Consider the following 175,615-nt stretch of genomic DNA (forward strand, 5'->3'; position numbering starts at 1 on the left):
CGACCCGACAATGCCGGCTTTTCCATCACGATCTTGCCGTCTTCAATTGTAGCCGTTTCAATGCTGATATTTTCCGGCAGCCATGAGCGAACCACAGAAACGGACACAAAGAGAGCAGCCACCACGACGGTAACGGCCGGCAGAATGATTTTCAAACGCCGAACGCGCGCGGAATGCTTGAGCGCAGCTGAATAGTCGCGCGGGCTCATTGCGGGGCCATTTACGGCCAATTCCTGGCTTTGTATGTTCGACATCGGAGACCTTGCAACGCATCCGTTTGAACCGGAGATAAGTTCAATTGTTCGCTAACGCAATATGAAAGGCAGAAATACGACCGATTGCGCCGCAAGTCAGATATTTCTATAAGCTCTAAGAGAACGCGCAACATTCGCCGCTTGGCGGTGATATGCGAAGGAGAACGAGTTGGATCAGAATATTGCAGACCGGCGTGCGTTGCGGCGAAAGCTCAGCTTCTGGCGCGTTTTTGCAGGCGTTATCGCAGTGGTTGCCATTGTCGGCCTCTGGTTTGCCATGACCGGCGGGCAGAGCGCCAGCAGCCGCGACCAGATCGCGCGCGTTTCAATATCGGGCATTATTCAGGACAATAGCGAGCTCACCGGGCGGTTTGAGCGCATTGCCAAAGCCGACAACGTCAAGGCGCTGATCGTGGAGATATCCTCGCCCGGCGGGACGACCTATGGCGGCGAGACCATTTTCAAGGCAATCCGAAAGGTGGCGGACAAGAAGCCGGTCGTTACCAATATCCGCACGCTTGCCGCTTCGGCAGGCTACATGGTTGCGGCTGCAGGCGATGAGATTGTCGCAGGCGAAACCTCTATCACCGGCTCAATTGGCGTGCTCTTTCAATATGTTCAGGCCCAGGAGCTGATGGACAAGATTGGCGTCTCGATGGAGGAAATCAAATCCTCTCCGATGAAGGCCGAGCCCAGCCCCTTTCATGCTCCGCCGGAAGAGGCCAAAGCCATGATCAATGCCATGATCCAGGACAGCTATTCCTGGTTCGTCGATCTGGTGGCTGAACGGCGCGGCATGGACCGCGCCCGCGCGCTCCAATTGGCTGACGGGTCTGTTTTTTCCGGGCGTCAGGCCAAGGAAAACGGACTGGTGGATCGGCTCGGCGGCATGGACGAAATCAAGGATTATCTGAAGACTGTGAAGGTTGACCCCGACCTTCCCGTTATGGACTGGAAAGCGCCGTCAGATGGTCTTTCCATTGGCCTGCCCTTAGCACTGGCAAACCAGCTCGGATTGGGAGATGCTGCAACGCTCTTTGATCAGGCCATTGTCAAAAAACTCTTTGGTGACAAGTTGTTCCTTGACGGTCTCGTCTCTGTTTGGCAGGTTGGCGCGGATTAAAATCATAAAATTCAGGGGGTAGCAGTGATAAAGTCCGAATTGGTGCAGATTGTTGCTGCACGCAATCCACATCTCTATCACCGCGATGTGGAAAACATCGTGAACGCCGTATTTGATGAAATTTCAGATGCTTTGTCTGCAGGCAACCGTGTTGAGCTTCGTGGCTTTGGTGCATTCTCTGTGAAAAATCGCCCTTCAAGATCCGGGCGCAACCCCCGAACGGGCGACGCGGTTTTTGTTGAAGAAAAATGGGTTCCGTTCTTCAAGACCGGCAAGGAGTTGCGCGAGCGCCTCAATCCCGACGACATCGAAGATTGACGACGTCAAGTGCGGACATTTGATCTTAGCGCTTGAAACAACTGGCGCTTTGCCTATCTTGTCCTAGAGGCATTCGGACTTTACCGCGTGCCGGGTCTTAGATGTGCAATTCAGGAATTTCGCCATGGTCAAGAAGCTGATCAACATCATAATCCTCCTGCCAATTGCGATCGTTCTTATCGTGCTTTCCGTTGCAAACCGGCAATCGGTAACGATGGCCTTCAATCCGTTTCAACCCAGCGATTCGGTGCTTTCGGTCAGCGCGCCCTTTTTCATCTATCTCTTCGCCGCGCTCATTCTTGGCATGATCATCGGTTCAGCCGCCACATGGTGGAAACAGGGCAAGCATCGGAAGAAGGCACGCCAGACCGCGCGTGAAGCGGCGCGTTGGCAGAGCGAGGCCGGAACGCAGCGGCGGCGCGCAGAAGAACTGGCCGAACAGGCCGTCGTTCCTGCCTCATCGCATTAACAAAGACCTTGCCATATTGGCTGGATGTCGCGGACGGTCAGCGCCGTCCGCTGGTATTGACTACGCCTGGCCGCTCACGGCCTTGTTGAAATCGGCAAAAAACTGACCGGCGAGCTTTTTGGCAGACGAATCGATCAGCCGCGAGCCGAGCTGCGCGAGCTTGCCGCCAATCTGCGCATCGACCTTATAGGAAAGAATCGTTTCATTGCCGTCTTCTGCCAGAGAAACATCGGCTCCACCCTTGGCGAAACCCGCAATGCCACCCTTGCCCTCACCTGAAATGGTGTAGCTCTCGGGAGGATTGAGGTTTTCCAGAACGACCTCGCCTTTGAACGTGGCCGATACGGGGCCGATCTTGACCTTGACGGTCGCCGACATCTCGGTTGGTGACTGCATTTCCAGCTCCTGACAGCCAGGAATGCACGCTTTCAGGATTTCAGGGTTGTTGAGCGCTTCCCATACGGTTTGCCTGTCGGCTGCAATACGCTCTTCGCCACTCATGTCCATGAACATTTCCTCCCAGAATTCGACCCTTTGTGCGGGCCGGACGAATAGAGCCGATGGAAACGGCTTTGCCAAGTGGGCGGAGGATGCTATTGCCTCCTGCACCTGAAATTTGTCAATGGAAATGTAGCCAAGATGAGACAGAGCCGCAAACCCGGCCCGTCGAAACCGCCCAAGGCGCAGAGAAATGCCGGTTCGCCGCGCAAAGAGCCGCGACCCGACAAGCAGACGGAGCGACCGAAAGCCTCTGTTGCGATGGTCTATGATCGCCCGTTGACCGAAAGACGCGGCGAAAAGCCGGCAGAAAGGGTGCCGCTTATTCTCGAAACCGGCGGACCCGGCGCGTTTCAGTTGATCGACAGCGGCAATGCACAAAAGCTCGAACAGTATGGACCTTACAGGATCGTGCGGCCGGAAGCGCAGGCGCTCTGGCAGCCGGCCTTGCCGGAACACATTTGGCAAAATGTCGATGCCATTTTCACCGGCGATACCGATGAAGATGGGATGGGCCGTTGGCGCTTTCCCAAGGGCGCGCTCGGTGAAACCTGGCCCATGCAACTTCTGGGTGTCGATTTTCACGGCCGCTTCACCAGCTTCCGCCATGTTGGCGTGTTCCCCGAACAGCTTGCCCATTGGTCCTGGATGCAGGAAACGGTGCGGGCCGCCAACCGTCCGCTGAAGGTCCTGAACCTCTTTGGCTACACCGGCGTTGCTTCGCTGGCGGCCGCAGCTGCCGGTGCTCAGGTAACCCATGTCGATGCCTCGAAAAAGGCCATCGGCTGGGGGCGTGAGAACCAGGCGCTTGCCAGAATGGATGATGCACCGATCCGCTGGATTTGCGATGACGCCATGAAGTTCATTCTGCGTGAAGAGCGACGTGGCAACACCTACGACATCATCCTCACCGACCCGCCGAAATTCGGGCGCGGGCCAAGCGGCGAAGTCTGGCAGCTCTTCGACCATCTTCCGCTGATGCTGGATATCTGCCGTGAACTGCTATCGCCCAACGCCGAAGGCCTGGTGCTGACGGCCTATTCCATCCGTGCCAGCTTCTATTCGATCCATGAACTGATGCGCGAAATCATGCGCGGCAGCGGCGGCGTGGTGGAATCCGGTGAGCTGATCATTCGCGAAAGCGGCGCAGACGGCAGGACGCCGGGACGTGCGCTTTCGACCTCTCTTTTCAGCCGGTGGGTGCCGAAATGAACAAGGATGTGACCGCAAAGGGGCCGGGACGCGTGGGCCAGGTGAAGGAGATCACCAGCCTTTCCAATCCGGTGATCAAGGATATAAAAGGCCTTTCGCAGAAAAAGGGCCGCGAGGAAACCGGAACCTTCATGGCCGAAGGGTTGAAGCTGGTGATCGATGCTCTCGATCTCGGTTGGTCGATCACGACGCTTGTTTATGCCAAAAACGCGAAGGAAAAACCGCTGGTGCAGAAGGTGGCGGCGCGCGCCGTGGCCGCCGGTGCGCTGGTGCTGGAAGTGAGCGAAAAAGTGCTTTCCTCCATCACGCGGCGCGACAATCCGCAAATGGTTGTTGGCATTTTCGAAACCCGCTGGCATGCGCTTTCCAGCCTCAAACCCGAAACAAACCAGACTTTCGTCGCGCTTGACCGGGTGCGTGATCCCGGCAATCTGGGCACGATTATCCGCACCGCCGATGCTGCCGGCGCATCCGGCGTTATACTGGTCGGTGAGACAACCGACCCCTATTCGCTGGAAACTGTTCGCGCCACCATGGGCTCGGTTTTCGCAGTCCCGCTTTATCGCGCCTCTGCTTCCGAATTTCTGAAATGGAAACGTGGCAGCGGCGCCAAAACAGTGGCCACCCATCTTGCCGGATCGGTCGATTATCGCACAATCGATTACACCGACATGCCGGTGGTGATCCTGATGGGCAACGAGCAACAGGGCCTGCCTGAAGAGCTGGCGCGTGAGGCTGACGCGCTTGCCCGCATTCCTCAGCAAGGCCTTGCTGATTCACTCAATCTTGCTGTGGCAACTGCGGTCATGCTTTTTGAGGCGCGACGTCACCTTCTGGCCCTTAATTGAACCATGACAGCTAAACCTGCCCTTTTTTCCCGCCCGATTCCCGCCATCCTCCTGATCGTGATCGCTCTTGTTGCTGACCAGGCGAGCAAGATTGCGGTCGATCATCTGCTTCCCCTTCAACAGCCGGTCCCGTTCGTACCGTTTATCGACCTTTACCGAACCTATAATACCGGTGTTGCGTTTTCGATGTTCGACGATTTCTCCGGCTGGATCATTGTTGGCGTGCGGCTGGCTATTGTTGCCTTTGTTCTATGGCTCTGGCGACGAACGGACGCTCATCGCTGGCTTTATCATCTCGGCTTCGCGCTGGTGGTTGCCGGTGCGATTGGCAATCTTATCGACCGTTTTGCTTACGGCCATGTGGTTGATTTCATATTGTTTCACACGCAAAGCTGGTCATTTGCAGTCTTCAATCTGGCGGATAGTTACATCACGGTGGGCGCGATCATCATTGCTTTTGAAGAACTCTTTCGGGGTGAAAAAACGGATAGTTAAATCCTTAACCATTCGCGGAAACGATTTGGAATCATTGGCATGATATCCAATTGCCATGAGACAAAACGCAAAACAGCAAACAGCAACGCTTAAAGGCTCGCTTAAACGCAATACGGGCTTTGCCTCCATCGGTTTCTTGCTTTTGGCAGCATCGTTCACACTGCCAATTGTCTATCCCTCACAGTCGCTTCCCGCTCTGACGCTTGTGGGGCTCTGTTTCATCTTTGGCTCTGCGTTTCTTGGCTTCGCATTGGTGCGGATGATCAAGGCAACGCCGGAAGCCACGAAGATCGCTACATTGGAACAGGCGCTTGCTGAGGAGAAAAGCGCGCGACTGAAGGCGCAAGCTGAAAATGCCGCAAAATCGCGCCTGCTCGGCACGGTCAGCCACGATATCCGCACGCCGCTTTCCGGCATCTCGGGCATGTGTCATCTTCTTGCCCAAAGCAAGCTTTCAGCCGAGCAGCGAAACTATCTGTCCGGCATCCGCCAATCCTCCAATGCGCTTGCGCAGCTCGTGGATGACCTTCTCGATTTCGTTTCACTCGAAGCCGGTCGGTTTCAGCTTCGACCGCAAGATGAATCGCTGCGAACTGTGCTGGAAGGCGTCGTCGAAATGCTGGCCCACCGGGCGCATGAAAAGGGCATTGAGATATCCAGTTGGGTCTCATCCGATATTCCCGACGTGCTTTCCTTCGATCCGGCACGGCTGCGCCAGGTTCTGTTCAACATCATCGGCAATGCCGTGAAATTTACCCAAGAAGGTGGCGTCTATGTCGAGGCCTCCGTTGAACGCAGTGCGCTGGTGATCCGGGTCACAGACACCGGGCCCGGCATGACGCGCGAAGAACAGGAGCGCATCTTCGGCGAGTTCGAGCAGGTGGGCAACGACCGCGACAAAACCGGGGGCACCGGGCTTGGCCTGTCCATTTCCGCACGCATTGTCGCCGCTGCCGGTGGTGACATTACCGTGACCAGCGACAAGGGTCGCGGAGCGACGTTCACGCTGCGGCTGCCGATGGAATTTTCCGGTGATTTCGGCGGGCGCTATACACGCAGTGCCACTCTCAAAGCATCCAATGCCCTGATCATCTGCCCGCCCGGCCCAACAGCCCATTCGCTCATCAAGACCATTGAAACGCTGGGTGGCCAATGCACGCATGCGGACGACATCAAGCGTGCGAGGGCTGCGCTTGAAAGTGCCGCCTCTGAGGAAAACAGCCGCTTTACCGATATCATTGCAGACCACCGGCTAGCTGACGATTTCACACGGCTTATTGCGGAAAAACCCGCATTGTGCCCACCGAAAACCCGCAAGGTGTTTCTGGTCAATCCGGAAAACCGCCTGTCCAAGATCACCGGTATCGGCTTTGACTCATGGCTGGTGCGTCCGTTGCGCGAACGCTCGCTGGTAGATGTCCTGTTGGGCCGCATGAAGGGCATCGAGTTGCGCGATCCGCTGAACGACAATCGCGGCAGCCAGATCGCCTCGCGGTTTACCGTTCCGGAAGCCAATGCATTAAAGGTTCTTGTTGCTGAAGATGATCCGGTCAACGCACTTCTTGCCAGAGCCACCCTGACAAAGGCCGGCCACAGGGTACAGACGGTTGAGGACTATCAGCATCTCATTGAGGCTGCGACCAATCCGGGCCACCGCCCCGATATCCTGATTACCGATCTTTCCATGCCCGGCGGTAACGGGTTGGACGCAATCGAGGAAATCCGCTCATTTGAGAGCAATGCCGGCCTCGGCAATCTACCGGTGATCGTGGTCTCCGGTCGCGACGGGGACGAGGTTCGGCAGATGGCGCTGGACGCAGGCGCCAGTGCATTCCTGCACAAGCCTGCCGATCCCGCAGAGCTAAGCGAACTGGTGTCACGGTTTGGACTGGCCAATATTCGCCACGGTTAAGCCATTGGCTTGAACGCGTTTTGTCACTCGCCTGTCGCATTAACATGATTTATGATCCTCATCTGATTTGTATCCGGATGAGCCGTAGACATGGAAAGCGCAACTGCATTGCTTGAAAGAGCCGAGACCGTTCAACAGCCGTTGGTCGGCGGACGTTCCAACGAGATTTTGGGCCGGATCGGCAATCTGGAAACGCGGCTTGCGCGCAACGCGCGTGAGATTGCCGCCGCGCAAGCCGTCCGCTTCCAGGTTTTTGTTGAAGAGATGGGTGCCAAGGTGCCGCCGCAGGCGCAAGCCGCGCGCCGCGATATCGACGCCTGGGATGATATCTGCGATCACCTGCTGGTGTTGGACACCACGCTGCCGGGCGAGGCAGAGGACCAGATCGTCGGCACCTACCGCCTGTTGCGTCAGGAAATTGCCATGGCCCATGGCGGCTTCTATTCCGCATCTGAATTCGAGGTCGCCGATCTCGTTGCGCGGCATTCGGACAAGCGCTTCATGGAGCTTGGCCGTTCCTGCGTTCTGCCGCAATACCGCACCCGCCGCACGGTTGAACTGCTGTGGCAGGGCAATTGGGCCTATGCGCTGAAGCACAATATCGATGCCATGTTCGGCTGCGGTTCGTTCCCCGGAACAGTCCCGGAAGAACATGCGCTGGCACTTTCGTTCCTGCATCACAACGCCTCTGCCAAACAGGGCTGGCATGTACGTGCGCTTCCCGAGCTCTACCACCAGATGGACCTGATGCCGGCGGAAGCCGTGAACCCGAAAGCAGCGCTTTTCGCCCTGCCGCCCCTTATCAAGGGTTATCTTCGCCTTGGCGCGATGATCGGCGATGGCGCTGTTGTTGACCGGGCTTTCCGCACGACGGATGTGCTTGTTGTTCTGCCGATTGCGAGCATTTCTGGCCGTTACAAAAACTATTATGGTCAGGATGCAGGCCGTTTCGCGGCCTGAGCAACCGGCCTGGCGAAATGAATGAAGGCCACCGGAAAGCGGTGGCCTTTTGCTTACTTTAAGACCGCGCTTCGGCTTCAACCACCCGCATTATAGGCCGCAATGGCGGCCAGATTGACGATGTCGGAGTCTTTTGCGCCCATGGAGGCGATCTGGACCGACTTGTCGAGGCCGACCAGCAGCGGGCCAATGACGGTCGAGCCGCCGAGTTCCTGCAGCATCTTTGTCGAGATGGACGCCGAGTGGAAGGCCGGCATGACCAGCACATTGGCGTGGCCTGACAGGCGGATGAACGGGTATTGTTCCATGATGGCTGTGTTGAGGGCCACGTCAGCGGCCATTTCGCCGTCATATTCGAAATCGACACGGCGGCGGTCGAGAATTTTGACGGCTTCCATGACACGTTCGGACCGCTCACCCTGCGGGTGACCGAAGGTGGAATAGGCCAGCATCGCCACGCGCGGCTCATAGCCAAACTTGCGGGCGAGACCTGCGGCTTCCTCAGCAATATCGGCAAGCTCTTCCGATGTTGGCATATCGTGGACCGCCGTATCGGCTACGAGCACCGTTCTTCCACGGGTCAATGCAATCGAAACACCAATCACCCGGTGGCCGGGCTTGGTGTCGATGCAGCGGCGCACATCCTGCAACGCGGTTGAATAGTTGCGCGTTGTGCCGGTGACCATGCCGTCGGCATCACCCAGCGCCACCATACAGGCGGCGAAATGGTTGCGGTCTGTGTTGATGAGGCGCTGGCAGTCGCGGTGGAGGTAGCCCTTTCGCTGCAGGCGCGCGTAGAGATAATCCGTATAGGCATCGTTGCGGCGCGACTTGCGGGCATTGATGATCTCGATACCGGGGCGGTTCAGATCGATCCCGGCTTTCTCGGCCGTGATCTTGATTTCATCTTCGCGACCGAGAAGGATCGCCGTGCCCAACTGCTGGTTTGCGTAAGAGAGAGCGGCGCGCATGACCTGCACCTCCTCCGCCTCGGCAAACACGATGCGTTTCGGCTGGCGGCGAACACGCTGATAGATGCGTTGCAGGGTCGAGGCAATCGGGTCACGGCGGGCGTTCAGTTCGCGCTGATAGGCTTCCATGTCGAGGATCGGCCGGCGCGCAACCCCTGAATCCATCGCAGCCTGCGCGACGGCAGACGGGATCGCCGCCAGAAGGCGTGGATCGAATGGCACCGGGATGATGTATTGCGGGCCAAAACGGGGGCGGTTGCCCTGATAGGCTGCCGCTACATCGTCTGGCACATCCTCGCGGGCAAGATTGGCAATGGCCTGCGCGGCGGCAATCTTCATATCATCGTTGATGGTGGTGGCGCGCACATCCAGCGCGCCGCGGAAAATATAGGGGAAGCCCAGAACGTTGTTGACCTGATTGGGATAGTCGGAGCGCCCGGTTGCCACGATGGCATCGTTGCGGATGGCCGCAACCTCTTCCGGGGCGATTTCCGGATCGGGGTTTGCCATGGCGAAGATGATCGGGTTGTCCGCCATGGAGCGCACCATTGCTTCTGTGAGCGCACCCTTTGCAGAGAGGCCGAAAAAGACGTCAGCTCCGTCGAGAGCCTCGGCCAGCGTGCGCGTGTCCGTCTTGACCGCATGGGCAGATTTCCACTGGTTCATGCCTTCAGTGCGGCCCTGATAGATCACGCCCTTGGTGTCGCAAAGGATTACATTTTCGGGCGCAAAGCCCATGGACTTGATCAGCTCTATACAGGCGATTGCAGCCGCGCCCGCACCATTGCAGACGAGCCTCGTGTTCTTGAAATCGCGGCCTGTCAGCTCCAATGCATTGATGAGGCCCGCAGCGGCGATGATGGCTGTTCCATGCTGGTCGTCATGAAAGACGGGAATGTCCATGATTTCGCGCAGCCGCTGCTCAATGATGAAACATTCCGGTGCCTTGATATCCTCGAGGTTGATGCCGCCAAAGGATGGCCCCAGAAAACGCACGGCGTTGATAAATTCGTCCGGGTCTTCGGTATCGACCTCGAGGTCGATGGAATCGACATCGGCGAAGCGCTTGAAGAGAACCGATTTGCCTTCCATGACGGGCTTGGCCGCAAGCGCGCCGAGGTTTCCCAAACCGAGGATTGCCGTTCCGTTGGTAATCACCGCAACCATGTTGCCGCGCGTGGTGTAATCGTAAGCCCGCGACGGATCGTCTGCGATGGCCTTGACCGGAACGGCGACGCCCGGCGAATAGGCAAGCGAAAGATCGCGTTGCGTGGCCATGGCCTTGGTGGGCGTAATTTCCAGCTTGCCCGGCCGTCCCTGCGAATGAAAATCAAGTGCTTCCTGGTCCGTAACGCTTGCAACGTTGCGGGATGGCTTTTGCGTTTCGGGCATGTTTCCTCACCTTTTTTGGCCCGCGCTCTTGTGGCGCAATTATTGATGGTCTCTATAGTGTCGAGCCTGAAATACACAAACCCGTTTGCTTAAAGACGTCTCTGCTTATGGCATCAAACTCCTCCATTGCGCCTGCTGTGCTGACCACCGATGTTCTTGCCTCGGAGGAAAGCCGCCAATCGGCAACGCCGATGATGGAACAATATATCGAGATAAAAGCCAATAACCCGGATTCGCTTCTTTTCTATCGGATGGGTGATTTTTACGAGCTTTTCTTCGAAGATGCGGTGGATGCCTCGCGCGCGCTTGGCATTACGTTGACCAAGCGCGGCCAGCATATGGGCCAGGACATTCCCATGTGCGGCGTGCCGGTACATGCCGCAGACGATTATCTGCAAAAGCTGATCGCGCTTGGTTTTCGCGTTGCGGTGTGCGAGCAGGTGGAAGATCCGGCTGAGGCCAAAAAGCGCGGATCAAAATCCGTTGTCCGCCGCGATGTGGTGCGGCTTGTAACGCCTGGTACCTTAACCGAAGAGAAACTGCTTTCGCCGTCGGAATCGAACTATCTGATGGCCATGGCGCGGGTCAAAGGCGGTTCCGAGGCACAATATGCACTGGCCTGGATCGATATTTCGACCGGCGTTTTCCGTTTGGCGGAAACACGGCTGGAACGCATGCTTGCCGACATCATCCGCGTGGACCCGCGTGAGCTGATCCTGCCCGATGCGCTGTTTCATGACGAAGAGCTGCGCCCTGTGATCGATATACTTGGACGGGTCGCTGTGCCGCAGCCGCAAGTGCTTTTCGACTCGGCCTCTGCAGAAGGGCGCATTGCGCGCTATTTCGAGGTCAAGACGCTGGATGGCTTCGGCAGCTTTTCCCGCGCCGAAATGGCGGCAGCGGCGGCAGCTGTTGCTTATGTCGAAAAAACGCAGATTTCGGCGCGCCCGCCGCTTGGACGCCCCGAGCGTGAGAGCAATGCCTCCTCGCTCTTTATCGATCCTGCGACGCGGGCCAACCTGGAGCTTGTGCGCACGCTTTCCGGCCAGCGCGACGGTTCACTCCTGCGCGCCATCGACCGCACCGTGACCAATGGCGGGGCGCGATTGCTGGCAGAACGGTTGATGTCGCCGCTGACGGATGCGATCGCGATCAACAAGCGGCTCGATTCGGTTTCCTGGCTGATGAATGAGCCGACGATGAGCGACGATCTGCGTGAGCGGCTAAAGCTCTTGCCGGATATGCCGCGTGCGCTTTCGCGTCTCATGCTCGGGCGCGGTGGTCCCCGCGATCTCGGTGCCATTCGGACGGGCCTGCGCGCAGCTGCCATGATTGTCGAAACATTGCCGGACGCGCTGATGCCGGACGAGTTGACGGAGGCGCGCGAAGCAATCCTGAAATTGCCCGGCCACCTGCTTGGCCATCTTGAAACCATGCTGGATGACGAGTTGCCGCTTCTGAAGCGGGACGGCGGCTTTCTTCGCCCCGGCGCGTCGTCCGATCTCGATGAAGTGCGGGGCCTGCGTGATGCATCGCGCAAGATCATTGCCGGTCTTCAGCTTTCCTATGCCGAGGAAACCGGCATCAAAGCCTTGAAGATCAAGCATAACAATGTGCTTGGTTATTTCATTGAAGTGACGGCAAACAATGCGAACACGATGACAGGAACGGATGAGGCCAAGGCGCGTTTCATCCATCGCCAGACCATGGCGAACGCGATGCGGTTCACCACCACCGAGCTTGCAGAACTGGAAAGCAAGATTGCAAACGCTGCCGACAGGGCGCTTTCCATCGAGCTTGAAGCTTTTGACGCGATGGTGGAGATGGTTGCGTCCTTTGCCGAAACCATCAAAGCGGCAGCGCTGGCGCTCAGCATCGTTGATGTCTCAGCCGGTCTTGCCGAACTTGCAATATCGGAAGGCTATTGCAGGCCGCAGGTTGATACCAGCCGGGCTTTTGAAATCGTTGCCGGCCGCCATCCGGTCGTTGAGCAGGCTCTGCGTCGGCAGTCTGCCGATCCCTTTGTTGCCAATGACTGTAATCTCTCGCCGCCCGGAGAGGCCAATAGCGGCTCGATCTGGCTGCTCACCGGACCCAATATGGGCGGTAAATCAACCTTTCTCAGACAAAATGCGCTGATCGCCATTCTGGCTCAGATGGGCTCGTTCGTGCCTGCAGGCTCGGCCCATATCGGCATTGTCGACCGGCTGTTTTCACGCGTTGGCGCTTCCGATGATCTGGCGCGCGGGCGTTCGACCTTCATGGTGGAGATGGTCGAGACAGCGGCGATCCTCAACCAGGCGACGGAAAGTTCGCTGGTCATTCTCGACGAAATCGGGCGCGGCACCGCGACATTTGACGGCCTTTCCATCGCATGGGCTGCCGTGGAGCACCTGCATGAGGTCAATCGCTGCCGCGGGCTGTTTGCCACCCACTTTCATGAACTGACGGTTCTGTCCGAAAAGCTCAACCGCCTTTCCAATGCCACGATGAAGGTGAAAGAGTGGAACGGCGAGGTCATCTTCCTGCATGAAGCCGGGCCTGGAGCTGCCGACCGCTCCTATGGCATTCAGGTCGCCCGGCTCGCGGGTCTTCCGCCTTCAGTCGTTGCCCGCGCGCGCGATGTACTCGACAAGCTGGAGGATGCGGGCCGCAAAAACCCGGCCAACCAGCTGATTGACGACTTGCCGCTGTTTCAGGTTGCGGCCAAGCAGGCGGAAAGCAAACAGATGTCGAAAGCCTCTGTCGTCGAAGAGCATTTGAAAACCCTCAACCTCGACGAAATGACGCCGCGCGAGGCGCTTGATGCGCTTTATGAGCTAAAAAAGGAACTTTAACCCGTTTGTGATAGGCCTGTTATTGGCAACGGAAAGGGCGTATAGGCGCGACATCCGCGAAAGAGCGAAATCGAACGAATGCAAGATACCCAAGACCGTCTCTCCGAAATCCTGAACGTGGAAGCACTGCGCAAGCGCTGCGAACTTGTGGCCAGCGTGAATGCGGAAAATTCCAATGCCATGCGCAATGCGCTGCTTGCCGCTTTCAAGGAGGCCAATGCAAAGGGCCGTCAAAAAGCGGAAGAGTTGTTGAATGCCGACGGCTCGGGCATTGCATGCGCGGAACGTATTTCATGGCTGCAGGATCAGCTGATCACCGTGCTCCATGATTTCGTTCTCAACCACATTTTCGACGCGGCGAAGACGCCGGTCGCATCGCGCATTTCCGTCACCGCCGTTGGCGGCTATGGGCGCGGAACCTTGGCACCGGGATCCGATATCGATCTGCTCTTTCTGCTGCCAACAAAGAAGGCCGTGTGGAGCGAGGCAGCCGTCGAATATATTCTTTATCTGCTCTGGGATATGGGCTTCAAGGTCGGCCATGCCACTCGAACGATCGACGAGTGCATCCGGCTTTCCAAAAGCGACATGACCATTCGCACCGCTATTCTGGAGATGCGCTATATCTGCGGGCAGGAGGAACTGGCCAAGGAACTCGAAGCCCGTTTTGATGCCGAGGTGGTGCGCAATACGGGGCCTGAATTCATTGCCGCCAAGCTTGCCGAGCGCGACGAGCGGCATCGAAAGATCGGCGATACGCGCTATCTCGTGGAACCGAACGTCAAGGAAGGAAAAGGCGGGTTGCGCGACCTGCATACGCTGTTCTGGATATCAAAATATTACTATAGCGTGCGCTCCACCGATCAGTTGGTCAAACTGGGCGTGCTTTCCCGCCGGGAACTTAATCTCTTCCAGAGATGCGAAGATTTTCTCTGGGCTGTGCGCTGCCACATGCATTTTCTGACCGGCAAGTCTGAAGAGCGGCTGTCTTTCGACATTCAGCCGGAAATTGCAGAACGGCTGGACTACAGTCCCCGGCCCGGCCTGTCGGCGGTTGAACGCTTCATGAAGCACTATTTCTGGATTGCCAAGAATGTCGGCGACTTGACCCGCATTCTGTGTGCAACGCTCGAAGAGCGGCAGGCCAAGGACGCGCCCGGCATAGGCGGCGTGATCAACCGCTTTGCCAACCGGGTTCGCAAGATTGCCGGCTCGCCGCAATTTGTCGAAGACCGCGGTCGCATTGCGCTCGCTAGCAAGAATGTCTTCAAGGATGATCCGGTCAACCTCATCCGCATCTTCCATGTGGCGAATCTGAAGGGATTGTCGCTGCACCCGGACGCGCTCTCCGTTATCACGCGATCGCTGAGCCTGATAAAGGCGCCCATCCGTGAGGATGAGGAGGCGAACCGGCTCTTTATTTCCATTCTCACTTCGAAAAATGATCCTGCAGAAACGCTTCTGCGGATGAACGAAGCCGGCGTGCTTGGAAAATTCATTCCGGAGTTCGGGAAAGTCGTCTCGATGATGCAGTTCAATATGTATCATCACTATACGGTCGACGAGCATTTGATCCGTACGGTGGAGATGATGACGCGCATTGAACGCGGACAGGACGACGGGACTGTGCCTCTCTCAACCCGGCTGATGCCGTTGATTGAAGACCGCGCCGTTCTTTATGTGACCGCGCTCTTGCATGATGTTGCCAAGGGACGGCCTGAAGACCATTCGATTGCCGGCGCCAAGGTTGCCCGCAAGCTCTGCCCGCGCTTTGGCCTGACACCGAAGCAAACCGAGATGGTGGCCTGGCTGATCGAAGAACACCTGGCCATGTCCATGGTTGCGCAGACCCGTGACCTCAATGACCGCAAGACGATTGTCGATTTTGCCGAGCGCGTTCAATCCATGGAGCGCCTTCGCATGCTGCTGATCCTCACAGTCTGCGATATTCGCGCTGTGGGACCGGGCGTGTGGAATGGCTGGAAAGGCCAGCTTCTGCGTACGCTTTATTACGAAACTGAACTTCTGCTTTCCGGCGGCCACTCCGAGACACCGCGCAAACAGCGTGCTGCCTATGCCCGCGAGCAACTTTACGAGGCATTGGCCGGCTGGCCGGAAAAGGCGCGAAAGAAATATTCCAAACTTCATTATGAGCCTTATCTGCTCACGGTGCCGCTGGATGATCAGAAGCGCCATGCGGAATTTATCCGCACCAGCGATGCGGATGGCAAGACGCTCGCAACCATGGTGCGCACGCATTCGTTCCATGCCATTACCGAAATCACCGTTCTGACACCGGACCACCCTCGCCTTCTGGCGATCATCACCGGCGCGTGTGCGGCGGCGGGCGCCAATATTGCCGATGCCAATATCTATACGACCACGGACGGCCGGGCGCTCGATACCATTCTGATCAACCGCGAGTTCGACAATGATGAGGACGAACTGCGCCGCGCAGGCACAATCGGGCGGATGATCGAGGATGTTCTCTCCGGCAAGAAACGCTTGCCCGACATGATCGCGACAAAGAAGAAGAAGGGCCGCAGAAACAAGGCTTTTCCGATTACGCCGGATGTCACGATCTCGAACGCGCTCTCCAACAAGTTCACGGTTATTGAAATTGAATGCCTTGATCGAACCGGGCTGTTGTCCGACGTGACGAATGTGCTGGCAGAGCTGTCTCTCGACATTGCCTCGGCGCACATTACCACGTTCGGCGAAAAGGTTATCGATACGTTCTACGTTACCGACCTGATTGGTGAAAAGGTGACGAACGAAAACCGGCAAGGCAATATTATCGCGCGCCTCAAAGCTGCCATGGCCGATGTTGAAGATGAAGCCCGCAGCCGAATGCCGCAGGGCATAATTGCGCCGCCGGCGACCCGCGTCATATCTGCAAGAAAGGCGAAAGCGGCGTCATGAGCCTCGTCAAAAAGTTTCTAACGGTCGGTTTTTCGACTTTGGGAAGCCGGTTGTTCGGCTTTGTACGCGACATGCTGATGGCAGCAGCTCTGGGCACGGGGCCGGTGGCCGACGTATTTTACGCCGCGTTCCGCTTTCCGAACCTGTTCCGCAGGCTGTTTGCCGAAGGTGCTTTCAATCTTGCCTTTGTGCCGCTCTTTTCCAAAGAGATCGAGACGCATGGTGATGAAGGCGCAAAAGCCTTTGCGTCAGAAGTTTTTGGAGTTTTGTTTTCCGCCCTGCTGATCCTGACCATCGCCATGGAGCTGGCGATGCCGCTTCTGGTGCGCTTCGTCATTGCGCCCGGCTTCGCAGACGATGCCGACAAGTTATCACTGACTGTGCGCCTGACGGCCATCATGTTCCCCTATCTCAGCTTCATGTCGCTGACGGCGATGATGGCGGGCATGCTGAATTCGCTGCGGCGCTATTTTGCGGCGGCCATTGCGCCTGTCTTTTTGAACCTGGTTCTGATCATCGCACTGGCCTATGCGTGGTGGGAGGGGGCGGATGCGGTGGCAACCGCCCATGTTCTGGCCTGGGGCGTATTGGCCGGCGGGGCGGCACAGCTTGCGGTCGTCTTCTTTGATGTGCGCAGAGCAGGAATGGTCTTTTCCGTGCACAAGCCGAAACTGACGCCCAAAGTGAAGCGTCTGCTTTACCTTGCCGTTCCTGCTGCGATCACCGGCGGTGTCACGCAGATCAACCAGTTGGTGGGCCAGGCCATTGCGTCCGGTAAAGAAGGTGCCATTGCATCGCTTGCCTATGCAGACCGCATCTACCAATTGCCGCTCGGCATTTTTGGTATCGCGGTCGGCGTCGTGCTACTTCCCGAACTCTCCCGTGCCTTGAAAGGCGGGCATGCGCGTGAAGCTGAATCCATTCAGAACCGCTCCGTGGAATTCGTTCTGTTTCTGACCCTGCCGGCGGCTGCGGGGATTTGGGCGCTGTCTGAGGAAATCATCCGGGTGCTCTTCGAGCGCGGCGATTTCGGGCCCGCCAGTACCGCCGTCGTTGCACCGATCCTTGCGGTCTACGGCTTTGGCTTGCCGGGCTTTGTGCTGCTGAAGACGTTTCAGCCCGGCTTTTATGCGCGCGAAGACAGCAAGACGCCCATGCGCTACACGGTCATCGCCATGGGCCTCAATGTGGTGCTTGCCTTCACCTTGTTTCCGATTTTCTTCGAGCGCGGTATTGCCATGGCGGAAATCGCATCCGGCTGGCTTAATACGGTCCTGCTGGGTGGAACGCTTTTTTACAAAGGTAATTTCAAACCCGGTCTGCAGCTTTTTTCGCGCGGTGCCCGAATCATTTTCTGCGCAGTTCTTATGGGTCTTGCCGTTCGCTACCTCTCGACCTTTGCCGAAAGCTGGCTCGTCCCGAGTGCGCCTTTCTACAAGCAGGGCGCAGCGCTTGCGGCGCTGATCGCAGTCGCGGTCACGATTTACTTTCCTCTCACGTTCATCACTGGAGCCGTTGACAGAGAACTGCTGATGAAGAGCTTGAAGGGGCGAAAAAAGGCTTGAAACAGAGGTCTTCTGCCCGCCCTGTCGAGCCCGGATGAATTTTACTTGAAACGGCCCACGCCGCATGCATATTGCGCGCGCAAACATCCATTTTTAAGGGGATCGGGCCCTCCACAAGCCCGAAAGAGGATAACATGAACGAATTCAAGCCGCTGGTCTTCTCCGGCGTTCAGCCGACCGGAAACCTGCATCTTGGCAATTATCTCGGCGCTATCCGCAAATTCGTGGCGCTGCAGGAAAGCCACGATTGCATCTATTGCGTCGTTGACATGCATGCCTTGACTGCGCAGCTGGTGCACGACGACCTTAAAGAACAAACACGCTCGATTGCCGCTGCTTATATCGCAGCCGGTATCGACGCCAAGAAGCACATTGTTTTCAACCAGTCCCAGGTGTCTGGCCACGCCGAGCTTGCGTGGGTCTTCAATTGCGTCGCCCGCATTGGCTGGATGAACCGCATGACGCAGTTCAAGGACAAGGCCGGCAAGGACGCTGAAAAGGCATCCCTTGGCCTTTATGCCTATCCTTCATTGATGGCCTCAGACATCCTGCTCTATCGCGCTACCCATGTGCCGGTTGGCGATGACCAGAAGCAGCATCTGGAGCTGACTCGCGACATTGCCCAGAAGTTCAACCTCGATTTTGCCGAAAAGATCAGAGCTGTTGGCAAGGGTGTCGATATCAAGGTGGGTGATGAGCCCGTGCATGCCTACTTCCCGATGGTCGAACCGCTGATCGATGGCCCGGCACCACGCGTGATGAGCCTGCGCGACGGAACGAAGAAGATGTCCAAATCGGATCCTTCCGATCTCTCTCGCATCAACCTGATGGATGATGAGGATTCGATCGCCAAGAAGGTGAAAAAGGCAAAGACCGACCCGGATGGTCTGCCGAGCGAAGTTGCAGGTCTTGCAGGGCGTCCGGAGGCTGACAATCTTGTCGGGATTTACGCGGCACTCTCGGATAAGACCAAGGCAGATATTCTGAAGGAATTCGGCGGCCAGCAGTTTTCAGCCTTCAAGCCCGCACTGTCCGAACTCGCACTGACTGTGCTTTCGCCCATCACATCGGAGATGCGCCGGCTGATGAATGATCCTGGCTATATTGACGATGTTCTGCGCGATGGCGCATCCCGCGCCCGAGCGCGCGCAGATGTCACGATGCGAGAAGTCCGCGATATTGTCGGCTTCCTCTACTAAAAATGCCAGAGCGCAAGTGGCGGAAAATGCCGCTTGCAGCCTTCGGCCTCAAATGGCAAAGTTCACCCTATGGTATCAACACGATTATCACGGCTGGAAGGCCACCGTCGAAAATTCATGGCCGTGATTGATGACACGCCTGAATGCATGCGTGCGGTTCACTATGCAGGGCTGCGCGCGAAAAACTCTGGCGGCGGGGTCGTTCTCCTTTATGTCATTAATACCGCTGATTTCCAGCAATGGCTTGGCGTTGAAGAGATCATGCGCGCCGAAGCCCGCGAGGAGGCTGAGGCCAATCTGGCCAAGACTGCGCAATACGTACGCGAGGTGGTTGGCATCGAGCCCGAAATGGTAATCCGCGAAGGCAATGCGACCGATGAAATTCATTCGCTGATTGAAGAAGACCGCGATATTGCCATCCTGGTTCTGGCCGCAGGCTCAACAAAAGACGGTCCTGGACCTTTGGTCGCCTCCATTGCAGGACGCTCTGCGGCCTTTCCCATTCCCGTCACCGTTCTGCCTGACACGCTGACGAATGAGGAAATCGAATCGCTTTGTTGATTTTTTGAGAAAAGTTTTCTACCGCTAGCGGCGTTTAGACCTGTTTGGGGGCTTGCGTCGCCTTCGCGATGTGCCTATTTTTGAATAATTCTAAAAAGCAGACCCGACGCGGGCTCCAAGGAGAGCGATCATGTTCATTCAGACCGAAGCAACACCCAATCCGGCATCATTGAAATTTCTGCCAGGCAAGGTGGTTCTGGAAGAAGGAACGGCAGACTTTCGTTCGGCTGAGGAAGCGGCCGTTTCGCCCTTGGCGAGCCGACTCTTTGCAACGCCTGGCGTGACCGGTGTTTTCCTCGGTTACGACTTCATTTCGGTGACCAAGGATAGTGCTGAATGGCAACACCTGAAGCCCGCCATTCTCGGCGCCATCATGGAACATTACATGTCTGGCGCGCCTGTTATGGGCGCGACTGCCGGTGGTCCTGATACGGATAGCGAAGGCGAGTTTTATGCAGAAGAAGACGAAACAATCGTTGTGACGATCAAGGAACTGCTGGAAACGCGCGTGCGCCCGGCCGTTGCCCAGGATGGCGGCGATATTACCTTCAAGGGTTTCAAGGACGGCATCGTCTTTCTCAACATGAAGGGTTCCTGTGCAGGTTGCCCCTCGTCCACCGCGACGCTGAAGCATGGCGTGCAGAACCTGCTTCGCCACTTCATTCCAGAGGTTCAGCAGGTTGAAGCCGTCTGACGCGCAAATCCGCTCAGGTATTCTATGAAGCTCCTGGCCATCGATACGTCTGGCGCGGATTGTTCGGCTGCGGTTTATGATTGCGACGCGGCGGCTGTTCTGGCCGAACGGCAGGAAACCATCGGAAAAGGTCATGCCGAGAAATTGATGGGCATGATCGACGCCGTGCTGCACGATTGTGGGCTCGATATGGCCGAAATCGGCAAAATCGGCGTTGTCGTGGGGCCGGGGTCCTTCACGGGCATCCGTGTTGGGGTTTCCGTTGCGCGCGGCTTTGGCCTGGCGCTCGGCGTTCCGCTTGCCAGCGTCACAACGCTGGAAACGCTGGCTTATGACGCCGTAAGACAATCAGGCAGCGAAGAGCCTATCCTGACCGTTATGGATGCAAAACGTGGACAGGTCTATCTGCAGCTATTCGGCGCGGATGGTGGCGCACTTGATGACCCCTTTGTCATGGAGATTGATGCAGCGCGCGCCTTTTATGCAGCGAACCCGGCAAGACTTGCAGGCTCGGGCTCAGCTCTGCTGAGAGGCTTTGAGGCTTCGCCAGAAATTGACCATCTGCCCATCGATGTCGTTGCTGCAATTGCAGCACGGAAGGCCACAGGCAAGCCTGCGCCACTATATTTGCGTGGCCCGGACGCCAAACCACAGGCTGGTTTTGCGGTTGCCCGGCAATAATCTTTGTCATTGGGGGAGATGGCATGGATGTTTGAGAAACTGATGCCGCGGAATACCGAAATCGACATTACGCCGATGACGCTTGGCGACTGCCACGCGGCATCAGCGCTGCATGGCCAGCGCTTTGCGCGGGGCTGGAGTGATGGCGAATTTCATGCCTTGTTGTCCCAAAAGACCGTTCTTGGCTTCATTGCCCATGGGAACGGGCTTTTGCCGCGCAGAAGCGTGGCCGGCTTTGTGCTTGCCCGCGAAGTGGCTGGCGAATCCGAAATCTTATCGATCGCAGTCGATACCAGATGGGCCGGGCACGGCCTTGGCTGGCGGCTGATGCAGAGCGCAATCAAGGAAATCAAATATAGAGGCGGTGAAACCGTGTTTCTGGAGGTGGATGAAGGCAATGCGCCTGCCATTGCACTCTATCGGAAGCTGCGCTTTGCCACCGTTGCTGAGCGCAAGGGCTACTATGCCGATCGCGATGGCCGGAAAACCACCGCGCTTGTCATGCGGCTCGATCTCGTCTAGCTGATTTCCCCGAACAGAAATCCGCCTTTCGGGGAATGCCTTGATCAACACATTGCGCATTGGAGTGATCCTGACCGCCGTCGCGGTCGTGACAGCCGTTCTTGCGCCTGTACAGATCCTGTGCCTCTTTCTTGATCTCCGGTTACGGCGATATCTGCCTGGGCTCTGGCATCGTATCGTCTGCAAGCTTCTCGGCCTTCGCATCCACACGCGCGGCAGTCTTGAAAAGCGGCGTCCATTGATGATTGCCTGCAACCACGCCTCATGGCTTGATATTCTCGTGCTTGGCGCAGTCGTCGATGTTGTTTTCGTGGCAAAGTCCGAGGTGCGGGACTGGCCGATTTTCGGTCATCTGGCTAGACTGCAGGCCAGCATCTTCATTCAGCGGGAAGACCGCCGGAAGACCGGCCACCAGGTCAACGAAATTGCTCAGAGGCTTTCGGCTGATGAGATTGTTGTGCTGTTTCCGGAAGGAACAACCTCTGACGGCAATCGAGTCCTGCCAATCAAATCCTCGCTCTTCGGGGCGGCAACCTCCGCGGTTCGGGATGTCGCGGACCAGATCGTCTGGGTTCAGCCGACCTCGCTTGCCTATACGAAACTGAACGGCCTTGCGATGGGGCGCTTTCACCGGCCTCTTGCGGCCTGGCCCGGCGATGTGGAACTGCTGCCGCACCTGTCCGGTATTCTCAAGGAAGGCGCGCTGGATGTGGAGGTTTCGTTTATGCCCGCCATTGCCTTCACAGCGGCCAGCAACCGCAAAGAAGTCAGCCGGCAAGTGGAGGACGAAATCCGGCTCGGCTTGCAGCGGAGCCTGAGGGAACCGTTGTAAGCGTGGTTTTTCAGCCTATATAGCAGGTGGTGATTTTTTATTAAAACCGTGCTATTGACTCGCTCGTGCAAATGAACACATTGCCGACAAAACATTCTGATTAGCAAAATCGCCTGTCAACTATTCAAGGAGACCACGACCATTCGCAGACCCCACAAAGCCGGCGCCCCAGTCAAGGAGGGACCACGCGCCAATAGAGAAATCCGCATACCGAAGATACAGCTTATCAATGCCGAAGGTGAAAACCTGGGCGTCGTTGCGACGGAAGAAGCGTTGCAGATGGCTGAGGATGCGGGGCTGGACCTGGTAGAGATCGCGCCAAACGGCGATCCGCCTGTCTGCAAAATTCTCGACCTAGGGAAGCTGAAATACCAGAACCAGAAGAAAGCAGCCGAGGCGCGCAAGAAGCAGAAGACCATCGAGATCAAGGAGATCAAGATGCGTCCGAACATTGACACCCACGACTATGAGGTGAAGATGAAAGCGATGAACCGGTTCTTCGAGGATGGTGACAAGGTCAAGGTTACTCTTCGCTTCCGTGGCCGCGAAATGGCTCACCAGGAACTCGGCATGAAACTGCTGATGCAGGTGAAGGAAGATACTGTCGATATCGCCAAGGTTGAAGCCGAACCGAAGCTGGAAGGCCGTCAGATGATGATGGTTCTGGCGCCGAAGTAAGCTAAGCCTCGTCGGTTTCACCCATCAAGCCGCCGAATTTCGGCGGCTTTTCGCTTTAGAGATGGACATTGGCGGCAATGAAAAGAATCTCCGCCGCCCCGTTGCACTTTAAAGCCTCCCCGGTTATATACGCGCGTCCGAACGGTCCGGCAGGGCATGCCGTGGCTGTTCAAAATGCTGAAGCTGGCCTCTTCAACCAGCTTTCCCAATACCAAGAACGGAGTAGCAAAATGCCCAAGATGAAGACGAAATCGTCTGCCAAGAAGCGGTTCAAAATCACCGCATCCGGCAAGGTCAAGGCGGCTGCCGCTGGCAAGCGTCATGGCATGATCAAACGGACCAACAAGTTCATCCGCGATGCGCGCGGCACCATGGTGCTGGCAAAGGCTGATGGCGAGAAGGTCATCAAGAACTACCTGCCCAACGGCAAGTAATTCAGAACGATATTTAAGGAGATCATGACATGTCACGCGTAAAGAGAGGCGTTGCCGCCCACGCAAAGCATAAAAAAGTTCTGAAGGCCGCCAAGGGTTTCTACGGCCGCCGCAAGAACACCATCCGTACAGCCAAGGCTGCCGTTGACCGTTCCAAGCAGTACGCTTACCGCGACCGCAAGGTGAACAAGCGCAACTTCCGCGCTCTGTGGATCCAGCGCATCAACGCTGCCGTTCGCGAACACGGCCTCACCTATGGCCGTTTCATCGACGGTCTGAACAAGGCTGGCATCGAAATCGACCGTAAGGTTCTCTCCGACATGGCGATCCATGAGGCAGAAGCATTTGCGGCTCTGGTTGAAGCATCCAAGAAGGCTCTTGCCTATCTGAAGGATGCCGGCACGACCAACGAGTTTGAAAGCGCGGTTCGTTAAGCCAGCGCTTCCCAAGCTTTTGACAATTGAATATTGGGAAACCCGCGCTGGCAGGGCTGGCGCGGGTTTTTTCATTCCTAAACCTTTAAAATAAGACGGGTGACATCAATGTCCGATCTTGAAAGTCTGAAATCGTCCCTTCTGGATGAAATCGAAAATGCCTCTGACGAGGCGGCCATTGAGGCCGTTCGCGTCAATGCGCTGGGCAAAAAGGGTTCCATTTCCGAACTCCTGAAGACGCTTGGCAAGATGACGCCGGAAGAGCGCCAGACACGCGGCGCGGCCATCAACGCGCTGAAAAACGAGATCGGCGACGCGATTGCGGCAAAGAAGACGGTTTTGAAGGAAGCCGCCATCAATGCCCGGCTTGCTGCGGAGACGGTTGATGTCAGCCTGCCGGTGCGCCAGTCGCCTGCGGAAATCGGGCGCATTCACCCGATCAGCCAGGTGACCGATGAAATCACCGCTATTCTCGCGGATATGGGTTTTTCGATTGCCGAAGGCCCGGATATCGAGACGGACTATTATAACTTCACCGCACTGAACTTCCCCGAAGGCCATCCGGCCCGCGAAATGCACGATACATTTTTCCTGCCACCGGACGAAAACGGTGAGCGCAAGGTGCTGCGTACCCATACGTCGCCTGTGCAGGTTCGTACGATGGAAGCCCAGAAGCCGCCGATCCGCATCGCCATTCCCGGCAAGACCTACCGGCAGGATTCGGACGCAACCCATTCGCCCATGTTCCACCAGGTGGAAGGTCTCGTGATCGACAAGATGATCCATGTCGGGCATCTGCGCTGGGCACTGGAAGAATTCTGCAAGTCGTTCTTCGAAGTCGATAGCGTGACGATGCGCTTCCGCCCGTCCTACTTCCCCTTCACGGAACCGTCTTTCGAGGTGGATATTCAATGCGACCGCTCCGGGCCGATCGTGAAGTTTGGTGAGGGCAGCGACTGGATGGAAATCCTCGGCTGCGGCATGGTGAACCCGAATGTGCTGCGCTATGGCGGCATCGACCCGGATGAATATCAAGGCTTTGCCTGGGGCATGGGCATCGACCGCCTCGCGACGCTGAAATACGGTATGCCGGATCTGCGCGACTATTTCAACGCGGACGTCCGCTGGATGAACCACTACGGCTTCCGCCCGCTCGACATGCCGACACTATTCGGCGGTTTGAGCTTTTAAGTCATGCCGACAGTTCTTCGCAAATATGGCTTCCGGTTTCATTTCTATTCAGCAGATGGAACCGAGCCGCCTCACATACACGTGGATGCCGATGGCAAACGCGCAAAGATTTGGCTAAGCGAGCTTGAGATTGCGAAGAACGGGGGCTTTAACCCACAGCAAATGAGGCGCATATTGTCGATCATCGAGGAACACCGGAACGAGATACTGGAGGCATGGAATGAATATTTCGGCTGACTACCCGGAAAGCGAACGCCCGGTTGAAGCCTGGTGCGATCCCCAAATGCTGCATGTGGCCCTTGCAGATGGGCGCCATGTTTCCACGCCGCTTTGGTGGTATCCAAGGCTTCTCGCGGCAACACAGGCACAACGCAATAATGTCGAGCTCATGCTTGATGGCATCCACTGGCCCGATGTGGACGAGGACCTGTCTATTGACGGAATGCTGAAGGGCAGAAAGGCCCCAGGCGCAGTAGCACCGAGAAAGGTCGCTTGAACACCGGGTAGGTTTTGCAATGACTTCTTTGGAGTTTGAAACGGGCGAGATGCGGCCAAAGGCATGCGGCTTTAACCTTTTAGCGCTCTAGGACGAAATTAGGCCACATTTCCGCCGGCCAATTGGGATTAGAAAGACAATGAAATTCACACTCTCCTGGCTCAAGGATCATCTTGATACCGATGCCACTCTGGACGAAATCTGCGAACGCCTGACGGCTATTGGCCTTGAGGTCGAAGATGTTGACGACCGTGCAGCCTATGCGCCTTTTGTGATTGCCAAGATTGTCTCTGCGGTTCCACATCCGGAAGCCGACCGGCTGAAGGTGCTGTCTGTCGATCAGGGCGACGGCAAGCCTTTGCAGGTGATCTGTGGTGCGCCGAATGCGCGCGCGGGTCTGGTGGGCGCCTTTGCGCCGGCCAATACCTATATTCCGGGTCTAGACATCACCATTTCCGTCGGCAAAATCCGTGGGCAGGAGAGCCATGGCATGATGTGCTCTGAAAAGGAGCTCAACATTTCCGACAATCACGATGGCATTATCGATCTGCCGGAAGATGCGCCGATCGGCACGAGCTTTGCTGCCTATGCAGGACTGAATGATCCCGTCATAGAGATCAACCTGACGCCGAACCGGCCCGATTGCGCCGGCGTATATGGTATCGCGCGCGATCTGGCGGCTTCCGGCCTCGGCACGTTGAAGACAGCGGCGGCACCATCGTTCAAGGAAGACGGCAAAACGACGCCGACCGTGACGCTCGACTTTGCAGAAGAGGACAAATATCTCTGCCCCGGTTTCGCGCTACGGCTGGTGAAGGGCGTGAAAAACGGTGCGAGCCCGGTTTGGATGCAGAAGCGCCTGAATGCGATTGGCCTCCGTCCCATCAATGCGCTGGTGGATATGACCAACTACCTGACCTTCGATCAGGGCCGCCCGCTGCACGTGTTCGATGCTGCCAAGGTAAAGGGCAATCTCGTTGTTCGCCGCGCCAAGGACGGTGAGACCGTTCTGGCGCTTGATGAGCGGGAATATAAGCTGAACCCGTCCAATGTGGTGATTGCCGACGACAATGGTGTCGAATCCATCGGCGGCATCATGGGCGGCGAGCATTCCGGTTGTGACGAAAACACCGTTGATGTGCTGATCGAGTCTGCTCTCTGGGACCTGATGAACATTGCCAAATCCGGCCGCAGCCACGGCATTATCACCGATGCGCGCTACCGTTTCGAGCGCGGCGTTGACCCGGAATACATGGTCCCCGGCCTCAACCGCGCAACCGAGCTGGTGCTGGACATGTGCGGTGGCACGCCGGCAGAAATCTCTGTCACCGGATATGATGGCTACACGGCCAAAGTTATCGATTTCCCGGTGTCCGAGGTCAAACGTCTGACCGGATTGGATATTCCCGCCTCGGAAAGCCGCACAATCCTTGAAAGGCTCGGCTTTGACGTAGAAGGCTCAGGGGACGTTCTGAAGGTTTCTGTCCCTTCCTGGCGACCAGATATCGAAGGCAAGGCTGATCTGGTGGAAGAGGTGCTGCGCATCCATGGCGTGGACAAGGTCGTCGCGACCCCGCTTCCGAGCATGGGGGCAGTCAACGGCAAGGTTCTGACCACGCTTCAGATCCGCACCCGTTCGGCAAAGCGGGCGCTGGCAGCCCGCGGCATGATGGAGGCCGTCACATGGTCGTTCATTCCCGCCGAGCAGGCCGCTCTTTTTGGAGGTGGTGCGCCTGAACTGAAGCTCGAGAACCCGATTGCAGCCGATATGTCGGACATGCGCCCATCGCTGCTGCCAGGCCTTCTTACCGGCGCACAGCGCAATGCAGACCGTGGCTATGGTGATGTGGCGATCTTCGAGGTCTCGGGGACCTATGAAGGCGATACGCCGGACCAGCAGCGCCGCGTTGCCGGTGGTGTCCGTCGAGGTACGGCCACGCTGGCAGGCGCTGGCCGCATGTGGTCAAACGGCAAGACCGGCGGCGGTCAGCCTGTCGGCGTTTATGACGCCAAGGCCGATGCTCTGGCTGTTCTGGAAGCCTGCGGCATGCCGATGGCCAATGTGCAGATCGAAAATGGTGGACCTGAATGGTTCCATCCTGGCCGCTCCGGCACCATCAAGATGGGACCGAAGATCGTGCTTGGCTATTTCGGTGAGTTTCACCCCAAGGTTCTTGATGCATTGGACGTCTCCGGCGCGCTTTGCGGCTTTGAAGTTTTCATCGACGCCATGCCCGAGCCGAAGAAAAAAGCCACGCGCACCAAGCCTGTTCTGGCACTTTCACAGTTCCAGGCCGTCAAGCGCGACTATGCTTTCGTGGTCGACAAGACAGTGGAAGCCGGTGCGGTTCTGCGGGCGGCGTCGAGCGCTGACAGAAAACTCATTACTAATGTCAATGTCTTCGATATTTTCGAAGGCGCATCGCTGGGTGAGAACAAGAAATCCGTTGCTATCGAAGTGATGATCCAGCCTATGGAAAAAACGCTGACAGACGACGATTTTGAGGCGCTGACAGGTCGAATCGTTGCGAATGTCGAGAAGTCGACAGGCGGGACACTGCGCGGATAGAGCCTCGGGCGATAGTCACACGTTCGTCGCAACCTTTTGATAGGCGGGATAAAACCCGCCTATTTTTTTGGAAAAATGCCAGTCCTTATTGTCATCGATATGCTGAATGGTTTTCTGGCTCAATGGGAGCCGGAGCAGCGCTCGAAATTGATCGAGAATACCAATCGTCTGGTGCGGCATTTTCGTTCCTGCGGCTGGCCGGTGATCTGGATTCGGCAGGAGTTCGAAGCCGATCTTTCAGACGCGTTTCTGGAGATGCGCGACAGAAATATAGTTGCCAATATAAAAGGCACGCGAGAGGTCGAAATCGCCGAGGGGCTTGATATCGACGTTGGCGACATCGTCATCGTCAAGAAACGCTACAGCGCATTTTTTGGCACTGATCTGGACATCATTTTGAAAGAACTGAATGCAGGGGAGATCGTTCTTTGCGGGATCAATACCCATGCCTGTGTGCGAATGACCGCCATTGACGCCTACCAGCGCGACTATCAGGTGATACTTGCCCGAGAAGCAACAGGCTCCTACGACGACGAGCATGCAGCCGTCACGCTGCGCTATCTCGACGGCAAGATTGTCCGCGTCTTGTCTGTTGCGGAAATAACCGCCGCGCAAAACGCGCCAATATCATTTCGATAGGTTACCCACTCATCTCACTAAAAGTATTTCTGGACGCGCGCTCATCTGCTTGGCTAAGCATGCGTGAATGTGGATCAGGAGACCCGTGATGTCTGTGCTACCGAAGGGTAAGGCGAAACATGTTTGCGGTGTATGCGGCGAGAGCTTTCCGGCCAAGGACGGCGTGCCTGCGGCCAGCATCAGCCCGCAGATTGCCGAAATGCTGGACCGGGACACACCCAACTGGCGTCAATCGGACTTTGTCTGTCGTAGGGATCTCGCGGCTGCCCGCCGGCACTATCTTGAAGATCTGATCCGCCGCGAACGAGGTGAATTGACCGATCTCGACCGTGAAGTGGTCGATGCGATGGTCAATCACGCGGTAATCTCCGACGACGCGGAGGAAGAATATTCGGAGAATGCGACCTTTGGCGAATGGTTGGCAGACAAGGTGGCGACCTTTGGCGGGAGCTGGACCTTCATCATTGCGTTTGCCTTGGTGCTGGCCGTTTGGATGGGCTTCAATGTTTCAGCGCTTTTTGCCGCCGATCGTTTCGACCCCTATCCCTTTATTCTCCTCAATCTGGCGCTTTCCTGCCTGGCTGCCATCCAGGCACCTCTGATCATGATGAGCCAGAAGCGACAGGAATCAAAGGACCGGCAACGTGCACAGAATGATTATCAGATCAACCTGAAGGCCGAGCTGGAAATCCGCCAGCTACACGAAAAGCTCGACCACATGTTGATGCGCCAATGGGAACGGCTGACAGAGATCCAGGAGGTTTTGCTGGAGCAGCTGGAGGATGCCGGGGCGAAAGACAAACGGCCTCGGCTAGATTGACAGGCGCCAGGCTATGTAGACGGAGGCGGCTGCAATCACCCAGAGCGCGACCCGACCCCAGCGTGTGTGATGCGCTTCGGCCTTTCCGATGGCCTGAGCGGTCTCCGGGTCGAAGCGCAGGCCCTTCTCGCTCATATCCATCAGTTCGGCGTGCAGTTTTTCCGTTTGTGCGGCAATCTCGGGCAAGGCTTCGGCAAGCCGAACGGCACCCTTGAGGCCGGCCTGAATGTCGGTTGCGATGCGCCTTGGACCCAGATTCATGCGTATCCAGCCCGCGACCACCGGCTCTGAAGCCTTCCACATGTTGAAATTGGGGTTCAGCGTGCGGGCGACACCTTCCACGACGACCATGGTTTTTTGAAGCATCAGGAGTTCGGGGCGTGTTTCCATGTCGAAAAGCTCGGTCACTTCGAAGAGCAGCGTCAACAGTTTCGCCATGGAGATGGTCTCCGCCGGTTGCCCGTGGATCGGTTCGCCGATGGCTCGAATGGCCTGCGCAAAGCTGTCCACGTCGTGATAGGCCGGCACATAACCCGCCTCGAAATGCACTTCGGCAACACGGCGATAATCACGCGTGATGAAGCCATAGAGAATTTCGGCGAGGAAGCGGCGCTCCTTCTTGTTCAGACGACCGGTGATCCCGAGATCGACAGCCACGATCAGTCCATTGCCATCGACGAACAGATTGCCCTGGTGCATATCGGCGTGGAAGAAGCCGTCACGCAACGTGTGCCGCAGAAACGATTGGATCAAGGTGTCGGCCAGCGCGTGAAGGTCGTGACCGGCGGCCCGCAGGCCCTCGATATCCGACATTTTGACGCCATCGATCCATTCCATGGTGACAACGTCGCGGCCGGTTCTTTCCCAATCGACTGCCGGCACGCGGAAGCCCGGATCATCCTTGGTGTTTTCGGCCAACTCGGAAATGGCGGCAGCCTCGAGGCGCAAATCCATTTCAATGCGGGTCGTCTGCTCCAGCGTGCGCGTCACCTCCACCGGCTTCAAGCGGCGGGCATTCGGCATAAACCGTTCCTGCAATCGCGAAACCAGATACATGGCTTCAAGATCATGAACGAAGCGCTTTCGCACACCGGGACGAATGACCTTCAGAGCAACCTTCTTGAGCGCACCATCTTCGACAATCTCTGCGGGATGGACCTGCGCGACCGAGGCGGCGGCGATAGGGTTATAGATATGCGCAAAAAGCTCTTCCGGCGGACGCCCCAGTGATTCCCGGATACGGGCTTCGGTCTCGCTCATTGGAAATGTTGCCATGCGATCCTGCAAGAGCGAAAGATCAGCGGCGAATTCAGGCCCGACAACATCCGGGCGTGTGGCCAAAAACTGACCCATCTTCACGTAGGAAGGGCCGAGGCGCTCCACTGCGCGTGCCAGCCGGTCAGAACGGGCCTCGCCCTTGGCGCGGCGGCGGGCAAAGAGGCCGGCCAAGCTCTTCGCTGCGCGAACCGGCAACGGCAGACCTTCTGACGGCAAGGCCGAAATGACCCCTTCACGCGCCAAAACCCAACCGACCCGGATAATCCGGCCATATGCGCCAATCGTGCTCATAGGATCAGAGTTTCCAGCCGGAATGCAGGGCAGCAATGCCGCCAGTGTAATTGGAGAAATTCACGCGCGAGAAGCCTGCTTTTGTGATCATGGCTGCGAAGTCTCGCTGATTGGGGAATTTGCGGATGGATTCCACGAGATATTGATAGGGTTCGGCCTCGCCAGTGATTGCTTTGCCGAATTGTGGAATCGCCTTGAAGGACCATTGATCGTAAAATTTATCGAGCAGCGGCATTTCGACATCTGAAAACTCCAGAACGAGAATGCGTCCGCCACGCTTGAGCACGCGGTAAGCTTCCTTCAGCGCCACATCGATATGCGGTACGTTGCGAATGCCAAACGCGATTGTATAGGCATCGAAAGAATTGTCTTCGAAGGGCAGGCTCTCGGCATTGGCCTCTACGAAGTCGAGGTTATCGGAGAGTCCCATTTTCGCTGCCCGCTCCTCGCCGACGCCGAGCATGGAGCCGTTGATATCGAGAACGGTGACATGGGCGTTTTTGCCGGATGCTTCGACAATACGAAAAGCGATATCGCCGGTGCCACCGGCAACATCAAGCGTACGATAATCCGATGACTTACGCGGGCCAAGCGCGGCCACCATAGCGTCTTTCCAAACCCGGTGCAGGCCTGCGGACATGACATCGTTCATGATGTCGTAGCGCTTGGCGACCTTGTGAAAGACCTCGTTGACGAGCCCCTGCTTTTCGCCATCCTGCACCTGGCGAAAACCATAGGATGTTTCCATGCCACCGTCTGCTGTGGTGCGGGCCTCAGTCATTTAAAAACTCCACTCGAATTCGTCCGCTACGACCATAGCGCAACACAAAGGTTCGCGCTATTCAGGTTGCCTGCGTCATTTCATGCCGCCGTCTATAAACCAGATTGCCCAGGGTTCAAACAGGAGATCGCACAAGGTGCCGGAACTGCCCGAAGTGGAAACCGTCAAACGTGGCCTTGCGCCGTCCATGGAGGAGGCAAACATCCTGCGCCTGGAATTGCGTCGGCCGGATTTGCGCTTTCCGTTTCCTGAAGATTTTTCAGCCGCTCTGGAAGGCCGCCGCATTGAGGCGCTGGCACGCCGCGCCAAATACCTGCTCATACACATTGAGGGTGGCCTGACGGTGATTGCCCATCTTGGCATGTCCGGCTCCTACCGGATTGAAGAGGGCGATACCGCGGAGGCACCGGTCGTGTTTCACCATCCGCGCTCAAAAGATGAAAAACACGACCACGTCATCTTTCATCTGGAGAAGGACGGCCAAAGGCGGCGGGTGATCTATAACGACCCGCGCCGGTTCGGCTTTATGTTGATGGCGGACACTGCCCGGCTTGCTGATCACCCGTTTTTGATGAACCTTGGTCCGGAGCCTACGGGAAACAGTCTTTCTGCAGAGCATTTGGCAGCCGTCTTTGCAGGCAAGAAACAACCCTTGAAGTCCGCCCTGCTCGATCAGGCCAACATTGCGGGTCTCGGCAATATCTATGTCTGTGAGGCGCTCTATCGCTCCAGATTGTCGCCAAAGAGAATGGCTGGCACATTGGTGACGAAAGCCGGAAAGCCCTCAGCGCGCCTGCCGCTGCTGGCAGAAGCCATCAGGGAGGTGATTGCCGAGGCCATACAAGCGGGAGGCTCCAGCTTGAAAGACCATATTCAGACCGATGGCTCACTCGGCTATTTCCAGCATCGCTTTTCCGTTTATGATCGGGAGGGGGAACCATGCCGGACCGAAGGATGCGGACAGTCGCTGAAACGCATTGTTCAGGCGGGACGTTCGACATTCTATTGTCCGAAATGTCAGAAATAGAGACCGCAGGCGGATTTCCCGCAAAACCGCAGCAAAAAGCACCTCAGAGTCCAATTTGCGCGTTGACTGCTGCTCTCTTTCCGGTTATACGCCGCCCACATTAAAGAGAAACCGCGTCAAGCGGCATTTCTGGAAAGCTCCCAAACAGCTTCGACGTAACATCGCATAGGGTTTGTGCGGCGGGGTTGGGTTTGGTTCGAATTTGCAAGAGAGGCACAAATGGCCAATACAGCTTCGGCGAAGAAAGCGACCCGCAAGATCGCACGCCGCACCGCAGTCAACAAGGCACGCCGTTCGCGCGTCCGCGGCTTCGTTCGCAAGGTTGAAGAAGCGATTGCTTCCGGCGACAAGTCCGCAGCACAGGAAGCCCTGCGCAATGCTCAGCCCGAGCTGATGCGTGCTGCCGGCAAGGGCGTGATGCATGCCAACACGGCATCGCGCAAGGTATCGCGTCTGGCGAGCCGCGTTAAGGCTCTTTGAGCCTAACGTACATTCCGAAATTTTTGCCTTTTTGTTGAGCCTGGCGTCGCGCCGGGCTTTTCAGATTCACCCGCTAGCGGATTTCTGCTCGTTAATTCAACACGTTCACATTTCCTCCGCAGGAGGTTTTTGCTCTGTCATCTGGCGAAAAAAACGCCGCACAAATTGACGCTTTTGCGACACGAAAAAATCTTTCTTTTCAATGCCTTATTCAAGGTAATCGGAAAACATCCAAGTTCACTGTGGGTGAGTTCATAAGAACAGTGAGTCAAGCCGAAATTTTTTATTTTTTGTTTTTTGGCCTTTCGGAGAAGTCCGATTTTGAATCCCATTGATTCATAAGCGATTCTTCACAGGCGCTTTTCGATGGATTCAAATCGGCTCTCAGAGTCAATGGCCGATGGTTAAAAATGGCTGAAAATCCGGATTGAAATTTCGGTTCGATCCTGCCTTAATAACTTCAACAAAGGGGCTGGGGACAGTCTGGGAAATCTCCTTCCCGATCATAAAATCCAGCGGGGCTTTCCCGGGATTTCGAGCCTTTGTTGCGGTCCGGTTCCGGGCTGCTTTTCAAACTTGGTAAGGTCAAGTGACGGGCTGTTTTTCGAGCAGCACGATGCGGAGATTATTGCCTGAAACGTGGCTTAGGAAAAGAGGCAAGGCGGGGACAGAGACGATAAAGAAAACCGGCAAAGCGGACCAATAACGAGGGGTCCGCATTTATTGAAGCGGCGGCAACCGGACTTAATGAAAAATGAGGATTGAACGGCCAGATCGAGTGGGGACTTGCGATCTGAGTGCTGGCGGTTTGATGTTTTTCGGTTGAGCTGCATCTTTATGACAAAAATGAGAGGCATGTTCTGCGATCCGTCGCGGAAGCCTTCAAAAAACAAGAGGCGGCATGATGCGTTTGCAGGCACTAACAAATAATGAGCAGGTTCAGAAAGCGGCGGCAGAGCTGGACGTGCAAAAAGGGCAGTCGGGGGAAAACGAGGACATGAATCACAATGAGCTTTTCGAGCGCTTCAGTGCCCGCTTGAAAGCAAAGGTCGGTCAGGACGTATATGCCAGCTGGTTTGGCCGCCTGAAGCTTCATTCTGTATCAAAGAGTGTTGTGCGACTGACTGTCCCGACCACGTTTCTGAAGTCCTGGATCAACAACCGTTACCTCGACCTGATCACGTCTCTTTTTCAGGAAGAAAACAAGGAAATCTTGAAGGTGGAGATCCTTGTGCGCAGCGCAATGCGCAGTTCTTCCGTCAAACAGGACGCCCACGAAGCGAGCGATCGCAGCCCTGTTGAAGGTGCACAGCAGGCGGCTCCCAAGCGCCATCATGCACAGCCGATTTCGCAGGCCGCATTAAGTGCTGTTTCCAGCACAGGCCGCACGGCTTCGTCCGCATCGCCGCTGTTCGGTTCGCCGCTTGATGGCCGCTACACGTTTGATAGCTTCGTGGAAGGCTCATCGAACCGCGTTGCTCTGGCGGCAGCAAAAACAATCGCGGAGGCCGGTTCAGGCGCAGTGCGCTTCAACCCGCTTTTCATCCATTCCAGCGTCGGGCTTGGCAAGACGCACCTTCTGCAGGCCATTGCCTCTGCGGCCATTCAAAGCCCGCGTAACCCACGCGTTGTTTATCTGACGGCGGAATATTTCATGTGGCGTTTTGCAACGGCAATTCGTGACAATGATGCGCTGTCGCTGAAAGAGTCGCTGCGCAATATCGACCTTCTGGTGATTGACGACATGCAGTTCCTTCAGGGTAAATCGATCCAGAACGAATTCTGCCATCTGTTGAACTCTTTGCTCGACAGCGCAAAGCAGGTGGTGGTGGCCGCTGACCGCGCGCCCTGGGAGCTGGAATCGCTCGACCCGCGCGTCCGCTCACGTTTGCAGGGCGGTGTGGCCATTGAGATGGAAGGCCCGGACCTTGAAATGCGGCTTGAGATCCTCAAGCGCCGTCTGGAAACGGCACGTCAAGAAGATCCATCCCTCGATATTGAAGAAGACGTGCTCACCCATGTGGCACGCACCGTGACCGCTAGCGGTCGTGAGCTGGAAGGCGCATTCAATCAGCTTCTCTTCCGTCGTTCGTTTGAGCCTGATCTTTCGATCGAGCGGGTGGATGAGCTTCTGGCCCATCTGGTTGGCGCTGGTGAGCCGCGCCGCGTGCGCATTGAAGATATCCAGCGCGTCGTGGCCCGTCATTACAATGTATCGCGTCAGGAACTCGTTTCCAATCGGCGCACACGCGTGATCGTCAAGCCGCGCCAGATTGCCATGTATCTTTCGAAGACGCTGACGCCGCGTTCCTTCCCTGAAATCGGGCGTCGTTTCGGCGGTCGCGACCATACGACTGTGCTGCATGCCGTTCGCAAGATTGAGGAGCTGATCACTGCCGATCAGAAGCTCAATCACGAAATCGAACTGCTGAAGCGCCTGATCAACGAATAAACTAGGCGGACCAGGGGCCGACAGAAATGTCGGCCCTTTCTTTTTCCGTCTGACATTGCAGGCGGAGATCAAACGACGCGTTCATCGCGTTGGTGACCCAAAGGCACCGTTGTCTGAATGAAGCGTCTGCGCCAAAGACGCGATTAACAGGCCAGATCGGCAACGACGGAATCGAGTATCAGCATGCCAGCCGGGGTGCAGCGCAAGCGCGAGTTGCCGAGCCGCTCTATAAAACCGTATTCCAACAAGGCTTCTTCGCGTTTCGGATCGGGCGAACGGCCCGAGAGCGCCTGCCATCTGGCGAGATCGACGCCCTCGCGCAGTCTAAGCCCCATCAGCAGCAATTCGTCGGCCTGCTCTTCGTGATCCAAAAACTCTTCGTCGCGGATGCCGTGGCCTTTGCTTTCAACCAGATCGAGCCAGGTTTCGGGGTGGCGCTCTGTTGCTGTTGCGATCTTCGCGCTGCCTTTGGTCAGCCGGCCATGTGCGCCGGGGCCGATGCCCGCATAATCGCCATAGCGCCAGTAAGTGAGATTGTGGCGGCTTTCGGCACCCGGACGGGCGTGATTGGACACTTCATAGGCCGGCAGCCCAAAACGCGCTGTAATTTCCTGCGTCGCCTCATAGAGATGCGCCGACTGGTCTCCATCGGGAACAATAAGCTTACCCGCCTTGTGGAGTGCAAAGAAGGGTGTGCCCTCCTCGATCGTCAGTTGATAGAGTGAGAGATGGTCCACGGCGAGATCAATTGCCTGGGCAAGCTCGGCCTCCCAGGCCTCGACTGTCTGTCCTGGGCGGGCATAGATCAGATCGAATGACATGCGCGGAAAGATTTCGCGCGCCAGTTTGATCGCACGAAGCGCATCGGCCACATCGTGCAGACGGCCGAGAAATTTCAGGTCCCTGTCATTGAGCGCCTGCACGCCCATCGAGACCCGGTTGACGCCTGCTGCCCGGTATCCGCGGAAGCGCTCGGCCTCCACGCTGGAGGGATTGGCCTCCATGGTGATTTCAATACCGTCCGGCATATGCCAATAGTCTGCGATGCCGTTGAGGATCGCTTCAACGGTTGCCGGCTCCATCAGAGACGGCGTGCCACCGCCAATGAAGACTGAGGTGACCGTGCGCGGACCACTCACCTCGCGCATCGTCTTCATCTCCTGCAAGAACGCCGAGATAAAGCGCGGCTGATCAACCGGCTGATGGCGAACGTGGCTGTTGAAATCGCAATAGGGGCATTTGGCCGCGCAAAACGGCCAGTGCAGATAGACACCGAAGCCCGGCTCACCGGTGTCGGGCTGGATCAACGGTGTCACATTGGGCATCAATCAGGCCTCGAGACCGGTTTCGACAAAAAGCTTGAAGGCACGGGCGCGGTGAGACAGGGCCTCCGCGTCGCCCGGCTTCCATCCGTGCTTTTCGTCGGACGTCATTTCACCGAAGGTCCGCGCATGCCCCTTTGGCTGGAAAATGGGGTCGTAGCCAAAACCGGCCGTGCCACGCGGCGGCCATACGATTTCGCCTTCCACTTCACCGCGGAAGGTTTCCGTGTGGCCATCCGGCCAGGCCATACAAAGCACAGAGACGAAGCGCGCGGTTCGCGCTTCTGGCGTCGTCGCGCCCTTTTCCTGCAGCGCCTTTTCCACCTTCTCCATGGCCATGGCAAAGTCGCGCGTGCCATCGCCCGTTTCTGCCCAGTCAGCCGTATAAACGCCGGGGGCCCCATTGAGCGCGTCGATCGCAATGCCCGAATCGTCGGAAAGAGCGGGCATTCCCGATGCCTTCGCGGAAGCCAATGCCTTGATCATGGCGTTTTCCTCGAAGGTTGTGCCGGTTTCTTCCGGTGTCTCGAAGTTCAGTTCGGCAGCCGATTTTCCCTCGAAGCCAAGAGGCCCGATCAACTCGTTGATCTCGCGGATCTTGCCCGCATTGTGGCTCGCCACAATAATGGTTTTGGTTTCAAGCTTGCGTGTCATCTATACCCCATAGAGCCGGTTCAGCGCATTCCAGGCTGTTGCCCGCCGGATCGCGGAAATAAATCGACCGAGCTCCGTTCGGCCAGCAGAAATCGGCCTCAATTTCAACGTCCGCAGCAACGAGTTTGGCACGGATCGCCTCGATGTTTTCCCTTGCGACGCGAAAGCAGGCATGGCCCTGGCCGGTCGTGCCGTGGGCTGGCACGGGAAAGTTCGTCTTGACCGATTCACTGCGCGTGGCATCCGCATTGAATACAAGGAGAATACCAGGGCCACAGCGGAAGAACACATGCCGTCCCTCCGCCTTGGTAACCACTTCGAGGCCCAAAAGCCCGCCATAGAAGGCTTCGGCAGCCTCGAGATCGTGCACATAGAGCGCTGTCTCCAGGATGCCCTCAATCGGTAATGGCATCTTGCGTCCCTTCGCCCTTGCTCAGCCCTCGATGGTCTTCTTCTGCATGGCAACCAGGTCGGCGATACCGGCTTTGGCAAGCCCCATCAAGGTGGCGAACTGATCTTCGCTGAAGGGCTGGCCTTCGGCGGTGCCCTGAATTTCGACAATGCCTCCCGAGCCGGTCATGACGAAATTGGCGTCCGTCTCGGCAGAGGAATCTTCCAGATAATCCAAGTCCAGAACGGGCTGGTCTGCAAAGATGCCGCAGGAAATGGCCGCGACATGGTCCTTGAGGACGCGATCGACCTTGATCATGCCGCGCTGCTCCATCCAGGACAGGCAGTCGCGCAGGGCAATCCAGGCTCCCGTGATGGAGGCGGTTCGCGTGCCGCCGTCGGCCTGAATGACATCACAATCAATGGTGATCTGGCGCTCGCCGAGCGCTTCCAGATCGACGACAGCGCGCAACGAGCGGCCAATGAGACGCTGGATTTCCTGCGTGCGGCCGCTCTGCTTGCCACTGGCGGCTTCACGGCGCATACGATCACCGGTGGCACGCGGCAACATTCCGTATTCTGCCGTGACCCAGCCCTTGCCGGAATTGCGCAGCCACGGTGGCGTCTTTTCCTCAAGACTTGCCGTGCAAAGAACGTGTGTGTCGCCAAACTTGACGAGACATGAACCCTCTGCATGTTTGGAAAAGTTGCGCTCGAAGGAAACGGCGCGCATCTGATCGGTTTTTCGTCCCGATGGCCTCATGAAATCACCTCTTTCAGTTTAAAGCGCGTCTTAGACCCTTAAGGCTGGTTTGCAAAGGATCAGCGCCAGAAAAACATTTGCGCAGCGGCTACAGGTTACTATATTTCAAGGTGACGGTTTTCAAAAAGGCGAGGACAAGCAAGCCGAATGGTGATCAGAACGCCATCTGGAAACAATATCGACATGTTGGACGAGCGTTCGCGCGAAGTGTTCAGATTGCTGGTGGACAGCTATCTGCAAAGCGGCGAACCGCTCGGTTCGCGCAATCTTTCCCGCCTGCTCCCAATGTCGCTCTCGCCTGCCTCCGTTCGCAATGTCATGAGCGATCTGGAGGGGTTGGGGCTTATCTATTCGCCGCACACAAGTGCAGCCCGCCTGCCGACCCAGCAGGGGCTGCGGTTTTTCGTTGACGCCTTCATGCAGATCGGCGACCTGCCTGCCGACCAGCGCAATGAAATCGAACGCCAATTCGGCGCTACAAATCGTGACCATTCCATCGAAACCATGCTGAACGATGCCAGCCAGATGTTATCCGGCATGTCACGCGGCGCGGGACTGGTTATCGCGACGAAAAGCGATACCACGCTTCGACATGTGGAGTTCATTCGACTGGATTCAACGAAGGCGCTGGCCGTGCTGGTGGGCGATCACGACCAGGTGGAAAACCGCATTATCGAGCTGCCAGCAGGCGTGACCAGTTCCCAACTGACGGAGGCCGCCAATTTTCTGAATGCCCACCTCTCAGGCCACACATTGCCGGAGGTGCGCGGCGAGATTGACAAGATCCGGCAAACCATCCGCGTCGAACTCGACACGCTCTCGCGCGACCTCGTGGAACGTGGTCTCGCCGTTTGGGCAGGCTCGACGGATGAGGACCGGGCAGCGCGACTGATCGTGCGCGGCCGCTCAAACCTGATCGACAGTTTCGAAGATGCCGCCGACCTTGAGCGCCTGCGCCTCCTGTTCGACGATCTCGAAAAGAAGGAAAGTCTGATCGATATTCTTGATCTGGCCGAAGATGGCCAAGGCGTTCGGATTTTCATAGGTTCGGAAAACAAGCTGTTTTCGCTTTCCGGATCGTCGCTGATCGTTGCACCCTATCGTGATGGCGATGAACGGATCATCGGAGCTGTGGGCGTGATCGGGCCGACGCGGCTTAACTATTCCCGCATCGTGCCAATGGTCGACTATACCGCGCAATTGATGTCACGCATGGCCTCGTCCAGTTAGAGGCATTGCGCTCAATGAGGTTCATTCTGTTGGCCAAAAATATCGCCTTTGGGCTCGGTTGGCCTTGATTTTTCATCCCCAACACCTGATATCGGCGGCAAGTTCATCAAAGAATTCAAATGGAGTACGTCATGACCGACGAGACGAAGAAAAACGGACCTGACGAGAGCGAAATCAACGAGACTGTTGCAGAAGCGACTGAAACAGAGATTGAAAACGAGCAAGGGGACGCCGAGCCCGATGCGGCTGATCTATTGAAGCAGGAAAACGCCGAATTGAAGGATCGCTTCCTGCGGCTCGCGGCGGACATGGATAACCTGCGCCGCCGCACCGAGCGTGACGTGAAAGACGCAAAGTCCTATTCGATCGCCGGTTTTGCGCGCGATATGCTGGGCGTTTCCGACAACCTGCGGCGCGCTCTGGATGCCATTCCCGAAGAGGACAAGAGCGCCGGCAGCGCAGGCTTGAAAGCCTTGATCGAGGGGGTTGAGATGACCGAGCGCGCCATGCTTTCGGCGCTCGAACGCCACGGCGTCAAGAAGCTGGAGCCCGAAGGCCAGAAATTCGACCCCAACTTCCATCAGGCCATGTTTGAAATTCCAAATACGGACGTTCCCAACAACACGGTGCTGCAGGTGGTTCAGGCCGGCTACACGATTGGCGAACGCGTGCTGCGTCCTGCCATGGTGGGTGTTTCGAAGGGCGGACCGAAGGCCCAGGCCGAGGCACCCGTTGAGGCAGCTGCACAGTCGGAAGACAACAAGGGCGACGCCTGAAATTCATGATCCGGGCGGAGACTTTTATCCGCCCGTGGCTTTGCGGCAGGCGAGCCCGCGCCCCCTTGCCTCTCAACTCCATGTAATATGTGCCAAGCGGCAAGCCTTAAAACATGCGCACGCACGCAGTGTGGCGATGGTGAGTTGATCCGTTGCGTGAACAGCCATCATGCCCACTGTTCCTCGGCAGCAAGCGCGCCCAATCTTCTCTGTAGCCATTGGCTTTTGTGAAAACCCAACTTGCACTTGCACACAAAAAACCCGGCCTTGTGGGCCGGGTCTCGAAAATCGCAAATCCAATAATGTGATCAGTTGGACTTCGGCGCTGTCTCTTCCGCGTTCGAAGCAGGTGCCTCTTCAGTAGGCGCTGTGTTTTCTTCTGCAGGTGCTGCAGCAGGCTTTTCTTCAGCGGCCGGCTGTTGCTCGGTGGCCGACGCAGCAGCAGGTGCTTCAGCAGCAGGCTGTTCGGCGGCTGGTTCCTGACCGGCGGGTGCGGCAGCGCCTTCAGCAGCGGGTGCCTCTGCATCTGCAGCAGGTGCGGCAGCTTCAGGCTCCGGAAGCGGAACCGGGTTATCAGACAGGGTGCGCAGGTAGGCGATCAGGTCGGCGCGCTCGGCGTCCTTCTTCAAACCGGCAAAGCCCATCGCCGTGCCCGGAACGTAACCCTTCGGGCTCGTCAGGAAGTGGTTGAGGTGATCATATGTCCATTTTTCCTGGCCGCCGTTGGAAAACTCCTGCAGGGCGCTGGAATAGGAAAAACCTTCGTGGCTGGCGATCGGACGGTCAACAACGCCCCAAAGGTCGGGACCAACCTTGTTTGGCCCCCCCTTCTCGCCGCTATGACAGGCCTGACACTTCTTGAAGACGGTTTCGCCCTTGGACGCATCCGCACTGGCCAGCAGAACCGCAATCGGCGTTTCTACAGCGGCTTCCGGAGCAGCGCCTTCGCCACCATCTTCTGCAGCAACAATCTCGAAACCTGGCTTTTCCGGAGCCTCGGATGCAAAAATGCCCTCAGAAGCAATGGAAATGGTCATGAGCACAAAAATCACGCCGAGCAACGCGCCCAAAGCAGTATTCATTTTTGAGTTCATCTAGAAACTCTCCCCTGGAAGCGGCCGGGCGATCTAAATCCGGCGCATCTTGAAATCGCGCGGAACCTATGTCTTTTAGCGTGCCAACGCAACAGTGTATTAGGCCCTAATAGTGAGACCTTTTGACACTTTTCAATCCGGATTTAAAGTCTTGAACAAAAAGAACATCGATTTGGGCGAAACATTGGTGTTGATACCCGCCAGGATGGCTTCCACGCGGCTTCCCGGCAAGCCGTTGGCAGACATTTGCGGGTCCCCGATGATCGTGCAGGTGGCACGCCGTGCTGCCGAATCGCAGATGGGCCGCGTTGTGGTGGCTGTCGATGATGAGGCTGTGTTCAAGGTTGTCGAGGCGGCGGGCTTTGAGGTGGTGATGACAAGTGAGCATCATCAATCTGGTTCAGACCGTATCCACGAAGCCATGCTGAAATGCGATCCGGAGGGCAAGGCAAAGTACATCATCAATGTTCAGGGCGATTTGCCGACCATCGAAGCAGAGACAGTACAGGCAGCCTTGCGCCCGCTGGAGAATGCTGAGGTCGATATTGCCACCCTGACGGTGGAAATCACCGATGAAGAGGAAAAGCTCAATCCGTCCGTCGTGAAGATCGTCGGTTCGCCCCTCTCCGAAACGCGGTTGAAGGCGCTCTATTTCACCCGCGCAACTGCGCCCTGGGGCGAAGGACCGCTTTACCACCACATCGGCCTTTATGCGTATCGACGGGAAGCGCTCGAGCGGTTTGTGGCTTTGAAGCCCTCGATCCTGGAGCAGCGTGAGCGGCTTGAGCAGCTTCGCGCTCTGGAAGCGGGCATGCGCATCGACGCCGAAATCGTTCAAGCTGTGCCGCTTGGGGTCGACACCCCGGCCGACCTGGAAAAAGCCCGCGCCATCTTAAGCGCCCGCGGCAACTAAGAAAGCAGTATCATGAGAACCAGAACCAACCGCATTTCCTTCCAGGGCGAATTCGGCGCGAATTCCGATATGGCCTGCCGCGACGTCTATCCCGGCATGGAGCCGCTTCCATGCCAGACATTCGAGGATGCATTCAACGCGGTGGAAAGCGGTGCCGCCGATCTGGCCATGATACCGGTTGAAAATACTTTGGCTGGGCGCGTTGCCGATATTCACTACCTGCTGCCGGAATCGCGCCTTCACATCATCGGCGAGTATTTCATGCCGATCCGGTTTCAGTTGATGGTGTTGCCGGATGCACGGATGGAAGACATCAAAACGGTGCACAGCCACATTCACGCGCTTGGACAATGCCGCAAGATCGTGCGCAACAATGGCTGGAAAGCTGTTGTGGCCGGCGATACAGCGGGCGCTGCCAAACTCGTTTCCGAGAGCGGGGACAAATCCATGGCGGCGCTCGCCCCGCGGCTTGCTGCGGACCTTTACGGTCTTAAGATTCTGGCTGAGAATGTTGAGGATTCAGAGGCAAACGTCACACGCTTCCTCATTCTATCGCCCACGGAACGGTTCTGCGAGCGCGAACGCCCGGACGATCTCATCGTTACGACCTTCGTGTTCAACGTCCGCAATATTCCGGCCGCACTCTATAAGGCGATGGGCGGCTTTGCGACCAACGGCATCAACATGACGAAGCTCGAGAGCTACCAGATCGGCGGCAAGTTCGTGGCAACCCAGTTTTATGCCGATATTGAAGGCCATCCCGAAGACGCCAATGTGAAACGCGCACTTGAGGAACTGAAATTCTTCTCCGAGCAGGTGCGCATTTTAGGTGTCTATAAGGCACACCCCATGCGCCGACAGTTTGGCGCTTAAGACTTATTCCGGCCAATCCAGCCAGTCGCGCATCAAGCGATGGGCGATTGCGCCCTTGGGCGGGACAGACCCGGGCTCGCCTTGCGTGCGTTTGAGCATGTCTTCGGTCTCCTGCCTACTGAACCAGCGGCAGTCTGCCAATTCGTTGTTGTCGATTTCGATGTCCAGGCTCTTTGCCTTGGCGTAACAACCGATCATGAGGGAGTGCGGAACTGGCCAAGGCTGGGAGGCGTAAATGCGCACCTGACCTGTGGAGATGCCCGATTCCTCTTCTGTTTCGCGCCGAACAGCATTTTCAATTGTCTCACCGGGCTCCACGAAACCTGCCAGACATGAATACATGCCTTCGGGGAACTGATGGTTTCGTCCCAACAGGCAGCGGTCGTTTTCCTCGTCGATCACCAGCATGATGACAACGGGATCGGTGCGCGGAAAACTCATATGACTGCAGCTCGAGCAAACCCGCTTATAGCCACCGGCCTGCGGCTCCATTTTCTGCCCGCACTTGCCGCAGAACCGGTTGGTCAGCGCCCAGTGGACAAGCGAAAAGGCCTGTGCCGCCTCGCCGAGCATCGCGCCTTCCAGGATGTTTTCCCGGTAAACCGTGCGAGCGCTTGCCGCCTTGTAAAGTTGCGGCAGGCTTTCGGTGTCGATATTCACCGGCACCGCCAGTCGCGGATCGCCGTTTTCACGAAAGCCGAGGAGGATGGCATTGTCGGGATCGGGGTCGAGCGCCTTAAGTTCATAAGGCACGAAAAGCGGGTCAAGAACCTGACGGTCATGCTTGAAGATCATCTTCCCATTGGCAATTGCGTAGGCGAGAACGCCTTCTTTTGCGAATGCCTTTTCCAGGCAATCGTCGGCGCGGTTTTCGGAATCGCGGATCAGCGCGTTTTCGGAAAATGCAGTCAGGCTTGAAGGTTCGGGATGGGGGGATGTCAGGTCAAAAATCGAACGCGTCATGCATCAAGGGCTTTCAAAAGGGAATCGATGAGTTTTTCTTTTGCTGTTTTTTCATAGGCGACCGCCTTTTCAAAGCCCCACACGGGACCGGGCCAATTGGGATCATCCTCAAATCTTGCAACAACATGGACATGAAGCTGGCGGACGATATTGCCGATTGCCGCAACATTGATCTTCGTCGCACCCGTGGCCTGTTTCAGCGCCTTGCCGACGAGATCGGTCTCGAAGGTCAGCATGGTCTGATCAAGCGGCGTCAGATCGAACAATTCGCTGACGGCGGCGCGCTGCGGCACAAGGATCAGCCAGGGCCAGCGGCTATCGTTCATCAGCCGCAGTTCGCATAGGCCCAAACGCAATACGAGATCGGTGTCTCGATCCAGGCGCTCGTCCAGTTCAAATTCGCTCACTTGGCCCTCCTTGGTTTTTTGAAATCAAGCCTATCAGTTTTTTTTAGACTTGGCTTGCATTTGATCGGAAGATTGACGATATGTGGGGCGGGAGGCTGGTGGTGGACGGACCACTCGCCAACCGGGTCAGGTCCGGAAGGAAGCAGCCCTAACGAGTTCGGCACGGGTCATCGTGCCGGCCTCCCACCCTTTTGAATTTCTCCGGATGCCCGGTTACAGGCTTATTGTCCGGCAGCCCGGACAGTTGACCGGCGGGCAATGAGCACAGAAGACCCCAGAAGCACCAACAAAGACGAGGCCTCCACCGGCTACCGGGTGCTTGCGCGCAAATATCGCCCCAAGGACTTCAACGATCTGATGGTCGGCCAGGAGCCGATGGTCAAAACGCTGACCAATGCGTTTGAGACCGGCCGCATTGCCCAAGCCTATATGCTGACAGGTGTTCGCGGCGTGGGCAAAACCACGACCGCGCGTATTCTGGCGCGGGCGCTCAATTACAAGACACCCACCATTGACAAGCCGACGATTGACCTGAAAGAGCCGGGCGAACATTGCCAGGCCATCATGGATGGCCGTCATGTCGATGTGATCGAGATGGACGCCGCCTCTCACACGGGTATCGACGATATTCGCGAGATCATCGAGCAGGTGCGTTATCGCCCGGTTTCGGCACGGTATAAAGTCTATATCATCGACGAAGTGCACATGCTTTCCACACAGGCCTTCAATGGCCTGTTGAAGACGCTTGAAGAGCCGCCGGAGCATGTGAAGTTCATTTTTGCGACGACGGAAATCCGAAAAGTTCCGATCACTGTTCTTTCGCGTTGCCAGCGTTTTGACCTGCGCCGTATTTCAGCCTCCGATCTGGTGGGCCTCTTCTCCACCATTGCCGGCAAGGAAGGCATTGAGGCCGAGCCGGAAGCGCTTTCGATGATTGCGCGCGCGGCGGAAGGCTCTGCCCGCGATGGCCTGTCGCTGATGGATCAGGCGATTGCCCATGGCGCAGGTGTGATTGAAGCCGAGACCGTGCGCACGATGCTTGGCCTTGCCGACCGTGCCCGTGTCACCGACCTCTTCGGTCTCTTGGTGAAGGGCGATGGCGCCGGTGCGCTGGACGAATTCGAAAGCCAGTATGCAGCCGGTGCCAACCCGGTGGCGGTGCTCAACGATCTTGCCGACTTCACCCACCTCGTCACGCGGATCAAATATATCCCGGAAGCTGCAGACGATCCGGCGATCAGCGAAGCGGAACGCACAAAGGGTGCGGAGTTTGCCAATTCCGTGGCCGTGACAACACTTTCGCGTATCTGGCAGATGCTCTTGAAAGGCATTCCGGAAACGGAAACCTCATCGCGCCCGGCCAGTGCCGCAGAAATGGTCCTGATCCGCATTGCCCATGCATCGAGCCTGCCTTCGCCAGAAGATGCAGCGCGGCGGGTGGCCGAACTGGCGGACGGTGCGCCTGCAGCACCTGCGCCAAATCGCCCCTCAGCCCCCAATGGCGGCGCGCAGGCTTATGCGGTCAACGGAACGACCGGTGTTTCAACAAACGCTATGGGAGCCCCTGCCCCGACCAATGCACCCAAGGCCATGCTGCGCAGCGTGCCGAAGCCGGAAGCTTCGCCCGAGCAGGACGCCAAATTGGAAATGGGCAAGGCAGACGCACAGCCTGCGCCTGAACCTTTGGTGCCGGTGCGTTCTCTGGAAGATATTGCCGATCTCTGCTCAAAAAACCGAGATCCGAAGCTGAAAGCACAGTTGCGTCAGTTCGTGCATCTGGTGAAGTTGGAGCCGGGAAAGCTCGAAATTTCGCTCGCCAAAGACTCGCCGCGATCTCTCGTCAACGACCTGAAGAGCAGGTTGGAAGACTGGACGGGCATAAAATGGTGGGTGACCTTAAGCCGCGAAAGCGGCGCGCCGACGCTGGCACAGGCCGAAGCCACCGAACGCGAAAACAACATCGTGGACGCGAAGGCTGATCCGGATGTGGCTGCGATCCTGGAAAAATTTCCGGGGGCGAAAATCATGGACGTGCGTATCAACCGACGCGACGCTTTGCCGGACACTGAGGAGGCGCCGATGCCGTCTGCCGTGGAATCCGACGAGGGCGACATTCTGCCCGGCGACGATATCGATTTTTGACAATAACAACGGAAGCTTTGGGAGCGATCAATGCGTGACATCATGGGCATGATGGGCAAGGTCAAGGAAATGCAGGCCAAGATGGAAGAGGTCCAGGCCGAAATCCAGGCCATGGATATCGTCGGCACCTCCGGCGGCGGTTTGGTGACTGTGCACCTCAACGGCAAGGGCGTTCTCACCTCGCTCAAGATCGATCCCTCGCTTTTCAAGGAAGACGATGTAGAAATTCTCGAAGACCTGATCGTGGCCGCCCACAAGGACGCCAAAGACAAGGGCGAAGTGGAAGCACAGGCCAAGATGTCCGAACTGACAGCGGGGCTGCCGCTGCCTCCGGGGATGAAGTTCCCGTTTTGAGAGACGAGGTGCTCTCAAAAGCCCTGAAACAGAAAATCGACGGCTGAAACAATTTTATCCTGTTTGTCGGCGAGGTTGGCAAGCTCCTCGCCGATTAACGAGGTTGCCACAGCCGACATGAGGTGCGTCGCCATCACGAGAGTCTCACCATCGATTTCGAATTTGGGATTAAGCCTGACCATTTGAACCGGCAACTCGCGTTCCGGCAATAAAGGTGCGACCACGCGCGTAGAAAGCCCGTCTACCAACCCGGATTGCAAATCGAGAACTGCTATTCCCGTTGTCTTGAGCCGATAAACCCGGAAGCGCGCCATTCAGAATGTTCGGAGGTGTTCAAGCGGAAGTCCGTTGCGTTCAACGTAATCATTGGCGCATTGAATAGCCTTGGCATTTTCAAGCTTCCAAAGACGCTCGCGTTCTGCCTTTATTTCGGCAGACAGACCCCGTTCTGCAGCGCGTGAGACATTAATTCCCAGCGCTTTGGCTTCTGCAATCAGTTTGCGGTCTAATGTAAGATTGGTCGATTTGCGTTCAGACGTCGTCGCCATTAGCGCCTCCATTTAATGCGCATATCATATGCGCATTGATCGAAAGGCGCAATCTGCTCAATCCCCGTCCATCTTCAGCGCCGCAATAAAGGCTTCCTGCGGGATTTCCACCTTGCCGAACTGGCGCATGCGCTTTTTGCCTTCTTTCTGTTTTTCCAGAAGTTTGCGCTTGCGGGTGGCGTCGCCGCCGTAGCATTTCGCAGTCACGTCCTTGCGCAGTGCGCGGACGGTTTCGCGGGCAATCACCTTGCCGCCGATGGCGGCCTGGATCGGCACCTGGAACATGTGCGGCGGGATGAGTTCTTTCAGCTTCTCGCACATGGCACGGCCGCGACGATCCGCGGCAGAGCGGTGGACCAGAATGGAAAGCGCATCGACCGGGTCGCTGTTGACCAGAATGTTGAGCTTGACGAGATCGCCGGCGCGGTAATCCGCCAGCTGGTAATCGAAGGAGGCATAGCCCTTGGAGATCGATTTCAGACGGTCGTAGAAGTCGAAGACCACTTCGTTGAGCGGCAGTTCATAAGACACCATCGCGCGGCTGCCGACATAGGACAGATCGGTCTGGATGCCGCGGCGATCCTGGCAGAGCTTGAGGATCGAGCCGAGATATTCATCCGGCGTCATGATGGTTGCCTTGATCCAGGGCTCGCGGATTTCGCTGATTTTCACGACATCGGGCATGTCGGCCGGATTGTGCAATTCCTTTTCGGTGCCGTCGGTCAGAGACATCTGGTAGACCACAGACGGCGCTGTGGCGACGAGATCGAGGTTGAATTCGCGCTCCAGACGCTCCTGAATGATTTCCAGGTGCAAAAGGCCGAGGAAGCCGCAGCGGAAACCGAAGCCAAGCGCGGCGGAGCTTTCCATTTCGAACGAGAAGGACGCATCGTTGAGGCGCAGCTTACCCATGGCAGCGCGCAGGTCTTCAAAATCTGCCGCATCGACGGGAAAGAGACCGCAGAACACCACCGGCTGCGCCGGCTTGAAGCCAGGCAGCATCTTGGCGGTGGGGCGCTTGTCTTCCGTGATCGTGTCACCGACGCGCGTATCAGCCACTTCCTTGATGGAGGCGGTGATGAAGCCGATTTCGCCGGGACCGAGTTCTTCTACAGTCACCATCTTGGGGGTGATAATGCCGACGCGGTCCACGGGGTATTTCGCGCCCGTGCCCATCATGCGAACGGTCATGCCCTTCTTGAGCTTACCGTCGAGAATGCGCACGAGAACGATCACGCCAAGATACGTGTCGTACCAGCTGTCGACGAGAAGCGCCTTCAGCGGTGCATTTTCGCCAAGCTCGCTTTTCGGTGCCGGCAGTTTGTGGACGATGGCTTCGAGAACGTCGTCAATGCCGAGGCCAGTCTTGGCCGAAATCATCACGGCTTCTGACGCGTCGATGCCGATCACGTCCTCAATCTGTTCCTTCACGCGATCAGGTTCGGCGGCGGGCAAGTCGATCTTGTTCAGAACCGTCACGATTTCGTGGTCGTTGTCGATGGCCTGATAAACGTTGGCGAGCGTTTGCGCTTCCACACCCTGCGAGGCGTCTACCACCAGAAGCGAACCTTCGCAGGCTGACAGCGAGCGCGACACTTCATAGGTAAAATCGACGTGGCCGGGCGTGTCGATGAGGTTCAGCACATAGGTCTCGCCATCTTTTGCGTGATAGTGCAGGCGCACTGTCTGGGCCTTGATGGTGATGCCGCGTTCGCGCTCGATATCCATGCTGTCGAGCACCTGCTCGGACATTTCGCGCTCTGCCAGGCCACCGCACTTCTGGATCAGGCGGTCTGCAAGCGTTGATTTGCCATGGTCGATATGCGCGACGATGGAAAAGTTGCGGATATGGTCAAGCTGGGTGCTGGTAGAATCTGTGCTCATGGGTGGCGCATATAGCAGCGGTCACGGCTTCCGCATAGTGAAAAAGAAGCGTTTGAGCCCTGCAAACTCGAGAAATGCAGGGCATTGGCCTGTCTGAAGCCATCCGAGGCAAAACGGCACCCTGTTCAACTTTATTTTTGCGATATGCCAGAAAGTTGCGTTCGCTTGCGCAATCTACATAGTATGTATTTGCCGACCAAATGCACGTTGCAAAACACCAAGCTCAGAAAGACGCCTGATGGACGACAGCTTTGACCCCAGCCAGCTAGAAATGGTTGTTTTGATGACACCGGATATGGCCAACTTTTCCGGGAAGGTGCACGGCGGCGCGCTTTTGAACCTGCTCGATCGGGTGGCCTTTTCGTGTGCCTCGCGCTTTTCGAAGCAATATGCCGTTACGCTGTCGGTCGATCAGGTCGTCTTTCGCCAGCCCATTCATGTTGGGGAACTGGTGACTTTCCGGGCATCGGTGAATTATGCCGGGCGGACATCCATGGAAATCGGCATACGGGTTGAGGCTGAAAACATTCGCTCTGGCGAGCGCCGCCACACCAATTCCTGTTATTTCACCATGGTTGCGGTTGATGCGGCCGGAAAGCCAATCCCGGTCCCTTCGCTTCGTACCGACACGGCGGACAAAAAGCGCCGCCTACGGGCTGCGGAAGTTCGGCGAGAGTTGCGGCGCGAATTTGAGGCGCGTTTCCATGCCGCCCGCAGCAGCGAGCCAATCTGATGAAATGAATCTCAGACGCCGAATTGATCGGGCCAGTCGCGCCGGGTGACCACCTGGCCCTCGGTTCTCAGCCTGATGACTTCGGCCATATCGATTTCCGTGATGAGCCAATTGCTTTTCAAAGTATGATCCGTCGGGCTTTCTGCGTAAACGCCACTCGGCGGCATGCCGTAATCTGAAGGAACATAAAGCGCGGCGCGTCCCTTGTTTTCATCGACGGCGGGAGACCATGGCGCGTCGCCTGCTGTCGGTGAGACCAGCACGGCAATCTGATTTTCCAGCGCACGGGCCTGAGCACCGATGCGCACGCGATAAGCGCCGGCCAGCGTGTCCGTGGCGCTTGGGCCGAGGATCAAATCGACGTCCCTTTCCGCAAGGCTGCGGGCCAGCATGGGAAATTCATTGTCGTAACAAATGAGAATACCCAGCTTGCCGAGCGGCGTCTCAAACACCTTCAACCCGTCGGCACTGCCGGCGATGTCCCACTGTTCCCGCTCGAAGCGGGTCATCATGATCTTGTCCTGATAGCCGATCAGCCCGTCGCGGCCATAAAGAAAGGCGCGGTTGCGGTATTTGCCATCGTCACACATGACGGGCGCCGAGCCCGGGCAGAATGTGATGTTGAAATTGCGGGCAAGCTCGCTCGACAGTTCCAGCCAGGCGGGAAGCAGGTCCTGCAGGCCGGCAATGGAGGCATGAAGATCGCTACGTATCTCCGGCGCGAGCTGGCCGGTCAGCGCCATGGCGGAATATTCCGGGAGCAGCAGCAATTCAGCGCCCTTTTCCGCTGCTTCGCGGACAAGCCGCGTCAGATGGTCCGCATAGGTTTCCGGCGTCTCAATGAGTTCGAAAGCGTATTGGCAAGCGGCAATTTTCATGGGTCGAGCTCCCTGATCCAGAATGACAGCGGCTTGGGGCTTTGTGCCGCCTCGTCCAGATCCTGCCATGTAAAGGTAGTGCGTAGGTTGGGGTAATGTTTGTATCCGCGCTTTGTCCAGAAGCGGTCGAGCGGCACATAGTCGTCGGGCTGACGCGGATGGTCAAGGGGCCGCTCGACGGCACAGAAGGTGCAGGTCAGCAGCCCCAGTTTGCGCGCGTGTGCTTCACGTTCTTCAAAATAGCGGACACCGATACCATGACCGCGATATTGTGGCAGCAGGACACTCTCGCCGAAATAAAATATCTTCGAAGGATCATAGCCAGCTGCCAGGAACGGCGCTTTCACCTCATCCGTTTCATCGGCCATCGGCATACCGGTCGAAGCGCCAATCACCTTGTCTCCATCGAACGCCAAAACAAAGACAGCGCCTTCAGAGCGGGCATAGGTTGATAGATAGTTCCTCTCATAAGTCTCACTACCTTCATAGAGGTAGGGAAAGGCACGAAACACCGTGATGCGCAGACGCGCGAGGTCATCAAAATAGGGCGCTGCGGCGCGATTGGGAAAAGATTTGACCGTAATCATCAGTGGGCATTTTCCAATAGTCTGATAGCTGGTTATATCCATGACAACATGATTCACAATCGGAGAAATGCATGAAAGCCGCCGACATTATCGCTGCCTATTACGACGCCTTCAACCGCCAGGATATGGAGACTTTCCTCTCCTTGCTGACAGACGACGTAGCCCACGACATCAATCAGGGCGAACGCCAGAGCGGCAAGGAGGCTTTTGCAGGCTTCATGGAACATATGAACCGCTGCTACAAGGAAAACCTGACCGATATGGTGATCATGGCCAGCGACGATGGCAGCCGCGCCTCTGCTGAATTTACCGTCAATGGCGAATATCTGACGACGGACGAAGGACTTCCCGAAGCCAACGGACAAAAATATGTTCTACCAGCAGGCGCATTTTTCGAACTGCGGGACGGCAAGGTTGCCCGTGTTACCAATTATTACAATTTGAACGACTGGATCGCTCAGGTTGGCGGTTAAGCTTATATTCCAACTGAATTAAAGCAGATTAATCTAATTTCGATTAAGCTGCTTTAAACGGCCTATATGTTGCGGATGTCGACTACGTTTCCGGCAATCTGGATGCGTTTTCGGCACGGCATATTCGCACGATAAAAGCCACCCCCCTTGACTCCATTATAAGAGATTGCAATTCTCTTATAATGGAGAACTCGATTGAAACACTTGAAGCGCGCATTGGCGACGACCTCAAGACATTGCGAACCGCCAAGGGTCTGACGATCGATCAGCTTGCAGCGGAGTCAGGCGTCTCACGCGCGATGATTTCGCGCGTTGAGCGAGGCGAAGCCAATCCGACTGCCGTTTTGCTGGCAAGGCTTCTTGGTCCCCTCGGACAGTCGCTCTCCGACTTTTTTGCACTCGCGGACACGAAACAGAATGTCACGCCATTGCGGCGGCGTGGCGAGCAAGGCGCGTGGCGCGATCCGCAGACAGGTTATCTACGACGTTCTGTTTCCCCAAATGGGTTCAACACCGGCGTGGATATTATCGAGGTTGAATTGCCGGGGAAAGCGCGCGTCTCTTACGATCCTTTGCCGACAATCCACAATCAATCGCAGTATGTCTGGCTTTTCGAGGGTGCGCTGGAGATGGACGCCAATGGGCAGACCCATCAGATGGCGGCTGGCGACTGCCTGTTTATGACGCTCAACCAGCGTCACGTTTTCCACAACCCCGCGGATCACCCCTGCCGCTATGCCGTGATCTTGAAGAAGAGCTGACCATGATTGAAATCCTGCAACTTGAAGAAGCCGCAACCCTGGCTGCAATCGATGAATTGAGTTCGCTTTTTTCGCAATGCGTGGACGGCGGGGCGTCGATGGGCTTCATGGCACCGTTTCCGCCGGAACAAGCCGCAGTCTACTGGTTTGAAGTTGCAAAATCGGTCGGAAGAAACGACCTCATTCTTCTTGTCGCCCGTCTGAATGGCCGCATTGAGGGTACAGTTCAGTTGGGTATTGCCACACCGCCAAACCAGCCGCACCGTGCCGACATCAAGAAGCTGATGGTCAGCCCTGCGGCCCGCGGACACGGCCTATCCCGCGCGTTGATGGATGCCGCAGAAACCACCGCGCTCAAAGCAGGCCGGAGCCTTCTGGTTCTTGACACGGCGACAGGCGAACCGGCGGAAAAGATCTATGAACATTTGGGTTGGGTTCGGTCGGGGACGATCCCCAACTATGCGCTTTTTCCCGATGGGCGCTTCTGCGATACCACCATTTTCTACAAGCAACTGGCCTAGACGGTGCGAGGCTGGTATCGAAGGCACTGAGCGGGAATCAATCCGCTGCGAAGACGTTTTGAATGCCTGAGAAAGTCACCGTCACCCGTTTGAAGCTTACCGATTTCCGCAATTATGCGGAACTTGCGCTGGATCTTGATGGGCAGCATGTCGTGCTGACGGGAGATAACGGTTCCGGCAAGACCAATCTCATGGAAGCCGTCTCGCTTCTGTCGCCCGGTCGTGGCCTGCGGCGCGCGGCTTATGCAGATGTTGTGCGCAAGGACGCGGAAAACGGATTTACAGTTTTTGCCGCGCTTGACGGCATGGCCGGAGAAGCATCAATCGGCACCGGCGTCGATGGACCAGGGGATGAGGCGGCAAACCGGCGGCTTCGCATCAATGGCATTGCAGCGCGGGCCATTGATGAACTTTCCGACCATGTGCGGGTGCTCTGGCTGACACCATCAATGGATGGCTTGTTTACCGGGGGCGCGTCAGACCGGCGGCGGTTTCTGGATCGCCTTGTGCTCTCGATCGATCCCGCGCATGGGCGGCGGGTGACGGATTTCGAGCGAGCCATGCGCGGGCGGAATAAGCTCCTGTCAGAGCCCGGGTGGGACGCGGCCTGGCTCGCAGCCCTTGAAGAACAGATGGCGAGTCTCGGCGTTGCCCTTCACATGGCACGTCAGGAGATGATCGGCTTGCTCACCGGTCTGGTTGAGCATGGGGAGCCGGCTGTTGCCTTTCCCGTGCCGCTTTTGGGGCTCGCCGGCTTTCTCGACGGGGCGTGGGGCCGACCGGCCGGCGACATCGAAGATCATTATCGTGACATTCTCCGACAAACACGCGGGCGCGATGCGGCGGCAGGCCGTGCGCTCGACGGCCCCCACCGCGCTGATCTTCTTATCCGTCACCGGGCCAAGGATATTGAAGCTGCCCGATGTTCAACCGGCGAACAGAAAGCCCTGCTTGTCGGGCTTGTTCTGGCGCATGCCCGGCTGACGGCTCGCCTGACAGGATTTGCACCACTATTGTTGCTGGACGAAATTGCCGCTCACCTGGATGAGCATCGTCGCGCAGTCCTGTTCGATCTCGTCGATGCACTGGGTGGACAAGCCTTCATGACCGGCACGGATGCGTCTATGTTCGCAAGCCTCGGTGATCGGGCGCAATTCTTCACCGTTCATAATGGCAGTGTGCGCGAAAGGGAGGCTGAATAGATGAGCAGCGATGGCGATAAACTTTCAAGCGACGAAATTTCTCGCTATGCGCGGCATATCGTGCTCGCCGAGATCGGCGGCCCTGGCCAGCAGAAGTTGAAGAATTCCAAAGTTCTGGTGATCGGTGCAGGGGGACTCGGTGCGCCTGTGCTGCAATATCTCGCCGCAGCAGGCGTCGGCACCATCGGCATTATTGATGATGATACTGTGTCGCTCTCCAACCTCCAGAGGCAGGTGATCCACCGAACAGCAGATATTGGCCTTGCCAAAACGGAAAGCGCTATTGCAGCAATCCAGGAGATCAATCCGCATGTCAAAACGGTCAGCCACGACGAGAGGCTGACGGCGGATAATGCCGAACATATCATTGCAGGCTATGATATTCTCATTGATGGTTCCGATAATTTTGACACGCGCTACCTGGCCGCCGACACGGCGGAGCGGGCGAAGGTTCCGCTTGTGACTGGAGCGGTAGGCCGCTTTGACGGTTCAGTAACCGTGCTTACCCCTTATGAGACCGGCCCCGACGGCGAGTTGCTGCCTGGATATCGCGACCTCTTTCCAGAGCCGCCTCCGGCAGGCATGGTGCCGACCTGCGTGGAAGCCGGAGTGGTTGGCGCGCTCACGGGTGTCATCGGCACGCTCATGGCCATGGAAGTGATCAAACTGATCACCGGCAGCGGTGAGCCACTGATCGGGCGGCTTCTGCTTTATGACGGGCTGTCGGCCCGTTTCGATACGATTCGCTACAAAAGACCGCATTGACGCCAGAGCTGCCACGCGTTATTTAGAATTATTCTAATCTGGATTTTGCGATGTTTTCTCGTTTTTTTGGCAGTTCGAAACGTTCCTTCACCTCCCTTTCCGAACAGGAAATCCTGGCGCTCGCCATCTCTTCGGAAGAAGATGATGCACGCATCTATCTGGCCTATGCCGATAAGCTGCGTGACCAATATCCTCAGTCTGCAAAAGTGTTTGAGGATATGGCAGACGTGGAAAACACCCATCGCAGGATGCTGATCGACATGCATACTGCGCGTTTTGGCGACCGCATTCCACTGATCCGGCGTGAACATGTCAGTGGCTTCTATCAGCGAAAGCCGGATTGGCTGGCCAGCACGATTTCACCGGAAGATATGGCCGCCGAAGCCGAGAACATGGAGGCCGGCGCCTACCGCTTCTACATGGAAGCCATCAAACAGGTCAGCGATGCTGACACGCGCAAGCTGCTCGGCGACCTGGCGCTCGCAGAACAAGGCCACGAAGACGTGGCGCGCATGCTGGATGAAAAACACCGACCTGAATCGGTGAAAAGCGACGAGGCGGAAACGGCGCGGCGGCAGTTCATTCTGACCTATGTTCAGCCGGGTCTTGCTGGTCTTATGGACGGGTCCGTTTCAACGCTTGCGCCCATCTTTGCGGCCGCCTTTGCCACACAAGATACATGGCAAACCTTTCTTGTCGGCCTTTCGGCCTCCGTGGGTGCCGGCATTTCGATGGGTTTCACTGAAGCGGCTCATGATGACGGCAAGCTGTCGGGGCGCGGTTCACCCGTCAAGCGTGGACTGGCTTCAGGCATCATGACGGCATTGGGCGGGCTCGGCCATGCCCTGCCCTACCTCATTCCACATTTCATGACAGCGACTGTCACCGCAATTGCAGTGGTCTTTTTCGAACTTTGGGCAATCGCCTTCATTCAGAACAAGTATATGGAGACGCCATTCCTCAGAGCTGCGTTCCAGGTCGTACTTGGGGGTGGACTGGTCCTGGCTGCGGGCATACTCATTGGAAATGCCTGAGCCAAAGGCCGGGCTTATTTGCGCAAAGCGCCAACCACCACGTCCTGGCCATTCTCGATCGTAACCCAACGACCGGCATTGGTCACGGATTGGCGCTTGAGGTAGTGATAGGGCGTATCCGTCCAGATTTTCACCTGATTGTCTAGGTTGTCCAGAATATAGTCGCCGTCAGCAGTACGCACGGTCAAAACCGCATGCCCCTCGCCGTCCGGTTTGCGCACAACAGTAATCAGGAGATCGTTTTCAGGTATGCCCTTGGCGATCAGTTCGCGCCGCTTTTCGAGAACAAAGTCTTCGCAATCGCCCGCATCCACCGGATATTCCCAAACCTCGTCGCGGCCATAAAGCTGCTGGTCGGTCATCGGCACGATCCTGCGGTTCACGGCAAGATTGACCTCGCGGATCAATTGCCAGCCGTAGGATGTCAGTCTTGGCGGAGCGGTATCCTGCGCCTTTTCGGCACAATCGGCCTTGTGTACCTGGCAAAACTCGTAATGGCCGATCGGTTGCGAGGTCGTGCTGCCCGTCTGCATGGCGAGGGGTGTCGTGGCGTTGGCCACGGCTGAAGGGGCGACACCAAGCAGAAGCGCCGAAACTGTGGCCGCTATGCGGTATCTGAACGCCATGGGAACCTCGTTAAAAACTTAACAAAGAGTTAAGAACCTAACGGGCTGTGAGTCAACATTAAGAACCTGTTAAACCAAAACCGCGCGCAATCATGGTTAAGATCGGTTCAGGGCGGTGTGCCAGGGGAATGCGCAGCATTTTGCAGGTTGGGCCTCCGATCACGCGGTCAGAAGGCCCTCTGCTGCGCGTTTCAACAGCGCGATATCCTGAGCCCGCGACAAGCGGTGGTCTCCGTCCCGGACCATCGTCAGCACGACATCGTCTGCGGGGAGATGGTCCAGCAGCTTTAGAGCATGCGTATAGGGCACATCCGGATCTTGCATTCCCTGCACTATGTGGACCGCACAACCGGTATCAATGATGCCGCTGAGCACCAGATTCTGCTTCCCGTCCTCCATCAAAAGCCGGGTGTAGATGTTGGGTTCATCCGAATATTGTGAAGGCTCCTCGAAATAGCCTCTTGCTGCCATGCTGTCGCGCTCTTTATCCGTCAATTCGGGCTCCATCAGCTCTTGGGTAAAATCAGGAGCCGGGGCGATCAGCAACATACCGACAACCTTCTGAGGGCCTCCCGCTTTAAGAAGTTCCTGAAGCGCACGAAGGGCGATCCACCCCCCCATGGAGGAGCCAACGAGAACCAATCGTTCAGCGCCAACTTGGCGGATGACCGCCAGCGCGTCCTCCAGCCAGCGCGAAATGCAGCCATCCATAAAGTCGCCGCCGCTTTCTCCATGGCCTGAATAGTCGAGCCGGAGGCAGCCTGCACCAAGTGACTTTGCGTGCGCTTCAAGTTCCACGGCCTTTGTGCCTCGCATGTCGGAGCGGTATCCGCCGAGCCAGACGAGCTGCGGCAGCTTACTGCCCGGTGCAGGTTCTGCAATCCGGTAGGCGATTTCACGCGCGTCAGTACCGGCGCCAACTTTGATGAATTGCGGGGTTTCTACGGTCATGATGTATCCTCTCAACTCTCTCACCTGGGTGGTAAAACAAAATCGAGATCGGACCAAACAAAAACCCCGGCCGAGGCCAGGGTTTTTCGAGAGGCTCAAAAACCGAGCACGCTTATTCGCTGTCACTTTCGGCGGCCAACGCCTTGACCAGTTCAACGATCTTGCGGCGCACCTTGGAGTCGGAAATCTGCACGAAAGCGCGGTTCAATTGGAGACCCTCTGAAGAGGAAAGAAAGTCGACCACATAGTTTGAGCTGTTGGCCTCGGACATGCCATTCGGATCGCCAGAACCGGCCTCACCGGGCGCGTCTTCGAAGAAGAAGGAAACCGGCACGTTGAGAACATTGGAGATATTCTGCAAACGGCTCGCGCCAACGCGGTTGGTGCCCTTTTCATACTTCTGAATCTGCTGAAATGTGATGCCCAGGCTTTCTCCGAGTTTCTCCTGACTCATTCCCAGCATCGTTCTGCGGAGCCGAATTCTACTCCCAACATGTATATCAATCGGGTTCGGCTTTTTCTTATTTACGACCATCTGTTTTCCTGACTACGAGTTTGCAACGCACAAGCATCCGCGAAAAGGCACACATTACGATGTCTTTATTGAACGTAACGTTGTATCTCACTGCACGTAAAGCATGCGAAACACTCCGGGTTGCTTCGTTAAGTACTATGCATTTTTAGGGTTTTTAGGTCAATTATAATCGGAAACAAAACTAAAACGTGAGAAACTTGCAGCAATTAAACTTATTACGCACAACAACCAAAAGTTAATATTTCGCGCACTCTTGCTCCAAGTTGCAACACTCCCAAACCTCAAGGTTGCATCCACCACACCTTTTGTTTGCAATCCAGCGCCAGAAATAATTCTTCCTTGTGGATCAATTATGGCGGAAATCCCGCTGTCAGCCGCACGGATCATGGGTTTTCCCACTTCGACGGCGGTAATTCTGGCAGCCTGAAAGTGCTGATAAGGTCCTGGCGTGTAGCCGAACCATGTGTCGTTCGTAACATTCAGTAGAACATCTGCCGCCGTCTCGCCTTCCTCATCAATTTCAGTGGGAAAAATCGCCTCGTAGCAGATGAGTGGGTAGACGCTGCCGATACCCGGAAGAGTGAGGACAGTGTGTCTTGTTGCCGCAGAGTAGCCTCCGCTGGCATTGGCTGCGATCGTTTCGAGCCCGATATTCTTTAAGAAATCTTCAAACGGAAGATATTCTCCGAACGGGACCAGATGCACCTTGTCAGCGGCGCCGATAATTTCACCATCACTGCCGAATGCATAGACGGAATTGTAATATCGGTGTGGCGTACCGGGCGCACTGTCTTCCGCTCTCACGGCGCCGGCGACGAGAACTTGCCCGTCGCCGAGCATCTCATCAATGCGGGTGAAAGCAGACTGGTTCTGCGACAGGATAAAAGGGATTGAGGTTTCCGGCCAAACGATCAACTGCGGCGGCCTGTCGCCCGATTTGGGCGGCATCCCACCGAGTTTGATCAGGTCTTCAAAAAGCGCTGCACGCTCGGCATCAGAAATATCAGACTCAAGGCCGCTCATCGGTTGCACGATGCGCACGCTGACCTCTTTTGCGTCGGCATCGGGTGCTTTTCCGAGCATCCAGAAGCCGTAGCCGAGATCGGCAACAATCAAGAGTGCCGCCAGGAGCAGACCGGGGACGGCTCCCCGCCGGGTACCCAGAAGAGCAGGAACGGAGAAGACGAAAACGGCGAGAATGTTCATTCCGGCGATGCCGAGGATATGGGCCGGCTGCATCAACAGCGGGACCGGCATTGCCGCATATCCGATTGCATTCCACGGAAAGCCGGTGAGCACGAAACTTCTCAACCACTCTGCCAGGCCAAAACCCAGTGCCAGAGCGGTAATACGGCCAGGGCCGTTACTCCACAGGAGGCGGGCCACGACCGTTGCCAAACCATAAAAGACGGCGAGAACAAACGGCAGACCCAATGACGCAAGTGGAATGGCCCAGGCAAATTCCGCCCCATCTTCGAGCAGCGCATTGCCCAGCCACCACAGGCCGGCTGCAAAATAGCCGAAGCCGAAGAGCCAACCTGTCAAAAAGGCCGGCCAGATGCGGGAGAACCATCCAGCATCGGGCTCGCTCGCAGTGCCGTCCATGATCCAGACAAGGAGCGTGAAAGCCACGAACATTGTTGCGAATATGTCGAATGGCGCCAGTGCCAAGGCACCAACTGCGCCGGCGCCCAATGTCAGCAGCGCCTTTCTGCCGCCCCAAAGGAGCATTACCTTGCCAGCGAGTTTTTCCATGGAAGCCCTTTTCCTGCCTGCGAATCAATTCAGCGCGGATGCGCTAAGAAAGCGGACAATCGGAAAACAAGGCAAGAGCCAGCCGGCGACGCGTCTATTTGGCCGAACTGTCCGCAGCGGCCTGACTACTGTTTTCAAGCCTCTTTTGTTGAGACATGGGCTCGGTTTCGCCTTCACTTTTGCTGGTTCTGCGCCGTGCAGCGGGACGGCGTCGGGTAATGCGCACGCGCTTGACCCGGCGCGGGTCGGCCTCAAGAATATGAAACTCGAAACCCGGCAAAGCATTGACCAACTCGCCACGCACGGGAATGCGACCAAGTGCGGAGAAGATCAGTCCGCCCAAAGTATCGACATCTTCAAGCTGCTCGCGGATATCAAAATCGGGGCCAATCGCCTCGGCCAGTTCCTCAAGCTCCACACGGGCGTCTGCCGTGTAGACGTCATCCGAGGTCTTGCGGAACATCAGTTCATCATCGTCGTGCTCGTCCCAGATGTCCCCGACAACCATCTCGACGATATCTTCATGTGAAACGAGTCCGTCTGTGCCGCCATATTCATCGATCACCAAAGCCATCTGGATTCGATCGGCCTGCATGAGTGCCATCAAATCCGCAGCATGCATGGAAGGCGGCACGAACAGAAGCTGACGCGTGATCCCGGCTTCGGCGATCGGTTTGGCCAGATCAGCTTTGCTGAGATCAAAGCCCGCGGTTCGTGCCGGGCGTGCTGTTTTGGGTTCTGCCTTTTCGCCATCTGGTCCTGCGGCGGCGCGTGGTGCACGTCGTTTTGCGCGCGCCTGTTTCATGACCCAGGACAATAGGTCACGGATATGCACCATGCCGCGCGGATCATCGAGCGTTTCGCAGTAAACCGGCATGCGCGACCGCCCGGTTTCTTCAAACAGCGACATCAGCTCACCCACGGATGTGGACTGCTCCACAGCATCAATATCGGCGCGCGGCACCATAACATCTTCCACCCGCACCTCGCGGAAACGCAGAATGTTATGCAACATCGCCCGCTCTGCGGGTGAAAAGCTTGTATTGCTTTCGGAGTCTGTGAGCAGCGCGTCAGCAATGTCGTCGCGCAGGCTGCTCCCGTTCGTCGGCCTCACAAGACGCAACAGCCGAGACCAGAAAGAGTTTCCGTTTCGCTGTGCGCCGGACGAACTTCCGGGCTCTTCACTACTCGAAGCCTTGGCTTCGTCTTTGCTTTCCGCCGCATCGCGCGGCACGGGTAAATTTTCGTTCATCGTTCCAAATTTCAGATCGGATCCGTATCCGCATACGGGTCAGATAGTCCAAGCGAGACCAAAATACCAGTCTCAAGCGCTTCCATAGTGACCGCATCGTCGTTTTCGATGTGATCGTAACCGAAAAGATGCAGGAATCCATGAACCAAAAGGTGGCTCAAATGTTCGTCGAATGGCTTTTCCAGCTCCGCCGCTTCTCTTTCAATCGTCTCACGTGCAAAAATGATGTCGCCCAGCATTGGCCCCGGTATTCCGCCCGGTTCGAGCGGGAACGCCGGAAATGACAGGACATTGGTCGGCTTGTCCTTGTCCCGCCATTCAGCGTTGATCGACTGAATGGTCGCGTCGTCGGTGAAGAGCAGCGACACCTCCGCCGGTTCATCAGGCATTGGCTGATCTTCCCGATCAGTCAACCAGTTTGCTGCCGCGACAAGCACGGGTGCGCTCATCTTCTCAAGCACGGCTTCATCGGGCCAGCCATCGGCTTCAACGCTGATTTGAATATCCAGCAATGTCTTAAGCGTCGCCATTCTCAGCGGCGTCTTCACTGCGCTCTTTATATTGCGCGTCATAGGCCCCGACGATCCGTCCAACCAGCGGATGGCGGACCACGTCGGCCTGTTGGAAACGGATCGTGGAAATGCCTTCGACGCCCTTGAGCACCTGCAGCGCCTCTACAAGACCGGACTTGGTACCGCGCGGAAGGTCGATCTGGCTCGGGTCGCCAGTTACGATCATGCGGGCATTCTCACCCAGGCGTGTCAGAAACATTTTCATCTGCATGGAGGTCGTGTTCTGCGCCTCGTCCAGAATGACCACGGCATTGGAAAGCGTTCGCCCGCGCATGAAGGCCAGCGGCGCAATCTCGATAACGCCGGCGGTCAATGCCCGCTCGACCTTATCGCCGGGGATCATGTCATAAAGCGCGTCATAGAGCGGCCGCAGATAGGGATCGACCTTCTCTTTCATGTCGCCGGGCAGAAAGCCCAGCCGCTCGCCCGCTTCAACGGCAGGGCGCGACAGAATGATGCGATCCACAGCGCCACGTTCCAAGAGCTGGGCCGCATAGGCAACAGCAAGATAGGTCTTGCCCGTACCTGCAGGACCGACACCGAAGACAAGTTCGGAGCGCTCCAGAGCGCGGATATAGGCATCCTGTGTCGGTGTGCGGGCTGCAATTGCCTTTTTGCGCGTCGAAATCTGCGCCATGGAAAGCTTGGCCTTGCGCTCCATCGTCGGCAAGGTCAACTGGTCGTCAGCGGCGACCGCCATGCGAATGGCACCCTCGACATCGGATATCTCGATCGTTCCGCCGCTCTGCAGCTTCTCGTAAAGATAGTCCAAGGCGCGACGGGCCTGATTGGTGGCCATCGTATCGCCGGTGATGGCGACAGAGTTACCCCGCGCGCGGGCGTCCACGTGCAGCTTTTCTTCCAGAAGCTTCAGATGCTCATCAAACTGACCAAAAAGGGCGCTGGCGTGTCGGTTATTCTCGAAGGTCAGCACGAAATGATTGTTATCCGGGTCTTCTGGACGGGATTGACGCTGGCGATGCGTTACCATTTCGTGTGTGTTCAAGCGGTCAGCTCCGGGTTTTCCGGTCCGTCACGCCTCGGCAAACTCTGCAAAAAGGCTGTTTGGACCGGCTTCAGTGATTCTTACTCTTATAATGTCACCGATTTTTATATTGTCACCGATTTTCGACGTTTTCGTGTCAATAATCACTGATTGTAGCCATGGGGAGCGCCCAACGAGCTGCCCCTCCATCCGACCCGGCTTTTCGAGCAGAAGATCAATCTCCCGTCCCACGCAGTTTTGCGCGAATTCACGCTGCTGCTTGATAAGCAGTGCCTGAAGCCGCTCCAGACGCGCGGATTTGACGTCTTCGGGCACATGATCGGGCATATCCGCGCCCGGCGTACCGGGGCGTGGAGAGTATTTGAACGAAAAGGCCTGAGCATAGTTGACCTCTTCGATCAGACGCATCGTTTCTTCGAAATCCTCGTCCGTTTCGCCCGGAAAGCCGACGATAAAGTCACCCGACAGCGCGAGATCAGGGTTCGCGGCACGAATGCGCTTGATCAGGGCGATATAGTCTGACGCCGTATGCTTGCGGTTCATGGCCTTCAATATCCGATCCGAGCCCGCTTGGACGGGCAGGTGCAGATAAGGCATCAGTTTCGGGTTGGTGGCGTGCGCTGCAATCAGCCCATCGTCCATATCGCGCGGGTGGCTTGTCGTGTAGCGCAGGCGCGCAAGTCCTTCGATCTGCGAGAGCTGTTCCAGCAGCATTCCCAGACCCGCCTCGTTGCCATTCCCATCGGCGCCATGCCAGGCGTTGACGTTTTGGCCGAGAAGCGTGATTTCGCGCACGCCGGCCTCGACCAGTTGGCGGGCTTCATCCATGATCTGGGCAAGCGGACGCGACACTTCCGAGCCGCGCGTATACGGCACCACGCAGAAAGTACAGAATTTGTCGCAGCCTTCCTGGACGGTCAAAAACGCGGAGACGCCGCGGGCTTGGACAGATTTGCGGTTCTGCGCCGGCAGATGTTCGAATTTGTCTTCGATTGCATAATCCGTGTCGACGGAAGGGCCGGATTCTCGGACCTTTTTCAAGGCTTCGGGCAGGCGATGATACGCCTGCGGGCCCATGACGAGATCAACCGATTTTTCGCGGCGAAGGATTTCATCGCCTTCGGCCTGGGCCACACAGCCGGTCACGCCGATAATGAACTCGCGTCCCCTCTCCTGCCGTGACTTTTTCATCTCGCGCAGACGGCCAAGCTGGGAATAGACCTTTTCTGCCGCCTTTTCGCGGATATGGCAGGTATTGATCAGCACGAGGTCAGCGTCAGCCAGATCGCTCGTTTCTTCATAACCGTCGCTTGTCAGCGCATCCGTCATGCGGGCGCTGTCATAGACATTCATCTGACAGCCATAGGTCTTCACAAAGACCTTGCGCTTCGCATGGGAACCCTTGCTTTCCGGCACTTTTGTCAATTCTTCGCTCATGCGCGCCTCCTTAAACGATGATGCGCCAGAAATGAAGCCTGCATTTCCGCAACAGGGCTAAAGAAATTTACCGATAAGAAAGAACATAAAGATATGTTTATGTCCTTCTATGCTTGTCTTGGCCGCGCAAAATGGCTAACACAGGCGCGGTCAAATTCATTTGGGGAATCCCGCATGCGCCAGAACTACCTGTTTACCAGCGAATCCGTTTCCGAAGGCCACCCTGATAAGGTGTGCGATCGAATTTCAGACGAAATCGTCGATCTGATCTACCGCGAGGCTAAAAAAACGGGTGTTGATCCCTGGACCGTTCGGGTGGCGTGCGAAACGCTGGCGACCACGAATCGCGTGGTTATTGCCGGTGAAGTGCGGGTACCGCAGACGCTTCTTAAGAAGGACAAGGACGGCAACGACGTCATCAACCCTTCGAAGTTCAAATCCGCTGCGCGCAAGGCAATTCGCGATATCGGCTACGAGCAGGATGGCTTCCATTGGAAGACAGCCAAGATCGATGTGCTGCTGCATTCGCAATCTGCAGATATCGCGCAGGGCGTGGACAACGCCTCTGACCAGCAGGGCAATGAGGGTGCGGGCGACCAGGGCATCATGTTCGGCTATGCCTGCAAGGAAACGCCGGATCTCATGCCTGCGCCGATCTACTATTCCCACAAGATCCTTCAGCTTCTTTCCGAAGCGCGCCGCGCCGGCGAAGGCGACGCAGCCAAGCTTGGCCCGGATGCCAAAAGTCAGGTTACCGTGCGGTATGAAAATGGTGAGCCGGCCGAGGCTGTATCGATCGTCCTTTCGACCCAGCATCTGGATGCCAGCTGGGATTCGAAGAAGGTTCGCTCTGTCGTTGAGCCCTATATCCGCGAGGCACTCGGCGATCTCAAGATTGCAGACAATTGCGTATGGTACATCAACCCGACCGGCAAATTCGTGATTGGCGGACCGGATGGCGACGCTGGCCTGACGGGCCGCAAGATCATCGTTGACACCTATGGCGGCGCTGCCCCGCATGGCGGCGGCGCGTTTTCAGGCAAGGACACGACCAAGGTCGATCGTTCGGCAGCCTATGCTGCACGCTATCTTGCGAAAAACGTTGTTGCAGCCAACCTTGCCGACAAGTGCACCATCCAGCTCTCGTATGCGATCGGTATTGCTCAGCCGCTGTCGGTCTATGTCGATCTTCACGGCACTGGCAAGGTAACCGAAGAGCAGGTTGAAGCCGCTATCCGCGAGGTGATGGATCTTTCGCCAGGCGGTATTCGCCGCCACCTTGACCTGAACAAACCCATCTACGCCAAGACCGCGGCCTATGGCCACTTTGGCCGCAAGGCGGGACGCGATGGCTCCTTCTCATGGGAAAAGACCGACCTTGTGAAGCCGCTCAAGGCTGCGATTAAGGACTAATAGCGAAAATGGCCGAAGAAGAACGGCGCTCGCGCGCTACAGAAGCCTTTTTCGGCCGTCGCAAGGGCAAGGCACTGAGGCAAAATCAGCAGCGGCTGATGGATGACGTGCTCAATGCACTGCTGATCGACATTAAAGAGCTAGCGCCTGCCGACTTAAAGGCGCTGTTTTCAAAGCCGGTCGCGACAGTGCGGCTGGAGATTGGCTTCGGCGGCGGCGAGCATCTGATTCACCGCGCGCTTGAAAATCCCCAGACTGGGTTTGTCGGCGTCGAGCCTTTCGTCAACTCGATGGCGAAGCTGCTTGCCCGCGTTGAGGAAAGCGGCGCGGACAATATTCGTGTTTACAACGACGATGCCGCCGCTCTTCTCGACTGGATGCCGGCAGGCTCAGTCAGTCAGATCGACCTTCTCTATCCTGACCCATGGCCCAAGAAGAAGCATTGGAAACGCCGCTTCGTTTCGCAGGTCAATCTCGATCGATTTCATCGTGTGCTGGAAAAGAACGGGCGCTTCTGCTTCGCGTCAGATATCGACACCTATATCAATTGGACGCTGCAGCATTGCGCAAAGCACGGCGGCTTTGAATGGACCGCGCAGAATGCGAACGATTGGCTGACGCCGTTCGACGGCTGGCCGGGTACCCGATATGAGGCCAAAGCACGGCGGGAGGGCCGCTCATCTGCCTATCTCACATTCAGGCGGGTTTGAGTTTCCCGACTTTGGCTTCCCCGATTTAGTGCAGGCTCACAGTTCTCAGGTCGTCTTCTGCAGCCTTGAAGAAGGTTGAAGAGCGATTGTCTGTCAGCAGGATTGGCGTACCGTCCGCGCCAAATAGCGCCCACAGATCAAGACCAGGTTCCAGCTCCGGAGCTTCCGGGAAGCAGCGGACGACGTCAGCAACCGTCATTTTGCGGATGTAAGCAAGTTCACCCTCGCCAAGATGGGCGAGCTCATTCAGTGAGAGACCTTGAGGGATTTTCGCAAACATTTCGTTCCTCCTATACTCGAAGGGCCAGTGGCAAATCGCCACGTTCTACTCTGAAACGGAAATGTTAATTTTTTTCACCATTCGTTCCGGTTCAGGTCTAATGAGATCTACTGAGAGGAGGCCGTTCTTCAAAACCGCGCCCTTAACCACCATTCCATCGGCCAGAACAAACATGCGCTGGAACTGACGGGCGGCTATGCCGCGGTATAAATAGTCGCGATCCGGCTGGTCAACCTGCCGCCCGCGAATGACGAGCTGGTTTTCTTCTGTCGTGACGTCAAGCTCTTCTTCGGAGAAGCCGGCAACGGCCAAAGTGATGCGAAAACCGCCTGCGAAATCAATGGAGGGATCCGGCATCAGCCGCTCGATATTATAGGGCGGATAACCGTCATTTGATTTGGAAAGCCGCTCCAGCGTCTTTTCCATCGCATCGAAGCCCAGAAACAGCGGACTTGCAAAAGGTGTCATTCTAGTCATTTAAAAGTCCTTGGCTATCAAGCGACCTCGGGCGCGGAGCTCATTGGAGCCTCCACAGAAAGCAAATATGGTGTTGTCCTCAGTCGAGTGCAAGGCGCAGCCGCCGAATGGCGCAAGAAATCATCCGGGAAGGTTAAGGCTGCTCTTTAAGCCAGTTCCACCAGCCCGATTTTCTGCTTGAATTGCCCTTTGCGCATTTCAATCCAGGCGCAATATGATCTAGTCTCCCAGCAGAAAACCAATTGGTAGATGAAGAGCATAATGTCAGAAAAACGAAAGATCATTATTGATACCGATCCCGGTCAGGACGACGCTGTTGCCATTCTCCTTGCACTGGGGAGCATGGACGAGCTGGATGTTTTGGGGTTGACCTCGGTTGCGGGAAATGTGCCGCTTGCGCTCACAACAAGAAATGCCCGCATCGTGCTGGAAGTCGCCGGCAAGAAAGATATCCCCGTTTATGCCGGGTGCGACAAGCCGATCAGCCGGCAGCTTGTCACCGCCGAACATGTGCACGGCGCAACGGGGCTAGACGGTCCTGAGCTTTTTGAACCCACCATCCCCGTCCAGGATAAACATGCCGTCGATTTCATCATCGACACTTTGCGGAGCGAACCCGAAGGCAGCGTAACGCTTTGCACGCTCGGCGCACTGACAAATATCGCCACAGCCTTTTCCCGCGCGCCGGACATTGCCGGACGCGTCAAAGAACTGGTTATGATGGGCGGCGGCTATTTCGAGGGCGGCAACATAACCCCCGCAGCCGAATTCAACATCTATGTCGATCCCGAAGCGGCCGATCTCGTGATGAAGTCCGGCGTTCCGATAGTAATGATGCCGCTGGATGTTACACACAAGGTTTTGACGACAAAGGAACGCGTTGCGAAAATTGCCGCACTCAACACGCCGGTTTCGAAGTTCGTCGTTGAAATGCTGGACTTTTTCGAAAGGTTCGACATCGAGAAATACGGTTCAGACGGCGGGCCGCTGCATGACCCCACCGTTATTGCCTATCTCCTGAAGCCAGACCTCTTCACGGGGCGCGTGTGTAATGTCGAAATCGAGGTGAACTCGGAACTCACCCTGGGCATGACTGTGGTTGACTGGTGGCACGTCACCCAGCGTGCGCACAACGCCCTGGTTATTGGCGATGTGGATGCAGACGGCTTTTTCGCGCTTCTGACGGAGCGTATCGGGCGGCTTTAGTTCGCCGCCCAAAAGTTCAAGCGGCCTTCACCGCCCAGCTGGCAAAGGGATCCGGAAGGTGACGCCACTTGTCCGGCGTGAAGGCTTCGCCTTCCACCAGGCATTCGTCGAGAGCTGAGCGAATTTGCCGCTCATCCATCGGATCGGCACCGATGAAAACAATCTCCTGGCGCCTGTCACCCCAGACGGGATCAAGATAAGGCTTCATCGCTTTTTGGAACTCCGGGGCTGTCGGCCATTGGTTTTTCGGAACAGCCGACCACCACAGCCCCGCCTTGCCGGTTCTCACCAAAGCGCCGGCATGGCTCACCTCACCGACATAATGCGGGCGGGTCGCCAGCCAGAAAAACCCCTTGGTGCGGATGACGCCCGGCCATGGACGGTCGAGAAAGGCCTGAAACGCTTGAGGCGCGAACGGACGGCGGGCGCGGTAAACGAACGAGCGGACGCCATATTCCTCCGTTTCCGGCACATGGTCCTTGAATCCGTGTAGCTCCTTGAACCAAAGCGGATGCTGTTCAGCCTTCGCAAAGTCGAATCGCCCCGTGCCGACCACCTCGCGCGGCGCGACCTGCCCAAAATCAGTCTCTATGATCCTGGCATCCGGATTGAGTGCCACCACGATCTTGCGTGCTGCATCGCGCTGATCGGGACGCGCCGAACCGATCTTGTTGAGAACCACCACATCGGCAAATTCGATCTGCTCGACCAGGAGATCGACGATAGAGCGATTGTCGCCTTCGCCCGCCGTTTCTCCACGATCGGCGAGAAAATCCGCTGAGGCGTAGTCATTCAGGAGATTGGCCGCGTCCACCACGGTTACCATCGTGTCAAGCCGTGCAATGTCGGACAGGCTTTTGCCCTCCTCATCGCGGAACTCGAATGTTGCCGCAACAGGCAGAGGTTCGGCGATACCGGTTGACTCAATCAGCAGATAATCAAACCGGCCCTGCTCGGCGAGTTGGCGTACTTCGTTCAAGAGATCGTCGCGCAGCGTACAGCAGATACAGCCATTGGTCATTTCAACCAGTTTTTCTTCAGTCCGCGACAGGTTGGCACCACCGTCACGTACAAGTGCAGCATCGATATTGATTTCGCTCATGTCATTGACGATGAGCGCGACCCGCAATCCTTCTCTGTTGTTCAGTATGTGGTTGAGCAAAGTCGTTTTTCCCGCGCCCAAAAAGCCGGAAAGCACGGTTACGGGCAATCGATTGTCCATCTGAAATCTCCCTGAATGAACGTAATGTAATAACGTTACATAAAGGGCGTCGCGATTTCAACCCTGCCTTGGCGCAAGCTCGCCAACAAAGCTGCGTGACCTTATCCTTCGTTAAAGTCCGAACTTATCCTTGAATGCGTACCACCAGGAGCCGATCGTGGAATATTGCGCCCTGAACATGCGCCCACCCGGGAATGGGTACCAGGGCATGGCGGCAAAGGTATCGAAGCGCGACTGGTCTCCATCAATCGCGGCGGCGAGAATTTTGCCGAAAAGATGGGTTCCCGTGACGCCGTGCCCGGAATAACCGTGGGCAAAATAGACATTTTTGCCGAGACGGCCCATCTGCGGCACACGCGTGAATGAGATCGCAAAATTGCCGCTCCAGGCGTAGTCGATTTTGACGTTCTCCAGTTCCGGAAATACCTTCACCATGTTGGGCCGGATTTTTGCGATAATGTCTGCCGGATCCGTGCCGCCATAAATGGTACCGCCGCCGAACAGCATGCGCCGATCTGCCGAGAGCCGATAATAGTCGAGAATATAACGTACATCCTCGACGCATTTGTCGCCGGGCAGAAGCTTGCGCGCGAGCTCTTCAGATAGGGGTTCTGTGGCGATGATCTGCGTGGAGGCCGGGAGAACGCGGTCCGTCAGTTCCGGGATCACATGGCCAAGATAGGCGTTGCCGCAGGCGACGACGATGCGGGCTGTGACTTGGCCTTTTTCGGTGTAAACGATTGGCTTTTCTGACGATTGATCGACCCGTGTGACCGTCGAGAGTTCGTAAATCTCACCGCCAAGGCTTTCCAGCGCACGAGCTTCGCCCAATGTGAGGTTCAGCGGATGCAGATGGCCGCCGGATGTATCCAGCATGCCGCCTGCGTAAACCGTGGAGCCGACTTCGGCGCGAAGAGCGTTGCGGTCGAGCATGACATGATCGCTCATGCCGTAGCTTTCCCAGAGCGCCTTTTTGGCTTCGAGTTCCCGCATATGGGCTGATGTATAGGCGGTGTAAATGTTGCCGCGCTTGAGGTCGCACTCGATACCGTATTGTTCAATCAGACGATAGATCGTCTGCGCGCCTTCCTGCACCATGCCTCCGACAAAGCGCGCGGCATCGTCACCGTAACGACGCTTGATCGTATCAAGGCTGGCATTCAGGCCATTGACGACCTGACCGCCGTTGCGACCCGATGCGCCCCAGCCGATTTGTGCGCCTTCCACCAGCGTGACCTTGTAGCCTTTTTCGGCCAGGTGAATGGATGTCGACAGACCCGAATAGCCGCCGCCGATGACGCAAATATCGGTTTCAACGGCCCCTTCCAGAACCTTCGGGCTGCGCTCGATATTGCGGGACGCCGCATAGTAGGAACCGGGATACTGGCCGGCGCCGGCATAATTTCCAGCTTTTGCCATCAGACAATCTCCAGATAGGCGCTGAACTCATAGTCCGTGACCTGCTCGGCAAAACCGGCGATCTCCTGACGTTTGCAGGCAACGAGCATATTGCGCAGCAAGGGCGAGAAAACCTCGGCCATGATCTCGCCCTCTTCAAAGGCGTCCACGGCGCTGCCCCATTCAACGGGGATCTTCTTCAGGCGATCACCATAGGCGCGCCCCTCGATCGGCTTCGGCGGCATCCATTTGTTGCGAATACCAACCAGCGCTGACCCCAGAATGCCGGCCATCGCCAGATAGGGATTGGAATCGGCACCGGGAACGCGGTGCTCGATGCGGCGTGACTTTGGCCCACCACCTGGAATCCGGATCGCGGCGGTGCGGTTTTCGAAACCCCAGGAGATGGAGGTTGGCGCATGCGTATCGGGGCGAAGACGCCGGAACGAGTTGAAATGCGGTGCAAAAAGCAGCGTCGATTCAGGCATTGCCTTCAGCATGCCCGCGACCGAATGTTTGAAAATATCGGTGCTTTCATTTTCCTCGGTGGCGAAAACGTTTTTGCCGTCCTTGTCGACCATGCTGAAATGCATGTGCATGCCATTGCCGGAGCGCAATCCATAGGGCTTGGCCATGAAGGTTGCGGCAATGCCGTGACGCCGGGCCACACCCTTGATGATGCGTTTTGCGAAAATGATGTCATCGGCAGCCTTCAGCGGGTCGTTTCCGTGGAGAAGCGTGATCTCGAACTGACCGATCCCATTTTCTGCCACAGCCGCATCCGCTGGCACGTTCTGACGCGCGCACTCTTCATAGACGTCGGAGAAGAAGCCGCCGAAATCATCCAGTTCGTCGATCGAAAGAATGGCATCGGAATCCAGCCGCTTGCCGGTATAAGGCGAAATCGGCGGCTCCGGCGCATCGGGCTCGGAATCGATCAGGTAAAATTCGAGTTCGGAGCCAACAACGGGGTAAATGCCCATATCATGGTACTGGGCAATTACAGCGGCGAGAGCCTGACGCGGGTCGGCCAGAAACGGCTTACCGGACTCTTCAAACATCCACAGAGGTACGACCGCGCTGGGACGCTGCGTCCAGCGCACAGGAACCGGACCTCGGCCTGTCGGCTCGCAGATGCCGTCATTGTCACCATGGAGAAAAACCTGCTCGGAGCCGATAATGTCCTCACCCCAGATATCAACACCAAGGATGGAAAGCGGCATGCGAATTCCGCCGCCCAGCACCTTTTCCAACTGGCTGACGGGCACGCGCTTGCCCCGCAAAATGCCGTTCAGGTCACAGATGACGGCCTGGATGCTTTCAATATCGTCATCAAGATTAGAGCTAAATTCCGCGTCAACCACAATTCCCCGCTTCAGCAAAGCTGATCTATTTCATATACCTGGATTGATCACGGTTTCGCAGAGCCGGTCAAGCTTGCACGACGACGCATTCTGAAAAAACCGGACCCCGTGAGGCCCGGTTTTTTGTTTTCGCGGTCGGAATTTGCCGACTTATTCGCAGATCTTCACCGTATAGCGCTCGCCGTATTTGTCGTAGCGCTTCTCATACCAGCATTCAGCATATGCGTTCTTCTGGCTGGCAATGATCGTGCCGAGGAGCAGTGCGCCTGCGCCGATGGCTGCACCTGCACCATAATGGTGCTTGTGGTGGTGGTGGGGCGGCTTCAGCCACAGCTTCTTGGCATTGGCAGCCGGTGCGACAGATACGGCTGCGGTAACGGCGACAAGGGTGGCAACAAAAAACTTTTTCATGGGTCTTCTCCTCTGGGTGTGGTTCAAATCGACTTTGTTCGTGCATTTGAATGAGCCCGTCTCATTCATTGATCACAAGGTGCCAGAAAGCGGAGCGCTCTGATGTTACAGAGGAAACAGGGCGCAAGACGCGGATCGCTTGAAAAGAACCGGAAGCCGCTATAAGAACCGGCCAACATCGTATTTTAAGAGAAAAAGGGTATTCCATGACTGTGCGCAATCTCCTCCTTCTGCCTGGTGACGGCATTGGCCCCGAGGCCATGGGCGAAGTCCGCAAGATCATTGCCTGGATGAATGAATCCATGGCGGCCGGTTTTGCTGTCGATGAAGGTCTCGTGGGCGGTTCAGCCTATGATGCGCATGGTGCGGCGATCTCTGAGGACGATATGGCGAAGGCCATGAAGGCCGATGCGGTACTCTTTGGTGCTGTCGGTGGTCCGAAATGGGATGGCGTGCCTTACGACGTCCGCCCTGAAGCCGGACTCCTGCGCCTTCGCAAGGATCTCGAACTGTTCGCAAACCTGCGCCCGGCGATCTGCTATCCGGCACTTGCTTCGGCCTCCTCGCTCAAGCCTGAGCTGGTGGAAGGCCTCGATATTCTTATCGTGCGCGAATTGACCGGCGGCGTTTATTTTGGCGAGCCCAAGATCATCACCGATCTTGGCAACGGGCAGAAGCGCGCTGTCGATACGCAGGTTTACGATACCTATGAAATCGAGCGCATTGCAGGCGTTGCGTTCGAACTGGCTCGCACCCGCAAGAATGCCGTTTGCTCCATGGAAAAGCGCAACGTTATGAAATCGGGCGTGTTGTGGAACGAAGTGGTGACCGCAACCCACAAGGCGAAATATTCCGACGTTCAACTGTCCCACATGCTGGCAGACGCCGGTGGCATGCAGCTGGTTCGCGCGCCGAAGCAGTTCGACGTGATCGTGACCGACAATCTGTTTGGCGACATGCTCTCCGACGTTGCTGCCATGCTGACGGGGTCGCTCGGCATGCTGCCTTCGGCGTCGCTTGGCGCGCCGGATGAAAAGACCGGCCAGCGCAAGGCGCTTTATGAGCCGGTTCACGGCTCTGCGCCTGATATCGCCGGCAAGGGCATTGCAAACCCGATCGCGATGATCGCTTCCTTTGCCATGTGCCTGCGCTATTCCTTCAACATGGTTGCCGAAGCCGACAATCTGGAAAAGGCGATCGCCAAAGTTCTCGAAAAGGGCATCCGCACCGGCGACATCATGGCCGAAGGCTGCAAGCAGGTTGGCACCGCAGAAATGGGTGATGCGATCCTTGCCGAATTCCAGGCGCTTTCTGCCTGACGTGCAAGACACCGCTCCGCTGCACGGCGGGGCGGTCATTTGAAGGGCGCATGATGGCCGATCCTGTTCGCAATGGTCTGTTCAGCACGCTGAAAGCGCGAAGAGAACAATTTGCGCCATCAGCGCCACGCATCCATTGGAAAACATGGTTGGCAATAACTGCCTGCCTCGTCGTTTGGGCCATGGTGTTTCGCGATGTCGAGCTGACGCTTGCCGCAAGACAGTTTCCCGACTGGTTTCGATCAATTGCCGAATTCATGACCGGGTTTGGCAATTCGGCATGGGTTCTTGTTCCCAGCGCTCTTCTTTTCGGTGTCTCGCTTTGGCTTATCAAGCGCGAACAGGTATCGGCTTTGCGTGAAAAAGCCGAATATTGGGCAGTTGCTAGCGCCTACATGTTCCTGTCCGTCGCGCTTTCGGGCATTCTCGGTAACATCCTCAAACGGCTCTTCGGCAGAGGACGGCCGCGGGTATTTGACGAGTTCGGCGCGTTTCACTTTCAGCCGCTTGCAGGAAGTAGCGCTTTCGAAAGCTTTCCTTCAGGCCATTCGGTGACCTTTGGCGCGATGGCGATGGGTTTTGCCGTGCTTTTTCCGAGGTTTCGCCTACCGCTTCTCGTGATCGGCTTTGCCTTCGCCATGACGCGCGTTTTCGTCGGCGCGCATTATCTGAGCGACGCGATTGCCGGATATTCCTTCGGCATGTGGTATGCCTATATGAGTGCGATCTTCTTCGCGCAATACGGCTATTACGTCAGCCGGCGTGGCCGCTGAAATCAGGCCACCTGCCTATTGTTGCTGCCGCCGAGCAGAGCCAGGGACACACCCAGCGCTACAATTCCACAAATTGCAATCGCCAGCGTGACCGAAACCGGTCCACCGTCAAATATCGCACTGACGCCAACAATGGCGACGGCACCGACGAGCATCTGCAGCGTACCACCCAGCGCTGCCGCCGTGCCGGCAATGGGGCCGTGTTCCTCCAGTGAAAGCACCATCGCGGTCGGGATGATCAGGCCGAGAAAGGCGTTGGAAATGATAAGGAGACCCGCAAGAAGCCAGAATGACTGGAAGCCGAGGAGAAACAGCACGAACATTAATGACGTCGTGAATGCAAAGCCGGCAACGGATGCCTTCACCACCGGCAGCGAACCATATCGGCTACCCAGATTTGCGGCAAACTGGCTGGAGGCGAAAAAGCCCAGCGCATTGACCGAAAAGGCGATACTGAACTGGATGGATGTGAGACCATAGTGCTGCGTGTAGAGGAACGGAGCGGTGGCGAGAAAGGCGAAAAAGCTTGCCATTCCCGCACCACCAATCATGGTCTGGCCCATGAAGCCCTTGTCCTTTATGAGAACGGAAAAGGCACGCAGCATGCCGGAAAGTTCGAACGTCTGCCGATATTCCGGGTGCAGCGTTTCAGCGAGTGTAAAGCGCGTGAGCAGAATGCCGACAAGTGCCGTCAAAGCCGCGAACACGAAAACGGACGGCCAACCGAAGAGAACGATGAGGCCGCTGCCGCCGAGCGGTGCCAACATAGGCGCAACGGAAATGACCAGCATGATGGTGGACATCAGGCGTGTGGCATCATTGCCCGTGTAAAGGTCGCGGATAACGGCGCGCGGGATCGACATGACGGAAGCAGCGCCAATGCCCTGCACAAAGCGCAGAGCGATAAGCCATTCCACCGAAGGTGCCAAGGCGCAGCCGAGCGAAGCCACGAAGAACAGGCCGAGGCCAAAATAGAGCGGCGGCTTGCGGCCCACGCTGTCGGAGATTGGCCCATAGACAAGCTGGGAAATGCCAAAGGCCGTGAAGAAGGACATGACTGTCCACTGCACCGCGGAAACGTCCGCTCCGAGATCATGCGCAATCCGCGGCAGAGCCGGGATATACATGTCGATCGCAATGGGACCGGCGAAGCTGAGCAGGGCCAAAATGATGGCCAGTTTGATAATTTCGGGTTTCATGAGACGGCTCTAATAAAATCAGCGCGAAAAGGACGCAGAGCAATGACAGAAGCTTTCATGCGTGGCAAGCGGGGCCCTTTCACCAGGTTTGATGCAGCCATTGAAATCCTTTATGGGTGCTTCTACGGTTTGTCACATTCTTGCTTTATGAAAGCTGGGTTTTTGGAAATGTGACGGGCAGCAATTAAATGCCCATTGAGTATGGAACACGTTGCCTGTATTGGCAGCCATCCTGCAACCTTTATCAATATCGGACGGTCATCAAAGAATGCTGAAAACCCCCTACTATCTCATCGACAAGTCGAAGCTTCTTAAAAACATGGAGAAGATTGCCGAATTGCGTGAGAAGTCGGGCGCAAAGAGCCTTCTGGCGCTCAAATGCTTTGCCACATGGTCTGTCTTCGATCTGATGAGCGAGTATATGGACGGCACAACGTCATCCTCTCTTTATGAGGTGAAGCTTGGCCGTGAGAAATTCGGCAAAGAGACCCACGCCTATTCGGTTGCTTATGGCGACGATGAGATCGATGAGGTCGTCGACAATTGCGACAAGATCATCTTCAACACGATCAACCAGCTGACGCGGTTTGAAGCGCAGTCTGCCTCCAAAATCCGCGGTCTGCGGGTCAATCCCGGTGTTTCAACTTCGGAATGGCTGATTTCGGACCCGTCGCGACCGAATTCGCGTCTGGGCGAGTGGGATCCGAAGAAGATCGAAGCCGTTGCCGATAAAGTCACCGGCTTCATGTTTCACAACAATTGCGAGAACGATGATTTCGACCGGTTCAGCGAAATGCTGAGCCATATCGAAAACACGTTCGGCCATCTGATCGAAAAAATGAAATGGATCAGCCTGGGCGGCGGCATCCATTTTACCGGCGAAGGCTATCCACTGGACAGGCTTGCTGAAAGGCTCAAGGGCTTTTCGGAAAAATACGGTGTTCAGGTCTATCTGGAGCCGGGCGAAGCGTCGATCACCAAATCGACGACACTTGAAGTCACGGTTCTCGATACGCTCTTCAACGGCAAGAATCTGGCTATCGTTGACTCGTCCATTGAAGCCCATATGCTTGATCTGCTGATCTACCGGGAATCGGCAAAGATGGAGCCGAATGAGGGCGACCATGACTATATGGTGTGCGGCAAGTCCTGCCTGGCGGGCGATATTTTCGGCGAGTTCAAGTTCGACCATGAACTGAAGGCGGGCGAGCGTCTGTCGATCCAGAATGCTGCCGGTTACACGATGGTCAAAAAGAACTGGTTCAACGGCGTCAATATGCCTGCGATTGCCATCAAGGAGCTGGATGGAACTATCCGCACGGTTCGTGAATTTGGCTACCAGGATTACGTAGACAGCCTGTCCTGACAGGCACCATAATTTTCAACTGATCTCAACGGAGGCGGTCTAACCAAAATGAAGAAGAATGTCCTGATCATTGGCGCGGGCGGTGTTGCCCAAGTTGTGGCGCACAAATGTGCGCAGAACAACGATATCCTCGGCGATATCCATATCGCATCACGCACCAAATCGAAGTGTGATGACATTATCGCTTCGGTTCAAGAGAAGAAGGCGATGAAGCAGCCTGGCGTTCTTGAAGGCCATGCGCTGGATGCGCTGGATATTGAAGCGACCAAGAAGCTGATCACGGACACCGGCTCCCAGATCGTCATCAATGTTGGCACCGCCTTCCTGAACATGTCCGTGCTGCGCGCATGCATCGACACCGGCGTGGCCTATATCGATACCGCCATTCACGAAGAGCCCGACAAAATCTGCGAAACGCCGCCGTGGTACGCAAACTACGAGTGGAAGCGTGCTGCTGAATGCGAAGAAAAAGGCATCACCGCAATCCTCGGCGCGGGCTTTGACCCAGGCGTGGTGAATGCGTTCGCGGCTCTGGCCAAGGACGAATATTTCGACAAGATCACCGACGTCGATATCGTCGATATCAATGCAGGCAGCCATGGCAAGTATTTCGCCACGAACTTCGACCCGGAAATCAACTTCCGTGAATTCACGGGCGTTGTCTATTCCTGGCAGGGCGGTGAATGGAAGACCAACAAGATGTTCGAGATCGGCAAGGAATATGACCTGCCGGTGGTTGGCAAGCAAAAGGCCTACATGTCCGGCCACGACGAAGTGCATTCGCTGTCCAAGAACATGGACGGCGCTGACGTTCGCTTCTGGATGGGCTTCGGCGACCACTACATCAACGTTTTCACCGTGCTGAAGAATATCGGCCTTCTTTCCGAGCAGCCGGTGAAGCTTGCCAACGGCGATGAAGTTGTTCCGCTGAAGGTGGTGAAGGCTTGCCTGCCCGATCCCGCTTCTCTGGCACCGAACTATACCGGCAAGACCTGCATTGGCGACTTCGTGAAAGGCACGAAGGACGACAAGGAACGCGAAGTCTTCATCTACAACGTTGCCGACCATAAGGAAGCCTATAACGAAGTCGGTTCGCAGGGCATTTCCTATACGGCTGGCGTTCCGCCTGTTGCAGCCGCAATCCTGGTTGCCAAGGGTGCCTGGGATGTGAAGAAGATGGCAAATGTGGAAGAACTGCCGCCGCAGCCGTTCCTTGCTGTCCTGAACCGCATTGGTCTGCAGACCTCGATCCGCGACGAAAACGGCGAGCGCGACCTGGAATTCGTCGAGCCCTGATCGGTCTCGATACATACCCCAGAAGAGAGCCCGGGCTTCGTTCCCGGGCTTTTTTGCTTTTAGGTCCCTACGCCTATGAGTGCGGCCCACGCAGACACGGTGATCACACCAAGGGCCGTTCCCAAGGTGATGACGGAGGCGGCAAACCGCCGGTCAGAGTTGAACTGGTTGGCAATCAGCCAGACATTGACGCCCGGCGGGATTGAGGCGCAAAGCACCGCTGTCATTGCCCAGACCGGGGGCAAGTCGAAGAGGCGTGACGTGAGAAAGACGGCGGCGGGCATGAGAACAAGTTTCAGGCCGCTGGCGGCAAAAGCCGGTGCAAGGCTGCCCGACACGCCATATTGACGCAACGACATGCCAAGCGACACCAACGCCATGGGCCCGGCAATGTGCGCAAGCTGATCAGTCACCGACATCACCGCATCCGGCAGATGAATACCCAACAGATTGACCACAGCACCTGACAGGATTGCGATGATCATCGGGTTCCGCACGAGGCTCTTTGAAATCTGAACAAGGATTTCGGAAAGCGGATGGTGCGTGCCGTCGCGGCTTTCCTGAAACTCGATCATCACAGTGCTGATCGTCATCATGGTTGGCAGATGCACGGCCAGGAGCGTCGAAATGACCAGCAGACCTTCCGAGCCGAAGGTTCGCGATATCAGCGGCAGTCCAATCAGCACGAGATTTGAAAAGCATGACGAGAACGCCATCACGACGGAGGCTTTCGGGTCGCGGTGAAACACCCGCGCGGAAATCAGCTGGCCGGCAATCCAGGCGATGGCGATGCCGGAAAAGTAAGCGCCCCAAAGCCTGAACGCCGCTCCGGGATCAAAATCTGCCCGCCCAATGGCCGTGAACAGGAGAACCGGAACGGCCACCTTGAAAACGAATGCGCCCATGGCCTGGCCGACATCCGCTTTCAGATAGCCTGTAGCAAGCAGCAACCAGCCGACAAGGATGAGGATGAAGACCGGAAGAACATTGGCAAAAATGGCAGACATGGATAGCTTTCGTTTGAACGACCGCCAAACCCAGCAGCCTCATTAAGGAATGTGTATGAAAATTCTCGTCGTCTTGAATATGCGCGGCACCGCGATGGGGCTACTTGGTAAGGCCATAACGGAAGCCGGTGGCAAAGCGCAATATTGTGCGGCCTATTGTGGGGAAAAACTTTCCCCCTCTCCCGACGGCTTCGCGGGGATGGTGATTATGGGCGGCGAACAAAATGCGCTTGATGACGCGGGTTCGCCCCACTTCCCCGCCCTGCTGGACCTCATTCGCGCCTTTGACACGGCGAAAAAGCCTGTCCTCGGCATATGCCTTGGGGCCCAACTGATTGCGCGCGCTTTCGGCGGTCAAAACATTGTCGGCGGTGCAGCAGAATTCGCCTGGCAAGAGGTGGAGCTTACACCAGAAGGAAAAGCAGACCCACTCATGGCCGGCCTGCCGGAGCGGTTTGTGCAGTTTCAATGGCATGACGATACGTTTACGCTGCCGGAAGGGGCCGTGCGTCTGGCCGGTAATGAGCGAGTATCAAACGAGGCGTTTCGCGTTGGAAACGGTTGCTACGGCCTTCAGTTTCATTCGGAAGCCGGACGGGCGACCGTCTATGATTGGAGCACCATGCTTCGCGATATCATTCTTGAAAAAGACCCGGATTGGCTCAAAGATCTGGACCGGCAGGCCTCGCTCCATGCCGATGTTTCGGACCGGGCGAGCACCATGCTGTTGCGAAATTGGGTCAATTTGCTGGCCGCCTGATCAGAGGCGTCCGGGAAGCACCCTGTCTGGCGGACGGTGGCCGTCGAAATAGGTTCTGATGTTGATAATGACACGATTGCCCATATCGACGCGGCCTTCCAGCGTTGCCGAACCCATGTGCGGCACCAGCACAACCTTGCCCTGTTTCATCAGCTTGAGAAGCTTTGGATTGACCCGCGGTTCGTTTTCGAAAACGTCGAGCCCGGCGCCTGCCAGTTTGCCTTCAGCGATGGCTTTGACCATGGCGCTTTCATCGATCACCTGACCGCGTGAGGTGTTGACGATGTAGGCATTCGGCTGCATCAGAGCCAAACGGCGAGCGGACAAGAGATGAAATGTGCCAGGCGTCGAGGGGCAATTGACCGACACGATATCCACACGCGCCAACATCTGATCGAGGCTCTCCCAATAGGTCGCCTCCAGCTCCTCTTCCACACTTTCACTGACGCGATTGCGGTTGTGGTAGTGAATGGACAAACCGAAAGCCTTGGCCCGGCGTGCGACCGCAGTGCCAATGCGGCCCATGCCGATGATGCCGATCCGTTTTCCCCAGATGCGGCTTCCCAGCATCCATGTGGGCGACCAGCCTTCCCATTCGCCGCCGTTATCGGTCAGAATCTCAGCACCCTCCACAAGGCGGCGCGGGACTGCGAGAATGAGCGCCATGGTCATGTCTGCGGTGTCTTCGGTCAACACATTGGGGGTGTTGGTAACGGTGATGCCCTTTCTCGCGGCAGCATCGACATCGACATGGTCGATACCGTTCGAAAAGCTCGCAATCAGCTTGAGCTGCGGGCCGGCCTGCTCGATCAGGGCTGCGTCGATCTTGTCGGTGACGGTCGGCACCAGAACCTCGGCGCTTTTCACCGCTGCCACCAGTTGCGGCTGCGTTCGCGCCTTATCGTCAACGTTCAACTCGACATCAAACAACTCACACATGCGCGTTTCCACTGCTTCGGGCAATTTGCGCGTGAGATAAACCTTGGGCTTCTTGCGATTGGGCATGGCTTCTTTTTCTGTTCAGGGCTCATTAACCAAGATCGGCGACAATTCCGCGATCGCGATCTTTCTATCAGACCCGTCAAGGAAGACAAACAGAACTCGAGACTCAAGGAATGACGTCTGCAATGCGAAAATGGCTTTTTGTGTTTTTTGTGCCTGCCATGCTTGCACTGCCTGTCTGTCTTTTTCATGCACCTGCTGTTCAGGCGCAAGCCATTACCAAAGGCGCAAGCGGCCTGCCCCTGCCCCGTTTCGCCAGCCTGAAGGCGCAAAGACTGAACCTGCGCGTAGGGCCGGGCACGAACTACGCCGTCTCCTGGCTTTACACCCGCCCCGGACTGCCGGTGGAAATCGTTCAGGAATACGACAACTGGCGGCGTATCCGCGATGTCGACGGCACGGAGGGTTGGGTTTATCATTCGCTGCTTTCCGGTCAGCGCACAGCGGTTGCAGCACCCTGGATGCGCGACAAAGGCGACGAGGTCTATGTCAATATGCGCGAGGAAGCGCAAACGAACGCCAAGATTGTCGCCCGTCTGCAGCCAGGCGTCATTGTGGACATCGACGAGTGCACCGGCGAGTGGTGCCACGCTTCGATCAACGCGGCATCAGGCTGGCTGTCGCAAAATGAAATCTGGGGCGCTTATCCCGGCGAGGCCTTCAAATAAGGCCGCTCTTTCTTGCCAGGTTAGCAAGTGATTCCATTGGCCGCGGGCCGATCTGCTGGATAATGGTTCCTGCCGCCAGGCTGCCTAAATCGCCGCAGGCTTGCAGGGATAGGCCCTGCGTATAGCCGTAGAGAAAGCCTGAAGCATAGAGATCGCCCGCACCTGTTGTGTCGACCACACGGTGCACCGGGATTGCGGAGATATTCACGCGCTCGGACCCGCGGATCACAACCGATCCATGCTCGCTATTTGTCACCGCGGCAATCTTGCATTCTGACGCGATCTTTTCGAGCGCAGCCTCAAAATCATCCATCTGGTAAAGCGCCAGCAGTTCGGCGCGGTTGGCAAAAACGATATCCACGGTGCCGGAACGCATCAGCTCCAAGAACTCACCACGGTAGCGATCGACGCAAAATGAATCGGAGAGCGTCATGGCGACTTCGCGCCCGTTCTCATGCGCAATCCGGGCACATTCGCGGATCGCATCCTTGGCGCGCGGCGGGTCCCAGAGATAGCCTTCGAAGTAGGTCACTTTCGATTGCGCGACAACCTCGTCCTCCACATCCTCCGGACCCAGCTCAACGCAGGCGCCAAGATAGGTGTTCATGGAACGCTCGCCATCGGGCGTGACGAATATCATTGAACGCGCCGTCGGCGGGAAACCTTCAAGCGGCTTTGTTTCGAAATGAACGCCCTGCGCGCGAATGTCATGGGCAAAGATATCGCCAAGCTGGTCTGCCGAAACCTTGCCGAAATAGGCCGCCTTGCCGCCAAAGCTTGCCACACCTGCCGCCGTGTTACCCGCACTTCCGCCTGACGCTTCCAAAGCCGGGCCCATGCGCGAATAAAGCATTTCCGCTCGTTCTGCGTCCACAAGGTTCATGGCACCTTTGTTGATGGCGTTGTCCGTCAGGAAATTCTCCTCACAGTTTGCAATAATGTCGACGATAGCGTTGCCAACTGTCAGAACGTCAAATTTGGTCATCTCGTAATCCGGCTGATATCAGATATCTTCCTGTTTAAGGATTTTCGCCGGATTTGAAAGGCCATTTGGCTCAGGAGAGAAAAAGATGCTGGAAAAGCCACGCGTTACTATTCTTTATTGCACGCAATGCAACTGGCTCTTGCGGGCTGCATGGATGGCGCAGGAACTTTTGTCCACATTTTCCTATGCGCTTGGCGAGGTGGCGCTGATACCGGGAACAGGCGGGAACTTCGAAATACGTGTCGATGACGAACTCATCTGGGAGCGCAAGCGCGACGGCGGGTTTCCTGGTCCCAAAGAGCTGAAGCAACGCGTGCGTGACGTCATCGAACCCGAGCGCGATCTCGGCCATCTGGATAGGCCCTAACACGATCGCGCTCGCTCAGACTATACGTTATCAGTTGTAAGGTGAGTGGCAGCGGCGATCGTGGCCGCTATACGTACGGAACGTGTCTGTGCGGGGGTTATAGGAGCGGTAGCGCTCCATGCACCAGTTTACATGTGCGTTCCACGCGCTGCTGGTGCCCGAACGATAGTGATGGCGCGGGCGATAATGTTCGCGGGGGCGATAGGTCGGACCTGCATAAACACCGCCGGGTCCGATCTGGATGCTGAAGCCGGAGCGTGGATGATCGCGAGGCTCCTCCCAGCAGTTGCGATGACGATCGCAGACCCAGCGCACATCCTGCACTTGAGACTGCGTTTGCACCTGCATATCGGCGCGCATGACCGCGCCGGCCGGAACCGCGGTTGAAACAACAGCAGCAAAGCCGATTGCCGCCGAGGCAAGTTTACGGGCAAAATCGAGCATGACCCTCTCCCTTAAAGGACGGAAACCTCCTCTTTGCCCTTTTCGGGCTCGGCTCCCATCTGCTAACGGCTTCAATCCTGAGCCTTAACTGCGGCGAGAATAAAGCCAGCCATTTTTGATATGGACATTCACGTGATGCTACGCTGTGAAAGCCTGCCACCATTAATGCCCGCTTTTGAAAATAGTTCCCGCAAGCTGACGTTTTTGTGAAAATGCCAGTTGACAGCGAAGGCCATGCCTCTTACATCGCTCCCCGTTGCCCAGATGGCGGAATTGGTAGACGCGCCAGCTTCAGGTGCTGGTACTCGCAAGGGTGTGGAGGTTCGAGTCCTCTTCTGGGCACCAAATCATCGCTCCGGATTTTCCGGAAGTCCCAAAAGCCCCGCGAAAGCGGGGTTTTTTGTTGAAATGGCAGATTTTGTCGCACGGGGGCGGTCAGCCTTTTGACTGTCGCGCCCGATCACTGCCAAAGTCCAGCGGTGAGGCCACGAAGCCTGAAAAATAGTCGCCGAGATCGAGCCGGCGGAAATGGGCTTCCACGTCTTCCGGTGCCATGAATTCGTCACGGAACCAGGGATATTTTTCAGGGCAAAAGCAGCTTGCCAGCCAATCAGCGAACTTTCGGTGCCTGGCAGATTTCAAGACTTCCGGGTGGCAGGCCATCCAGATGGGTGTCGAAAGCCGCAACTGCTTTATTGGCACCGGCAGGACCTGACCGCCGATCATCTTCGCGTAGCTCGGCATCATGCCGATACCAATTCCCTTGGAGATCGCCCAATAATGGGCTGAGGAAAAATTGGTCTTGATCGCGACCATCCGTTCAGCCGCGCCTGGGCCAAACAGTCCGTCAAGATCGTAATTGTTAAGCTGGTCCGTTTCCTGCTCTACCACGCGGTGGTTGGCGAGTTCCACAAAAGTGCTCGGCAGCCCGAAGCGCTCGGCATATTGCGCGCTGGCCCAGGGCACCAGATGCAGCGTGCCCAGCTTTCGCCGTATCAGATCCGGATTTTTGGGTTCCTCGAACTGAATGGAAATATCGGCTTCCAGCCGCAACACGTCGACCGATTTCAGCGCGCATTGAAGCTCGATGCGATTATTGCCCGACGTCGCCTCTATGAACTGGCTGATTTGCGGAATGAGCCAGAAGGTTCCCAATCCTTCCGTGATGGCAAGCCTGATCGGCCCCTTCATCGTATCCATGCTGGATGCGGCGATGCGCCAGAGATCGTTGACCGACTTCTGTACCTCGCGCGCGGAGGCGATGATACGTCTGCCTTCCGGTGTCAGCCGCAGACCGGTGGGCTCTCTGAAAAAGAGCGCGCAGCCGAACTGGTCCTCCAGTCGTTCAATCGTGCGCCTGATTGTGTTGATCGACATACCGATATTTTCGGCAGCACGGGAGAAGCTGCCGCCCTCGGCGACCGCGAGGAAAACCCGAACCAGATCCCAATCTGAGTTGCTCCAAGGGTTTTCCATTCAGGGAAACCTCCTGTTCAACATTTGCCAAAGCACAAGATGCGCACCTCTTTTAAGCTGACGTTAATATTGACAGATTGGAACCCCGATGAGCAACAAAAACTTTCTTTCGAACGGTAAAGTACGCTCCGCCGAGAAAATCCGCGAAGCCATGGCGCGTGTTAAGGCGACAAATCATATCACACGCGAAAATATTGAATATCTTCTGCCAAAGGCCGTTGAGGCGATTGGCCAACTTGCCCGGCCGGAAGCTGTTCTGGCAGTGGCAAACTACAATCCCGACTCCGTCTGGCTCTTTTCGCGCGACAACAGCGCCCAGCCGGAAGGCTTTCAAAGCTTTCTTCTGTTGAACGAACAGGGCAAGCGCAAGTTGCTGGACGGTTCTTTGAACCTCCTGAATCCACCGCTCGATTGCCTGGTTCAACAGTCTGAAACGCCGGCGCTCATCTATGTCTGGGCGTCTTATACACCGGGCATTTCGGCAGCCGGCATTCGTCTTATGCTGGATCATTTTACCTCTCCACGCTACGCCAAATGCGACCTTGTTTCCTGGTCGGCGACGGTGCGCGGCGAACGCGCCATGCTCAGAGACGGCTTCATCAAGGGGGTTGAGCTCGATGGCTTCTCGCGTCCAGACCTTTTCATCCTCGCGCGCTCCAAGAAGGCGCTCAATGCACTACGTCCGCGCTATGACCGGTATGATCGCGACCTTAATCCCACGGGCATAACCGTTGTCCACGACATATCCGAACTGATGAAGGTCGCCGCCATCCGCAGCGCCGTTTATATCGGCGAACAAAGCTGCCCGTATGACGAAGAGTTCGACGGCAACGACTTTGCCGCAACACACGTTCTGGCCTATGTCGACAACGAGCCGGTCGGTTGCATGCGAATCCGCTTCTTCGGTGATTTTGCAAAGCTGGAACGGCTTGCCGTCAGGAAAGAGTTCCGAACGTCCCGTACGGCATTTGAGCTCGTTCGCGCCTCGGTGGAATTGTGCCGGGCAAAGGGTTTCCGCCGCATTTACGGCCATGCCCGCACCGACCTGCTGGATTTTTGGAAAAGCTTCGGTTTCAACCTGAAAGAGGGGGCCGCCGAGTTCGATTTTTCCGGCTATACCTTTGTCGAGATGGCCGAAACCATATCGCCGAAAAACGATGCGGTCTCCCTGAACGACGATCCCTACCGTCTCATCAGACCGGAAGGACGTTGGCACTATCCAGGCATTCTGGAAACATCAGCACGCGAGGGGACGGCCAGAAATGCTGCCTTCGGCTGAGATGGAAGAAACCTCCCGCGAACTCATTGTCGCGCTCACGTCCTGCAGGCAGTCGGCTGAAAAAATCGGCTGCCGCTTCGCCGCCGACCTTATTGGCGCAGCGCTGCTGGAAGTGGCCCTGCAGTCGATCGGTGGAAAGGACACACTTTCAAACCCCGGGTCGCGCCTGGAGAAGCTGATCGAGTTGAAATTTCTCGCAGCGCTCTCCGGCAATGCCGGAAATGTATTTCCCATCAAACCACCAACTCGTTGAAACCGGGCAAAAAAATGCAGAAAAAAGATCGGGCATCCAAGGCAATGCAAATCAATCAAAAGCACCAGGACATCGAGCGCATGCGTGGTGAAGTGCTCTCGATGATCTCTGAATCCAGAGGGTCCGGGAATACATTTCTCGTCTATCTTCTCGCCCTCGTTCTCGGAGAGCTGAGAAATATCGAAAAGGGGCAACCGTCAAATATGTAGGTTCTGCTGGCTTTCGGCGGCGGCGAGGTCTTGAACGAGATTGAGAACCGAACGCCTGACTTCCGGATTTTCGATTTTGGCATAGTACAAATTCAATGCCAGTGCATCTTCATTGGACATGAGCTCAATCAGTTTAGCGCTTTCGTCGTCGATATTGCCGTCAAGTCCGGCAGGGGCCTGGCCGTCGGCAAAGAAAAAGGCGGGCGTTACTCCAAGGAGATCTGCTGCAGCAGCAAGCTTGCTGGCGCTGATGCGATTCTTGCCGTTTTCATATTTTTGCACCTGCTGAAACGAGACGCCCAGATGCTCTGCAAGTTTCGTCTGGCTGATATGCTTCAATTTTCGCGCAATTTTGATTCGCACGCCCACATGCATATCCGCCTGCTGTAGTATTTTTTCTTTTTGCAGCAACCCAAGTGCCTCCCAACGATTTGATCAAACGTCATATACATTATTATTATCTTATATTTGCATCAATATCACTCGCTGAATTTAGACAGCATTTGAATCATTTATAGCGACAGCTTCTCGGTGGTTGAAAAATACATTCCAAAGTTGCTCCACCCTCCTCAGCACGTTCACAGCTTCCGCAATTGGCTTGGCAGGGACAGCCATCAAAGGCACACGAGCCATGGGAACCCACTTGACCTTTTCGGGTTTTGTGGCAAGAATTAAATGAACATTCGTTAAATTAAGAGGCAAGTTTGGCGCGGCTGGCGGGTTCAAACGGAGAAAAGACGGCGGGGCTTATCCGCGCGGAAAGCCTGCGGTTAATTGCGCGTCACGGTTATGATGCGGTCTCCATGCGGCAGATTGCTGACGCCGTCGGCGTGCAGGCGAGTGCGCTTTATAAATATTTCCCCAACAAGCAGCAGCTTCTCGTTACGCTTCTCAAGGAGCATATGGACGAACTTTTTGCGGCTCTGGATGAAGAGGCCCTGGACGATCTCGAAGCGGAAGAGGCTCTTGAGGCTTTCGCACGATTTCACGTGCGCCATCACATCAACCGCGCTGACGCCGTGTTCATCTCATATATGGAGTTGAGAGCGCTGGAAACGGAGAACTTCAAAGCCGTGGAGGCGTTGCGGCGGGCTTACGAGGCGCGTCTGAAGGCAATCCTGTTGCGCGGTCAGTCTGCCGGTGTCTTTGCATTTGAAGAGGCCCATGTCGTCGCGATGGCCATATTGTCGATGCTGACAGGCGTGAACACCTGGTATCGCAGCGGGGGGCGGCTCTCGCAGGCACGAATTGAGGATATTTACGCGCAGATGGTGCTTCGAAGCGCTGGTGTCGAAAAAGATGAAAAAGGGATGCGAGCCGCTGAATGATCGCGGCATATCGCCTGGGAGGGCAAAATGTTCAATCACACGATGGGTTTCGGCTTAAGCGAAGATGTGGAGGCGATGCGCCAGACGGTTCATCGCTGGGCGCAGGAGCGGGTAAAGCCACTTGCAGCCGAGATCGACAAGACCAATGCGTTTCCCAATCACCTGTGGAAGGAAATGGGTGAACTCGGGCTTCTCGGTATCACGGTTTCGGAAGACTATGGCGGAACAGGTCTAGGCTACCTTGCGCACACGATTGCCGTTGAGGAAATTGCCCGCGCCTCTGCCTCGGTTTCGTTGTCCTACGGCGCGCATTCCAATCTTTGTGTGAACCAGATCAAGCGCAACGCGAACGACGCGCAAAAGCAAAAATACCTGCCTAGACTGATTTCCGGGGAGCATGTCGGCGCGCTCGCCATGTCTGAAGCGAGCGCAGGTTCCGACGTCGTTTCAATGAAGCTGCGGGCTGAAAAGCGCAATGATCACTACCGACTGAACGGTACGAAATACTGGATCACCAATGGCCCCGACGCCGATACATTGGTGGTCTATGCCAAGACCGATCCGGAGGCAGGCCCCAAGGGTATCACTGCCTTCATTGTCGAGAAGACGATGAAGGGGTTCTCTACGTCACAACACTTTGACAAGTTAGGTATGCGCGGCTCCAACACGGCCGAACTGATCTTCGAGGATGTCGAGGTGCCGTTTGAAAATGTGCTGGGTGAAGAAGGCAAGGGCGTCAATGTTCTTATGTCAGGACTTGATTACGAACGCGTCGTCCTCTCCGGCATTGGCTGTGGCATCATGGCGGCATGTCTGGACGAGATCATGCCATATCTTGTCGAACGCAAGCAGTTTGGTGAGTCGATTGGCGACTTCCAGCTGATGCAGGGCAAGATCGCCGATATTTACACCAAGATGAATTCCGCCCGCGCCTATGTCTATGCGGTCGCTGCGGCTTGCGACCGTGGCGAGGTGACGAGGCAGGATGCTGCCGCATGTGTGCTCTATGCCTCTGAAGAGGCCATGAATGTTGCCCATCAGGCCGTGCAGGCCATGGGTGGTGCGGGCTTCATGAACGACAGCGCGGTCAGCCGTATCTTCCGGGACGCAAAACTGATGGAGATCGGTGCTGGAACCTCGGAAATTCGCCGAATGCTGATTGGCCGCGAACTGATGAAGGCAATGCGCTGATGGCTGTGCTGAAAAGTTCACTTCCTGCCGATGCAGAGACCAATCGCCAGGCAATGCTGGCCAAGCGTGATGTGATCGAAAAAGAAGCGCTGCGTATTATGCAGGGCGGCAACGAAGCCTCGCGTGCCCGCCACGTCAAGCGCGGCAAGCTGCTGCCACGCGATCGCGTTGGCGGTCTGCTGGATGCCGGTTCGCCCTTTCTCGAAATCGGACTTTTTGCCGCCACCGGCGTCTATGAGGACGATATTCCCGCAGCAGGCGTCATTGCCGGTATCGGCAAGATTTCTGGTCGCGACTGCATGATTGTCTGCAATGATGCGACGGTGAAGGGTGGTACCTATTACCCTCTGACCGTCAAGAAGCACTTGCGGGCGCAAGAGATTGCCGAAGAAAACCGCCTGCCCTGCCTTTATCTTGTCGATAGTGGCGGTGCGAATCTTCCCAATCAGGACGAAGTGTTTCCGGACAAGGAGCATTTCGGGCGTATCTTTTTCAATCAGGCGCGCATGAGCGCGAAAGGTATCGCACAGATTGCGGTTGTGATGGGTTCCTGCACCGCAGGCGGAGCTTACGTTCCTGCCATGAGCGACCAAACCATTATCGTGAAAAATCAGGGGACCATCTTTCTTGCGGGCCCGCCCCTGGTCAAGGAAGCTACAGGAGAGGTCATTGACGCCGAAACGCTTGGCGGTGGTGACACGCACACCCGCCTCTCCGGCGTTGCCGACTACCTGGCTGATAATGACGATCATGCCCTGGCGCTTGCCCGGCAGATCGTGAAGCATCTGGGTCCGGCCCCTTCTCCGAACATTGCTTTGATAGAGGCGAAAGCACCGCTTTATCCGGCGCGCGACATTATGAGCATCGTGCCGGCAGACACGAAAACGCCCTATGATGTCCACGATGTCATTGCGCGTATTGTTGATGGGTCCGATTTCGACGAATTCAAACCGCGCTATGGGACCACACTGGTGACCGGCTTTGCCCATATCGACGGTATACCCATTGGTATCATCGCCAATAATGGCGTGCTGTTTTCCGAGAGCTCCCTCAAAGGCGCACATTTTATCGAACTGTGCTGCCAGCGAAAGATACCCCTGCTCTTCCTGCAGAACATCACCGGCTTCATGGTCGGCTCCAAGTATGAAGCAGGCGGCATTGCCAAGGACGGCGCAAAACTCGTCACCGCAGTCTCCACCGCCAATGTACCCAAGGTGACGGTGATTATCGGTGGTTCTTATGGCGCAGGCAATTATGGAATGTGCGGCCGCGCTTACAGTCCACGCTTTCTCTGGATGTGGCCCAATGCGCGGATTTCGGTCATGGGCGGTGCCCAGGCGGCCGGTGTCCTGGCGAGCGTCAAGCGGGCGGGCATCGAGGCAAAAGGCGGCAGCTGGAGCGCAGAAGAAGAAGCCGCGTTCAAACGCCCGACGCTGGACCTATTCGAACGGCAATCGGCTCCTCTTTATGCGTCCGCGCGGCTCTGGGACGATGGGATCATCGACCCGGAAAAGACCCGTGATGTGGTGGCGCTGTCTCTTCGAGCTGCCCTCAATGCCCCGGTGGAAGACACCCGGTTCGGCCTGTTCAGGATGTGAGGCACAAACATGTTTTCAAAAATCCTCATAGCCAATCGCGGCGAAATCGCCTGCCGTATCATCAAGACAGCCCGGCGGATGGGCATTAAGACAGTTGCAGTCTACGCTGAAGCCGATGCCCAGGCGCAACATGTGAAGCTTGCAGACGAGGCCGTTTTCATCGGACCTTCGCCTGCTTCAGAAAGTTATCTTGTTGGCCAGAAGATCATTGATGCGGCAAAGGCAACGGGTGCAGAGGCCATTCATCCGGGCTACGGTTTTCTTTCGGAAAACCCTGATTTTGTCGAAGCGGTGGAGAAGGCCGGCCTCACCTTTATCGGCCCAAAAGCGCATTCCATTCGCTCCATGGGCCTGAAAGACGCAGCCAAGCGTTTGATGGAAGAGGCGGGCGTTCCAGTCGTCCCCGGCTATCACGGCGACAATCAGGATGCGGCTTTTCTGGCCGGACAGGCGGATGAAATCGGTTATCCCGTGCTCATAAAGGCGTCGGCTGGCGGCGGCGGCAAGGGCATGCGCCGGGTCGACAAGGCAGCAGACTTTATCTCTTCCCTTGACAGCTGCCGCCGGGAAGCCAAATCCGCCTTTGGCGACGACAGGGTCCTTATCGAAAAATACGTGCTTTCGCCCCGCCATATCGAAGTTCAGGTGTTTGGCGATAGCCACGGCAACATCGTGCATCTCTTTGAGCGTGACTGCTCCTTGCAGCGCCGCCACCAGAAGGTCATTGAAGAGGCCCCGGCGCCCGGCATGAGCGAGCCTGTTCGCAGTGCCATGACGCGCGCTGCGATCAAGGCCGCCGAGGCCGTCAACTATCAGGGCGCGGGCACAATCGAGTTTATCGTCGATGGCTCGGGGCCTCTGCGGGCAGACGGTTTCTGGTTCATGGAAATGAACACCCGGTTGCAGGTCGAGCATCCAGTCACGGAAGCCATCACCGGCTTCGATCTTGTGGAGTGGCAGTTGCGCGTTGCCGCAGGTGAAGCCCTGCCGGTAAAGCAGGGCTCTATCGCCATTCACGGCCATGCTGCGGAAGCGCGCCTTTATGCTGAAGACCCGGCAGCTGGATTTCTGCCGCAAGCGGGTCATATAGATTCCCTGGAATTTGGACTAGGCGATGGCGTTCGCATTGATGGCGGCGTGGTGTCGGGCGATCAGGTTTCGCCCTTTTACGATCCCATGATTGCCAAGGTGATTGCCCATGGCCCAGGCAGGCAGGATGCACTTGGCCGGTTACAGGAGGCACTGGATAACACACTCGTTTCCGGTCTTACGACCAATCGCGATTTTCTCCGCGCGCTTGTGGGCAACGACACCTTCCGCGCCGGGCGCATGGATACCGGCCTCATCGACCGCAACCTTGAGCGTTTGATTGAAAAGCCGGAGCCGAGCGAGATCGCTATCGCAATCGCCGCGGTCATTGCGAGCCGCATTGAGCCGTCGTCTGCGCATCTCGGCTTCCGTCTATGGGGTGCTGCTGATCATCGGATCAAGCTGCTTTTCAACGGCGAAATGATTGAACGAGGCCTGCGGTTGCAGGATGGGGTAATCAGCCTGCATGGAGGCAATCAATCCCTGCAATTGGCCGACATCCTCATGGGTGAGAGTTTTGAGGCGAAAGCGCACCTTGGCAATCGCTCGGTGCGTGTCAGGGCCAAAATCTGCGCAACGGAAAAGGCAGGCTTTCTGGACGTCAGCATTCTTCTTGACGGCCAGACCTTCGTCTTCACCAGGCCGGATCCGGTGGCCGGAGACGCCGCTTTGCACAGTTCTTCCAACGATGTTCTCGCCCCCATGACCGGTGTCGTTCGCATGGTGTTAGTCAGCGCTGGTGACGTGGTCAGCGCCGGCGAGCGGCTAGCCGTCATGGAGGCGATGAAAATGGAACACACGCTGACGGCACCGCGCGATGGCGAAGTGCAGGACGTTCTTTGTGCCGAAGGCGATCCGGTTGAAGGTGGCGCAGTGTTAATCCGCCTGAAAGAGGAGGAATAGCGAGATGCTGCAGCCCGCCACGTCCTATGAGGCGCTTGTTGATGGCTTCCGGTGGAGCATTCCCGAATTCTACAATATCGGCGTCGATATCTGCGATAAATGGGCCGAAGGCGAACCCAACCGGCGCGCGCTGACCATTGTGCAGCCTGACTGGTCCTTTCGAAACGTAAGCTTCAGCGAACTGAAGGCGATCTCCAACCAGATCGCCAACCTGATTGTCAGCTGCGGTGTAAAACGCGGCGATCGTGTGGGCGTGTTGCTGCCGCAGGCACTGGAAACGGCGGCCTCTCACATCGCCATCTACAAGATGGGCGGCATTGCGGTGCCATTGTTCACACTCTTTGGCCCGGATGCGCTGGAATACCGGATCAAGGACGCCGGCATCGGCCTGCTCATCACCAACGCCACGGGCGTGGAGAAGCTGTCGCAGATGTCACCGGAGGTTTTTGCCGGTGTGAACGTCTATTCGGTGGATGGCGCAGCCGAATACGACAATGTGAAAGATATCTATACTGCACTGTCAGACCAGTCGCCGGACTTTGAACCTGTCAACACACGCGCCGATGATCCTGCCGTTATTATCTATACATCCGGCACCACCGGCTCTCCCAAGGGCGCGCTTCACGCACATCGGGTTTTGCTGGGTCATCTTCCGGGCATGGAGATGAGCCACGATTTTTTCCCGCAGGCCAATGATGTCATCTGGACGCCGGCAGACTGGGCCTGGATCGGTGGCTTAATCGACGTTCTCCTGCCGGCGCTGCATCACGGTATTCCGGTCATTGCCAGACGCTTTGAAAAGTTCACTGGAGAAGCCGCTTATAAGTTGATGTCGCTCTTTGGTGTCACCAACGCCTTTCTGCCTCCTACCGCCCTTAAAATGATGCGCGCGACCCCGCATGACAGGGAAAACGACCCTCTTAAGCTGCGCACTGTCGGCTCAGGCGGTGAAACACTCGGTGCGGAACTGCTGGACTGGGGACGGGAGGTTCTTGGCGTCCAGATCAACGAGTTTTACGGTCAGACGGAATGCAATCTGATCGTGTCATCCTGCAGCACACTTTTCGAGCCGCGTCCCGGCGTCATGGGCCGCGCAGTCCCCGGCCATCAACTGGCCGTTGTCGATGCTGAGGGCAATGCCGTGCCCAAAGGTGCCGCCGGGCAACTGGCCGTCAAAAAGGGCGATCCCGTTATGTTTCTGAACTATTGGCAAAATCCCGAAGCCACCGAAAGCAAATTCATCGGTGACTGGATGTTGACCGGCGATCAGGCGATCCACGAGGGTGACGGCTGGCTGCGCTTCATCGGGCGAGACGACGATGTGATCACATCCGCTGGCTATCGCATCGGCCCTGGCCCCATTGAAGACTGTATATTGCGGCATGATGCCGTGAGGCTCGCAGCCGTCATCGGGAAGCCGGACGCAGCGCGAACCGAAATCGTCGTTGCTTTCGTTGTGCTGAAGGACGGCATCCAACCGAGTGAAGATATCAAAACCGACATCCAGAACCATGTTCGACATCGTCTGGCAGCCCATGAGTTTCCGCGCGAGATTCACTTCACCGACGAACTCCCGGTCACGACCACGGGCAAGATCATGCGCCGTGTGCTTCGCGACAGGCTGACCGAAGAGGAGCAATCATCATGATCATTTTGCATCACTGCCCGCAAACCCGGTCCATGCGTTCGCTCTGGCTTCTCAATGAGCTGGGTGTCGAATTCACCACCGTCGTCCACCCTTTCGGGAAGAATCTGCGCGATCCGTCCTATCTGAAACTTTCACCTGCCGGACGTGTTCCAGCGCTGGAAATAGACGGCGAGCGCCTGTTCGAGACAGGTGCGATTACCGAATATCTCTGTGAGCGGTTCCCAGAGGCTGGGCTTGGGCGGCTTCCGGGCGACCCCGAGCGCGCGCAGTGGCTCATGTGGGTGCATTTTTCCGAAACGATCAGTCAGCATATCGCTGCACTGACGCAGCAGCACATCATGCTTTACGACGACACAATGCGTTCGCCCGTCGTGATGAAGCTGGAGGCTGCACGGCTTCGTAAATGTTATGAAGCCGTTGAAACGCGCCTCGGCGAAACGGGCGATTATCTGCTCAAATCGGGCTTTTCGGCTGTCGATACCAGTGTCGGCCATGCGGTCTACATGGGCTTGCATTTTGCCAAGCTTGAAGGATTGCCGCGCACCGAGGCCTGGTATGCCCGTATTACGGAACGCGCAGCCTTCAAGGCTTCCTTACCGAAGGGTGAAGAGGAGATGCTCTACCGGCAGGCGTTCTATCCCGCTTGGGAAAGACCCGCATCATGACCGATTTCGTGACGATTTACGAAGTTGGACCGCGTGACGGCCTTCAAAACGAGAAGGAAATCATCCCAACGCATGACAAGATTGCCCTCATTGATCTGTTGTCGTTAGCCGGCTATCGAAAGATTGAGGCAACCAGTTTCGTTTCGCCGAAATGGGTGCCGCAAATGGCAGACAGTGCAGAGGTCATGGCCGGGATCAAGCGCCAGAGTGGCGTGAGCTATGGCGTTCTGACCCCCAACCTGAAGGGGTTTGAGGCGGCTCTTGCAGCGCGCGCCGACGAGGTTGCGATCTTCGCTTCCGCGTCTGAAGGCTTCAGCCGCAAGAATATCAACTGCTCCATTGAAGAAAGCTTTGATCGCTTCGCGCCGGTCGTTCAGGCCGCTCAAGCAGCAGGCGTACCGGTACGCGGCTATGTCTCCTGCGTCATCGCCTGCCCCTATGATGGACCGGTTGCGCCGAGCGCCGTTGCAAATGTGGCGGAGAGGCTTTTTGCCATGGGCTGTTACGAAATATCGCTGGGCGATACGATTGGCGCTGGCACACCGGCAACGATCACTGCCATGCTGAAAGCGGTTCAGGCGGTCTTGCCTGCCGAAAAACTCGCCGGTCACTATCATGACACCAACAACCAGGCCGTCGCGAATGTGGAAATCAGCCTGGAACACGGTATCCGCACCTTCGACAGCGCGGTTGGAGGTCTTGGCGGCTGCCCCTATGCGCCGGGTGCCAAAGGCAATGTTGCGACCGAGGCGCTGATCGAGCGGCTGGCGGACCTTGGCGTGCAAACAGGTATCGACCGTGAGAAGCTGAGCGCTGCGGGGGACTTCCTCCGAGGGCGAATTGCAAGGCTTTCCAAGATGCAAGGGTGAGGAGAATATCAGATGACGTTTGAGACAATCCGCCTGGATAGGGATTCCCGAGGCATTGTCACGATTACTCTCAATCGGCCCGACAAGCATAATGCGATGAATGCGCTGATGATCCGCGAATTGACGGATGCCGCGGTTCAACTGGGGGCGGAAATTTCCATACGCGCCGTTGTTCTGGCGGCAGAAGGAAAGTCGTTCTGCGCAGGTGCCGACCTCAGCTGGATGCGGGATCAACTGGACCGCGACCGGAATGGAAAAATGGAAGAATCCGGCAAGTTGGCCACCCTCTTCCAGACCCTCAACGACCTGCCCAAACCATTGATCGGGCGCATTCAGGGTCCGGCTTATGGGGGTGGCGTGGGGTTGATGGCTGTTTGCGATATTGCCGTTGCCGTTGAAACGGCCACGTTCGCGCTGACGGAAACACGGCTTGGGATTATTCCGGCCACCATCGGCCCCTATGTTGTGCGCAAGATCGGCGAAGGCTACGCCCGGCAGATTTTCTACTCGACGAAAACCTTCGGGACAGATTTTGCCTTCAGAAGCGGGCTTATCTCTGCCGTGACGAATGCAGCAGACATTGATGCCGCGATCGAGGCCGAAATTGAACCGATCCTCAAAACGATGCCCGGTGCTGTTGCTGCGGCAAAGGCACTTTGCCTGCAGCTCACGGATCTGACGCGCGAGCATGAAGGTGCCGTGACGGCTGAAGCACTCGCAGACCGGTGGGAAAATGAAGAAGCGCTGGAGCGAATTTCCGCTTTCCTGGCGAAAAGGTAGCTTGGAAGCGGCCCGCCAAAAGAACGGCTCAGATGATTTTTTTGAGAAGGGTTTGAAGTTGTGTGCGTTCTTCGGCGCTCAGATCCGCAAAAGTCTCGTCGGTGACCTTCAGCGCGTTGGGCAAGTGCCGCGTGTAAAGTGCCTCGCCCTCTTCTGAAAGGGACAGCACGACGCGTCGCTTGTCTTCGGGGTCAGGCTTGCTCTTGATGATATTTCTCTTCTTGAGCCGCTCGACGACACCTTGGATCGTCGCAACGTCCATCCCGGTGAGCCGGCCGAGAAGATTTTGTGAACTCTCGCCAACCTGCTTCAGCTTGGAAATAAGCGCCCATTGCGTTGACGTCAGATCACCCCCAAAGCACTCGGAGAATAATGCCGTATGGCGCTGCTGTGCCAGCCGCAGAATGAAACCGATCTGGTCATCGAGCGTATAGGTTTCAGCTGTTTTTTCAGGGATATTGTCGGACATGGGCAGAATGTCTTTGCAGTTCAATGCGAGGAAGGTAATTCCTAGCTCAACAGAATTGCGTATTAGTTCATACAAACCCCCTCTCGCAAGGTTTAAATGAACATTGATCTGCCGCCCTGGAAAGGTGACAGCATTGAACTGTCGAATAACGCCATAACGCGAACACCTCCACGCCTTAGATAACCTGCGGCGGGAGCTCGACCAGATCAGCGGGAATTTCGTTTGTCTTTTCGGCGGATTTGCAGATATCGGCGATCACGCAAGCCAGACAGTCCGGTTTGCGCGCCTTGCAGCAATAGCGGCCGTGCAGAATGAGCCAGTGATGCGCGTGGTAGAGATAATCATCAGGAATGAGACGCATCAACTTGTCTTCAACCTCATCGGGTGTCTTGCCTGGCGCAAGCCCAATCCGGTTGGCAATTCGAAATATATGGGTGTCGACTGCCATGGTGGGAATGCCGAAGGCCATGGACATGACGACATTTGCCGTCTTGCGCCCCACCCCCGGCAGGCGAACCAGCTCTTCGCGGGTTTTGGGGACTTCACCACCAAACTCATCCACCAGCATCTTTGATAAGGCAATCACGTTTTTCGCCTTGTTGCGGTAGAGCCCGATTGTCTTGATATAATCGCGCACCCGGTCTTCGCCGAGTTCCAGCATCTTTTCCGGCGTATCGGCAATCTTGAAAAGCGCCCGCGTTGCCTTGTTGACGCCCGCATCCGTTGCCTGAGCAGACAAGGCGACGGCCACAACCAGCGTGAAAGGGTTCACGTGTTCCAGCTCGCCTTTCGGCTCAGGTCGCTGAATGGAAAAGCGGCGAAAGATTTCGCGGATCTCGGCTTCGCTATAGGCGGATCGCAATGGCGGTTTGCGTGGCCGTTTGGCCGTTTTCTTTTGGGGCTTTGCAGATGACATGAGTTGTCTATAATCAATTGGCATGAAGGAGAGCAATGCCACCATGACGCTGAATGAACAGCCGATTTATACAACCGAGCTTGCGCCGCATCGGTCGCTTGGCCGCCGGGGACTGAAAATCCTTTTTGCCATTGCAGGCGCGTTGAGCGTCGTTCATGTCATCTTTTTCATGACGACGGGGGCATGGCCGATTGCACTGTTCTTCGGTGCTGATTTTGTCGCGCTCTTTGGAGCCTTCTGGCTGAACAATCGGGCGGCCCGCGCCCGCGAGCATATCAGTCTCTCTCGCATGGAGCTGTCGATCAGGAAAATCTCGCCTGCCGGTCTCGTGCGGGAAAGCCGCTACAATCCCTTCTGGGCGCGCTTGAAAATTGCCCGGCACCCGGAAATCGGTGTCACCTCGATTAAAGTGAGCGGAGAAGGTCGGGAGACGGGGGTTGGCGATTTTCTGTATCCCGAAGCCCGCGAGCGTTTCGCCTCTGATTTCACACGCGCACTGGCGACTGTGAAACAGCGGATATAGGCAGGAAACGGGTGGCGGAAATACGCGACCCCATTATGAGTGAGGCAAGGAGATATCACAGATGACACTTGCCCAGATCAGCACCCTTGGAACGGACATTACCCCTGCGGGCCGCGATTATGACGTGGTACGGCAGGTGATCGAAATCATGACCGAGGATTATCAGGAGCAGCCCTCGCTTGAAGCAATTTCAGTGCGATTGGGCGTGCCGGTTACCCAGCTTCAAAAGACGTTCACACGCTGGGCGGGGCTTTCGCCTAAAGCCTTTCTTCAGGCAGTGACTTTGGATCATGCGAAGCGGCTTTTGGGACGGGAAGGAATGCCTGTTCTCGAAACCAGCCTCGAACTCGGACTCTCAAGCCCGGGCCGTCTCCACGATCTCTTCGTAACCCACGAGGCCATGTCGCCCGGCGAATGGAAAGCCAGGGGGGCCGGCCTCGAAATCCGCTACGGGTTCCACATTTCGCCCTTCGGGCTGGCGTTGATCATGGTGACACCGCGCGGGTTGGCTGGTCTCGCCTTTTGCGACGAGGGTGGGCAGATGTTGTGTTTTGAAGACATGGCTGGCCGCTGGCCCAATGCGGTGTATATCGAAGACTTAAATGCGACCGCACCCTATGCAGCCCGCATTTTCAATCCCGACCGCTGGAGCGCGCAACAGCCCTTGCGCGTCGTCTTGATCGGGACAGATTTTCAGGTGCGCGTGTGGGAACAGCTCTTGAAAATACCCATGGGCAAGGCCACGACCTATTCCTCGATTGCCGAAGGGATCGGAAAGCCGACAGCATCGCGTGCCGTGGGTGCTGCTGTGGGCGCGAACCCCATTTCGTTCGTCGTCCCCTGTCATCGGGCGGTGGGCAAAAGCGGCGCATTGACGGGTTACCACTGGGGTCTCACCCGCAAGCGGGCGATGCTCGGCTGGGAGGCTGGAAAAGCCTGAACCACCGAATACCAGACTGCTGACAAGGTGACAGCCACGCGCCTTATGCGCTAAAGGATGGATGTTGTCTCAAGTGCAGGGTGGGGGAATGTCTGAGAAAAACGAAAACTCTCGCAGCAAGCAGCAGTCCAACAAGGCATTGCTGGGCTTGCGCGACCTCGTTTTGAATGGTGGGGTTGAGCCCGGAGAGCGCCTATCGGAAGTGGCTCTGGCGCAGAAACTGGACGTTTCCCGCACGCCGCTGCGCACTGCGCTGCAGAAGCTCGAGCTGGAGGGTCTGGTTGAGCTTATACCTTCCGGTGGTTATGCCGTGCGCCGCTTTACCCTGCAGGATGTGATGGATTCGATTGAGCTGCGCGGTGTACTGGAGGGTACAGCAGCCAGGCTTGCGGCAGAACGCGGCGCAGAATCGGAGAGGCTGACAACGCTGCGCGCAATAGTTGGGGACTTGGAAAAAATCCTCGCCGATGGCGCAGAGGCGCTTAATTTTGAAGCTTACGAGGAAAAAAACGAAGTTTTCCACGAAACGCTGGCAGAGCTGTCTGGCAGCGAGATCATAAAGCGCGAAATTGCGCGCGTTACCAGCCTGCCCTTTGCGAGCCCCAGCGCCTTTATCGATAGGCAGGTCGATGTGCCGGAATTCAGGAAATCCCTGTCACTCGGTCAGGCGCAGCATAAGGCCATTCTGTCGGCAATCGAAAATCGCGAAGGTGCGCGGGCGGAGGCGTTGGCGCGCGAACACGCCCGGCTTGCCCGCCAAAACCTCGAATATGTCCTGCAGAACGGCGCGACACTGAAGATGCAACTCGCCTCGCTCACACTGCTTTCCGTCGAGCCCCGCACGGATTAACGGCACCACGGGCTCGTCAGCATAGTTTTGTTGTGTTCAGCCTCTCTTCGGAACGATATTGTGTTCCGGCCCGAAGGGGAAACCGGTGACGTTTTCCGCGCCTGTTTCGCCGACGATCAGTATATCGTGCTCCCGATAACCGCCGGCACCCGGCTGCCCTTCGGGGATCATGATCATGGGTTCCATGGAAACGACCATGCCGGGTTCGAGAACGGTCTCGACATCTTCTCGTAGCTCGACGGAGGCTTCGCGGCCATAGTAGTGGCTCAGCACACCAAAGGAATGGCCATAGCCAAAGCTGCGATATTGCAGCAGGTTATGACTTCGATAGATCTCGTTCAGTTCCGAGGCGATGTCGCAGCAGCGCGCGCCCGGCTTGATCAGCTCCAGGCCGGCGCGATGGATATCGCAGTTGATTTCCCAGAGCCGCAAATGCTCGTCTGAGGCATGTTCACAAAAGAGCGTCCGCTCCAGTGCAGTGTAGTAGCCGAAGATCATGGGGAAGCAATTGAGGCTCAGAATGTCGCCTGCTTCCACTTTTCGATTTGTCACTGGATTGTGGGCACCATCGGTGTTGATGCCCGACTGGAACCAGGTCCACGTATCCATGAGCTCAACGAAGGGAAAGCTCTTGGCAATCTCACGGATCATGGCATTTGTGGATGCGATCGCCACCTCATGCTCATGCGCGCCAGCGTGTATTGCATCGTAAACCGCCTGTCCACCGATGTCTGCGACATTGGCACCTTTTCGGATCAACGCGTGCTCTTCGGCACTTTTGATGGTGCGCTGTTGCTGCGTATCATATGCTATGTCGATGAATTCGACACCGGGAAGGGCTGCCTCCAGCTGCGCCCTGAGATCAAGCGACACGTGGTCGAATTCTATGCCAATCCGTTTGATCGAAGGATTGGGCATTTTGAGCAGCGATTGAATAGCGAAGAAATAGTTGTCGCGCCGCCAATCGGTGTAGGTCAGTGCACTACCGTGCGTGCGTCGCCACGGCTGACCGCCGTCAATACCGGCCGAGATCGTCGTCGCCTCGCTTTCCGTGACCAGAAAACCGTAACGACGTCCGAATGAGCAATAGAGGAAGCCAGAGAAATAGCAGATGTTGTGATAGGAGGTGAAAAGGCATGCATCGATGCGTCTTGCTGCCATAAGCGTACGCAGCCGGGATTGGCGACTTTCCATCTCTTCCCTTGAGAAGGGAAGCCAGGCTTTTTCGCCATTTTCCATTTCATATGTGCGGATCATGTCCATGGGCGTTTTCCTCTGCCAGAAACAAAAAAAGGCGGGCCGGCTCCAAAAGGAAACCGGCCCGCCAGGCCTATATTTGCGATGTCGTTTGCCGGATTACTGTTTCAACAATCCCCGCTGACTGGCGTTCCGCCTGCGGCTCCCCTGCGAGAGAACAAAAATTTCAAGTCTCAATGTGAGGCTTTGATCAGCCCGGTGTCAAGCCTCTCAGCCGTTCGGATCGTCTGCGCAGCAGTTCAAGCACCGTCAGAAGCGCAATTGAGATGGCGACCATGATGGCAGCGACGGCGAGAATCGTGGGTGAAATCTGCTCTCGCAGGCCTGTAAACATCTGCCAGGGCAGCGTCTTCTGGCCTGCTGAGCCCAGGAAGAGCACCACAACCACTTCGTCAAAAGAGGTGATGAAGGCAAACAGCGCACCGGAGACCACGCCCGGAATGATGAGCGGCATTTGCACCTTGAAGAACGTCGTGACGGGGTTTGCGCCCATATTCGCGGCAGCGCGCACCAGAGACCGGTCAAAGCCGACCAGAGTGGCCGTGACCGTGATAATCACGAAGGGCGTTCCCAAAGCTGCGTGGGCCAGAACGACGCCCCAATAGGTGCCCTGCAAGCCAATTCGGGAATAGAAGAAATACATGCCCGCTGCGGAAATAATCAGCGGCACGATCATTGGCGAAATCAGCGCGGCCATGATGGCCGAGCGGAAAGGCACATGCGACTGCGAAAGGCCGATAGCTGCCAAGGTGCCGAGCGACGTGGCAAGCAAGGTGGCGACCGGCGCGATCAGCACAGAATTGGTCAGGGCTTGCTGCCAATTGGGGTTGGTGAAGAAATCGATATAATGTTTGAACGAATAACCGGCCGGGTCGAGCGCCAGCATCTCCTTGGTGAAGGTGAAGAAATTCTCTGCGTTGAAACTCAGCGGAATGATCACCAGGATCGGAAAGATCAGGAAAAAGAAGATCAGGCCACAGATGACGCGGAAAGTGTAATACCAAACGCGTTGTCCGGTCGAGGCATATTCTGGAAGACTTGACATTCTTTTCGGTCCTCTTACCCGAGTTTCACATTGTCGATGCCGACAATCTTGTCATAGAGAACAAACATCAGCAGAACCACGCCGAGCAGAATTGTGCCAAGCGCTGCGGCAAGCCCCCAGTTCAGCGAACTGGAAATGTGGTAGGCAATGCGGTTTGAGATGAAGATGCCGGATGTGCCGCCCACCAGTTCAGGCGTGATGTAATAGCCAATCGCCAGAATGAAGACCAGAATAGCGCCCGCGCCGATGCCCGGAATCGTTTGCGGAAAATAGACACGCCAGAAAGCAGTCCAATCCGTCGCACCCAGACTTTTTGCGGCGCGCATATAGCTGGGTGATATCGTCTTCATCACCGAGAAGAGCGGCAGGATCATGAATGGCAGCAGAATATGGGTCATCGCTATGATCGTACCGGTCTGGTTGTTGATCAGCGGCAGGCGATTATCGTTTGAAATGATATGCGCCCAAACAAGAAGATCATTGATAACACCCTGGTCCTGTAGAAGCACTTTCCACGCCGACGTTCGCACCAGCAGGCTCGTCCAGAAAGGAAGAAGAACGAGAATCATCAAAAGGTTGGAGGTTCTCAGTGGCAGGTTGGCAAGCAGCCATGCCACCGGGTAACCGAGCACCAGACAGGAGACTGTAATGGCAACACTCAACATCAAGGTCCGGCCGAAGAGCATCAAATAGATGCGCTGTTCCTCAGGCTTGAAGTGGATGCCCGTTGAATCGCGCTCCATATCAATGGCGCTCAGGAAGTAGCCATCTGTGTAGCGAGAGGAAAGCTGCTTCAGGCCCTCCCAAAAGTTTATGTTGCCCCAATCTTTGTCGGCCTTGATAAACTGCTCCTTATAGTTCCCGTCGGTGAACTTCTCCACCTTGCGGCCTGTACTACGGAACATGCTGGACGCACCCGGCATATCGTAGTTCAGTCGGGAGCCCAGCCTGGTGTGCAGCTTCTCTTTGACTGCCTCTTTCAAATCGGCGGCCAGGGCTGCGTAAACCGGCTCACCCGGAAGTTCGCCTTTGGAACCGTCCCAATCTTCCAGTGCGACGACTGTTCTCGGCAGCGTGTCAGGCACAATTGCGTTCTCCACCGAACGGAAAAGCATATCCGCGATCGGTGCCACGAAACTGATGAGAATGAAAAAGAGCAGTGGTGCAATCAGCAGGAATGAACGCAGCTTTTCTCGCCGCAGCGCTTTGGCAAGGCTTACTTTGAGTGGTACGCCGTCGCTTGTAGTCAAGGGAGCTGTGCTGGATTCACTCATGATGATCAGATTTCTTTTTTGAAAATCAGCTGTCTTGGTCGAATGCCGGGGCATGTTCCACGCCCCGGCAAAATCTCAATGAAGACTTACTGTGCAAGCCAAGCCTGGAACTTCGCGTCGATGTCGTCGCGATGGTCAGCCCAGAATTCGAAGTTGTAGTAGATCACGTTCTTCGAGTTGGCCGGGTCGGTCGGCATGTGCGGAGCCATGTCGATGCCAAGCGTGGCATGCTTGCCGACGAGCGGAGCAGAGGACGCACGGGCCGGGCCGTAGGAAATGTAGGCGGCCTGGTCAGCAAGGCGCTGGGTGTCGGTTGCAAACTTCACGAAGTCTTCAACCATGGCCAGACGATCTTCCGGCAGGCCGGTCGGAATGATCCAGCCGTCGAAGGAGAACACCTGCGCGTCCCACAGCATGTCGATCGGCTGATCCTGTTCGGCGATTGCGGAGAACAGACGGCCATTGTAGGTCGAACCGATCACAACTTCCTTGTCGGCCAGAAGCTGCGGTGTTTCAGCAGCAGCAGACCACCAGACTACATTGTCCTTGATCGTGTCGAGCTTTGCGAGTGCGCGCTCTACACCTTCGTCGGTCGCCAGAACGTCATAAAGCTCGTCCTTGGAAACGCCATCGCAAAGCAAGGCCCATTCAACGTTGTTGATCGGGCGCTTTTCAAGCGCGCGCTTGCCAGGGAACTTTTCGAGGTCGAATACGTCGCAGATCGAGGTCGGCGTCGCGCCGTTCCACTCTGCCACGTCGTTGCGGTAGCCGAACGTTGTGGAATAGACGATCTGCGGGATGTAGCAGGAGTTGACCAGCTGAGCGCCGAAATCTTCCGATGCAGGCGTGCCATCGGGTGCCGGAGCGAGAAGCTTGTCCGGATCGATTTCCATTGCCAGACCTTCGTCGCAGAGACGGAAGGAGTCAGCAGCATCCACGTCAACCAGATCCCAGGTCAGGTTGCCTGCTTCGTTCATGGCGCGCAGCTTGGCAACGGCTTCAGCTGACGACTCATCCCAGATGATGTTGATATCCGGATGGTCTTTGACGTAGGGGTCCGTGTAAGCATTCTTCTGGGACGCCTGATAGGCGCCGCCCCATGACACGATCGTCATGTCCTTGGCCACGGCGACCGAGCTGGCCAAAGCCATTGCGGTAGCCGCAAGTACGGTTGTCTTGAACTTCATCGGAATTTGCTCCCTCTTTCTGGTTTAGCACGGGAAATCCCCGTTTTCTCGTTTCGACGGGCTGCCCCCAAGGACAAAGCCCGCCATTCGAAACTCTCAAAGAACAGCGTCGAGCGCCTTACAGTCCTTTGCGGCCCAGCCGATCTTGCGCATCTGGCCCTGCTGCAGGTCCCAGCGCTCGCCACGGTTGCGAACCTTAACAACGAATTCGTCGTTGCCGCAAACGTTCATACGAATGCGGATATGGTCACCGAGATAGATCAGCTCTTCGATCTTGCCTTCGACCTGATTTTGATGATCGGCGGTCGGCACGATCTCCACGCGTTCAGGCCGCAAGGAAATTGTCGTCTTATCGCCGACACCGGAAACATTAATCTTGTGCGCAAGCAATTCAGTGCCATCGGGCAGACGGACCTTGCACATATCGCCATTGATCTCGACAACATCACCCGTCAGCTTGTTATTCTCACCGATGAACTGGGCGACGAAGGAGTTCTTGGGTTCCTCGTAAAGCACGTCCGGTGGAGAAAGCTGCTGGATGATACCGTCGTTGAATACGGCAACGCGATCAGACATGGTCAGCGCTTCCGTCTGGTCGTGCGTCACGTATACGATTGAAACACCAAGGTTCTCGTGGATGTGTTTGATTTCATATTGCATCTGCTCGCGCAGCTGCTTGTCCAGCGCACCCAGCGGCTCGTCCATCAGCACGAGTTCGGGATCAAAAACCAGCGCTCTCGCCACGGCCACACGCTGCTGCTGACCACCGGAAAGCTGGGCGGGACGGCGGTTGCCGAACTTGCCGAGCTCCACCATTTCCAGTGCACGCTTCACCTTCTGCTCTTGTTCGGCCTTGCCCATGCCGCGCACCTGCAGCGGAAAGGCAAGGTTTTCAGCAACACTCATGTGCGGAAAAAGCGCATAATTCTGGAAAACCATGCCAATGCCGCGCTTGTGTGGTGGCACGTTATTGATCGGCTTTTCATTCAGGAAAATCTCGCCATGGGTGGCAGGCTCGAACCCCGCCAGCATCATGAGACAGGTGGTTTTCCCAGACCCCGACGGACCGAGCATCGTCAGAAACTCGCCGGGCGGAATATCAAGATTTAGGTTTTTGACGACTAGTGTTTCGCCATCATAGCTTTTTTGAACGTTTTCGTAGCGAACGGACGCGCCCCGGTTACTCGCCATTTGTTCCCCTGCTTTATCAGCATAATCAGTTATAGTCTCGACGCGGCACACGCCGGACTTCCTGTCGATTTCTCGCAGCAGGCAAACCTGCTGTCGGACATCTGTTGGCGATGATCAAAACAAATTAGGCAGCAGAGGGAAAGGGGGTAAGGACAAATTTTGAAAAAAAATTTTCACAATCTGGAATTCGTCAAAAGTTATATGCGGCATAACTATTTGATATTTATTCGGAAATTATGAAAACATGCTTTCTTTTTTGAACGAGCCTGATCGGCAAGTTAAGCGTGAAAAGGGAACAAATTTGATGCGGTTTATTCAGACTTGAGCTCTTGATGGGCCTATACTCCATCAACTTGCCAACAATTGCCTGGGAAGGATCAGCCTGATTGGCACCCGATTTCCTTAAACAGGCCGATCACGCGGCCGCATTGATGCTCGCCGGCGAACTTCCAGTTCTCCTGCATGAGATCGTCACTTGAGCGATCGCCAAGCTGAATCAGTTGTATGCCCGCTTATGCTTTTAAACGAATGGGCAGGCTTGAGATGGATGTCGATTTCCGGTGGCTGACCCGTGTGGCGAAACGCGCGACATAAAAGGCGAGCTGCCATAATTCACTCGGACGGAACCGCAAGCATAACGAATGTCATGCATAAATTGGGACATGCAAAAGTGTCAGTATGTAAAAAACGCAAAAAGGCGAGTTAACAAACCCGCCTTAAAGCATCTCTATAAGATGCGGAGCTTAGTTGCCGCTTGCCGCGTTTCCGTCGTCACCGGGCTCAGCTGTTTGGTTTTCACCAACGTTACCACCCGCAGACACCGTGTCAGCAATCGAAGCGATTTGCTGCTGCTGCTGGCCGTTCGTTGACTCTCTACCAGCTGCAGCGATAGCCTGAGAAATGGCGGTCCGCGTTCCGGCCGTTACCGACCGAGCAAGACTGGTCACGAGGTCGGCAATCAGCTGATTAACCTCAGCTTCAGTTGCACCCGCAGCGCGAGCTGCCAAAATTTCTGTTTGGACAAGGCCTACGCAGCCTCCACCGGCGCTGCAACCGGCTACAACGCTCTCCACGGTTGCAAAGCTAGGTGACGCGGCGAAGGCAGATACAACTGCGCCAACCGCCATAATTGTCTTCAAATTACGCTTCATAGGGTGTATTCCCTTTTTTACAATAACTTATATGCGATGCAATAAAGCGCAACCGCTTGAAATTGTCAATGTTCTTGTCCGAGTGAGTTTAGATATTGTTAATATGTATGGTTTATTTGCCGCAGTCGTCGCGGCGCGGACGCGATTGTAAAACCGCTATCTGCCTTGCGGCAAAAAATGCATTTTGATCTTTCTGCTAACGAGCAGGCGCAATTGCTGCATAACACACCGTTCCTGCGAAGAATCTTCCTTTGATTGTGCTCGTTATCAGGTTATCGGACTTTGCTTGCCGTGATACCCGGCATTCTCCGTCTAGACTAGGTCACGGACCCATAAATGAGGCTGTTTTGGCGGTAAAATGACAAAAATATGCGAGGAAATGGTTGAAAAGCGGGCCTTGTGGCCCGGTTGAAGCCATTGACGTTGCAGATTGCAGTCATTTTACCGTCCTGCGGATAAGCCAAATTTGATCAGCCACTGCGTTGCAACGGCTTGAAAATGATCGGCATTTCCTGCGCCCTTGCGCCTAGTTGCTGACCAAATTTGGCTTACCAAAACAACCTCATTTATGAGTCCGTGACCTAAAGGTCATTTCCTTTAAGAGATATTTGCTCCTCTTGAGAGGAGCCAGCGCGCTTTGCATGAGCCGGCGTCGCCGCTTCCAAGGTCTGGAGCGTTAAAGGCTGCAGAGACGTTCTGCCCGACACGTTGCCTATCAGGAATCGCTGCCTTCGTCGGTGTAATATCCAGAATACTTGTAATAGGATTGCGCCTTGTTGACAGACTTCTGGTTCATGACGCCGACGATCTGAGTGCCCGGGCGGATGTTTTCTCCGAGTGCATTGACACTCTTCTTAGCCACATTTTGCGACGTGGAACCCCAGCGAACAACAAAGGTCACGATGTCGGAATTGCGGGCGAGATAAAGACCATCCACAACGGGTTCAAGGGGGGGGCTATCGATGACAATGTAGTCGAAATGCCGCTTTGCAATGGAAATCAGCCGGGCAAAACGTTCGCCCATCACAAGTTCGTCGGTTGCATAGGTTCCCGTGCGGCCACCGAGGATAACACGCAGCGGGCTCATCGGATCGGATACGGCAAGGGACGAAATATTCTTCGGGACGGCCGAGCCGGTCAGAAAGTTATGGAGCTCAGAACTCGGTGCAAGACCCAGTCCCTTGTGCACACTTGGTTTTCGCAGATCGCCGTCGATCAGCAACGTCCGCTTTCCCGAATGTGCGAGCATCCTAGAGAGCGATAGAGAAACAGTGGACTTGCCCTCGTTGGGCACAGAGGAGGTGACCAGGATCACAAGACCTTCCCAGACATCCTCCTTTTCACCGCTTGTCATTCGCTCAAAAATAAGCCGCTCAATTCTGACGCGGATTTTTCGGATGCTCTCAGAAAACTGAGACATTGGCGAAGCGATCACAACGTCCGCGAGCCCATGCTCTGTCTGCGCATCATCAGGCTGCTTTCCGATGACAGCCGCCAGCGGAATCCGCAAGACGTTTTCGATCTGTTCGTCGCTCACAAAGCCGCCGATAAAGTATTCCCGCAAAAACGCAATGCCAAATCCGAGGCCAAGCGATGCGACAAAGGCCAGTCCGAGCACAAGTCCCTTATTGGGGAATGAGGGGGTGGCGGGGGCCAAGGCTTCGTTGACAACCCGACTGTCCGCAAGCTGCAACTGTGCTTGCGTGTCCAGCTCCTTCAGGCGGGAAAGAAGGTTTTGATACTGGTTGCGTGCAATTTCGGATTCCTGCCGGATAGTATAAATGTCGGCAAGAACCTCCGGAGGTAGATCCGCGCTCAATACTGACGTTCTCAGTTCCTGGCGAACATCGGATGCCTGATTTTGGTAGCTGGAAACCTCGCTTTGAAGCGAGTTCACTTCCTGCCTGGCCTGCTTCTTGACATCGGCGTCAATTCTTGCCAGTTCGGCACGCAGATCAACGGCCTTCTGACTGCCTTGCTCTGCACTGTCGAGCGAGCTCGTCAACGCTTCCCTTTGTCTTTCCAATTCTGCAATGGCGTCGCTCTTGAGCGTTTCTGCAAGCTCTGAGTAACTGTCATTGTTGAGTCTAGCCAATGCAGCGTCCAACACGCCGGATTTCTCCTCGGCGTTTTTCTTCAGGTCTTCAAGTTGTGTCTTGAGGCTCCGGATTTGCGCCGAATTGGATTGATCCGCAAATTTTGGCAAATTGTCGTCAAGATACTGATCGAATCGCCGCTCACTGGTTGCCAGCGCAGCGTTCGCCTGTTGGATCTGCGACTGCACCACGTTGCGGGCGTCAATTGTGGTCGATATTTTCGACTGAACCTGCTGGCTTATGTAAATATGCACAAGGCTGTTGGCGAGGTCTGCAGCCTTTTTCGGATCCCGCGAAGTCACGGAAACGGAGATAATATATGTCAGACCCTGCCGCGAAATATTCACGGCCTTCTTTACCTTTGTCAGCACACGCGCAAGCAGTTCATCGCCGTCTGGCGTTTCATCGCCTGATAAGTTGAAAACGGAAAGCAGCTTTTCAGTCAAGCCGACCGAGATTCCGAATTCTGGATCGGTCACGAGGTTCTTGTCTTTTATGAGTTGCGTAATGGCATTGTCGGAGCGCAAGATTTCGACTTCGCTGTCAACACGGGCGCTCCCCTCGTTTCGCAGCGCCCCACCCTGATCCGACGGATTGAGCACGTCCTTGTAACTTGTATCGACAAGAATTTTTGCAGTTGCAGTATACTTGGGAGTCAAAGCGAACAAGACTGCCGCTGAAGCAAAAAGTGTAATAAAAATGACAGCGAGTATCATCCACACCTGCCGGCGTATCAGTCCAAAAATTAGCCGAATGTCAATTTCTTCGTTCATAATTTTTTCCCAGGTAACGCGCAGCCGCTTTCTCTTAGCAGATGGGTCGGCAATCGCAAATTATATAGCTATCGATAGTTAACTCGAAAATAGAAAGCGTATTTTGTCTGTCCGGGCGATCCTGGCAGCGGCCAGCCTGCCAGTGGCATAAGCCCCAATATCAACGTTGATGCGATGGGCGGACATTTCGGGAGTCTCCACAGGCGTGTGCCCGTGAACAACGGTAAAATCCAAAGCGCTGGCGGCCCAATCGAACTGAGAGGGTCTGGACCACAATAAGGTCTGGCTGCTCTGATCTTCCAGCGTCTTTGCCGGATCAATCCCCGCATGCACAAAGCAAAAGGATGGGGTCTTAATCAGTTCGGGCAGGGAGCGGATAAACTGAATATGCTCTGAGGGAATACAAGCCTCCACCTTGCGCGCCAGCGCCTTCCTGTTTTCTCCTTCACGATAAAGGCCATATGAGGCAAGGGTTTCCAAACCGCCAAACGATAACCATGCATCCTTGCGGCATTCAGAATTGATGAAATCGATAAAGGCCTCTTCATGGTTACCGGCAATGCACAGTCGGCGAAAACCCGTTGGTGCGGGCGCCAGCAGGTGATCGATCACCGCTGCGGAAAAGTCGCCCCGGTCTATATAGTCGCCCAGCATCAGTATCCATTTTTCGCCTTCAACAGACAGTGCGTCGGCAACAATGGCTTTTTCGAGAGCTTCAAGTTCTTTCAGGCAGCCATGCACATCACCGACCGCGTAAACAACTGCCGGATCTTCGTCAAAGACGAGCCTCGGCCGGTCGGAGACAATAGTCTGAGGTGCGCGCGAACCGAACATTTGTCTGAGGGCACGCAGCATGGTTACCGGCTCTTTTCACTTCTGGCTGCAGGAAATGTCCGCACCAATCCACAGCTCACGATGGCAACGAAATAGACGGTGTAGCCTTGGATTTCGAGACTGAAATCGACCAACGCATGGACAGCGGCCAGAATAATCACGGCAATTGCCGCCATCGAACTGACTGCCGGCCTGGAACGCAAGGTACGTGCCATTTGCCAAGTCGCCAAACCCACGATGAGTATGGGGATAGTGCCGAAAACCAGACCGTACTCGCTCCATAACGCTAAATAGCTGTTATGGGCTTTATCCCATATGTAATCGACACTTACAGGCAATTCATGAAAAAATGGAAAGACGCTTGCAAAGGCTCCCCCTCCAAAGCCTGTCAGTGGACGCGCCAGAATGACCTCTACCACCTGCTTGTAAAGATTAAGGCGCACCTCGGCTGAACTGTCGATCCCACCGAGGCGCTCCAATGTCCCAAGCCCATATGAAGACAAGACCGCCAAGAGCACGAGTAGCCCCAGAACAACAATCGCCCAGACTGAACGGCGTTTTGGTCTTTCGCCACCTTTGCCGAGCGACCTTTTCAAGGTCGTGGCAATCATGATTGAAATGGCTGTCACGCCGATTGCGGTGACCAGAAAACCCATTCGCGAATTCGTCGCGGATACATCCACGATAATGAGGAAAAATGCTGCGGCTGGCAGAAGCGCTGCCTTAACAAGCCGCTCCAGACGTATGTTTCGCATATCGCCTGATGTGAGTATGTTGTTGGTTAATACACCAATTGCCAGAACTGCGCCGGAGGCGAGAAATGTTGCCATCGTGTTGCGGTTGATGAAGGTGCCAGTCAGCGACCCGAGATAAACCCATTTTTTGCCGATGATCGACGCGTCGTTGAACTGAAAGTAAAGGAGGAACCCAATCACCGCCTGTAGCAGGCCAATACAGAACAGTAGAAAGAAGAAGCGGTCGGCGCGGCGGCGGTTGGCGCAGGCCTGCAAGGAAAAGAAGGCCACACCACCGAAGCTGAACCATCGGGCAAATGCGAGCCATGTTTCATTTGGGACAATGCTGATCGTGCCGACCTGCGGAAATCCGTCAGGCAGGGCGGTCAGCTCAGCCGGCAGCCATGGCAATGTCTGCACAACCTGAAAAGCCATGAAGGTGCCGAAGAGCAGCAGATAAATCCTGATCGAGGACGCCCCTATTGCCAGACGGTCGTTGATGATCATCAAGGCAATGAAATAGGCGAAAGCGAAGACTGCCATCACCAGCATCGCACCAACCCAAACAAGCGGCCGGTTGCCTCCCAGGAAAAGGGGCAAGGTAGCCACATAGACGGCTACAAACCACATCGTTACGTCGTTAAGCGTCGATCTCTTCATCCGGCTTTATTCCTGCCCGCCTTTGCATTCTCAGGTTTCATTTGCTGCCTTGCGAACCCAATTGACAAATCGGCGCTGGTATTTCTCAGGCATCGTCTCGACGATGTCAGTAATTCTCTTTTTGAAGGCATCGTCTGACCAATATCGCTTTGCAATTGATAACACGCCACCCTGACTCAAAATCAGTATTTTCAAGTCGTTCGCGTTTATCTTGCGGGCATCTGCGCTCAGGTTGCTGACATTCTTTTCTTCAAGATCAACCCGGTGACGTGCAATCCACTGTTCATTTGGTCCGGTACGCCAGGACATGACCAAGTCGTGATTCATTCCTTCGTAATCCTGAAGCGTCGCACTGGCATAAGCGCGGATGGTCCAGGCGAAACTGTCGGTAGGATTGGTTTCAAGAATGCCATCGACAATGGTTCGGCATTGGCCGGCATAATCAATATTGTATTTTGGCGTGTTCACTTGCGCGCGTAGCCCTGCCATACCGTTCAGGCATGTCAGAAGGATACGTTTATTGGCATATGTGGAAAATGCAGGCTGAATGGAGCCTGCGTGGATGCGATTGTGGAACGCGATATTGTTGGTTCCGCCATAGGTCAGGGCTGCTGCTTCCTGACGGAAGATATTCGCGGAAAAGATGATCGCGACGAAAGAGGCTGCAGCCGCAAGGAAGTATCTGCCGTTTCTGGCTGTCAGTAATTGTCGCATTATAAAACAGGATCCTGCGTTTGCCTGTTCTTATTTAATGCCCAAATACAAAACAATTCCTAATGTCGGGGCAAGCGGCCTTTTATTCCACCTGCCCCGGCTGGTTTTTTTTGCGTCCCCCCACAAATGGAGTGCTTAGCCGATAGCCATAAGGCTAGCATTCCCACCTGCTGCGGCGGTGTTCACGGAAATTGAAACCTCCTCGACCAGCCAATCCAGGCAATAGTGAGCTTGACCTGCCTCCAAGTCATACGAGGTGGCGGCCTGCACGAGGGGGATTGGGCCGTCCAAAGAAGCGATTTTCATGTTCAGGTCGGCAACACGTTCCGCGTCGCCCTCAATCAATACGCCGGCATATGGGCCGAACGCCCGCCAATCATCCACTTGCTGCATTCGGCTTTGCACCAGTGAGGGGAGTCCGTTGAGAAACGTCTGCGTTTCCTCAGTAGGCAGGACGATCAAATCATTGCCGGTCGAAAGCCCGGATGCGATTTGCTTTATGAGGCCGGCCCGCGTCTGCGGGAGGATGAGAATACGGCCCCTTGGATGAAGAGAATAGGTGTCTCGCTCGCCGACCGGGCCTGGGAGCTGAACAGATACACCAAGATTTGATGCCGCGCCGATTTCAAGTGCGGCTTTTGCCTCCGCCGCAAAACCATTCGTTTCAAGCCAATTTGCGAAAGCACCCAAACCGGCATCCAAACTTTCGGCTCTCAACGCGGGTTGCGCGGGGGCCTTGCCTGTCAATCTACCGAGGTAAAGCGGGCCGCCCGCTTTCGGACCGGTGCCGGAAAGCCCGCGTCCGCCAAAGGGCTGTACCCCCACAACTGCGCCGATGATATTGCGGTTGATATAAATATTGCCGGCGGCAACACGCTGGCTGACCGCGTCGATCGTCTTGTCAAGGCGGGTGTGAAGACCAAATGTCAGACCATAGCCGGTGGCATTGATGGTATCGATGAGTGCACCGAGACCGCGCTGCTTGAAGCGTACCACATGCAGCACCGGGCCGAAGACTTCGCGACCCAACTCGCCGATATGATTGATCTCGACAATCGTTGGCGCAACAAAGGTTCCCTTGCCGGCCTCGTCAGGAAGAGAAAACTGTTCGACCTTGAAGCCGCGGCCCTTCATGGCATTGATGTGACGGTTGATCGTTTCCTGTGCCTCGGCGTGGATGACCGGCCCGATATCGGTTGACAGCCGCTCTGTGTTGCCGATGGAAAGCTCGCGCATTGCCCCTTTCAGCATGTTCAACGTGCGGTCGGCAATTTCCTCCTGCAAGCAAAGCACGCGAAGTGCGGAACAACGCTGGCCCGCGCTATCGAAAGCCGATGCAATCACGTCGGCCACCACCTGCTCTGCAAGCGCAGACGAATCCACGATCATGGCATTCTGGCCGCCGGTCTCTGCAATGAACGGGATAGGCTTGCCATATCTGGACGTGCGCTTTGCCAGCTGTTTCTGGATGAGCTTTGCCACTTCGGTTGAGCCGGTAAACATCACGCCTTCGATGCCTTCCGCCGCCGTGAGCGCGGCACCAATGCGCCCGTCGCCGGGCAGGAATTGCAATGCGCCCAGCGGGATGCCGGCTTCGTGAAGGATGTGAACGGCTTCTGCGGCAATGAGCGGCGTTTCTTCTGCAGGCTTGGCAAGCACAACGTTGCCGGCGGCAAGCGCTGCGGAAACCTGGCCTGTAAAGATCGCCAACGGGAAGTTCCACGGGCTGATGCAGACGATGGGACCGAGCGGGGTCTGTTCAGCGCCGAACGTGCCACGCGCCTGCTCTGCATAATAGCGCATGAAATCGATTGCTTCGCGCACTTCGCCGATGGCATTGGCTGCGGTCTTGCCAGCTTCGCGCATAACAATACCCATCAGGCCTTCAATACGCGACTGCATGACGTCTGCGGCCGCATCGAGCATTGCTGCCCTTTCGGCAGCCGTCGTCCCTGCCCATTTCGGCGCATAGTCAAGCGCGGCGGCTACGGCATCCTGGACGACTTCAGGCGTTGCTTCAGCAACCTCCCCAACCACGTCATTGTGGTCGGCAGGGTTCAAAACCGGCTTCTTTGCGCCGACACCAGTGTCGTGCACAGTGACGGGACGGGATTGCCAAAGCGTTTCGGCGGTATGCTGCAATGACCATGCAAGTTCAGCCAAAGCTGTTTCGTCAGAGAGATCCAGGCCGTGGGAGTTTTCGCGGTCAGGTCCGAGGATCGCCGACGGTCGGGAAATCAGTTCGTGTGGCGCGCCCGTGTCCGCCATGGCTTCGACAACGGCCACAGGATCTGCCGCCAGCTCTTCTGGCGCAATTTTCTTGTCAGCAATGCGGTTGACAAAAGAGGCGTTGGCACCATTTTCCAGCAGGCGGCGAACGAGATAGGCCAGCAATGTCTCGTGTGTTCCGACCGGCGCATAGACGCGGCAAGGCCGGTCGAGTTTCGCCTTGCCGACCACCTCATTGTAAAGCGGCTCACCCATGCCGTGCAGGCACTGGAACTCGTAGTCGCCGATTTTGAAATCGGGCCCGGCCAAGTGATAGATCGAGGAGAGCGTCTGGGCATTGTGCGTGGCAAATTGAGGAAAAACCGCATCCCGCGCATCCAGCAACTTGCGGGAGCAGGCAAGGTAAGAAACATCGGTATGAACCTTGCGCGTGAAAACCGGATAGTCCATCAGGCCGTCCACCTGTGCACGCTTGATTTCGGCATCCCAATAGGCCCCCTTCACGAGACGGACCATGATGCGGTGACCGGAACGACGCCCGAGTTCGATGATCCAGTCGAGTACGAGGGGCGCACGTTTGCCGTAGGCCTGCACGACAAAACCGATGCCGTTCCAGCCTTTGAAATCTTCATCCATGCAAAGTGCTTCGAGGATGTTGAGCGAAAGCTCCAATCGGTCCGCCTCCTCGGCATCGATATTGATCCCGATATCATAGGACCTGGCGAGCGCGGTCAGCGTTTTGACGCGCGGCAGCAGCTCCGTCATAACCCGCGCGGACTGCGCTCTCACATAGCGGGGATGAAGTGCCGACAGTTTGATCGAAATACCCGGCCGTGTGTAAACATCCCCGCCTTGGCCACCTTTGCCTACGGCGTGGATGGCAGCTTCATATTCCTTGTAATAGCGTTCGGCGTCCCCGGCTGTCATCGCCGCCTCGCCCAGCATGTCATAGGAGTAGCGAAAGCCGATTTTCTCCTTGGGTCGGGCATTCTTCAATGCCTCGCCAATGGTCTCGCCAGCCACAAATTGCTCGCCCATCAACCGCATGGCCATATCGACGCCCTGGCGGATGATCGGCTCGCCGAAACGACCGATCAGCTTGGTCAGGACGTTTGAAAGCTTCCGGTCGTCTACTGTGGATGTGAGTTTTCGCGTGATCACGAGACCCCATGTTGCTGCGTTCACGAAGAGTGAGCGGCCATCGCCCAAGTGCGCGCGCCAGTCGCCGCCGGATATCTTGTCGCGAATAAGCGCATCCCTTGTTGCCGGATCGGGAATACGCAACAGCGCTTCGGCCAGGCACATCAGCGCCACGCCCTCCTCGCTGGACAGCGAGTATTCGTGCACTAACCCTTCCATGCCGGAACCGGTGTGTTTTGCACGCAGCGCCTTGACGAGTTTGATTGTTGTGTCGGCAATGGGCGATTTCAGCTCTGCCGGCACCCGTGCAAGGTCCAGGAGGTCACGCACACAGTCGCGCTCGGCGCGGCGGTAAGCGATGTTGATCCGCCTGCGCAGATCATCTTCTCCGATGATCGCGGGTGCGAAGTTGGAAAAGGGCAGTTCAGTGGTAATCCGGGGCTCGGCCGTCATCGTTGATCTCCGCAATCGAAAACGCAGACTGATTATATGCGAAGACAATATGCTGAAATTGAAAGTCGATCCGACTTAGATTATGTTTTTTAATAGGCCAAATGACTTCAAATCAAACCTTCGTGGGAAAATATGGACCGCAAAACTGACAATCCTGGTGAATTGGACCATTGGGACAGGAAAATCATGAATGAATTGAACCGCGACGGGCGGATGAGCGTTACCGAGCTTGCCAGCCGCGTTGGCCTCTCAAAGACCCCCTGCCAGGTTCGCATGAAGAAGCTGGTGGATCACGGCTACATTGACGGCTTCAAGGCTGTGCTCAACCCCGCCAAACTGGGGCTCAGTCACGTTGCCTTCGTTGAAGTCAAGCTTACGGACACGCGCGATGAGGCCCTGCGCGGCTTCAACGCAGCGGCCAAGAAAGTGCCGGAAATCGAGGAATGCCACATGATCGCGGGGCGCTTCGACTATCTGCTGAAGGTGCGCACATCCAGTATTCATCGTTTCCGCCTCGTGCTTGGTGAAAGCATCTCGAGCCTGCCGCATGTGGCCAACACCTCGACCAGCTTCGTCATGGAACCCATCAAGGAGAATTGGGGTTAGCACTGAGAAAATCGCGTGGTAGCATTTGTTCTATGTTGCTTGCGCGCTTGAAAGCTTATGTTTTGAGCCACTGGCGGGGAGAACAGGGCTTGCTCTGGTCTTTCGCAGTCAATCTTGTTGCCCTGCGCGCGGTCATCTTCCTTGTCCAAGGAGCCTTCAGACCCGACGAATACGAAGATTATTTCGAACAGTCCCTGCTGGTGCTCGCATTGGCGGTCTTCTTCCACGGCATCGTCTTTATCTGGCAAGCGGTGGGGGTCTTCCGAGCGGGCGAGAATTACATTCGCGACCGCGGCGCCATCGCCGTTCACTGGGGGGCTCAGCTTGGCGTTCTCGTCGCTTTCTGGCTGACCGCCAGCTACGCGCTCAATGCCTGGCAGATGACGGTCGATGTTCCGGACTATATCGATTACGAGGCCAAATGGCGAAGCGAGCGGGAGGCGCGCTATGCGCTGACGCGCGAAGACGGCGACACGCTGAAACTCGCCGGCACATTGGAGCTCGGCATCACCAAGCGGCTGACAGCGCTCTTCCAGGAAAAGTCCGCGCCTTACAGGATCATTCTTTCCAGCAAGGGCGGCAATATCTATGAAGCACGCGGGCTTGAAAAGCTCTTTCGGGAGCGCGGCATCGATACGATTATCGAAGACGAATGTTCGTCCGCGTGCACAACTGCTTTCATTGGCGGGAAGAAACGCTGGTTGAAGCCCGGCGGTCGGCTTGGGTTTCACCAGTATCGCGTGGAAGCTGACTATGCGGTTCTGGGCAGCGACCCGAAAGCTGAGCAAAAGCGGGATGAGGCGCTTTTCCTGAATGCAGGAGTAAAGCCAGATTTTGCCGCTCGAATGCACAGTGCTGCGGCAAACTCCATGTGGTATCCAAGCTCAGGAGAATTGCTGAGCGCTGGCGTGGTGACAGACATTCTTGAGTGACCCGATTTGTGTGGCCGCTCACGCATCAGCCTGCAGGTGCATGCAGCGCCGCAACCGCACGTTCAAGCGTGAGCGTACCGAGATCGGAGCCATCCTTTTTCGTGATGCGACAACTTTGACCCGGGGCTGCAACAAGCGTCGAAAGCGCCGTTTCCAGCGCAGTATCGGCCACGATAATCGGCGCACCATCGCTGGCACTGGCTGCGGGGTCGGCAAGAGAGCCGACCTTGATCACCCGCCCACGATTGATGTCCTTGATGAACTCCGACACATAATCGTCTGCCGGACGCATCACGATATCCTGCGGGCTGCCGTCCTGAACCATTTCGCCGTCACGCAGAATGGCGATATTGTCACCAAGCCGCAAAGCTTCGTCCAGATCGTGTGTGATGAAAACAATCGTCTTGTGCAGCTCTTCCTGCAGGCCAAGCAGAATGTTCTGCATGCCGGTTCTGATCAGGGGATCAAGGGCTGAAAACGCCTCGTCCATCAACAGAATTTCAGCATCGGTGGCAAGCGCCCTCGCCAGGCCGACACGCTGCTGCATGCCTCCGGACAATTGGCCTGGATAATTGTTTTCAAACCCGTTCAGTTCCACGCGTTCAATCCAGTGCATCGCGCGCTTGTGTGCCTCTGCCTCGGGAACACCCTGCATGGAGAGGCCATAGGCGACGTTTTCGATCACGGTTCGATGCGGCAGAAGGGCAAACTTTTGAAACACCATGGAGGTTTTGAAGCGCCGCAGGTCGCGGAGTGCTGCCTGGCTCATGGCCGTCACGTCTTCATTGTCGATCCAGATTTCACCGGCTGTCGGTTCGATCAACCGGTTGATATGGCGAATAAGCGTGGACTTGCCTGAGCCGGACAGACCCATGATGACCTGAATTTCGCGGTTTGGTATTTTTAGCGAGATGTCTTTCAGTCCCAGAATATGTCCATGCTTTTCGAGCAGATCGGTTTTGGAAATGCCGTCCTGGACCAGTTCGATGACCTTGCTGGGATGATCGCCAAACACCTTGTAGAGGTTTTTGATCTCAATCTTGGCTTCACTCATCGCCAAATCCTTTCCGGTAGGCTTGAAGCCGCTGACCATAGGTCTGCGAAACACGGTCGAATATGATAGCGAGCGCCACAATCGCCAGACCATTCATCAGTCCAAGAGACAGGTATTGGTTCGAGATTGCTTTGAGCACAGGCACGCCGAGCCCCCTGACCCCGATCATGGAGGCAATCACCACCATGGAAAGCGCCATCATGATGGTCTGGTTGACACCGGCAAAGATATTGGGGAGCGCAAGCGGCACCTGAACGGAAAAAAGCTTCTGCCGCGGCGAGGCACCGAAGGCATCGGCAGCTTCAAGAACATCGCGATCCACCAGCCTGATCCCGAGATTGGTCAGTCGCACGATTGGCGGTATCGCATATATGCAGACAGCGAGCAGACCCGGCACCTTGCCGATACCGAGAAGCATCACCACAGGGATCAAGTAGACAAACGAAGGGATGGTCTGCATTACGTCGAGAATGGGGGTAATGACGGATTGCGCGCGCTCAAAGCGCGCCATGACGATGCCAATCGGGATGCCGATTACCACACAGAGCAGGGTTGCAACCGAGACGATGGCCAGTGTTGCCATCGTGTCTTCCCACATGCCGAAGATACCGATCAGCGCCATGGCGATCACCGATCCCACAGTGATCTTCACGGATCGCGAGCCGAACCAGGCCAAGCCGCCAATGATCAGCAAGATAATGGGCCATGGCGTGGAGAGAAGAAGCTTTTCGAACCATATCATGAACTGTAGCAAAGGGTAGAAAAACGCTTCCAGCGCCGCGCCGTATTCGCGCGAAAAATGGATGAAGGATGTATCGATTGCCTTGCGCATGGCAGCAAGTGTGTGCCGCCCCAATTCCGGAAACTCCAAGAAGAAGTCCATTCTAAACCCCTGTATTATCCCCATTCCGGCGGCGGATATGAAAACGGGGGGCGTACCCCCCGATGACAGATTGAAATCCGCGCAATGTTACAGCGCGGCTTTGACCTTTTCAGCGACTTCAGAGGACACCCATTTGCTCCAGACGTCTTCCTGGCTTTCCAGGAAGTGATAAGCAGCGTCTTCGCCGGTCGCCTGATTGTCAGTCATGTAAACGAGCATGCCGTTCATGGCCTTGGCCGGCCAAACGCGTGTCTTCAGATAGTCGATTGCCGAACTTCCGCTTTTGAAGAAATCGTCGGAAACCGTGGTGTTGACCTCGGACTTGATCCAGGTTGTCGGCTGGGGGTCGGCACATTCGGCCACTTCCAGAGACAGGCAGTCATGCCAGTTTTCGTCACCCGCCCAATCGACGCCAAAAGGTATCATCTGCAGATCGTATTTGCCGATGATGGCCGTGGGTGCCCAATAATACCCGAACCAGGGTTCGCCGCGTTCGGCTGCCTTTGCGATTGCGCCATCAAGACCGGCCGCAGAGCCCGGATTGACCTGGACCCAGCCTTTGTCTTCCATTTTGAAGGCGCGGAAGAGATTGTTGTTGATGTTCTGGCAACCCCAACCGGCAGGGCATCCCATGAAGGCACCCTTGGACGGGTCTTCGGTTGCCGGAAAAAGCTCGGGGTGCTCGATCAGCTTGCCGACCGTATCGAGTTCGGGATGCTCGTCGGCAAATTTTCGGGTGACCCACCAGCCTTCGCCGGTTCCTTCGATTGGACCGTCGAGCAATTTGTGAAGACGGCCTTCGGCGTAAGCCTTTTCCAGCGGCTCACGAATGGCGTTGATCCATAGTTCCGGCGCGACATCGGGCTCGCCCTTCTCGTTCATGGACGTAAATGTCGGGTTCGTGGCACCCGGCACGAGTTCCACATCGCAGCCATAACCGTTTTCGAGAATGATCTTGTCGACATTGGCCATGAGTTCGGCAGATGCCCAGTTCATTTCGGCCACTGTGATGTTGCCGCACTCAGCCGCCGAGGCTGAAGGTGCCATTGCGATGGATGCAATAATGCCAAGCGCGCCAAGCGCGCCATACCGAAACGTTTTCATCAAGTTTGAACTCCCAGATCTTTATGACTTTTCCGGTCGCGGATCTACGGTTTCGCGACCAGTCACCATCCCTCACGGATGATTTTGAGAACAAAGCCAATGTCGTGCAAACGGCGATGTTCTTAAGATGTTGCTTGAAGACAACCATTTCTTCTCAGAGAAGTAAACTGAAAAGCGCCAAAACTGGAAAATTGTATTCCAGCGAACCGAAGCGCTCTATCTGTCTGTTTTTGCGCATTGTCGACGCCGCAGCGAACGCGCTTTGGCTGGAAATGCTTTAAGGATTATTGCCGTCAAGCTCCACAGCATCAATCCAGAAGCCCACACAACGCTGTGCCAACTGCGTGTAATCGGACAGCGAGCTGGGCTTTTGCAGGAAAGCAGAGGCCTTGGCCTCATAAGCCGCCTGTCTGTCATCTTCGAGGCCTGAGGAGGTGAAAATGATGACAGGAGGAAATGTACTGTTTTCCCGAGAACGCAGGTTATTGAGGAATTCAATCCCGCCCTGGCCGGGCATGTTGAGATCCACCAACATGAAGGAAACCTCACCCAGCGTGTCGAACTCTCCCAGTGCCCGCTCGGGATCGGCGTACCACACGGTTTTCAGGTCTGGTTTTGCCCTCGTAAGAGCATTTGTAATATGAAGAGCATCCATTTCGTCATCATCGACGACGACAGCGACCTTATTGTTTTTCATGGCACTCCTCCTGCCGTGTTTTTACGCTCCCAAAACGCCGTCACAACGGGGCCGAGTTGTCCCTGGTGAATTCGAGAAAGACATATTCAAGCGAATCCGCGTCGAGCTCCTGCTTGGACATCCTGAAATCGGCGCCGTAGCGCTCGATTTCCTGGAAGAACGCGTCCGAAATATCGTTTGAGATGATCCCGATCGGACCAGTGTAGCGGGCCTTGCGCAGCTGCGGCACGGTTTCGCGGAAATCCTTGTTGGGCAGCAACATATTGTCCAGAAGGACAAGCTGGTAGGCACCTTCCGCCAATTTCGCAATTGCAGCTTCGATGGACATCGCGTAATCAATATGAATGCGTGCGCCCTCGGCTAACCGGTCGGCCTGCATTGAGATCATCTCAAACTCTGCAGGATCATCGTCGATCAGCAGAACCCTGATTTTCCCGTCAAACGCCTGCGTCATCGGTCTCCTCCGCCTTAATCTATGATACCGAGCCTGATTGCCTTCGCCACCAGGTGTCCGCGGCTGACCGCATCCACTTTCCGCATGGCCGTAGCGATATATTCGTTGACCGTATATTCCGAAAGACCCAGGATAATCGCGATCTCAGCCGTCGTTTTGCCTTCCGAGGTCCATTCGGTAACCTCTCGCTCGCGCTTGCTGAAAGAGGGCGTATCGCTGTTCAGGCCGGCAAAATCACAATAGCGCCTGGTTATGTTGGAGAAGTCGTAGATAATATCGCTGAGCTGTTCTCCGTCCCGGTCTCCCGAGCCGTCTCCCAGCAAAACACAATACCGGCTCCCGGCGTTTGTCAAATGAGGTATGCCCATAACGCGCGCGCCAGCCAGCAGAACGCAATATTGCCCGCAAGTGGCTTCCGTCCAGATCTTGGGCCGCTTGAGCGCGGTCAGCTCGCGAAGAAATGCATCCTGCAAGCTGAATTGCGCGGCATCGAGAACATCGCGGCTCTGCGCAGGCAATTTCGACAGGCTGATGAAGTCGCCGAGGCGGGCGCCATCCCTAAGCCTTTCAACCTCAAGAAGCACGAAAGAGCGCAAGCCGTAATAGTCGGCGTGCATTTTGAACGCGCGAAAGAAGTCTGTCTTGCTTTGAGCTCTGCCCAGTTCACGCTCTAGGAAGGATTCAGACAGTCGCGCGGTTTTCAAGGCGTTCTCTTTTTGCTCCACTCGTTCCCCGCGCGTTTACCCGTCACATGTCCCCAAGTTCTGGGGGATTTCAACATATACTACTTTTGCGTAGTTTGAGAGGTGTAAGAGGGCTGGACGCAGGTTGATATTAGGTGGGGACCAACAACCTGGTGCGGCGGATATGTCTAGCCCTCTCACAACTTAATTGCGTATCACGCACCAAAGAACCGGTCAATTTGCCACACCCGTAAATTGCCACCGCATCGCGACTCTTTGCAATTGACAGGTCGAAAAAAGGCCGATTCTTCGATATATCCTCATTAAAACTGTTAGTTAGCGAATGATAAGCCAGGCGCTTTACTTGCCCCTTGGTTGCAAATTGTTTTCCCGCCTCGACCTCCTCGCGCAAAATTGACAAAAGCAAATTCGGACTTTGCACCCTTCATGGTTGTGCAATTTGGTGAAGCTGACGGCCTATCAGATTTGGCGTGGCCATTCCATGTTCCTGTCCGGCCACACTCGCATGAGAACTCGGGTTCGATAAGCATTCTTGATGTTGCCGCTGCTTACTATTCGACTCCGTGCTGTGGACAACAGGCCAACGCCGCGTTTTATTTGGGGCTGGCGTCTTTGTAGTCACAGCGTCCGTTTTCATTTGTTGGGTGGATTTTATTAACGTGGTCAAATTTTCATTCTCGATTGAGCGAGCGCTTTTCCGTGCTGTGCGGCTGATTTTTGTCGTTTTCATTTCTTGGCTGGCCAGCGCGACCGTGGGTTTGGCACTTGATCTTCAGCGGCAGGGCCAGACGATTGCCGTGCCGCTGACGCTCCCCGATGGCATGGAAATTTCGGGAAACGCGATCGACAAGACACTCGCGCTCGGCAATTTGCGCGTCGCGCTGCGCCTGCTTCAGGATCCGACATCGGATTGCCAGCCTCTGGTGGAAGCGCGGTTCAAAAGCCGGGAAAAGGATGGTTTCCGTTTCCGCCTGACGGGCGGCCCCAGCAATTGGGAGAAGGATTGCAGGCTTGCCGTGCGAAACCACGAAAAGGGCGAGGATATCAACTCCCGCTATCTCTATCTGGAGCCCTGCGACTGCTATGCAGCGCTTCATGCCTATTACCCCACAGCGGAACGCACAAAGGCCGTCACTTGGCTTGCGCCCATTCTCACCTCGCTTGAAGACTATGCTTATAACCGGACTGCGTCTTCCTTTGAGCCCCCGGCACCGGCCAATTTTTCTGATCCCAAGATTGAGCTTCATACTGCAGTTTTCAACACACTGGACCGCATGGACAATGGCGGGCCGCTGGAATGCAACATGACGTTCCGCGGTCAGATCGAAGACGGCGATGCCGAGCGCATTGCCAAAGCCTATCACGCACTCAGCCAGAGCACCCTTTACAGGCTCTATGCCAATATGCTGGGTCACGACCAGATTGTGCTTTGTCTGGAAAGCCCCGGAGGCTCTTTTGTCGAGGCGCTGAACTTCGTCAAAGCCAGGCTTGCGATCAGCACGATGGTGAAGGCTGATGCGTCCTGTCTGTCGGCCTGCTCGATCATGTTCATGGCCGGTCTCGGCTCTTATCCCGGCGAAGGGGTTGCGGTGCACCGCTTCCTTGAACCCGGCGGGCGGCTCGGCTTCCACACGCCGTCGCTGGAGGTGCCGGGCGGCGATTATCAGTCCGAACATGTCAACCGCGCTTATCGCGTTGCCATCCGATCCATTTACGAGATCCTGCATCTGCTGACAGTCAGCGCCGACAAGGAAGAAGGCGATATGGGCGACGTGCAGGATGAAAACCGTTTTCCTGCCTCGCTTCTCATGAACATGCTCAAGACGCCGTCGGATGAGATGTTCTACGTGGATACAATCGGCAAGGCCGGCCGCTGGGATATCGAACTCAACACGCGGCGCCCGCTCGGACTTGATGAAAATGCGCTCTCTGAAGGCCATTTCCAATGGGCCTGCGCCAACCTCCTCGAATGGGGTAATGGCGAAGAGCGCAACTACGACCTCGACCGCGGCGAACCCGGCTACGAAAACATGATCACCGGCCCCTCAGCCCACGGCAACCCGCCCCCGCGTGAAAAAGGCGGCATCGTGCGCATCTACGAGCCGGGCTTTGACGACTACGAATGCATCTTTCAGCGCGAGGAAGACAACATCCACGCCTCATCCTTCCACGCCAGCAACCACACAATCTGGACCGCCCAGGCCGACTACGGCTCAGTCGGCGATCACTCGCCGACCTACTATAATCTCTATCTGACGGTTTTTCTGGACCCGGAAACACCGTTGGAGGTTTTGCGGTGAGGATTACCCGCCGAACTGAAGCTCGATCCCCGTGAGGCCCGCGAGCGCCTACGTGATGCCGTGCGCGATCAGAAGAAGTATCCCGAACTGGCGAAGGCGCATAAGCCCCGCTCGCCTTGGCAATGGGTCAAAGGATCAGCAGGTGAGAAGGAAGCAAAGGGGTTGTTTTCAGGGAAGTGATAGATGAACAGCGCCCAATAATTAGAACATCTAAAGCTCTCACAAAGCTGGAAATTGCTTCCGGCTTTTTTCTTGGTTCGCACTCGCAGAGCGCAAATATATAAACTTGTGATTTTCTTTTGTCGGCATCACAACTACTTTATCCTCAATTGCTTGAAGGAGGAGGTCGATGGTGGACGACGAAAAGAAGAAAGAACCTCAGAAGCCTTTGACCGTTCGACGTCTAATGATTGAGAACTTCAGGGGTGTTGCAAGGGGACAAGTGGATTTTTCAGGGCACACGCTTCTGGTTGGTGGAAACAACGTAGGCAAGTCAACCATATGCGACGCGCTTGAGTTAGTGCTGGGGCCTGAGAGAGCCTTTCGACGCCCAATAGTAAATGAGCATGATTTTCATTCGGGACAATATTTGGATGAAAATGGAGTTCCCATCTATATCAAGATTGATGTCGTATTGCTGCATCTACCGGAAGAGATGGAGAAGCGACTGTTTTCCAAAACACGTCCATGGAGTGATAAGAAAGGAGGGTTCGTCGATGTTGAGGGAGCCAAGCCCGAAGATGCTGACGCAGAAGACGTCTGTCGCGCGCTCCCTCTAAGCTTCATCGGCTACTATAACCGGCAAGAAGATGACTTCGCCGGTGGAACATACTTTTCGCATCCAATCCAAGAAATTGGGGAAGATGATGAGCAGTTTGGCAAACCCTTCGCCGGGTTGAGTTACTTTCCCCGTGAATGGAAAATTCAGTGCGGCTTCATATATCTGCGTACATTGAGGACCGGTCGACGAGCTCTTAGTCTCGAACGCGGATCCTTACTCGACACCATACTTAGACTGGGCGACTCTGGAAAAGAGTCGATGTGGGAAAGCACTGTCAAACAAATACGCGCTCTGAAACCGGCAATTGGCGACATTCCACAATTGGAGGAAATCCAAAAGCAAATTCGAAATCGCATGTCGCGCTTTGTTGGCCTCTCAAGTGATGCAGACGCCACAGGTTTTTTTGCTTCAGACTTAACACGCGAACACCTCCGCGAAGTCGTGCAGCTTTTCCTTAAATCGAAGGAAAGCAACCACAGCGTTCCATATAGCAGGCTGGGTACAGGCGCAGTAAATGCGCTCGTTTTTGCCCTACTTACACACATCGCCGATTTACGTGGAAATCGTGCAGTTATTTTTGCAATGGAAGAGCCCGAAATTGCGCTACCCCCACACGCGCAGCGAAGAATTACAAAATATCTACTCAGCAATATGGGCCAGGCGATCATCACCTCACACTCACCATACGTGATAGAGGAATTTGAGCTAACGAATGTGAATGCAGTTTCTAGACAAAATGCCGTGCTTTCTTCAGACAGCATCCCCACCGATGCAATTAAATATCGGACGCTCCGAAGCAACAGAAGGCAGCTCGCAGAAGCTGTGCTTGCTCGGGGAATAATAGTCGCCGAGGGGGACACCGAGGCAAAAATGTTGCTTGCCGCAACCTATGCATTCGAGAAGCTGGACCCCAGCAATGAATATGTTCCCTTAGATATAGTTGGCGTTAGTATTTTCGACGCAGGCAGCCAGTCCAATATTCCAAGATGGGGTCCTTTCTTTAACGCGTTGAACAAAGTTACATTTGCGTTTCATGACCAGCCCAATGCCGCATGGACTGAAGATCAAAGTGCGAATCTTGCGACCTATCAATACAATTTTGAGACCAATTACAAAGGCACAGAATATCTATTGATAGAGGAAGTTCCTGTCTCGGTTCTCAGACGGTTTCTGACTCGCGTCTCTGAGCACCCCGATTATCCGACAGAGAAAGGGTACTTGAATAACGCACCTAATGACGAGGAGGTCAAAAAGCTGGCCAAGGAAGTCTTGAAAGCCAAAAAGGGGTCTGGTTTCGCGGCAATGGTGATTGAGGAATGCCAAGCGCTTGAGGAACTACCTAAGTCAGTTAAGGAGTTTCTAACCAGGGTTGCCAAAGATATGGCGCTACCAAAACTCGAGGGAGAGGGGACCGATGAGGCAGGAAAGGAAGGTGATCAACTGAACGGATTGCTTTGGTAGCGAACATCCATGATAGAGGCCCGAAAATGGCATTCACAATTTGCGAAAAGCGCAAATCAATAATCAATGAGCCGAACCATGCGCTCGTAATCGGAGGGCCAGGCTCCGGTAAGACCACAGTTGCGCTGTTGAAAAGCAAAGAGCTCATACCGAAGCTAACTCCAGGGCAAAGCATCCTTTTCCTCAGCTTTTCCCGTGCTGCCGTTCAACAGATATTAAAGCGATGCCGTGAAATTCTCACAAAGGACGAGATGGCGCGAATTGACGTTCGAACATATCATTCGTTCTGTTGGGATATTTTGCATTCCCACGGAACCTTGTTGGGTGGAACCCCTCTGAGAATGATGGCTCCATCTGCAGAAAGCGCTCGCCGGACGCAATTCGAGGGAGATTGGGTAACAGAAAGTAAGCGTCTTCAAGAAGAAGAAGGGGTTATATGTTTCGATCTTTTCGCGGCGACCACAGCAGACCTTCTTGAGGGTAGCGCTCACATCCGTGGCTGGATGGGAAAGCTCTTTCCATTGATAATTCTTGACGAATTTCAGGATTCTGATGATGAACAATGGCGCTTTGTTCGACAATTAAGTCGCGCAGCGCAGACTTTATTTTTGGCAGATACAGAGCAGCGCATCTTTGAAGGCGATTTTCGACCCGGCGTAAGACCAGAGAGGTTGGACATTTTAAAAGAAGAAATTGCATTGCTCGAAGTAGACCTTCGTAATGATAATTATCGCAGCGCAGATAGCGAAATCTTAGCATACGCCAATTGCATTTTGAGTGGGAATGGCCCGCTTCCCAAAACGAACGATGTTCATTGCATAAAATATAAGTACCCCAATCAGTTCGCGTCTTCTGTGCATCTTGCAGTGGCGATAACGCTCAGCGAATTGCTAAAACGTGGTTTCATGGATCCAACCGTCGCTGTGCTTACACGAAGCAATGATCTCGTTGCAGAAATTTCAGATGTACTAGAAGCCACTCATACGTATAAAAATAAACTGCTGAAACCAATTCCCCATGACGTAGTTTGGGACCAGGAATTGTCTGCGACAGCAGGCGTAGCGATAGCCGCTGCATTAGAGTTTGCTTCGAATGGGGACCATGCCTCAAGAGAAGCAGTTTTTACCAAAATCGAAGACTATTTTCTGGTCAAAAAGGACTTCAGCGAAAGATACGGTGGACGTGGCGCTGCCTCCGCCGGTCAGAAAGCCACACGGTTTAGCAATGCAAAAGCAAATGTTGCGTTGGGAAAAGCTTTGGTAAAAGGCTCCCCTAAAACCTTAGAAGAAACTTTGATTTCAATTGGCCCCATGACTGGAGACCCTGTGATCGACTGGAAAGCCGTAAGGGCGGCTTTTCTTTGCCATGCCGATCTAAAACAGATTTTCCAAGATGCTAAAATGGTTCGCCTGTTTCGCGCCACCGATACCCTTGCTGGGACGCTTTCGGGTCGTTGGATTGAGCGAGGTAATTATGAAGGCGCCGCGAGGATTGTTCGCAATGTACTTGATCAAGAAAAATTAATCGGACTGGAGCGTGATCCGAAGGGAGTGTCATTGATGACCCTACACAAATCGAAGGGGAAAGAGTTTAACGGCGTCGTCTTGGTGGAAGGCCGCTATTCAAGCCCTTTTTTCCTTAAGCGCGAAAAGCCCGACTTTGCACCCTCTCGAAGACTTTTGCGCGTAGGACTCACAAGGGCCAGAAACCTAGCGTTGATGGTTCGGCCAGAAGCAGCTCCAGCTTTGGTTGATTAAGCCATTTTGAGAGTCCCTTCAAACGCACCTGACACCCAGAATGGCACCCAAGCGCATTTGACGCTGGAACGCCCAACAGAGCAATCCCTGTAAAGATTTGATATTAAAGAGAAAAATGGTGCCCGGAGGCGGATTCGAACCACCGACACGCGGATTTTCAATCCGCTGCTCTACCAACTGAGCTATCCGGGCATCCTGGCTTCGTGAGCCTTCGGTTTTTTTAAAATGAAAACCGGTGGGGCGGTGTTGGTTCAGCGCCCCGGAAGCGAGCGGGGTTATAACACTTTGTCGGCGTCTGTCCAGCACCTCAAAGCACTTTTTTTGTTGTCCGGCGTAAAAACCGGAGATTGACGTAAATCCCGGTCAGATATCACTTTTCGCCGTCGAAATCGGGCAGCTCTTCATCCTCGGAAACGGGGATTGTGTAGGTGCCGTTCAGCCAGCGCGACAGGTCCAGATTGCGGCAGCGGTCGGAGCAGAAAGGGTAATGCTCGCGCACAGACTGGTTGCCGCATTCCGGGCATGGCCGCGGTTTACGCAGTGGTTCGACTTTCGCCGTCAATGGTCTCAACCCTCCGCCCAATGGGCGTGTACTTCAAAGCCCTCTCCGGAGAGAAGCTGTAGCGTTTCGAAAAGCGGCAGGCCGACGACATTGGTGTAGGAGCCGACGAGCTTCTGCACAAAGCTTCCTGCCAGGCCCTGAATGCCATAGCCGCCAGCCTTGCCGCGCCATTCGCCGCTGGCAATATAAAACTCGATATCGGTGGAGGAAAGCCGCTTGAAGCGCACTTTGGTGTCCACCACCTTCTGACGGATGGTGCCGGACGGGGTGACCAGGCACACGCCTGTATGCACCCAGTGGGCGCGGCCCGACAGAAGATGCAGGCAGCCTGCCGCATCTTCGGTATATTCCGCCTTCTGCAGAATGCGCCGACCCACGGCGACGACCGTGTCGGCCGCCAGAATCCAAGCACCTTGCCATTCGCTTTCCGAACGCGTTGCAGCATAGGCAGCTTCGGCCTTCTGGTTGGAAAGGCGGCGGGCAAGCGAGCGCGGGTGTTCGGATTTCTTCGGCGTTTCGTCGATATCCATCGGCATCAGCCGGTCGGGTACGATTTTGGCCTGGTTGAGCAAGTCGACACGACGCGGAGAGCCCGAGGCGAGGATCAGCTTTTGTGGCGTCACAGCAAATCTCCTGCCGTTCTCAATCCTGCGCTTGTCTCTTGATCAACGGAACCGGTAGGTGATGCGGCCCTTGGTCAGGTCATAGGGGGTCATTTCCACCAGCACCTTGTCACCTGCGAGCACGCGAATTCGGTTTTTGCGCATACGGCCAGCCGTGTGAGCGATAATTTCGTGTTCATTTTCCAGCTTCACGCGAAAGGTCGCGTTCGGCAGAAGTTCGGTAACAATACCGGGAAATTCAAGAACTTCTTCTTTTGCCATAGAGGTTTACTTTTCCTGTGAAATCAAACGGAAGGCATGGCGCCGCCCGAAATTTGGGCGGAAACTACACAAATCAATCGTGTTTGTGAACCGAAATGATTGCGAAAAGCAGCTTTTAGCGTAGCAGCCGCTTTCTCATGGGCTTTCCACGAGCCGCTTTTTGATCAAAAGGACCAGATGATCCCGCACGTCGCGGTATGCGCTCAAGATTTGCTCACGAGTGCCTGTCGCGACCGACGGATCAGGCGTCGGCCAATAGATGACATCAACAGCGTTGGAACGGGTGAGCTCCAGTGCTGCATGGTGCGCTTCCGGTGCCAGCGTCACGATGAGGTCGAAATAATCATCCTCCAGTTCGTCCAGCGTCTGGGGTATTTTCTTGCCCAAGGAAAGACCCACCTCCTCCAGCACGACATCCACAAAGGGATCACGCTCGCCATCGCGCACACCGGCGGACGCAATATAGGTGCCGCGCGGCAAAAGGCTTCGCGCGATCGCCTCGGCCATGGGTGAACGGATCGCGTTCATGCCGCACATGAAGAGGATTGCACCGGGCGGGCCTTTCACGTTTTTTGCGGGTTCATCGTTTGCGGCCTCCTCCCCCATGGATCAGCCACGCCAATAGAGAACGCAGATCAGGGTAAAGAGGCGTCGCGCCGTGTCGAAATCCATGTTGATCTTGCCAGACAGGCGATCCATGAGCGTTTGCGAGCCTTCGTTGTGAATGCCCCGGCGACCCATGTCGATCGCCTCGATCTGGCTTGGTGTGGACGAGCGGATCGCCTGATAATAGCTGTCGCAGATCATGAAATAGTCTTTGATGATCCGGCGGAACGGCGTCAGCGAGAGAATGTGCGTGGCAACATCATCCTCGCCTTCAGTCTTGATGGAAAAGACAAGCTTGGTATCGACGAGCGAGAGATAGAGCTTGTAGGGGCCGCCGGCATGACCGGCAGGCTCAAAGCTGTTTTCTTCCAGCAGGTCGAAAATGGCAACGGCGCGCTCGTGTTCCACATCCGGCGTTGAACGGCCAATGGTTTCGTCCAGAACAACGTCACAAAGGCGAAACGCGCTTTTGCTGCCCATTCTCTCTAACTCTCCAGGTTCGCCCGTATTGCGACAGACCTGGCATGCGCCTCCAGCCCCTCGCATTTTGCAAGCGTAATTGCCGCCGGGCCGAGTGCCTTCAGCTGCTCAGGCCCAAGGCGAAGGATAGAGGTTCGTTTGACAAAGTCCAGAATGGAAAGTCCGGACGAAAAACGTGCCGAACGCGCTGTTGGCAAAACGTGGTTGGAGCCGCCGACATAATCGCCGATCACCTCGGGCGTATGCGCGCCGGCAAAAATGGCGCCCGCATTGCGCACCTGCGGAATGAAGGCGTCCGGATCGGCCACGGCAAGTTCAAGATGTTCCGGCGCAATGCGGTTTGAAAGCGGAATGGCATCCTTCAGGTCCGGCACGTGGATCAGCGCGCCAAAATCACGCCAGCTTGCGGCGGCAATCTCGGCGCGGGAAAGCGTGCGGAGCTGTCGGGCAACGGCGTCTTCCACCGCGCGGGCAAAGCTTGCATCGTCAGTGATCAGAATGGATTGTGCGGCAGCATCGTGCTCGGCCTGCGCCAGGAGGTCTGCGGCAATCCAGTCCGGATTGTTGTCCTTGTCGGCAATCACCAGAACTTCCGAAGGGCCGGCAATCATGTCGATACCGACTGTGCCGAAAACCTCACGCTTGGCGGCGGCAACGAAGGCATTGCCCGGTCCGACGATCTTTGCGACCGGCTCAATCGTCTCAGTACCATAAGCAAGGGCTGCGATGGCCTGCGCGCCGCCGATGCGGTAAATTTCATCGACACCGGCAATGCGAGCTGCGGCCAGCACGGCGGGGTTTATGTTGCCCCGCATGGCAGGCACGACCATCACAACACGCGGCACGCCGGCAACTTTGGCCGGAACCGCATTCATCAACACGGAACTGGGATAGCTCGCCTGCCCGCCCGGCACATAAATGCCGACAGCATCAATGGCCGTCCAGCGGGAGCCAAGGCCAACTCCGGCCTCATCCTCATAGATATCGTCAACGGGCAGCTGGCGCTTGTGGTGTTTGGAAATGCGGGCTGCAGCAAGCTCGAGCGCGTCGATGACGGCAGGATCAACCTCTGCCATCGCATCTTCAAGTTCTGTCTTCGTCACGCGCATCGGCGTGGCGGCAAAGTCGAGGTCATCGAAGCGTTTGGTATATTCGGCGAGCGCGACGTCGCCCCGTGCGCGAACATCAGCAATGATGGCGCGCGCTGTGGCGCTCACGTCTTCAGACACTTCGCGCTTGGTGGTGAGGAAAGCGGCAAAATCCGCTTCAAATGTTTCACTCGTAAAGTCCAGCCAGATCGCCACTCGTCAGTTCCTTAGAAATCAGCCGGCACGAACGAAACGCCCGAGCTGGGTCAGCTGCCAACCATGTGCTGCGGCTTTGCAGTGGTTTCCCACGTCCCGCCCATATCGGCAAGCTGCACTTCAATACACTCGACAGTCAGCCTTATGGCTCCGTCGCCGGCCAGAAGAAGTTCAATCGTTCCTTCCGGCCCATCGGCTGCCTTTTCAAACTGAATGGCCAAAAGATCAAGTACCGCATCACCATTTTTGCGGTCAAAGCCGACCGACCGAACGCCATCAACACGCTTGAAAACAAGAGTGGTGCGGCGGCGCTCGAAGGATTTGCCCTTTTCGGCCGCTTTTTCCCAGACAAACCGGTTGGCTGTGAGCGCAAAAATGCCGCGCTTCCTGTCGAATTCCACATCAGCGGTTTTGAACACGGCATCCTGCATATGGGCGGAGACGATATCCAGATCCTCTTCATCCATAGCCAGAAGCTTCAACTCAGTCATTGTATCACCTGCTGCAAGCACATTTGTTTTGTTGCGCTTTGAAATAGGAACGGTCAGCGCCAATCGCAACCGAGTTCAGCGCGTTTACTCGCTCACCCGCTCCACGATTGCACCACAGCGGCCAAGCTTTTCTTCCAGCTGCTCAAACCCGCGGTCGAGATGATAGACGCGGGAGACGACGGTTTCGCCTTCGGCAGCCAGCCCCGCAATGACCAGCGATACGGAAGCACGAAGATCGGTCGCCATGACCTGTGCGCCGCGCAATTTTGAAACGCCGACGATCTTGGCCGTCTGACCGGAGAGCGAGATATTGGCACCCAGCCGGGCGAGCTCCTGAACGTGCATGAAGCGGTTCTCGAAGATCGTTTCGGTGATATGCGATGTGCCCGTAGACCGGGTCATCAGACCCATGAACTGCGCCTGCAGGTCAGTGGGAAAGCCTGGGAAAGGATCGGTCACAACATCAACCGGTTTGATCGCATCGCCGTGACCGACCACGCGAATGCCGTCTTCGACGCTGGTTACCTCGGCACCCGTGCGGCGCAGCGCTTCCAGCGCTGTTTCCAAAAGGGCAGAATCCGTGCCCTGCAGGGTTACATCGCCGCCCGTCATGGCAACGGCCATCGCGTATGTGCCGGTTTCAATGCGATCCGGCAGAACGCGGTGGCGTGCGCCCGAAAGCGATGTCACCCCTTCGATTGTAATTGTGGACGTGCCGGCACCGGATATCTTTGCACCCATGGCATTCAGGCAGTTTGCGAGATCAACCACTTCCGGCTCGCGTGCTGCATTGCCGATCACTGTGGTTCCATTGGCGAGCGTGGCCGCCATCATCAGAACATGCGTAGCGCCGACTGAAACCTTCGGAAACGTGTAGCGCGCACCGATCAGGCCGCCCGCGGGCGCTGTTGCGTTGATGTAGCCGCCATCGATTTCCATTGTCGCGCCAAGCGCTGTCAGCCCCTCGATAAAGAGGTCCACCGGTCGTGTGCCAATGGCGCAGCCGCCCGGCAGCGATACGCGCGCCTGTCCCTCGCGGGCGAGAAGCGGACCGATGACCCAAAAGGAAGCGCGCATCTTCGACACGAGATCGTAAGGGGCCGTGGTGTCAGCAATCTTGCGGCAGGTGAAATGGATCGTGCGCGCATAGGAGCCATCCTGATGTTCACGGCGTCCATTCACGGAAACATCCACACCGTGATTGCCGAGGATGCGGATCAACTGCTCAACATCGGCCAAGTGCGGCACGTTTTCCAGCGTCAGTGTGTCACTGGTCAACAGCGATGCGATCATCAAGGGCAGAGCGGCATTCTTGGCGCCGGAGATGGGTATAATACCGTTGAGCGGATTACCGCCGACGATTCTGATGCGATCCATATTTAGACTTTCCCGAACCGCAGGTGTTGCGGCTTTTCAAAAATGTGTTGCTCCCATATCCGAAAGCGTCTCGCGGTTCAAGAAAACGCCTTCGCGGGCAAGCTATCGGAAGAGAATGGGTGATTATTAAGGCGGCTCAATCTTTGTCGGCGGCATCGTCAGGCCGGGCTGCAGGCAAGCCCTCATTGCGTTCATCCGGCTCCCCGTCTCGGCGCGCGCGCGTTTGCGCCTTTCGGCGAAGAAGGTTTTGTCGCAGCTGCTCGGCAAGACGCTGTTTCTTTATGGCGACCTCGCGCTCCCGCCCGACCAGCGCATCACCGCTCTGATTTGTCTTCCTGCCCTTCATGAAGCCGCCTTCAAACAAACGCCGTTTCGCTCAGTTCCACCCCGCGCAATAGCGTAAAAATCATCTGCAAGGAAGCCGTCTGGAGTATCACAGAAATTTCTGGAGAGATTATTTGCTTTCACGCTTGCACTCATAATCAAGCTGTGGCAATAGGCACCCCGCTAACACAGGTGCGCCCAACCCGCGCCAAAGAGTTCAGCATGCTGCTATAGCTCAGGGGTAGAGCACTCCCTTGGTAAGGGAGAGGCCGAGAGTTCAAATCTCTCTAGCAGCACCAGTCTTTCCCCCTAGAATTCCTCGACTCATCAAGCCTTACCGGCAATTTAGAGCCTTTTCCCGCGCGACAATTGTCTCGACCTCCCGCTTTTCCGCAGGTGTGAGACGGATGTTGCCGGCGGAGACGCCGACGAGGCAGCCTTCGTTGGAGAAGGTCTGACGGCCACGGGTGCTTTGGAAACAATAGCCATTCCGAGCATAAATGGCATTGCGCCGATACCAGAGGCTGTCGCAACTTTCCGCCGCTGGCGCGGGCTCATACGTGTTGGTGCCGCGAAACCGTATCCAGTTGGAATGCGCCCAGCCAAGGGCACCGGCTTCAGTCAGAACCTTGAACCACACGCCGTCTTGCTCAAGCACCTGCAGCCGTGTGCCCTCGGTCATTTTCATGATGCGATGGGCAGACGACGATGTGCCATCGCGCAGAGCAAGAAAGCCGTCGCCGTTGGGGTCGAGACCAGCCACTTCGTAAGTAAAGAGAGACGCGGCCTGCTGTGCGGGCTTCGGCTCGGCGATGACGGGCTTCTCTGCGTTGATTTTCGCGTTTGGCGCCAGGTAAATCCGCTCGATCAGCGATGAGTTTTCCCAGGGGATCTGCTCGCTATTGGTTTCTTCGACTACATCACGACGCACCTTGCGCATCACTTCGTGGAGATCATCATCGGTGGAGGGCAGATATTTCAGAAGCGCTGTCGTGAAAGGGCTGTTGCGACCTGCGCCATCGGAGGCGACGTTGCCCGGCTGTGTGGAAAAGGCGATGAAGGAGCCGACGCCCGCATCCACCTTGGCCAGACCGCGCGACGGGCCGCCGATGGAGCGACCCGTTGCCGGCAGTTCAAAGGGGTTGTTCCGGCAGGCATCCAGTATGATGATATTGCGATCCGCCCTGCTCTCCATTTCGGCGAGAACAGTCTGAAGTTTGACCGAGCGCTCCCGTATCGCGCTTTCATCTTCCCCGAAAGCATCAACCGGGATCAGAAAATTTTCCGCGCCAAATTGCACGGCATGTCCTGAAAAATAAAAAAGCCCGATATCATCCGGTTGCAGGGTCTTCCGCACCTCCTGGGCCAGCTTCAATATGTCCGCGCGCGCAAGATCAGTTCCCAGGAAAACCCGAAATCCCAATCCCTCGAGCGTCGCAGCAACGTCTTTTGCGTCCTGTGCGGCATTCGGCAATTTGTTGACTTGCTGATAATCCGAGTTGCCGATGACCAGGGCCACCTTTTCTGCGGACAAAGCCGCCAGCGGAAAAGAACAAAATATCAAAAGACACAATATGGTGCGCAGCAAAACCGACCCCGCCCTGGCTGAAAATAGAAGCTACCGGCAAACAATACATGCGATCAGCATATTCGTCACCCATGGCACTTTTTTAATAGTGCCCGGGCAGGGAAATCGCACAAAAAAACGCCTCTGTGCGTTAAGCAGAGAGGCGTCTCGTTGAAAAGCCAGATCGGCCAGCTTAGCCGTTGAAAGCTGGAATAACCTTTTCTGCGTAGTCGGCAATCACCTTTTCCTCATCGCCGCTGTCGAGATAGATATTGAACTGGGTAACTCCAGCTGCTTCCAGAGCCCTGATCTTGGCGATGTGCTCATCCGTTGCTCCAAGCACCGTGAAGGAATCGACCACGTCGTCGGTGATGAAGTCGAGGTACGGATTGTCGCTCTGGCCGTGTTTTGAATAATCGTAGCCGCGGCGTTTTTCGATGTAGGATGTCAGGCTTGCCGGCACGAGATCGGTATCGGAGCCATATTTCTCAACGATATCAGCCACATGGTTGCCCACCATTGCCGGAAACCACTTGACCAGTTCGCGGCCGTGCGTCTTGTCGCCGGTGATCGCAGGTGCAGCCGCCATGATGCGGAATTTTGACATGTCGCGGCCTGCCGCTTCACCGGCGGCCTTGGCCTGATCGCCCAGCCATTTGCAGATGCCGGGATCCGCAATCTGAAGGATCAGGCCGTCGCCGACCTCGCCAGCCGTTGCCAAGGCCTTCGGTCCATAGGCGGCAATCCACATCGGCGGTTCATGGCCAACCGCCCAAGGGAACTGAACGGGCTCCGGGCATTCGCCATATTGCGCTTCTTCGCCCTTGATCAGCTTTCTGAGCACTTCGGTAAATTCGGCAACGCGGGCAAGCGTTGCCGGCTTCTTGCCCATGACACGAACCGCGCTATCGCCGCGGCCGATGCCAACATCAAAACGGTCACCGGATTGTTTGGCGAGAGAACCGAAGAGGCTGGCGGCCACAGACCAGTCGCGGCTGTTCGGATTGGTCACGCAGGGGCCGAAACGCATCTTCTCAGTGTGTTCCATGCACATGGCCATCGCCACATAACTGTCGCGCCACAGGATATGGCTGTCATAGAACCAACAATAGGTAAAACCGGCATTTTCTGCCTGTCGAACGAGCGCAATTGCCCGCTTCGGCTCCACGAATCCCTTGAAGCAAATACCAAATTCCATCTACGCCAGTCCTTTTTCCCAGTTTGTCGCGCCGTATGCCCGGCTTCTTCGGTCCCTACATTTCATCATTTTTTGGCTTTTGTAAAAAAATTTTTGACCAACTGTTAAATTTTCTTGCGTTGCGGCCCGCACCTGTCATTGAATGGAAATGGAGACATGACGGGGCGGCCAGTGGGGCCGGATGGAAAACGGCAAGACGTGAGCGTGACAAAGAACAAGGTCATAGCGATTTCTGGTGGCGTGGGCGGCGCAAAGCTTTCGATGGGCCTTGCGTCGGAAATGGACGCGCGCAACCTCACCGTGATCGTCAATACCGGCGATGATTCCTGGCATTTCGGCCTCTTCGTGACACCCGACATAGATACCCAGCTATATACCTTATCAGGGCGCGCCGACCTCGACCGCGGATGGGGACGAAGTGGCGAAACATGGCATGCTATGGATGCGCTGCGTGAGCTTGGCGAGGACGTCTGGTTCAACATTGGCGACAAGGATATCGCGACCAACCTTCTGCGCACCATGCGTCTGAGCCGCGGTGATCGGCTGACCGAGATTACCGCAGATTTTGCGCGCGCATTCGGCATTGAAACGCGGCTCCTGCCAATGAGCGATATGCCGGTCTCGACGCAGCTGAAATGCGCCGACGGCGATTATGATTTCCATGACTGGTTTGTGGCCGCACGCGCTGAACCGACAGTGCAGGAGGTGGTTTTCCGAGGTGCGGAGCGCGCTTCAATGACAGCGGAAGTCGAGACCGCGCTGGCTGATCCTGAACTGGCGGCCATTGTTGTCTGCCCGTCCAATCCTTTTCTTTCGATCGGTCCGGTTTTATCCGTGCCGGGGCTGCGCCAGATGCTGAAAGACAGCCCTGCACCGGTGATCGGCGTCACGCCTGTCGTGAGCGGTCAGGCCATCAAGGGACCGACTGCAGCGATGATGAAGGGGTTTGGACTTCCCGTTTCCGCCTCCGCGGCAGCGCGTTTCCACGCCGACATTTTTGATGGATATATTCTGGACGAGCGCGACGCCGGGCAGGTGGGCGAATTCGCCTATATCGGCAGTGGCCTGCCGGTCGCTTTGGCCGACACGATGATGGTCGATCTTGACGCAAAACGGCGGCTGGCGCGCGCGGTGCTCGAATTCGCGGAGACCTTGCGATGACGGTTTGGGCGCTCATCCCGGTAAAGCCTTTCGCCGTTGCCAAAAGCCGGCTCTCTTCCGTGCTGGGCGCCGAACAGCGCGCAAAGCTGGCCGAAGCGATGCTTTGCGATACGCTGGCAACCGTTCGCGCTGACGAGCGTGTGGCCGGGATTTGTGTCGTGACCAGCGATCCGCAGGCAGCCTTCATTGCAGGTCGCCATGGCGCACGGGTTCTCGACGATACCGTCGGCGAGTTGAACGATGCTCTGGAAGCCGGACGCAGCTGGGTCAAAGGGCAGGTCAGATGCGCGCCATTGCTGGTCCTGCCAACTGATCTGCCGACATTTCGACCTTACGACCTCGACAAGCTTTTGAAGCGCCTTTCAAGTCCCAGAAGTGTGGTCATCGCCGCGGCGCACGATGGTGACGGCACCAATGCAATCTTGCTGGGAGAGCGGGCCGAGATGCCCTTCGCATTCGGGCCTGGCAGTTTTTTCCGCCATTTGGCGATTGCCGAAACGAAAGGGTTGAAGGTCGAAACGCTGCAGCTCGACGGAATAGCGCGCGACCTGGACCGACCGGAAGATATCGCACCCATTCTGGCGCGCACATCAACCGGCAAGGCAGCATCGCTGTTGCTGGAAGCCTTCGGTCTCGCCAGGCTTTCCGAAACGATGGGAGCGCTGTGATGCTGCTCTCCGGGCTGGATACGCGCACCAAGGCATTATTGCAGGCTAACGATCTGCAGGCGTTGATGCGCGCTGCGCGCTACAAGCGGGATCGGACATATCCTGCGCTGATCACCTATTCTCCCAAGGTCTTCATTCCGCTGACAAAAGCCTGCCGGGACGTCTGCCACTATTGCACCTTCGCCAAACCGCCGCGCCGTGGGCAGAACATTTATCTTTCGGCTGAGGAGGTGCTCGCGATTGCCAGAGAGGGCGCAAAGGCCGGCTGCCGTGAGGCGCTTTTCACGCTCGGTGAAAAGCCGGAGCTTCGTTACCGGGCCGCGCGCGAAGAACTGCAAAGGCTGGGCTTTGAAAGCACCGTCGCCTATCTGGCGCATGTAGCGGCGCTCGTTCGCGATGAAACAGGTCTTCTTCCGCATCTCAACCCTGGCACGCTGACTGCCGAGGAATTTCGAGCGCTTCGCGCGAGCGGTGCTTCCATGGGCATGATGCTGGAAACCACCTCTGATCGCCTTTCAGAGCGCGGCGGCCCGCATTTCGGCTCCCCGGACAAGACGCCTTCTGTTCGCCTTGCCACGCTGGAGGCAGCCGGCGAAGCAAAGGTTCCCTTTACCACCGGCATACTGATCGGCATTGGGGAAACGCGCGAAGAGCGCCTGGACGCGCTTTTGAAGATCCGCGATGCGCATGCTCGTCATGGGCATGTTCAGGAAGTGATCGTGCAAAATTTCCTGCCCAAGATGGACACGAAGATGCGGGCGTTTCCGCCCGCCGATCCGCTGGAGCATCAATGGACGATTGCCGCTGCGCGTCTCATCCTCCAGGACGAAATCAGCCTGCAGGCACCGCCGAACCTTGCAGCCGGAACCGGGGCGGAATTGATTGAGGCCGGGATCAACGATTGGGGCGGCGTGTCGCCCGTCACCATCGATCACGTCAATCCTGAAGCACCCTGGCCAAACCTTGAGCGCCTGGCGGAAATTACCGAACAATGCGGCAAGACGCTTGCGCCACGGCTGACCATTTATCCTCGCTATCTGCGGGAAGCCGGAAAATGGCTGCATCCCAAGATGGTGAAACATGTTCTGAATGCCGCCGATGCTGAGGGCATGGCCTTCGAAGGCGAATGGGTGCCGGGCGCGCTTGAAGCGCCGCCGGTCATTCGCAACAAAGGTCCAATTGATGAGCGCATTCAAGCAATATTGGCAAAGCCGCCAGGAAGTGCTTTGAGCGAAGAGGAAATCGTCACGCTCTTTTCTGCGCGCGATGCTTCCTTCCATGCGGTCTGCGCCCATGCTGATGCGTTGCGCAAGACAGTGAACGGCGACCGCACGCACTATGTGGTCACGCGCAACATCAATTATACGAATGTCTGCACCTATGGCTGCAAGTTCTGCGCCTTTTCCAAAGGCAAGACACATGAAGAGCTACGCGGCCCGGCATACGACCTTGATATGGGCGAGTTTTCACGCCGCGTACGTGAGGCATGGGCACGTGGTGCGACGGAAATATGCCTACAAGGCGGCATTCATCCTTCCTACACTGGCGAGACCTATCTGAACCTGCTGAATGAAGCAAAGCAGGCTGCACCCGGCATACACATTCATGCGTTTTCGCCGCTGGAGATCTGGCAGGGTGCAGCGACCTTGGGAATGAGCTTGGATGAATTTCTTGGCCGGCTAAAGAATTCCGGCCTGTCTTCGCTTCCGGGCACTGCTGCAGAAATTCTGGATGATGAAATTCGAGCGGTCATAGCCCCGGACAAGATAAAGACAGACGAATGGTTTGCTGTCATGCGGGCGGCACACCGGCTTGGTCTCAAGAGCACGGCAACGATCATGTATGGCCATGTCGAGCAGCCGGTTCATTGGGCGCGCCATATGCTCAAATTGCGTGCGCACCAGCTTGCGTTTGGCGGTTTTACCGAGTTCGTTCCGCTGCCTTTCGTTGCTCTCGAAGCGCCGATTTATCTCCATGGCCGCTCCCGAAAAGGGCCGACATGGCGCGAAGCCGTGCTGATGCATGCCGTTGCCCGCATCGTGTTCCATGGCGTGATCGATCACATCCAGGCCTCGTGGGTCAAGATGGGGCCGCAGGGTGCTGCGACCTGCCTCAATGCCGGTGCAGACGACATGGGCGGCACGTTGATGAACGAAAGCATCACGCGCGCTGCCGGGGCCGTTCACGGTCAGGAATTTGCGCCCTGGCAGATGGAGAGCCTCATCCGCGAACTTGGCCGCGAACCGCGCCAAAGGACAACGCTGTACGGGATTGCAAGCAAGGAGCGTCAGCAACGCGCCATGCAGGCGGCACCGCTTGAGGACATGGTCAACACACCGCTGAAAACGCGCAAGATGCGCCAACATCTGGACGCTTGAACGAGAATAAAAGGGGACTATCCGCATGCTACGCATAGGCTACAAGGCTTCCGCAGAACAGTTTCTGCCGCGCGATCTGATGGACTTTGCTGTCCTTGCCGAGGACGTTGGTCTCGACAGCGTTTTCATTTCCGATCACTTTCAGCCCTGGCGTCACACCGGTGGCCACGCGCCGCATGCACTCGTCTGGCTTGGCGCTGTCGGTGCACGCACTGAACGCATTGCCCTTGGCACATCGGTGCTGACCCCGACATTCCGCCATCATCCTTCCATGGTTGCGCAAAGCTTCGGCACACTGGGCTCGATGTTTCCCGGACGCATTATTCTCGGCATCGGCACGGGCGAAGGCCTGAACGAAGTGCCGGCAACGGGCTGCGAATGGCCCGAGCGCAAGGAACGATTCAGCCGTCTGCGCGAAGCCGTCCGGCTCATCCGTCAGCTCTGGAGCGAAGAGCGCGTGACCTTTGACGGGGAGTTTTACAAGACCGAAAGTGCAACGATCTACGATCGTCCCGACGAGCCGGTGCCGATTTATGTCGCCGCTGCCGGTCCGATGATTGCCAAATATGCCGGGCGTTTCGGCGATGGATTTATCTGCACGTCTGGCAAGGCACCCTCGCTCTACAAGGACACCCTCATTCCAAATCTCGAGGAGGGGTTGAATGAAAAAGGACGCGCTTCATCCGAGGTTGATCGGATGATTGAGGTGAAGCTCTCCTTCGACAAGGATGTCGCCCGGGCCAAGGAGGACACACGCTTCTGGGGTGCACTGGCGCTGACGCCCGATCAGAAAATGTCCGTTGAAGACCCACTGGAAATGGAAAAGCTGGCTGACAGCCTTTCCTCCGATCAGACCGCAAGCCGCTGGATTGTGACTGGCGACCCCGAGGAAGTGGTCGAAAAGTTGAAACCCTATGCCGAACTGGGCTTCAACCATTTCGTCTTCCACGCGCCGGGACCCGATCAGCACCGCTTCCTGACCCAGTTTGCAGAAGAGGTTGCGCCGCGCATTCGCTCGACATTCGGATAAGACCCGTGCCGCAACTGACACTGACGGCGCTTGACGGCTTCCCGCTGGTTCAGCCAGGTGATGATCTGGCGCAGCTGATTGCCGACAGAATGGCCGCACAGGACATTACGCTGGCTGAAGGCGATATTCTGGTTCTGGCACAAAAGATCGTGTCGAAGGCGGAAGGGCGATTTCGCAATCTTTCAGACATCGCGCCCGGCGCTCAGGCTAAGCAACTAGCTGATGAAACGGGTAAGGACCCGCGCCTCGTGCAGGCTATCCTGGACGAAAGCACAGAGGTCGTGCGCAAGCGCAAGGGTGTTCTTGTTGTGCGCCACAGACTGGGCTTTGTCATGGCACAGGCCGGCATCGACCAATCCAATGTCGAGGGTGGTGATGATGATCGTATCCTCCTTCTGCCTGAAAACCCGGACGCTTCGGCTGAAGCGCTGCGCGATCAGCTGGGGCAAAAGCTTGGTATCAAACCCGGCATCGTTATCGCTGACAGCTTTGGCCGACCGTTTCGCAACGGAACTACAGGCATTGCCATTGGGGCAGCAGGCATTGAAAGCTTTGTCGACCGGCGCGGCGACACGGATCTTTTTGGGCGCACCCTACTGGTCTCCACCATTGCCCATGCCGATGAATTGGCCAGTGCAGCATCCATCCTGATGGGTCAAGCCGATGAAGGCAGACCGGTGGTTCTGATCCGCGGCCTGCCGCCAGCGCAAAACCCTCTGCCGTCATCATCTCTGATCCGACCGCTGGACGAAGATCTGTTTCGCTGATTTCCGAAAACCGGCCAGCTATTGCTTTTCCATCAGCGCCTTCAGCATCGGTGCCAATGGGCGACGACGCATCGCGTCCCAGCCGCGCGCGGCAAGTATGGCGCGTTCCTTGTCATTGGCAATCAGTTCCACAGCACGATCGGCTAGCCGCTCATAGGGTTCGATGGCCAATCCTTCCCGGTAAGGGAGAATATCGGGATCGTCGGGGTCGCCTTCGGTCAGCACACATGTCGCATTGGCCATCAGATAGGAGGCGCGAACGATTTCGAAGACGGCAGCACTGTAGTGGTGGACATTCAGAACAATCTTCGACCGCGCAATAGCCGCGTCACGCTCCGCACCAAAGACGCCATAGACAACAGCGAGCTTGAGCCCACGTTCGTGAATTTGCTGCAAGACATGGTTCCGCCGCTCTCCCCTTGAACCGTAGAAAAGAACGTCGATGTCCTTTTCCCGCGCGGGGCGAATTCTCCGCAGGCAAGGGTGATATCCAATCTCGAGAAGCTCTGCGTGATTTACGCCCATCGAGACCAGATTTTCGCGGTTTCGTGGACTGTAATCGATCACCGGACAGGTTTTCAGATGCGAAAGATAAGCGGCGTTGAACCATTCACTATCCGTGGAAACCTGCTCCAGATTGACGATGATGCTGCCTTCGGGAAGCGTGGTTTGTGGCATGGCTGCCAACAGGTTCGCGCCATAAATGATCGGAACACGTCCGCGAAAATCCTTCGTATCGTGAACAACAGGAGCAGACCCGCCAAGCTCTGAAAAGGCTGCGCTCAAGGTCTCCGCAACCTCGTCAAAGGCATGACTCGCGGAATAGCCGGGCGGAGAAACGATCCAGATGCAATGCTTGTTCGCATGCTCCTCCCAACCGCCGGGGAATGCTTTGAGCTGCATGAATGTCTGGCCTCGCACCGTTGTCGTCAAGAATGCATTGCAGACTATTTAACCCTAGTAAGCTTGTCCGTACCTTTAGATAAAGCTTGTGAAGGTCTGGCACCTACGAGGATAGGGCTTTCACTGATGTCAATATTGCAAAACCTCTATATTTTCGGACCTTCAATCGATTTAAATTCCGTCTTGATTGCGATACTATGCTGTCCTATTTTCAATCTGTCCAAGCCAATCCCCAGGCACTGAAGGAAGACCCACATGCAATCGATCGTCGCCGCGTTGAAAACTGCTGTTGAAAACACATCTGCGACCGATATTCGGGGCGCATTTGCGGCCGATCCGCAGCGTTTTTCCAAATACAGCACATCCCTCGGCGACATGCTGTTTGATTATTCCAAGACGGCGGTAAACGAGCCAATTATGGCACTTCTCGAAAAAGCTGCGGCCGAAGCCGGCGTTGCAGAGAAGCGCGATGCGATGTTTGCGGGCGCGATCATCAATATTACGGAAAAACGCGCCGTCCTGCACACTGCGCTGCGCAACCGCTCCAATACGCCGGTGATGGTGGATGGCAAAGATGTGATGCCGGATGTGAACGCAGTACTTGATGCCATGTCAGCCTTTTCAAACGGCGTCCGCTCAGGCGCCATCAAGGGTGCTACGGGCAAAAAGTTCACCGATGTGGTCAATATCGGTATCGGCGGCTCGGATCTTGGCCCGGCGATGACGACACTGGCGCTTGCACCGTTCCATGATGGTCCGCGTCTTCATTACGTCTCAAATGTCGATGGCGCACACATTGCCGATACGATCAAGGGTCTCGACCCCGAGACATCGCTCTTCATTGTCGCTTCGAAGACATTTACCACCATCGAAACGATGACCAACGCGAAGACCGCGCGCGCCTTCATTGCCAATGCGTTGGGCGAAGATGCGGTTCAACACCACTTTGCTGCAGTGTCCACAGCGCTTGAAAAAGTCGCCGACTTCGGCATCGGCAGCGACCGCGTCTTTGGGTTCTGGGATTGGGTCGGCGGGCGCTATTCCATCTGGTCGGCCATCGGCCTGCCCTTGATGATTGCCGTCGGGCCCGAGAGCTTCGTCCAGTTCCTGGAAGGCGCGCATGCGATGGACAACCATTTCCGGTCCGCCCCCTTGCGCGAAAACCTGCCCATGCTGCTTGGGCTTGTCGGCTGGTATCAGCGCAATATCCTTGGCTGCACCTCACGCGCCGTCATTCCCTATGACCAGCGGCTTTCACGCTTTGCCGCCTATCTGCAGCAGCTCGATATGGAATCGAACGGCAAAGGCGTGGTGATGGATGGTTCGCCGGTTGTCGGTTCCTCCGGACCTGTTGTCTGGGGAGAGCCCGGCACCAATGGTCAACACGCCTTCTTCCAGCTGCTGCATCAGGGTACCGATATTATTCCTGTCGAATTCATGATTGCTGCCAATGGCTTTGAGGAAAAGTTGCGCTATCAACACCAGCTTTTGATGTCCAACTGCCTGGCACAGTCGCAGGCGCTCTTGAAGGGCCGCACAAAGCAAGAGGCAAAGGCGCAATTGCTTGCACAGAACTGGGCAGAGGATGAAGCGGAGAAGATTGCGCCACACCGCGTTTTCACCGGCAACAGACCATCGATCACCATCGCCTATGACAAGTTGACACCCCTTGCGCTCGGTCGTCTGATTGCGCTTTATGAACACCGCGTATTTGTCGAAGGTGTGCTTTACGGCATCAACTCGTTTGACCAGTGGGGTGTCGAACTCGGCAAGGAACTGGCAACGGGGCTTTTGCCGGTTGTGCAGGGCGAAAAAGGCACCGATGGCCTGGATTCATCCACGGCGGGTCTTGTCGCGGCCCTTCAGGCAAAAGCCGAATAGGCCCACCTGCCCTATTCCATCATCAGAATATGATTTCGCACAACGGGATAAATCTCGTTGTTCCAGTGGCGACCGTTGAACACGCCATAATGGCCGACATTGGCCTGCAAATGATGGCGCTTGAGGTGCGGGCGCAGTGAATTGCAGAGATCATGTGCGGCAGCAGTCTGGCCGAGCGCGCAGATATCGTCGCGCCCGCCCTCGACCGTCAACAAAGCCGTCTTTCGGATCGCACCGGGATTGACCGGTTTGCCTTTGTAATGAAATTCGCCAATGGTCAGTTCGGCTTTCTGGAAAATTCGGTCGATCGTTTCGATATAGAATTCTTCACTGAGATCCAGAACCGCGAAATATTCGTCATAGAAGGTCTTGATCTTTTCCGCTGCCTCCGTCTCACCTTTTGCAAGGTGATCGTAAAGCTTGCGGTGGGCTGTGCGATGCCGATCCATGTTCATCGACATGAAAGCGATCAGCTGCAGAAAACCCGGATAGACCCTGCGGCCGCCACCGGGATAGCGGTGCGGCACGGTTGAAATCATGGAGTTTTCAAACCACTCGAGCGACTTCTTCACCGCCAGTTCGTTGACCTCTGTGGGGCTCTCGCGCGGGTCGATCGGCCCCGCCATCAGGGTCATTGTTTTCGGCGTTGCCGGGTGGTTTTCCTCAGACATGACCGCAACGGCCGCCAGCGCCTGCACGCAGGGCTGACAGACCGCCAGAATATGTGCGCCTGGCCCTATCTTTTCGAGAAACCGGATCAGATAAGTGATATAGTCTTCGACACCGAACCTCCCCTCGCTCAGGGGAACCTCCCTCGCATTTGTCCAGTCGGTTATATAAACGTCATGGTCCTGCAGCATCGTCCTCACCGTGCCGGCGAGCAACGTGGAAAAGTGGCCAGAAAGCGGTGCCACCACCAAAACCTTCGGCTGTCGGGCGTCAATGTCCTTCTTGAAGTGCAAAAGCCTGCCAAAGGGCAATTCCATCACGACATCTTCGCGAACGGAGACTATCTGATTGCCCGTTTTCACTTCCGAAATGCCGAAATCCGGACGATCATGCGAAAGCTCGAAGCGTGAGACCATTTCCATGGCCGCCAGCAGCTTGTTGCCTGCCTCACGGCTCACCGGATCGAACCCCCAGTTGCCGACCCGCATCCAGAAACGCGCCATCTCCCGGAACGGTCCGATGAGATCGTCTTGCAACTGATAGGCCTGATAGAGCATTGGCAACTCCGATGACTTCTTGTGCGCTGCAAAAAAGTAGTGCATTTTTGCAAGGCTTGCCAGTGGATAAATTTCCGCTTGCGAAAATGGGAGCGCGGGCCAATGACTTCAGCAAAGCTGACAATCTCATCAAAGAACTATTCCTCATGGTCGCTGCGCGGCTGGCTCTTGTGTAAAATGGCCGGACTGGAATTCGACGAGGTGATTGCACCTCCGGATGAGAAGAACCGCCAGGAACTCCTCCTGCTCTCGCCGTCGGTCCTCGTTCCGCGCCTTACAGATGGCGACGTCGATGTGTGGGATACGCTGGCGATTGCGGAATATATGCACGAACGGTTTCCCGATGCGGGTCTCTTTCCGGCAGATATGGCCCAGCGGGCGCATTGCCGGGCCATATGCGGCGAGATGCATTCGGGCTTCCAGAACATGCGCTCGGCCATGCCGATGAACATCCGCACAACCTACGACACGTTCAAGATTTTCACCGGCGCGCGACCGGACGTGGAACGCGTCAAGGAAATCTGGACCGAATGTCTGGACGCCTATGGCGGACCATGGTTGTTTGGTGCGAAGCCGACCGCAGCAGATGCCATGTTTGCACCCGTCTGCTCACGATTTCGCACGTATGCTGTCGAACTCGAACCCAAGCTTCAGGCCTATTGCGACATGGTTTTCGACTGGCCACTCATGAAGCAGTGGATCGCAGGCGCAGAAGCAGAGCCCGCCGAAATCGTGGAGCTCGAAGTGGAGTTCTGAGGTCGAAACACTCCGACTACACATGAAGCGACCAATTGAAGCAGAGGCCTGCTTTATACTTCCATCGGCGGTTCATGCGCACTATTTGGCTTCTATCAAGATTGCTGGAGAGCACAGGATAGAGCCATGCAGAGTGTGTTTTACAATATCCCGATTTTCGGGTGGGCCCTGAAAGAAGCCGTACAGGGCCCAGCAGCGACGAAGGCCCTCTTCATCGTCAACATGGTGCTGATCTGGCTTCTCGCCATTGTGAAATTCGGCTATCCGGCCATCATCATTCCGGCACTGGCGTTTGTGCCGACCATGTTTGTCATTCTGATTGCGCTCACGTGGCCTGGAAACAAGGCCTGATTAGAGCCCGATTTCAGCAGCCCAAGGCGGGTTGGCGCCGGCGCGGGAAACCGTTACGGCAGCGGCCTTAGCGCCAAGAGAAAGCGCTTCGCGCACGGCGACCTGGCTGAGTGTGGCGACCTGTTTCTTGGTCAGCAGGTTCTGCAGTTTCAACGACGCCAGAATGCCCGCGTCAAACGTATCGCCAGCACCCACCGTATCCACAACCTCTGTCTTTACACCGGGAACGGAAACGACAAAATCCTTGGTGTAGCCATCGGCACCATCTGCCCCCTTGGTGATGACAACCAGTTTTGCGCCTGCATTGAGCCAATAGGCGGCGAGCGTTGCCTGATCACCGTGCATGCCGAACCAGGCAAGGTCTTCGTCGGAAAACTTCACGATGTCGGACTGCGCTGCCATGCGCCGTATACGCGCCATGTGCGCGTCCTTGTCCTTGATGAAGCCTGGGCGGATGTTGGGATCGAGGGAAATCACGCGTTTTGCGCTCTCGCGCCGCAAGAGCGTTTCGTATGTATCGCCGCACGGGTCTGGAATGAGGCTGATTGCGCCGAAATGCATGGCCTCGCAATCGTCGCCCAGTATCGGCATGTCATCCCGCGTGATCATGCGGCCGGCAGTGTTCTCGTCATAAAAGGCGTAGGAGGCAGACCCATCGACCAGCTTCACAAAGGCGAGCGTCGTAGGGCGGGACGAGACGGCGCAATGCGCATAATCCACATGGGCGGCGTCCAGCGAAGCCCGCAGAATGTCGCCCATCATGTCGTCGGAAAGTCCGGTGAAAAACCCTGTGTCGACGCCAAGCCGTCCGAGCGCAATTGCCGTATTGAAGACTGCGCCGCCGGCATAGGGGGCGTAACCTTCCTCGCCGAGCGTGGTGTCACGCGGCAGCATGTCGATCAGGGCTTCTCCACAGCAAAGGATCATTGAACCGTCCTCGTTTGAATTCGTTTCAATCGATTTAAATCATCACAAGTCAAATTGCCAGCGATTTGCGTGCGCAAATTCACGCCGTCGGCAGTTCCGAAACACCGCCATGCGCTGCCGACCAATCGAGGGGCGCATTGAGGAAGCTTTCGACAGAATTCAGCGTCTTTTCGTCGAAGAGCGACTTCTCACGGGCCACAGTCAGGACATTCTGCCAGGTGGCAATATGGTGAAGCGCGACCTTGCCATTATCAAAGCGTTCTGCGGCTTCCTTGAAGATACCATAGTAAAAGAGCGCCATTCCGTGGTCGACCGTGCCACCTGCATTGCGGACCGCATCAATGAAGGTAAACATCGATCCGCCTGCCGTTGTCAGGTCTTCGATGACCAGCACACGTGCGCCTTCCGGCATATCGCCCTCGATCTGCGCTGCCCGCCCGTGGCCTTTCGGCTTCTTGCGAACGTAGATCATTGGCAGCCCGAGACGTTCAGCCAGGAAGGCGGCAAATGGGATGCCGGCAGTTTCGCCCCCGGCGACGCAATCGAACTGTTCGAACCCGACTTCCGAGAGCAGCGTTGATGCGGCAAAATCCATGATTGTTGAGCGAATGCGCGGGTAAGAAATCAGCTTGCGGCAGTCGATATAGACAGGGCTCTTCATGCCGGAGGCAAGCGTATAGGGTTCTTCGGGACGGAAATGCACCGCCTTGATCTCCCAGAGCATCTTCGCCATGGTTTCGGCCATAACCGGCTTTGCGGGAAATGAATACTGAAACATTCTGCTCTCCTGATCGATCAATTTTATGCACTGGAAATGCGAACTGCTGCAAAGCCTATTCCACCCGCCAAAAGAGCGGGAACATGGGATCAAACACAGTCACCGGGCCAGCACCTGTTTCGATCTTTTCCGGGTAGGAGACCGGTTGCGCTTCCTTTGACAGCGTTACCGTTTCTTCGTTGACCGGCAAACCGTACCAGGCAGGGCCATTGAGCGAAACAAAGGCTTCGAGCTTATCCAGAGCGCCCTTGTCTTCGAAAACATGGGCCAGGCAGCTCATGGTGTTGGTCGCGGTAAAGCAACCGGCACAACCACAGCCGCACTCCTTGGCGGGGTCCGCATGAGGGGCTGAATCGGTTCCCAGAAAGAAACGGGCGTCACCGGATGTTGCCGCTGCCCGCAGCGCGAGGCGATGTTTTTCGCGTTTGGCGACCGGCAGACAGTAATAGTGTGGCCTGATGCCGCCGACGAGGATAGCATTTCGGTTGATGATGAGGTGATGGGTGGTGATCGAACCGGCGAGATTGCGCTCGGCAGCGCGAATGTAGTTTACGCCGTCTTCGGTTGTCACGTGCTCCATCGTGATTTTCAGATCGGGCAGGCGTTTGCGCAGCGGATCGAGAACCGTTTCGATGAACACGGCCTCACGGTCGAAAATATCAACCTCCGGCGTCGTCACTTCGCCATGCACACAGAGCGGCAGGCCAATTTTTGCCATGCGCTCCAGAACCGGCATGACCTTTTCAAGGTCGCGCACGCCGCTGTGCGAGTTTGTCGTGGCGCCCGCCGGATAAAGCTTCACCGCCTTGACAAGACCGGATTTATAACCTTTCTCAACATCATCGGGATCGGTTCCCTCGGTCAGGTAGAGCGTCATCAAGGGTTCGAAACGATCATCAGCCGGGAGCGCTGCCATGATGCGTTCGCGATAGGCTGACGCATCCGCGCTCGTTACCACCGGCGGAACCAGATTGGGCATGATGATGGCACGAGCAAAGTGACGGCTCGTCTCCGGCAGAATGCCCTTCAGCATATCACCATCACGCAGATGCAAGTGCCAATCGTCAGGCTTGCGGATCGTCAATCGGTTCATGGGCGGTCTCCGGCAGAAAGTGGCCGTTCGATAGCATCCCCGGCGTGGGCATGACAATGCCTTTGCGCCGGGCCTTTAGCCGATTGGCCTCGGCTCAGGATGCTTCTGCGATGCCCGCGGATGGAAACTGATCGCGATCCATGATCTTGTAGATGTCGGGAATGGCCTTTTCGAAGGCTTTGACGCAATCGGGATCAAACTGAATACCGGATCGCGAGCGAATATGCTGGGCTGCACGCTCCAGAGGCCAGGCTTCCTTGAATGGCCGCTCGGTTGTCAGCTTGTCAAACACATCGGCAACCGCGACGATACGCGCACCGAGCGGAATGGCGTCTCCCTTGAGCCTGTTGGGCGTGCCTTGCCCATCCCAACGTTCGTTCAGGCACGCGGCGATGTCACCCACCAATGCCAGTACCGATTTGCTGCTGCCTGCCAGGATATCATGAACGGTGGCGTTCTTTCGCAGGTTCTTGCGGTAAGCGGATTCGGTCATTCTGCCCTGCTTCAGCATGGATGTATCGGGCGAAGCTGCCCCACCGAAATCGTGCAGAGGCGCTGCTAGCCTGATGTCGTCGCATTCTTCATCTGACAGGCCATAGGCTCTGGCGATTGCTTCGGCAAAGGCGGCGACGCGCAAATTGTGCGAGGCGGCCGTTGTGTCCTTGAAACCCGCTGAAATCGTCAGCCGGTGAACGATTTCGCGTTCGCGGGCCTTCAATTCAAGGACGCCTCTATCAATCGCTTCCTGCAACCAATCGAGTTTTTCGGCCAGTTCGCGGCGCGCCTCGGAGAGCGCCAGCACATTCTGCAGCCTGACCTTGAACTCCTGTATATCGACCGGCTTTGTAATAAAATCGGTCGCGCCGGCATCGAGAATTGTGATGCGCGTGGCAACATCTGTATCGCCGGTCACGAAGATCACTGGCACATTGGTATATTTGTCGAAGCGCATCATCTCATCGAGAAATTCCACGCCATTATAGACCGGCATCTGAAAATCGATCACCGCGACATCGAAATCAAGGTGCGGCATGGCTGCGAGCGCGGCTGCAGGGGAGGCAAACGGTAGAGCCGTGCAACCGATGGCGCTTTCGGTGAATTTCACCAGCAAGTCGAGACTGGTTTTGTTGTCGTCGAGAACAAGAACTTTCATAAAGCCCCCTATGCGGCGAATTCCGCCTTTTCCTGATTGATTGTTTTTTCAAGCCTATCCAGCTTCGCGGCATTGTCCGCGCGGGATCGCAAGTCTTCCGCTAACTCGGCAATTTCCTTGAAACCAACGTTAGCGGCGGCACCCTTGATCGTGTGCAACGCGTTATCCGCCGCCTCGCAATTGCCTGACGCCAAAGCGGTTCGCAGGTCAGTGAGAAGCGCAGTGGCGTCATTGAAAAAGGAGTCCAGCAGCTCCTGATAAATCTCTTCGCCCAGGGCCTCGACAAGTTCGTCGCGGCGGGCAAAATCCAGGCCACCGTTTGCGACAGCAGCCTGTTCAATCTTGTCGTCTTTCACCGCTGCCTGATGATTTTTCAAAGGTGTTGCACCGGCACCGATGAGCACCGTCCTCAAACGCATGAGCGAAATGGGCTTTGTCTCAAAACCGCTCATACCCGCTTCGCGGCAGGCTCGGCGGTCATCGTCAGAGGCATTCGCCGTCATGGCAATAATAGGAACGGTCTGATTTGGCCCGGTTTTGTTGCGGATGGCTCTCGCCGCGCTGATACCATCCATTTCCGGCATCTGCATATCCATCAGGATGAGGTCGTATTCAGACTGGCTCGCCATTTCCACTGCTTCCAAACCATTGGCAGCGACATCAGCAGTCTGACCAAGCCGTGCCAGAAAGCGCGTCGCCACCTGCTGGTTCGCCTTGTTGTCTTCTGCAAGCAGGATCCGCAACGGTAACAGGTGGGACATTTCCACCAGTTGCTTAATTTGCACCTCGTCGTCGCCGGCTTCCGCGATGCCGATCGGGATATCCATCCAGAACGTGCTGCCTTTGCCCAGTTCGCTCCACACACCGATCTGGCCGCCGAGACGTTCGACGATTTCCTTGCAGATGGTCAGGCCGAGGCCGGTACCGCCGAACCTGCGACTGATGCTGGCATCAACCTGTGAGAAAGGCTTGAAGAGCCGTCTTTGTCCTGCCTCGTCGATGCCGATCCCACTGTCCTTCACCTCAAAATGCAAAACTCTCGTTCCGCCCATACCTGAGCGCTCCCGCACCGCGAGCGTGATTGTTCCATTTTCGGTGAACTTGATCGCATTGCTCGTGAGGTTAAGAAGAACCTGGCGAATCCGCGTCGGATCGGTTTTCACCCATGGCCATTCGAGTTTTTCCGGCAGGTCCAAAACGATCCGGTTGCCGCTTTCCGCAGCGCGGCCGCCCATGATGCTTGACACCGAGTCCAGCAACTGTTCGACGTTTACAGCGCGTTCCTCCAGTTCCAGGCGTCCATGTTCGATTTTGGCGTAATCGAGAACCTCGTTCAAAACCTCTAAAAGCGCCTCGCCAGAAGAGCGAATGACCTTGACGTTGTCGCGAACGTGTTTGGGAATGCTGCTGTATTCCATCAACTCTGCCGTTCCGAGGATGGCGTTCAGCGGTGTGCGAATTTCATGTCCCATCGTGGCCATGAATTGCGATTTTGCGCGGTTGCCAGCATCAGCGGCCGAATAGGCTTCCGAAATCTGCAGGGTCATGGCTTCGAGGCTCATACCGGCTGCGCGCACCGAGGTGAGCTGCCTGCGCAAGGTGGCAATCAAAAGCAGGATAGAGGCCAAGAGGAAGGCGACAAAAACACCGATCAACGTCTGCGTCGCCTCAAGCTTTTCCTTGCGGTCCGCGCGCGTCGCTGACGAAACACTGTTGGCTGTCAGCAGAAACTGATTGCTGAGTTTTTCGAACTGTTCGAGATTCTCATGAATCTCGTCAACGAGTATCTCGCTGGTATCCCCTTTTGACAGCCGTATCAGATCCGGCTCGAGCTTTCGGAAGTGATCGAGGAATTCAGACTTCTTTTGATCAATCAGTGCCTGATCGTCAAAGAAGGACAGGTAGCCGGGCTTGTTGAGAAGATCGATCCGCGAATACAGAATGTCGAGGCGCAATGCGATATCTGCTTCCGGGTCGCCATGAAGATCAACGCCATCCACCATTCTGTCGGCCATCTGCTCAATGGTTCTGACTTCGCGGTCAAGCTGAAAGACCGCCCACATAGCATTTTCGTGGACGCCGTCACTGAGTTGGTTCTGCTTCGTGGAAAGCTGCAGGTAGAGAAAGGAAATAATGCATAACAGGGCAATGGCAACAACCTGGAGGGCTGCCGTCCGTTTGCCCGCACGCTGCATCAGCGCGCCCGCTTCGCGGGAAAACTGCGTCATTCAACGACCTCTATTTCCTTGATCTGCCAGACGGAGCGGGCGAAAATTTTCTCGCTGTAGAGGCTTTTGTCGAGATCAAACGGATAGACCAGGAAAAGAGGCCCCTTGTCGCGTACCGGCATTTCCGACCCGTTCTTTCGGGTTGCCATGATGACATCCAATTTGCCGTCCTCAAACGGGACATCGGCTGCGTAATCGTTGAGGGCGCGGACAATCAGCTTGTGACCAGATGCGCCAGCAGCCTCGAGGATGGATCGCAGATAAGGACCGCTGAAGGTGACCTCCCCCTCTGTCCAAGGAGTTTCCATGGTCGCCGAGCGTCCAGCGAGGGCCTCCAACATTGCGAGGTCGAATTTTGCAGCACCTTCGCTATTGGTATTTTCGACATTGCCCTTCACCGTCAGGATAACCCTGCCGGTGGGCGCCTCCATGGCTTGGAGCGGTGAGGCAAAGAAGGCAACCCCGCTGAAGAGCAGGGACAGAAAAGCCAGTTTCATGCGATATTCCTCCAGAGAGACGTTTAAATGGCGAGATCAGCGTCGATCATTTCCTGCGGAACAAGCGCGGCCATCAATGCGGCAAAGCTCAGGGCTTCGACCGGCTTGGTCAGAAACTCCGTAACACCGGCGCTCAGCGCTTCCTCGCGCAGCGCGCGCGACGTATCCGCCGTCACCATGACAGCCGGCACACTCTGATATCGCGGCAGACGGCGAAGCATGCGGAAGAATTGCAGCCCCGTCATGCCCGGCAGTTTTTGATCAACGAGGAGGAGAGCGAAATCGTGCAAATGACAAAGCTGGAGCGCCTTTGCGGGCTCGGCTTCGACAACGATTTCTCCGGCATAGACCTTTTTGACAAGGTGTTTGAGGATGAGGCCGTTGGTCGGGTTGTCCTCAACAATTAGAATGCTCATGGGGCGACTCAATACCTACCAGCACACATGCGCTTGCTCACAGTTTCACTCCGGGCGCGACCGGTGAGCGCGGTGGCATCATGCCTGGTTCGTGAAGAACTTTTCTGCGCCCGCTATCATTGCGATACGAAATCGCTTTTTGCTGCCATAGGCTGAGAGTGAAACGTTAAATTTCTTCTATGCAGCTTCTACTAGAATTGGGGATACGCCCCGCGCGATTGTCCTTTGAAAGAGCAGCCCACCGGATAGCAAAAGGCCCGCGGTGCATTTGCCGCGGGCCTCGTTTTACTGGCGATCAAGCCGCTGCCGGTTGGGCCGGCGGCTCCTTTGCTCCGGTCATGAACGCGACAGCATCTGACATGCTGTATTCTTTCGGATTGATGACGCACAACCGCTTGCCGAGACGATGGACGTGAATACGGTCGGCCACTTCGAAAACGTGCGGCATGTTGTGCGAGATCAGAATGATCGGAATACCGCGCGAACGGACATCCAAAATCAGCTCCAGAACGCGCCGGCTTTCTTTCACACCCAAGGCTGCCGTTGGCTCATCGAGAATGATGACCTTCGACCCGAAGGCGGCTGCACGAGCCACGGCAACGCCCTGACGCTGCCCACCCGAGAGGGTTTCCACGGGCTGATTGATGTTCTGAATGGTCATCAATCCAAGGTCGGAGAGCTTTTCACGGGCAAATTTTTCCATCGCCGGGCGATCCAGTCTGCGAAAGACCTGACCCAGAATGCCCTTCTGGCGCAACTCGCGCCCCATGAACATATTGTCGGCTATGGAAAGCGCCGGCGACATGGCGAGCGTCTGATAAACCGTTTCGATACCGGCAGCACGCGCTTCAATGGGCGATTCGAAACTGACCTTTTTTCCTTCCAGTTCGATTGTCCCCGAGTCAGGTGTCACCGCACCTGAAATGGCCTTGATCAAGGTCGATTTACCGGCACCGTTATCGCCAATCACCGCCAGGATTTCGCCGGGCATGAGATCGAAGTCGCATCTATCCAATGCGGTCACCTTACCATAACGTTTGGTCAGGTTCGTTGCTTTCAGGATCGGTTCCATTACGCAGCCACCTTTCTAATCCACTGGTCGATGCTGACAGCACCGATGATCAAGGTTCCGATGAGAAGATAGGTCCATTGCGGATCGGCCCCCGACATCCGCAATCCAAGCTCGAAAACGCCCACGATGAGCGCACCGAAGAATGAACCGATGATGGACCCGCGACCGCCGAAGAGCGAGATGCCGCCAATCACCACGGCGGTGATGGACTGGATATTGCCGATGACTCCGGTCGTTGCCGATGGTGATACGGAGCCATAGCGGCCGATCATCACCCAGCCGGCAAAGGCACATATGATCCCGACAAGGATATAGATCGACATCAGCGTTCTGTTGACGCTTACGCCGGCGAGTTCAGCAGCTTCGGGATCGTCGCCGACCGCATAAACGTGACGGCCCCATGCTGTGGAGCGAAGCGCATAGGCCAACCCCACCACGAGCGCAATCATGAAGATGACCCCGAGCGTGAACGTTGCGCCGCCGATCTCAAACTTTGCCCCCATCAGCTGGAGAAAGGGTGCCTGGGATTCGATATCCTGCGCACGGATTGTTTCATTTGCAGAGTAGAGATAGTTGGCCGCCAGAACGATCTGCCACATGCCAAGCGTGACGATGAAGGGCGGCAGCTTGACGCGAGAAACGAGCCAGCCGTTGACGGCGCCGATGGCAGCGCCCAGCACGATGCCAGCAATGACAGCGAGAAACGGCGGAAGCCCGTAGCGGAAGGTAAATTGGCCCATGATCACTGAACACAGCACAGCGAGCGCACCAACACTCAAGTCGATTCCGGCTGTCAAGATGATCAGGCTCTGGGCTGCGGCAAGAACACCAACAATCTGCACCTGTTGCAGAATAAGTGTGAGCGCGAAGGGCGAAAAGAACCGGCTGCCCAGCACGAGCCCGAAGACCACAATTGCCATGATGAGAACGATCAGAGGAACCAGGGCTGGCGTTGAATGCAAAGCCTGATGAAAGCGGCCCACTATCCCCTTGTCGTGGAGGTCGAACGATGCGACCTCGCGGCCCGCGCCTGAGGCAGCGGCTTCATAATTGTCCGAGTTGGACATGATGACCCTCCTTCAAGACTGCGCACTGCCATGCCAGGCGCAGATAATAAAAGGGGCGGGCTTAAGCGTCCGCCCCGGAGAAATTCTCCTACCCGTTTAGGATTATATCAACCCCAGCAGAGCTTTGTACCTTCATCTGTGTCGATCGACTCGACACCTTCAGCAGGCTTGTCCGTTACAAGTGCAACGCCGGTGTCGAAGAAGGATTTGCCTTCCGTTGCTTCCGGCTTCGTTCCGTCCTTGGCCCAGGCTGCGATCGCTTCGATGCCCTTGGAGGCCATGAGAAGCGGGTACTGCTGCGAGGTCGCGCCGATCACGCCTTCCTTGACGTTCTTGACACCCGGGCAACCGCCATCGACGGAAACGATCAGCGTGTCGTTTTCACGACCGATAGATTTCAAGGCTTCGTATGCGCCGGCAGCTGCAGGCTCGTTGATCGTGTAGACAACGTTGATGCTGGTGTCCTTGGCGAGAAGGTTTTCCATCGCCTTGCGGCCACCTTCTTCGTTGCCCTGCGTGACATCGTGGCCGACGATGCGCGGATCCGTTTCATCGCCCCACTTGTTGGGGTCGCCAACGTCTATACCGAAGCCCTTCATGAAGCCCTGATCGCGCAGAACGCCAACAGTCGGCTGCGACACGTCGAGGTCGAGCATGGCAATCTTGGCATCTGCGGCCTTGTCGCCAAGGGTTGCTGCGGCCCATTTGCCGATCAGTTCACCGGCCAGAAGGTTATCCGTCGCGAAGGTCATATCGGCAGCGTCGATCGGGTTGAGCGGCGTGTCGAGCGCGATGACGAGGAGACCGGCATCACGGGCCTGCTGTACGGACGGCACGATTGCCGATGTGTCAGACGCGGTCAGCAAAATGCCCTTTGCGCCATTGGCGATGCAGGTCTCAATGGCCTGTACCTGGGTCTCGTTGTCGCCATCGACCTTGCCAGCATAAGCATTGAGCGTGATGCCAAGCTCCTTGGCCTTGGCCTCAGCGCCTTCACGCATCTTGACGAAGAAAGGGTTTGTGTCGGTTTTGGTGATCAGGCAGGCTGAAACGTCTTCGGCGGCGGCCGGAGAGGCGAAAGCAACGCCGAGTGCGAGCGCACCAAGGGTTGCAGAAACGATGGACTTTTTCATGATTGTTCCTCCCGAGAACATGTGTTGCCGGCTTGTCCGGCGAAAATTCCAGCAAACCCTTCACTGCCAACGCGAAGCAGGCTAGCAAGATGCCGGCCCTCCTCTGAGGCTGGGGCTTACTGTCATTAAGGGAAACCCAATATGAGGCGCTTGTCAATAAATAAATCGAATTGAGTTATTATTGATTTGATGTTAAATCGCATTTACCTGCCTGGGAGGAGGCAACACATTGAAAATCGATAAGGACACCCAAACGCTCAGTGACGTTTCGAAGGTCGTGGATCCGAGCGGTGGTGCAAACCAGGTGCGGGTTCGCGCCTATAATGAGCGGCTTGTGATGTCGCTGGTCCGCCGGCATCAGGAACTGTCGAAGGCAGATATTGCACGCCGGTCGGGACTGTCAGCGCAGACCGTGTCTGTTATCATGCGGGCGCTCGAAGCCGACGGACTTTTGATCCGGGGCGCGCCGGTGCGCGGTCGTGTTGGGCAGCCATCGATCCCCATGCGCCTCAACCCGGAAGGTGTGCTTTCCCTCGGGCTCAAGATTGGCCGCCGCAGCGCCGATCTGGTGTTGATGGACTTTGTCGGCAATGTGCGCAGGAAGGCCTATAAATCTTACCCCTACCCAAAGCTGGATGACATTCTGGAATTTGTTCGACGCGGCATATCCGATTTCTCAAGACATCTGACGGGGCAGCAACTGGAACGCATCTGCGGCCTCGGCGTGGCAATGCCTGGCGAGATATGGTCATGGGCAGAAACCGTGGGCACCCCCTTTGAAGAGATGCAGAAGTGGCGCGATGCCGATATCGCAAGCCTTCTCCACGCAGCAAGCGGCCTGCCTGTTTTTCTGCAAAACGACGCGACAGCAGCCTGTGCGGCTGAGCTCGTTTTCGGCCTCGGGTCACGTCATGCCGACTTTGCGTATTTTTTCGTCGGCATGTTTGCCGGTGGGGGTGTCGTTCTCAACCACATGCTGTACCCCGGAAAAAGCGGCAATGCCGGAGCGTTCGGCTCCATGCCGATCCCCGATGGGTCTGGCGGTACGCGGCAGCTGATTGAGGGGGCTTCAATCCTTGTTCTGGAGAAAATGGTCGAGGGTGCAGGACGGGATGCCAGCAGCATATGGAACCCGCCGGATGAATGGGATGATTTCGGTCCTATCCTGGATCAATGGATCGAGATGAGCGCCCGCAACCTTGCGCTTGCTTCACTGGCGGCATGTTCCGTCATTGATTTCGAGGCAATCGTGATTGAGGGCGGGTTTTCAGCCGCAATCAAACGAAAACTCGTGGATGCAACACGGCGATCCTTCGAGCAACTCGATCTCAAAGGCATCAGCCGACCGGTGTTTGAAGAGGCGTTGGTGGGAAGCGGCGCGCGCGCGAGCGGTGCAGCAAGTCTGCCGCTTTTTGCGCGCTACCTGACCGATCAAGCGGTACTTTTCAAAGATATGCTGGGGGAACAGGAATAGGCATTTGTTCCAGCGGTAACAGCGCAACCTCTCTCGCGTCAGGCATTGTGAATGCCGTTGAAAGCGAGGGTTCAAATGCACCGATATCTTCTTCTGGCCGCCTTCTCGATTGCCGCCGGCTATCTGTTGACTGCACCTGACGTCCAGCCGGAAAGCTTGGGCAGACACACCTATGTTCTGGCCGATACGGAGGTGATTTCGCAGGGCAAATTTCGTTGACAGATCATCAGACGCCGCTGGTTTCATATTTAGGTTGAAACAGGCCTTACGCTGGGCGATGATCGCAACCCATGAAGCGCAGCAGAGGGCGGGGCGGGTTGACCCAGTTCTGCGGACAGCTTTCAGGGGGACAAGACGTTGGGATGACGCGGCTTTTCTGCGTCACACCGGGGAGCGGCAAAGCCGGAAAGCCTATGACGGAGATCAGAAAGAGCCCGGCCTTCTGGCGCTCTTTTCCCATTTTTGAGGAATTCGATAACGCCCTCATAGAGGCTGTGGCGGCGATTGCAGTTCACCGGCTATGGCCCGCGGGTACCACGATTTTCCAACGCGGGGATGAAGGCAATTATATGCTTTTGACCGTCTCTGGCCGCATCAAGATTTCCCTCATCACGGCGCAGGGCAAGGAACTTTCTCTGCGGCATCTGGAAGCCGGGACAATTCTCGGCGAGATGGCAATACTGGACGGTTCTCCGCGCTCTGCGGATGCGACAGCGGTTGCCGCGACAGAAGGCTACGTCATTGCCAAGCGTGACTTTCAGCGGCTGATGGAAAAACATCCGGTCGCCGCACAAGCTGTCATTCACTATCTTTGCGCGCGGCTGCGCGAGACAACCGAACAGCTGGAAACAATCGCGCTTTACGACCTTGATGCGCGGGTTGCCCGCTTCTTTGTCTCCACGCTCAAGCAGATCCACGGTGAGGAACTGCCCGAGAGCGCCAATCTTCAGCTCTCCCTCAGTCAATCGGAGATCGCTGGAATTCTCGGTGCCAGCCGGCCAAAAATCAACCGGTCGATTGTTTCCCTGGAGGAAAAAGGTGCGATCCGCCGCAAAGACGGCGTTATAGACTGCAATACGGAGCGGCTGCTGGAACTCGCCGAGCCGGATGACGTCTGAGGTTGACGCATGAAACTGGGCAGTTTCAAGCTGCGTCCGCACCATTGGGGAATGCTTGCAAGCATTTTGCTGTCGCTTGCGCTTTTCTCCTGGGCGCCATTTGGAATGAACACGCAACGCGAGCTTTTCTTCGACAGCCTGACACGCCTGGGACCAAAGCCGGCAACCGAGGCGATTGTCGTTGTCGATCTTGCAGGTTTCAAGGCAGACAAATGGAACCGGGCCGACCTAGCCGAGCTCGTTGAACAGATCGCATCAAAACAGCCTTCCGCGATGGTTTTCGACCTTGTTTTCAGTTCCCGTTGCGGTGCGGATATGGTTGAAAACCGCACGCTTGCAGATGCTCTGGAAAAGGCACCCTCCATTCTCGGATTTCTGGTGGGTGGAGGCGAAAACGGGAAGCCGCGCCCGGCTCCACCCGTATTGACCGCGAGGCCGCTTGCGGTGCCGGATTTCTGGTTCCTCAGCGGGGTTGAAGCCCCTTGTCCGGTGTTCATGGATTCTGCAAGCGCGGCGGCTGCATCCTTTCTCGTTGGCGATGCGGATGCCAGGGTGCGTCGTATTCAGGCATTCTCCATTACCGCTGGAACAGCCTATCCCGCACTCAGCCTTGAGGCTGCACGGCGCATGCTCGGCGCGGGGTCGCCACCGATCATCGGCGGCCTTGATCTCTGGCTCAAGCTCGGCAAAAAGACGATCAGCCTGACGGAAGACGGTGGCATCCGCTTTGTCGCCTCCGACAGGGAGACGATTGCAAAGCGCACTGTCAGTGCCGCAGACATCATGAAAAATGCTGTCGATACACAGCGTTTGGCAGAAAAGCTTGTCTTCATCGGCAGCAGCGCGCCAGTTTTCGGCGGTTTGCGGGAAAGCGCCACAATGCCCCTCGAACCCTCGGTACAAATCCACGCAGACGCGGCAATTTCGATTGCTGCCGGTTTTGTTCCGCTTCGCGATTATCGTTTTGCACGTTACGAAGCGCTTTACCTCCTCTTTGCAGGTGTCTTTCTCGCATTCGCTGCGACGCGTCTACAACCTGCCTATCTGGCCGCTCTCGGTGTCGGACTGATCGTTTTTTCACTGGCCGCATCACTCGCCATCTATGCGACGACGGCCTATCTGACGGATGGTTTCTCGGTGAGCATTGCGCTCGGCCTTGTGCTTGCCATCACCACCTTTTTCCAGTTTGCTCATTCGCGTCGCACCGAGCGGCTGGCCCATCAGCGCTTTGGTCAGTATCTGCCGCAGTCGGTTGTCAGCCGCTATCTGGAGGGTGACGAACTCAGTGCGCAGGAGCGCCAGGTGACCGCGCTCTTTACCGATATTGAAGGGTTTTCGTCTTTGGCAAAGCGTATGCCACCGCAAGAGCTGGTTGGCCTGTTGGACACCTACTTCTCGGAAGTGAATGCGCTGATCGCGGCAAGCGGAGGGATGATTGACAAGGTGGTGGGCGATGCGGTGCATGCGCTTTTCAATGCGCCAGAGGACTTGGACGCGCATGTCGATGCTGCCGTTGTGTGCGCCGGCAGAATTCGCAGGCTCACGGAAGAGATGCGCAAGCGTCCGCAATTTGCGGCTCATGCATTTGGCCGCACGCGCATCGGTATCGAGACAGGTCTGGCGGTGATTGGCGAAGTGGGGGCGGGTGGCAAGCTGGACTATACCGCCCATGGCGACGCTATCAATCTGGCCGCCCGCCTTCAGGAGGCCAACAAGTTCCTCGGTACATCGATTTGTGTCGGCCCCTCTGCAGCCCGGGAATGCAGCCTCAAACTGCGTGCGCTCGGCGAACACGACATACGCGGTTTCGGTCGCATGCAGCTTTTTGCACTCGACGAGACCGGCGCGCCCTGATCACAGGCAGCGCACTCTTACTCAAGACCAATGCTGGAATAGGCTTCTGCAATGCGGCTTTGTTCCCAATCCTGGGGAATGGAGGGCACGGCAAGCCTGGAAAGCTCTGCCATGGTGGCTTCTTTGCCGAGCGAACGCGGCGCAGATTCCGGTGGACGGATATCGAGACCCTGCCCCCTCAGAAGCCTGCGGGAAACACCGGCATTTGTAACCTCCACCTTACCATGCTCCACAAATACCGAGAATGCGCCCCGATTAGGACCGGCAAAGAATTTCGTTCCGCGAACGCCGATCATGCCGAATGCGGTGCGAACCGACACATCGATCTTGGGCAAGCCTTCGGGTCGGTCAAAAATCATCTGACCGCTCGCCAGTTCGAGCACACCGCCCTGGCCGGCGATAAAACTGTCGATGAACAGAGAGGTTTGCGGCCCGAGAAGAATTCTGGTGTCTCCTCCGAGCTTCAGCTCTGCCGAGCTTTCCTCACCGGTTGAAACCAGATCACCGTCCAGCAAAGGGTTGCCGCTTTCGAGCCTTTGATGGCCGTCTCCTGCAGAACGGCTTAAAAGCCCGCGGACCTGGACCACAAAACCAAGGTCTCCGCTCGCCTCGGAAGAGCGGATCGACATCAACACGGCGCTTGAAACCACGCCGCCAAGCAAGGCGCGTCGTGAAATCGCGTTTTTATCCGCCCGCTTTGAAAGACTTTGCATGTGCATCTTTTATCCCTTCGCAGGAACTATATTCAAACCGCCTACTTGACTGCAATCATGTCACCGAAAATTGTCGCGGCATGTTCCGCGGGGAACAGTCCAACCATCCGTATTCCGGAACAAGCTCTCCCCTCACATGTTTAGACACCAGCCGCTCCACCGTAGAGCTTTTCTATTGTGGTTCTGTGAGCCGGGGACCGGGTTCGCCTGATCCATGGATGTTAACGGCGGATGGTCGAACGGTGGTGGTGACCTATTGCGTTGAGGAGAACAGCATGGCGTCGAGGACCTATTGGAAGGGTAACCTGAAGCTTTCGTTGGTGACAGCGAAGGTGTCGCTGACACCTGCCCGCACCAGCGGCAACCGCATTCGATTTCACATCCTCAACCGCGAGACCGGCAACCGGGTGGAAAGCCGTTACATGGACAGAGAGACCCACCGCCCGGTACCAGAGAAAAACCAGGTGCGCGGCTATCCGAAACCTGACAGCGACGACGACTTCGTGCTTTTGGAGGACCACGAGCTCGATGCGGTCGCGTTGGAAAGTCGGCGCACGATCAATATCGAACAATTCGTGCCGTCAAACTCGATCGCCTGGATCTGGTATGACCGGCCACACTTTCTGAAGCCCGAGGACGAGCTGAGCCATGAAGCCTATGGCGTCATCCTGCAGGCCATGGCGCGGAAGAAGGTTGTTGGCATTGCACGGCTTGTGCTGCATGGCCATGAGCATGCCGTTCTTCTCGAACCGCAGGGAAAAGGCATTGTTTTGTGGACCTTACGCTATGGGAACACCGTGCGTGAGCCTGTGGCGCAGATCGATCGCGACACGAAGACCGAGCGAAAGGCGCTTTCTGCTCTGGAAAGGGTGATATTGGAAAAGACAAGATCCTGGCAGCCCTCGATGGTCAAGGATCCGTTGCAAGCAAAAATCAAGAAGCTGCTGAGCGACAACACGAAAAAGATGCCGCCAAAAAAGGCGGCTCGGAAGGTGCCGAGCGCCAAACAGGGCAATGTCATCAATATTACCGAGGCGCTACGCCAAAGCCTTCGCGCCGACAAGAAGCGCTGATCATTTCGTAGGGAGAGGACGCGCGGAGGAGAAGAACGTCTCCCACGGATCATTTCGCAGATTCATGAGCCGCGCCGGCGCATTTTCGACCGTGAAATAATCCGGCCCGATATCGGCCGACAGTTCCTCCCAGGCAAGCGGCATCGATACTGCGGCACCCGGACGCGCGCGGGTCGAGTAAGCCGCGATCGCGGTGTTTCCCCGTCCATTGCGCAAGTAATCAATGAAGATGCGGCCGTTGCGTTTGGCCTTGGTCGAAACCGCGACATAGAGGTCCGGCTCATCTTTCGCCATGTCGGTCGCCATCTTTTTCGAAAACGCTTTGACGCTGCTCCAGTTCGCCTTCGGCTTCAACGGCACCACCACATGCAGGCCCTTGCCGCCGGAGGTCTTGACGAAAGGAACAAGTCCGAGCGCCTCGAAACGCTGTTTCAGCACCTTGGCGGCTGCAATGACATCGCTCCACGGCACGTCCTCGCCGGGATCGAGATCCATGGTGATCATGTCGGGCTTTTCCCAGGCCTTTGTGTTTGCGCCCCAAGGATGGATTTCCAAGACGCCGGACTGCACCAGCGCCATCATGCCGTCAAAATCCAGGATACGCAGCAGAGGCTTTCCACCGCGATCTTTCGGATCGGCCACCTTGTCAATATGCCGGTTTGCGCCGCGCCAGGTGTGCTTCTGGAAAAACCGCGGCCCTTCAATCCCCTCCGGACAGCGCAGAAGGGCGAGTGGTCGGTCAATGACAAAGGGGGCCATGAAGCGCCAGACCTGTGCATAATAATCTGCCAAACCTTCCTTGGTCACGCCGGCACCGGGCCAGTAAAGTCGATCGGGATGGCTGAGCTTGACATTGCTTTGGGGAGCGGAGGGTTGGTCGGGCTGGGCATCTTCGCGACAAACCGCCTCCGCCGGCTTGTCCTCGCGAAGCCCCCGGAAAGAGGCGTGCCGCAAGTTGCCATCCGCCGACCACGCGCGAAATTCCACCTCGGCGACGAGTTGCGGTTCGACATAGACAAGGTCGCGGCGGGCATTGGCCGACAAATTTTCGCTGAACGGGTTTTCCTCGCGTGACAAGGGTGCCAGGCGGTCGAAAAGGCGCTCGCTTGCCGCCCGCGTGAAGCCGGTGCCGACCCGTCCCACATGACGGAGTTTACCGTTCTCGAAAATGCCGAGCGCCAGCGAGCCAATCGCCTGATCCGAGGTGGAGGAAGGCGCATAACCACCGATAACGAATTCCTGTCGATGCGAGCATTTCGATTTCACCCACTGGCCTTTGCGCCCGGAGACATATCTGCTCTTGCCGTCCTTTGAGATCACCCCTTCAAGGCTCAGGCGGCAGGCATGTTCCAGCACAAGGCCGCCGGCTTCATCAAAATGTTCGCTGTAGCGCACCGTTGGCTTGGCGGCCTTCAACAGCCCCTGCAGCTTCTCCTTACGGGCAAGAAGTGGAACGTTGCGCAGGTCGTGACCATCGAGATAGAGGAGATCGAAAGCGTAAAGGACGAAACGGTCGTCTCGCCCTTCGCTCAAATCCTGTTGCAGGGCTGAGAAATCGGATGCGCCGCTGGTGCCTTCAACCACAACCTCGCCGTCGATGATCAGTTGTCGGGCCGGAAGCGCCGCAAATGCCTTCTTCAGGGCCGAACCGAACTTGTCCGTCCAGTCATGCCCGCTGCGGGTCAACAACGCCACAACGCCGTCTTCCAATCGCGCCTGCAGGCGATAACCGTCAAACTTTATCTCATGGAGCCATTTCTCCCCCTTGGGCGGCTGTTTTTTCAAGACAGCGAGGCAAGGGTCAACAAAATCCGGCATTGATGCCACCTTTGCGCCAACGGGGAAATCTGATCCGGCTTTGCGCTTTTTGTCCTTCTTGACGGATTCGGTGCGTTCCAGAATCCGGTCGCCACGGTCATGAACCGCATTTTCATCATCGCCCTTGATCAAGAGCCAGTTTTCTCGCTTTTCCTCCGGCTTGCCCTTCATACGCACCAGGTGCCAGCGACCTTTCAGCTTCTCGCCGGACAGTTCGAAGTCGAGTTTGCCCTTTCGGTAGCCCTTGGCGGCGTCTCCGATGGGTCGCCATTCTCCCCTGTCCCAGAGAATAACCTTTCCCGCGCCGTATTCTCCCTTCGGTATTTCGCCCTCGAATTCCGCATAGGAGAGGGGATGGTCCTCCACGTGAACCGCCAGCCGCTTGTCCTCGGGGTCGAGGCTGGGTCCCTTGGTCACAGCCCAGCTTTTCAGGACACCGTCCATCTCGAGGCGAAAATCGTAATGCAGGCGGCGGGCATGATGCTTCTGCACGATGAACAGCGATCCCTTACCTTTGGCCTTTTCGCCCCGCGGTTCGGCTGTCCGGTCGAAACGGCGCTTGCTGTTATAGGTCTCCAGAGCCATGGATCAGCCGGCCTTTCGTTGCTTTGATTTTGAGGAAGACCGCTTGCCACTTTTTCCCTGGGCACCCGCCGCCTTGGCGCTTTGCCGCAAAGCCTCGCGCAGGTCGGTCACATTATCGGCCTCCTTAAATTTGGCCGGCTTTAGCGGCTTGCCTTCAAGCTTGGCGCGGATGACAGCGGCAAGTGCGCTGTTATAGCGGTCCTCATAATCTGCTGGATCGAAAGTGCCCATTCGCGTGTCGATGATATGACCGGCAAGATCCAGCATCTCGTCGTCATAATCTTCAGCCTTCAAGCTTGCGAACACACGTTTGGCAGAGCGCACCTCGTAATCGTAGTTGAGCGTGGTGGCAATGAGTGTGTCGTCGTGCGGCCGGATGAGCAGCGCCCGGTTGCGGCGAAACAGAACAGCTTCGGCAAAGGCTGCCGAGCTTTCTTTTTCGAGAGCCTGCGCAAACAGTCTGAAGGCGTCTTCAGCCTCCTCGTCTGTCGGTGCCAGATAATAGGGCTTGTCGAAATAGAGCTTGTCGATGTCGTCGCAGGTGATGAAGCTTCGAACGGAGATTACCTTGTCGCCCTCGGGCGCGAGCGCCTTCAACGCATCGGGTTCAACGGTAACATAATCACCATCCTCCGTCTCATGGCCACGGATCTGCTCGTCGCGATCAACCGGCTTGCCGGTCTCGCTGTCGACAAATTGACGCTCGACACGATTTCCGGTCTTGCGGTTGACGATATGGAACGAGATCTTTTCTTCCGAAGACAGGGCTGAGTACAGGCCGACGGAAAACGAGAGCTTACCGAACGAGAGGCTTCCTTTCCAAACTGCGCGCCGTGCCACGTCACTTATCCTTCCCGTTTCTGTCTATCCGGGCAATCGGCGAACCGCGGTCCAGCAAGTGCTCGACCTCGACGACATCGTCATCGGTGATGACCGGAATCGGATCGGAAGCAATCGCAGTCAGCACCTCCTTGGAGAGCGCACCATTGCGGATGGCATCTTCGAGTGCGCCACGCGTTTCGCGCTCCGCTTTCAACTGGGCGTAAAGAGCCAGAATCAGCCGGTCGCGCGCGTCGAAAGACTTTTCCGCATCCCTTTCGCTTTGGAGTTCTTTCTTCATGCCTGCATAAGCGATTGGAGGGTGAATTTGTTCCTGAACTGCTTTCTGCTGCGCGCGGCCGTTCGTTCCCTGGTCATTGAAGATATCTGACCTCTGGAACTTATCGTCTGCCGATCAGTTGATCCCGAAACCAGCAAATCTTCCAACAGCAACTGACGGGATCGCGGGACATTTCATGAAAACCGACCTTTTGATCAACGGAAATCGGCGAACACTCGACGCCGACAACCGCACCTCGCTGCTTGACGCCCTGCGCCATCATCTTGGCCTGACGGGAGCCAAAAAGGGCTGCGACCATGGCCAATGCGGCGCCTGCACAGTGCTGATCAATGGCCGCCGCATCAATGCCTGTCTGACCCTCGCATGCATGCATGATGGCGACGAGATCACCACGATTGAGGGGCTTGGGAGCGCCGAGGCGCTTTCGCCCATGCAGCGCGCCTTTGTCAACCATGACGGCTTTCAGTGCGGCTATTGCACGCCGGGTCAGATCTGTTCGGCCACTGCGATGCTGGAGGAGATCGAAGCGGGATGGCCAAGCCACGTCACAGCCGACATGACAGCTAAGCCTTCGCTGGACGAACATGAAATCGGCGAACGCATGAGCGGCAATCTCTGTCGATGCGCCGCCTATCCGAACATTGTCGATGCCATTCGCGATGCTGCATGGAGGGATCAAGAATGAAACCTTTTGCTTACGATCGTGCGACTCATCCATCAGACATAGCGTTCGCAGATGCCGGCGCTGCAATCATCGCGGGCGGGACCAATCTCCTCGACCTGATGAAACTCGAAGTGATGACCCCGGATCGTCTCTTCGACATTAACCGGATGGACCTCAGTTCGATCCAGCAGACCGAAAACGGTGGGCTGAAAGTGGAGACGCTGGTGACGAATAGCGACCTCGCCGCCGACATGCGTGTTCGCCAGCACTGGCCAGTTCTGTCCAGGGCTCTGCTTGCCGGTGCAAGTGGCCAACTGCGAAACAAGGCGACGACGGGCGGCAATCTGCTGCAGCGAACACGGTGCCATTATTTCTATGACACCGCCATGCCTTGCAATAAGCGGGAGCCGGGATCGGGCTGCGGCGCCATGGGCGGCGTCAACCGGATCAACGCAGTGCTGGGAACCAGCGACAAATGCATTGCAACGCACCCGAGCGACATGGCGGTTGCCCTTCGCGCGCTCGGTGCGACAGTGGAGGTGCGGAAAAAAAGCGGCGCGGTGCAATCCCTGCCCTTGGGTACGCTCTACGTTCTGCCCGGCGACACACCCGAGCGTGAAACCGTTCTTGAAGCCGGTGACCTGATCACAGCAGTTTGCCTGCCGCCGCCCGTCAAGGGACGGCAGATTTATCGCAAGGTCCGCGACCGAGCCTCTTATGCGTTTGCACTTGTCTCTGTCGCCGCGGTTGTTGAGGTCGTGGATGGTAAGATCGCCCGCGCCGATCTTGCTTTTGGCGGCCTTGCACCGGTGCCATGGCGTGATGGCGCTGTCGAAGAGCTGCTCATTGGCAACGCACCGTCGACGTCCCTTTTCGACGCGGCCGCCGATCAGCTGCTGAGGACTGCGAAAGGCCACGGCGGCAACGACTTCAAGATACCGCTTGCCCGGAGAACCCTGAAAGCTGTTCTGGAGGAGGCCACCCGATGACCCGCCACATGAAGATGGACAATGCCGACACGCGTCGCAGGCTCGATGACATGGTACAAGGTGCCGTGGGTGCGCCCCTCGACCGTCCAGACGGCCCCCTGAAGGTGACGGGCGCGGCACACTATGCCGCCGAGCAGCCCACCGACGCGCTCTGCTATGGTGTGCTGGTGCGCGCACCTGCGGCCAAAGGCCGACTTTTGAACATGTCGACCAATGCTGTCATGGCGCTCCCGGGCGTGTTGGCCATCGTCAGTGACGAGCGCATGCTGCGCAATCCCGCCCAGGGCACGGCCAACGAGGCACCTGTGCAAGGGGTGCATGAGATCGCCTATTTCGGACAGCCGGTCGCGCTGGTTGTGGCTGAAACGTTCGAACAGGCGCGCCATGCCGCGCAAGCCTTGCAGCTGCATATCGAAACGACGGATGAAGCCGCGCTTGATCCGCTCGCTGTCGAGCCGGAAATACCTGAGGACAAGCAATCGTCAATGGGTGATCTGGACGCCGCCATGAAGAACGCTGTCTACCGCGTGGACGAAACCTATACGACGCCTTCTCATTCCAGTGCGCCTATGGAACCGCATGCCTCGATTGCCCAATGGGAGGGTGAGCAGCTGACCTTGCGTGGCAGCTATCAGATGCTGAAATACAACCGCAACGAACTGGCCGACAGCCTCGGTATAGAGCCCAAAAATGTACGCATCCTGGCACCCTATGTGGGTGGCGGATTTGGCTCGAAGCTCGGGATTGCGCCTGAAGCCGTCGCGGCGGCACTTGCTGCCAAAAAATTGAGTCGACCCGTTTCTGTCGCAATGACGCGACCGCATGTGTTCGAGACGACGATGCGGCGGTCCGAAACGCGCCAGCGGGTGCGTCTGGCCGCAGACGCTCAAGGCCGGTTGACAGGCATTGGTCATGAAACCCTGGTTTCCAACCTTCCCGGCGAGCGTTTTGCAGAGCCTGTCACGCAGGCCACCGCCTTCATGTATCGCGGCGAAAATCGTATCATCGGTCAGAAAATCGCAAGGTTGAACCGCACTTGCGCCGGTTCTGTGCGTGCCCCAGGCGAAGCCGTTGGTGTCACCATTGTGGAGAACGCCATGGACGAATTGGCCGAGCAGGCGGGCATCGATCCCGTCGAGCTTCGAAAGCGGAACATACCGGAAGAAGACCCGACAAGGCAGGTCCCGTTTTCCTCCCACAAACTTGCAGAAGCGCTTGATGCCGGAGCGCGGGGCTTCGGTTGGGAAAAGCGCAATGCCATCCCAAAGCAAGTGCGGGACGGTGAATGGATGATCGGGATGGGCATGGCTTCGGCTTTTCGGGTCAACATGCTGAAGGAAGCGCAAGCGCGTGTCAGGCTCAATGCGAACGGCACGGCTGAGATTGAGAGCGATCAGACGGATATCGGGACCGGAACCTATGCGATTCTCACCCAGATTGCGTGCGATATGCTTGGGCTTGCTCCCGAAAACGTAACCGTTCGCCTTGGCGATACCGACTTGCCGCCAGGTTCCGGCTCGGGTGGCTCCTTTGGAGCAGCCTCCAATGGCACAGCCGTCTTCCTTGCCTGCGAAGAGCTTCGCTTGCAACTCGCCACGGCGGCCGGATGTGCGGAGCCGGATTTGACGCTGAAAGATGGAAAGGCAATTGTCGGCAACCGTCAGGTTATCATTGCCGAACTCCTGCCTAGCACTGCACTGGAAGCAACCGGACACATTGAGCCGGGCGATGCATCTTCGAAGGTGCGCCAGGCGACTTATGGCGCCTATTTCGCCGAGGTGGCTGTCAGTGCAATCACCGGCGAAACCCGTGTCCGGCGCATGACCGGTGCCTTTGCAGCTGGCCGCATTCTCAACGCAAAGACAGCCCGTTCGCAGTGTCTGGGCGGTATGGTGTGGGGTATTGGCATGGCATTGACCGAGGCGCTGGAATTCGATCCCCGTTACGGCCAGATCGCCAATCACGACTTCGCCGAATATCACATCCCAGTCAACGCCGACGTCCCGCAGATTGATGTTATCCTACTTGAGGAACACGACGACTGGGCAAATCCGCTACAGGCCAAGGGGCTTGGCGAACTCGGCATCTGCGGAGCCGGCGCTGCCATCACGAACGCGATCTACAACGCCACCGGCGTGCGTGTGCGCGACTATCCCGCCACCCTCGACAAGATATTGCCGGGGTTGGAAACATAACAGAGAAGCGGTCATTTTGGGCCAATGACTGTAAGGTGGAAAACCACGTAAGGGTCGGCCCTTGAGACCATATCTCCGGATCGGATCCATGTTGGTTTTGACCCAGGCCTCGTCGAAAAAGTGCAACGGCTTCGCGACGGGATGGCCCTGAATGGAAGTGATTGAAGAGGCTGAACAAAGTGAACGCCCTTGTCTGGACGTTGACCAAGTTAAGTTGGTTGCGGGAGGGCGTGTTAAACTTAACTTTGGGAATGGCGGTCCTATGCAGGCCAAGATGGTTGCGGGGGCAGGATTTGAACCTGCGGCCTTCAGGTTATGAGCCTGACGAGCTACCGGGCTGCTCCACCCCGCGTTATATGTGAGCATTTGTGGTT

Annotated in this window: 170 protein-coding genes, 4 tRNA genes and 1 other RNA gene (1 of these 175 cut by a window edge); 89 read left to right on the forward strand and 86 right to left on the reverse strand. The window is 56.3% G+C overall.

The window, feature by feature from the left end; translation table 11 throughout:
• Positions 1-254, reverse strand: partial view of an LPS export ABC transporter periplasmic protein LptC gene (locus NHF56_RS14145; protein ID WP_252805597.1) — the start only. Its footprint begins 412 nt before the window's first position; 254 of the gene's 666 nt are visible here — the first part of the coding sequence; the start codon lies at positions 252-254; the stop codon falls past the left edge of the window.
• Between the two features lie 169 nt (positions 255-423).
• Here NHF56_RS14145 and sppA point away from each other — a divergent pair, with 169 nt between their 5' ends.
• From sppA to NHF56_RS14160, 3 genes are all read left to right on the forward strand, one after another.
• Complete coding sequence (sppA, locus tag NHF56_RS14150; protein WP_252805599.1) at positions 424-1,377, forward strand: signal peptide peptidase SppA; 954 nt, start codon at positions 424-426, stop codon at positions 1,375-1,377.
• A gap of 24 nt (positions 1,378-1,401) precedes the next feature.
• Positions 1,402-1,695, forward strand: a complete 294-nt coding sequence (locus tag NHF56_RS14155) for an integration host factor subunit beta (RefSeq protein WP_252805602.1) — start codon at positions 1,402-1,404, stop codon at positions 1,693-1,695.
• 124 nt (positions 1,696-1,819) lie between these two features.
• Positions 1,820-2,164: a LapA family protein gene (locus tag NHF56_RS14160; RefSeq protein ID WP_252805604.1), complete on the forward strand. Its 345-nt coding sequence runs from the start codon at positions 1,820-1,822 to the stop codon at positions 2,162-2,164.
• 60 nt (positions 2,165-2,224) lie between these two features.
• Here NHF56_RS14160 and NHF56_RS14165 read toward each other — a convergent pair whose 3' ends face one another.
• On the reverse strand, positions 2,225-2,671 hold the full coding sequence (locus tag NHF56_RS14165; protein WP_252805605.1) for a carbon monoxide dehydrogenase subunit G: 447 nt from the start codon (positions 2,669-2,671) through the stop codon (positions 2,225-2,227).
• A gap of 132 nt (positions 2,672-2,803) precedes the next feature.
• Here NHF56_RS14165 and NHF56_RS14170 point away from each other — a divergent pair, with 132 nt between their 5' ends.
• From NHF56_RS14170 to NHF56_RS14190, 5 genes are all read left to right on the forward strand, one after another.
• Positions 2,804-3,874 carry a class I SAM-dependent methyltransferase gene (locus NHF56_RS14170; RefSeq protein ID WP_252805607.1) on the forward strand — a complete coding sequence of 357 codons (1,071 nt, stop codon included), beginning with the start codon at positions 2,804-2,806 and terminating at the stop codon, positions 3,872-3,874.
• Entirely contained in the window at positions 3,871-4,722 is an 852-nt protein-coding gene (locus NHF56_RS14175) for an RNA methyltransferase (RefSeq protein ID WP_252805609.1), read from the forward strand. Before NHF56_RS14170 ends, NHF56_RS14175 begins: the two co-directional genes overlap by 4 nt.
• A 3-nt stretch (positions 4,723-4,725) precedes the next feature.
• Complete coding sequence (lspA, locus tag NHF56_RS14180; protein WP_252805611.1) at positions 4,726-5,217, forward strand: signal peptidase II; 492 nt, start codon at positions 4,726-4,728, stop codon at positions 5,215-5,217.
• Positions 5,218-5,272: 55 nt separating this feature from the next.
• Positions 5,273-7,129: a hybrid sensor histidine kinase/response regulator gene (locus NHF56_RS14185; RefSeq protein ID WP_252805613.1), complete on the forward strand. Its 1,857-nt coding sequence runs from the start codon at positions 5,273-5,275 to the stop codon at positions 7,127-7,129.
• Between the two features lie 90 nt (positions 7,130-7,219).
• Positions 7,220-8,089, forward strand: a complete 870-nt coding sequence (locus NHF56_RS14190; RefSeq protein WP_252805615.1) for a GNAT family N-acetyltransferase — start codon at positions 7,220-7,222, stop codon at positions 8,087-8,089.
• Positions 8,090-8,166: 77 nt separating this feature from the next.
• Here NHF56_RS14190 and NHF56_RS14195 read toward each other — a convergent pair whose 3' ends face one another.
• The gene (locus NHF56_RS14195) at positions 8,167-10,452 is read right to left on the reverse strand and encodes an NADP-dependent malic enzyme (protein ID WP_252805616.1); all 2,286 of its coding nucleotides are present in this window, start codon (positions 10,450-10,452) and stop codon (positions 8,167-8,169) included.
• Positions 10,453-10,559: 107 nt separating this feature from the next.
• Here NHF56_RS14195 and mutS point away from each other — a divergent pair, with 107 nt between their 5' ends.
• From mutS to NHF56_RS14285, 18 genes are all read left to right on the forward strand, one after another.
• Positions 10,560-13,289 (forward strand): DNA mismatch repair protein MutS, encoded by a 2,730-nt coding sequence (gene mutS, locus NHF56_RS14200; protein ID WP_252805618.1) that lies wholly within the window; start codon positions 10,560-10,562, stop codon positions 13,287-13,289.
• Positions 13,290-13,367: 78 nt separating this feature from the next.
• Complete coding sequence (locus tag NHF56_RS14205) at positions 13,368-16,211, forward strand: [protein-PII] uridylyltransferase (RefSeq protein ID WP_252805620.1); 2,844 nt, start codon at positions 13,368-13,370, stop codon at positions 16,209-16,211.
• Positions 16,208-17,776 (forward strand): murein biosynthesis integral membrane protein MurJ, encoded by a 1,569-nt coding sequence (gene murJ / locus NHF56_RS14210; RefSeq protein WP_252805621.1) that lies wholly within the window; start codon positions 16,208-16,210, stop codon positions 17,774-17,776. Before NHF56_RS14205 ends, murJ begins: the two co-directional genes overlap by 4 nt.
• Positions 17,777-17,910: 134 nt before the next feature.
• Positions 17,911-18,975: a tryptophan--tRNA ligase gene (trpS, locus tag NHF56_RS14215; protein ID WP_252805624.1), complete on the forward strand. Its 1,065-nt coding sequence runs from the start codon at positions 17,911-17,913 to the stop codon at positions 18,973-18,975.
• A 69-nt stretch (positions 18,976-19,044) separates the two neighbouring features.
• Positions 19,045-19,536 carry a universal stress protein gene (locus NHF56_RS14220; RefSeq protein WP_252805626.1) on the forward strand — a complete coding sequence of 164 codons (492 nt, stop codon included), beginning with the start codon at positions 19,045-19,047 and terminating at the stop codon, positions 19,534-19,536.
• 130 nt (positions 19,537-19,666) lie between these two features.
• Entirely contained in the window at positions 19,667-20,230 is a 564-nt protein-coding gene (locus NHF56_RS14225; protein ID WP_252805627.1) for a NifU family protein, read from the forward strand.
• Between the two features lie 24 nt (positions 20,231-20,254).
• A complete protein-coding gene (gene tsaB / locus NHF56_RS14230; protein ID WP_252805629.1) occupies positions 20,255-20,911 on the forward strand; it encodes a tRNA (adenosine(37)-N6)-threonylcarbamoyltransferase complex dimerization subunit type 1 TsaB in 657 nt (218 codons plus the stop codon).
• 27 nt (positions 20,912-20,938) lie between these two features.
• Positions 20,939-21,433 (forward strand): GNAT family N-acetyltransferase, encoded by a 495-nt coding sequence (locus tag NHF56_RS14235; RefSeq protein ID WP_252805631.1) that lies wholly within the window; start codon positions 20,939-20,941, stop codon positions 21,431-21,433.
• A 40-nt stretch (positions 21,434-21,473) separates the two neighbouring features.
• The gene (locus tag NHF56_RS14240; protein WP_252805633.1) at positions 21,474-22,265 is read left to right on the forward strand and encodes a 1-acyl-sn-glycerol-3-phosphate acyltransferase; all 792 of its coding nucleotides are present in this window, start codon (positions 21,474-21,476) and stop codon (positions 22,263-22,265) included.
• A gap of 141 nt (positions 22,266-22,406) precedes the next feature.
• Positions 22,407-22,943, forward strand: coding sequence for a translation initiation factor IF-3 (infC, locus tag NHF56_RS14245; RefSeq protein ID WP_252805946.1), 537 nt, complete (start codon positions 22,407-22,409; stop codon positions 22,941-22,943).
• 230 nt (positions 22,944-23,173) lie between these two features.
• A complete protein-coding gene (gene rpmI / locus NHF56_RS14250) occupies positions 23,174-23,377 on the forward strand; it encodes a 50S ribosomal protein L35 (RefSeq protein WP_252805635.1) in 204 nt (67 codons plus the stop codon).
• A 29-nt stretch (positions 23,378-23,406) separates the two neighbouring features.
• Positions 23,407-23,811, forward strand: coding sequence for a 50S ribosomal protein L20 (rplT, locus tag NHF56_RS14255; RefSeq protein ID WP_252805637.1), 405 nt, complete (start codon positions 23,407-23,409; stop codon positions 23,809-23,811).
• A gap of 108 nt (positions 23,812-23,919) precedes the next feature.
• Entirely contained in the window at positions 23,920-25,002 is a 1,083-nt protein-coding gene (pheS, locus tag NHF56_RS14260; RefSeq protein ID WP_252805639.1) for a phenylalanine--tRNA ligase subunit alpha, read from the forward strand.
• A 3-nt stretch (positions 25,003-25,005) separates the two neighbouring features.
• On the forward strand, positions 25,006-25,239 hold the full coding sequence (locus NHF56_RS14265) for a DUF4160 domain-containing protein (protein ID WP_252805641.1): 234 nt from the start codon (positions 25,006-25,008) through the stop codon (positions 25,237-25,239).
• Entirely contained in the window at positions 25,223-25,498 is a 276-nt protein-coding gene (locus NHF56_RS14270) for a DUF2442 domain-containing protein (protein ID WP_252805643.1), read from the forward strand. Before NHF56_RS14265 ends, NHF56_RS14270 begins: the two co-directional genes overlap by 17 nt.
• 139 nt (positions 25,499-25,637) lie before the next feature.
• Complete coding sequence (pheT, locus tag NHF56_RS14275; protein ID WP_252805645.1) at positions 25,638-28,067, forward strand: phenylalanine--tRNA ligase subunit beta; 2,430 nt, start codon at positions 25,638-25,640, stop codon at positions 28,065-28,067.
• A 75-nt stretch (positions 28,068-28,142) separates the two neighbouring features.
• Positions 28,143-28,706 carry a cysteine hydrolase family protein gene (locus NHF56_RS14280; RefSeq protein WP_252805647.1) on the forward strand — a complete coding sequence of 188 codons (564 nt, stop codon included), beginning with the start codon at positions 28,143-28,145 and terminating at the stop codon, positions 28,704-28,706.
• 88 nt (positions 28,707-28,794) lie between these two features.
• Positions 28,795-29,526, forward strand: coding sequence for a DUF1003 domain-containing protein (locus tag NHF56_RS14285; protein ID WP_252805648.1), 732 nt, complete (start codon positions 28,795-28,797; stop codon positions 29,524-29,526).
• On the opposite strand, the gene ubiB is transcribed toward NHF56_RS14285, so the two are convergent.
• Positions 29,518-31,095, reverse strand: coding sequence for a 2-polyprenylphenol 6-hydroxylase (gene ubiB, locus NHF56_RS14290; protein WP_252805650.1), 1,578 nt, complete (start codon positions 31,093-31,095; stop codon positions 29,518-29,520). The two genes, NHF56_RS14285 and ubiB, sit on opposite strands and share 9 nt — an antisense overlap.
• A gap of 4 nt (positions 31,096-31,099) precedes the next feature.
• The gene (gene ubiE, locus NHF56_RS14295) at positions 31,100-31,876 is read right to left on the reverse strand and encodes a bifunctional demethylmenaquinone methyltransferase/2-methoxy-6-polyprenyl-1,4-benzoquinol methylase UbiE (RefSeq protein WP_252805651.1); all 777 of its coding nucleotides are present in this window, start codon (positions 31,874-31,876) and stop codon (positions 31,100-31,102) included.
• Positions 31,877-32,012: 136 nt separating this feature from the next.
• Between ubiE and mutM the strand changes: the two genes are divergently transcribed.
• The 3 genes from mutM (at position 32,013) to dnaA (ending at position 35,835) form a co-directional block, all read left to right on the forward strand.
• Complete coding sequence (mutM, locus tag NHF56_RS14300; protein WP_252805653.1) at positions 32,013-32,903, forward strand: bifunctional DNA-formamidopyrimidine glycosylase/DNA-(apurinic or apyrimidinic site) lyase; 891 nt, start codon at positions 32,013-32,015, stop codon at positions 32,901-32,903.
• A 219-nt stretch (positions 32,904-33,122) separates the two neighbouring features.
• Positions 33,123-33,383, forward strand: coding sequence for a 30S ribosomal protein S20 (gene rpsT, locus NHF56_RS14305; protein WP_252805654.1), 261 nt, complete (start codon positions 33,123-33,125; stop codon positions 33,381-33,383).
• Positions 33,384-34,284: 901 nt separating this feature from the next.
• Positions 34,285-35,835: a chromosomal replication initiator protein DnaA gene (dnaA, locus tag NHF56_RS14310; protein WP_252805656.1), complete on the forward strand. Its 1,551-nt coding sequence runs from the start codon at positions 34,285-34,287 to the stop codon at positions 35,833-35,835.
• 143 nt (positions 35,836-35,978) lie between these two features.
• Here the strand turns inward: dnaA and hemW are convergent, their stop codons facing one another.
• The 4 genes from hemW to rph are packed head-to-tail and all read right to left on the reverse strand — an operon-like array spanning position 35,979 to position 38,964.
• The gene (gene hemW, locus NHF56_RS14315; RefSeq protein WP_252805658.1) at positions 35,979-37,160 is read right to left on the reverse strand and encodes a radical SAM family heme chaperone HemW; all 1,182 of its coding nucleotides are present in this window, start codon (positions 37,158-37,160) and stop codon (positions 35,979-35,981) included.
• 3 nt (positions 37,161-37,163) lie between these two features.
• Positions 37,164-37,811 (reverse strand): RdgB/HAM1 family non-canonical purine NTP pyrophosphatase, encoded by a 648-nt coding sequence (gene rdgB, locus NHF56_RS14320; RefSeq protein WP_252805660.1) that lies wholly within the window; start codon positions 37,809-37,811, stop codon positions 37,164-37,166.
• Positions 37,795-38,223, reverse strand: coding sequence for a VOC family protein (locus NHF56_RS14325; RefSeq protein ID WP_252805662.1), 429 nt, complete (start codon positions 38,221-38,223; stop codon positions 37,795-37,797). The genes rdgB and NHF56_RS14325 overlap by 17 nt, the downstream gene beginning before the upstream one ends.
• A gap of 21 nt (positions 38,224-38,244) precedes the next feature.
• Positions 38,245-38,964 carry a ribonuclease PH gene (gene rph / locus NHF56_RS14330; protein WP_252805664.1) on the reverse strand — a complete coding sequence of 240 codons (720 nt, stop codon included), beginning with the start codon at positions 38,962-38,964 and terminating at the stop codon, positions 38,245-38,247.
• A gap of 147 nt (positions 38,965-39,111) precedes the next feature.
• On the opposite strand from rph, the gene hrcA reads away from it, so the two are divergent.
• Both hrcA and grpE read left to right on the forward strand, forming a co-directional pair.
• Entirely contained in the window at positions 39,112-40,194 is a 1,083-nt protein-coding gene (gene hrcA, locus NHF56_RS14335) for a heat-inducible transcriptional repressor HrcA (RefSeq protein ID WP_252805666.1), read from the forward strand.
• A 131-nt stretch (positions 40,195-40,325) separates the two neighbouring features.
• Complete coding sequence (grpE, locus tag NHF56_RS14340; RefSeq protein WP_252805668.1) at positions 40,326-40,970, forward strand: nucleotide exchange factor GrpE; 645 nt, start codon at positions 40,326-40,328, stop codon at positions 40,968-40,970.
• Positions 40,971-41,278: 308 nt separating this feature from the next.
• Here the strand turns inward: grpE and NHF56_RS14345 are convergent, their stop codons facing one another.
• Positions 41,279-42,064: a cytochrome c family protein gene (locus NHF56_RS14345; protein ID WP_252805671.1), complete on the reverse strand. Its 786-nt coding sequence runs from the start codon at positions 42,062-42,064 to the stop codon at positions 41,279-41,281.
• A 151-nt stretch (positions 42,065-42,215) separates the two neighbouring features.
• On the opposite strand from NHF56_RS14345, the gene NHF56_RS14350 reads away from it, so the two are divergent.
• Both NHF56_RS14350 and NHF56_RS14355 read left to right on the forward strand, forming a co-directional pair.
• Positions 42,216-42,977, forward strand: coding sequence for a 3-deoxy-manno-octulosonate cytidylyltransferase (locus tag NHF56_RS14350; RefSeq protein ID WP_252805673.1), 762 nt, complete (start codon positions 42,216-42,218; stop codon positions 42,975-42,977).
• A gap of 12 nt (positions 42,978-42,989) precedes the next feature.
• Entirely contained in the window at positions 42,990-43,850 is an 861-nt protein-coding gene (locus NHF56_RS14355) for a prephenate dehydratase (RefSeq protein ID WP_252805674.1), read from the forward strand.
• A gap of 3 nt (positions 43,851-43,853) precedes the next feature.
• On the opposite strand, the gene nudC is transcribed toward NHF56_RS14355, so the two are convergent.
• Positions 43,854-44,813, reverse strand: a complete 960-nt coding sequence (nudC, locus tag NHF56_RS14360; protein WP_252805676.1) for an NAD(+) diphosphatase — start codon at positions 44,811-44,813, stop codon at positions 43,854-43,856.
• A complete protein-coding gene (locus NHF56_RS14365; RefSeq protein WP_252805678.1) occupies positions 44,810-45,220 on the reverse strand; it encodes an HIT domain-containing protein in 411 nt (136 codons plus the stop codon). Before NHF56_RS14365 ends, nudC begins: the two co-directional genes overlap by 4 nt.
• A gap of 90 nt (positions 45,221-45,310) precedes the next feature.
• Here NHF56_RS14365 and ffs point away from each other — a divergent pair.
• The 3 genes from ffs to NHF56_RS14380 all read left to right on the forward strand — a co-directional run bounded on the left by ffs (position 45,311) and on the right by NHF56_RS14380 (position 47,716).
• An RNA gene (gene ffs, locus NHF56_RS14370) (signal recognition particle sRNA small type) lies at positions 45,311-45,407 on the forward strand.
• 71 nt (positions 45,408-45,478) lie between these two features.
• Positions 45,479-47,362, forward strand: a complete 1,884-nt coding sequence (locus NHF56_RS14375; RefSeq protein WP_252805680.1) for a DNA polymerase III subunit gamma/tau — start codon at positions 45,479-45,481, stop codon at positions 47,360-47,362.
• Positions 47,363-47,392: 30 nt separating this feature from the next.
• The gene (locus NHF56_RS14380) at positions 47,393-47,716 is read left to right on the forward strand and encodes a YbaB/EbfC family nucleoid-associated protein (RefSeq protein ID WP_252805682.1); all 324 of its coding nucleotides are present in this window, start codon (positions 47,393-47,395) and stop codon (positions 47,714-47,716) included.
• A 14-nt stretch (positions 47,717-47,730) separates the two neighbouring features.
• Here NHF56_RS14380 and NHF56_RS14385 read toward each other — a convergent pair whose 3' ends face one another.
• The 3 genes from NHF56_RS14385 to lepA are packed head-to-tail and all read right to left on the reverse strand — an operon-like array spanning position 47,731 to position 50,148.
• Positions 47,731-48,030, reverse strand: a complete 300-nt coding sequence (locus NHF56_RS14385) for a CcdB family protein (protein ID WP_252805684.1) — start codon at positions 48,028-48,030, stop codon at positions 47,731-47,733.
• Entirely contained in the window at positions 48,031-48,264 is a 234-nt protein-coding gene (locus tag NHF56_RS14390; RefSeq protein ID WP_252805686.1) for a type II toxin-antitoxin system CcdA family antitoxin, read from the reverse strand.
• A 57-nt stretch (positions 48,265-48,321) separates the two neighbouring features.
• Positions 48,322-50,148 carry a translation elongation factor 4 gene (lepA, locus tag NHF56_RS14395; protein ID WP_252805688.1) on the reverse strand — a complete coding sequence of 609 codons (1,827 nt, stop codon included), beginning with the start codon at positions 50,146-50,148 and terminating at the stop codon, positions 48,322-48,324.
• A gap of 238 nt (positions 50,149-50,386) precedes the next feature.
• On the opposite strand from lepA, the gene NHF56_RS14400 reads away from it, so the two are divergent.
• Complete coding sequence (locus tag NHF56_RS14400; RefSeq protein WP_252805690.1) at positions 50,387-50,881, forward strand: acyl-CoA thioesterase; 495 nt, start codon at positions 50,387-50,389, stop codon at positions 50,879-50,881.
• Positions 50,882-50,892: 11 nt separating this feature from the next.
• Here NHF56_RS14400 and NHF56_RS14405 read toward each other — a convergent pair whose 3' ends face one another.
• Positions 50,893-51,759 (reverse strand): carbon-nitrogen hydrolase family protein, encoded by an 867-nt coding sequence (locus NHF56_RS14405; RefSeq protein ID WP_252805692.1) that lies wholly within the window; start codon positions 51,757-51,759, stop codon positions 50,893-50,895.
• A complete protein-coding gene (locus tag NHF56_RS14410; protein WP_252805694.1) occupies positions 51,756-52,346 on the reverse strand; it encodes a GNAT family N-acetyltransferase in 591 nt (196 codons plus the stop codon). The genes NHF56_RS14405 and NHF56_RS14410 overlap by 4 nt, the downstream gene beginning before the upstream one ends.
• 71 nt (positions 52,347-52,417) lie before the next feature.
• Here NHF56_RS14410 and NHF56_RS14415 point away from each other — a divergent pair, with 71 nt between their 5' ends.
• The 6 genes from NHF56_RS14415 to mbfA all read left to right on the forward strand — a co-directional run bounded on the left by NHF56_RS14415 (position 52,418) and on the right by mbfA (position 57,102).
• On the forward strand, positions 52,418-52,819 hold the full coding sequence (locus NHF56_RS14415; protein WP_252805696.1) for a nuclear transport factor 2 family protein: 402 nt from the start codon (positions 52,418-52,420) through the stop codon (positions 52,817-52,819).
• A 182-nt stretch (positions 52,820-53,001) separates the two neighbouring features.
• Complete coding sequence (locus NHF56_RS14420) at positions 53,002-53,580, forward strand: helix-turn-helix domain-containing protein (protein ID WP_252805698.1); 579 nt, start codon at positions 53,002-53,004, stop codon at positions 53,578-53,580.
• Positions 53,577-54,101, forward strand: a complete 525-nt coding sequence (locus NHF56_RS14425; RefSeq protein ID WP_373456319.1) for an N-acetyltransferase family protein — start codon at positions 53,577-53,579, stop codon at positions 54,099-54,101. The genes NHF56_RS14420 and NHF56_RS14425 overlap by 4 nt, the downstream gene beginning before the upstream one ends.
• A gap of 62 nt (positions 54,102-54,163) precedes the next feature.
• Positions 54,164-55,303, forward strand: coding sequence for a DNA replication/repair protein RecF (gene recF, locus NHF56_RS14430; protein WP_252805702.1), 1,140 nt, complete (start codon positions 54,164-54,166; stop codon positions 55,301-55,303).
• Positions 55,304-56,068 carry a molybdopterin-synthase adenylyltransferase MoeB gene (locus NHF56_RS14435; RefSeq protein WP_252805703.1) on the forward strand — a complete coding sequence of 255 codons (765 nt, stop codon included), beginning with the start codon at positions 55,304-55,306 and terminating at the stop codon, positions 56,066-56,068. It abuts the gene before it with no gap.
• Positions 56,069-56,118: 50 nt separating this feature from the next.
• Positions 56,119-57,102 carry an iron exporter MbfA gene (gene mbfA / locus NHF56_RS14440; protein ID WP_252805704.1) on the forward strand — a complete coding sequence of 328 codons (984 nt, stop codon included), beginning with the start codon at positions 56,119-56,121 and terminating at the stop codon, positions 57,100-57,102.
• 14 nt (positions 57,103-57,116) lie between these two features.
• On the opposite strand, the gene NHF56_RS14445 is transcribed toward mbfA, so the two are convergent.
• From NHF56_RS14445 to miaB, 8 genes are all read right to left on the reverse strand, one after another.
• Positions 57,117-57,728, reverse strand: a complete 612-nt coding sequence (locus NHF56_RS14445; protein WP_252805705.1) for a transglutaminase-like cysteine peptidase — start codon at positions 57,726-57,728, stop codon at positions 57,117-57,119.
• Between the two features lie 159 nt (positions 57,729-57,887).
• Positions 57,888-58,679 carry a carboxylesterase gene (locus NHF56_RS14450; protein ID WP_252805706.1) on the reverse strand — a complete coding sequence of 264 codons (792 nt, stop codon included), beginning with the start codon at positions 58,677-58,679 and terminating at the stop codon, positions 57,888-57,890.
• A gap of 112 nt (positions 58,680-58,791) precedes the next feature.
• Positions 58,792-59,214: a helix-turn-helix domain-containing protein gene (locus NHF56_RS14455; protein WP_252805708.1), complete on the reverse strand. Its 423-nt coding sequence runs from the start codon at positions 59,212-59,214 to the stop codon at positions 58,792-58,794.
• A gap of 159 nt (positions 59,215-59,373) precedes the next feature.
• Complete coding sequence (lnt, locus tag NHF56_RS14460) at positions 59,374-60,969, reverse strand: apolipoprotein N-acyltransferase (protein WP_252805711.1); 1,596 nt, start codon at positions 60,967-60,969, stop codon at positions 59,374-59,376.
• A 94-nt stretch (positions 60,970-61,063) separates the two neighbouring features.
• Positions 61,064-62,221 (reverse strand): hemolysin family protein, encoded by a 1,158-nt coding sequence (locus NHF56_RS14465; protein WP_252805712.1) that lies wholly within the window; start codon positions 62,219-62,221, stop codon positions 61,064-61,066.
• A gap of 11 nt (positions 62,222-62,232) precedes the next feature.
• A complete protein-coding gene (ybeY, locus tag NHF56_RS14470) occupies positions 62,233-62,751 on the reverse strand; it encodes an rRNA maturation RNase YbeY (protein WP_252805714.1) in 519 nt (172 codons plus the stop codon).
• Positions 62,738-63,784, reverse strand: a complete 1,047-nt coding sequence (locus NHF56_RS14475; protein ID WP_252805949.1) for a PhoH family protein — start codon at positions 63,782-63,784, stop codon at positions 62,738-62,740. Before NHF56_RS14475 ends, ybeY begins: the two co-directional genes overlap by 14 nt.
• Before the next feature lie 42 nt (positions 63,785-63,826).
• The gene (miaB, locus tag NHF56_RS14480; RefSeq protein WP_252805715.1) at positions 63,827-65,236 is read right to left on the reverse strand and encodes a tRNA (N6-isopentenyl adenosine(37)-C2)-methylthiotransferase MiaB; all 1,410 of its coding nucleotides are present in this window, start codon (positions 65,234-65,236) and stop codon (positions 63,827-63,829) included.
• 174 nt (positions 65,237-65,410) lie between these two features.
• Between miaB and metK the strand changes: the two genes are divergently transcribed.
• A complete protein-coding gene (gene metK / locus NHF56_RS14485) occupies positions 65,411-66,649 on the forward strand; it encodes a methionine adenosyltransferase (RefSeq protein WP_252805717.1) in 1,239 nt (412 codons plus the stop codon).
• A gap of 8 nt (positions 66,650-66,657) precedes the next feature.
• On the forward strand, positions 66,658-67,359 hold the full coding sequence (trmB, locus tag NHF56_RS14490) for a tRNA (guanosine(46)-N7)-methyltransferase TrmB (protein ID WP_252805719.1): 702 nt from the start codon (positions 66,658-66,660) through the stop codon (positions 67,357-67,359).
• Positions 67,360-67,384: 25 nt separating this feature from the next.
• Here trmB and NHF56_RS14495 read toward each other — a convergent pair whose 3' ends face one another.
• Both NHF56_RS14495 and NHF56_RS14500 read right to left on the reverse strand, forming a co-directional pair.
• The gene (locus NHF56_RS14495) at positions 67,385-67,639 is read right to left on the reverse strand and encodes a DUF1150 family protein (RefSeq protein WP_252805722.1); all 255 of its coding nucleotides are present in this window, start codon (positions 67,637-67,639) and stop codon (positions 67,385-67,387) included.
• A gap of 45 nt (positions 67,640-67,684) precedes the next feature.
• Entirely contained in the window at positions 67,685-68,116 is a 432-nt protein-coding gene (locus tag NHF56_RS14500; protein ID WP_252805724.1) for an Hsp20 family protein, read from the reverse strand.
• A gap of 261 nt (positions 68,117-68,377) precedes the next feature.
• Between NHF56_RS14500 and NHF56_RS14505 the strand changes: the two genes are divergently transcribed.
• Positions 68,378-69,322, forward strand: a complete 945-nt coding sequence (locus NHF56_RS14505) for a nucleoside hydrolase (protein ID WP_252805726.1) — start codon at positions 68,378-68,380, stop codon at positions 69,320-69,322.
• A 16-nt stretch (positions 69,323-69,338) separates the two neighbouring features.
• Here NHF56_RS14505 and zigA read toward each other — a convergent pair whose 3' ends face one another.
• From zigA to NHF56_RS14525, 4 genes are all read right to left on the reverse strand, one after another.
• Complete coding sequence (gene zigA, locus NHF56_RS14510; protein WP_252805728.1) at positions 69,339-70,544, reverse strand: zinc metallochaperone GTPase ZigA; 1,206 nt, start codon at positions 70,542-70,544, stop codon at positions 69,339-69,341.
• 111 nt (positions 70,545-70,655) lie between these two features.
• Positions 70,656-71,963 (reverse strand): NAD(P)/FAD-dependent oxidoreductase, encoded by a 1,308-nt coding sequence (locus NHF56_RS14515; RefSeq protein WP_373456311.1) that lies wholly within the window; start codon positions 71,961-71,963, stop codon positions 70,656-70,658.
• Positions 71,963-73,306 carry a glutamine synthetase family protein gene (locus tag NHF56_RS14520; protein ID WP_252805730.1) on the reverse strand — a complete coding sequence of 448 codons (1,344 nt, stop codon included), beginning with the start codon at positions 73,304-73,306 and terminating at the stop codon, positions 71,963-71,965. Before NHF56_RS14520 ends, NHF56_RS14515 begins: the two co-directional genes overlap by 1 nt.
• A 150-nt stretch (positions 73,307-73,456) precedes the next feature.
• The gene (locus tag NHF56_RS14525; RefSeq protein WP_252805731.1) at positions 73,457-73,717 is read right to left on the reverse strand and encodes a hypothetical protein; all 261 of its coding nucleotides are present in this window, start codon (positions 73,715-73,717) and stop codon (positions 73,457-73,459) included.
• Positions 73,718-73,923: 206 nt separating this feature from the next.
• Between NHF56_RS14525 and leuB the strand changes: the two genes are divergently transcribed.
• A complete protein-coding gene (gene leuB, locus NHF56_RS14530) occupies positions 73,924-75,036 on the forward strand; it encodes a 3-isopropylmalate dehydrogenase (RefSeq protein ID WP_252805733.1) in 1,113 nt (370 codons plus the stop codon).
• A gap of 50 nt (positions 75,037-75,086) precedes the next feature.
• Positions 75,087-75,809 carry a phosphatase PAP2 family protein gene (locus NHF56_RS14535; protein ID WP_252805735.1) on the forward strand — a complete coding sequence of 241 codons (723 nt, stop codon included), beginning with the start codon at positions 75,087-75,089 and terminating at the stop codon, positions 75,807-75,809.
• A 2-nt stretch (positions 75,810-75,811) separates the two neighbouring features.
• Here the strand turns inward: NHF56_RS14535 and NHF56_RS14540 are convergent, their stop codons facing one another.
• Complete coding sequence (locus NHF56_RS14540) at positions 75,812-77,008, reverse strand: multidrug effflux MFS transporter (RefSeq protein WP_252805737.1); 1,197 nt, start codon at positions 77,006-77,008, stop codon at positions 75,812-75,814.
• A 268-nt stretch (positions 77,009-77,276) separates the two neighbouring features.
• Between NHF56_RS14540 and nspC the strand changes: the two genes are divergently transcribed.
• Together nspC and NHF56_RS14550 are read left to right on the forward strand one after the other, a co-directional pair.
• Entirely contained in the window at positions 77,277-78,374 is a 1,098-nt protein-coding gene (gene nspC / locus NHF56_RS14545) for a carboxynorspermidine decarboxylase (RefSeq protein WP_252805738.1), read from the forward strand.
• Between the two features lie 48 nt (positions 78,375-78,422).
• Entirely contained in the window at positions 78,423-79,670 is a 1,248-nt protein-coding gene (locus NHF56_RS14550; protein WP_252805742.1) for a saccharopine dehydrogenase family protein, read from the forward strand.
• Between the two features lie 59 nt (positions 79,671-79,729).
• Here NHF56_RS14550 and NHF56_RS14555 read toward each other — a convergent pair whose 3' ends face one another.
• The gene (locus NHF56_RS14555; protein ID WP_252805744.1) at positions 79,730-80,677 is read right to left on the reverse strand and encodes an AEC family transporter; all 948 of its coding nucleotides are present in this window, start codon (positions 80,675-80,677) and stop codon (positions 79,730-79,732) included.
• Positions 80,678-80,732: 55 nt separating this feature from the next.
• On the opposite strand from NHF56_RS14555, the gene NHF56_RS14560 reads away from it, so the two are divergent.
• Positions 80,733-81,437: a type 1 glutamine amidotransferase gene (locus NHF56_RS14560; protein ID WP_252805746.1), complete on the forward strand. Its 705-nt coding sequence runs from the start codon at positions 80,733-80,735 to the stop codon at positions 81,435-81,437.
• On the opposite strand, the gene NHF56_RS14565 is transcribed toward NHF56_RS14560, so the two are convergent.
• Entirely contained in the window at positions 81,438-82,442 is a 1,005-nt protein-coding gene (locus NHF56_RS14565; RefSeq protein ID WP_252805748.1) for a D-glycerate dehydrogenase, read from the reverse strand.
• Between the two features lie 158 nt (positions 82,443-82,600).
• Between NHF56_RS14565 and NHF56_RS14570 the strand changes: the two genes are divergently transcribed.
• Positions 82,601-83,107 carry an SH3 domain-containing protein gene (locus tag NHF56_RS14570; protein ID WP_252805953.1) on the forward strand — a complete coding sequence of 169 codons (507 nt, stop codon included), beginning with the start codon at positions 82,601-82,603 and terminating at the stop codon, positions 83,105-83,107.
• Here NHF56_RS14570 and NHF56_RS14575 read toward each other — a convergent pair.
• Positions 83,100-84,092, reverse strand: a complete 993-nt coding sequence (locus tag NHF56_RS14575) for an adenosine kinase (RefSeq protein ID WP_252805749.1) — start codon at positions 84,090-84,092, stop codon at positions 83,100-83,102. The genes NHF56_RS14570 and NHF56_RS14575 overlap by 8 nt on opposite strands.
• Positions 84,093-84,177: 85 nt before the next feature.
• Here NHF56_RS14575 and NHF56_RS14580 point away from each other — a divergent pair, with 85 nt between their 5' ends.
• Positions 84,178-84,459 carry a SelT/SelW/SelH family protein gene (locus NHF56_RS14580; RefSeq protein WP_252805750.1) on the forward strand — a complete coding sequence of 94 codons (282 nt, stop codon included), beginning with the start codon at positions 84,178-84,180 and terminating at the stop codon, positions 84,457-84,459.
• 30 nt (positions 84,460-84,489) lie between these two features.
• Here the strand turns inward: NHF56_RS14580 and NHF56_RS14585 are convergent, their stop codons facing one another.
• Complete coding sequence (locus NHF56_RS14585; protein WP_252805752.1) at positions 84,490-84,903, reverse strand: BA14K family protein; 414 nt, start codon at positions 84,901-84,903, stop codon at positions 84,490-84,492.
• 258 nt (positions 84,904-85,161) lie between these two features.
• Between NHF56_RS14585 and NHF56_RS14590 the strand changes: the two genes are divergently transcribed.
• Positions 85,162-85,248, forward strand: a tRNA-Leu gene (locus tag NHF56_RS14590).
• A 90-nt stretch (positions 85,249-85,338) separates the two neighbouring features.
• Here the strand turns inward: NHF56_RS14590 and NHF56_RS14595 are convergent.
• Positions 85,339-86,379, reverse strand: coding sequence for a LysR family transcriptional regulator (locus NHF56_RS14595; RefSeq protein WP_252805754.1), 1,041 nt, complete (start codon positions 86,377-86,379; stop codon positions 85,339-85,341).
• Between the two features lie 88 nt (positions 86,380-86,467).
• On the opposite strand from NHF56_RS14595, the gene NHF56_RS14600 reads away from it, so the two are divergent.
• Together NHF56_RS14600 and NHF56_RS14605 are read left to right on the forward strand one after the other, a co-directional pair.
• Positions 86,468-87,658, forward strand: a complete 1,191-nt coding sequence (locus tag NHF56_RS14600) for a GNAT family N-acetyltransferase (RefSeq protein ID WP_252805756.1) — start codon at positions 86,468-86,470, stop codon at positions 87,656-87,658.
• Positions 87,642-87,911 (forward strand): hypothetical protein, encoded by a 270-nt coding sequence (locus NHF56_RS14605; RefSeq protein WP_252805758.1) that lies wholly within the window; start codon positions 87,642-87,644, stop codon positions 87,909-87,911. The genes NHF56_RS14600 and NHF56_RS14605 overlap by 17 nt, the downstream gene beginning before the upstream one ends.
• A gap of 197 nt (positions 87,912-88,108) precedes the next feature.
• On the opposite strand, the gene NHF56_RS14610 is transcribed toward NHF56_RS14605, so the two are convergent.
• Positions 88,109-88,531, reverse strand: a complete 423-nt coding sequence (locus tag NHF56_RS14610) for a helix-turn-helix domain-containing protein (RefSeq protein ID WP_252805760.1) — start codon at positions 88,529-88,531, stop codon at positions 88,109-88,111.
• 293 nt (positions 88,532-88,824) lie between these two features.
• On the opposite strand from NHF56_RS14610, the gene NHF56_RS14615 reads away from it, so the two are divergent.
• From NHF56_RS14615 to NHF56_RS14650, 8 genes are read left to right on the forward strand one after another with little or no spacing between them, the layout of a single operon-like run.
• Positions 88,825-89,448, forward strand: a complete 624-nt coding sequence (locus NHF56_RS14615) for a TetR/AcrR family transcriptional regulator (RefSeq protein ID WP_252805762.1) — start codon at positions 88,825-88,827, stop codon at positions 89,446-89,448.
• 27 nt (positions 89,449-89,475) lie between these two features.
• The gene (locus NHF56_RS14620) at positions 89,476-90,639 is read left to right on the forward strand and encodes an isovaleryl-CoA dehydrogenase (protein ID WP_256995417.1); all 1,164 of its coding nucleotides are present in this window, start codon (positions 89,476-89,478) and stop codon (positions 90,637-90,639) included.
• Entirely contained in the window at positions 90,639-92,237 is a 1,599-nt protein-coding gene (locus NHF56_RS14625) for a carboxyl transferase domain-containing protein (protein ID WP_252805764.1), read from the forward strand. The genes NHF56_RS14620 and NHF56_RS14625 overlap by 1 nt, the downstream gene beginning before the upstream one ends.
• 9 nt (positions 92,238-92,246) lie before the next feature.
• Complete coding sequence (locus tag NHF56_RS14630) at positions 92,247-94,229, forward strand: acetyl/propionyl/methylcrotonyl-CoA carboxylase subunit alpha (RefSeq protein WP_252805766.1); 1,983 nt, start codon at positions 92,247-92,249, stop codon at positions 94,227-94,229.
• A gap of 4 nt (positions 94,230-94,233) precedes the next feature.
• Positions 94,234-95,877, forward strand: coding sequence for an acyl-CoA synthetase (locus NHF56_RS14635; protein WP_252805768.1), 1,644 nt, complete (start codon positions 94,234-94,236; stop codon positions 95,875-95,877).
• Positions 95,874-96,542: a glutathione S-transferase family protein gene (locus tag NHF56_RS14640; RefSeq protein ID WP_252805770.1), complete on the forward strand. Its 669-nt coding sequence runs from the start codon at positions 95,874-95,876 to the stop codon at positions 96,540-96,542. Before NHF56_RS14635 ends, NHF56_RS14640 begins: the two co-directional genes overlap by 4 nt.
• A complete protein-coding gene (locus tag NHF56_RS14645) occupies positions 96,539-97,411 on the forward strand; it encodes a hydroxymethylglutaryl-CoA lyase (protein ID WP_252805772.1) in 873 nt (290 codons plus the stop codon). The genes NHF56_RS14640 and NHF56_RS14645 overlap by 4 nt, the downstream gene beginning before the upstream one ends.
• 12 nt (positions 97,412-97,423) lie before the next feature.
• On the forward strand, positions 97,424-98,191 hold the full coding sequence (locus NHF56_RS14650) for a crotonase/enoyl-CoA hydratase family protein (protein WP_252805774.1): 768 nt from the start codon (positions 97,424-97,426) through the stop codon (positions 98,189-98,191).
• A 28-nt stretch (positions 98,192-98,219) separates the two neighbouring features.
• Here the strand turns inward: NHF56_RS14650 and NHF56_RS14655 are convergent, their stop codons facing one another.
• Positions 98,220-98,660, reverse strand: a complete 441-nt coding sequence (locus tag NHF56_RS14655; RefSeq protein WP_252805777.1) for a MarR family winged helix-turn-helix transcriptional regulator — start codon at positions 98,658-98,660, stop codon at positions 98,220-98,222.
• Between the two features lie 175 nt (positions 98,661-98,835).
• Positions 98,836-99,576 (reverse strand): endonuclease III, encoded by a 741-nt coding sequence (gene nth / locus NHF56_RS14660; RefSeq protein ID WP_252805779.1) that lies wholly within the window; start codon positions 99,574-99,576, stop codon positions 98,836-98,838.
• 22 nt (positions 99,577-99,598) lie between these two features.
• Between nth and NHF56_RS14665 the strand changes: the two genes are divergently transcribed.
• The 3 genes from NHF56_RS14665 to NHF56_RS14675 all read left to right on the forward strand — a co-directional run bounded on the left by NHF56_RS14665 (position 99,599) and on the right by NHF56_RS14675 (position 101,889).
• The gene (locus NHF56_RS14665) at positions 99,599-100,099 is read left to right on the forward strand and encodes a DUF2244 domain-containing protein (protein ID WP_252805781.1); all 501 of its coding nucleotides are present in this window, start codon (positions 99,599-99,601) and stop codon (positions 100,097-100,099) included.
• A gap of 61 nt (positions 100,100-100,160) precedes the next feature.
• Complete coding sequence (locus NHF56_RS14670; RefSeq protein ID WP_252805783.1) at positions 100,161-101,039, forward strand: bifunctional helix-turn-helix domain-containing protein/methylated-DNA--[protein]-cysteine S-methyltransferase; 879 nt, start codon at positions 100,161-100,163, stop codon at positions 101,037-101,039.
• Positions 101,040-101,127: 88 nt separating this feature from the next.
• The gene (locus NHF56_RS14675) at positions 101,128-101,889 is read left to right on the forward strand and encodes a GntR family transcriptional regulator (protein ID WP_252805785.1); all 762 of its coding nucleotides are present in this window, start codon (positions 101,128-101,130) and stop codon (positions 101,887-101,889) included.
• A 36-nt stretch (positions 101,890-101,925) separates the two neighbouring features.
• Here NHF56_RS14675 and NHF56_RS14680 read toward each other — a convergent pair whose 3' ends face one another.
• From NHF56_RS14680 to putA, 11 genes are all read right to left on the reverse strand, one after another.
• A complete protein-coding gene (locus NHF56_RS14680; protein ID WP_252805787.1) occupies positions 101,926-103,152 on the reverse strand; it encodes a M24 family metallopeptidase in 1,227 nt (408 codons plus the stop codon).
• A 184-nt stretch (positions 103,153-103,336) separates the two neighbouring features.
• Positions 103,337-104,191, reverse strand: a complete 855-nt coding sequence (locus NHF56_RS14685; protein ID WP_252805789.1) for an ABC transporter permease — start codon at positions 104,189-104,191, stop codon at positions 103,337-103,339.
• Between the two features lie 14 nt (positions 104,192-104,205).
• A complete protein-coding gene (locus NHF56_RS14690) occupies positions 104,206-105,465 on the reverse strand; it encodes an ABC transporter permease (RefSeq protein ID WP_252805791.1) in 1,260 nt (419 codons plus the stop codon).
• An 86-nt stretch (positions 105,466-105,551) separates the two neighbouring features.
• A complete protein-coding gene (locus NHF56_RS14695; RefSeq protein ID WP_252805793.1) occupies positions 105,552-106,652 on the reverse strand; it encodes an extracellular solute-binding protein in 1,101 nt (366 codons plus the stop codon).
• Positions 106,653-106,748: 96 nt separating this feature from the next.
• Positions 106,749-107,843, reverse strand: a complete 1,095-nt coding sequence (locus NHF56_RS14700; RefSeq protein WP_252805794.1) for an ABC transporter ATP-binding protein — start codon at positions 107,841-107,843, stop codon at positions 106,749-106,751.
• Between the two features lie 743 nt (positions 107,844-108,586).
• The gene (locus NHF56_RS14705; RefSeq protein WP_252805795.1) at positions 108,587-108,994 is read right to left on the reverse strand and encodes a hypothetical protein; all 408 of its coding nucleotides are present in this window, start codon (positions 108,992-108,994) and stop codon (positions 108,587-108,589) included.
• 715 nt (positions 108,995-109,709) lie between these two features.
• Positions 109,710-111,863 (reverse strand): Wzz/FepE/Etk N-terminal domain-containing protein, encoded by a 2,154-nt coding sequence (locus tag NHF56_RS14710; RefSeq protein WP_256995418.1) that lies wholly within the window; start codon positions 111,861-111,863, stop codon positions 109,710-109,712.
• Between the two features lie 78 nt (positions 111,864-111,941).
• Positions 111,942-112,718: a metallophosphoesterase family protein gene (locus NHF56_RS14715; protein ID WP_306431182.1), complete on the reverse strand. Its 777-nt coding sequence runs from the start codon at positions 112,716-112,718 to the stop codon at positions 111,942-111,944.
• 2 nt (positions 112,719-112,720) lie between these two features.
• Positions 112,721-114,091 carry an O-antigen ligase gene (locus tag NHF56_RS14720; protein ID WP_252805797.1) on the reverse strand — a complete coding sequence of 457 codons (1,371 nt, stop codon included), beginning with the start codon at positions 114,089-114,091 and terminating at the stop codon, positions 112,721-112,723.
• 30 nt (positions 114,092-114,121) lie between these two features.
• Positions 114,122-114,805, reverse strand: coding sequence for a hypothetical protein (locus NHF56_RS14725; RefSeq protein WP_252805798.1), 684 nt, complete (start codon positions 114,803-114,805; stop codon positions 114,122-114,124).
• Positions 114,806-114,940: 135 nt separating this feature from the next.
• Positions 114,941-118,627, reverse strand: a complete 3,687-nt coding sequence (gene putA, locus NHF56_RS14730) for a trifunctional transcriptional regulator/proline dehydrogenase/L-glutamate gamma-semialdehyde dehydrogenase (protein ID WP_252805800.1) — start codon at positions 118,625-118,627, stop codon at positions 114,941-114,943.
• A gap of 132 nt (positions 118,628-118,759) precedes the next feature.
• Here putA and NHF56_RS14735 point away from each other — a divergent pair, with 132 nt between their 5' ends.
• Both NHF56_RS14735 and NHF56_RS14740 read left to right on the forward strand, forming a co-directional pair.
• Complete coding sequence (locus tag NHF56_RS14735) at positions 118,760-119,233, forward strand: Lrp/AsnC family transcriptional regulator (protein ID WP_252805801.1); 474 nt, start codon at positions 118,760-118,762, stop codon at positions 119,231-119,233.
• 89 nt (positions 119,234-119,322) lie between these two features.
• The gene (locus tag NHF56_RS14740) at positions 119,323-120,165 is read left to right on the forward strand and encodes a hypothetical protein (RefSeq protein ID WP_252805803.1); all 843 of its coding nucleotides are present in this window, start codon (positions 119,323-119,325) and stop codon (positions 120,163-120,165) included.
• A gap of 25 nt (positions 120,166-120,190) precedes the next feature.
• Here the strand turns inward: NHF56_RS14740 and NHF56_RS14745 are convergent, their stop codons facing one another.
• The 6 genes from NHF56_RS14745 to NHF56_RS20935 all read right to left on the reverse strand — a co-directional run bounded on the left by NHF56_RS14745 (position 120,191) and on the right by NHF56_RS20935 (position 125,061).
• Positions 120,191-121,219 carry a glycine betaine/L-proline ABC transporter ATP-binding protein gene (locus NHF56_RS14745; RefSeq protein ID WP_252805805.1) on the reverse strand — a complete coding sequence of 343 codons (1,029 nt, stop codon included), beginning with the start codon at positions 121,217-121,219 and terminating at the stop codon, positions 120,191-120,193.
• A complete protein-coding gene (locus NHF56_RS14750; RefSeq protein WP_252805807.1) occupies positions 121,212-122,102 on the reverse strand; it encodes a proline/glycine betaine ABC transporter permease in 891 nt (296 codons plus the stop codon). The genes NHF56_RS14745 and NHF56_RS14750 overlap by 8 nt, the downstream gene beginning before the upstream one ends.
• Positions 122,103-122,189: 87 nt before the next feature.
• On the reverse strand, positions 122,190-123,206 hold the full coding sequence (locus NHF56_RS14755; protein WP_252805809.1) for an ABC transporter substrate-binding protein: 1,017 nt from the start codon (positions 123,204-123,206) through the stop codon (positions 122,190-122,192).
• Between the two features lie 277 nt (positions 123,207-123,483).
• On the reverse strand, positions 123,484-123,903 hold the full coding sequence (locus NHF56_RS14760; RefSeq protein WP_252805811.1) for a response regulator: 420 nt from the start codon (positions 123,901-123,903) through the stop codon (positions 123,484-123,486).
• Positions 123,904-123,943: 40 nt separating this feature from the next.
• A complete protein-coding gene (locus NHF56_RS14765; protein ID WP_252805813.1) occupies positions 123,944-124,357 on the reverse strand; it encodes a response regulator in 414 nt (137 codons plus the stop codon).
• Between the two features lie 14 nt (positions 124,358-124,371).
• Positions 124,372-125,061: a helix-turn-helix transcriptional regulator gene (locus tag NHF56_RS20935; protein WP_306431183.1), complete on the reverse strand. Its 690-nt coding sequence runs from the start codon at positions 125,059-125,061 to the stop codon at positions 124,372-124,374.
• 659 nt (positions 125,062-125,720) lie between these two features.
• Here NHF56_RS20935 and NHF56_RS14775 point away from each other — a divergent pair.
• The 3 genes from NHF56_RS14775 to NHF56_RS14785 all read left to right on the forward strand — a co-directional run bounded on the left by NHF56_RS14775 (position 125,721) and on the right by NHF56_RS14785 (position 131,360).
• On the forward strand, positions 125,721-127,361 hold the full coding sequence (locus NHF56_RS14775; protein ID WP_252805815.1) for a hypothetical protein: 1,641 nt from the start codon (positions 125,721-125,723) through the stop codon (positions 127,359-127,361).
• A 349-nt stretch (positions 127,362-127,710) separates the two neighbouring features.
• Positions 127,711-129,603 (forward strand): ATP-dependent endonuclease, encoded by a 1,893-nt coding sequence (locus NHF56_RS14780; protein ID WP_252805817.1) that lies wholly within the window; start codon positions 127,711-127,713, stop codon positions 129,601-129,603.
• 26 nt (positions 129,604-129,629) lie between these two features.
• Positions 129,630-131,360 carry a UvrD-helicase domain-containing protein gene (locus tag NHF56_RS14785; protein WP_252805819.1) on the forward strand — a complete coding sequence of 577 codons (1,731 nt, stop codon included), beginning with the start codon at positions 129,630-129,632 and terminating at the stop codon, positions 131,358-131,360.
• A 116-nt stretch (positions 131,361-131,476) separates the two neighbouring features.
• Here the strand turns inward: NHF56_RS14785 and NHF56_RS14790 are convergent.
• The 10 genes from NHF56_RS14790 to NHF56_RS14835 all read right to left on the reverse strand — a co-directional run bounded on the left by NHF56_RS14790 (position 131,477) and on the right by NHF56_RS14835 (position 137,410).
• Positions 131,477-131,552 (reverse strand) — tRNA-Phe (locus NHF56_RS14790).
• A 178-nt stretch (positions 131,553-131,730) separates the two neighbouring features.
• Entirely contained in the window at positions 131,731-131,922 is a 192-nt protein-coding gene (gene yacG / locus NHF56_RS14795) for a DNA gyrase inhibitor YacG (RefSeq protein WP_252805820.1), read from the reverse strand.
• 5 nt (positions 131,923-131,927) lie between these two features.
• Positions 131,928-132,545: a Maf-like protein gene (locus NHF56_RS14800; RefSeq protein WP_252805822.1), complete on the reverse strand. Its 618-nt coding sequence runs from the start codon at positions 132,543-132,545 to the stop codon at positions 131,928-131,930.
• Positions 132,546-132,587: 42 nt separating this feature from the next.
• On the reverse strand, positions 132,588-132,806 hold the full coding sequence (infA, locus tag NHF56_RS14805) for a translation initiation factor IF-1 (protein WP_112631247.1): 219 nt from the start codon (positions 132,804-132,806) through the stop codon (positions 132,588-132,590).
• A gap of 135 nt (positions 132,807-132,941) precedes the next feature.
• Entirely contained in the window at positions 132,942-133,412 is a 471-nt protein-coding gene (locus NHF56_RS14810) for a low molecular weight phosphatase family protein (protein ID WP_252805824.1), read from the reverse strand.
• Positions 133,413-133,415: 3 nt separating this feature from the next.
• Positions 133,416-133,892 carry a UPF0262 family protein gene (locus tag NHF56_RS14815; protein WP_252805826.1) on the reverse strand — a complete coding sequence of 159 codons (477 nt, stop codon included), beginning with the start codon at positions 133,890-133,892 and terminating at the stop codon, positions 133,416-133,418.
• 5 nt (positions 133,893-133,897) lie between these two features.
• Positions 133,898-135,196, reverse strand: coding sequence for a histidinol dehydrogenase (gene hisD, locus NHF56_RS14820; RefSeq protein ID WP_252805827.1), 1,299 nt, complete (start codon positions 135,194-135,196; stop codon positions 133,898-133,900).
• A gap of 50 nt (positions 135,197-135,246) precedes the next feature.
• Entirely contained in the window at positions 135,247-135,687 is a 441-nt protein-coding gene (locus tag NHF56_RS14825) for a DUF2948 family protein (protein ID WP_252805829.1), read from the reverse strand.
• Between the two features lie 84 nt (positions 135,688-135,771).
• Positions 135,772-137,064: a UDP-N-acetylglucosamine 1-carboxyvinyltransferase gene (gene murA, locus NHF56_RS14830; RefSeq protein ID WP_252805831.1), complete on the reverse strand. Its 1,293-nt coding sequence runs from the start codon at positions 137,062-137,064 to the stop codon at positions 135,772-135,774.
• A gap of 136 nt (positions 137,065-137,200) precedes the next feature.
• Positions 137,201-137,410, reverse strand: coding sequence for a hypothetical protein (locus NHF56_RS14835; RefSeq protein ID WP_252805832.1), 210 nt, complete (start codon positions 137,408-137,410; stop codon positions 137,201-137,203).
• A gap of 202 nt (positions 137,411-137,612) precedes the next feature.
• On the opposite strand from NHF56_RS14835, the gene NHF56_RS14840 reads away from it, so the two are divergent.
• A tRNA-Thr gene (locus NHF56_RS14840) sits at positions 137,613-137,687 on the forward strand.
• Between the two features lie 35 nt (positions 137,688-137,722).
• On the opposite strand, the gene NHF56_RS14845 is transcribed toward NHF56_RS14840, so the two are convergent.
• The gene (locus NHF56_RS14845; RefSeq protein ID WP_252805835.1) at positions 137,723-138,922 is read right to left on the reverse strand and encodes a caspase family protein; all 1,200 of its coding nucleotides are present in this window, start codon (positions 138,920-138,922) and stop codon (positions 137,723-137,725) included.
• Positions 138,923-139,148: 226 nt separating this feature from the next.
• Complete coding sequence (locus tag NHF56_RS14850; RefSeq protein ID WP_252805837.1) at positions 139,149-140,153, reverse strand: TIGR03842 family LLM class F420-dependent oxidoreductase; 1,005 nt, start codon at positions 140,151-140,153, stop codon at positions 139,149-139,151.
• 156 nt (positions 140,154-140,309) lie between these two features.
• Between NHF56_RS14850 and cofD the strand changes: the two genes are divergently transcribed.
• From cofD to cofE, 5 genes are read left to right on the forward strand one after another with little or no spacing between them, the layout of a single operon-like run.
• Entirely contained in the window at positions 140,310-141,314 is a 1,005-nt protein-coding gene (cofD, locus tag NHF56_RS14855; RefSeq protein WP_252805839.1) for a 2-phospho-L-lactate transferase, read from the forward strand.
• A complete protein-coding gene (cofC, locus tag NHF56_RS14860) occupies positions 141,311-141,982 on the forward strand; it encodes a 2-phospho-L-lactate guanylyltransferase (protein WP_252805841.1) in 672 nt (223 codons plus the stop codon). Before cofD ends, cofC begins: the two co-directional genes overlap by 4 nt.
• A complete protein-coding gene (gene cofH, locus NHF56_RS14865) occupies positions 141,982-144,360 on the forward strand; it encodes a 5-amino-6-(D-ribitylamino)uracil--L-tyrosine 4-hydroxyphenyl transferase CofH (protein WP_252805843.1) in 2,379 nt (792 codons plus the stop codon). The genes cofC and cofH overlap by 1 nt, the downstream gene beginning before the upstream one ends.
• Before the next feature lie 25 nt (positions 144,361-144,385).
• A complete protein-coding gene (gene fgd / locus NHF56_RS14870) occupies positions 144,386-145,390 on the forward strand; it encodes a glucose-6-phosphate dehydrogenase (coenzyme-F420) (protein ID WP_252805845.1) in 1,005 nt (334 codons plus the stop codon).
• Positions 145,391-145,395: 5 nt separating this feature from the next.
• The gene (gene cofE, locus NHF56_RS14875; protein WP_252805847.1) at positions 145,396-146,157 is read left to right on the forward strand and encodes a coenzyme F420-0:L-glutamate ligase; all 762 of its coding nucleotides are present in this window, start codon (positions 145,396-145,398) and stop codon (positions 146,155-146,157) included.
• 18 nt (positions 146,158-146,175) lie between these two features.
• On the opposite strand, the gene NHF56_RS14880 is transcribed toward cofE, so the two are convergent.
• Entirely contained in the window at positions 146,176-147,060 is an 885-nt protein-coding gene (locus NHF56_RS14880; RefSeq protein WP_252805849.1) for a glycosyltransferase, read from the reverse strand.
• A 255-nt stretch (positions 147,061-147,315) separates the two neighbouring features.
• Between NHF56_RS14880 and pgi the strand changes: the two genes are divergently transcribed.
• The gene (gene pgi, locus NHF56_RS14885; RefSeq protein ID WP_252805851.1) at positions 147,316-148,941 is read left to right on the forward strand and encodes a glucose-6-phosphate isomerase; all 1,626 of its coding nucleotides are present in this window, start codon (positions 147,316-147,318) and stop codon (positions 148,939-148,941) included.
• Positions 148,942-148,952: 11 nt separating this feature from the next.
• On the opposite strand, the gene NHF56_RS14890 is transcribed toward pgi, so the two are convergent.
• A complete protein-coding gene (locus NHF56_RS14890; protein ID WP_252805853.1) occupies positions 148,953-150,167 on the reverse strand; it encodes a polyhydroxyalkanoate depolymerase in 1,215 nt (404 codons plus the stop codon).
• 102 nt (positions 150,168-150,269) lie between these two features.
• On the opposite strand from NHF56_RS14890, the gene NHF56_RS14895 reads away from it, so the two are divergent.
• Positions 150,270-150,923, forward strand: a complete 654-nt coding sequence (locus NHF56_RS14895; protein WP_252805855.1) for a glutathione S-transferase — start codon at positions 150,270-150,272, stop codon at positions 150,921-150,923.
• 126 nt (positions 150,924-151,049) lie between these two features.
• Positions 151,050-151,274, forward strand: a complete 225-nt coding sequence (locus NHF56_RS14900; RefSeq protein ID WP_252805857.1) for a hypothetical protein — start codon at positions 151,050-151,052, stop codon at positions 151,272-151,274.
• Here NHF56_RS14900 and NHF56_RS14905 read toward each other — a convergent pair whose 3' ends face one another.
• From NHF56_RS14905 to NHF56_RS14950, 10 genes are all read right to left on the reverse strand, one after another.
• Positions 151,275-152,201, reverse strand: a complete 927-nt coding sequence (locus tag NHF56_RS14905) for a carbohydrate kinase (RefSeq protein WP_252805860.1) — start codon at positions 152,199-152,201, stop codon at positions 151,275-151,277. It abuts the gene before it with no gap.
• 79 nt (positions 152,202-152,280) lie between these two features.
• The gene (locus NHF56_RS14910) at positions 152,281-152,979 is read right to left on the reverse strand and encodes an orotate phosphoribosyltransferase (protein ID WP_252805862.1); all 699 of its coding nucleotides are present in this window, start codon (positions 152,977-152,979) and stop codon (positions 152,281-152,283) included.
• A 55-nt stretch (positions 152,980-153,034) separates the two neighbouring features.
• Complete coding sequence (gene pyrC / locus NHF56_RS14915) at positions 153,035-154,072, reverse strand: dihydroorotase (RefSeq protein WP_252805864.1); 1,038 nt, start codon at positions 154,070-154,072, stop codon at positions 153,035-153,037.
• Between the two features lie 94 nt (positions 154,073-154,166).
• Positions 154,167-155,225 carry an HD-GYP domain-containing protein gene (locus NHF56_RS14920; RefSeq protein WP_252805865.1) on the reverse strand — a complete coding sequence of 353 codons (1,059 nt, stop codon included), beginning with the start codon at positions 155,223-155,225 and terminating at the stop codon, positions 154,167-154,169.
• An 8-nt stretch (positions 155,226-155,233) separates the two neighbouring features.
• Positions 155,234-157,453 (reverse strand): ATP-binding protein, encoded by a 2,220-nt coding sequence (locus NHF56_RS14925; protein ID WP_252805867.1) that lies wholly within the window; start codon positions 157,451-157,453, stop codon positions 155,234-155,236.
• On the reverse strand, positions 157,450-157,950 hold the full coding sequence (locus NHF56_RS14930; protein ID WP_252805870.1) for a molybdopterin-dependent oxidoreductase: 501 nt from the start codon (positions 157,948-157,950) through the stop codon (positions 157,450-157,452). The genes NHF56_RS14925 and NHF56_RS14930 overlap by 4 nt, the downstream gene beginning before the upstream one ends.
• Before the next feature lie 23 nt (positions 157,951-157,973).
• Positions 157,974-158,366, reverse strand: a complete 393-nt coding sequence (locus tag NHF56_RS14935) for a response regulator (RefSeq protein WP_252805872.1) — start codon at positions 158,364-158,366, stop codon at positions 157,974-157,976.
• 295 nt (positions 158,367-158,661) lie between these two features.
• Complete coding sequence (locus NHF56_RS14940; protein WP_252805874.1) at positions 158,662-159,438, reverse strand: ATP-binding cassette domain-containing protein; 777 nt, start codon at positions 159,436-159,438, stop codon at positions 158,662-158,664.
• Positions 159,438-160,505, reverse strand: a complete 1,068-nt coding sequence (locus NHF56_RS14945) for an ABC transporter permease (protein WP_252805876.1) — start codon at positions 160,503-160,505, stop codon at positions 159,438-159,440. Before NHF56_RS14945 ends, NHF56_RS14940 begins: the two co-directional genes overlap by 1 nt.
• Positions 160,506-160,612: 107 nt before the next feature.
• A complete protein-coding gene (locus NHF56_RS14950; protein WP_252805878.1) occupies positions 160,613-161,638 on the reverse strand; it encodes a sugar ABC transporter substrate-binding protein in 1,026 nt (341 codons plus the stop codon).
• Between the two features lie 229 nt (positions 161,639-161,867).
• Between NHF56_RS14950 and NHF56_RS14955 the strand changes: the two genes are divergently transcribed.
• The 4 genes from NHF56_RS14955 to NHF56_RS14970 all read left to right on the forward strand — a co-directional run bounded on the left by NHF56_RS14955 (position 161,868) and on the right by NHF56_RS14970 (position 166,084).
• A complete protein-coding gene (locus tag NHF56_RS14955; protein WP_254007722.1) occupies positions 161,868-163,112 on the forward strand; it encodes an ROK family transcriptional regulator in 1,245 nt (414 codons plus the stop codon).
• Between the two features lie 75 nt (positions 163,113-163,187).
• Positions 163,188-163,331 carry a hypothetical protein gene (locus tag NHF56_RS14960; RefSeq protein WP_252805880.1) on the forward strand — a complete coding sequence of 48 codons (144 nt, stop codon included), beginning with the start codon at positions 163,188-163,190 and terminating at the stop codon, positions 163,329-163,331.
• Positions 163,332-163,525: 194 nt separating this feature from the next.
• A complete protein-coding gene (locus NHF56_RS14965; RefSeq protein ID WP_252805882.1) occupies positions 163,526-164,230 on the forward strand; it encodes a Crp/Fnr family transcriptional regulator in 705 nt (234 codons plus the stop codon).
• A 9-nt stretch (positions 164,231-164,239) separates the two neighbouring features.
• Positions 164,240-166,084 carry an adenylate/guanylate cyclase domain-containing protein gene (locus NHF56_RS14970; protein ID WP_252805884.1) on the forward strand — a complete coding sequence of 615 codons (1,845 nt, stop codon included), beginning with the start codon at positions 164,240-164,242 and terminating at the stop codon, positions 166,082-166,084.
• A gap of 17 nt (positions 166,085-166,101) precedes the next feature.
• Here the strand turns inward: NHF56_RS14970 and NHF56_RS14975 are convergent, their stop codons facing one another.
• Positions 166,102-166,797, reverse strand: a complete 696-nt coding sequence (locus NHF56_RS14975) for a FecR domain-containing protein (RefSeq protein WP_252805886.1) — start codon at positions 166,795-166,797, stop codon at positions 166,102-166,104.
• Positions 166,798-167,072: 275 nt separating this feature from the next.
• On the opposite strand from NHF56_RS14975, the gene NHF56_RS14980 reads away from it, so the two are divergent.
• Positions 167,073-167,870 carry a Ku protein gene (locus tag NHF56_RS14980; protein WP_252805888.1) on the forward strand — a complete coding sequence of 266 codons (798 nt, stop codon included), beginning with the start codon at positions 167,073-167,075 and terminating at the stop codon, positions 167,868-167,870.
• On the opposite strand, the gene ligD is transcribed toward NHF56_RS14980, so the two are convergent.
• Genes ligD through NHF56_RS14995 form a run of 3 tightly spaced genes read right to left on the reverse strand, consistent with a single transcriptional unit; the run spans position 167,871 to position 171,393 of the window.
• Positions 167,871-170,273, reverse strand: coding sequence for a DNA ligase D (gene ligD / locus NHF56_RS14985; RefSeq protein WP_252805890.1), 2,403 nt, complete (start codon positions 170,271-170,273; stop codon positions 167,871-167,873). It abuts the gene before it with no gap.
• Between the two features lie 3 nt (positions 170,274-170,276).
• Positions 170,277-171,113 carry a Ku protein gene (locus NHF56_RS14990; protein WP_252805892.1) on the reverse strand — a complete coding sequence of 279 codons (837 nt, stop codon included), beginning with the start codon at positions 171,111-171,113 and terminating at the stop codon, positions 170,277-170,279.
• Position 171,114: 1 nt separating this feature from the next.
• Positions 171,115-171,393: a hypothetical protein gene (locus tag NHF56_RS14995; protein ID WP_252805894.1), complete on the reverse strand. Its 279-nt coding sequence runs from the start codon at positions 171,391-171,393 to the stop codon at positions 171,115-171,117.
• Positions 171,394-171,553: 160 nt separating this feature from the next.
• On the opposite strand from NHF56_RS14995, the gene NHF56_RS15000 reads away from it, so the two are divergent.
• The 3 genes from NHF56_RS15000 to NHF56_RS15010 are packed head-to-tail and all read left to right on the forward strand — an operon-like array spanning position 171,554 to position 175,241.
• Positions 171,554-172,078 carry a 2Fe-2S iron-sulfur cluster-binding protein gene (locus NHF56_RS15000; RefSeq protein WP_373456320.1) on the forward strand — a complete coding sequence of 175 codons (525 nt, stop codon included), beginning with the start codon at positions 171,554-171,556 and terminating at the stop codon, positions 172,076-172,078.
• Positions 172,075-173,046: a xanthine dehydrogenase family protein subunit M gene (locus NHF56_RS15005; protein ID WP_252805898.1), complete on the forward strand. Its 972-nt coding sequence runs from the start codon at positions 172,075-172,077 to the stop codon at positions 173,044-173,046. Before NHF56_RS15000 ends, NHF56_RS15005 begins: the two co-directional genes overlap by 4 nt.
• Positions 173,043-175,241, forward strand: a complete 2,199-nt coding sequence (locus tag NHF56_RS15010) for a xanthine dehydrogenase family protein molybdopterin-binding subunit (protein ID WP_252805900.1) — start codon at positions 173,043-173,045, stop codon at positions 175,239-175,241. The genes NHF56_RS15005 and NHF56_RS15010 overlap by 4 nt, the downstream gene beginning before the upstream one ends.
• A 275-nt stretch (positions 175,242-175,516) precedes the next feature.
• Here NHF56_RS15010 and NHF56_RS15015 read toward each other — a convergent pair.
• Positions 175,517-175,593 (reverse strand) — tRNA-Met (locus tag NHF56_RS15015).
• Between the last annotated feature and the right edge of the window lie 22 nt (positions 175,594-175,615).

This window comes from Rhizobium sp. L1K21, assembly GCF_024055895.1.
Taxonomy (GTDB): Bacteria; Pseudomonadota; Alphaproteobacteria; order Rhizobiales; family Rhizobiaceae; genus Ensifer_A.

What these genes read in the sequence shown, in the direction of transcription:
- pyrC (WP_252805864.1), bottom strand. Translation starts at nt 154,072, where the DNA reads ATGAACCGATTGACGATCCGCAAGCCTGACGATTGGCACTTGCATCTG.
- NHF56_RS14565 (WP_252805748.1), bottom strand. Translation starts at nt 82,442, where the DNA reads ATGCCCAATCGCAAGAAGCCCAAGGTTTATCTCACGCGCAAATTGCCC.
- NHF56_RS14165 (WP_252805605.1), bottom strand. Translation starts at nt 2,671, where the DNA reads ATGGACATGAGTGGCGAAGAGCGTATTGCAGCCGACAGGCAAACCGTA.
- NHF56_RS14515 (WP_373456311.1), bottom strand. Translation starts at nt 71,963, where the DNA reads ATGGCAAAAGCTGGAAATTATGCCGGCGCCGGCCAGTATCCCGGTTCC.
- NHF56_RS14850 (WP_252805837.1), bottom strand. Translation starts at nt 140,153, where the DNA reads ATGGAATTTGGTATTTGCTTCAAGGGATTCGTGGAGCCGAAGCGGGCA.
- NHF56_RS14995 (WP_252805894.1), bottom strand. Translation starts at nt 171,393, where the DNA reads ATGAAGAAAGAACTCCAAAGCGAAAGGGATGCGGAAAAGTCTTTCGAC.
- cofD (WP_252805839.1), top strand. Translation starts at nt 140,310, where the DNA reads ATGACGGGGCGGCCAGTGGGGCCGGATGGAAAACGGCAAGACGTGAGC.
- NHF56_RS14745 (WP_252805805.1), bottom strand. Translation starts at nt 121,219, where the DNA reads ATGAGTGAAGCCAAGATTGAGATCAAAAACCTCTACAAGGTGTTTGGC.
- ubiB (WP_252805650.1), bottom strand. Translation starts at nt 31,095, where the DNA reads ATGAGCACGATTGGCGCATATGGCCGGATTATCCGGGTCGGTTGGGTT.
- NHF56_RS14600 (WP_252805756.1), top strand. Translation starts at nt 86,468, where the DNA reads ATGAGCAACAAAAACTTTCTTTCGAACGGTAAAGTACGCTCCGCCGAG.
- nspC (WP_252805738.1), top strand. Translation starts at nt 77,277, where the DNA reads ATGCTGAAAACCCCCTACTATCTCATCGACAAGTCGAAGCTTCTTAAA.
- NHF56_RS14580 (WP_252805750.1), top strand. Translation starts at nt 84,178, where the DNA reads ATGCTGGAAAAGCCACGCGTTACTATTCTTTATTGCACGCAATGCAAC.
- NHF56_RS14815 (WP_252805826.1), bottom strand. Translation starts at nt 133,892, where the DNA reads ATGGGCAGCAAAAGCGCGTTTCGCCTTTGTGACGTTGTTCTGGACGAA.
- NHF56_RS14220 (WP_252805626.1), top strand. Translation starts at nt 19,045, where the DNA reads ATGGTATCAACACGATTATCACGGCTGGAAGGCCACCGTCGAAAATTC.
- NHF56_RS14780 (WP_252805817.1), top strand. Translation starts at nt 127,711, where the DNA reads ATGGTGGACGACGAAAAGAAGAAAGAACCTCAGAAGCCTTTGACCGTT.
- lepA (WP_252805688.1), bottom strand. Translation starts at nt 50,148, where the DNA reads ATGAGCACAGATTCTACCAGCACCCAGCTTGACCATATCCGCAACTTT.
- zigA (WP_252805728.1), bottom strand. Translation starts at nt 70,544, where the DNA reads ATGGACAATCGATTGCCCGTAACCGTGCTTTCCGGCTTTTTGGGCGCG.
- dnaA (WP_252805656.1), top strand. Translation starts at nt 34,285, where the DNA reads ATGATGCGTTTGCAGGCACTAACAAATAATGAGCAGGTTCAGAAAGCG.
- NHF56_RS14635 (WP_252805768.1), top strand. Translation starts at nt 94,234, where the DNA reads ATGCTGCAGCCCGCCACGTCCTATGAGGCGCTTGTTGATGGCTTCCGG.
- murA (WP_252805831.1), bottom strand. Translation starts at nt 137,064, where the DNA reads ATGGATCGCATCAGAATCGTCGGCGGTAATCCGCTCAACGGTATTATA.
- NHF56_RS14920 (WP_252805865.1), bottom strand. Translation starts at nt 155,225, where the DNA reads ATGAAAGTTCTTGTTCTCGACGACAACAAAACCAGTCTCGACTTGCTG.
- NHF56_RS14405 (WP_252805692.1), bottom strand. Translation starts at nt 51,759, where the DNA reads ATGAAAATTGCCGCTTGCCAATACGCTTTCGAACTCATTGAGACGCCG.
- NHF56_RS14465 (WP_252805712.1), bottom strand. Translation starts at nt 62,221, where the DNA reads ATGAACGAAAATTTACCCGTGCCGCGCGATGCGGCGGAAAGCAAAGAC.
- NHF56_RS14595 (WP_252805754.1), bottom strand. Translation starts at nt 86,379, where the DNA reads ATGGAAAACCCTTGGAGCAACTCAGATTGGGATCTGGTTCGGGTTTTC.
- NHF56_RS14280 (WP_252805647.1), top strand. Translation starts at nt 28,143, where the DNA reads ATGCCAGTCCTTATTGTCATCGATATGCTGAATGGTTTTCTGGCTCAA.
- ybeY (WP_252805714.1), bottom strand. Translation starts at nt 62,751, where the DNA reads ATGGCGACGCTTAAGACATTGCTGGATATTCAAATCAGCGTTGAAGCC.
- NHF56_RS14575 (WP_252805749.1), bottom strand. Translation starts at nt 84,092, where the DNA reads ATGACCAAATTTGACGTTCTGACAGTTGGCAACGCTATCGTCGACATT.
- NHF56_RS14725 (WP_252805798.1), bottom strand. Translation starts at nt 114,805, where the DNA reads ATGCGACAATTACTGACAGCCAGAAACGGCAGATACTTCCTTGCGGCT.
- nudC (WP_252805676.1), bottom strand. Translation starts at nt 44,813, where the DNA reads ATGACGCGTTCGATTTTTGACCTGACATCCCCCCATCCCGAACCTTCA.
- NHF56_RS14225 (WP_252805627.1), top strand. Translation starts at nt 19,667, where the DNA reads ATGTTCATTCAGACCGAAGCAACACCCAATCCGGCATCATTGAAATTT.
- NHF56_RS14345 (WP_252805671.1), bottom strand. Translation starts at nt 42,064, where the DNA reads ATGAACTCAAAAATGAATACTGCTTTGGGCGCGTTGCTCGGCGTGATT.
- NHF56_RS14655 (WP_252805777.1), bottom strand. Translation starts at nt 98,660, where the DNA reads ATGTCCGACAATATCCCTGAAAAAACAGCTGAAACCTATACGCTCGAT.
- NHF56_RS14650 (WP_252805774.1), top strand. Translation starts at nt 97,424, where the DNA reads ATGACGTTTGAGACAATCCGCCTGGATAGGGATTCCCGAGGCATTGTC.
- NHF56_RS14495 (WP_252805722.1), bottom strand. Translation starts at nt 67,639, where the DNA reads ATGTTTGCGAAAATCCCTCAAGGTCTCTCACTGAATGAGCTCGCCCAT.
- lnt (WP_252805711.1), bottom strand. Translation starts at nt 60,969, where the DNA reads ATGGAAAAACTCGCTGGCAAGGTAATGCTCCTTTGGGGCGGCAGAAAG.
- NHF56_RS14645 (WP_252805772.1), top strand. Translation starts at nt 96,539, where the DNA reads ATGACCGATTTCGTGACGATTTACGAAGTTGGACCGCGTGACGGCCTT.
- NHF56_RS14825 (WP_252805829.1), bottom strand. Translation starts at nt 135,687, where the DNA reads ATGACTGAGTTGAAGCTTCTGGCTATGGATGAAGAGGATCTGGATATC.
- NHF56_RS14760 (WP_252805811.1), bottom strand. Translation starts at nt 123,903, where the DNA reads ATGAAAAACAATAAGGTCGCTGTCGTCGTCGATGATGACGAAATGGAT.
- NHF56_RS14500 (WP_252805724.1), bottom strand. Translation starts at nt 68,116, where the DNA reads ATGACTAGAATGACACCTTTTGCAAGTCCGCTGTTTCTGGGCTTCGAT.
- NHF56_RS14265 (WP_252805641.1), top strand. Translation starts at nt 25,006, where the DNA reads ATGCCGACAGTTCTTCGCAAATATGGCTTCCGGTTTCATTTCTATTCA.
- NHF56_RS14785 (WP_252805819.1), top strand. Translation starts at nt 129,630, where the DNA reads ATGGCATTCACAATTTGCGAAAAGCGCAAATCAATAATCAATGAGCCG.
- NHF56_RS14900 (WP_252805857.1), top strand. Translation starts at nt 151,050, where the DNA reads ATGCAGAGTGTGTTTTACAATATCCCGATTTTCGGGTGGGCCCTGAAA.
- NHF56_RS14715 (WP_306431182.1), bottom strand. Translation starts at nt 112,718, where the DNA reads ATGCTGCGTGCCCTCAGACAAATGTTCGGTTCGCGCGCACCTCAGACT.
- NHF56_RS14605 (WP_252805758.1), top strand. Translation starts at nt 87,642, where the DNA reads ATGCTGCCTTCGGCTGAGATGGAAGAAACCTCCCGCGAACTCATTGTC.
- pheS (WP_252805639.1), top strand. Translation starts at nt 23,920, where the DNA reads ATGTCCGATCTTGAAAGTCTGAAATCGTCCCTTCTGGATGAAATCGAA.
- NHF56_RS14585 (WP_252805752.1), bottom strand. Translation starts at nt 84,903, where the DNA reads ATGCTCGATTTTGCCCGTAAACTTGCCTCGGCGGCAATCGGCTTTGCT.
- NHF56_RS14570 (WP_252805953.1), top strand. Translation starts at nt 82,601, where the DNA reads ATGCTTGCACTGCCTGTCTGTCTTTTTCATGCACCTGCTGTTCAGGCG.
- pgi (WP_252805851.1), top strand. Translation starts at nt 147,316, where the DNA reads ATGCAATCGATCGTCGCCGCGTTGAAAACTGCTGTTGAAAACACATCT.
- NHF56_RS14400 (WP_252805690.1), top strand. Translation starts at nt 50,387, where the DNA reads ATGGACGACAGCTTTGACCCCAGCCAGCTAGAAATGGTTGTTTTGATG.
- NHF56_RS14185 (WP_252805613.1), top strand. Translation starts at nt 5,273, where the DNA reads ATGAGACAAAACGCAAAACAGCAAACAGCAACGCTTAAAGGCTCGCTT.
- murJ (WP_252805621.1), top strand. Translation starts at nt 16,208, where the DNA reads ATGAGCCTCGTCAAAAAGTTTCTAACGGTCGGTTTTTCGACTTTGGGA.
- NHF56_RS14965 (WP_252805882.1), top strand. Translation starts at nt 163,526, where the DNA reads ATGACGGAGATCAGAAAGAGCCCGGCCTTCTGGCGCTCTTTTCCCATT.
- NHF56_RS14285 (WP_252805648.1), top strand. Translation starts at nt 28,795, where the DNA reads ATGTCTGTGCTACCGAAGGGTAAGGCGAAACATGTTTGCGGTGTATGC.
- NHF56_RS14910 (WP_252805862.1), bottom strand. Translation starts at nt 152,979, where the DNA reads ATGTTTCAGTATTCATTTCCCGCAAAGCCGGTTATGGCCGAAACCATG.
- NHF56_RS14380 (WP_252805682.1), top strand. Translation starts at nt 47,393, where the DNA reads ATGCGTGACATCATGGGCATGATGGGCAAGGTCAAGGAAATGCAGGCC.
- NHF56_RS14475 (WP_252805949.1), bottom strand. Translation starts at nt 63,784, where the DNA reads ATGGTAACGCATCGCCAGCGTCAATCCCGTCCAGAAGACCCGGATAAC.
- NHF56_RS14980 (WP_252805888.1), top strand. Translation starts at nt 167,073, where the DNA reads ATGGCGTCGAGGACCTATTGGAAGGGTAACCTGAAGCTTTCGTTGGTG.
- NHF56_RS14695 (WP_252805793.1), bottom strand. Translation starts at nt 106,652, where the DNA reads ATGAAGTTCAAGACAACCGTACTTGCGGCTACCGCAATGGCTTTGGCC.
- ligD (WP_252805890.1), bottom strand. Translation starts at nt 170,273, where the DNA reads ATGGCTCTGGAGACCTATAACAGCAAGCGCCGTTTCGACCGGACAGCC.
- hrcA (WP_252805666.1), top strand. Translation starts at nt 39,112, where the DNA reads ATGGTGATCAGAACGCCATCTGGAAACAATATCGACATGTTGGACGAG.
- miaB (WP_252805715.1), bottom strand. Translation starts at nt 65,236, where the DNA reads ATGAGCGAAGAATTGACAAAAGTGCCGGAAAGCAAGGGTTCCCATGCG.
- NHF56_RS14705 (WP_252805795.1), bottom strand. Translation starts at nt 108,994, where the DNA reads ATGAAGCGTAATTTGAAGACAATTATGGCGGTTGGCGCAGTTGTATCT.
- NHF56_RS14945 (WP_252805876.1), bottom strand. Translation starts at nt 160,505, where the DNA reads ATGTCCAACTCGGACAATTATGAAGCCGCTGCCTCAGGCGCGGGCCGC.
- NHF56_RS14685 (WP_252805789.1), bottom strand. Translation starts at nt 104,191, where the DNA reads ATGTCAAGTCTTCCAGAATATGCCTCGACCGGACAACGCGTTTGGTAT.
- NHF56_RS14810 (WP_252805824.1), bottom strand. Translation starts at nt 133,412, where the DNA reads ATGGGGGAGGAGGCCGCAAACGATGAACCCGCAAAAAACGTGAAAGGC.
- NHF56_RS14960 (WP_252805880.1), top strand. Translation starts at nt 163,188, where the DNA reads ATGCACCGATATCTTCTTCTGGCCGCCTTCTCGATTGCCGCCGGCTAT.
- rdgB (WP_252805660.1), bottom strand. Translation starts at nt 37,811, where the DNA reads ATGACACGCAAGCTTGAAACCAAAACCATTATTGTGGCGAGCCACAAT.
- NHF56_RS14455 (WP_252805708.1), bottom strand. Translation starts at nt 59,214, where the DNA reads ATGGTCGTAAATAAGAAAAAGCCGAACCCGATTGATATACATGTTGGG.
- metK (WP_252805717.1), top strand. Translation starts at nt 65,411, where the DNA reads ATGCGCCAGAACTACCTGTTTACCAGCGAATCCGTTTCCGAAGGCCAC.
- NHF56_RS14690 (WP_252805791.1), bottom strand. Translation starts at nt 105,465, where the DNA reads ATGAGTGAATCCAGCACAGCTCCCTTGACTACAAGCGACGGCGTACCA.
- ubiE (WP_252805651.1), bottom strand. Translation starts at nt 31,876, where the DNA reads ATGACTGAGGCCCGCACCACAGCAGACGGTGGCATGGAAACATCCTAT.
- NHF56_RS15010 (WP_252805900.1), top strand. Translation starts at nt 173,043, where the DNA reads ATGACCCGCCACATGAAGATGGACAATGCCGACACGCGTCGCAGGCTC.
- NHF56_RS14525 (WP_252805731.1), bottom strand. Translation starts at nt 73,717, where the DNA reads ATGAAAAAGTTTTTTGTTGCCACCCTTGTCGCCGTTACCGCAGCCGTA.
- NHF56_RS14710 (WP_256995418.1), bottom strand. Translation starts at nt 111,863, where the DNA reads ATGAACGAAGAAATTGACATTCGGCTAATTTTTGGACTGATACGCCGG.
- tsaB (WP_252805629.1), top strand. Translation starts at nt 20,255, where the DNA reads ATGAAGCTCCTGGCCATCGATACGTCTGGCGCGGATTGTTCGGCTGCG.
- NHF56_RS14835 (WP_252805832.1), bottom strand. Translation starts at nt 137,410, where the DNA reads ATGAAGGGCAGGAAGACAAATCAGAGCGGTGATGCGCTGGTCGGGCGG.
- NHF56_RS14190 (WP_252805615.1), top strand. Translation starts at nt 7,220, where the DNA reads ATGGAAAGCGCAACTGCATTGCTTGAAAGAGCCGAGACCGTTCAACAG.
- NHF56_RS14410 (WP_252805694.1), bottom strand. Translation starts at nt 52,346, where the DNA reads ATGATTACGGTCAAATCTTTTCCCAATCGCGCCGCAGCGCCCTATTTT.
- mbfA (WP_252805704.1), top strand. Translation starts at nt 56,119, where the DNA reads ATGTTTTCTCGTTTTTTTGGCAGTTCGAAACGTTCCTTCACCTCCCTT.
- NHF56_RS14390 (WP_252805686.1), bottom strand. Translation starts at nt 48,264, where the DNA reads ATGGCGACGACGTCTGAACGCAAATCGACCAATCTTACATTAGACCGC.
- NHF56_RS14355 (WP_252805674.1), top strand. Translation starts at nt 42,990, where the DNA reads ATGAGAACCAGAACCAACCGCATTTCCTTCCAGGGCGAATTCGGCGCG.
- NHF56_RS14435 (WP_252805703.1), top strand. Translation starts at nt 55,304, where the DNA reads ATGAGCAGCGATGGCGATAAACTTTCAAGCGACGAAATTTCTCGCTAT.
- NHF56_RS14930 (WP_252805870.1), bottom strand. Translation starts at nt 157,950, where the DNA reads ATGAAACTGGCTTTTCTGTCCCTGCTCTTCAGCGGGGTTGCCTTCTTT.
- NHF56_RS14675 (WP_252805785.1), top strand. Translation starts at nt 101,128, where the DNA reads ATGTCTGAGAAAAACGAAAACTCTCGCAGCAAGCAGCAGTCCAACAAG.
- NHF56_RS14535 (WP_252805735.1), top strand. Translation starts at nt 75,087, where the DNA reads ATGATGGCCGATCCTGTTCGCAATGGTCTGTTCAGCACGCTGAAAGCG.
- NHF56_RS14895 (WP_252805855.1), top strand. Translation starts at nt 150,270, where the DNA reads ATGACTTCAGCAAAGCTGACAATCTCATCAAAGAACTATTCCTCATGG.
- grpE (WP_252805668.1), top strand. Translation starts at nt 40,326, where the DNA reads ATGACCGACGAGACGAAGAAAAACGGACCTGACGAGAGCGAAATCAAC.
- NHF56_RS14385 (WP_252805684.1), bottom strand. Translation starts at nt 48,030, where the DNA reads ATGGCGCGCTTCCGGGTTTATCGGCTCAAGACAACGGGAATAGCAGTT.
- NHF56_RS14755 (WP_252805809.1), bottom strand. Translation starts at nt 123,206, where the DNA reads ATGAAAACGTTTCGGTATGGCGCGCTTGGCGCGCTTGGCATTATTGCA.
- NHF56_RS14720 (WP_252805797.1), bottom strand. Translation starts at nt 114,091, where the DNA reads ATGAAGAGATCGACGCTTAACGACGTAACGATGTGGTTTGTAGCCGTC.
- cofH (WP_252805843.1), top strand. Translation starts at nt 141,982, where the DNA reads ATGCTGCTCTCCGGGCTGGATACGCGCACCAAGGCATTATTGCAGGCT.
- NHF56_RS14170 (WP_252805607.1), top strand. Translation starts at nt 2,804, where the DNA reads ATGAGACAGAGCCGCAAACCCGGCCCGTCGAAACCGCCCAAGGCGCAG.
- rpsT (WP_252805654.1), top strand. Translation starts at nt 33,123, where the DNA reads ATGGCCAATACAGCTTCGGCGAAGAAAGCGACCCGCAAGATCGCACGC.
- trmB (WP_252805719.1), top strand. Translation starts at nt 66,658, where the DNA reads ATGGCCGAAGAAGAACGGCGCTCGCGCGCTACAGAAGCCTTTTTCGGC.
- infA (WP_112631247.1), bottom strand. Translation starts at nt 132,806, where the DNA reads ATGGCAAAAGAAGAAGTTCTTGAATTTCCCGGTATTGTTACCGAACTT.
- NHF56_RS14235 (WP_252805631.1), top strand. Translation starts at nt 20,939, where the DNA reads ATGTTTGAGAAACTGATGCCGCGGAATACCGAAATCGACATTACGCCG.
- leuB (WP_252805733.1), top strand. Translation starts at nt 73,924, where the DNA reads ATGACTGTGCGCAATCTCCTCCTTCTGCCTGGTGACGGCATTGGCCCC.
- NHF56_RS14735 (WP_252805801.1), top strand. Translation starts at nt 118,760, where the DNA reads ATGGACCGCAAAACTGACAATCCTGGTGAATTGGACCATTGGGACAGG.
- NHF56_RS14415 (WP_252805696.1), top strand. Translation starts at nt 52,418, where the DNA reads ATGAAAGCCGCCGACATTATCGCTGCCTATTACGACGCCTTCAACCGC.
- NHF56_RS14175 (WP_252805609.1), top strand. Translation starts at nt 3,871, where the DNA reads ATGAACAAGGATGTGACCGCAAAGGGGCCGGGACGCGTGGGCCAGGTG.
- NHF56_RS14700 (WP_252805794.1), bottom strand. Translation starts at nt 107,843, where the DNA reads ATGGCGAGTAACCGGGGCGCGTCCGTTCGCTACGAAAACGTTCAAAAA.
- NHF56_RS14160 (WP_252805604.1), top strand. Translation starts at nt 1,820, where the DNA reads ATGGTCAAGAAGCTGATCAACATCATAATCCTCCTGCCAATTGCGATC.
- fgd (WP_252805845.1), top strand. Translation starts at nt 144,386, where the DNA reads ATGCTACGCATAGGCTACAAGGCTTCCGCAGAACAGTTTCTGCCGCGC.
- lspA (WP_252805611.1), top strand. Translation starts at nt 4,726, where the DNA reads ATGACAGCTAAACCTGCCCTTTTTTCCCGCCCGATTCCCGCCATCCTC.
- NHF56_RS14375 (WP_252805680.1), top strand. Translation starts at nt 45,479, where the DNA reads ATGAGCACAGAAGACCCCAGAAGCACCAACAAAGACGAGGCCTCCACC.
- NHF56_RS14420 (WP_252805698.1), top strand. Translation starts at nt 53,002, where the DNA reads ATGGAGAACTCGATTGAAACACTTGAAGCGCGCATTGGCGACGACCTC.
- NHF56_RS14555 (WP_252805744.1), bottom strand. Translation starts at nt 80,677, where the DNA reads ATGTCTGCCATTTTTGCCAATGTTCTTCCGGTCTTCATCCTCATCCTT.
- rplT (WP_252805637.1), top strand. Translation starts at nt 23,407, where the DNA reads ATGTCACGCGTAAAGAGAGGCGTTGCCGCCCACGCAAAGCATAAAAAA.
- NHF56_RS14940 (WP_252805874.1), bottom strand. Translation starts at nt 159,438, where the DNA reads ATGGAACCGATCCTGAAAGCAACGAACCTGACCAAACGTTATGGTAAG.
- NHF56_RS14505 (WP_252805726.1), top strand. Translation starts at nt 68,378, where the DNA reads ATGTCAGAAAAACGAAAGATCATTATTGATACCGATCCCGGTCAGGAC.
- NHF56_RS14540 (WP_252805737.1), bottom strand. Translation starts at nt 77,008, where the DNA reads ATGAAACCCGAAATTATCAAACTGGCCATCATTTTGGCCCTGCTCAGC.
- NHF56_RS14970 (WP_252805884.1), top strand. Translation starts at nt 164,240, where the DNA reads ATGAAACTGGGCAGTTTCAAGCTGCGTCCGCACCATTGGGGAATGCTT.
- NHF56_RS14450 (WP_252805706.1), bottom strand. Translation starts at nt 58,679, where the DNA reads ATGACCGTAGAAACCCCGCAATTCATCAAAGTTGGCGCCGGTACTGAC.
- NHF56_RS14630 (WP_252805766.1), top strand. Translation starts at nt 92,247, where the DNA reads ATGTTTTCAAAAATCCTCATAGCCAATCGCGGCGAAATCGCCTGCCGT.
- recF (WP_252805702.1), top strand. Translation starts at nt 54,164, where the DNA reads ATGCCTGAGAAAGTCACCGTCACCCGTTTGAAGCTTACCGATTTCCGC.
- NHF56_RS14750 (WP_252805807.1), bottom strand. Translation starts at nt 122,102, where the DNA reads ATGGACTTCTTCTTGGAGTTTCCGGAATTGGGGCGGCACACACTTGCT.
- mutS (WP_252805618.1), top strand. Translation starts at nt 10,560, where the DNA reads ATGGCATCAAACTCCTCCATTGCGCCTGCTGTGCTGACCACCGATGTT.
- NHF56_RS14890 (WP_252805853.1), bottom strand. Translation starts at nt 150,167, where the DNA reads ATGCTCTATCAGGCCTATCAGTTGCAAGACGATCTCATCGGACCGTTC.
- trpS (WP_252805624.1), top strand. Translation starts at nt 17,911, where the DNA reads ATGAACGAATTCAAGCCGCTGGTCTTCTCCGGCGTTCAGCCGACCGGA.
- NHF56_RS14640 (WP_252805770.1), top strand. Translation starts at nt 95,874, where the DNA reads ATGATCATTTTGCATCACTGCCCGCAAACCCGGTCCATGCGTTCGCTC.
- NHF56_RS14670 (WP_252805783.1), top strand. Translation starts at nt 100,161, where the DNA reads ATGACACTTGCCCAGATCAGCACCCTTGGAACGGACATTACCCCTGCG.
- NHF56_RS14925 (WP_252805867.1), bottom strand. Translation starts at nt 157,453, where the DNA reads ATGACGCAGTTTTCCCGCGAAGCGGGCGCGCTGATGCAGCGTGCGGGC.
- NHF56_RS14325 (WP_252805662.1), bottom strand. Translation starts at nt 38,223, where the DNA reads ATGCCATTACCGATTGAGGGCATCCTGGAGACAGCGCTCTATGTGCAC.
- rpmI (WP_252805635.1), top strand. Translation starts at nt 23,174, where the DNA reads ATGCCCAAGATGAAGACGAAATCGTCTGCCAAGAAGCGGTTCAAAATC.
- NHF56_RS14665 (WP_252805781.1), top strand. Translation starts at nt 99,599, where the DNA reads ATGAAGGAGAGCAATGCCACCATGACGCTGAATGAACAGCCGATTTAT.
- NHF56_RS14905 (WP_252805860.1), bottom strand. Translation starts at nt 152,201, where the DNA reads ATGATCCTTTGCTGTGGAGAAGCCCTGATCGACATGCTGCCGCGTGAC.
- NHF56_RS14620 (WP_256995417.1), top strand. Translation starts at nt 89,476, where the DNA reads ATGTTCAATCACACGATGGGTTTCGGCTTAAGCGAAGATGTGGAGGCG.
- NHF56_RS14975 (WP_252805886.1), bottom strand. Translation starts at nt 166,797, where the DNA reads ATGCAAAGTCTTTCAAAGCGGGCGGATAAAAACGCGATTTCACGACGC.
- NHF56_RS14625 (WP_252805764.1), top strand. Translation starts at nt 90,639, where the DNA reads ATGGCTGTGCTGAAAAGTTCACTTCCTGCCGATGCAGAGACCAATCGC.
- rph (WP_252805664.1), bottom strand. Translation starts at nt 38,964, where the DNA reads ATGAGGCCATCGGGACGAAAAACCGATCAGATGCGCGCCGTTTCCTTC.
- nth (WP_252805779.1), bottom strand. Translation starts at nt 99,576, where the DNA reads ATGTCATCTGCAAAGCCCCAAAAGAAAACGGCCAAACGGCCACGCAAA.
- hemW (WP_252805658.1), bottom strand. Translation starts at nt 37,160, where the DNA reads ATGCCCAATGTGACACCGTTGATCCAGCCCGACACCGGTGAGCCGGGC.
- NHF56_RS14680 (WP_252805787.1), bottom strand. Translation starts at nt 103,152, where the DNA reads ATGGACATGATCCGCACATATGAAATGGAAAATGGCGAAAAAGCCTGG.
- NHF56_RS14560 (WP_252805746.1), top strand. Translation starts at nt 80,733, where the DNA reads ATGAAAATTCTCGTCGTCTTGAATATGCGCGGCACCGCGATGGGGCTA.
- NHF56_RS14880 (WP_252805849.1), bottom strand. Translation starts at nt 147,060, where the DNA reads ATGCAGCTCAAAGCATTCCCCGGCGGTTGGGAGGAGCATGCGAACAAG.
- NHF56_RS14950 (WP_252805878.1), bottom strand. Translation starts at nt 161,638, where the DNA reads ATGAAAAAGTCCATCGTTTCTGCAACCCTTGGTGCGCTCGCACTCGGC.
- pheT (WP_252805645.1), top strand. Translation starts at nt 25,638, where the DNA reads ATGAAATTCACACTCTCCTGGCTCAAGGATCATCTTGATACCGATGCC.
- putA (WP_252805800.1), bottom strand. Translation starts at nt 118,627, where the DNA reads ATGACGGCCGAGCCCCGGATTACCACTGAACTGCCCTTTTCCAACTTC.
- NHF56_RS15005 (WP_252805898.1), top strand. Translation starts at nt 172,075, where the DNA reads ATGAAACCTTTTGCTTACGATCGTGCGACTCATCCATCAGACATAGCG.
- NHF56_RS14550 (WP_252805742.1), top strand. Translation starts at nt 78,423, where the DNA reads ATGAAGAAGAATGTCCTGATCATTGGCGCGGGCGGTGTTGCCCAAGTT.
- NHF56_RS14935 (WP_252805872.1), bottom strand. Translation starts at nt 158,366, where the DNA reads ATGAGCATTCTAATTGTTGAGGACAACCCGACCAACGGCCTCATCCTC.
- NHF56_RS14445 (WP_252805705.1), bottom strand. Translation starts at nt 57,728, where the DNA reads ATGGCGTTCAGATACCGCATAGCGGCCACAGTTTCGGCGCTTCTGCTT.
- NHF56_RS14195 (WP_252805616.1), bottom strand. Translation starts at nt 10,452, where the DNA reads ATGCCCGAAACGCAAAAGCCATCCCGCAACGTTGCAAGCGTTACGGAC.
- cofC (WP_252805841.1), top strand. Translation starts at nt 141,311, where the DNA reads ATGACGGTTTGGGCGCTCATCCCGGTAAAGCCTTTCGCCGTTGCCAAA.
- NHF56_RS14205 (WP_252805620.1), top strand. Translation starts at nt 13,368, where the DNA reads ATGCAAGATACCCAAGACCGTCTCTCCGAAATCCTGAACGTGGAAGCA.
- NHF56_RS14765 (WP_252805813.1), bottom strand. Translation starts at nt 124,357, where the DNA reads ATGACGCAGGCGTTTGACGGGAAAATCAGGGTTCTGCTGATCGACGAT.
- NHF56_RS14270 (WP_252805643.1), top strand. Translation starts at nt 25,223, where the DNA reads ATGAATATTTCGGCTGACTACCCGGAAAGCGAACGCCCGGTTGAAGCC.